This window comes from Ruegeria sp. (assembly GCF_040830605.1).
GTDB lineage: Bacteria > Pseudomonadota > Alphaproteobacteria > Rhodobacterales > Rhodobacteraceae > Ruegeria.
In genome coordinates this window covers 341,534-572,219 of the sequence record NZ_JBFOMD010000003.1, presented here as the reverse complement: position 1 = coordinate 572,219, position 230,686 = coordinate 341,534, and the positions used below count along the sequence as shown (strand labels likewise).

Here is a 230,686-nt window from a genome sequence, read left to right as displayed (position 1 = left end):
TAATGCTGACCCAGCCCGCGATCAAGACGTCGCTTGCATGGTCTACCATCGCGCAGATGGCGTTTATGGTGATGCAATGCGGTCTTGCACTGTTCCCGTTGGCGCTTCTGCATATTGTGGCACATTCGCTCTACAAGGCGCATGCCTTCCTGAGTTCGGGCGAGGCTGTGCGCAATGTCGCCGCCATCCGCCGGCCCGGACCGATTGCGGTGCCCAGTGCGAACAACGTTCTTAAGGCCTTTGTCATAGCCATCGTGATTTACGGCCTAGTCGGCACCGTGCTGGGCTTCGACGGCAAATCGATCCAGGCCATTGCCTTGGGCGTGATCCTGATCTTTGGCGTTGCCTACCTGCTGGCGCAGGGCTTTGCCGACGCGGCGCCGCGGGAGTTGATGCGCCGTACGGTTGTCTATGCGCTGGTAACCTCGGTCAGCTACTTCGCGCTTCAAGTCGCTGCGCAACACATCACCGCCGGCACTCTGCCGCCGACCCCCGCGCCGGGCCCGCTGGAATGGGCGCTGATCATCCTCGCTCTGCTCAGCTTTGGCGTTGTTGCCGTGGCGCAGGCCACATTCCCGCTCTGGGCGCCACACCCTGCGGCGGCAGGCCTGAGGGTCCACCTGTCCAACGGTCTTTATGCCAACGCGATCTTCGACAAGCTCTTGGACGGCTGGTCCAAGCGGTCTGTAGCCTGAAAGGAACCCATCTCATGTTTGCAAAACTCGAGTCCTATCCCGCGCCTCTTCTAGAGCTCGTGGCCGAAGCCAATAGCGCTGCCAAAGAGATCCCGCCGCTGTTTCCGCTGTCCTCGAGCGTGGCAGTAAACCCTTTCCTGGGTCAGGCATCCGAACCGTTGGCGGTCACCTCGGCGCGTCTGGCGCGAGTCGCCGGCACACGGATTACGCCACCTCGTAGGTATTGGGCGGAGAAGTTGGCGGCAGGTGAAATCACCGACGCTGATCTGCTGGATGCCTTGGCTGCGGTCGAAGGACAGTTCAACGCACCGAGCCTGAAGGACATCAAGTCTGCGTTGACGGAAGATGCGGCAAAGCCGGAAGCACTGCCCACGGTCGCAGAGCTTGCGGCAGACGTGTCGGGCGTCGACTGGCCGGGCCTTATTGAAGAGCGGATCGGCGCATGGGCTGCCAGTCATTTTGACCAAGGACAAGCACTCTGGCAGCAGGCGCGTCCGGGCGGTGCATTCAGCGCCTGGCGAGAGTTCGCCTCACGCGATCTGACGCCGGAGATTCATGGGCTGACAGGCTTTGGTGCTTTTGTTGCCGCGACGAACCGGGCGCATTGGCGCGCCATCGGTCGGTCGGCTGAAAGGCTGGGGATCAGCACCAGGGCCGCTGAGACCGCATTCCATCGTTGGCTGACCACGCTCGGTGGTTGGGCGCAATACGCGCGGTACCTCTTGTGGCAAGCTGAGCGGAGTGACGAACAGGACGACACTGTGACCGAGCTTTTGGCCGTTCGTATGGTGTTCGATGAAGCGCTGTTCGATCTCTACGAGGATCAGATCGCGGCACGTTGGGCCGAAGTGGTCGCGGCTCATGAAACACCTGTCACTCCATCGACCGATCTGGTCATAGACGCCGTCCTGCAGGACGCCGCCGAACGTGCTCAGCAGAGGGAATTGGCAGACAGTCTGTCTCAGGGAACACCACGCGGGATCGAAGGCCGCCCTGATGTGCAAGCCGCCTTCTGTATTGATGTCCGGTCCGAGGTTTTCCGCCGTGCGCTGGAAGCACAGGATGACCGGATCGAAACCATCGGTTTTGCAGGATTTTTCGGTCTTGCAAGTAAACACACGGCCGCCGGATCAGACGTGGCAGAGTTGCGCGGCCCCGCGCTTTTGCAGCCGGGCGTGTCGTCACGGACGGTCGAACCCGAGAAAGCCGATCTTGATCGGCGCTACGCTGCGCGGGCGAGGCGGGCCTGGGGCCGGTTCAAGCTGGCCGCGGTTTCGTCTTTTGCCTTTGTCGAGGCGACAGGACCTCTCTACGCCGGGAAACTGGTGTGGGACTCGCTGGGTTTGGGCGGCAAGCCCAACATGGACCCGGCCCCGCAACTGGACTCGGGCATCGACCTCGAAACACGTGTTGGAATGGCTAGGACGGTGCTGACGGCTATGTCGCTGACCGACAATTTCGCCCGGATTGTCATGCTGACCGGTCACGGTGCTGACGTGACAAACAACCCGCACGAACCAATGCTTATCGGCGGCGCGATAGCGGAGATATCCATTTCCATTTCTGCGCCTATTGCGGATGTGTGACGCATTACGTTGCGTGTTCCGAGGACGAAAACGGGCGCATGCGGACTGCCGTGAATGTCCGAATGTCTGACCTCTCAGCAATCGGTGAACTTCCAATCCGCCACTTCGATGGCCTCGACAGCTTCAAAGAACTTCGACGCGACGGTCGGACGGTAAAGGACATGTGGTTTTGAGGTGTCGCCAAAAAGGGGCTTTAACACGCCCGAAAGGATGGCCCCAAGGCCCGGACACGCAGAACGATATTGAATGACGGTTGATGTTCTCTTGCAGTCTATCGCACAGCTTTGCTTCTACCGACCATGCGCTGCAGCGTGGCGTCACGCCGGATCCACTGATGCCAGATCAACGCAATGGCGATATGTCCGACCACCAGCAACCCCAGGATCCACCCCATTTCGCCGTGCCATTCCGCTGGCGCACGCATCCATGCCACGTGCTCGTCACGGGTGGGGAAGACGGGAATGCCGAGCAGGTTGAAGCCTTTTTTGTTGCCTGCTGCTGCAAGAATCCGGACAGCGGGAACGACGACCATCAGCGTGTAGAGTATGATATGACCAGTGGCTGCCACTCGCCCCATGACCCCTGAATGAACGGGTCGGCGAGAGATATTCCCAAGACCCCAGATGCCGCGAAAGAGAACCAGAAAAAACAGCGCGATGCCGAGGGGCAGGTGGTAGCTCCAGAGAATCCGCCACATGATATGCCCGCGTGGCAGTCCCCAATGGGCTGCGGCAGACAGAAACTGCGCTGCGAGCAAAGCGGCCATGCCCCAGTGCAGGGCGCGGGTCACGCGGTCATAGGTTTCAGGCCGGTCGGCAGGGCGGCTCATTTTCTTCTCCGGACTGCGGGCGTGCTGCCATGTTTATTGTTTAAGGGGGTGGAGGGTCCAGTCGCGCATGAAATCCGATCTTCACGCTCTCCGGTTGCCAGACAAGTCAGCGGCTGGCACACTTCCGCCATTGATTGACGGATTTGATGATGCAGACACGCCAGACGGAAAATCTCGCCAACGCCGTCCGGCTTCTTGTTGCGATGGGCGGGTTCGTTTCGGCGCCGGGACCCAAAACCGGCCTTTCTGTTTACGACGCCATCCGCAAGATCGCTGCTCGTCCGCCGAAGTCGCTCAAAACCATGGCGGACGAACTGACCGAGGCCGCTGGTACCGCTTTTGCCAGATTTCCTGACACGCCGCGGGATGCGGACATCCTCTTTGTTCAGATGGTCGAGGTCGGTCTATTGACGCCGCAGGAGATCGCCGCCGAAGGCATGGATGCTGCGGCATGCACCAGGGCGATGCTCGCCAAGTTCACCGACAAGACCGATCCGACGGGTGAAATGCGCCGAACCGGGATGCGCACGCTCTTTGCCGACATCACGCAGGCCACCCTCGCCCCTCTGCTCGGCACCAAGGAATACGCCGCCGACCTGACGCCCGCTTACATGGCGGAGAGTCTCCAAACGGCGCACCGCACCGAGCGCAAGATCGAGAATGTCGCCGCCAAGCTTGACAACCTTGCGGCCCAGTCCCGCGACACTCTCGACGCCCTTGCGCTCCGTTTCGGCGAGCTAACGCCCGAAGCGCTGTCACTCCCCGATCTGCGCACCTTCCTGATAGAGAAGGCCCGCGATTACAGGGATCTCCGGCAAGAAGTTGAAGCGCTTCGTGGTACTGCCCCGCGCATCGACAACGTCCTTTCCGCCGTGGAGGCCACAATCGAGTCACTGGATCTCGACGAAGCCGAGCGCCTGTTGGCATCCGTCCGCGAAACCAGCGCCGAGGCCCTGCGCAAACCGTTAGAGGACAATGCCAGAGTGATGGAGGCTCAGGCCCGGATCGCGCTGATGCGCGGGCGGCCGGAAAGGGCGTTTACCTTGTTGTCGAGCGCGGCCGACAGCTTTGCCGCGCTTGACCCGCTGGAGCCGTCCCGGCGGCGTCTTTCATATGCACGCGCCTTCTACGAATATGGTGAACGCTTCGGCGGACCGGTGACGGAATTGGCCGAGCGTGTGGCGGAGGCCATTCTGGGCGTTGTCAATGACGCCGATCCCGTGATCTTTTCCGAGGCACAAAACGTGCTGGGCCTTTCCCTTCTGTCACAGGGCCGCTACGCGGCGGACGCTCATGGCAGCGACCTTCTGGAGCGCGCGGTCGAGGCGTTCACCATCGCGGGCAGGGTGGCAGAGGGACATCTGCGTGCGGCCGCGCTCGACAACCTGTCGCTCGTTCGGATGACGCAAGCGCACCGGGCAGCGCCAGCCGACCGCTCGGTTTTGCTGCGCAGTGCGATCGAAGGATCGCAGGCAGCAATCGAACTTTTTGGCGATGACCAACCCTCGGTGGCCCGCGCCCTCAACAACCTCGGCAATGCCCATCTGATGATGGCCGACGATCTGGAAGGTGCCGAGCTTGGTAATGCGCTCGACCGGGCCTTTGAGGCGCTTGACCGCGCCACGCGGCTTTTTGGTGAGCTTGGAGATATCATGAACATGGCTGGCGCAAGGTTTGGTGTGGCGACGGTGGTCGAGCGGCAGGCAACGGTCCGGAATGACCCGGCACGTCGAAAGCACGCCATCGACGAATTCAGCCGTGCGCAGCAGTTCTACCGCGAGCATGAGATGCCGCAGGACGCCGCCATGGCCGCTGGTGCGCTTGGATCGGCGTTGCTGAAACATGCGACAAACGCACCCCCGGAACACATCATCCAACTCCTGACCGCCGCAGAGACTGCACTTGCGGAGGCTGCAGAGCACTACCGGGAGACGGGGCAGCCGCTGGTCGAAGTTGCGCTTCTGCGCAAACATGCCATCTCGGAGGAGATGCGCGCCCTGGCAGAGCCACCGTCGGAGGCAGCGGAGCTGTTGCGCCAAGCGCAGGCGCGCCTCAGACGTGCGGTGGACCTCGGGGCCTCTGGCCTCGAAGCGGACGAGCTTCACACGGCGCTGGAGCGGATAGACGGCAAGCTTTCTGCGCTGTCCTGACGGCTCGCCGGATTACTCGAAAACTCCATTTTTTGAACCGGTTGGGCCGCTCGGTGAATGCGCGTTTTGCAATGGCATTGCGAGGCTGCGCCGCGAAAGTTGACCAATTCGATATTGGTAAATAAGATACATGTATGAACAGGTTGGTACATGAAGATACAAGTAAGAGTTTGATCGGCGCTCCGAAGCCCGTGAAAATCGCCAATATGCTTGAGGCGGAAATTCGGTCCGGGTCCTTGGGGAAGGGCGCCGCACTGGCAAGCGAGAACGCACTGGTCAAGCGGTTTTCCGTCAGCCGGAACACTGTTCGCAAAAGCCTCGAAATCCTGAACGAAAAAGGGCTTATCACGACCAAAAGCGGCATCGGGTCTTTTGTGACCTACGGGGGTCAAACCATTGATGACCGCCGCGGGTGGAGTGTCGCGCTGTCATCCAGCGAAGACCAGATAGCAACTCGCGTATTGCGCATTGCACGGGCGCACATGGATTTTGACGATGCGCCGCCTGACGCCCGGGCTGAATGTCTTTTCGTGGACAGGCTTCGGTTCCGGGTGGCAACGGGTTTTGCCGTTTCCCTAGAACGAAGCCGCGTCGTCTGGCGCTCCGGCTTCGATGATATTCTGCGCGAAGGTTTGAAAAACGGCTCTCTGACCGAAACCCTGCGCGGCAAGGGGCTGGTGGTTGCAAGTGGTGACGAATGGGCAAATGTCCTGCCGTCCCTTCCGGAAAACGATGCCAAGGTGCTGGGGCGATGCGCCGGAGAGCCGATGCTGATGTTGCGCCGTCTGACCCGCGCGGCTGATGGCACGGTGATCGAATATGTTCAGAGCATTCTCGACCCGGTTCGTTTCGGCCTGCATATGGAGTTTTGAGGCGACATGGGAGCGGAATCCTCAAAACTGGACCGGGCCTATGGGGTGCTTATCGGTATGGCCATCGGCGATGCGCTTGGAATGCCTTCGCAAACCATGTCTCCGGAGCAGATCCGCCGGCACTATGGTCAGATCACGGGATTTGTTGCGCCGTATCCGAGCCACCCGGTTTCGCACGGGTTGTCTGCCGGGCAGGTGACGGATGACACCGAGCAGGCTTTGATGCTGGCCCGCAGGCTTGTCTCGGGCCGGGGCCGGATTGATGAGGATCTGCTGGCACAGGACCTGCTGGAGTGGGAGGCCGATGTAAAGGCGCGAGGTTTGCGCGATTTGCTGGGCCCGTCCTCCAAAGCCGCATTGGATGCAATGCTGGCCGGATCCCCCGTCACGGAAACTGGCCGCAATGGCACAACCAACGGGGCCGCGATGCGCATTGCACCTATCGGCATCGCAGTCGCTGCGGAGCCGATGTCGGAATTTGTTGATCAGGTAGAGCTGGCTTGCCGGATGACTCACAACACCGGCGAAGCGATTGCCGCAGCAGCTGCCGTTGCAGCGGTGATCAGCTGCGGAGTCGAAGGCAGCACTTTCGTGGGGGCTCTACCGGTCGCCTTGAAAGCCGCCGAAGAGGGTCAATCAAGGGGTTACCCGGTGGGTGACGGCGACATCGCAGTGCGGATTTCGACGGCTGTGTCTTGTGCGAAAGAGGGTGCCGCCGCCGATGAGCTTGCAGCCAAAATCGGAACGTCTGTCGCATCGCATGAATCGGTTGCCGCCGCCTTCGGAATTGTCATGCTTGCAGCCGGGGACCCCTGGCAGGCGGCTCTGATCGCGGCGAATATCGGTGACGATACCGACACGATTGGCGCCATTTCCTGTGCAATGGCCGGGGCCTGTTCCGGGGCTGGCGCCATTCCGAAAGAGGCGATTGAAACAATCGCCACAGCCAATTCACTGCCGTTGGAAGAGACGGCGCGGGATCTTCTGTCCCTGCGCACCGGCACAGAGGTCCCGGCATATTTAGGGGAGGCACACGCATGAGTCCCCGTTTGCTTCAGATGTCCGGCGTCGTAGTCGATTTGCTCTACAGCGTCGTCGCTGTTCCCGCCCCTGGAGAGGAGGCGATCGTAGATGGTTTTTCCATCAAGCCCGGCGGCGGGTTCAACGCGATGGTTGCGGCCAAAAGGGCAGGGATGGACGTTTGGTATGGTGGGGCGCTTGGAACAGGGCCATTTGCGCGGATCGTTGGCGAGGGATTGAACCAAGAGGCCATTCCATTCTTGTGCCCGCAGGACACCGAGCGTGATCAGGGCTGCTGCACGGTGCTCATCGATCAGACCGGAGAGCGGACTTTCATCGCAAGCGATGGGGCCGAGGGGCACGCAACGGCTCAGGCCCTTTCGCAGGTCACGGCGTCCGGGTTCGACTGGACACTGCTGTCCGGCTACGCGTTGCATTACAAGGGGTCGTGCCGGGAAATGCAGGATTGGCTGCAAAGCGATGCGCCTATTTCAAACCTCGTGTTCGACCCGTCGCCCGTAGTGTCTGCGCTGCCCGCCGATGCGTTGGAGGCCGCCCGCGCCCGCGCCACCTGGATCAGTGCGAATGCCCGTGAGGCCGCCATTCTCACCGGGATTACCGACCCTGTCGAAGCGGCACGGGCACTGGCCAGCGAGACACCGAAAGACGGAGGCGCGGTCGTGCGGGATGGCAGGAATGGCTGCGTGATCGCAACAGACGAGCTCTGCGAACGGGTTCCAGCTTATCCGGTGACACCGGTCGACACCAATGGTGCGGGAGATGCACATCTGGGCAGCTTCATTGCCAGGCTTGCCCAACGCAGTAATCCGCTTGATGCGGCGCGCTATGCAAATGTCGCCGCAGCGCTGTCCACAACAAAAAAGGGGCCGGCAACCGCGCCTGAAAAAGAAGAGGTCGCCGCCGCGATGAACAGGAAAGAGGCGGTTTAGAGACCCGGAGAGCACAAGAAAACCCAATGGGAGGATGTCATGAAGATGAACCTGTTTTATGCGACGGCAGTTGGTGCGTTCGCTGCCCTGTCTGCGGCCAATGCGGACGAAATCCGAGTCTTGAACTGGCAGGGTTATGGTACCGATCTGGATTGGGCTGTCACGGCCTTTACCGAGGCGACCGGCCACACCGTGGTCCATGAGTATTTCAACTCGGAACAGGAAATGCTGACCAAATTGCGTACCAACCCCGGTGCGTATGACGTGGTGCTGATCAATGCGGCCTTCACACCGCAAGCTCAGGGCGAAGGGCTGATCGGGCGGGTTGATACTTCCAAGATCGCCAATCTGGCGGACGTTCCCGAAGATCTGGCCGGCAATCAGGACCTCAATGCGGGCGGTGCGCTACACGGGGTGCCCTGGACCTGGGGGCTGACGTCATTTGCGGTCAACACGAATGATTTTGCCGAGGCACCAACCTCGATCGAAGTGTTCTGGGACGAACAATACACCGGTAAGGTGTCGATCCGCGACGATGCGCTGGAGGCGGTGCAATTCGCAGCCATAGCCACAGGTCAGAACATCAATGACATCTCGGACCTCGATGCGGTCAAGGACAAGCTCTCGGCGCTGATGCCCCAGATCAAGACCTACTGGGGATCGGAAAACGACTGGAACCAGTTCATGGCGGCAGGTGATCTGGCCGTGGCGACCTTCTGGTCCGGCTCCGCCAGCCGTTCGATTTCCGCAGGGTTGCCGGTTCAGTTCGTTGTGCCTCAGGAAGGGGCCATAGGCTGGCTGGACGGGTTGTCGATCCCGGCCTCGTCAACCAATCAGGACGCGGCACATGCCTTTATCAACTGGATGATTGACCCGGAGTTTTACGTCAAGTGGGCCGCCGAGGGCGCTCCGGCCTCAGCCAATGCAAAGGCGGCTGCGGCTCTCCCGGATGATGCGTTCAACAAGCGCATCCTCGGTGATCCTGAAGTGGTTGCCCGCGTGCAGTTTCAGCGTCCGGTGTCGGATGAGAACCGCGAGAAGTATCTGGAGCTATGGCAGGGCCTGAAGGCTGCCCAGTAACGCGCAGGGCCAACGGGGGCGGCAGATGTCGGCAAATCTCGCCAATCAGGAACGGCTTCGGATATTCGGTTTGCTGTCCCCGGCCTACCTCTGGCTGACGGTGGCGATTTTTCTGCCGCTGTCTGCCATGCTCTATTTCAGTTTTCTGTCCGACGTGCCTTTCGGCGATGCCGACTGGCGCCACACCACTGAAAACTATCAGGCGTTCTTTCAGACCAAGACCTATGCAACGCTGCTGTGGAAATCCATCCGCCTGGGCCTGACGGTGACGGCGGTCGCGGTTCTTGTGGGCTTTCCCTGCGCATATGTTCTGGCCAAAACCATCAAGGGCCGGTCGCGAGAGGCGTTGTTTCTGCTGGTCATACTGCCGTTCTGGTCCAATTCACTGGTGCGGATTTTCTCCTGGGCCATCGTGTTGCGCGGGAATGGCGTCCTTGAACTGGGGCTGAATGCAATCCTGCCTTTCCAGGTGGACGTGAACCTGATGTTCTCGACACCTGCCGTGGTAATTGGACTGGTCCACTCGTACCTGCCTTACGTCATTCTAACATCGTATCTGGCGCTGCAGGCAATAGACGACAACCTGATCGATGCGGCCCGTTCGATGGGGGCAAACAAGTTGACCATCCTCTGGCGCGTCATCCTGCCATTGTCCTTGCCGGGCTTGCTGGCCGGTGCCGTCCTGATCTTTGTGCCCGTCGTTGGGTCGTTCATGGAGCCGCGCATTCTGGGCGGACGGGTTGGCACTTATTACGGCACGGTGATTGAGGACCAATTCGTGGCAGTATTCAACTGGCCACTTGGCGCTGCATTGTCCTTTATTTTGCTGGCCGTGGTGTTGCTCATCCTCGCGGTGGCCAGCCCTGTATTAAAAAGGGCCCAGACATGAGCAGAGTGTTTCTTGCGCGTCTTGGCAAGCTGTGGCTGGCCTGCATCCTGTTCTTTCTCTACGCGCCCATTGCCGTGATGGCGTTCATGTCCTTCAATGCCTCGCAATACTACCAACTGCCATTCGACTTCTCGCTGAAATGGTACGAGAAACTGGCCGGCAACCAAGAGATCGTCGACGCGGCCACCCGGTCTGTGATGATCGCGCTGGCGACTACCGTCATCGCGACCATTCTGGGCACGGCAGCTTCTGTTGCGCTTTTCCGGTACGACTTTCGTGGCAAGCGGTTCTTGCAGGTGATGCTGTTTCCGCCGATCGCCATTCCATGGCTGATCACCGGCACGGCGATGCTCATCTTCTTCTTCGGGGTCGGTCTGGGGCGGGGAACCCCTTCGGTAATCATCGGCCACGTCGCCCTGGCGCTTCCTTACGTGATTGTCGTTGTCAGCGCGCGGCTCGCCACTTTTGATGCCACGCTGGAGGAAGCGGCCCGATCCCTTGGGGCAGACAGCTGGACCGTGACCCGCGAAGTGACCTTGCCATGGATCTCTTCAGGGGTCATCGCGGGGGCGCTGTTTGCTTTCGCCGTCAGCTTTGACCAGTTCGTCGTCTCATACTTCCTGTCGGAACCGGGTGACAGCACCTTGCCGGTGTTGATCTACACCTCGATCCGCAAAGGGTTCACGCCTGAGATCAATGCGATCTCGACAATCATCATCGTCGTCTCAATGGCCGTGATGCTGTTTGCAGCACGGTTTTCCAATTTTGGAGGAGAGCGTTAATGGCCGAAGTCTCGGTACAAAAAATAACCAAGACCTTTGGGTCGCTGAAGGCTCTGGACGACGTCACCATGGACTTTCCCGACGGCGGGTTCTTTGCGCTGCTCGGCCCCTCCGGCAGCGGCAAGACGACCTTGTTGCGTGCGATTGCCGGGTTCATTTTTGCCGACAGCGGAACCATCCGCATCGGTGACCAGCCGGTCGAGAATGTGCCCGTTGAGAAACGCGACATCGGCATGATGTTTCAGAACTACGCCCTGTTTCCCAACATGACCGTTTCGGACAATGTCGGCTTTGGCCTGCGTGTGCGCAAGGTCGGGGCGGCAGAGGAACGTCGCCGCATCGGTGAGGCGCTTGATCTGGTGCAGCTTGGACAACACGGGGACCGAAAACCTCATCAATTGTCGGGCGGCCAACGGCAGAGAGTGGCGCTGGCCCGGGCAATCGTGACGAACCCGCGGGTGCTGCTGCTGGATGAACCGCTTTCCGCGTTGGACAAGGCCCTGCGGGTCGACATGCAGTTCGAGCTTAAACGCATTCAGCGCGAAATCGGCATCACCACGATCTTTGTCACCCACGATCAGGAAGAGGCACTGACCCTGTCAGACAAGATTGGTATTCTTCGCGACGGGAAGATGATCCAGGCGGGCCCTCCGCGCGAGGTGTACAACAACCCCGCCGATCTGTTCACCGCAGCGTTTTTGGGCGAAGCCAATATCCTTGATGCCCTCGCTGGCGAGGGCACCGATATCAAGATACCCCATGGTTTCCCGACCGGAGGCACCTTGGCCGTAAGGCCGGAGAATATCTCGATATCACAGGTCGAGCCGATGGCGGACGGGCTGTCAAAATGCCAGGCGGTACTGGAGCGCCGGGTCTTCGCCGGTGCGATGGCCACCTGCATCCTTCAAAGCAATGGGAACAGAATCAAGGTGATATCCCGCGACCAGGACATTCCATCGGATGTTGCCGAGGGAGATCGCCTTTGGCTGACTTGGCCGGTGGAGAAAACCCTGTCCGTTCCAAGTGGGCGGCATTAGACCGAACCGCGCGATCAAGACGGCAGGCCTGAGCGTGTGATCGCCTACGTTAGCTTGCATACTTAGATCAGCCCGCGATCAGCGGGAGGATTGTCGAGGTCAGAGCGCTCCTGCTGCATCCGTTATGCCGAAGGGCGCCATCGTTCGGCTACCGGCGCGCCAACACCCAGGCAATCTATGGCTCGCGCCGCAATTTGATCGACCACGTCGCTCAAATTGCGCGGTTCAAGATAGAAGCCGGTTCTGGTCCAGGACCTGAACACGATAGGCACCAGCATTGTGGCTACCGACATTGTCCCGTTCGCTGGCGTGAGGTCGGGTTACAACCACGGGCCAGGTGATAAGCGGCCCCGCGTCGCCCGGCCAATGCGTCTGAACAGGCAGCGTCGACAAGTCAACCTCAGCCCCCTTCTGGACCACTCTTTGAGCCGGCGCCGATCCGACAAGCTTGGGTCGTGTCGCAAGAGCAGCCTTCAGCATCGGCCACCTCGACAGCGCATCGCGCAGCCCATCGGGTGGAGCCGGGGCGCGGAGCGCGGCCAGAAACGCGCCAAGGTCATCCAAACCGTCAATCGAAACACCAAGCCCCGCGGCGACGCGTTCAGCGGTTCCGAAGAGGTTTACCACAACAGGGACGTCCGAGCGCTTGCCCTGTCCAATCACTGGCCGGTCAAACCGCAAAACCGGTCCATGCGCCTTTAGTACGGCGCGGTGAACCGCAGTCATTTGATGACGCACTGAAACCGGATCGGACACAGCTTTGAACTATCCGGTCTCTTCGCACCAATCCAGGAAACGTCGAAGGCTTGCGGCGCCCGGTTCTCAGCGGCCGACGACATGGGGAGTTGGCTGAGATTAGCAGGGCGGAAAGGATCGGATGATGAAACTTGATTATGTCTCTTCACAAAAACGCGGTGAAACTGACCGGCTACTGGCGGAACTGGCTACTGAACTGAGGGCGGACGGATTAGCGCTGCGGGGGCTCGTCAAGGAGTTGAGTTATACAGCCGCTTACCAAAATGGATGCGACATGAGCGTCTGCGTATTGCCGGAAGGACCGGCAATCAAAATCACTCAGAACCTCGGGGTGGGCTCGGATGCGTGCAGGCTTGATCCGGCCGCCCTTGCCGAAGCGGTGGCGCAGGTCGAGCGGTGCGGCCTTGAAGGTGCCGACCTGTTCATTCTGAACAAATTCGGTCCTGAAGAGGCCGCTGGCAGAGGTTTCTGCGCCGCGATTGGGAGGGCGTTGGAACACGACATCCCCGTGTTGGTGGGTGTCGGCGCAGCAAACAAGGACGCCTTTCAGGCATTCGCAGAAGGTCTTGCCGAAGAACTGCCGGATGATAGTGGCGCCCTCAGGAACTGGTACATAGCCGTGCGAGGGGTCACCTGGTTCGAAGCCACGCCGTGATCGTAGTGGTGCATGAGCTGATGCAGTCAATACTCTCCCTTAATGTGTCGTCCACTTTGTAATTCAGTAGCCCTCGAACTGATCGACCTCCTGCGATCAGAACAACTGAACCGAACCGATCACGCCGGGGCCATCCCAACCCCGGCGTGAAGGTCCTGCTTTAAGGCTTCACTGGATGCCCATGAGCATCTTCGGGAGGAAGAGTGAAAGCTCTGGCAGGAAGGTGACAAGAAGGACCATCGGCAGATGGCCGAGGCAGAGGAACTTCAGCGTGATGCCGATATACCGGTCCAGCGTGATCTTGCTGACACCCGCAGCCATGTAGAGCATCGGTGCGCATGGTGGCGACACGTTGCCCAGACCCAGATTGGTGCCGACGATTGCAGCGAAATGGATCGGGTGAACCCCCAACTCAGTTACCACCGGCAATAGCACGACAGCGGCCAGAACGCTGCCTGAAATGTCGTCGACGATCATGCCCATCAGCAAAAGGACGAGGTTGATCAGCAACAGAAGCAGGATCTTGTTTTCCGACAGGTTCAGCAACAGGTCGGCAATTTGGCCCGGAACTTGCTGCAAGACCATCGAGCGGCTCATCATGAACAAGAAGAACAGAACGGTGATGATCGAGCCTGTGGTGATCGCCGCCTGAATGGTGCCTTTCCAAAAGCTGGCGGGCGTAAGTCCACGGTAGATGAAAAAGCCCACGACTGCGGCGTAGACGAGTGCGATTGCCGCCGCTTCGGTCGGCGTGGCGATCCCACCATAGATCGTTCCCAGAATGATCAGCGGCATCAGCAAAGCCCAGAACGCCTCTTTGCCCGATCGGAAGATCTTGACCCGCACCTCGGCCATAGGCAGCTTGGGCTCGACCTGTATTTCATCGTTATTCCGCAGGAAAACGAAGTTCAGGATGATGTACAGCAGCGCCAGCATGATGCCCGGGATCACTGTTGACAGAAAGGCCGCGCCAACGGACAAGCCGCCGGTCACCGCGAAGACAATCATCGGAATCGATGGCGGGATCATCAACGCCAGGACCGATGAACAGGCCACCAGAGCAGTGGCGTGTCCCACCGGATAGCCCTCTTTCACCATACGCGGGATCATGATTTGCCCGATCGCGGCAATCGCCGCCGAGGATGAGCCAGAAATCGCGCCGAACAGGGCGCAGGTCACGATGGTCACCGCGCCGAGACCGCCTTTGATGCGGCCGACGAAAGCGTTGACGAAATCGAGTAATCGGTTTGAGATACCGCCTTCGGCCATGATCGTTCCTGCTAGGACGAACAGCGGCAGGGCCAGCAAAGCAAAGCTGGTTGTTGTCTGATAGGCATAGGGGATCAGGAATGAGATGTTTGATCCAGTTCCGATGCCGAAGACAAGTGCGCCGATCCCAAAGGCAAATGCGATGGGCATTTCCAGCAGAAGCAGGACAACGATCAGCGCGATGGCAATAGCAAAAATCAGCATTGTTCTGCCCCTTTTGATTGCATCATTCGGATGTCGATGAACTGGTTCGCGGCCTGCATCAGCAGAGCCAGGAGGGTGCCGGCAAAGCCGATGACCAACGAGAAAGACCAGATGCCTTTCGGCCATCTGAGATACGAGCTTAACCGCCCTTTCTCGATTTCAAAGAAGGCATACTTGATCGCGAAATAGCCGAACACCGCACAGGCCACGATGCTGAGCAGAGTCATGATAAGCCGCACCGTTTGCACGATTTTGGGCGAGCTTACGACCAGCGTCAGAATTCCGCCGTGGATGTGCTCTCCTTGTCTGGAGACATAGGCCATGGCCGGAAAGTAGATCCAGGCGCCGAACAGAAGGGCCATTTCCTCGATGCCGACAAAGGGCGAGTTCAGGCCGTATCGCAAGACGACCTGGGCAAACATCAGAACCGCCAGGCAGATGCTAAAAAGGGCAAGGCCGTGGGCCAGCAATTTGGCATAGAGCTTTTCGATCTTCAGAAACGCGGCGTATCCGCCAGATACGTCCCATTCGGGAACAGCGGTAACGTGTTCCGGGGGCTCGGCGACCGTGACTTCGGGGTCATAGATAAATGACGCACCGCGCTCGACCGGGTCTCGCGGGTGCTGTTTGGATTCTCGTTCCATGTTGTCCTCCCAAAAAGCGTTGGGCCCACCGGATGGCAGGCCCAACAAAGTCTGATCATTCGATGCCAGCGGCTTTCTTCAGCTTGGCCATGATTTCGGGCCCAACAATCTCCTCCATTGCAGGCCACTCGGTGTCATAGACGATCTGGGCTGCGGCCGCGATCTGCTCATCGCTCAGCTCAACCACGTTGATGCCTTCGTCGCGTGCCTTTTGCAGGAACTCGTTGGATTTGCCTTCGGCCTCGTCCCAGGACCACAGAACGGTTTCGTCCGCAGCGGCCTGCAGGGTCACGCGGTCTTCGTCCGACAGACCGTCCCACCAGCTCTTGTTCACCAGCCAGAAGGCGGTTTCAAAGTAGTCATTGGTCAGGATGTTGGTTTCCAGAACGTCGCGCAGGTTGTAGGTCTCAACCGCAGTCGAGAAGGCCCGGGCATCAACAGTTCCCAGCTGCAACGATGTGTAGACTTCCGCCAGCGGGATCGGCACGGCGCCGAAGCCCAGATTGTTGAAACGGTCCACGGCGATTGACACCGGGGGGACGCGGATCTTGAGGTTACCGCCTTCGGAGGGCAGGTTCAGGGGCATCGCGCCGACACCCTTGCGGATCACGACAGAGCCGAAATCTGTCGGGATGATGCCGATGGCATGAACGTCCAGGTCGTGCAGGATGTCGTTGTAGATTTCCAGCATCGGTCCGCCGGGACCGTAGACCTGACGTGCGTCCTCCCAGTTCGATACGACGTAACCCAGCCAGGACAGATCGAGACGCTGATCGAACTCGGAGGCCCCCCAGGTCAATGTCATCGGGATCACGCCCTGCATCGACTGTTCAAACAGCGAGGTCCAGTCGCCAAGATCGCCACCGGGGTGATATGCGATGTTAAAGGCCGCATCATCGGCCAGGTTTTCCTGAAACTTCTCGGACAGCGCGTGGAAGATGTGATCGGTGGTCATCGCATGCGCGAGAATGAACCTCTCTTCTGCGATGGCTGGCGTGGACAATGTGGTCGCAGCCAGCATAGCGGCACCACCCATCGCGCCGAAGGCGCGGCGGTTAATCTTCGAAATCATTAAGGTTTCCTCCTCAGTGTTATGCCCCGTCGACCGCTGATCGACGGGACGCTTCTTTGCTTCAGATCAGCAAAGTTCCGGGGCGACGAACTCGTATCCGAGGTCATCGGCCACAGCCTTGTACGTCACCTTTCCATGGGCCACGTTCAGGCCGTTCATCAGGTGACGGTTATCCGCAAGCGCCTGTTTCCAGCCATTGTTTGCAATGGCCAGAGCGTGGGGCAGGGTGACGTTGTTCAGTGCATAAGTCGAAGTTCGCGCGACCGCGCCGGGCATGTTGGCGACGCAGTAGTGGACCACGTCGTCGACCACATAGGTCGGCTCGGCATGGGTCGTGGCCTTGGACGTTTCAAAGCAGCCGCCCTGATCGATAGCCACATCCACAACCACTGCGCCGGGCTTCATCTTCGAGATCAGTTCGCGCGTGACCAGCTTGGGTGCGGCAGCACCCGGGATCAGCACGGCGCCAACCACCAGATCAGCGTTGGAGACTTCTTCCTCCAGCGCGGCCTTCGTCGAATAGACGACCTTGGCAGAGGCTTCGAAGTGGTTTTCCAGCTTTTCCAGAACCGCCGGGTTGCGATCCAGAATGGTGACGTCCGCGTGCAAGCCGACAGCCATTTGGGCGGCGTTGAAGCCAACGACGCCACCGCCGATGACCACGACCTTGCCGGGCTTCACGCCGGGTACGCCGCCCAGCAGTACGCCCAGACCGCCCTTGGCCTTTTCCAATGCACTTGCGCCGGCCTGGATCGACATGCGACCGGCAACCTGGCTCATCGGTTTCAGCAATGGCAGGCCGCCATTGTCGTCGGTCACGGTTTCATAGGCGATGCAAACCGCGCCTGAATTCACCAAATCTTTGGTCTGATCCGGATCGGGGGCCAGATGCAGATAGGTGTAGAGGATCTGACCCTCGCGCAGCATCGCGCGTTCAACGGCCTGAGGCTCCTTCACCTTCACGATCATTTCCGCGTTGGCGAAGATATCAGCGGCGGTTGCGGCAATCTCTGCACCTGCCGCACGATAGGCGTCGTCATTCGCGCCAATGCCAACACCGGCATTGGTCTCTACGACGACGTTGTGGCCGTTGGAGACCAGTTCCGCGACGCTTTCAGGGGTCAGGCCGACGCGATACTCGTGGTTCTTGATTTCCTTGGGAACACCAATGAACATGTTTTTCACTCCTTTGACCGAATGATCACTTTGCCGTCGGCATGACGAACTCAGCACCTTCCGAGATGCTTTCGGGCCAACGCTGCATGATGGATTTCTGTTTGGTGTAGAAACGAACGCCTTCTTCGCCGTAGGCGTGCATGTCGCCGAACAGGCTCTTCTTCCAGCCGCCGAACCCGTGCCAGGCCATCGGCACCGGGATCGGCACGGTCACACCGACCATGCCGACCTGAACCTGCTTGCCGAACTCACGCGCGACGTTGCCGTCACGGGTGAAGAGCGACACACCATTGCCGAACTCATGGTCATTGATCAGCTGCAGACCTTCGGCGAAGTTCGAGACGCGAACGCAGGACAGAACCGGGCCAAAGATCTCTTCTTTGTAGATTTTCATATTCGGCGTGACGTTGTCGAACAGGGTTCCGCCCAAGAAATAGCCGTCTTTGTGGCCCTCGACCGAGTAGTTGCGGCCATCGACCAGCAGGTCAGCGCCTTGTTCAACGCCAGAGTCAATGTACCCTTTGATCCGGTCACGTGCAGCAGCAGTCACGATCGGACCCATCTCGGCGTCCAACTCCAGCCCGTTCTTTACCTTCAGGCTCTCGGCCCGCTCTTTCAGCACCGGCACCAGCTTGTCGGCTGCATCACCGACCAGCAAAGCGACCGAGATCGCCATGCAACGCTCACCGGCCGAGCCATAAGCGGCGCCGATCAGGGCGTCAGCGGCCTTGTTCATGTCGGCATCGGGCATCACCAGCATGTGGTTTTTCGCACCACCCAGAGCCTGAACCCGTTTGCCGTGACGTGCGCCCACTTCGTAGATGTAGTTGGCAATCGGGGTCGAGCCGACGAAAGAGACGGCCTTTACGTCGTCGTTTTCCAGCAGCGCATCAACCGCCACCTTGTCACCGTGAACGACGTTGAACACGCCATCGGGGAACCCGGCCTCTTTCATCAGATCGGCATAGAGCAACGACGCGGACGGGTCGGTTGGTGATGGCTTCAGGATGAAGGTGTTGCCTGCGGCGATGGCGATGGGAAACATCCACATCGGCACCATGACAGGGAAGTTGAATGGAGTGATGCCTGCCACAACGCCCAAGGCCTGACGCGTGGTCCAGTTGTCCATGCCAGTCGAAACCTGCTCGGTATAGTCCCCCTTCAAAAGCTGCGGGATACCGCAAGCGAATTCGATGATGTCGATGCCGCGTTCTACTTCACCCTGCGCATCGGTGAACACCTTGCCGTGCTCCACGGTGATAGCGCGGGCCAGCTCGTCCTTGTGCTGACGCACCAGCGCCAGGAAGTTGTTCATCAGCCGGGCGCGGCGGATCGGCGGCATGTTCGACCACTTTGGAAACGCGGCCTTGGCGGCGGCCACGGCGTCGTTCACGGTCTGAACCGATGCGAGTGAGACCTGTCCCGTTTGCTCGCCGGTGGCAGGGTTATAGACCGGTTGCGTATTCTCGCCGGATGGGACGGTGCGCTGGCCACTAATGTAGTGACCGATCGCGGTGATCGGGGCTGCATCTTTCATGATGTCGGTCCTTTGGATTAGCGTTTTGGGGTCACGGCAATTCGGCCAGTACCTCGCCAAGTGTCTGGCACAGTGTCGTTATTTCAGGCTCTGAGATAATCAGAGGCGGTGACAGAGCGATGATGTCTCCGGTCACCCGGATCATGAGCCCGGCGTCCCAGGCACGTTTCATCGCCTCATAGGCCCGGGCGCCGGGTGCGCCATCGCGCGGAGCAAGCTCAATCGCGCCCACCAGCCCGAGGTTGCGGATATCGATGACATTCGGCAGGCCTTTCAGGCTGTGAAGTTGATCTTCCCACGGCTGCGACAGCAACGCCGCGCGGCGGAACAGGTCGTTCTGTTCATAGCTCTTCAGAGTTGCCAGGGCGGCGGCGCAGGACACCGGATTGGCCGAGTAGGTATAGCCGTGGAACAGCTCGATCGGCGCATCCGCGTTCTCCATCGCCGAATTGTAGATCTCTTCGGATACGATGACCGCGCCCATCGGAATGACGCCGTTGGTCAGCCCCTTGGCGGTGGTGATGATGTCGGGTTTGACATCAAAATACTCCGACGCTGTCGCCGCACCCAACCGGCCAAAGGCAGTGATGACCTCATCGAAGATCAGCAGAATACCGTGCCGATTACAGATCTCGCGTAGCCGCTTCAGATATCCCTTGGGCGGCAGAAGCACTCCGGTGGACCCGGCCATCGGTTCAACGATTACGGCCGCAATGGTCGATGCATCGTGCAGCGCGACAATCCGCTCCAGATCATCGGCCAGTTCGGCGCCGTGTTCCGGGCAGCCACGCGTAAACGCGTTTCGGTCAAGGTCATGCGTGTGACGCAGATGATCCACGCCGGTCAGCAGCGTTCCGAAATGCATGCGGTTCTTGACAATCCCGCCAACAGAGATACCGCCGAATCCGGTCCCATGATAGCCGCGCTCGCGCCCGATTAGACGAGTGCGCGCGGCGTCCCCCCGCATCCGGTGATAATGCAGCGCGATCTTGAGCGCCGTATCCACGGATTCCGACCCGGAGTTGGTGAAGAACGCATGGTTCATCCCGTCCGGCATCATTGCTGTCAGCTTTGCAGACAGCTCAAATGCCTGAGGGTGCGAGAACTGGAAATTCGGCGCATAGTCCAACTCATGCACCTGTTTCTGCACGGCCTCAACGATAAGAAGGTCTCGGTGGCCCGCATTGACGCACCACAGTCCGGCAGTGCCGTCCATGACCTTGCGACCATCGGAACTGGTGTAATACATCCCCTCGGCCGACTGGATCATCCGGGGCTCGTGAAGGAAATCACGATTGGCCGAGAACGGCATCCAGAACGATGTCATTGAGTTGGGTTGATCGAGCACGTCCATTCCTCGTGAAGCAGATTTTCGTTTGCTGCTAAATCCTTGCAGAGTTCAAACCTTCCGCACACCCGGCTTTATTGAAATCCGTAAGTCATTGAAAAACAGAACCGGCCAACCTAAAGTGCTTTCGATCCAAAGCGGGAAATCACAATGGGCGATCCTACGACATCCGATCTGGAAACTGCCCGGCGGTTGCGTTTGATTCGGACATCAAAGGGGCTCAGCCAACGCGAGATGGCGAAACGCGCTGGTGTCGGCAGCGGCACGATTTCGCAGATCGAAAGCGGCTCGACCCAGCCTTCCGTTGCCTTGCTCAAGAAGATCTTGGCCGGGGTCGATGTGAACCTTGGCTTTTTCTTCAGTTTCGAGCTGAAGGATGACGACAGCTTCTTTTTTCCGCGCAGCAGTATGCGCGATCTCGGCTCTCATGGCGTCGCCTACCTGCTTGTTGCGGGTGAGCGCCGAAACCGGAAGCTGCAGATGCTGATCGAAGAATACGATGTCGGCGCGGACTCTGGTCGCGCAGAACTATCTCACGAAGGTGAAGAATGCGCTGTCGTCATTGAGGGTCGGCTTGAGGTAACGGTGGACGGTCAATCCCGCGTGCTTGGGCCCGGAGACGCATACTATTTTTCCAGTATCCTGCCACACCGTTTCAGAAACGCCGGCGATACACCCTGCAAGGTCATCAGCGCTTGCACGCCCTCGTCGTTTTAAACTGGAAAGCTGCGAGAAGGCCACGACGGGCCGTTCGCAGAGCTTTTTGCAATCCAAAGCGCTCAAAGTAGATTGGTGGGCCCGTACTACCGCGGAGTCATGCAGACCTGGAAACCACTGTTACGATGGACCAAAGGTTAGTTATGACCGACTATTGAGTCGGACACTCAAATGGTTTGATAAGATGTGCATTTAACCGTTCGGCCCTGACTTCATGCGGCAGGAATATGAAGCGAGAGGCTGGCGCCATTGTCCACCTTGTCAATTGTTAGCGACCCGCCGTGCCGCTCGGCGACCGATGTGGCAATTGCGAGGCCTAGACCGCTGCCGTCGGAGGGTTCCACCTGCGAGAAGCGGCCAAAGGCGACCTCACTTTGTTCAGGCTGCAAACCCTTGCCATCGTCCCTGACAGTCACCACCGCTGCCTGTCCCGCCTTCGCGACGCTCACGTGAATACGGGTCAGCGCCCGTCCTCCGTGTTTCAGCGCGTTGTCGATAAGGTTCTTGATGGCCTCTGTCATGAACAACTCGTCACAGGCGACATGGACCGGAGTGTCGGGCGCGTCGAATTCAAACTCTACCCCTCGTGACAAAACGGTGGGCCCGAGTTCAGCACAGATGTCCTGAACAACTTCGCGAAGGTCCAATACCTTGTCTTTTGCCGCCATCGTTGTCTGCTGAAGACGGTCGAGCGACAAAAGTTGATCGGCCACGCGTGCTGAACTTCGAGCGGCGTTTACTAGTTCGAAAATTCTCTTGTTCCGCTCCTCTTTGTCCGGTGCATCTCTGACTGCTTCGGCCATGGACTGAACCGCCGCCGCAGGGTTTCGCAACTGATGCGCTGCATCAGAGATAAAGACCTGATGAGCGGTGATGCTGGCATCAACCTTGCTGAACAGCCGGTTCAATGTCTTTACGATGCCCAGCACTTCAAGCGGAACGGGGCGCTTTATCCGGCTCAGATCGTTGGGAGATCTGGCCGCGATGGCGTCCTGCAGATCGATCAGGGGGCGCAGGCCCCGCGCCACACCAAACCAGACCACCAATGCAAGTGTTGCAAGCAGCATCCCCATCAGCGCGACGGCGCGAACGGCGAGTTGCCTGGCGAAAATCTGACGGTCTTCAATACGTTGCCAGACCTTTACAGAAGCGTCACCGGTCAGGTTTTCGATTGTCACACGCTCTTTGATTTGCAGGACGCGAACCTCTTCGCCGCGGTAGGTCGCTTCGAAAACGGCAGGCGCGTAAGGGTCTGCCTGATCCAGGCCGCTGGACTTTGGCGGGTAGGCATACCCGGTGATGTATATCCCGCCGGGGCCGGTTGCGTGATAAAACACCTCGCCGCCGGACGCATCCCGGATCAGATCGCGGGTCGATGGCAGCAGGGCATCGCCGCCTGACACCACCACGTCGCGAGAGATGGCCAATGCAGCGGCCAGAAGGCTACGGTCAAAGAGATCTTCGGCGGTTCTTTGTGCGACGATGAAGCGCCAAAACCCCAGCAGAACAGCCATCAGGACCAGCGGACTGAGGATCAGCATAAAGAGACGAAGCCGTAGCGATGCCCGTCGCATCAGGCCTGAACCTCCAGCATGTATCCAAGGCCCCGCGCCGTTTTGATAGCTATGCCGTGGGGCGCGAGACGTTTGCGCAAACGCGACACATGCGGCTCAACCGCGGTATCGTCCACATCGGCGCCCACGCCGTAGACATGATCGGTGAGTTGGGCCTTGGAGACGATGCGCCCGCGCCGGTCCAGTAGGCATTCAAGCACCGCCAGCTCTCTGCGCGGGACGTCCAGTGCGACGCCCTCCGCGCTGACTTCGCGCATGTTTCGGTCAAACTCCAGTCCGCCGATCCTTTCGACAGCCCCATAGTCCAAGCTTTTGCGCCTGGACAATGCGCGAATACGGGCCTCCAGTTCGTCCATTTCAAAGGGTTTGACCAGATAATCGTCAGCACCCATATCCAGCCCTGCGACCCGATCACTGGTTTCGGATCGCGCCGTCAGCAGGATCACTGGCGCGCCGTCCTGCCGTTCCCGCATGGCACGCAAAATCTCAAAACCAGAGCGCCCCGGCAGATTGATGTCCAGAACCACGAGATCAGCCCCCTCGCGTGCCAGAAACGCTTCCGCCTCCTGACCATCAAGCAACACATCAGCCGCGTGTCCCCTGTCGCGCAATCGGTAGGCGATGGCGTTGGCCAGCGCTTCGTTGTCCTCGACAATGACGATCCGCATTTCAGCTCCCGCAAGCTTGGCGCAAGGTTGGCTTACCATGATTGGCAGATTGCAAGGGGAATCAACCCCATAAGAGCTAGCAACCAAGCCGGGATCGGAGGAGCCGGGCTGGGTGTTGTCAAAAAGGGAGGATACAATGACCGTTTCCAACTTAACACGCCGTGCCGTGATGTCGCTGATGGCGGCTGCGGGACTGGCTGTGCCCGCCGCAGCCGAGGTCGACTTTTCCGGCAAGACGATCGAATGGGTGATCCCGTTCTCGGAAACCGGCGGGTCGGCCAAGTGGGCGAACTTCTTTGCGCCGCTTTTGTCCGAGGCGCTGCCCGGGCAACCCACCGTGGTCGTCAAGTTCATGCCGGGCGCCGGATCGACCAAGGGCGCCAACTGGTTCCAGGAACAAGAGCACGACGATGGCACCTTGCTGTTCGGAACGTCGGGGTCGACCCAGTTCCCGTATCTTCTGAACGATCCCCGCGTCCGCTATGAATACAAGGATTGGATTCCGGTCATGGCATCTGGCACCGGTGGCGTCGCCTATCTGAATGCCGAAGACGGAGCCAAATTCGATGGCTCTGCGAACAGCCTTCAGGATGTGGACTTCATTTATGGAAGCCAGGGTGCGACGCGGCTTGATCTTGTGCCGTTGCTGGCGTGGCAGATGCTGGGTATGAATGTCGAGCCGGTGTTTGGCATCAAGGGGCGCGGAGACGGGCGCTTGATGTTCGAGCGCGGCGAAGCGACGATCGATTATCAGACATCTTCGGGGTACCTCGGCGGGTCGGTGCCGCTGGTCGAGGCCGGGCAGGCCGTGCCGATGATGACCTGGGGCGCGCTGGATGCCGATGGCAACATCGTGCGTGATCCGACCTTCCCGGACATTCCGACCTTCAAAGAGGTCTGCGAGGCCACCGATGGATGTGAAACATCGGGTGAAGCCTGGGATGCGTGGAAGGCATTCTTTGTCGCTGGCTTCCCGGTTCAGAAACTGGCCTTCCTGCCTGCCGGCACGCCGCAGGATGTGATCGACACCTACACGGCGGCATTTCAGGCCGTCGTAGATCGCCCTGACTTTGCCGAGATCTCGTCCAAGCGGGTCGGTAAGTACCCGGTGTTCGTGGGTGATGGCTCGCAGGCCGCCCTTGAAACCGCGACGAGCGTTCAGGACGGTGCCAAGCAATATGTCCTTGGCTGGCTCAAGGACGCATATGGCGTAGAGCTCAACTGACCAAACTATGATCGGCAGTCCCGTGTTGCCGGGGCTGCCATCTTCGAAATTCCTGTTTCTCATTGATTGAAAGCGACTCCCATGGAGATTCTCGCGACCGCTCTTCCTGAGCTCGGCAATGCCTGGGCTTTGATCCTGCAACCCATTGTTCTTGGCTATCTGGTTCTCGGTGTCGTCATGGGCCTTGCCGTTGGCGTGTTTCCCGGGCTTGGCGGCATTGCTGGTCTGTCGCTGCTCTTGCCGTTCATGTTCGGAATGGAGCCCGTCTATGGCCTCGCGCTGATGATCGGTATGGTCGCGGTCGTCCCTACCTCGGACACTTTCGCATCGGTGTTGATGGGCATTCCCGGCAGCTCGGCGTCGCAGGCAACGGTTCTTGACGGGTTCCCCATGGCCAAGAACGGGCAGGCGGCGCGCGCGCTGTCGGCGGCCTTTGCCTCATCGCTGTTCGGCGGTTTGGTCGGTGCCACTTTCCTCACGGTTTTCATACTGATCGCGCGCCCCATCGTGCTGGCCTTTGGTCTGCCCGAGATGCTGATGATCACCATTCTGGGCCTGTCGATGGTGGCCGTTCTTGCGGGCCGCATCGCGCTTAAGGGTATGGCGGCCGCGGGCCTGGGCATGATGATCGGCACAATTGGCGAGGCCGACGCGGGCGGTAGCCTGCGCATGGCCACCTATGACATTCCCTATCTGACCGACGGGCTGAAACTGGTCATCGTGGGTCTGGGCATTTTCGCGGTGCCGGAAATCGTCTCGTTGCTGCGTCAGGACCGGTCCATCGCCAAGGGGGCATCGCTGGGGGCCGGATGGTTTGACGGCATTCGAGATTGGTTTGCGAATATCTGGCTTTCGGTTCGCTGCTCGGTCATCGGTGTGGCAGTGGGTGTGATCCCTGGGCTTGGTGGCTCGGTGGTCGATTGGATCGCTTACGGCCATTCGGTCCAGACCACAAAGGACAAGTCCGGTTTCGGCAAGGGTGAGGTGCGCGGCATCATCGGGCCCGAAAGCTCGAACAACGCCAAGGAAGGTGGCGGGCTGGTGCCGACCCTGCTGTTCGGCATTCCCGGCTCCGGTTCGATGGCGATCTTCATTGGTGCCGTAGCGCTGCTTGGGTCCGGCGATATCGAGGTTGGCCCCGGCATGCTCAAGGACAATCTGGACATCACCTATTCCATCGTCTGGCTACTGGCGCTGGCAAATGTGGTGGGCACCATTCTCTGCATAGCCGCCTCGGGCGGGATTGCAAAACTCACCACGATCCGCTTCACTTATCTTGCCCCGTTCTTGTTCATGCTGATCAGCTTTGCGGCCTTTCAGTCGGGGCAAAATTTCGAGGATCTGCTGGCGCTCTTCACCATAGGTTTGATCGGTATTTTCTTGCGCCGCTTCGACTGGTCGCGCCCGGCTTTTCTGATCGGTTTCGTGCTGTCGAACCCGGTTGAAAAATTCACCAATCAGGCGTTCCAGATCGCCTCCTTCCGGTTCCGCAAGAGTTTCGAGGAAGGCATGGACTACATTTTCAGCCCGATTGTGATCGTGCTGATCGTCGTGACCGTGGTTTCGGTTGTACTCGGCATCCGTCAGGCCAAGACAATCATGGCCGAGGGTGACGTGCAATCAGGTTCCAAACGCGCGCCGTTGATCTTCCTCCTGGCGATCATGGCCTATCTGATCGTGGCGCTGATCAATGCCGGCATGATCCCTGACTACAACATGACCGACAAGATCATTCCGCTGGTTATTGGGGGCTTCTCGCTGGCCTGCTGCGTGATCCTGCTGGTGCAGATGATGCGTCGGTCCGAGGGTGATGTGATCTTTGCGGACAAGGAAGTTGCGGGCGAAGATGCGGATGCGCCCTACGGGCTGTGGCCGACGCTGGCCTGGTTCGTTGGGTTGATCGCCGCCACCTGGGTCGTGGGTTTCATCCTTGCGCTGATCGGGTTTCTGATCACCTTCTTCCGTGTGCGCGCGGGTGCTGACTGGCGGATGACGCTGATCCTCACGGCGGCGGGCATCGGGTTCATGTGCCTGATGGCGGGCGCACTCAACCGTGATTTTCCGCCCGGTTTGCTGCAAGGCGCGGTTGACTTGCCGTGGCCGCTGAAATGACCCAGACGGCCATCCCATATCTGTTCATGCGCGGCGGCACATCGCGAGGCCCGTATTTCCGGCGCGGTGATCTGCCCGAAGATCGGGATCAACTGGCGCAGGTACTCCTCTCCGCCCTGGGCTCGGGCCACCCGCTGAACATTGACGGGATCGGGGGCGGCACGGCGGTCACCACCAAGGTCGCCATGCTATCGGAAAGCGGCGATGACTGGGCGGATGTCGACTATTTCTTTGCGCAGGTTTCGGTTGAGGATCGCCTAGTCGATTTCAAGCCAACCTGCGGCAACATTCTGTCGGGTGTCGGACCGGCGGCGCTTGAGATGGGGCTGGTGCAACCGCAGGGAAACGCAACCGAAATCCGGATCCGCGCGGTGAATACCGGGGCCAGGGTTCTGGCGAAAGTGCAGACACCCGACGGCCGCCTGACCTATGATGGCGCGACCGAGATCGCTGGCGTGCCCGGACAGGCCGCGCCCGTCAGGCTGAATTTCATGGGTGTTGTCGGCGCGGCCACCGGCGCGTTCCTGCCCACGGGAAACCTGCGCGATACTGTCGACGGGATCGAACTGACCTGCATGGATGTCGCCATGCCCATGGCCATAGCCCGTGCCGAGGCCTTCGGTCTGACCGGCTATGAAAGCGCCGATGACCTCGACGGAAACAGCGCTTTCCTTGATCGAATGGAGTCGGTTCGCGTCAAGGCTGGGGCGTTGATGGGCATGGGCGATGTCTCGAAGTCCGTCACGCCAAAATTTGGCCTGCTGGCGCCGCCGCGGAACGGCGGAACCATCGCGACGCGCTATTTCATGCCGTGGAACACACATCCCTCGATGGCGGTGACAGGCGCGCAATGCCTTGCGTCTTGCGCGTTGACACCGGGTTCGGTTGCTGACGGGCTTTTGGTGCGCCCAGAGGTCAGCCCCGCGCAGGTCGTTCTGGAACATGCTAGCGGAACGATCGAAGTCATGGTCGATTTTTCGACGGAGGGCGGATTCAGCCTGAATAATGCCGGCCTGGTGCGCACCGCGCGCAAGCTGGCCGACGGACATGTCTACATTCCCCGTTCGGTCTGGGCGGGGCCGGAGGATACCCCATGAGCGTTCGGAACATTCTTGTCGCCTTCAACGGGTCGGAAAGCGCGCTGTCCGCGTTGAAATACGCGGCCGCACTGGCTGGGGGCACCGCGCATGTGACTGCCCTGCTGGCCTATTCGACGCACGAAACGGTCGACAGCCGGGCCGCGTGGGTGCCCGTCAAGGCGCGGGAAATCATCGCAGAGGCGAATGCGGAGATCCTGGCCGAGGTCGAGGGCCGCTTTGATACCGCACGCGCCGCGCTCGGATTGGGCAGCAGGCTGCACTTTCAACGCGCGCCGGGGCGGGTGGATATGGTTCTGTCTCAAGCGGCGCGCAACTACGACCTGCTAGTGGTTGGACAAGACCTGTCGGAAGAAGTCGATACCCATGTGATCTTGCACCCGGATCGCATCGCGCTGCTCAGCGGCAGACCGGTTCTGATCATACCCGAGGGCTACAAAGCTGAGGCTGCCCGCCAACATGCCGTTGTTGCGTGGGATGGCGGACGCGCCGCAGCGCGGGCGCTTTCCGACGGTCTTAGCCTGCTGGAAGGGCAGGGCCGGGTTACGGTTTTGACGGTGGGCCAGACTGTTGAGTCCCTGCCTGTATCTGACGTTGTTCGGCATCTCGAACGGCATGACGTCGTTGCCACCCACGAGCAGATTGCGGCCGACCCCGGCATTGCGCGGGCTCTTCTGGCCTATTGCCGGGCGCAGACCCCAAGCTTGCTGATCATGGGGGCCTACGAGCATTCGAAGTTCCGCGAGGATTTCTTGGGTGGAGTCACGGCCCGCGTACTGCGTGATACGCCTGTTCCAGTTCTGCTCTCGCATTAGACCGACCAGCACGGCTTGAATCAGTCAACCTCATTTGGTATACATCGGTATACAATGGAGGGCATTATGACTAACGACTATTCTGAATGCCTCGACATCGCCAGGCAGGAACTGCGTCTTGCGCGCCATGCGCTTCGCGACGAGATACTGAACTATCCCACACCGATTGCGGGCTGCGATGAGCAGTTCAATCATCTGCTGATGCAGAGCCAACGGGTGCGCAACGCCCTGGATGCGCTGGACGCCCAGCTGTTTGTGCCGACCCCACGCAAGCTGGACCCAGAGCGCGGCATCGAAAGCCGATGAAAGTTCATATCCTCGATGACTGGTTTGACACGCTGAGGCATCTCCCCTGCTTCGCCCGGCTTGATGCGCATGAGGTGACGGTCTGGACGGATCATGCCGAGGATACCGAAACACTCGTCGAGCGGTTGGCTGACGCCGAGGTGCTGGTGCTATTTCGGGAACGCACGCAGATCACCCGCACCCTGCTTGAGCGGTTACCCAATCTCAGGCTGATCAGCCAGCGCAGCGTCTATCCGCATGTGGATGCGCCCGCCTGCACCGATCACGGCGTGCTGCTGTGTTCCAACATGCATGCCGGCACGCCATCATACGCGGCGGCGGAACTGACCTGGGCGCTGATAATGGCGGGGATGCGTGATCTGCCGCGACAAATGGCATCCGTCAAGGCAGGGCACTGGCAGGCCGGCGTCGGCAAAACGCTGCGCGGTCGACGTTTGGGCCTCTACGGGTATGGCAGGATCGCAAAGGCGGTAGCGGGTTATGCCGAGGCCTTCGGAATGGAGGTCGTCTGGTGGTCCTCGGAGGATGGACGTGCGCGGGCTGTCGAGGACGGGGTGCAGGTTGCACCAAGCCGCGAGGCATTCTTTGCGGACTGTGATGTCATCTCGCTGCATGTGCGTTTGAAACCCGCCACACGCGGGATCATCACTGCGCAGGACTTTGCCTCAATGCGCTCGGGTGCTCTTTTCGTGAACACTTCGCGCGCGGGGCTGATCGCGCCGGGGGCGCTGCTAGAGGCCCTGAATGGGGGCCGCCCCGGCAAGGCCGCTATCGACGTATTCGACGGCGAACCCCTGACCGATCCGGCTGATCCGCTGCTGGCCCACCCCAATCTCATAGCAACGCCACATATCGGCTTCGTCACCGAGGATGAGTACGATCTGCAATTCGCCGATATCTTTGATCAGGTGAATGCCTTTGACCAAGGCGCGCCGATCCACATGATCAATCCCGAGGTCTGGTCCGGCTAGACCGCTGTCCGGACCGTCTTTTTCAGAGCGGCAACCGTCACAGAGTCCCTTTGTCCGATGCGTGACAACAACCCGATTGGACGCATGATCTCGGGTTCCTCCAGCGCGCAAACGGCGACTTCCGCAGAACCGACGGCCGAACGCGGAATCGGTGCCAGGCCGATCCCGCTTGCGACCAGATCAAGCGCGGTGGTCGAGCGTCCCGCTTCAAAGCTCCAGCGCAGGGGCAGCCGGGCTTTGGCCATCGCCTCGTCGATCAGCAGCCTGTTACCGGTACCCCGGGCGGGAAGGATCAGAGGGACATCTGTCAGCGCGCGCCATTGCACCCTGCTGCGGCTTGCCAAATCATGGTCTTTCGGCACCGCAAGCACCATCGGGTCGTCAAAGAGCGGCTCGAACACGGTTTGCGGGTCGGTCAGCGGGATCGAGCAAAGACCAAAATCCGCCTCGCCTCCGGCCACCGCCTCGGCCACTTCATTTGCCGAGCCATCCATCAGACGGAGGCGCGCGGTGTGGCCCGCAGCGCGAAAGGCCCGCAACGCCGGGATGACGATCCGCCCAAGCACTGTGGGGATTGTCGCCAGCGTCACCACCGCGCCTCGCTGATGCGCAAAGGTCACGCTTTCGTCACGCATGGCGCGCGCGGTCTCGTGCGCGTCGTCCAGAATGGCTTCGGCCCGGGCCTGCAGCCGCTTTGCTGCAAGCGTGGGTTTCACCGCGCGGGTCGTGCGTTCGAACAGCACCGAATCCAGCGCCAGTTCCAGCTTGCGGACACGCCGGGTCACTGCCGATTGCGACAGGTTTAGACGCTCGGCGGCAGCGTGAAAGGACCCGGTTTCCTTCACGGCCAGAAATGCCTCGAGATCTCCGAAATCGTAATTGATGCGCATTCTGCATTAATCCCGGAAAAACCGGCATTGGTCAAATCAATCTGCAGGTAGTAGGCACGATCCAAGCAAGGATACGACCCATGAGCACATATGACATCGCGGTGATTGGAGGCGGCAACGCCGCCCTGTGCGCGGCCATCACAGCCGCCGAGGCGGGCGCCCGTGTCCTGATCCTTGAAACCGCGCCGAAACCGTATCGTGGCGGCAATTCCCGTCATACCCGCAATTTCCGCTGCGCTCATAACGGCCCGCTTGGGCCGCTGGTCGAGTCCTACGGTGAAGATGAGTATCTGGATGACCTGCTGAAGGTCACGGATGGGAACACCGACGAACAACTGGCCCGACTTGCCATCCGCAGCTCCGAGGACTGCCTGCCCTGGATGGAGGCGCATGGCGTGCGGTTTCAGCCTTCGCTTTCAGGCACGCTTTCGCTCGCGCGCACAAATGCGTTCTTCATGGGCGGCGGGAAATCCCTTGTGAACGCCTACTACCGGACCGCCGAGACGCTGGGGGTCGACGTGCTCTACGAAGCGCATGTGACGCATCTTGAGCTGAGCGGCGACAGGATCGCAGGTGTCGAATACTCCCATCAGGGCAAGGATCACCGTATCGAACCAACCGCCGTCATCGTCGCTTCGGGTGGGTTTCAGGCGGACACCGACTGGCTTGCTCGTGCCTGGGGACCGGCAGCGAAGAACTTCCTGATCCGCGGAACGCCCTACAATCGCGGCGTGGTTCTGGCCGACCTGCTGGAGCAGGGTGTCGAGAGTGTCGGCGACCCGACCCAATGCCACGCCGTCGCCATCGACGGGCGCGCGCCGAAATTCGATGGCGGCATCGTTACCCGGCTCGACTGCGTGCCCTTCTCGATTGTCGTCAACAAGAATGCCGAACGGTTCTATGACGAGGGCGAGGATGTCTGGCCCAAACGCTATGCGATTTGGGGTCGGCTGGTTGCCGCCCAGCCAGATCAGGTCGCCTACGCGATCATCGACAGCAAATCGCTGAACCTGTTCATGCCGTCGGTGTTTCCACCCCTCAAGGCTGACACGCTGGAAGAACTTGCCACCAAAATGGAGCTGCCCGCAGCCCGTCTGCGTCATACGGTGGAAACGTTCAACGCAGCTTGCGGCGACACCTCGGCATTTCACCCGACCGAGCTGGACGGGGTCGCCACGTCCGGCCTGACCCCGCCAAAAACCAATTGGGCCCGTCCGATCAGCGACCCGCCTTTCTACGGTTATTCGCTGCGCACCGGGGTGACTTTCACCTATCTGGGCTTGACGGTTGATGAAACGGCGCGCTGCTCCAGCCCGACAGGCCCAATCCGAAACCTCTGGGCCGCAGGCGAAACGATGGCTGGCTCAATCCTGGGCCAGGGCTATCTGGCCGGGTTCGGCATGACGATCGGAACCGTCTTCGGGCGTATCGCGGGACGGGAGGCTGCGTCTTATGCAAACTGATCTAATCGCAGAAGCCAGACGTCAGGCCGAGATCTGCAACGCGTGCCGGTATTGCGAAGGCTATTGTTCGGTGTTCCCGGCGCTCCACAGCCAGCGCGCGTTTGCGGATTGCGATATCACGCAACTGGCCAATCTCTGCCACAACTGCCGGGGTTGCTATTATGCCTGCCAATATACCGCCCCTCATGAGTTTGACCTGAACTTTCCGAAAGCGCTCGCCGAGGTTCGCCGCGACAGTTGGGAAGGCCTTGCCTGGCCTCAGCCGCTTGCAAGACGGTTCCACACCCACGGCGGCGCCATCGCGCTGGCACTGGTTGCTGGCTTTGCATTCATGTTCCTCGCGATCCGGGCGCTTGGCTCAGCCGGTGGCGTGGGCTTCTTTGCAGTGATGTCTCACGGGGCAATGGTTGCCCTCTTCGCCCCGGCTTTCCTGTTTCCGCTGCTCAGCCTGGCCATCAGCCTGCGCAGATATTGGCAAAGCGTTGGTGGACGGCCCATTACTATTGCTGATCTGAAGGCCGCTTTTGGCCGCGCCGCGCGCATGACCGATCTGGCGGCAGGCCATGGCGAGGGTTGCAATTTCGAGGATGAGGACCGCTTCTCTCAAGCACGCCGCTACGCCCATCAGGCCATCATGTACGGCTTCCTCCTATGTTTCGCCGCGACGTGCGCTGGCACCGTTCTCCACTATGTCTTCAACAACCCCGCACCGTATCCATTTTGGTCTGTGCCCAAGCTGCTGGGTGTGCCGGGCGGAGTGATGTTGACGCTGGGATGCGCGTGGATGGCCTGGCTGAAGCTTCAGTCCGACCGCACACTTGGCGACCCGCAGGCGTGGAGAGGCGATATAGGTTTCATTCTGCTTTTGGGTTTCACGGGGCTCAGCGGGCTCTTGCTCTACGTCCTTGGAACAACAGCGTGGATGCCAGTGTTGCTCTCAGTCCACTTGGGGGCGGTGCTGACATTCTTTTTGCTTACCCCCTTCACCAAGATGACCCATGGCTTTTACCGAATAGTGGCGTTGCTCGCCGATGCACAAAGACATCGGAAATAACGCGACAAGGGAGCGTCGGTGATGCGAACCACAATGCCATCGTCGGGTGCGTACACATGAGCCTGAGCCAGTCGTCTAGTTCCATCTTGGGAAGATGAACTCCTAGCCCATCAGCCGAGTTCCAAGGGTGTTGATCTGGACAAGATGGCGGCCGAGATTTTCGGTAAGAAGACCGGGCTTTCGGGTGGCCGTGGCGGGCACATGCATATCTTCGATGCGGATGTGAACGTTGCCTGTTGCGGCATCATCGCCCAGGGCATGGGTCCGGCGGTTGGCGCCGCCCTTTCGCGCAAGATGCGGGGCAAGCCCGGCGTCGCAGTGGCCTTGCTTTTTGAGGGTGCGGTGAACCACAGCGCCTGGCACTAGAGTCCCTCGACGACCTTAACCTGCGGGAGCCCTGCAACAAAGCTGCTTCAACTGCCCGGTGTTGTCCGTTGGGTCACGCGGGCGTTGCAATGGCGTTCTCGATGGACCCTCACGCCCTTGTTTTGGCGATCAGGATGGTCGCTCTATAATGGGCCTTGAGTTAAGTGGTGTCCGGTGCCCAGCAGACATTGTGCACAACGTCCTAAGAGGGGATCACCGCAGCCTTCTCATCGGTGTGTTCTGCCGCGAACCTTGTCATCATCTGAGCCAAGACATTTTTTTGCTCCTGCGCTTGCAATGGTTTTGCAGGAGCTTGTGCGGCCCATACTCTTTCGGTGCACCCCGCCAGCGCAGCCCACTGTGATTTCCGAAAATAATGCTCGATAAAGCATGCACGTCATTAACCCGTGACTTGCGATGAGACTTCTGGTGCAAGGCTCGAGACGCGCCTTCTATGCTTGCGTCGGCCAGAAAAGATCGCCCATATCACTGCTTGGGTTTTGAAAAATGAATCTCGACTACCTTCCAAAATTAAAGGGCCTGATTCCAGACTGGGCCTGAGTCAGGTGGCCAGTTCGGGGCCCCCGATTTGACAGTCGAAGCCTGCCCGATGACCTGTGCCCAAAGGCAATGCCCACAGGTCGCTTACCTGTTTTGGAACATTGTGTTAGATTGCGAACTGTTTATGGGGTGCCATGTCTAGGAGGTACAATGGCTGAAGATTTAGGGAGGCGTATAGCCGCGCTGGAAAAGCGCTTGGATGCAATCGTCAAAGATCAGAACAAGGTGAACCAAAAGACGTATGATAACGTCATGGGGACCATTCAGGCCCAGAACAAGGTGAACCAGAAGGCATATGACCACATTACCAAGCTGGAAAAGCGTCTGGATGCCATCGTCAAGGACCAAAACAAGGTGAACCAGAAGACCTATGACAATGTCATGGGGACCATTCAGGCCCAAAACAAGGTCAATCAGAAAGCATACGACCACATCACTCAGCTTGAAAAACGTTTTGCGAAACTAGAGAAAAAGCGCTGAGTCATCATATGCGTGGGGTCAAATCCGCCTGCCCGGACAAGATACTTGCCCGGGGCGCTGAGCGTGGAGTTGCCGTGGAGCCGTTCGGGCCGATTTGGGACAGTGCCCGGCTGAAATTTGGGCGCGCGGCCTGGTCGCAATCCGGTCTCGAACCATTCCTGACCTACGATGTGCCTTACACCGGAACCTCCTCGGGCCGCTTATCCGAGGATGCGGTGGACATTTTTCTAAGCACCGCTTCGTCTGCCGGGCCGTTGAGAATACTTGAACTGGGTGCAGGCTCTGGGGTGTTTGCCAAGCTGTTCCTTGACAGGCTTCTGGATCTGGACCCGGCCGTTTACGCGCGCACAACTTATGTGGTTTCAGATGGGTCTGAAACGGTGTTAAGCGCGATGTCGCAGCATCGAATACTTAATGCGCATCTGGATCGGATCGAAACGCGCGTTCTGGATGTTGTGACCGATCCGCTTGGCGAGGCGGAATTTGACGCAATTTTGGGCACTTACATACTGGATAGCTTGCCCTTTGACCTTTTAGCCGTGAACGATCAGCAAACCTGGCGCAAGGAAGTTCGCAGTGTGGTTGAGGGCGACGACGTTCACCATGCAGATCAGCTTAGGGCCGATCTGATCGCGGGAAGCTCCGAAAAACTAAGAGAATGGGCGTGGATTGCGCCGCGTCTTGGATTGCAAACCCGACACGTGCCCATCGACCGGGCTCAGTTGGATTTTGGAGACAGCCTTCCCCGCGATACGAGAAATCAAACCATACCATTCGTGCACTGTCAGGGTGCGCTGGCCTGCCTTGATGCCTGTCGAAGAGCTTTGCGCCAAAACGGCGTCGCAGTGTTCAGCGATTACGGGCATCTTACCTTTCTGCCCAAGTATGAATTCCTTGAGTTCCAGGTGTTTGGTTCATCAATTGCAGTTGGCGTAAATTTTGAACAGATGTCGGCGGCCGCCGAAGGTTGGCCGGACGCGGTTCTTTACCGACCGTCCGAAGAGGAAGGCAATCTCCATACACGTGTCTTGCAACGTGCACATGAGCCTGACAGCGTGTTGCAGGGTTTGGTTGATGGTCTGTATGGAGCTGCGACATACCACACGCAAAACGATCCGCTCACAAGGGCGCGCGCGATGCTGGAATCCCGGTACTTTGAAAGTGCCCGTGCGCATTACCGAGAGGCGCTTTCCGTCCAGCCGCGCAATTGGGCGATCATGGAAGAAGTGGCCTCGGCATTCATGATGATGACCGAGGACTACGGCGCGGCAGTGGAAATGGCAGATATGGGTCTCGCCTTAAATCCCGTCGCACCGGGTTTGTGGCGTGTAAAAGGTGAGGCTCTGCTTGCATTGGCGCGCGCCAACGATGCGCGGGGCGCTTTGGAACAACTCGCAGATCTTGCGCCCACCCTTCCTTCGACCTGGCGGGTAATAGCGGAGCTTGAGTTGGTCGAAAGTAGATACGCGGAGGCCCTGGATGCAGTCGCGACCGGTTTCAAGTCTGACAAGGCCTGCGAAGAACAAGAAGAATTGTTGAGTATTCAGGGCCGGGTCTTGGCGGCGCTTGCCAGCCAAGAGCACAAGGTTCTAACGGCCCGAGCCAATCAGATGCGCGCACTTGATAACCTGCCGGAGTCTTCGACCGAATGAGACAGCGAGGAATGTTGCTGTTCCCGCAAGGCACTGAGTGGTTCTCTGTACGTCGTTGTGTTTCTTAGTGAATCCCTGCCGATCTAAGCATCTTTGACCGATGTGATTGGGTGTTGTTTGAGCAGTTCAATTTCTCCTCCCGGCTTGATGTAGTTTGTCCAAACGGCAGACTAATCTACCCGTTTTTGATGCCGTGGTCTTGACCCTCGCTGACACCCGAAAAGCCCGCCAATGAGATCGGGGCATCGGAATCGTAGCGAGCCGGTATCACGTTGCAGCTGGCGCGCTGACCATGAACTGAAGAGTTCAACCGATAGGCGTCAACCGAAAGGCGCGGCAGAAAACAGGGCGGGTAAAAACTACATAGCCGCCCTCTGGCAGGTCGGTCTGCTTGCGCAAAACCGTTTGGTTTAAGGGGTCTTGTTGTTGAGCTGTGGTGGCAAATCTGTTCCAGAGTGAAATATTCTCTGAAATGTGATATGGCTATTCCTGTGGGTGACTTTGGAGCAATAACACTCGAGCAGCCAAAGGTGTTATTCGCGAATCGGCCAATGGACGCACTTGAGAATAGTAATTGAGCTGCAGGCGAACAAAAAATGACTGATTTGAGGCGGAGTGATTAAAACGCCGTCCGCCTTACACCCTTTGTGAAGGCCGTGAAAGCGGCACATTTTGAAATGGAGAAACGCTATGCAAGTATTTTCGATGACGCGTGGTGACTACTCATCTTTTTTCACCCAACTTTTGTTTTTGCCCTTGTTTGCAGTTTATGCGACCGTCGCCTACGGCAAGTCGGAAGATGTCGTGACTGTGCCGAAAGTGAGCTACAGCTACGCCCATGAGAATGCGGCGGGCCAGCTTGTGAAACGCGAATTCGATGTGGTTGCGCTGTCCAGAGCCCTAACAGGCCTTGGTTTCGACACGAAATCATGGACGCGCCTGGAGCCTGAAACAATTGATGCCCTGAAGAGTAATCCGTTGACGCAACCCCTTGGGCTAGGCTTGGAGCAAGGGGGAATGCCGGCTGTCGCCGCGACCGTTATCCTCAACGTATCGACAATCGGCGCTGAGGAATGCGCGAAACTCAGCATGGTTCCGTATAAAACGCCGATACTCGGCAGAAGTTCGATGCACGCAATACAAAATACCGTGAGTCCGGTGAACTATGACGGCCTCGGCCGCGGGCAATTCGATATTTGGACAACAAAGTTTGTGCTTTGCCGAGATGATATGACCAATGAAATTTCGGGCATCCCAATCAATATACGGTGGGTGTTCAATATAAACGGTAACAGTCTCAAAACAACAAGAGCAGACCCAAATGGACCACCTCTGAAAGGGCCAAACGGAGGAGACTACAGGCAGAATTTCCATGCCAGGGGGCTGGGAATTCAAATGGTGTTGTTGCAGATCAATGGTGTTGCGCGGCCGAAGGGAGATCCTGTCTACAAAATTTCCGCGGACTCCTGTATCGACATCTGGTTCGTGGATTATGTCGATGACTTCGACATCTCGGTCCCGGCATCCATTCCAAATTTTGGTGTCTTTTGTGCAGGTGGATCTTGCAAGGACAAACCGCCATGGCTGGATGCGACTCAGTGACCTCGTTGCTGCACGCGCAGATCAATGTCGCATGGTACTGTTCATAAGACCGTTCGTTACCGCAATGTGTGGGGGCATAACTGCATCCCTGGCCATATGAAGCAGTGCGGCTTGTCACTGAAAATTTACATCCCTAGCCCGGTGAGGCGAATGTAATGCAGGGATAACGCTCACGTCTTTTGGGCCTGCAGATTCTGCAAGGCTGCCTCTACCCGATCGGTGATGGGGACCTGATAGCGGACAGTGAGTGTATTTTCGTCCTGACGCACCTGTTTGATGGCAAGCAGACCCCGTTCAAAGTCGGCAGTCATAAGGTAGGTGTCCGCGAGTAAGGTGCGGGCATATGGCAGGATTTGCGTTGAACCGGTTTCAAGGTAGTCCTCAATTGCCTGCCGCAAGTGCGCCGTTCCTGCTGCATGTTCGCCCTGGCGCGCGCGCGCCCAGCCGCGCAATATGCCGCCCCAGGCGTGCCAGTATTGGAACTTGCGTTTGTCGCTGATGTTCGCAGCCTCCTGCACAAGTTCGAGAAGCGCGGTGCTGTCGTCCAAAATCTGATATGCTGCGGCCAGTATGTTCAGGCCATAACAGCGCGAGAATTCGTGCGGTTCGGCCCGGATGTTCGCCAGAGCGGCGTCAAGTTCTGCCCGGACTTCCGGCGTGTCGCCCTCAGCGAGTGTGCGGGCCCAACAGCGCATCGAAACATCGACCATGCGGACATCCGCGGCGTGATACCTCAATATGTCCTTCTGTGACCCATGGGGCCGCAATGACAGCGCGCGGTCGAATGCCGCAATCGACGCGTTCAAATTGCCCAACATGAAATCGCACATCCCGGTATCGTGCGCAGCGATGGTCAGCATCGTCGGGTCGTTTTCCTGATCGGCAAGCGTGTTCATGTCTTCGCAAAGCCCCCGCGCGCTTTTCGGTTGCCCCAGCATGATCTGCGCGCCGTATTGCACGTGAAGCGCCAGAAACGAATCCTTGATATCCGCGTCGGTCTTTCTGAGCAGGTCGTGCATCCGCCGAAAGTTTTTGATCACCTGTTTCGATCCAAATGCCTGAGTGTTGAGCGCGACGTTGAACATCTTGCGCAATGAAATCTCCTGGGTTCTTCGCTCGTGTGGATCTTCAATTTTTTCGTTTTCGCCAAGGGCTGAATTGAGGTGTTGTATCGTCTCCTCCGTTGCAGATCGGCTGGTTGAGATTTTAGCGGCGTCCCGCCAGCAATCCCGGGCATTGGCCGGCATTCCCGCGAGGGAATAATGCTGAGCCAGAAGCTCTGGATGATCTTTTACGTAGCTTACAAAGCTGCCTGCCATTACTTCAGCGATGCGGCGATGTAAGTTGCGCGCACGGCTCGGCAGCATCAGTTCGTAAGCCGCGTCACGGATCAGCGAATGACGAAACGAATACACGCGGTTCGCCTTGCTGCCATGCGGCACCAGGATTTGCTCGTCGACCATTCGATCAATGGCCATCTGTGTATCGAAATGGGCGTCGTCGACAACCGCTTGCAACATTGCGACCGAGATATTGTTGCCAATGGCGGCGCAGATCGGCAGCAGCCTGCGCGCCGAGTCGATTTTGTCGATAGTCGCCTGCAGCAGCTCTTTCAGCGTCGATGGGAGTGTCAGCGGACCGCCCGACTTGTCCGGTAACCGGAATGTATACCGGTCGCGAACATGGCGCGCCATTTCTTCCACAAAAAGCGGAACCCCGTCAGTTTTGGATATGATCTGCGTTTCGATCTCGGGCACTATTTTGCCCTGCTCGAGAAGATTATCCAGCATTTCGCGCATGTGTTTTTCGTCGAAACGGGACAGGGTCAGCGACATCACCCCTGCGAGACCGGTCCAGCGTGCCCTGTAGGTAGGTCGAAATGTGCAAACGATGAGAACCCGCGTCGATTTAAGCCGCTCTATCAGGAGATCAACGATTTCTTCAGTCGATGGGTCGATCCAGTGTATATCCTCGATCAGCAAAAGTACCGGCCGCTGGTTGGTCAGCGCAAGGATAACTCTTATGAGCGTTTCCTGGACTCGTTCCTTCAGTTGGTCGGGTGACACGTCGTCAGGGTTGCGCTCAGTCGGAGTGACTGGAACAGACAGCAATCTTGCCAATACATCGACCGTGATTTCCCCGTTGAGCGACCAGCCGGAGACAAATTTCCGGAGTTTGGAGAGTTTCGTCGCGGGAGCGTCGGAGCGGCTGATTCTCGCTAGACTACTGATGAGCGAAATGACAGGATAGTATGAACTGGCCTCGTGGTTGGGCAGGCACTGAAAGCCAAGGCGCAGGGAATTGTGGGTAATCTGTTTTTCTGCAATCGCCTCGACAAGCCGCGATTTGCCGATGCCGGCTTCGCCCGACAGCATTACAGCGCGACCTTCGCCACGCTTTGCTAGCTTCCATTGGCTTTCGAGCAGCTGTAGCTCGTCTTTGCGGTCGACCAATGGCGTTTTTCGACCGGACTGCCGCGCCTGGAAACGCAAGCGATTGCTATCAAACGTGACGACTTGCCAAATGCCGACCTCGTCTTGAAATCCTTTCAAAGCGTGATGTCCCATCCACTGGCAGGTAATGTTTTCACCAATCAATTGCTTGGTTGAATCGCTGATAGCCACGGTGCCAGGATCGGCGACCGCCTGGACGCGGGCCGCCAGGTTCGGCACGTCGCCAAGGGCCAAGCTGCCGTGAGACGCGTTTTCATCGACGACCACGTCACCAGAGGAAATGCCGATGCGGACCTGCAACCTCTGCCCGTCTTTGAGCCTGAGTTGCGAAACGGCCCTGCAGATCTCCAGCCCCGCGAAAACGGCGCGCTCTGCGTCGTTCTCCTCAACTCTGGGATAGCCAAAATAGCAGACCAGGCCGTCACCAATCAAATTTGCGACGTGCCCGTGCCTGGCCCGAATGATCTCCTGACAACAGTCCTGATAAACATGGAGCGCATCCTTGTAGTCTTCCAGGTTCAAAGCAGTGGACAGCTGAGTCGAACCAACTAGGTCGACGAACATCAGTGTGAGTTGTCGGCGCTCAGAAACATCGCCGTTGGAATATGCGCTGGTGCGATGAGGCTTGGCCTCAGCCAAGGGCGCGTCGGGACCAGTTTGTCGCAACTGCCGTAAGTCGTTAATTGCGCGCAGCATGCGTTTTCGGTCACCTAAGTTGAGACCAAGCTCAATCAGATCGGGCTCGCTGAGTTCAGTGATGATTTCCAGATCAATAGAATTGGCCGCCAACTTGTCATGGTGCGCCTCAAGCGAAACACTTTCCAGCCAAGCCCTGAAACCAACCAATTCAATTCCCTTTCCTTGGGCTCAATCTGGTTTCAGCATAGCATAAATCGATTGACGATTTGGCGGATAGATTGAAAACACCTGCACTGGCCGGCTTTGTTGGAAAAACTGTGATCTGTGCCTTTTTCAGGTTGTTTTCCAGTGCTCCAGGCGGAGCACCTTGCTTTGCACGCATCTTGCAGCAGGTAATTAGCTTCTGGGAACCGACATGCCCGGTGCTTGTCCTGCCCGGATTGCACGTCAAGTTAGTGAGCACTGCGGCCTTGCTGCGACGCGATGGTTTTCCCCCCGTGTAAATATCGGCTATATGCAAATCGATGAGTTTGCCAAAGGCCTTGATGCGTGGGAAGGCTTGTTCGGTGCCAGCTACGGGTTTGCCCGGATCTCAGCCTAGTGCTCCCTGCGATGGGCATCGTTGCGGCGGAGGAACGTCTCGCACGAGTTACCCTTTCGTCTGATCCGCCCGGAGGTTACGCACCGGAAGAAAGCATGGCGATGGTAGTCCTTTTTTTTTTGCGCGCTGTCTGTGTAAGGAGTCTTTAGATGAAGCAAATTTTGGGACATCTGGACATACCCCAACGTAGCGATAATCGCCGCCAACAGTTTGAAGATACACAAAAATGCAAATAAATCAACATGTTAGACTTTCCGTGGCCCCGATGATGGACTGGACCGACCGCCACTGCCGCTATCTGCATCGGCTGCTCAGCCGCCAGACCCTTCTCTATACCGAGATGGTCACCGCTCCTGCGCTGGTGCGGGGCGGGGCGTTGCATCTGCTTGATCACGACCCGGTGGAGCATCCGGTTGCGTTGCAACTGGGCGGGTCGGATCCGGAGGAACTGGCCAAGGCCGCGCGGCTCGGGGAAGAGGCGGGGTATGATGAGATCAACATCAATTGCGGCTGCCCGTCGGACCGGGTGCAGTCCGGCACGTTCGGTGCGGTGCTGATGAAGGACCCCGCCCGCGTCGCCGACTGTGTGGCGGCAATGCGCGATGCGGTTGACGTAGAAGTTACCGTCAAGTGCCGCATTGGTGTGGACGACCAGGATCCTGAGATTGTTCTGCCCGACTTCCTGGCCCGCATTGCTGACGCCGGATGCGAGCGCGTCACGATCCATGCACGCAAGGCGTGGCTGCAGGGGCTCAGCCCGAAAGAGAACCGGGACATTCCGCCGCTGGACTATGACCGCGTACACCGGATGAAGCGGCAATTCCCGAACCTGCATATCTCGATCAATGGCGGCATCGCTTCGCTGGCCGAGGCGCGCAAGCATCTCGATGCCGGGCTGGACGGTGTGATGATCGGCCGCGCCGCCTATCATCAGCCCGCCAATATTCTCTGCGCTGCCGATCCCGAGATCTATGGTATTGGACAGGCCACCGATCCCCCGACCGTGGTGCGCCGGATGCTGCCGTATATCGACGCGCATCTGACGGCGGGCGGGCGTTTGCACCAGATCACCCGGCACATGCTGGGTCTGTTTGCAGGTCGCCCCGGGGCGCGGGCGTGGCGCCGGGCGCTGTCCGAGAGCGCGGTGCGCGACGGTGCGGGCCCCGAACTGGTCGAGGCCGCGCTGGCGCAGGTGTCCGCCACCGTCGCGGCCTGATGGCGGGCAGGGATCGGGTACAGGTAAGTCTCAAATTGGCGCAGCAGCTGGTGGCTGCGCAGTTTCCGCAATTTGCGGACCTTGGAATCACTCCGATCCAGCCGGGTGGATGGGACAATTGCAGCTTTCGCCTCGGGCACGACTACACCCTGCGGATGCCGACTGCCTCGCGCTATGCCGTGCAGGTTGCCAAGGAACAGTACTGGCTGCCCCGGCTGGCACCGCATTTGCCTCTGCCAATCCCTGAACCGGTCGCGATGGGCAAGCCGGGCGAGGGCTATCCGCATCCCTGGTCCATCCTGCGGTGGATCGAGGGGCAGGACGCATCTCACGGCGATGTTGCCTGGCACACAACACTGGCGCGTGATCTCGCTGGGTTCCTCTCTGCGCTGCACCGTGTGCCCGCTGATGGCGGCCCGCCTGCGGGAGGTCATGACTTTCACCGAGGCGGTGCGCTTGCCGTCTACGACGGCGAAACGCAGGCTGCGCTGAACCACCTCCAAGGCGATAGACAACGCACGTGCGCCGAGGCGGTATGGGCCCGGGCGCTTACTTCGCAATGGCCGCACCCGCCCGTCTGGGTGCATGGCGACATCGCGCCCGACAACCTGTTGATGCACGAGGGACGGCTTTCCGCAGTGCTGGATTTCGGCCAATGCGGCATCGGCGATCCGGCCTGCGATCTGACCATCGCTTGGACCGCTTTCCGCGGCCCCGCGCGGGCGGTGTTTCTGGACACAGTCGGCTTGGACAATGACACCCTGAACCGGGCACGGGGATGGGGGCTGTGGAAGGCTCTGATCTCACTCGACAACCCAGATGCGCAGGTGGTGGCCCGGGCGCAAGTTGCGCTGGCCGAACTCCTGAAAGATGCGTGAAGCACAAGCCCCGGTCTTGCAGTCGGGCCGCGAACTCACTTACCACTACCCAAATATCAGACCGGAGCGCTAAATGACCCCCGATCCTGTAATGCTGGCCCAGATGCTGGGCCTCCTGTTGGTGATCGGCGCCTTTGCCGGGGTTCTGGCCGGGTTGCTGGGCGTGGGCGGAGGCATCGTGCTGGTGCCCGCGTTTTTCTATGCCTTTCAAAGCCTTGGCTATGGCGGCTCACAACTGATGCAGATGTGCCTGGCGACCTCGCTGGCCACCATCATCGTCACCTCGCTGCGGTCGGTGCTGAGCCACAACAAGAAAGGCGCAGTCGACTGGACCATCCTGCGCGGCTGGGGGCCGGGTATCGCCATCGGCGCGGTGCTGGGCGTGCTGGTGGCCTCGGCTCTGCGCTCCGAGGCGCTGCAGGCGCTCTTTGGCATACTGGGCATCGTCATCGGCGCCTATCTGGGCCTCGGCCGCGCTGAATGGCGACTGGGCGAGGCGATGCCGAGCGGTGCGCGCCGCGGCGTTTTGTCGCCGCTGGTGGGGTTCATGTCGGTGCTGATGGGTATCGGTGGCGGTAGTTTCGGGGTGCCGCTGATGAGCCTCTACAACACCCCCATCCACCGCGCCGTGGCCACCGCCGCCGGGTTCGGGGTGATCATCGCGGTGCCGTCGGTTCTGGGCTTTCTGTTTCTCGAAATCGCACCGGAACACCGACCTCCGCTGACCGTCGGCGCGGTCAATCTGGTGACCTTCTGCGTGGTCATCGCGATGACCATGATCACCACGCCCTGGGGGGTGAAACTGGCCCATGCGATGGACCCCAAACCGCTCAAGCGGGTGTTTGCGGTGTTCCTGACGCTGGTGGCCCTCAACATGCTGCGTAAGGCCTTGGGATGGTAGAGGATTTCCTGACACGCGGCTGGATCAAGTTTCCCCACGATCCGCAGGTGGTCGAATGGGTCACACACGCGCTGCCCGCCGCGAGCGCCTCGGTCGATGATCCCGCCCATGCCCAGTGGCACGATTGCGAGGGGACGTGGTTCATCGGCGTTGATGCGCTAGACAACGATCCGCAGGGCAGGGTGGGCGGCTCGGGTCCGCTTGCCGGGCAGGCAATGGAGTTCATTGCCGCGCATCTCGGGACGCATCCGTTGCACAAGGGGCAGGTCTCGGTGATTTACCCCGGCTACCCCCGTCCCCGCGCGGGCGAGGGCGACGCTGCCGCCCGCTACCGCGCCCGCCGGGACGCGGCGCATGTGGACGGTCTTAAACCTGCAGGCCCGGACCGCCGCCGCCGAGTGGACGAACCGCATGCCTGGATTCTCGGCCTGCCGCTGACCGAGGCCAGCGCGGACGCCGCACCCATGGTGGTGTGGGAGGGCAGCCACCACATTCTGGGCGCCGCCTTTGCCGAAGTGCTCTCGGGGCTTCCGCCTGATCAGATGGCTCTGGCCGATGTCACCGAGATCTATCAGACCGCCCGCCGCCGCGTCTTTGACACTTGTAAGCGCGTCGAACTGCCCGCCCGCCCGGGTGAGGCGTACCTGCTGCATCGCCACTGCCTGCACGGCGTCGCACCTTGGGCCGACACCGCCACCGCCGGGTCCGATGGTCGGATGATCGCCTATTTTCGCCCTGAATCTCCTGGGGGCGTGACAGCCTGGATCGAAACCCCGTAACCTCCGGCCAGTGTCGCGAGTATCAGGGTTGAAAAGCATGATTACCATTATGAAACAAATGGATGGGGCGCTGATCGAGGCCGAGCTTTCCGGAGAGATCACCAGCGCCGATTACACCGAAACCCTTGTGCCCGCCGTCGAAAACGCACTGGCCGCGCATGACCGCATCCGCCTGCTGGTCATCATGGGGCAGGAGTTCAGGGGCTATGATCTGAGCGCCGCCTGGGCCGACACGCGGCTGGGCCTCGACCACTGGCGTGGCTTTGACCGCATCGCCGTGGTGGCCGATCAGAAATGGGTGCAGATCGGAGTGCGTCTGGCCGCCCCGATCCTGCCCTGTCCGGTGCAGGTTTTCGAGCTGGCCGAGGTTGAAACCGCCCGCCGCTGGCTACGCGAGTCGCTAGGAGCGGTGCATATGATCGATCTGGGCGGGCCCTGCCTACAGGTGCGGCTCATGGGCAAGCTCGACCCCGAAGTGATTGCCCAGGCCGAGGCAGACTTGGACGCGCATATCCGTGAACGCGATGGGTTCCGCCTGCTGCTCGACCTCACCGAGTTCGACGGCTGGCAAGGGCTCTCGGCGCTGGGTGCGCATTTCAGTCTGGTGCGCGAACGTGCTGGCATCCCTGAACGGGTCGCGGTGGCGGGCGACAAGGGCTGGCAACACATGGCGCAACGGGTGGCGTCACGGTTCCTGAACGCCCGGACCCACTATTTCGAAAGTGCCGACATCGAAGGCGCCAAGGCCTGGCTCATGGCCTCGTAGAAAGCGCGAGCAGCACCGGCAGACATTTTGCGTATTTGGGGCAAGAAGAAGCGGGCAGGTGCTTTTCTCTTCCCGGTTCCTCTTGCCACGGATGGGGGCTTTTAAGCGCGGCATGGCGGGCCGCTCCGCCGTCTAGAACAGCTTCTTGAAGAACGCCTTGGCGTCTTCCATCACAAACTTCAGTTTCTTGTCGCAAGCCTTTTTCAGCGCCGCCTTTGCATAGACCTGATCGCGCTTCACGTCTTTTTCGTGTGCCTGCGCGGTGGCTTTCAGCTTTCTATAGGCATTTGCAACGGCCCTCGGGTGCTTTTCGATACCGGCCTTCATGATTTGCAGGATTTCGCTGCCGGCGGCGGTCTGCGCCTCGGGGATGGCCACGAACACCGCCTTGAGCGCGATCATGGTGCCGTCGATGATCTGGTTCATCAGTGTGAAGTTCTTGATGTTCAGATCGCATTTAGTCGTGACCAGCTTCATGTAAGACATCCGCTCGCGCAGCTCGTACTCGTATTTCTGCAGCAGCTTGATGTAGATCGTCAGTTCCTTCTCAAAACCCGGGCTGTTCGGTCCCTTGGACTTGGCAATCTTCTCCATCCGCTTGCGCGCTTCCGACGTTGGATCGGGGATGGGCGGAAACCCCTCTTTTGCCGCGGCCAGCACCTCGGTCTGGGTTTTGGAGAAGAAATCCTTGAGTGGTTTGTACTTGTCCTTGGCCAAGCCGAGGATTTTCTTGGCCTCGGACAGGTTCTTTGGGTTTTTCTTGGCAAAGGCCTTGACCTTGCGCAGGCCGTCCACGACATCCTGCGCTCCGGTGAGGTATTTATATGCAGTGGCAAGCGTTTCCAATCTGGACAATGCGTCGGGCATGGTGTGCCTCCGGGCGGAAATAAATATGTGGCCCCGAGCGGGCTCAGGACATGAAAAATCAGTGCGGGGCCCCAAAAAAAAGCGAGACCTGCCACTGCATGATATTTTCAGTAGTGCTATGCAGGCAAGGCGCAATTGCTACCGTGAGTGCAATCATGGCGGGACGCGGGCATGAAGCGGTGCCGACAGGCATTGCCCCGGTCACGATGCAGCACGTTTTTCGCCTTGGCTGCGTAGGCTTGCATGGATCGGGGTGAACGTGCCGAAGATCAGGCGCGTGGGGTCAAACGGGATATCCTCGGGAATATCAAAGCACGGATCCGTGCTCATCCTCTCTTCCGCGGCCTCAAGAGTTGCCTTGTCCGACCAGATCTGCCAGGTGAACACAATCTTCTCCCCTGCTTTTGCATCGACCGCGCGGCGAAAATCGGTGTGTTTGCCATCGGGCACGTTATCTTCCCAACATTCGACGATTTCGAGGCACCCGTATTCCCTGAACAATTTCGCGCTGTTGGCCGCCCATAGGCGATAGGTGCTCTGGTTCTCTTCAGGCACAGGGATCACAAATCCAGCGACATGCATGTTTGGCCTCCTTGCGCATCCGGGCACGCCAAACGGTGCCGCCGACGATTGGGTACAGAGTGCCACTATATCTGAAATCGCACCAAAGGTCCGGCGCGGCCTGTCTGGCCGGGCATTACCGATCCAGCCGTGCCGCCCGGCCACCGCGCCGCTTGGCAAGGCGCGGCTTGCGTGAGGGCAGTTCATCCATGATCGCGGCACGCTCGGTGCCATCCATCTTGGACCAACGGCTGATCTCATCGAGCGTTCTGTAGCAGCCGGTGCAGATGCGTTCGGTCGGATGCACGACGCAAATCTGGACGCAGGGGCTTTCGATCTCGTCCCGTTTCCAAACCATGTTTGTCATACCCGGCCTCCGGCCCCTCACAAAAAGCGCATCCGATCCAGCGCCCCTTGCAAGATATACCCTGCAGCCACGTGATCAATCACCTGTCCGCGACGTTTTCGTGTCGTATCCGCCTCAAGCAGCGCCTTTTCGGCGGCAACCGTGCTCAAACGCTCATCCCAGAAGCCGATGGGCAACTCGGTCAGGCGGGTGAGATTGCGGGCAAAAGCACGGGTCGATTGGCAACGCGGCCCCTCGGTGCCGTCCATGTTGCGGGGCAGGCCCAGAACGATGCCGCCGATCTCACGCTCGGTCACGATCTCGATCAGCCGGGCGGCATCCAGCGAGAATTTCCTGCGGCGCACGGTCTCCAGCGGGCTGGCCACGCCACGCGTCCGGTCCGAGACGGCGACTCCGATGGTCTTGTCGCCCAGATCCAGCCCCATCAGAGCGGACATCGGCGCAAGCGCTGCCGCAAACTCCTCGAACCTGTCGTTGATCATTGCGTCAGCCCGGCGGCGCGGGCCGCCTCGTCGATCAGTTGCAGCGCGGCGTCGTCGGCGGCAAAGGCGGTGCGCGCCTCGTCATAGATCGCCTGCGCCCGGGCGCCTTCACCCAGCACGCCCAGTGCCCCGATCAGCCGCCCCCATTCCTCGGGCGCGCCGCCCTCGGTGGCCAGGCGATCGGACAGACGGTCGACCATGCCCCGGATCATCTCCTGCCGCTCTTCGGCGCTCATCTCCCCGGCGGCGGCGATGTCCTCGCTGGATGGGCCGGCCAGAGGTGCACTCTCGGCTGGCAGGGCAAAATTCACTCCTGCGCGATAGGCCATCTCTTCGATCTGCGCGCGAATGGCCTCACCCCATGGCGCGCCAGCCGGGGCGGCGGCCAGGGTTTCCTGCCACAGGGTAAAGGCCAGATCCGGGCGCCCGATTTGCGACAGCATCAGCCCCCAGTAGTACCGCGCGGGCCCATGGCCCGGATCGCGGTCAAGCGCCTGTTTCAGCGCCGCTTCCGCCTCGGGCGAGACATAGCCGCCTGCGGCACGGATCATCAGTTCGGCCAGATCGGTGAACTCGTTAGCACCGGCGGCATCGCCCGAAAGCTCGACGACCCGACGCTGAGCGGCATAGGCGGCGGTGAAATTGCCCACATTAGCCTCATGTTGGGCCAGCAGGGTCTGCCCCTGAATATCGTCCGGGCGCCCGGCCACGGTCTCGCGCAGTTGCGTCAACAGGCGGGCATAGCTCTCATCTACCTGCGCGGTGGGATGCGCGGGCATCCGCGCCTCGGCAGCGGCCTGATCAGGGCGCTCGCCGCGGATCTCGTTGGCCAACTCCAGCCGCATCGACAAGGGCAGGTCGCCATAGCCCGGCGCCCCCAGCGATCGGTACAGCATCATCGCTCCGCCAATCAGAACCGCCCCCAGAAGCACGGCTGTGCCCAGCGTCAGCGGACGGGCAGGGCCGCTGCCTTCACGCTCTTGCTGCACCTGCGCGTCGGCGGCCAGAATGCGGCGCGAGATCTCGGTTCGGATGCGCTCGGCATCTCCTTCGGCGATCACGCCCCGGCTCAGGTCGCGGTCCACACCCGCAAGCTGTTCACGGTAAACCCGCAGGTCATAGGCTGCCGCCGGTTCGGCATCCCGGCGTCCGCGCATCATCGCAAGACCAAGAAGCGCTGCGATCAGCAGCGACATCAGCGAAATCACAATCCAGAAGGTCATGGGCTCTCCAGCATCTGCCCCCCATCTACTCCTGCGAGGGGGATGAAAAAAGAGGCAAAAGGCCGCGAAGGGCCACCATGTCGCAATAGCGTGATATTGCGGCGTTGTGCGGCAGGGGTAAACTGTCGCCGCGCGGCATATCTGCGCTCAATCACGAAACCTGATCGGATTCGCCCATGAGACATTATTCAGCCTTTGCCGTCGCGCGGGAGGCCCTGCGCTATCACACCGGATGGGAACGCGCCTGGCGCTCGCCCGAGCCCAAGAAGCGTTATGACGTGATCATCGTCGGTGCGGGCGGCCACGGTCTGGCGACCGCCTATTATCTGGGCAAGAACTATGGCATCCAGAATGTGGCGGTGATCGAGAAAGGCTGGCTGGGCGGTGGCAACACGGGCCGCAACACCACCATCATCCGCTCGAATTACCTGCAGGACCCCTCGGCGGCGATCTATGAGAAGGCGCGTGGCCTCTACGAGGATCTGAGCCAGGACCTGAACTACAACGTCATGTTCAGCCCCCGCGGCGTGATGATGCTGGCCCAGACCCAGCACGAGATTCGCGGCTATCAGCGCACCGCGCATGCCAACGCGCTGCAAGGGGTCAAGACCGAGTGGATCGGGCCCGAGCGGGTCAAGGAGCTGGTGCCGATCATCAACCTCGACGGCCCGCGCTATCCGGTTCTGGGCGCTCTCTGGCAGGAACGCGGCGGCACCGCGCGCCACGACGCGGTGGCCTGGGGCTATGCCCGGGCGTGCTCGAACATGGGCATGGACATCATCCAAAAATGCGAGGTGACCGGCGTGCGGCAGGAAAACGGCCGCGTCACCGGGGTCGAGACCTCCAAGGGCGCCATCGAATGCGACAAGCTGGGCATCGTGGTCGCGGGCCACTCGGGGCAACTGGCCGAGATGGCGGGCTTCCGTCTGCCGCTCGAGGCGATCGCGCTGCAGGCGCTGGTTTCCGAGCCGATCAAGCCCTGCATGGATGTGGTGGTGATGGCCAACACCGTGCACGGCTACATGTCGCAATCCGACAAGGGTGAGATGGTGATCGGCGGCGGCACCGACGGGTTTAACAACTACACCCAGCGTGGCTCGTTCCATCATATCGAGGAAACCGTGCGGGCTCTGGTCGAGACCTTCCCGATGATCTCGCGCCTCAAGATGCTGCGCCAGTGGGGCGGCATCGTGGACATGACCGGCGACCGCTCACCGATCCTGTCGAAAACGCCGCTGGGTGGCTGCTTCATCAACTGCGGCTGGGGCACGGGCGGCTTCAAGTCGATCCCCGGTTCGGGCTGGGGTATGGCGCAGCTGATGGCCACCGGCCACTCGCCGCTGACCGAGGCGTTTTCTCTGGACCGCTTCAAAGAGGGCCGTTTCATCGACGAAAGCGTTGCCGCAGGGGTGGCGCACTGATGAGGATGCAGCACATGTCTGCGCAGGTTGAAGGCCTGTGCCGTGCCCAACCCGTCCCTCGAGCCGGGCGCGAAGCGGTTTGTAATGATGCGCAAGCTGAAATATGGGTCGCGTGCTGATGGCCTATTCCGAACATATGGCCGAGACTATGCGCGCCGATCTGGGCGTCGAACCGGGCCTGTCCGAGAAAAAGATGTTCGGCGGCCTGTGTTTCCTGCTGCACGGCAACATGGTCTGCGGCGTGACCAAAAACGGCGCGATGTACCGCCCCGGCAAAGAGCGTGAGGCCGAGGCGCTGGACGCAGGTGCGCAGCCGCTCTCTTTCACCGGTCGCCCAATGGGCGGAATGGTGGAAATCGACAGCGGTGCGTTCGAGGATGCGAACCTGCGTGCCAAACTCACGGCGCTGTCTCTCGCCAATGCCGCCAGCCTGCCGCCGAAAGGAGGGCGCTCATGACCGCGCGCCCTGTCCTCTCACTGCGATGGGCTGGAAATGGCCGGGCCGTTGGGTGCATTCCAGCCAGCCCATGCCGATCCGGGCCGGGGATTTCCGCCGATATTGTTGCCCGGCCAGCCCGCGTCAAACTGGGGCTCCTACCATTGGAGGAGTACTCATGGACGACATCAAGCAAAGCCAATACTATCCACCGTCCCGCACCGGTTCCGGCAGCGGGTGGATCATCGGCGCGGTCATCGTGTTCATCGTGCTGCTGCTCATCACCCTGCTCAGCCTCAGCGGTGCACCGTCGGGTGACGGTACGCAAACCCCGGCTGATCCGGCAGCCGCATCCAGCACGGCACCTGCAACGGGAACCGAGCCGGCCGCTCCGGTCACAACGGGCGAATAACGCCTTTCGCGACACAAGCTTTGGCGGGCACCCGGCGGTGCCCGCCGCGATGGCGGCCATAGGGGCCGCGCTTTCACCCGGAATCCAATTCAACACCGCCCGTTCCGAGATCCGGCACGGGCGCATCTGCGTTTGCGCCCCGGTCCCGGCGACCGGCGCCCACCAAGGAGGCTGCGCATGCTGATCCTACATTGCCCCTATTGCGGCGTTGATGCCGAAGAAACCGAACTGGCCGCGGGCGGCGAGGCGCATCTCAAGCGCTTTGGCCCGGGGTCGGACGACGACCAGTTTCACGACTACCTGTTCATGCGTGAAAACCCCAAGGGCGTACATTTCGAGCGCTGGCGCCACGCCAATGGCTGCGGCAAGTGGTTCCACGCGGCTCGGTGCACCTCCACGCTCGAAGTGTTCGGCACCTATTCTGCCCAGACTACCGAGCCGCCCAAGGCCATTCGCGACGCGATCTCGGCCAAGCGCCCCGGCTGGAAATGGAGAGACTACTCCTGATGCTTCTTCTTGCCGCAAATACGCACTCAAAGACCTCCACTTGCGAAAGGTCCGCATAAATGAGCACCCGTCTCGCAAACCAAGGCCGCCTCATTGACCGGTCGAAACAGGTAACCTTTACCTTCAACGGCACCACCATGCGAGGCTACGAGGGCGACACGCTCGCCTCGGCGCTGCTGGCCAACGACCAGATGATGATGGGCCGCTCGTTCAAATACCACCGCCCGCGCGGCGTGGCCGCCAGCGGCGCCGAAGAGCCCAACGCGCTGGTCGGACTGGGGCAGGGCAGCCGGTTCGAGCCGAACCAGCGCGCCACCACGACCGAGCTGTTCGAGGGGCTGAGCGCCATTTCGCAGAACCACTGGCCAAACCTCGAATTCGACGTGGGCGCAATCAACACCCATCTCGCGCGGTTCCTGCCTGCGGGGTTCTACTACAAGATGTTCATTCATCCGAAACCGTTCTGGAAGCACATCTACGAACCGTTCATCCGGCAGTCGGCGGGTCTGGGCAAGGCGCCCGACAAGGACAGCCGCGACGCGGACACCTACGAACACTTCTATGCCTTCGCGGATATTCTGGTTATCGGCGGCGGCGTTGCCGGTCTGCAGGCCGCCAAGGCGGCGGCGCAATCGGGTGCCAAGGTCATGCTGATCGAGCAGACCGCCCATTGGGGCGGACGCGCTCCGGTTGATGGCGGTACCGTCAATGGCGAACCTGTGGATAAGTTCGTGGAACAAACTGTTTCCGAATTGGAGGCAATGGACAACGTCACTCTGCGCCTGCGCTGCATGGGAGCCGGGGTCTATGACCACGGCTATGTGTTGGGGTACGAACGAATTTCCGACCACAAGCCGGGCACGCAGGGACCGCGCCACCGCCTGTGGCGTATCCGCGCCAAACAGGTGGTGACCGCCACTGGCGCCATCGAACGCCCGCTGTCTTTCGCGGGCAACGACGTGCCGGGCGTGATGCTTGCCTCGGCCATGCGCGACTACGTGGTGAACTGGGGCGTAACGCCCGGAGAGCGTGTAATCGTTGCTACAAACAACGATGACGCCTACCGCACCGCGATCACGCTCAAAAAGGCGGGTGTGGATATCCTGCGTATTCTCGACGCCCGCAACTCTGCCGGAGCGCTGGCAGATGAAGCCCGCGCGCTCGGCATTCGCGTTGACCCGGGCAAGGCCATCGCCAAGGTCAAAGGCGGCAAGCGCGTCAAGAAGGTGGCGATTTGCAATCAGGACGGTATCGGCGGCGCGCGCGAAGAACTGGAATGCGACGCGGTCGCCATGTCGGGCGGCTGGTCTCCGGTTGTGCATATGTGGTCGCACTGCGGCGGCAAGTTGATCTGGGACGACGCCAACGCCCATTTCCGCCCCGACCCCGAGCGCCCGCCGCTGGGCGCGAACGGAGAGGGCTTTGTCGTGGCTGCAGGCTCGGCCAACGGTCCTCTTTCGCTGGCCGATGTCGTGGCTAATGCTCATGCCGCGGGCAAGGCTGCGGCCAAAGGGGCGGGGTTCAAGCCCAAGAACACCAAGGCCCCGCAGGGTGAGGCGACGGACGAGGCTCCTATGGAAGCCGTCTGGCTGATGCCTGCAAATGCCGAGGTGCAACTGCGCATGAAATCCTGGCTGGACTTCCAGAACGACGTCAAGGTCTCGGACGTGCAGCTTGCCGCGCGCGAGGGCTATGAAAGCGTCGAACACACCAAACGTTATACCACGCTGGGCATGGCGACCGATCAAGGAAAGCTCAGCAACATCAACGGCCTGGCGATCCTTGCTGATGCGCTGGAGGCCGAGATCCCCAAGGTCGGCACCACCACCTTCCGCCCGCCCTATACCCCCATCTCGATGGGCGCCATCGGCGGCGAGGCACGCGGCGAGGTGTTCCAGCCGATCCGTCAGACCCCGATGCACAACTGGCACGACAAGAGCGGCGCCGAATGGGAGCCGGTTGGCCATTGGCGCCGCACCTATGCCTATATCCGTCCCGGCGAATCTGTGCACGACGCCGTGAACCGCGAGGTGAAGAACACCCGCGAAAACGTCGGGCTGCTCGATGCCTCTACGCTGGGCAAGCTGATCGTTAAGGGCCCGGATGCCGGCAAATTCCTCGACATGCTCTACACCAACATGATGTCCACGCTGAAGGTCGGCAAATGCCGCTATGGCCTGATGTGTTCCGAGAATGGCTTCCTGATCGACGACGGCGTTGTCGCCCGCATCGACGACGATACCTGGCTCTGCCACACCACCACCGGCGGCGCCGAGCGTATCCATGGCCACGTGGAGGAATGGCTGCAAACCGAATGGTGGGACTGGAAAGTCTATGTCGCCAACGTGACCGAGCAATATGCGCAAGTCGCCGTGGTTGGCCCCAATGCTCGCAAGGTGCTTGAGAAGCTGGGCGGTATGGATGTCAGCAAGGATGCGCTGCCCTTCATGGAATGGCGTGATGGCAAGATCGGTGACTTCGATTGCCGCGCGTACCGCATCTCGTTCTCAGGCGAACTCAGCTATGAAATAGCCGTCCCGGCGTCACAGGGTCAGGCTTTCTGGGATACCCTCATGGAGGCAGGCAAAGAGTTCGGCGTGATGCCCTATGGCACCGAATGCCTGCACATTCTGCGCGCCGAAAAGGGCTTCATCATGATCGGCGACGAGACCGACGGCACCGTGATCCCGCAGGATCTGGGGCTGCACTGGGCGCTCTCGAAAAAGAAAGAGGATTTCCTGGGCAAACGCGCGCAGGAACGCTCGCACATGGCCGATCCGGACCGCTGGAAACTGGTCGGTCTCGAGACTGTGGACGGTTCCGTCATGCCCGATGGCGCCTACGCGGTGGGCGAGGGCGTCAACGCCAACGGTCAGCGCAACATGATCGGGCGCGTGACCTCGACCTATTACTCGGCCAATCTGGGCCGCGGCATCGCCATGGGTCTGGTCAGGCACGGCCCCGACCGTATGGGCGAGGTGATCGAGTTCCCGGGCACCGACGGCAAATCCTACAAGGCAAAGATCGTGGACCCGATCTTCTACGACAAGGACGGGGAGAAGCAGAATGTCTGAACCCATCAGCGCACTCAACCACGCAAGCTATGACGGCATCGCCCGGATCGAGGAATGCGGCCTGCAGGGCATGATCACCCTGCGCGGCGATCTGTCCGACAAGGTGGTCATCAAGGCCGTCAAGGACGCCACAGGTCAAAAGATGCCCGGCCAGCGTGAGGTCCATATCGACGGAGAGACCGGCGTGTGCTGGATGTCGCCGGACGAACTGCTCGTTCTCGTGCCCTATGCCGAGGTCGAGGCCAAGCTGGCCGCAATGACCAACGCGCTCAGCGGCGTGCATGCGCTCGCCGTCAACGTCTCGGACGCCCGGGCCGTGTTTCGGATCACGGGCGCGTCCGCGCGCGAAGTGCTGGGCAAACTGGCCCCGGTCGATCTGTCCCCGGCGGCGTTCGGCCTCGGTCAGATTCGCCGCTCGCGCCTCGCGCAGGTGGCGGGCGCCTTCTGGCTCGACACTGACGACAGTTTCCGGGTCGTCTGTTTCCGTTCGGCGGCGGCTTACGTGTTCAAACTGCTAAAAATCGCCGCACAACCGGGAAGTGAAGTTGGCGTCTACTGACATCACATATCCGTTATCGCGGGCTTTCGGCCAAATTTGACCCTGAGGAACCTGAAAATATTGAACGACCCGAGTTGACCCTCGGGTCTTTTCTTGCTTGTCTGCGCACAAATAGGAGTAGAGTAATGATCAGAACACTTTCTTTGGCCGCAGGCAGTTTCTTCGCACTTTCGACTGCCGCTTTTTCGGCACAAACGGTTTACGACTGCCAGGCGTCCAATATCGAGGCGCATCTCGGGTGGATTTCTGACCGCATCATCGTATTTGTGGATGAAGGACAGAAATCCGCACATGTCATAGACCAGTATATCAACTATGTGCACGAAGAACCCATTCCGGCATCCTATCAGGAACTGAAGAACGGAAAATTCCGCATCAAATGGAAGGTCTCGGGCATTCCCGTACGCGGCGAAGCCAGCGGCAGTGCCACGTGGAGTGCCACGGTCAGTCCGAAAACCGGAAAATTGCAGATACGTGCCAATGTCAGCGGTTTTGACAACCGCCCCAGCGGTCACGGTACCTGCAAGATCAGCCGCGAAAAGTAATCTGCGAGTTGCACTAGCAGGCCGAAATGATCGCGCCGCTGAGTTATTTAGCACGTGCCCCAAGGGCAACAATGTCTTTGGGGCGCCGCAAGAGAACAGAAAGACCTCATAAGTGAACCTATCCAAATTACTGTCGCCATGTTTGATTGCTGCGACCCTTTCCGCCGGTCCTGCAGTGTCTGAGACCTCCAAGGAAACCTTCGAGTGTGTTTTTGGGCAGGGACAGATAAATCGACCGGTACCGACGCGCGTGGTTTTTTCGGTAGATAAGTTCGGCCGTTCCGCCGTTCTGCACGAAGTGGAAATCCCATCCGTGGATACATTTCCCATGTCGGCAAAAGTTGTCAGAAACGGTGTCAGCGCTTTGTCGATACGTTGGTTCGGCCAAGAATACACTTATTCAGAGAATGGACGGCGTGTGGCGTCCAAAGGCTCGATATATTCGACCCCCGATCTCTTTCGCCAAGAGTTCTCAGTTTTTCTAAACCGAAAGACAATGAGAGCCGTCGCTCGGTCGGAAGCAACAGGGCACCGTTCCTTGCATGGAAGCGCCAACGGGCACTGCAAGCCTGCCAATACGCCATAGGAGAGGAGTCGGAAGGATCCGACACCAAGCCGCTGACCTAGTTCCATTGCGACTCTCGTCGTCCTGACCTTTTCTGCGAAGCGCATGGGCGGCGGGCGTCAGGTCAGGGGTATTTACTTTTGTTTCTGGAGTTCAGACAGACCGCATCTAAACTCCGTAATCAACGCAACAATGCGGATGAAACGAGCAGCTACACCGGCGTGGTCCAAGTCTTCGACCGCGGTCTGAGATCACTTGAACACCTCAACCAAGTCCGAAACACTAACGCCTTCCTTGATCTCTTTCAGCCGGGCGTAAATCAGGGCTGCCGCGATCCCGAAGATGCCGGCACCCAGTGCATTCCCGACCATCTCGAGCACAGTGCTCATACCGATCGACAAACCGCCTGCAAACGCACCCGCCAAACCGCCAGCAACTCCTCCAAACACGGCTCCCAGCAAAAATGCGCAAACAAGCATCAGAAACAGAGTGCCGGCAATCGGCCACCGGTAACCTTTGGTCAATTCGGCACTCCGTCTGATGGCGCCAAACCCCACACCTTCGATGACAATCACAGGTACAATGACCGAAAAGACCGCATAGAGCCAAAGCCCGGGCACGACCAGCAGTACCAACCCCAGCAGACACAGAATTGAGGTCACCAAGGTGAGAGCGAAGATGGCAGGGAAGTGTCTGATCGCAGCCATCAAGTAAGTCGTCAAGCGTGTCGGGAGCCCGAGTTTCACGTCGTAGGAAAACTGAACCAGAATGGCAGTCGTAAGGCTGATTGAAAGGGTACTCACCAAAGCTGTCCCAACCAGAATGAGCCAAAACGTGCCCTGTAAATAATACTGGTCGGATGGACCATCCAACTGTGTGTTTCCAAACAAGATATTGTATGCAACAAAATCAAAGAGGGTCGGAAGGAATCCGAGCAGCATGATGGCCGGGAACTTACGAAACAGCATCGAAATTGTACTTCCGACTATACTCCCGACCTCAAACGGCACTTTTTCCTCCGAATAAGATACGTCCGTCATTTCCCAACCTCGATAGCTCAAACTTCACTGATCAGGATAACAACGTTGCGCCTGCTCATCCGCAAGGCGATTCCCGAAAGGCCATTCACGTCAGTGCAAAGATGCAACAAACTGGCTCAGGACTTGTCAGCGGATGTCGCATGGTGCTTGTCCGTCCGCCGGTCGCCGAATAATTGCCTCTGCTCCAGATAGGAACGCTGAGCCTTATAAAACGCGGTCAGGAAGGCTTGGTGCTCAGTGGCGCGCACACGGTCCGCATATTCGATTTTGCGCCGGACCTGCTCGACAACCGCCGCAAGCGTGTCTTTGTGCCTCTGGTATTGTGCTGGCCCCTTCGGCATTCCGCTTGCGCGCAACAGACCTTCCAAAGTTTGCAATTCGAACGCCCCATAGTGTTCCAGGTGATGCGTGAGAAAGGTGAACCTGCTTTGACCTGTTGGCGAGTTCTGTCCTGGCTGAGACATATCCTTTAAAAGAACCGGTTTCGGCAGATGGATGGCATAGGTGCCCGCGATCAGATCCCCCAATCTGCGCCGACGCCGGTTAAAAACCGGTACAGCCAGAACGCAGGCGACCCATAATAGCGAAAAAATTGCTGGCGCTGTTTGTGCGCCGTCCAACGTAAGTAAGAGTGTTCCGGGAAGAAAAACTTCCGCCTCTTTCATCAGGTTGCGCACAACGAGCGATTGCGCCGTCAAGGATTGCCCGTCCGCCGCGACGACCTTGATCTTCATCAGCCGTTTGCCAACGGTCTGACCGTTCCACATTAGTTCGATGGCCGCGTAGTAGGGAATGCGAATGAAGAAGAACAGCATCGTGGCGATCGCGATCGCCGTTTCGGGCGTGACCAGATCCAAAGCGAGCAACAGAAGAAACAGCGCCAACGCTCCCACGCCGGTTATCATGATGTCGCAAATCTGGGCGGCGGTTCGCACGCCCAACCCGGCAATCCTGAATTGAAGGGGCACACCTTCGGGCGGTATCAATTCGTCTGTTCTGCCGAAGGCCATCAGGAGTTCCTCCCGCCACGGAGGAACCAAAGCACCCAAAGCGCTCCGATACCCCATCCAACGGCGACGCGGGTGGTCAGATCCTGAATGAGCTGGCGCGCGAACCCTTCCAGCAACGCCGCGACAACCAGCATCAGCGCTGCGATCAAGGCAAGCTTAACCGCGTCATGACCTGCGGCGCGCAATGCAGCCACCCGGGTCTTGTCTTGGGGAAACAGAACAGCCAGGCCCAGCTTTACTCCGCCCGCGCAGGCGATGCAGATCGCCGACAGTTCGGTCACGCCGTGGACAGAAATCCATCCGAACAGGTCCCAGCCCAGGCCGCGATCCACGTGTAAGGCGAAAAACACGCCAAGAATCAAGCCATTGTAGAATGTCAGCAGGATTGAAGGTGCGCACAAGAACGCGCCCAATCCAAAAACAAAAATCGCGACGCGGGTATTGTGGGAAAACAGATAGGTTGCAAAGGCGCCCAGTCCGGACTCGCCGTGTGCCTCGTAAATCTGGTCACGCAAATATCCGGTGCTGGCGTCAGGCCCGCGGCCACCTGAAAGCTCGGTGGGCATGAAGACGTAGAACCAATCTGGGTTCTCGAAATAGAAGAAATACCCGGCCACGGTCCCCGCAGCCATGCAGAGAAACGCAAGCAGGATAACCCGCCACGATGACCGGATGGCTTGCGGACCACCGATGGCCAGAAACCGGTGGACAAGCCCGCCCAACCGTTGCTGCGGAGCATAGACGCTTAGATATGCGCGGCTGGTCAAGGCTTCGAGGTAATCCAGAAGACCGCGATCCAACGAGATTTCACGGGCGATCGACAATGATGTCGTCGCCTGACGATACAGGTCTGCGAGATCGCGCGCTTCGGCAAAGCTCATACGATGCAGACCCTTTGTCTCGGCCTTGTCGACAAGGGCCGACAGTTTGCGCCAGTCGGCCTCGCGCTCCTGCCGAAAGCGGGCGGATCGGATGAGTATCGTGTCATCCATCAAATCATCTCGCGCGCTTTGATTTCGATGTATTTTGAGATCAGTTTGGCAGATACAGCGTTGGGTTCCGCGTCGATGATCATCACCCCCAACTGCGTCAGGCGCTCAAAAACCTGCCGTCTTTCCTTCAGCAGTTGGCCGGTTGAGACAGCTTCCGCCACGCCGTCCATGTCAGCGGGTGCTTCATTTACCAAAGCGTCAAGCTCGGGATCACGAAGCGCAACGAACATGATCAGATGCCGCTTCGCCAGTACACTGACATTTTCTATCATTAGTTCCGCCGAGGTCGTGTCGACAAAATCGGAGAAGACAATGATGAGGCTGCGCTTTGGACTCCTGCTGTTCAACTCGGTCATCGCCAGAGTGTGATTGGTTTCCCGGCTTTCGTAACGCATCGCTGCCGTATGACTGCGCAAACGAGCAAATGCCAGGCGTCCGGGTTCTGGGGGCAGAAACAGACGGGGTTGCGCGTCATAGGCATAAAGGCCAACCATGTCGCCCCCGACTGCGGCGGCCCATGCAGTTGCAAGAGCGGAGGTCACGGCATGATCGATCTTGGGAACGCCCGCAATCACTTCACGCATCAGATATCCGTTGTCCAAGGCGACTATGACATGGTGATTGCGTTCTGCGCGCACTTCCTTGGCGACCAACGTGCGATGGCGGGCGGACCTTTTCCAATCTATCGAACCGGCATCCATGCCGGGGACAAAATCCCTGAGCTGATGAAATTCGGTTCCTTCACCGATGGCTCTGTTTTCCTTGACACCAAAAAGTTGAGATTGAACCTTTGCAGTAATCGCGCCGGATTGTACCAGGCGTATGTTGGGAACCACATCTACCGACAGGCCAAAAGCCAGTTTCGGTACAAACTCGAACAGCCCAAGACGCGAACGCCAGTTTAGCCAGAGGCTGTTCCATTCCCACTTTCCTCGCCGCACCGCCCGGCAGGAAATCCATGCTCGCCCATCCGACAAGTCGAAACGAGCGGGACCGATTATGCCATCCGGCCAATCCAACTGACCCTGCAAACCGGGGGCCGGTCGGTCGACCTCGATCTCAAGGTCAAACGTTTCGCCGACAAACACTTCGGTCGGGTTTTTGACGCTGACCGACCGGCGTCGCGGCCACGACAACAGCAGATCCGACATCGCGCAGACTGCAAGAATGACCCAGGGCAGTACAGCCACCGCGCGCGTTGCATAACCCAGAACCACGGCCACCAGAGACAGTGTCAGAGCAACGCAGGCAACAGTCAGCAGTTTTCGCGAAGGACGGATCAGCGGGGGGCCTCAATCTGGTTCAAGATATTTTCGAGGACCTGAGCAGGGCTGCGCCGTTCGATCTCGGCGGAGGGGCTGAGGAAAATCCGGTGTTGCAGCGCAGGCACGATCAGCTGTTTGACGTCGTCGGGAATGGCAAAGTCCCGGCCATTCAGCGCGGCCGTGGCGCGTGTCGCGCCTGCAATGGCATCGGCTGCCCGTGTGGACGCTCCAAACGCGATATCTGAGCTTTCGCGGGTGGCGCGCACTACTCTGAGAATGTACGCCAGAATGTCGTCATCCAGAACGATGTCATCGATTGCTTGCCGTGCGGCAGATATTGTCGTTGCGTCCAGCAACGGCGTAAGCGCGCTGGTTGCGCTCAAAAAATCAAGTGGTTCTCCGGCGTGCTGACGCAGCACGGCCAGTTCGACCTCTTGCGGCGGGAAGGTCAGGTTGACCTTGAACAAGAACCGATCGAGTTGTGCTTCGGGAAGGGGGTACGTGCCTTGCTGCTCGATTGGGTTCTGAGTTGCCACCACAAGAAACTCTGACCCCAAGGAGTGATCGGCACCGTCGATTGTCACAGTCCGTTCATTCATCGCCTGCAACAACGCCGCCTGTGTTTTTGGCGGGGCGCGGTTAATCTCGTCTGCCAGTAGAATCTGGCTGAAGACAGGCCCCTTGGTCAGGACAAACTGGCTGGTCTGGAAGTTGTAGATCGAGGTTCCCAGAACGTCGCCGGGCATCAGGTCGGGCGTGAACTGAATGCGCCCGAAATCCAGGTTCAGCGCCCCGGCAAAGCTGCGCGCCATCAAGGTCTTTGCGGTTCCCGGTGGGCCCTCCAGCAGCACGTGACCACGCGCGAACAGGGCCGTCAGCAAAAGGTTAATGGCTTCTTCCTGGCCGTGTACCACTTTGCCGATCTCCGCGCGCAGCGCCTCGGCATGGGCAAACAATTCATCAAGCGTCATGGGCAACCTGCTCCAATATCAATTCAAATCGATCTGCATGTGTGATGGCTTCGGTGGCGCTTATCTGCGGCGGCAAAGCGCGTATGCTGCCAAGAGCGGCTTCCAGCCTTGCTGCCAGGGCCGGGTCTCGCGCTCTGACGTATCGCAAAAAGGCAGGTTCTAAACCGTCCGGGGCGGAAAAGGCCGGACCGAATACTGCGGCCGCGCGCGCCTGTATCCGCGTGTCTACGTAGTCCGACAGCAACGCCCCGTCCTGATCAGTCATCCGCATGAGACGTGCCCGGGCACGGTTTGCAGAACGCTTGCCCGCCCCGGAAACCCGTTCGATATCTAAAACCGGGCCGGCTCGGATACCCCCGCGCCAAATCGCAAGGACAAGCAAGGCCGCTGCTCCGAACCACAACACCCGGAACGGATAATCGAACACGCGCGCCAGATCCTCCCACGTGCGCTCGCGTTTCACGATCTCTTCCGGCTTGGTCAGCCAGTTGCTGGCGCTGTAGTCGATGACCATCCGCTTGTCCCCCGCCAGTTCCGTCAGGAAGCGGTTGGCAATCCGGGCGTTGTCGCCAAGCCGCAAGCCGTGATTGTTCAAAAGGTCCGGATCGGACAGGACGTAAACGCGCCGCTGATCTCCGGCGGTCAATAGAGGACAGGAGCCAAGCAGCATGGCCCCTTTCGTGCCCAGGATCGGCTCGCAGTTTTGCCCTTCGAACAGTTGGGCGGCATAGATGCGTGCAGCCTGTTCGGTGGCGCCGTCTTTGAATTCCAACTCCGCAAAAGGTTTTGGCCAGTATCGAATGGCCCCAGCATCCGCGCCAACAAGACTATGCAGGATGTCCTGCACATCACTTCGCGGCACCAAAAGCACCGGATGCCCCAGCCCGGACAACCGCAGGCCGCTTCGCCATTTGGGGAGGATGATAAGGCTTTGTACAGCTTTCGCTTTTTCCAGTATGACCTTCTTTTCCTGATCGAACTCGTCTGGCTGTAACAGCAACTCCTCTTTGGTCTGAGCAGGCAGGCGCGGACTATCCAGACGAGCGTCAAAGACTGGTTGCACCAGCAGACCGATCGTGTCGCTCTCCAAAGGCCATCCGCCGGTGAAGCTCCGAGCAGAGTGCCCCTGATCGGTCAGCCAAGCGCTCAACCCGTCAAAGCCAGCGGCGGAGTTTCTGAGCGTGTACTGCCGCTGACCTGCCAGATACCAAAACAAGGCGACCGACAGGACGATAACCAATCCGATGACCAACAGGTCCGGTCTAATTGCCTGCCGGTTCTGGGCCTCGACGGTATCGCTCATGCGTTTCGCTCCGGCAGCAATGAGCGGACACCGGACACATGCCTGTCAAACTCAGCCTCGCTGATGCTGCGGCCTCCGAAATTCACGCGTTCGCTCTCCAGAACAAGGGCCCGCAATTCGGCAAGATAGGGCTGACTTTTCGGCAGCCGCTGCAAGGCCTCGCGCTGCGTCCAACTGCGTTGAAAAAGTATGTCGTTGGCAACAAGGCACCGGGTCAGAACATATTGCGCGAGCCGGGTCAGAGCGACCCTGCGATCAGTCAGTTTCAGGATCGCATTCAAGTCGGTCATCGGTTGATCTGCGGGCACCTCGCCGTTCGTGGTGCCGAGGGTTTGTCTTCGCCTGTTTGCGGCGGTTTTCCCAAAGGGCACGGATACCCCGCTGCCGTTGAAGTAAACCAAAGCCAGCAGGCCTAGGAGGACGAGAAACGAGGCGATGCCAACGATAACCCGGCCATCCGTTGAAAAGACGGGCGTCGCCTCCGCCTCGCTTTCCGCAACTTCGGGTATCGCGTCCGTCTTCAGTTCAGGCGCTGGCTGGGTCGGGTCAAAATAGACAACGTCACTCTCGATCCCCTTGTATCGCAGGGCCCGAAGGTAGTCCGATCCTGACTCGGTCAGTTCCCCGGACCCGACTACGGTCTGCTGCGCCGATGCCGCTGAAATCACGCATACGCACAAAGGGAAAAGCAATGCCAGAACACAACGCATCAGGGTATCGATAGTTCAGTGCGATTCCGCATGCAATAGGCTCGGTTGCGCAAGCGGGGTGGTCACCATTGGGGTAGGTTGTGGGTTATGGCATCAGCGTTTCCCTCGGTCCGACAGGCCGCTCCAAACCGGTGACGTCATCTCGTCCTTTGGGAACCAATCGTGCAATTTTTCAAGTATTGTGCTATAGTCGGCAATTATATTCTTTAATTTTTTGATTTTATTGTGAGTGCACAATCATGCAAAGGAATTTTGATTCGGCGTTCAGCGCCACGGTAACACGCGACTCCGACAAGCAGATCCGCTCCATCAGATACGAAGACGAGTTCCCCGAGATTAAGGCCGGTGGTGGCCGCGGGGCGTCCAAGTCCTTTCTCCGCCGTATGGCGAAAAAGCTTGGCATCGCGTACCGGTATCTGAGCAATCTGGACCAGGAGGAGAGCTTCCTCGATCCCGACAAACGCGAGGTCGAGTATCGTTTCAGCGACGAGAAGACGTTTTTCGACACCACGACCTATGTGTATCGCCAGACCTACCTGAACACTCCGGTCTGGAGCGCCGGTCTGACCGTGACGGTTAAGCACGACGACGGGCAGGTGCTGTCGCTGACCAACACCAGCGAAACCGGCATCGACGCCAAGTTGCCTCCGGCCAAGGATATCAACCGCTACCGCAAGCTTTTTGCCACTGGCGAGAAGGGTGGTGACAAGGGATCAAGCCCAAAAAGTGGGTCTATCAAGGGCGGTAGGCAGACGCTGCTTTCTGATATCCTGGCCGAGGCAGTCCGGAAATACCCTGAGGACGCGCCTCGGCTCATTCGTGGGCGGTTTTTCATCTACCGTTACGATGCCGAGAAGCGGCTGACGGATCATCCTGACCGGTCACCGGGCGAAGGCAGTGGCGCGGCGCCGGACACCGAGACCGATGACCATCCAACCTTGCCGCTGGGCGATGTTCCAAAGTCAATCAAGGACGGAAGCTGGCGCTTTGTGGCCGAGCTTATCGTGCGTCTGCCTGTCGAAGGTGAGCGCCTGAACTGGCGCCTGCTGGTCGATGTGGACACGGATGCCGTTCTATACCTGCGTGTGCTGGCGTCCGGCGTAAACGGTCTTGTCTTCACCTACGATCCGATCACTAGCACCGGCGACAACGGCAATGACGCCACGCAAGGCAATGCCGTTCTGAACCCGCTGCGCGATGATGTCGTGCTGGAAGGGCTCGACCCGCCGGTTGGGGGAACGCAATCCCTGTCGGGAAATCTTGTAGCCGTTGTCGAGGTTGAAAACCCCGCAGTTGCGCCGCCCACTCAGCCGGCTGGGTCCGATTTCGATTTCAACGCGCGGACCAATGATTTCGCCGCCGTAAACGCCTATTACCACAATGACCGGTTCTTTCGCCTGGTCGAGGATCTGGGCTTTCCGCTGGACGACTATTTCGACGGTACCAGCTTTCCCGTCGAGATCGACCATCGCGGGCTTGGCGGTGCCAACAACGCGCATTGTATCGGTGACGGCGACGGGATCGACCATGCCTGTTACGGCCTGATCAACTCCGCAGGTGGAACCCCGATGAGCAATGCCGTCGAGTGGTCGGTTGTCCTGCATGAGCTTGGCGGACACGGTATTCTGTACGACCACGTCAATTCGGCCAATCTCGGCTTCTCGCACAGTCAGGGCGACAGTTTTGCTATCATCCTGAACGATTTCGCCTCGGAATGGCACAATGGCGGCGCAATCGATCGGTTTGTCCGGTCGCCGTTCCGCCAGAACCTGCGTCGGTCTGACCGCGCTGTGGCCGATGGCTGGGGCTGGGGCGGGCCGAACGATGACGGGACCTATGGCAGCGAACAGGTCCTTTCGACGACGATGTTCCGGGCCTACCGGTCAATCGGCGGGGATTCCACGCATCTGACCCGCCGCGAGTTTTCGGCGCGCGTCATGTCGTACCTGTTGCTGCGCGCCGTCGGCACGCTCTCACCCGTCAGCAATCCCAATTCGCCCGGTCCCTATCTCGACGCGCTTCTGACCGCCGACGAGGGCGACTGGACGACCGAGGGCCTGTTTGGCGGCGCCTATGGCAAGGTGCTGACCTGGTCCTTTGAACAGCAGGATCTGAACGGCGGGGTTCCACCGCTTGTGGATGTCTACATCGACGACGGCAGGGCTGGGGAGTATGAGTTCCTTGACGATTTCGCCGACAGTCCGGCGATCTGGAATCGCCGCGCACCCGATGGTCTGGAAGGCCATCAGGAGCCCTCGCTGGGAACCAACTATGCCTATGTGAAGGTCAAGAACCGAGGAACTTCGCAGGCAAACAGTACCGTTGTCCGGGGCTTCCACAGCATGCCGCTCGCCGGTCGCGTCTGGCCGGACGATCTGCAACCGATGGTGACACCCGAATTGGCGGCGGGCACGGTTCAGCCTAATGATGCCGAGGAAATCATCGTCGGTCCGTTCGAGTGGGTGCCGAACCCGAATGCCGAGGGTCATGACAGCATGATGATGATCGTCTCGGCCGAAGGCGATCCCTCCAACGCCGATAAGTTCACCGGGGTAAAGGAGATCGAGGATTGGAGGCTTGTTCCCAATGACAACAATATCGCTGTCAAGGACGTCAGGCTGGAGCCCCGACTGGTCACGGTCATTGCTGACAATGGCGAGTTTGGAAATGTCTGTGTCGACTCCCACAAGGACATGAAGCTGGTTCTCAGCAACAGCGGTTTCAGCATGCTATCGGTCAGCAACATCACCTCGTCCTCGGCTGAATTCGAAGTGCCGGGCGTGATGGATTATCCGATAGCGATCGACTCGGGTGACTCTGTCATCGTACCGATCCGATATCGGCCAAGTGGGTTCGGCCCGAGCGCGGCTGCGATAACCGTTTTCAGCAACGACCCAGAGGGCCCAAAGACCGTTCGGGTATCGGCCGAGAGCAGGCCACCTCGGCTGGTGACAATCATCGCCGATCATGGCGATTTCGGCGATGTCTGTCTGAAATCCCATCGTGATCTGATGCTGACCCTGAACAACAGCGGCCGTTGTCCGCTGACGATCAACAGCATCAGCTCGTCTTCGGCGGAGTTCGTCGTTGCGGATGTAGCGTCTTACCCCATCGTTGTCGGTTCCGGCGATTTCGTGCAGGTTCCGATCCGGTTCGAACCGGCGAGCCACGGCAACAAGTCGGGCGTGATCACAATCGACAGCAACGATCCTTCGGGCAAGAAGACCATCCGAGTGTCGGGCAAGGTCCCCGCCGGACGGCTGACGGTCACGGGATCCACTTGCATCGGGGGAGTCAAGGCCTGCTGCCTCGGGGAACGCACGATCAAGATCTGCAATACCGGCAAATGTGCGCTGACAGTTGCAAGCGTCGGCTTCAGCCGTAAGAGCAAGTACTGGAAACTGGTGAACAACCCGTTCCCGGCTGTCCTGCCGCCGGGGTCGTGTCTTGACCTTCTGATCCGCTACAAGGCGGCAGAGAAATGCCCGAAAGCCCTGCAACTGGTGATCAAAAGCGATGATCCCGATGCTCCGGTCAAATGCCTTGATCTTATGGCTTACACGGCCTGGCAGCGGCCGGGCAACTGCAAGTCCGGCTGCGATTGTTCGGACGACTGCGATTGCTGTGGAAGCGACGACGGATGCGGCGTGCAGAGCCTCGATCCCTGTTGCTTCGACGAGGAGTGCGAGGAACAGCGGGACGGCGAATGCTGAGGTGAGTTCTACGGATAACGCCATCCGCGGCCTCCATCTGCGCCCCGAATGTCAGGCCCATCTCTCCTCCTTGGTGGTTACGATGAGCCTGGCATTCTCCGCAAGCAGGCTTGTCTGCTCAAAAAAGGCGGACGTCGGCATGGCCTGCTGACAGCGCCCTGATCGGTGGCTCTGCAGGCGCCAAAGCGACCCTGTGCATGACATGGGGCCGCTTCCGCGGTCGCAAGAACCAGACCACCAATTCTCCAAAACGATTCCCAGATTTCGCCATAATGAGATGTTCATCTGTCCGCGTTTGCGAAACAAAACCGGATGCAACACTACCTTTGGTTATAGCGGCGCATAACCCGTCATCGCAAAACCACTATGCACATTTCAAGCAAGGACGCGAAGTCAACATGAAACAACTCGCAATTCCCAGTCTGTGTGGGGCGATTTTGTTCGCTTCATCCGCAACACCGGCACTTGCCTATGTCGACCCTGTCACAGGCAGCATTATTATTCAGACGCTTGTGGGCGGTCTGGCCGCTGCGGCGGTTGCATTACGGTCCGTAAGGGAAAAGATCACCGCGCCCTTCAGATCCAAGAAGAAAGACGACATTGAGAATGCGTGATACGGCAGCGCTCCCTGAACGCGATGCTGGATCATTTCGTGACCCGAACGGATACGTCTTTTTGCATGCAGGCCGTGTCTTTCGCGCGGTTACGCCTGCGATTTATGAGCAGTTCGCAGCCATCTACGACAGTGGCATCATTGCGCGTCTGAGCGATCAGGGGCTGATGATTGCCTGTACGCGCGTCGACGCGGACGATGCCATGCTGGCCAAATTCACAGGCCCCCGCGGTGAACGGGCATCAGCGTTGTACGAGCACCCCAGAGTGCCGATGCTGAGCTATCCTTATGAGTGGACCTTTTCGCAACTGAAAGCCGCAGGCCTGGCCCATCTGGATCTCCAGATCGCGGCGCTTGAAGAAGGCTATGTGCTGTCGGATGCCACGGCCTACAATATGCAATTTGTCGACGGCAAGCCGATCCATATAGATGTGCTTTCCCTGCAGGAATACAAGGAAGGCCAAGCCTGGAGCGGATATAATCAATTCTGCCGACAGTTCCTGCTGCCACTTCTGCTTGAGGCTTGGGCGGGTGTGTCTTACCAGGCCATGTATCGCGGATCCATTGATGGTATTTCGTTCCCCGATGCGCTGGCGATCCTACCTAAGCGCAAGCTCTTTTCCAGCCTGACCGGAATTTCCCATGTCTATTTGCACGGGCGGTCTATTACGTCGGCCTCCTCGGCCACGTCCGAGAGCAGTTCAAGGAAATCCCCTGCGATCAGCAAAACCCGGTATCTTGCGATACTCCAACAGCTGCGTGACTTTCTTGCCGATCTGCAAAGCAAGAAGCGATCCGAAACCTACTGGCATAGCTATGCGTCCAAGAACAGCTATTCGGATACCATGCGCGACACAAAGCTGAGCTTTGTGCGGGATTGGGCGGAACGCGTAAAACCCAAGCTCATCTGGGATATTGGCGGGAATACCGGTGACTACTCGATGGCGGCCATCGAAGCGGGCGCGGGAAGCTCGATCGTGCTGGACGGTGATCTGGACTCGTTAGAGGCCCTTTACAACACCCGGACGAAACGCGGTGTTCCCATTTTGCCGTTGGCCATGAACCTGTCGGATCCGTCACCGGATCTTGGCTGGAAACAATCTGAACGGAAGGGCCTGATGTCCCGCGCAAACTCTGACGGAGTAATTGCGCTGGCCGTTATCCATCACCTGGTGATCGGGGCGAACCTCCCCTTCGATGAGGTGATCAACTGGCTGCTGGATATTGCCCCGGATGGCATCATCGAGTTTGTTCCCAAACGCGATCCCATGGTGCGACAATTGTTGGAAATGCGCGCGGACCTGTTCCCGGACTACACCGAAGAAAGGTTCCGGCAGCTCGTGAGTTCGCGCAGAAAAATCGTTTCAGAACATACTTTTGACAGCAACGGTCGCCTGTTGGTGGCTTACAGTGAGTATTGAAACAATGCGGCAGGATGTGCTTGCCATAGGCTTGCTGTGGGCGGCGATGCCCTTCACGCATTTGCTGGATCTGGGATATACCTTTTTCTCGTTTGAGGTATGGGCGGCATCCGCGTTGTTTCTGTTGCTGGGGTCGGCCCTGGCCTACGGGTTTGGAAAATTTGGACTACAGTCGGTATTGGTTGCGGCCTCACTCCTCCTGTTGGTCTGTGTTTACTTCTTCGACACATCCGGCTTGCCATTCGCCTGGTTTGTCGCAATCTATGTCGCCTTTTTCGTGTTGCACCTCAGACTGGGGCGCCAGCTGTTGCCCATAGTTGGCACTTTTGCAGTGATCTTCAGCCTATCCAATGTGTTGGTTCTTAAAGCTGATCCGTTTAACGGGACCGGGACGCAGACGCCTTCCTCCGAAAACCAGCAAAACGCTTTGTTGCATATTATTCTGGACGAACAGGCATCCCCTGATGCGTTGGCGCACACAATCCCATCGGAGCATCCGGCTTTGTCCATCTACGAGGATTACGCGAAGCGCGGGTTTCACATGTACCGAACAACGCGTTCTGCGCATATTCTGACAAGACAGTCGCTGTCCAACCTTGTGTCCTTGAAGGACGATATAGATAACCTCGCACTGCTTGAACCGAGCGATGACCACGTAGTGTCATTTAAGCGCAACCCTCAGCTTCAACAGTTGGTGGCGCAGCAATACCGCGTCAGGGTTATTCAAAGCAGCTATCTGGATTTCTGCGCGAACCTGTTCGAAATCGCCTGCCAATCCTACCCGATCCGGGACATGAGCGTGTTCCAAACATCCGGGCTAAGCTTTGCTACCCGGCTTTCGATTGCCTTGAACGCATTATCTCGCGATTACATGAATCCCAAAAGCGGTCGTTACATAGGGGCATTCAAAAGGGCGCGCCACGCCGTCTCCGAGCCGACAAAAAGCTTCAGGTACATGTCTTGGCCGATGAAGACGCTTGAGGCAATGGATCAGCTGCAGGCAGAACTGCAAAACATCCAACCCGGGGACGCTTTTGTTGCACATCTTCTTTTGCCCCATTTCCCTTACATACTGAACCCCGATTGCAAGCCAAATGAGCCGTCCGCCTGGGGCTATCCGGTGCGCCATGGGCGCGAACAAAAGCTTGAGGTGATTTACAGGGCGTATTGGGATCAGGTGAGCTGTGCGCACAATAGGATCATGCAGATTCTCGATGACATTGCCGACAAGCCGTATGTAACTGTCATAATCCACGGGGATCACGGGGCTCGCATTTTTTCGGAGACAGAAGACGCAAATCAGGCTGATGGTCTCGATACGTTCCTTGCAGTCAAAAGGCCAACCGCGCTGACAATTCGCGAACCAGAGGGTTTGTCACTGCAGGATATTTTTGCGGAAGAATTCGAAGAATTCCTTCGTGTGAGGCCGTGAAGCTGCCTGGCACTGGTTCACCGCGATGCTGATTTTCTGCGCATCCATCATAGGACAATTTGGATGGGATCATGTGATCGCTTTGAGATGATCGGGCTCGCTGACGCTTAAGTTTATCGCATGGTCTGCGCGTTAAAGATTGCGCATCTTATCGGCCAGATCCGTTAGGAGCGAACGAGGCGCGAAACACAGCAGAACGTCGCCGGGGTGAATGACAGTCTGTCTGGTCGGCGCGGCACCGTTCACCCGCAGGACCGTCAGATCCGGCAGAGCGGCTCTGACGGTGTTGTGCGAGACCACAGCGGAACCGGAAAAGCGTTGCTCGACCAGCTGGTCTCCGTTGGGTAATTCGGCGATCAGGACAGGACCGGCCTCGTGGTCCCATCCAAACAGCAAAAGGACCCGTTCAACGAGGGCACACATGGTTTGATCAAGCCGTTTGCTGACCGCAAGGAAGCAAATCAGCATGACGGCCAAAGCCATGTAGACGATCGTCGGAAACTCCGACCCGTCATCCGTGCGCAGCAGGCCCAGAACCACGGTGGACAGAACCGTAACAACGCCGAGGCTTCCTATAATCATCAGCAACACTAGGATCTTGCGGCGCATGGGGTGGCGCATCAGATCCTCTGATTCCGAGGTCGTGAAGCCAGTTCCCGAAAAGGCGGAGAGCGCCTGAAACCGAGCCGCGTTGGGCTCCATGCCCGTCAGCCGAAGGGCCGTGCTGCCGATCCGCACGACGGACATCGATAGGGCCAGCAGCAATAGCAAAGTCAGCGCGGCGATCATGGTGGTTTCCCAGATGTGGATTTGCAATGAAGTGTTCGGGTCTCAGGGGCCCTTCGCCGGATACTCATCGAGCGAAGAGCCCTGCCGTCAGACCAGTTCGGCATCGGTCATGAATTCGACCAGAGCTGGCCCCTCGATATTAAGGGCCGCGCCGATTGCGGCCTCGATATCTTCGGCGTTGGTGATCTTTTCGCCGTGACCGCCACACAGGCGGGCAAAGGCCGCGAAGGACGGGTTCACCAGATTGGTCTCCCAGACGGGCCATTCACCGGCGCGCTGCTCTTTCGAGATTTTGCCCAGCTCACCATTGTGCAAAAGGATATGGGTGATATCCATGCCGTACTTGACCGCTGTGGTGAAATCCATCGGGTATTGGCCAAAGCCGCCGTCGCCCGACACTGAAATCACTTTGCGACCCTTGAGCGCCTCAAGATCCTTAGTTGCAGCCCAGGCCCCCATCGCCGCCGGGAACCCGAACCCGATCGAGCCCAGATACCCCGACATCAGCACCCGCTGCGTGCCCTTGGTCTCAAGGTAGCGCCCGAAAGAGTAGGTGTTGTTGCCGACATCGACGGCAAAGATCGCGTCCTTAGGTGCAAGGATCGAGAGTACATCGAAGATGGCAAATGAGTGCAGCCCGCCGCCCTCCTGCATCTCGGCCAGCCTGCTTTTCTTTTCAGTCCGCCAAATGCGCCAGCGCTCCGCCAGTTCGCTGATCTGGTCCGGCGCCTCGGGGTTGCGCGGGGCCAGGCCCTGGATCGCCTCGCAGAACGCGCCCACATCGCCCCAGACCGGCAAAGACACCGAGTGAAACTTACCCAGTTGCATCCGGTCGTAATCCACCTGAATGATCCGCTTCGATGGCTCGATGCCGGTGTGGTTGGAAAAACTGGTTCCAAGTGCGATGATCAGATCCGCCTCATTCATGAACCAGCTTGCAATCGGCGTGCCGGACCGGCCCAGAACGCCTGCGGCATTGGGGTGGTCGTCCGGAACCAGCCCCTTAGCCTTGAAGGTGGTCAGAACCGGCGCGCCCAGCCGCTCTGCCAGTTCTGCCACCTTGTCGCGCACGTCAAAGGCCCCGTGACCCACGATGATGATCGGACGGCGGGCTTTTTCGATCATCTGAGCCGCCATTTTCAGGTCTTGAGGGTCTGGAGAAATGGCAGCGTGGGTCAACCGGCCCGCAGGCTGGGCGGCGGGCTGGTCCGACGGCTTGGTTTGCACGTCGTCGGGAAAGATCAGATGCGCGACATCCTGTTCGACAATCGCATTCTTGCAGGCAAGTGAGGCCAGTTCGGCGTGATTGGAGCTGCCCAGAACCGGTTGCGAGAACCGGGCAACCGCCTGAAAGGCAGACCGCAGGTCGATGTCCTGAAACGCGCCGGGGCCCATGACCTGGGTCTGGACCTGCCCGGTCAGCGCCAGCACCGGGGCGCGATCCACCTTGGCATCCCACATGCCGGTGATCAGGTTGGTGGCCCCCGGTCCGGCAATCGTCAGACAGGCCGCAGGTTTGCCGGCCAGCTTGCCATAGGCCGATGCGGCAAAGGCGGCGGCGCCCTCGTGGCGAATGCCGTAGTAGCGCAGCCTGCCATCCGCAACGGCAAGCCGGATCGCATCCGACAGACCGAGGTTGGAATGCCCGACCATGCCGAAAACCGACTGCAGCCCCCAATTCGTCAGCGTTTCGACCATGACATCGGTCACCGTCCGCTCATGCGGCGGCTCGAGCTCCAGCCCGACAAAAATCTCGCGGTTTCGAACCTCGACCGGGAACATCTTCTGTCCGGTGTCTTCGTGACCGCCGGGCGGGGCGCCGGTCAGGGGGTCGAAATCCCAGCCATGCCACGGACAGCGCAGCCAGCACTTGCCATCGACACCCTTTTCGATTGACCCTTCCCCCAAGGGTCCGTTCTGGTGCGGGCAGCGGTTGTCCATCGCGGTCCACTGGCCCTCGAAATGAACAAGGCAGATCGATGTCGTGCGCGCGGTGACGGTTTTCACCCGTCCTTCGGGCAGGTCATCGATGTGACCCACCGATATCCAGTCAATATCCTGATCGCTCATCTGAATGCTCCCTTATGCAAGACCGCCATAGGCCACACCCGACAGCTCGGCCATGTCCCGCTTCCATGTAGTCAGGTCGCCGGCGTTGAAACCCGACAAATGATCGTGCCCGCAGGCGCGGGCCATCACCTGCATCAACTCGACTGAGGCCTCGAAAAAGTTCGCCAGCTGCTTTGCCGACTTCTCCGCCACTAGCCGGCTGACAAGATGTGGTTTCTGGGTGGCGATGCCCACGGGGCAGTTGTTGGTGTGACAGGCGCGCATGGCGATGCAGCCGATGGCCTGCATGGCCGCATTGGACACGGCAATGGCATCTGCACCCAGCGCCATGGCCTTGATGAAATCCGCCGGCTTGCGCAACCCCCCCGTGATCACAAGCGTCACGTCCTGGCGGTCGAGCCGGTCAAGATGCGCCCGTGCCCGCGCCAGGGCCGGAATGGTCGGCACCGAGATATTGTCGCGGAAGATGATCGGCGCCGCCCCGGTTCCGCCGCCGCGCCCGTCAAGGATGATGTAGTCGACACCTACATCCAAGGCCGCGTCGATATCCTTTTCGATGTGCTGAGCAGACAGCTTGTAGCCGATGGGAATGCCACTGGTCCGGTCACGGACCTCGTCGGCGAACTCCTTGATCTGGACCGGTTCCGTCCACTCGGGGAAGCGTGGGGGTGAAATCGCGCTCTGACCGGGCTCAAGACCGCGGACATCGGCGATTTTTCCCTTCACCTTGTTGCCCGGCAGATGGCCGCCGGTTCCGGTCTTGGCGCCCTGACCGCCCTTGAAATGAAACGCCTGCACATTTGCCAGCTTGTCCCACGAAAACCCGAACCGGGCCGAAGCGAGTTCATAGAAATACTGGCTGTTGGCGGCCCGCTCGTCAGGCAACATGCCGCCTTCTCCGGAACAGATCCCGGTGCCCGCCATCTCAGCCCCCATCGCAAGAGACACCTTGGCGGTTTCCGACAGCGCACCAAAGCTCATGTCCGAGACGAAAAGCGGGATCTTCAGCTTCAGGGGTTTTTGCGCGTTGGGGCCGATCACCACATCGGTGCCGACTGGATCGTCATCCAGCAACGGGGCTTTGTGCAACTGTGCCGTCAGGATCTGGATGTCGTCCCAGTCGGGCAGTTGCGTGCGCGGCACACCCATGGATTCCACGGCACCGTGATGGCCGGTCTTGGTGAGCCCCTGTTTGGCATAGCGCTGGATCAGCCCGTTATAGGGCTCTTCCTCGGTGCCATGGCTGGTATCGGCGTAAAGCCCAAGATACTGATCTCGCTTGAACGGCTGCGGGTTTTCCAGCGCCCAGGCGTTGATCTCATCCGCATCCACCCAGACCGCGCCATCCTCGGTCCACGACCGAAACTTTGGCAGCGCCTCGTCATTGGCATATTCCGAGACGCCGCTGTCCAGACGGTAATCCCAGTAATGCACACCACACATCAGGTTGTTGCCGCGCACGAAGCCGTCGGCCATGAGCGCCCCACGATGCAGGCAGCGCCCGTAGAACACCGATACATCGTCATCAAACCGCACGACAACCAGATCGACCTCGCCGACCAGCGCATATTTCGGCTTGCGATCTGGCAGATCGTCCAGTTTGGCGACGGATAACTTGTTCATTGATCTCTCCCTGTCTTCGCAATGTGGATTGGGGTTTTGTGAGTGAGTGGCATTGGTGAGTGAGTGGTATTTAAGTGTTGTGAGTGAGTGGTGCTTCTGCCGCGTCGACTTGCTCGGTTTCCGGACAGGCCCCGCGACCGGCGATCATCTTGCCGTACCAGCGCGCAGCGGGAGCTGCCGTAATTCCGTGCAGAACCGCACTGATCCAAACCGCGTTGATTGCCAGATGCAGAACCTCGTCCTGGAACCCATGCGGCAGCGTTTCCAGAACCAGCAACGCAAACAGCGCGGTTGCCAGCCCCCTGGGTCCGAACCATCCGAAGAACACCCGCGTCAGCGCCGAGGCGTCGGTGCCGATCAGCGACACCCAGATTGCCAGTGGCCGCACAACAAACAGGCTGGCAAGAATCAAGACCAGCATGGGCCAGGTCAAATGCGCCACCGCCTCGGGCACGAGCCCGGCGCCAATCAGCAAAAACGCGGCCCAGGCCAGAATTTGCCCGTCGCCTTCGGTGAACTCATAGACGAATTTGCACCGGCCCTTGACGACATTTCCAAAGCACAGCCCGGCGGCAAAAGCCGAGATAAATCCGTTTCCGCCCACAAGCCCGGCCAGAAGGTAAGCCCCGCCAGCCATCGCAATCGCAGCGATCCCCTCGTAAGCTTCCGAGGTCGAGGACAGGCTTTTGGCCTGCAAAAGCGCCCAGCCTCCGACAAGGCCCACGGTCGCGCCGGCGAGAGGGCCCAACACGACCTGTTTTGCTCCGAACAGCAGCCAATCCGTCGAGCTGTGGGTCATGTCATGCGCGACCACTGCGGCCAATAACAGGATCGCGGGAAGGGCAAGCCCGTCATTCAGCCCACTTTCGACGATCAGCGCCCGGCGCGGACGCAGGGGAACATCCGGGTTGGTGACCACGGGTTGTCCCAGCGCAGCGTCGGTCGGTGACAAAATCGCCGCCGCAAGCGCCGCCATCAAAAGCGACCATCCCGGGACGATTGCCCAAGCCGCCAAAGCGCCAAGCAGAATTGCCAGCGGAAGCCCCAACAGCAGCATCCGCTGTGGCCAGATGTGCCTTTTCTTCAGCAGGCCGAGATCGGTTTGGGCCGCATCGAGAAACAGCAGAACGATCAGGGCAACCTCGGCAATAGGATGCAGAAGCTCCTCAATCCCCTCCGCTGGCAAGAGCCCGGTTTCCGAAAGCCCCACACCCAGCGCCAGAAACAGCATCGGCGCGGTCACGATAGTGCGCGACAGGCGGACGGCCATCAGACAGTAGGCCGCCGTGACACAGCTGACGATGATCAGTCCAGACAAATCCTGCCTCCCATTTTCCAGGCGCCGGATTGTTGGATCAGGCATCTGGTTCTATCTTTGATGTTGCCAAGTGGCGATCCGTTACAGCCTAGCCCGAGATTTTCTGAGCCAAAGCAAAAATCCCCGTTACTCCGGTTGCAGAACCCGAGCAGTTCAATCAGTTGACCGTCCTTTTGTCAGTGCCCGATGGATTGAACTACCATTGGCTCCGGAATGATCCGGGTTGCCATGTGCCGCCTCGGTTCAAAAGGGCAGGGACCTGCCATCTACGGACCGTGTGACGGCGCTGCGTGTCGCAGGCACGTCAATGCCAATGGAAAACGGCTCAACCCTTGTTGGCCGCCAGTATCGCGGCAATCAGGTCCTCCGGGACCGAGGCTTCGAGTTCGTTGTAGTCTTCGCGCGACGCTTTCGTCGCGGCGAGAGTGCGCTCATAGGCGGCCAGGTAGAGCCTGCAGGACCGGCACACCCGCAGATGCAGCTCAAACACGCGCTTCTTGACCGGTGGCAACTCATCCTCGAGATAGGCGAGAATGAAATCCTCGAACTCGTTGCAGGTTATCATGCCCGGAAACCTGAACATCACGCCGTGCATCCGGCGTTTCAGTGATCGTGGTGATTTGTTCACAACGCACCTCCCCGCATCATTGGTTCCAGGAGTTTTTTCAGAGCAGCCCTTGCGCGGTGCAGCCGTACCTTCACGTTCGCCTCACTGAGATCAAGAGCTTCTGCCACTTCGCTGGTTGACATCCCTTCGATGTCCCGAAGCACAAGAACGATGCGGTATTGATCTGGCAGCGCATCGATTTTTTCGTTCAGGAGGTCACGCACCTGACGCGATTGCAGCTGGTCTTCGGACGTTTCCGACACGATTAACGGATCGTCAACGCGACATCCGTTGTCATCGAATATGGGCAGCAGCGGATCGATCGGCTGTTCATTCTTGCGCTTTTGTTTTCGTAACAGCATCAGCGCTTCGTTGACGACAAACCGGTGCATCCATGTCTTGAGGCTCGATCTGCCTTCGAATCCATCCAGACTTCGGTGGATCTTTGTGAACGCCAGCTGCACCGCATCTTCCGCTATTGCTCGGTCATTTAGAATCCGCTGAGCAACCGCAAGCATCCAGGCAATATTATCCCGGACGATATGCTCAAAATCCAACTCGGAACCGGCGTCCGAGCGAAAGCGCGGTTCACTCATTTGCGGTCTGTCAGAAGAAGTGCGCGCCAATTTCGGGTTGCCCCTGCAAGTCTTGTGGCATTCAGCTTACAAAAATCCAAACACTGGCACAACTGAACCGGTTTTAGGCATCTCGTGGGCGCGCTTGCGAGACCAAGCCGTTAGGCATGACCGAACGCCTGCACCCGCGTAGCCCTTCGCGTGCATATCACGGAGACAGCAGGAAAGCGTCTCCGGGGCAGGGGAACCTCATCCATCAGCCATCGTTTGAGATGGGGGTTCTCAGGCGAGACGGTAATCTAACACTGCCAAGCCGAATGGGTGATTGATCTCTGATCTTCCTACTTCTTTGGCTTTTTTGCCTTCGCATTTTTCTTCAAAGTGTCTTTCTCTTTGGTCGCGTCTTTTTTTGCCCAGATGATCCACGGCTTGTTTTCCGAAATCAGCTGTTTGCCTTCTGACATCGCGCCTGCGTTCTTTTTCCTGAGTTTTTCAAGCCGGCTCGCAAGTGAGCCTATATGGCCGGCAAAATGCTGGGCGTCCTGTGCCAACGAAAAGAAGGTTGCATTCTGTGCGGTACCCGTCGGATTTGGAATCTTGGCGCAGGTCATGAAGGCGTCGTGCAAAACTCGCCCGTATTCCTGCAAGGCTTTTGCGGTTTTCAATCTTTCAACGATCTGCTTTTGTCTTTTTTCGAGATCCCCCACGAGCATTATTAGCTTTTTATCGTAATCTACCAAATCTTTACGATAGGCTTCCAGAACCGCTTTGGCCTGCGTGCTTTTATGGCCATGTTTGTCGACGACTTTGATCGCTGCCGAGTATCTGCCCTGTGTGCCGGGGTCTGGCCAAACCACCCTGATTTTCAGGGCCGCGTCGGCAGCTTTGACCGCTTTCTTCGCGTTCTTCAGCGTAACTTCCATGTGGTCATTCTTGAAATACTTCAGATCGTCCCAGCTGAGAGATTTCTTTTTGCTGATTTTTTTACCGTAATCGTGAACCTTCTTTACGTCGCCGATTTTATCATAAACGTCTTTGACCTTGAAAAACTTGTTCAATGCATCAAGCCAGTTCATTCCTTGGCCTCCTACTAATACCCAATGTCTTCATCCCCCGCGCGCCATGTCTTCAGGGCTTGGGCGATACTTGAAGACGGTTGGTGTTACATCGCCTGAAGACCGCCACGCGATTGAGCGATGCATCGGACTCGCCGATCGCGATCTGTCGCGAGGCGATTTCCTCGAAGGCACGGATATTCTCCAGGCGCTGGGGAACTATCTTGAAGCCCGGGCTGCGTCTGGTCCGCTGCTCGCGATGGTCGAAGACATGCAATGGGCGGATGCAATAACCGAAAGGCTCTTTCAATTGGCCGGCGCTATCGCGGAGCGATCCATAATGCTGGTGCTGACAGGACGACCGGAGTTCGATCACTCGGCGTTCAATGGTTTTGATCCGACCGTATTATCGCTGTCCCGGCTGACACGTTGGCAAGTGACCGATCTTGTGAATGAACTGTCCCGGCCAACTGAGTTATCCGCCGACATGATTGATGCGGTTTGTGATCGCTCGGACGGAGTTCCGCTGTTTGTAGAGGAGTTGGTGCGCTCGATCATTCAGAACTCGCCCGACCGGGCCTGGGTCCCAAGCACCCTCAAGGATGCATTAACTGCTCGCTTGAATGAACTTGGTGTATTCCGGCATTTTGCCTATCGCGCATCGTGTTTTGGTCGGAGGTTTTCGGCAGATCTTTTAAGCCGTGTTTGCAACGATCTCTACGGGACAGTTGAAGACGTACTGGACGCAATAATGGCGGCGGGGCTGATTTTCCGGCGCTCGGGACTGGGTCCACAAACTTATTGCTTCAAACACGCATTGCTGCGTGAGGCAGCTTATGAAAGCTTGCCAATTTCTGTCCGTCAGAGCATTCACCGGACCATACACGAGACCCTGATCAAGCACCCTGAGACACAACCCGATATCGTTGCCTGGCACGCTGATCGCGCACGGGAGACGCGCGAGGCTTTTGCCCACAGGTCCGAGATTGAGGCCTGAACCGAGTATCTGCCGCAGGCTTGCACCTGAATCTGTTTGGTTTCTATAGGCCTTGCGAAACACGTAGTTGTCCCCGTTTCATAGTCACGCCCCAACAACTCCGGAAGACTGCCAAAATACCTGCCGCACCAATGCGCCATTGCCTCGACGCAGCGGATTTAGGCGGGCCGCAAGCAAACTACATGGTGGTGTACCTTGCCCGCGCAAGGCCATGATTGCACACGGCCCGTTCACCGAACTGTCAGGTCATCGCAGCGAATAGGCGCCTTTCTCGAGTGTTTTTCTGTCAACAGATCAACCCTCCAAAGGAGCCGCAAACATGCTCGATAACCCTGTTTCCTTTTTGCGCCAATTTGCGGACGCAAACCTGACGGCGCTTGTTTCGAATTGGATGACTGTGGATGGCCGGGTCGCGAAACCGGCGCCTGAACATGTCTCGCAAGTTCACATGTCACCCGAAATCGGAATGCCTATCGCGCAGGCCTATGAAGCCGGGCAGCATGACCCGGAAAATCCGGTGGTCCGCGCCAGCTACATGCAGTTGATGGGCGAGATGCACTGCCAGTATCTTTTTGTCACCGAAACGCTGCAGGTTCGGATTGAGCCTTATTTTGGCGCAGGTGAGCCCTATGAGAACAGTGCCGCCATGCGTGAGGATGTCGCAAAGTACAACCATCTTTATTTCCTGACCACGACCGAAGACGCCTTTGGGTCTGGAGATGCGGATGTCACCGGGAACTGGATGGGCCAACCCACCGGTGAGCAACTGGGCGGCTATGATCTGTTGGTTAACGACATGTTCCGCGCCGTGCATGATTTCTTTGGCCATGCGGTGCCCGGCACCAGCTTTAGCGCTACCGGTGAAGAACGCGCCTGGTATTGCCATTCGCGCATGTGCTCACCGTTGGCGCGCTGTGCGCTGACCACAGAAACCCGAGGGCAGAACACATGGGTCAATTTCGGTCCGCATATCCGCGTCTCGCTGAGAACAGCTGCCTGACACCGGCTATTGATGCCCCAATCAAGGCACTGCACCAGCTGTGCAAAGGCGATCCGTTCAACTATCCGGCGGTGCGAGATGACCTGACCGGCTCGAAACCGGATGGGGTCGCCGACTTGGTGCGCGAAGTGAAGACCCAGCTTGAGGCATTGATCGACGGGTTGAAGGCTTATCGCCCCAAAACATCCGAACCGGACAACCCTGATGACCAGAAATGGGTGGCCGGTGCCCCTCACCACGAAATGATGGCCATCGCCGATGCGCTGGAGGCGCAGGCGACCCTGATCCTGCGCGAGGTCACACAAGACCTCCGGGCCTTTGGCCTGACTGCCTGACACGCGGCCCTTGTTGAAACGGAGACATAACGATGGATGAAGCCAAGATCGAGGATCTCGGGAAAAAGCTGACGCTTGCCAAGAAACAGCCGCTGAATTTCGCCTTTGCCCCTGGCTCGGGCAAGAATGACGGCGCTTGCCAGATGGATCGCAAACTGCCGCTGAACAAGCTGCGGCAGAACGTGAAGAAGGCATCAGGCAACAACAAAACCATCTGCGGGGTGGCCAACGTATCGGGCAAGATGCTCAGCCTGAGCTGTGAAGAGGTTCCTGCCAGGCCGCTGGTCAAGGGGCTGAAGAAGTTCCTCATCGAGCTCAAGCTCAAGCACAAGATTCAGATTCTCGATGCGGACGGCACGGTGGTGATCGCGGATGATGAGGATGAGGCCGAGGCGACCTCGACCGGAGGGACACCGGGGGTCGAAGCGAAAGCAGATGTGCCGGATGACTCCTTGCCGTCTGCCGACGGGCTGGAGGATCTGAAGCAGAAATTCGCAGTCGTGAGCCGTCAAACAAAGCTTGTGATTGAACAGAGCCCGGAGCGTGAAAAGGCACTGTCATCGGCGCTGGAGGCGATCGAAAAACTGCTGGACGCAGGTGAGGCGGACAAGGTGCGTGCCGGGATGGCACGGTTGGCAGCGGCCCTCAAACAGCAACCCGGTGCGAAGCGATCCGGAACCAATGGAAAAGCTGTCAGTGCCTCGGTCAAAAAACTGCTCAAGCTGCGTTCGGATATTGACACCAGCTATGCTCAGCTTCTGGCCGCTCTGTCGAAACACTCCGACGCGCGCGTGCGTAAGATCGCCTCGGACGGGTATCAAAAGATCTTTGGCGGCGCGGGTGGCGTTCTGAGTGGTGCTGATGCCGAGTTGTTCGGAGCTGTGGAAACCTGGAACGCTTCGACTGCCGAAGCCAGGCAGGCGGCTGAGGGCGATATCAAACGCTGCATCGAGCAACTCAAAACCCATCTGGCGGGCAACGAATTCATCCGCCTGATAGAGAACAACCCGTTCGGAGCCTCGCTACAAATCTCGCAGCCGCTGAACTCGGTCCTCAGTGAGATTGACAGTCAGATAGCGGCTTAAGGCGAAACCGAAATGCTATAGCGGAAAGCATCGCCTGACTGGACCTAAAACACGCCATCAACACTTAGGGTTACTGCCCATAGTGCAAGTCGGATACGTGCGCTGAATGCCGTCTCTCGTGCAACCTGCGCGCGCGCAGGTAAATGCCGTCGACCTAGATAACGCCGGTGGAACGGGTCCGATTTTCCAGGTTTGTCCGTGGAAATCATGTGTGCTGTAGCAGGTCGAACCCGACGGGCCTTTCTCAAAAACAGCAATGCTCCCAAAACAACAAGCGTGACTTTTGGTTTGAACCTTCATGCCCGCTTGAATATGAGCCTTTTGGTTTCTATCGAAAGACCCCGATCCATGCTGACAGTGATCCAGAATGCCGACATTCACGCACCTGATCCCATCGGGATCGGGCATGTGGTGATTGCTGGCGAGCGCATTGTCTACCTCGGCGCGGAATTGCCCGAGGTGGCTTCGCCGTTGCAGGCAGAGGTCATTGACGTTCAGGGCGCCGCAGTGGTGCCGGGACTGATCGACGCGCACGCACACCTGACGGGTGGTGGTGGCGAAACCGGTCCGGCCAGCCGGGTGCCGCCAATGGTGCTTTCCGCTTTCACCCGGGCAGGGGTGACGTCGGTCGTTGGTGTCTTGGGCACCGATGATCTTACTCGGAATACGCAAACCCTGGTCACGCAGGCCTATGGTTTGCGTGAAGAGGGGCTGTCGGCCTGGTGCCATACCGGCGGCTATCACGTGCCGTTGACGACGCTGACCGGATCGGCGCGGGGGGACATCGTGTTCCTCGATCCGGTGATCGGTGTCGGGGAACTGGCGATCAGCGATCACCGCTCGAGCCAGCCAACATTGGACGAGTTCCTGCGGATCGCAAGCGAGGCGCATGTCGCAGGGCTAATGACCGGCAAGGCGGGGATCGTGCATTGCCACATGGGCGACGGCAAACGGGGCCTGTCGTTGTTGGAGCAAGCCATTGCCACAAGCGAGATCCCCGCGCGGGTGTTCAATCCCACCCATATCAATCGCAACAAGGCCCTGTTTCACGAGGCGGTGGCATTGGCGCGGCATGGCTGTTTCGTCGATGCGACGGCTTTTCCCGCCGGTCATGTGGAGCCCGGGATATCCGCTGCCGACGCCTATCTGCAATTCCGCGACGCCGGGGGGCGGGCCGGTCGTTTTACCATCAGTTCAGATGGCGGTGGTTGTCTGCCCGCCTTTGACCACGACGGCAATCTGACCCGATTTGGCGTGGGCTTGTGCGATACACTGCCCGAAACATTAGCCAGTCTGGTGGGTGCGGGGGTGCCGCTTGTCGAGGCGCTCATGCCGTTCACGTCGAATGTTGCCGATCTTCTGAAACTGCACCGCAAGGGGCGTTTGGCCGAGGGCATGGATGCCGACCTGCTGGTTCTCGGTGAGGATTTCGCGATACGCCATGTCATGGCGCGAGGGGCATGGCATATCCGCGACGGTCAGGTAGTGCGGCGCGGAACATATGAATAAGGTCGGACAATCGGGCCTTGAACCCCGCAGACCCGTGAAGAAAAGGTTAAAACAAGATGTGCCCTGCACCTGCTGAAGAAAACACACCCCGAGGTTTCATCATTCCGATCGGCGGCGGTGAGGACCGTGTGAAGGAAATGCAGATCCACCGCAAATTCGTGGAGCTGTCCGGCGGGCCTGACGCCGATATCGTGGTGATCCCGACCGCCTCGATGCTGGAAGAAACGGGCCCCGACTACAATCGCATCTTCTCGGAACTTGGGGCGGGCGAGGTCGAGTTTCTGCCGATCTCGCGCCGGGCCGATTGTGACAACCCGGAATTCGCCGGAATGCTGGACCGGGCGACGGGCATTTTCATGACCGGTGGCAATCAGCTGCGGCTGTCGGCGATTCTGGGCGGCACACTTGTGGCGCAGAAAATCCGTCGCCGGAACGCGGCGGGCATCCCTGTTGCGGGCACCTCGGCTGGTGCCTCGATCATGTCCGAGCATATGGTCGCCGGTGGCAGTTCCAACGCGGCCCCTGCCGAGGGCAACATCACACTGGCGCCGGGTATGGGTCTGACCAACGCGGTCATCATCGACCAGCATTTTACCCAGCGAAACCGGCTGGGGCGGCTGCTAACGGCTTCATCTTTCAACCCATTTCTGATCGGGTTGGGGATTGATGAGGATACCGCCGCGTTCATCGGGCCAGACAACGTTCTTGAGGTCGTGGGCAGCGGCACTGTCACGATTGTGGATGCCAGCCAGCTGACGCATTCGTCGATGTGGGATGCGCGCGCGGGTGAGGCGCTGAGCCTTCTGGGTCTTCGACTTGACGTTCTCGGCGAAGGCTGCCGTTATGATCTGACTGCGCGCATGGCTTATCCGCCGGACGAGCATATGGCGTTCTGCACTCTTCCGAATCCGGGTGGGAAAAGCTCGGCCTAACGGGAAGACACAAAACAAAAAAACGGGGAGCCTCATGAAAATACTCTCAACCAATGTCTTCGTCGGTCCGAACGTCTGGGCAAGTTTTCCGGTAATCCGACACGTCATTGATCTGGGAGTTTTGGAGGATTGGCCCTCGGCCAAGATCGGCACCGAGTTTGTCGATGGGTTGGTTGCGGCTCTGCCGGGTCTTGCGGAACACGGATGTTCGTACCGCGAGCCGGGCGGCTTCATTCGGCGCCTGCGAGAGGATGAAGGCACCTGGCTGGGGCATGTGCTGGAGCATTGCGCCATTGAGGTACAGAATGTTGCGGGCACGGACGTGACCTTTGGGCGAACCAGAGGCACCGGCGAACACGGCCAGTACAACATGGTCTATGAATATCGTCAGCGTGATGTCGGTCTGGCGGCGGGCAAGCTGGCGATGCGGCTCTTGATGCATCTGCTGCCCGAGACTTTGCGCGAGCAGGTCGATTACTCGTTTGACCCGGAGTTTGACTGGGACGAGGAACTGCGCAGTTTCGTTCTGCGCGCGCAGCGGAAAGAGTTTGGCCCATCCACCGGCTCGCTGGTCAAGGCGGCCCAGGAACGCGACATCCCCTGGATTCGGCTCAACGAGGGATCGCTGGTGCAGTTCGGGCACGGCAAGTATCAAAAGCGAATTCAGGCGACGATCACCTCGGAAACCAAGCATATTGCGGTCGAGATCTCCTGCGACAAGGAAGACACCCACAATCTGCTGAGCGATCTTGGGTTGCCGGTTCCGCAGCAGCGTATGGTCTACAACGCGCGCGAGGCCGTGCGGGCGGCGCAGCGCGTCGGCCATCCAGTGGTGGTCAAGCCGCTGGATGCCAATCACGGGCGCGGAGTTTCGATAAATCTCAACACCGATGACGAGGTCGAGGCCGGTTTTGCCGAAGCCAAGGAGCATTCCAGAAGCCGCGCGATACTGGTCGAGAGTTTCATAACTGGCTTCGATCACCGGATGCTGGTGGTGGACAACAAACTGGTTGCGGTGGCCAAGCGTGTCCCAGGCCATGTGGTTGGCGACGGCAAGCACACAATCGCCGAACTCGTCGATATCGTGAACGAAGATCCCCGCCGCGGCATCGGGCATGAAAAAGTGCTGACGATGCTCGAGATCGACAATCAGGCGAAACGTCTGATGGAAGGCGCCGGCCACACGGAAGAAACCGTGTTGCCGGAGGGAGAGGTTTTCTATCTGCGGTCGACCGCGAACCTGTCCACGGGCGGCACCGCGATTGACCTGACGGATGTGATTCATCCCGACAACCGTGACATGGCCGAGCGCGCGATCATGGCGGTGGGGCTGGATGTGGGCGGCGTCGATTTCCTGATCGACGACATCACCAAATCCTACAAAGACATCGGCGGCGCCATCGTCGAGGTGAATGCGGCCCCCGGTTTCCGGATGCATGTGGCCCCGTCCGAGGGGCAGCCGCGCGATGTGTCCGGTAAGGTGATGGACATGCTGTTCCCCTCCGGTGAGGAAACCCGCATCCCGATTGCCGCCATTACCGGCACGAATGGCAAAACCACCACCTCTCGAATGCTGGCGCATATCATGAAGGCCAGCGGCAAGATTGTGGGCCTGACCTCGACCGATGGCGTTTATGTGGATGGCAAGCTGAGCGTGAAGGGCGATATGACTGGTCCGAAATCGGCGCAGATCGTCCTGCGTGACCCAATGGTGGATTTCGCGGTGATGGAGACCGCGCGTGGCGGGCTTGTGCGCTCAGGGCTTGGCTATCAGCGGTCCAACGTGGCGGCGTGCCTGAATGTCTCCGCCGACCATCTGGGCCTTGGCGGCATCAACACGGTTGAGGAACTGGCCGTGGTCAAGCGGGTTGTGGTGGAAAGCGCCACCGACACGGCCGTTCTGAACGCCGATGACATCAACTGTCTGAAGATGGCCGATTACGTCGGGGCCGACACGATCTTTTATGTCACCACGAACCCGGGCAACGGTCTGGTCAAGGAACATATCAAGTCCGGCGGCAAGGCCATTGTGCTGGAACACGGCATGAATGGTGACATGCTGACCATCTACGACAACGGTCTGCACATTCCGGTGCTCTGGTCGCATCTGATCCCCGCAACGCTTGAGGGCAAGGCGATCTTCAACGTGCAGAACGCGATGTTCGCCGTTGCAATGGCCTATTGCTTCGGCGTCGATCTCGACAACATCCGCCACGGGCTGCGCACCTTCGACACCAGCTATTTCCAGGCGCCGGGGCGAATGAATGTCTTTGACGAGCATCCCTTCAAGGTGATCCTCGACTACGCCCACAACCCCGCTGCCCTGTCGGCGATGAGCACCATGTCCGACCGTATGGATGTAAAGGGCAGCCGGCTTTGCGTTGCCTCGATGCCCGGCGACCGCCGTGACGAGGATGTGGCGGATGCCGCTGCCGCATTGGCCGGTCATTTTGACCACTTCATCTGTAAGGCAGATGACAACCGGCGTGGTCGTGGCCATGATGAGATCCCGCAGATGCTGCGGGCCGGTCTGATCGCGGGTGGCGTTGCCGACGACGCCATCAGCATCATCCCCAGCGAGGTAGACGCGATCGAGGCAGGGCTGGCCATGGCGGCGCCGGGCGACCTTTTGGTGATCTTCGGCGATGACACGGCCCGGTGCTGGAAACAGATCATCTATTTTAACTCCGGTGAGAAACCCGAGGCGGTCGCGCCGGCGCCGACCACATCCGCCGCGGGCGAGGTCGAAGACCTGTTTCACAGCGATCAGGCCCTGATCCGGGACGAGCGTGGAGTGCGTCTGGCCCGCAACATCAGCGAAGACGCCGACTGAGAGGCCGGGATGGACAGGATCGAAGAGCTTGAAACCGCGCTGACCATTCATTGCGCGCAGGCCGACCACATCCGTGTGGACGATGCCCGCAGGCTGACCGGGCCGGGGTTGCTGTGGGATCGTCCCGGCGCGGTGATGGATGTCTTCTTTGACGATATCCCTGCCAGCCGCGTCACCAGATTGTGGGAGCATCACGCCCGCCGGGTGCTGGATGCGCTTGGCTGGCAGGATGAGGACCTTACGCATCGGGTGTTCAGCGGTGGCGTGAATCTGGCGATCTCGGCGCCGATGGATCAGCTCTATTCGGCCATATTCGCGGCCCAGACGGCGTGGCATTTCTGCGCGGCAGAGCTTTTGGGCGCGGAACCGGGCGATTTCGAGCGGATGATCGCGGATGTGAAGGGCGTGATGGCCGAGGAGGCCAACCCGCCGCTCATGGCGCTGATCAAGGTAGCCGCAGAGCGGGGCGTCGATATCCTCTGCGATGATGATGAGATTTCGATCGGCCATGGCACGGGCAGCCGGACCTGGCCCTTTGACGCGCTGCCTGCCCCGGAGGAGGTGGACTGGGACGCATTGCACAACATTCCCGTCGCTTTCATCACCGGCACCAACGGCAAAACCACGACGACCCGTCTGCTTGAGGCGATTGCACGGGCCTCTGGCAAGGTCGCCGGGCTGACATCGACCGAATTTGTTCGGGTGGGTGACGATATTCTGGATCGGGGCGACTATTCCGGGCCGGGCGGGGCGCGGATGCTGTTGCGCGACCAGCGGCTTGAGATTGCCTGTCTGGAGGTGGCGCGCGGAGGTATCCTGCGTCGGGGCCTGCCCACGAAGGCGGCGACTGCGGCGGTGGTCACAAATGTCGCGAACGATCATCTGGGTCAGTATGGCGTCAATACGGTGCCGGAACTGGCGCAGGCAAAGTTCGCCGTGCACCGGACGTTGGCCAAAGACGGTATCCTTGCGCTCAACGCGGATGACGACTTTGTCCGGGCCGAGGCGGAAACCACGCGGGCCAATATCTGGTGGTTCTCTTTGGATGCGCAAAACGAGAAGATCACTGGCGCCCGCGAACGCGGGGACTGCTGCGCCTATCTGCACGGTGACAGCATCTTCTTCTTCGACGGCACGGAGGAACAGGAGGTTCTGGCTGTGGGCAAGGTGCCCCTGACCATGGGTGGTGTCGCGCGCTACAATATCCTCAATGCGTTGGCCGTGCTGTGCCTCGCCCGCGCTATAGGTATTTCTTTTGAGGCCATCCGGGCCGGGCTTGCCTATTTCAAACCCGACGCAACAGACAATCCGGGCCGGTGTAATGAGTTTGCCTATAACGGCGCGCGGGTATTCGTCGACTTCGCCCATAACCCGCATTCCATTCGCGCCGTTTGTGAGGCTCTGTCGGCGCTGCCCGCCAAGCGCCGTTTCATCATGCTGAGCCATGCGGGTGACCGGTCGGATCAGGACATCAGCGATGTCACCGCGACCGCGCTGAACTTCAAACCGGATGTGATCGTTGCGGCCGAGTTGGAGGGGTATCTGCGCGGGCGTGAATTGGGGGAGATTCCCGCCCTGATCGAACAGGCGGCAGCGGCGAACGGGTTCAGCGCGGATCAGATACAACGCGCCGCCTCGCCATCCCGGGCAGCCGCGCAGATTCTGGAACAGGTTGCGCCGGGCGATATTGCCCTGCTGCTGGTGTTGTCAGAACGCGGCGAGGTACTGAGACTGCTGGAACCCTGATCCTCTACGCAGCGCTGGGTCGGGTTTTCGTCTAAACCGCACATGGCGGTTTCCCGCCATAAATCGGGTTCAAGGCAGGAACGGCATACTTGAACTGGTATGCCAAGCATGCGTTCAATAACTCCGCAATTGATCAGTTGCCTGGGACAACTGGATAAAGCCCATGCGCTATTATTTCGATCGTTACCGCCTGGATGCGGAGCGTCGCGAGCTTCACTTTGGTTCGCAAAGGGTGCAACTCGCGCCCAAGACGTTTTCGGTCTTGCTCCATTTGGTTTCCAACAGTCACCGGATGGTTTCCAAGGCCGAGCTTTTGGATGCGTTCTGGGCGTCAAGTGTTTCGGAAAGCGTGCTGCAGACGACGATCCGCTTGGTGCGTCAGGCGATTGGTGACAATGGGCGGGACCAAAGGCTGATCCGGACATATCACGGGCAGGGCTTTCGCATTGCAGTAGATGTGATGACCGAAGAAGCCGCGCTGGATGGGGCTGAAGAAAAATCGGCAGCCACCGCGCCTGCGCCGACCGAGCCCGCGACCGGCGACTTTGAAGAGCGCCGGTTGGCCGCCGTTCTTGCGTGCCGTTTCAAGTCTTCCGAGCAGGTTGAGACCGATGCCGAGTCCGGGGAGGACCCGGAAATGGAATTTCTCCAGCAGGCGCGGCAGGTCATAGAAGCCCATGACGGCGTTCTTTTGCACACCATGCCTGACGGGTTTACTGCTGTTTTCGGCGCGGCGCGCGGGGTCGAGAACGGGCGGCACCGGGCGGCGCTGTGCGCCGAGGCGTTGAAACAAGAGGCTGACGCGCTGGATCTGGCCTCGGCCGGAACGACGCTGGGATTTGGAATTGACTGGGGCCGTTTTCCGATCGTAACGGGCGAGGACGAGGCGCCGTTCCGCGCCTTGCCGTCAGCCGTTCTGAAAACGGCGCTCTTCCTTGCTGGTGAGGCTGAGGCAGGACAGGTGATCTTTTCGGCCAAGATCGAGAAGGATCGAAGCAGGGCCACGGGATTTCGGGCCTTTCTCGGGCGTCAGGCGGAATTGACGCTCTTACAAGGCAACTACGAACGGGTCACCCGGGGGCAGGGTCAGGCCGTCGTCTTGTCGGGTCAGGCGGGCATCGGAAAATCCCGACTTCTGAAAGAATGCTTGAACCGTCTTGAGCACCCCGGCCTGCGAGTCCTACGGCTGGACTGCATGCCTTTGGCACGCAGTACGCCACTGGCAGTGTTCAGCCAGCTTTGTCAGGAAATTTGCGGCGAAGGCGGGTGCAAACTGACCCCCACTGACCCGCTGGATCAGGCGCTGCTGACGGATCTGCTGGATCCGAACCAAACAGATCGCGCTCAGCTGAGTGAGCTGTCTCCTCACATGCGCCGCCAACGCACATTTGCAATCATTCAGGATTTGATCGCCAGTCAGGCCGATCGGGGGGTCCTGGTTATATCTGTCGAAGACATCCATTGGATGGATGCGACCTCACGCGAGTGTCTGACCTATATTCTGCAGCATCTCGAAAAGATGCCGGTTTTCATCCTGCTAACCACTCGGCCCGCGCAAGAGATAGGGTTTGCGGAATGGCTGCCCCTGACCGTTCTACAACTGGCGCCGCTGGATCAGGAGGATTGCATCGATCTGGTCAAATCGAAACCCGAGCTTGGCGGGTTGAGCGAGGCCGATATTCTGCGGCTTGCCTCCCGCGCGGCGGGCAACCCGTTCTTTCTGGAAGAGCTTTCGATGGCGGTCGAGGTTGGCTCGGCCCCAGACGGAGGCTTGCCCGATACCGTTCAGGCTGTCATCGCCGCGCGCTTTGATAGTCTGGACACCGATGCGCGCAGTTTGTTGCAAGCTGCTGCCGTGGTCGGACCTGTCACGCCAGTCTCACTGGTGTCGCAACTGTTGGGCTGGACGGATACCCGTTTTGAGGCGGCGCAGGCCGAACTGCTGGGTGCGGGGGTTCTTGTCGAGGACAGCTTGCTGGGCCAGCAGGCGCTGCGTTTCCGGCACATACTCTTGCAGGAAGCAGCCTACGAGATGCTGGCCATGAATGAGCGTGTGTCACTGCACCGCAAGATTGCCCTCATCATCCGCCAGACCGAAACCGACCTGCACCCAGAGCGGCTGGCGTGGCACTTTCAGGAGGCCGGAGAAACCGCGCTGGCCGTGGATCACTGGACGCGGGCGGCCCGCTTGGCGCATCAGAGATCGGCAAGCCGAGAAGCCATCGACTTTGCCCAAAGCGGTCTGAGGCTGCTTGAGCCCGAGGCGGACGATGTCGAAAGCGTTCGAAAGCAGATGGAACTACAACTAACGCTGGCGCCTGCGCTGGCGGCTGCCAGAGGGTATGGTTCCGAAGACGTTGGTGCAGCATATCAAAAGGCACGTGATCTGAGTCGCAAGGCGTCGACGCCGCGCTCGGAGTTCCGGATGCTCGTGGGCCTCTGGAACTACAACTGGGTGCGTGGAAACCTGTCACAGGCCCATCGCCAAGCCAGCGAGCTTTTGGACCTCGCCAAGGCACAGGATGACCCGACCCTGCAACTGCGCGCGCTTGCCTGCATGGGAGAGATCCTGTTTCATGCAGGCAACCTCACCGAAGCGCAGACAAACCTGCAACGCGCCTGCTCGATCTATGATCAGTTGAAGCAGGTCAACGTTGCCTCACAGGTTCCCGCTGTAGCCTGCCATTCTTACGCGGCGTGGACCGCGAGCCTCATGGGGCAGTCAAAGCAGGCCCGGCAGTTTTCGAAGAAGGCAGGCGTCATCGCGCATGAACTGGTGCAGCCATTCAGCCTATCGCTGTTTTACGCACTCAGTGCAATGGTTTACGTGAGCGAGGGCGATATCGAAGAATGCCTGACGATGGCCCGAACCGGACGGGAAACCAGCGAGAGGGGCGGTTTCCCGTTTTGGCTCGGAACCTCTCTTGTTGCGGAAGGGTGGGCCGAGGCGCATCTGGGCGAAACAGATAACGGGCTTGCGCGGCTGCGGCAGGGGATCGAGGTGTTCGAGGACACCGGCGCGCGCATTCAACTCGCTAACTGGTACGGGTTGCTGGCCGAGGCGTTGCTTTGCAAGGGTGACGCGCAGGCTGCGCAGGATGCACTCGACACCGCGACATCCTGGGCGGAGGCGACCGGGGATGTGTTTTTCAAGCCCAGATTGGACCGAGCAGCGCGGAAATTGGCCAACCTGGCATGAATTCGTCATGAAATGCTCAGAACCTGCTCAGGACCAGTTTGGCCCGGCAGGATTATCCTGTTTGTCACGTAAGCGGCACCATTAGGCCGCTGTCTGACGCATGCGCTACGCGTGCGCGGCCCCTCATATTTTCGAGGGAGAGTGAGTGAGTTTTAAGAACGGGTGTTCCAATGGTGATTAAGAACCACATGAAAGAGCTGTGGGAAAAGGAAGAGAAAACTCTATCCAAGGAACTTTCCACAGCATTGACCAAGGAGCTGAACGGCAAGGACGTTAAGAAGAAAATTGACGCCCTGAACCAGGAGTGCAACAGCTCGAAAAAACCCACAAAAGAGCTTCTGAACCTTTACAAAAAGGAACTGGATACCCGCCTGAAGGCCAAGACACGAACCTATAGCGGGATGGACCTGGAAGGTTCGGTTTCTGTTAAGTCCAAATCGAAAGGGTGGCAGGCGTCGGTCGATGCAACCGCAGAATACGTCACAACCTGGCGCGGAAACGTCAAACACACGGCGGCCGCGACCGACACGTTCCAGACCATTGCAAAGAAGTACTACGGCCATGAGATGTACTGGGAGGTGCTGGTTCAGGCCAATCAGTTCTGCTTTCACGAGGGGGCTGTCATCGACGTGCCGATGATCGAGGTGATCAAGGATACCTATTCCGGCAAGGCCAAGCCCAAGAGCGGCGGCAAGACCAAACCGGCCAAGGTTCTCTATCCCGAAATAGCCTATAACTTCGACAAGACAAAGGCGGTTACCACGTATCACATGTTCCCCGGCATCCCGCTGCTGGTTGAAGTCAAGTATGAGTTCAAGGGTGAGATCACGCTCAAGAAGGCGGGAACGATCTCATCCAGCTTCAACCTGAAATCACACGAAGCCGAAATGACCAAGAAGGCCAAGGGCCTGACCGGCAAGCTGACGCTGAACAAGTTCAAGCCCACCGGCGTCGGCTATGCGGTCGATTTTCTGGGCAAGAAATGGACCGCTGCGGTGTCGCTGACCAAGGACGCATCGGCCAAGGTGGAGATTGCGCCCAAACCCGTCACCTTCAAAGTTGGCGGCGTCGATATCGAGGGGAAGGTCGGGATCTCGATTGAAATCAAGGTCTATCCGACCAAGACCTACAAGCCCCCTCCGGTGCCCCAACCGCATCCGATCTACGAGTTCGCTGAAGACGTCCTGAAGGTCGTTATCACGGTGGAACTCCTCCTTACGGGGGTCGGACTGTTGCCGGCGGCCCGTGGCGGGCCGGTGCCGCAGCCGGCAGGCGGTGTGTATTCCGCCGGGCCGGTTCCTTACGGCGTCTATGACCCCAACGGTGTCATATAGCCGGTTCGGATTTTTCGCTGCGGGAGTGGGATATCGACCCCGCGACTGGCTCGGGTCCCACCTTCCGCCGCGCCGCATTCCGGCACATGTTCTCAATCTTTGAACAAGGAACAGATAAAATGGCCATTCCAACTATGTCCCACACCGTCAAGAAGGGTGAGACCCTCATTGGCGTCGTCAAGAAACACGGCTTTAACGGGAAGGCGTACAAAAAGATCTACGACGCCCCGTATAACGCCAAGCTGCGCAAGAAGCGCCCCGATTCTGAGGGTTCAACCCCGGCATGTGGTGGCCCGGATGCAGGCTGAGTCTTTCTTGCTCTGAAATCCAAGCGCTCGTTCGGCGTGATCTAGCCGAGACCGAGGATCGAACATGCCGTGCGGCCCGTGGATGGCCAAATAGCGTAGGAGACAAAGCGACAAACGCGAAGATCGTCACGTGTCGCCGGTCACTGAGAGTTCGAGTGCAGCAGAGGGCGAAGCGTGGCTTCACTGGCATGAGAGAACCTGACCATGAAAGTGTGACAGTCCAATTTGTCAGCGATCGGCTTGGCGCAACGCTGGTGAAAACACCATCGCCAGCGTTGCGGTTGTGTTATGCCGCGCTCTGCTTTTCCGAAATGTGCAGTCCGACGGACAACATGCGCATCGCGTCTTCTGCGGCGCGGCGGAGGAGGCGTTCTCCGTCGCGGATGGCATCTTCCAATGTGCACGGCCGCTTCAGGATTGAGGCAAAGGCGGAAATCCCGTGATCAAACGTTTGATCGACACCTTTTCCTATCGTTCCCGCAAGGGCGACGGTGGGAATACCTCGCTCGGCTGCGCGGCGAGCCACTTCGCAGGGCACCTTGCCATAGGGGCTCTGACCATCGAGGCTGCCTTCTGCGGTGATAACCAGATCGGCCTTCCCGAGGAGGCGGTCGAAATCGAGGTAGTTCATCACGATATCGAACCTCGGATGAAGCGTGGCACCTGCAAAGGCAATCAGGCCCGCGCCCAATCCGCCCGAGGCGCCCGCACCCTGCGCCTCGCCAACATCAAAGCCGGTTTCGGCCCGGATAGCCGTGGCCCAACGTTGCAGAGCGGCGTCAAGGTAGTCGACCTGATCCGGTGTCGCACCCTTCTGAGGACCGAACACCCGGGCGACACCGCGTGGGCCCAGCAACATGTTGTGCCAGTTCACCGCGGCATCGATCTGGACGGTCTTGAGGCGTGGGTCCAAGGTGGACAGATCAATCCGGTGGAGCCACATCAGTTCAGCCCCGCCGCGCCCAATCTCCGCTCCCTCTTCGTCCAGAAGCCGTGCCCCGAGTGCTTGTGCCAGGCCGGCTCCGCCATCGTTGATGCCACTATCACCGCAGCCAACAAGGATTTGTTCCGCGTCGGCATCGAGCGCATGCAGGATCAACTCGCCCACACCGAAAGAGGTGGTCAGCATCGGATTGCGCTGGTCGCGCGGTACCAGCGACAAACCCGCTGCTGCCGCCATCTCGATCACAGCCGTGCGTGGGCCCGGCCCGCCGAGAAATCCAAAAAAGCTGTCCACGGGGTCGCCGACGGGTCCGGTGACCCGAGTTGGGATGATTGTGCCGCCGGTCGCACGTACCAAGGCCTCGGTGGTGCCTTCGCCTCCATCGACCATGGGGGCCTCCAGTATTTCCGCGTCCGGCATCGCGCGAAGGATCCCGTCCGAGATGGATTTGGTGACGTCGGTGACGCAGAGTGACTCCTTGAAACCGGACGGCGCGACAAGAATAGTCATGGTCATGTTCGAGTATCCTTTTTTGCTTGAGGGTTGCAGGTTGGTAGGGAGGGTCTGGTGAGCGTCAGTCATTGGAAGAGACGGGAAAGGCCGCGTTCGATCTGCTTGCCCGCGGTGCGAATGTCGGTCCCGGCCTGACGGAGATCTTTCCGCACCCGTGCGATAAGCGGTGGTTCTGATCGGGTTGGTGCCGAAGCTTCGCGGCGAACCGGTACTAGGGTGGGGCGGGCCGGTGCATTTGCTGTCTGTTTGGGCCGGGCCTGCGGGCGCAGGCTGGAAACCGAAACCAATGCTGGGCGCTGATCGTGCTCATCGGCGATTGCAGAACGCTCCTCCAACGTCAGGGGTCGCGTTTCAGTTGTGGCAGAGGACGTCGCGCGGTTCTCGGGAGACAACGTCTCCAACTGGTTTGGCCAAACCCACAGCGCAAATACGCAGATCAACCCGATTTTGATCGGGGCAAGCGGGAGCGCCAATTTGAACAGGTCTTTCTGCGAAAAGCCGGCGTCTTCCCTCAGTCCGAAGATGGCGACAGGTTTTGCACTGACCATCATGGTCTGGCAGAACCCGGTGCCCATGACGGCAATCAAAATGGCGAGAGTCGCGTCATGTCCGAAACCGGCAACCGGCAGCGCCAGGGCCGGGATCAGGATGGCAGCGCGGGCTGAGCGTGACGTGATCGCGAGATGAGATGCCACCGCAACAATTGACAGAAAAACCACGGCAGTGCCGGTGTTCGTTGCGACCGCTGCTGGAAGCAGCTTCAAAGCGGCAGCTGCCAGCCAACGGTCTGCACCTGTGTCGATGACGGCGACAGACAGCATGAGCGTGGCCGCCATATAGAGCACTAGCTCGACATCGACCGATCGAAAGACCTCCTTCGGCTTTCGCTCGCAAAACGGAGGAAACAGCAGCAAGACAGCACCGCCAATCGCGACAACTGCTTCGTCAAGCCCGTGAAGGGGTTTCGCGATCCACAATCCGACGAGCGCGATGAGGACAATGAGGATACGCCGCTGGATGGTTGAATACCGTCCACGGTTTTCGGACGGCGTGATATGCGCCAGCCAAAGGCGCTGCGGGATGAAGATCACGAAAATTAGGATCGTAGCCAGAAAGACGGAGCCTGCCGCAAGAGGCGCGGCGATCTTCAACCATTCCAGGTAGCCGATCTGGGGGCCGCCGGTGGCGCCAATGGCCTCAACGGCGACGACATGTGCACCCGCGCCGATGAGCGAACCGCCCGCCGACAGCAAGATGGCTGTGGGAAACAATAGCGCCAGTGGTTTGGTCAGGCGAGGGTTCGGAAGCGATCCAAGCAGACCCACGAAAACCGGCAGCAGCAGCGCCGCGCGCCCGGAAGTGCTTGGCAAAAGGAAGGCTGTAGCCGAGATGGCCGCCCCGGTCGCTAGAAAGAACGGCAGGACACGCGGAGCGCCGTGTGTCAGGGGGGCGACCAGACGCTCTGCCAGACCCGCCTCCTTGACCACTGCTGCAATGACAAAAGCTGCGAGCAGAAGCCAGACGATCTTTTCGCCGAGCGTATTGGTGAGCGCCTCTTGCGGTTGGGCACCGGTCACCACAAGAGCCAAGGCAGCGGTCAACGCCACCAAGCTGTCGGGTAGCCGCGTGGCAACCCAGCCCACGACGGCGAAAACAGTGACTATGAGAACGATCTTGGCGTCTTGCGCCAATCCTGACGCTTTGAACCAGATGGCTGCTCCTACAACCGCGCCGATTGCAGCCGGAAGCAGTGCCGATTTCAGGCCTTCGGGCAGCTTGGGAAGTGTGAAGTCCAACGGCGCGTTATGTGATGTTGTTGTCATCGGTGGCCTCTTTTCGTCAGCGGTCGCGTCCGGATGGCGAATTGAATAGAGGCGGGGGCTGACGACCGTGCGGTCAGTGTGATGAACGGCAGATGCCGAGGTTTATGAACGTTTTATGACAACCGGCTTCTTGCGAGTTGCGAAGGCTGAGCGTGCCGTCTACTGAGTTGGGTTCACAACCCTGACACTTCGATTACACGTGCCAAGAAAAAGTGCGATGAGTGAGACAGAAGAAATGACCGACTACCGCGTTCATCTCACGTTCATCTTTCTGAAAGAGTGCGTTTCATCTTTTGGAGTAATATTGTTGGTTCGGACCGGCGAGACGCTGGTTTGAAGCATGTATTGGCGAGCAGGGTATATCAGTGTCAAAGCATGATTGTTGGGGGGTGCATAAGATCAGGAAGACGCACGGCAGATTGCCAACTGCGTTGTGTATAGTCGTCGCGTTACTGATCGGTTTCGGTTTGACGGCGCAAGCGAGTGCGCAAACCGCAAGCTTTCGGTCCGTGGACAGGAATGCCGACGGTGTGTTGAGCTTTAATGAACTTGTCGACGCCTTTGGTCAGGCTGGTGCGAGAAGGCTGCTCGAAAGGTCCGATCATAACGGAGATGCCCGGTTGACCATACCCGAACTGCGATCAAGCCGGGATGACGATCGGTACAATGGCGACGACAGAGATGATCGGAACGACGACGATGATCGCGACGATGACAACAATGGCGATGGCGACGGGGATAATGGCGACGACTAGAGCGAACGAATCTCACTGCAAATGAACCGGCGACTGGTCAGGCAGAGCTAATCTCATTCCACTTCAATTAAAGCATATAATACTTTGATTTACAACAAAAAAATATCGTTATTTCATTGTGCGCGGCCTCGCAGCTGGGCAAACTGAATCCTAGTGAAAATGCTGGATCGTATGAGGGGGTTTCCACTCATCCCTAATACGCGTTCATCTGATGTTCATCTGATTGCATGCAACGCTTTCATCAGGCTTTGCGATTGTTCTCACAACAGGCTGGCAAAAGCGATGCAGCGAAACGCCAGCTAGGGAGCAAGGCATGAAACAACTTTCCCAAATCACTCCGTCCATCTGCGAGATCGCAAAATGGGCCTTCACAACTCGGAGGGTTAATCGTTCAGATGTGCATGGCCTCTCCACTCAATTGCGCCATGCGAAAGCAGGTGACCTAATTCTCTGCGAAATCGTCGAAATCGGGCACCACAAAAAAATTCAGCTGGCCGAAAGGCGTGCCTCGATCAGCTATCCGGGTGACTTCGTTGTGCTTTGTCTTGGTGACCGCTACGCACCTGACCAGTTTCTCGCCAGCGCGGTCATTGACGACGATCTCATCGACCTTGTGGCAGGCGGCGGCGTCGCTGGTCGGGTTGATGCCGCCCATGAATTCATGGACGATCCAACCCGGTTGAAGCCGTTGGGTCTTTTGACCAATGCGACGGGCCATACGATCAACGTTGCCGACTATGCGCTGCCTGCCTTGCCGGCCAATGATCGTGTAACGGTCATCGGAGTTTTCGGCGCGTCGATGAACTCCGGCAAGACAACAGCGGCCTCAAGCCTTGGGCATGGCCTCATGCGTGCGGGTTATGCTGTGGCTGGCGTCAAGGCTACCGGCACTGGAGCTTTCGGCGATTTCAACAGTTTCGAGGACGGGGGCGCCCCTGCGTTGGACTTTACCGACGTGGGCATGGCGACAACCTTCCGCACGCCATTGGAACGGATCGAAGCGGGTTTCGACACTTTGGTCGCCACCGCCGCAGAGCGGGGGGCCGAAGTGGTCGTCGTCGAGATTGCAGACGGCGTTTTCCAACAGGAAACGCGCGCAATCCTGCAGTCTTCCTGCATCCGCGACCGGCTGGACGGCATCCTTTTTGCGGCACCTGACGCGCTCAGTGCATTGGGCGGTGTGACAGTGTTGAAGAGGGTAGGGCTCAGCCCCTTTGCCATCTCCGGAATGATCAGCTGCTCGCCAATGGCGGCGGCAGAAGCCGCCGAAGTCACCGGTCGACCGATCTTGTCGCGTGAGGACCTGTGGTCGCCCGAAGTGATCGCGCGTCATGTCGCACCTCTGATGCGTGGCGAACCGGAAGATGTGGCCGCATGACTGTCCTTCCACCACTCACCACAAGGGACCGCGTCATCGACGCGGTCCTCGTGGTTTCCTGCGGAATAGGGCAGGCGGCGGCCCTGGCGGTGGCAGCATTCGCCACACGTGACGGTTTCGCCGCTCTGCATTCCGGCAACGGCTTGGCGGTCAGCACGGTGATGGAATTGTCAGTCTCTGGTGTGATTGCCGCCTTGTGTTTTCTTGTATCTCGTTACCGTGCAGAGGCATTGGGACAGAGTTACGCAATTTCGCTGCGGCGCGCGCTGTATCAGCAGATTGCGCGCCTGCCGAAATCTCGGCACGAACAGCGTCGTGTCGGGGCTTTGTCATTGAGATTTGTCGGCGATTTGTCGGCCGCGCGCCTGTGGTTCGGGCGCGGATTGCCCGATGTATTGTCTGCCTCTGTTGTCCTACCCGGCGCGATTGCAATCTTATTCGCTCTCAATCCCGTTCTTGCAGGTGTCGGTCTTGTGCCACTTGGTGTTGCTTTGCTTGTCATGGGTGCTACTGCCTGGCATTTGGGGCGCCGTCACAGCCAGCTCAGGCGGCGCAGAGCCAGCATAGCGATCTCCATGATCGAGCGCATTGCCATCGCACCAGAGCTGGATCTTTTGGGGCGGACGGACAAAGAGCTTCGCAGGCTTGACGCCCAGGGCGCATCGCTGCGAAACGACGCTTTGGCTCGTCGTGGCAAGACATCCAGCCTGCAGGCCATTCTACAGACGGGCGTCGCTCTTTCCGGTCTCCTGATGCTCTGGCTTGCCGGCCGGAGCGGCATCGCACCAGCAAGTGTTGCGGCGAGCCTCTCTGTTCTTGGTCTGATCGCGCTGCCCCTGCAGGAGCTTTGCTCTGCCTGGGATCACTATTGCGCCTGGCGGGTGGCGCGGAGGAAAGCCGAAAGGCTGCTTTCGGAGCCGATCGTAAAGCGACGGAGGCCTCGTAAGCACAAGTCAGTGATCGTCGAGGTGCGCGGCACACTTGGTCGCGAACCAGTAGCGTTCACGGCGAAGCAAGGCGCAGTGACCCGCATGCGCGGCGAACACGCCCGTGTCCTGGCGCGGTGCATTTCCGGCCTCGATAAATACGAAGGCCTGGACGTCCTTTATGACGGGCAACGGAAGACCCCGCGGATCGCCTATATCGGAGATGATCACATAGGGCTCCAAGGCAGTTTGCGGCGGTCCGCAACACTCATGTGCCGCAACCGCCCGAACGACCGGAAGGTCGCCGAGGTTCTTCGCCGTTTTGGTCTGGGTGATCTTCTTGCCGCGCCCCGCGGCCTCGACCAGCGCCTGTCGGAGAATGGCAATGGTTTGTCTGCTGAGCATTCAATGAGGCTGGATCTGGCGCGTGCCGTGTTGGGCGAGGCCGACGTGGTCGTCATTGCTTCGCTGAGGTGGTGGTCAGGTGGGAAACGGAGCGACTTGTTGGAAACTCTCCGCCGCCAGTCCGCAGCAACCGTCATATTGGTCGAAACGGAAAACGCTCATAGTCTTAAGAAAAATTCGAAGGTCATCTGACATGCGTTCATCTACTCTCTTTGGAATCTACGCCACCGTCATCATCGGCCTTTTGGTGGGGTTGGCGGGGCTCACGCTCTATAGCCTTGAAAAGTCCCGCTGGTGGGATGCGCGCACCCAGCTTGCACAGGAATCATTCGGGTTGCACCTGAAGCTCGAGGCGAATCTCTATCGTTTGTTCAAGCAGCACGGTGATGCTTTGCTCATCGGGGATCGCGACGGTGGAAAAGGGGAGAGCGCCCTTAAGGCAAAGATCGCGCAGAATCTGGCGGACATTCGTACCGTCATTGCGCGCGAGATCCAGATGGCCGGCGAAGAGGAAATCGAGGAACTGGAACTTCTCGACGAGATTGAACGGGATATCCAGTCCGTCAACGCGGCTATCGCGACTCTTACCGCAACTGGCGATCCAATCGAGACATTCGTTCAGATCGAGCGTTTGGCCGCCTTGCTGGACGGTGATATCGACGATGAACTTGATCGCAAGATCCAGGCGGCGCTCGAAGAAGAACTGGAAGAAGTCGAAGAGGTGATTGCGGAGTCAGCTGCTTTTCGGACCTGGAACAAGCAGTTGGTTTACCTGATCACACTGGTCGCGCTTGCGACGCTGATGGTGGCGCTGGTGTCGTTCAATGGCCAGATCAGACAGCCGTTGATCCGTCTGTCAGAAGGCATAGGCCGTTTGCGCAACGGCGATTATTCTAAATCAGTAAATCTGGGGGGGAGCCGGGAGTTTCGGGATCTGGGCGGCGTTTTGGACAACATGGCAGAAGGTCTCGCCGCACGCGAGGTAAGCCGCGCGGAGCAGAAAAGGCACCTCGAGGAGACGGTCGCAGTACGAACAGCCGAACTTCAACAACTGATCGACAAACTTGAGACCGGCGAAGAAAACCGGAAACAGCTTATGGCGGATATCAGCCACGAATTGCGAACACCGTTAGCGATCATCCTTGGCGAGGCCGACGTCACGCTGCGGACATCGGGCAAGTTGAGTACGGATGTCTCAGACTCCCTTGCGCGCATTCGTGATTCCGCTAAGCACACAAACCAGATTGTCGATGACATGTTAACCGTGGCACGTTTTGAGGCCGGGCAACTGAGGCTGGATCGGAAAGAGACGGATCTGCGCAAAGTGTTGCGGGATGCCGTGGCGATGTTCCCGGGTCAGGTTGAGGTCGAAAGTCCCAATACCCAAATCCGTGCACCCGCCGACGAAGTTCGGCTCCGCCAGTCCGTACTCGCGCTGCTGCAAAATGCGCGTCGCTACGGCGGTCCGACTATATTAGCGAAATTGGAAGAAAGCCCAACAGAGTATACTATTGCCATCGAAGACGATGGCCCCGGCCTCAGCACTGCGGAAAAGTCGCAGGCGTTCGACCGGTTCTTTCGCGGATCAAATGCGTCGGGGCAGGGCATCGAGGGGAGCGGCCTTGGGCTGCCTGTTGTGAGGTCCATTGTCGAAGCCCATGGCGGCACGGTCGACCTGCTGGATCGCGACGAAGGCGGCCTGAAAATCGTAATAGCTTTGCCAAAAGAGCCCCGGATGAAAATTGTGTCCACCAACACACCGCGCAAATCCGCTTAGTGCTCAGTGATCATAAACGAACACCAATTACAGGATATTAAGTCATGCAACAGGTCGCGTTTAGATATCGGGGGAGAGCCGGACAGTGGTGGTACTGTATATGAACATCCTGCTTGTCGAAGATGAGGCGCGTGTAGCCGATTTCATCCGTCGCGGCCTGGCTGCAGAAGGTTGGTCCATCGATCATGCAGCAAGCGGCGAAGATGCTCTCGAACACGCCGCGACCAACACCTATGATGTCATTCTGCTGGACCTGATGTTGCCTGGCATTCAGGGGCAGGATGTGTGTCGCAAGCTACGAGCCCGCAAGTCGAAGACGCCCATTCTGATGTTGACAGCGCTAGATAGTCCCGAGGAAAAAGTAGAGGGGTTGAAGATCGGGGCAGACGACTATCTGCCAAAACCCTTCGACTTCGACGAACTCATTGCTCGGGTTGAGGCGCTGCACCGCCGCGCCAACGGGTATGCGGCGGGTCTTGGCGACACTATCATTACTTGTGGAACGTTGACCTTCGATCGAACATCGCTGCAGGTCTCAATCGCCGGAGAAGAGATTCAGTTGTCCAAAAAGGAACGCGATCTGCTCCTTCTCTTTCTGACAAATGTTGGTCGCGTTCTGTCGCGAGAACGGATTCTGAACGCAGTCTGGGGCCTGAATGCCGATCCGCTGACAAACGTTGTCGATGTCTATGTAGGGCGTCTCCGTCGCAAGATCGGTGCAGAAGGTCAGCGGATCGTTACGCTCAGGAATGTTGGATACAGGATGACGTGAGCGACCTAGCATTCGTTTCCGCCGAACGGGCGGGGGTTGTGTCGAGTCAGGTGGCTAGTTTTCGGCCGTTTCTGAATTTATGCCCGGCGTGTTTGCGATCTTGCCGACCGGGACTTGCGCTTTCAGCATGTCCTCAATTGCACGCCGCTCGGATAACCCTAGGTCCGTGTCTGACGTCGCCCGTTCTCCTTTCTTTTCAGCAAGATATGGGATTTGTCGCAACCCACTCCAGAATGTGCCTCCCATCGGCCTTTGCAGCCTTATAATCATGATTATGGTAAATAATTGCCAGTGACTGCCTCGAACGTGTGCCTCGATTCCCTTAATCGGACCGAGCGGAAGTTTATGGCGATAAAAACTGATGAAGCAAGTTGGATCGACGTGTCTCTGATCTCATGCAGTTTACTGCTGAAATCAGCACCGGTGTGTTTAGAGGAAGAGTTGCTGAGCCCCCAATAGACGCACTTTACCGGCATGGGCGCCAGCTAAGCGGGCTCCGTTTACTCGTCCATGTCGGCCAGCATTTTCAGTGCGCGCGGACACTGCAGTTGGTCGCGCAAAGGGCTGTCAGGGTCGATGTCCTTTTGGCACACCACACATTTGTCGGCGCCTGAGATCGCGTTGAGTCCACCGCAGCTACCTTTGATCGTCTTTCCCATCAGCATGACACCCAGCGACATACCGACCATCACGATCAGCAGAAGTACGAAAGCCAGAAGAAAAGTGGTCATGGTCGCTAGTGCCTGTTCGGGTCAGTTCCGCGCCAGCACATCCTTGAACGCGCTGCTTTGTACAGTGATATAGGCTTCTTCGCTATCTGTCACATCTCGCGAGATGAAGAACACGGCAAGTTTATGGGCCTCGGCAACCTTCATGCCGGCGTCTTGGCCCATCGCCAGCATCGCTGTGGCCCAGGCATCCGCCATCATCGCGTTGTCAGCCACCACCGTTACCGAGGTCGTCCCGTGCGCGATCGGGCGCCCGGTGGTCGGGTCGATAATGTGGGAGTAACGTACTCCGTCCTGTTCAAAGAAATTTCGGTAGTCGCCCGAGGTCGCCATGCCGAGATCACTGACGGGGATCACCAACTGCACCGTTTGCGTACCCGGCTCGGGCTTTTCGATGCCAATTCGCCACGCCTCACCCTCATCATTTTCACCGCCGGTCACCAGGTCGCCGCCAATCTCGACCATATAATCCTCAATGCCCGCCGCTTCGAGCGCCTCCGCTATCGCGTCGATGCCATAGCCTTTGGCTATGGCTGCAAGGTTGATCCCGACCCCCGCATCGGCCTTGGACAGTGTTTTGCCCGACTGGTCAAGCTGCAGCAGGCTCCCCTGCCCCACACGTTCGAGCGCTTCGGCAATGGCTTCGTCTGAAGGCACCGGGTCTTCGGGTTTGCGGGGACCAAAGCCCCAAAGCTCGATCAGAGGCCCGAGTGTGATATCGAATTTGCCATCGCTTTTGCTGTGCACGTCATTGGCAGCGGCGATCACGGTAGCGAACTCGGCCGAAACCTCGACAGGTGAGGTACTGTCTGAGGCCGAGAAAACCGATACTTCGGAATTCGGGTCCCAGTTGGACATTTTGGCGTTCACCGCGGCCAGGGTTTCTTCCACTGCAGTACCCAGTTCTGCCTCGTCCAGATCCTCGCCAATCGCGATAATGTTGTAGGTGGTTCCCATTGTCTCGCCCGACAGGCGGACGACCTCGGGTTCCTTGTCGAACAGACAACCGGGGATGAGCAGGATCAGAGCCAGGGCAGACCAGCGGCGCATGGTGGGGACCTCCGAGAAGACAGCACCCGGCGTATGCCAGCGGCCCCTTTCGAAGTCAAACCACCTCAGTATTTAAGCGGCAGAAAAGCGAGCACCATCAACCCCAGCGCCGCCGGAACGCCGTAGACCCAAGCACGGCGCTGCCAGCCGTGGCTTTGCTCCTTCCAAGCCAGCCGGAATCGGTGGCCGCACACAACCACCGCAAACACGATGAGCGCTCCGGTCAAAGGGGTCAGGTGTAAACTCTGCAAACTGCTGATATCCTTTGATTTGCGCCCCTGAAGCGGGATGTGACGCATTTCACTCTATACACATCACAGCCCTGCGGTAAGGTGGAAGGGAAGACCCAATTCCCGCACAGGAGGAGACCGATCATGGCTCCAAGCTCATACCAAGCGCCCAAGCGTGGCGACAAGGCCGAGAAAGTCACTTACAGCCAGACGACCGAGTCGAATTTGTCGCATACGCAAACAACCGTTTCAAAGCTGCTTGAAGGCAAGGGTGATGCGGTGTTCTCGGTGCGCCCGACCGAGACCATCCGTGAGGTGGTCGGCTTGCTCAAGGAAAAACACATCGGTGCTCTGGTCGTAACCGATCAGAACGGCGCGCTGATGGGGATTCTGTCCGAGCGGGATATTGTACGGCGCATGGCCGAGACACCGGGTCAAACACTGCCTCAATCGGTTGAAGATCTGATGACCCGCGATGTTCAGACCTGCTCACCAGACGACTATCTGATGGATGTCCTGAGTCGGATGACAGAAGGCCGGTTCCGCCACATGCCCGTGCTGAAGGATGGTAACCTTTGTGGCATGATCACAATCGGTGATGTCGTACACTTCCGCCTTAAGGAGCTCGAATATGAAGCCCTGCGCATGAAGCAGATGATCGTCGGTTAGGGCTTCTTTTGCAGTCGGCGATCGGATGACCGTCTGTCAGGCATCATAATATTGCGGGTAGGTGCCATACCCCCCTGCCCCGCCATACTTCCATGCCCGAGCAACGTCGATTTGGGACAGCACCAATCCCGTGACACTCAGATTGATGCTGGAAAACTGCTGCAACGCGTCTGCAACTTGGGTTCGCGTGGTTCGGTTCCAGGCGACTGAAAAGAGTATCGCATCCGCCGATTGACCGATGATGCGTGCATCCGGGACCACCAGAACCGGTGGGCTATCAATCACGATATGATCGTAGTGCGCGCGCAATTCCCTCAAGAAAGCCCGGAAACAGGCTGACGAGAATACATCCGCCGCATTCACGTCAGATGTCTCACCGGCCAGGACGTCGGCGCCGAGCACCGCATCATGCCGGATCACTTGCTTCAGCGGCTGTTTGCCGGAGATTGCTGCAAGCAATCCAGTGTCGGGACAATCCGGGAAGTACTGGTGAAAGGTGCGACGGCGGATATCGCCTTCGACAAGCAAAACGCGTTTATCCAGACCCGCGAGGTTTTGTGCAAGAGCAATGGCGTTCGTGGTTTTTCCCTCTCCCGGAACGGCAGAGGAAATCAAGATGATCTGTGGTGGAGCCTCGAGGTCCCAAAGCAGGAGCGATGTGCGCAGGTTGCGAACAGCTTCGGAAGCAACAGATGTCGGCCTGTCGCGCAGGTACGGCACAAGCTGACGACGGTCCCGCACTTGGATGCGAGGGAACTGCCCGATCACTGGAAGGCCCGACTGTGCCTCAAGCTCTTCCGCAGTACGGAACAACCCGGTCTGGAGCCGAAGTCGGAACAGGATGAGCGCGGCACCGACCACGGCCCCAAGGAGAATTGATATCGCGAGTATCCGCACCCTTGCGGGCTCGGCATATTCGCCGGGCGTGGCTTTCGAGAGGATTCGGCTGTCGGCCTGTTGCAGCCCTCTCTGCACGGCAGTTTCCTTGAAGCGTGCGAGGAAGGTTTCGTACAGAACGCTGGTGGCGTTGGCGTCCCGCTCCAACTGGCGAAGTCGCACCAGATCCGCCGATTGCGATTCGAATGCCTTTTGCAGAGTCGCCAGCGACGCTTCGAGTCCGGTTGCCTGCTGAGTCAGGCGAGACAATTCAGCGGTAGTTTCGGCGTGAAGGTTCTGAAGGCGAGCATTGAATTGGCTTGGCAACCCTGATGTGTTGGCTGTCACGGCTTCGGCCAAGTGATCGAGTGCAGGATCTGCCAACTCGGCTGCCTGTTGGACATCACCGCCCTGCCTCAGCGCTTCTATTCGGGTCAGACGCGCCTTGGTCGATACTTGCCGGATCCGAATATCTGCCAATCGACTGCGCATGTCCTTGGACTGGCGGTTCAATGCTTGCAGGGCTTCGGCGCTGCCGAATTGCGACGCGGCGCGCAGTTCTTTGACTTGGTTTTCTTTTGCGATGATGTCCAGTTCGAGTGTGGCCACGCGCTGCGAAAGCCAGTCAATCGCGTTTTCGGTTGCCTGAAATCGGGTGTCGATCTGGTCTTCGATATAAAGCTGCGCCAAAGTGTTCGCGATCAGGGCTGATTTTTGCGGGTCGCCTGTTTTGACTCTGATATGAAAGACATAGGTACTCGGAAGGTTGTTAACCGCGATCGCGTCCGCCACCGCCGATACTGTTTCGTCAATCGTGGTTGCTGGAGATGGGTCGGCTTCCAAGCCGAAGCGTTGTAGCGAGATAATCGGCTCGGGGCGTAAGTCCTTGTTGAACTCAGGGTCGCCGAGCAAGTCAAGTTCGGTCACCAATTGCTCAAGCAGTTGCCGTGAGCGGATAACCTCGATCTCAGTGTTGAGAACCGGAAGGTCGGTGGACAGGCCTGGCATGACGCTGTCCAGATCAACCACCCGCTCGGTGCGAGCCTGCAAGGCCAGTGCGGCTGTGGCGACGTATTTCGGGCTAGCGACGGCAAACGCATAGTATCCGACGATCAGGCCAACGATGGCCGCACAAATCGCAATCACCCATTTGTGGCGCCACAGCGTTACGAAGAGGTCAAGGAGATCGGCTTCTACCGGCTCAGCCGCTGGTGGTTGGCCGGTTTGGATCGTCTGGTAAGTGGAACGGTCCAGCATCAGGTGTTCAACTCTCGCTTCTTGCGCATGTGGTTTCAGGTGCCCTCAAATCGAAATACGACCAGAACCGTGCGCCAAAAGATCCACATCTCAAGCCGGAAGCCGGCGTTGTTGATGTAGTAAATGTCTGCACGAACCTTGTTGGCGACAGTTTCAGCCTCATGCGCGTACCCCACCTCGGTCTGCGCAAGACCACTTATTCCCGGTTTGACGGTATGTCGGGTTCGGTAGCCGGGTACGGTCCGCACATAGTGGCGGGCATGGTGGAAATAATCCGGACGGGGCCCTATGAGGCTCATGTCGCCTTTCAGGACATTGATAATCTGGGGGATTTCGTCGATGCGCGTTTGACGGAGAAATAGTCCCAGTCGGGTGATGCGGTGCGCCTCCGGCGGGTCGTGCGGCCTACGGGTTACGTGCCGCGCAGTCCGCATTGTTCGGAACTTGTAAGCGACAAAGGGCTTGCAATCCCGCCCCATTCGGATTTGAGCAAAAAACAACGGGCCTCGATTAAGGAGGGGATTGAGCACAATCAAAACGGCAGCAGTTGTCAGCAGTATTGGCAACAGGCAAGTTGCCAACGCTACATCGAAGCCACGCTTGCAGATTAAGAACGTTTCTGTTGACCGCAGGGCGCTGTAGGTTGTGAATTCGACAGGAACTTCTTGATCCGAACGCACCGCCTCAAAATCGAACATTCCTGTACCCGCCGTCTCACCTTCAAGATTGTGCCTGGCCACCTGCGGCGAAATCCGCGCGCATGATCGCTGGCACAAAGGTATGATCCGATCGGATGAGTAAAAACTTCGTTAATATTAATAAGAAGTTATGACAAATTCAGCGTAGTGCTCAGTTTTATGGTGTTGAACGGCGGAAGTGATTTAAATCGCCTCAGTTGTTCTTGTGGTATTCCGTGCTGCTACCACCCGTCGTTATGAAACGGACCCGCCCGCGTGAAATCTCTGCCGCTGTCAGTTGACCTGTGACAAAGGCGCCGGTGTCAATGGATATCAATCCATCCTGCAAGCAAGGTTCAGGTACGATGGTGTGACCGTGTACGAGCCAAAACCCGTCCTGTCGCCGGTGCTCACCTAAAGCCGGACGCCCCCAAAGCAGCACACGCCGGTCCTGCTCAGCCACGGATACGGTCGGGTCCATTGCCGCATGAGCGACGATAACATTACCACATTGCCAAGTAAGTGGGCGCGTGCGTAGCCAGTCCAACAAGTCTTCACCCATCGCTGCAGAAAGGCTTTCGGCAGCAGCGACCGCACCGTCGCCGCTAGTGACCTCGGTAACGTCGGTCACGCCGAAACTTGCAAAAGTCTGCAATCCGCCATTCTGGAGCCACAGTCGTCCGACGCGCTTGGGATCGTCGACAAACCGCAAAAGCATTTCTTCGTGGTTTCCGAGGAGGCAAATGACCTGCCGTCTTTCATCGCGTGCCAAAATGCGTAAGCGGCGCAAAACACCCGCGCTGTTTTCGCCGCGGTCAATGTAGTCTCCGACAAAAACCAGGGGATAATCCGGGTCAAGCTGGGTCAGCAGTTCTTCAAGTAGATCCAGACGCCCGTGGATATCGCCGACGGCATAGAACCGATGGTCTGGTGCAATTGGAGGGTATGGATCTTCGGAGGAGGTCTGCGGTGTTCCGCCTGCCAATCGTTTGAACAACTCTGAAAACATGCAACTCGTGTCCGTTCCGGCGGGGTTATGGGCTGACGGTCGCTCGCGATTTTCGCTCGGAAGCTTTGTTGAGAATGGTGCAACGCCGTGTCCGGGAATTCAACAGTCGGGTTCATTTGGGTTACCAAAGTGAAATAGTTGTGACGCAAGCGATTGTAATTTTCATTAATTGCAAGGTGTTACAACGTATGTAGGCATCTATTTAGAGTCGATCCCAACCCCTAACAACCTGCAAACCAGCCGTTCGGGCAACGGTATCCTGTCCGCGCTTATGATGAGCGCTGAAAACACACAGGAGAAACCCATGCCCTCCACCACCTTCAAGTTGACCTCTGACTGGGTCACGGCAAACCGGCATACCGCGTCCGCGGATCAGGACATTCTGCTGAGCAATGTCGGCGGGTCGTCAGTTCAGTTCGAAATCACGACCGATGATGCCTTTCCCGCTCTGGGCGCCTCGCAGGGGCATACGGTCCAGCCAAGTCGGTCATTCGCCATGCAACTCAAAGCCGGAGAGCGCCTGTGGATGGCTGGCGACAACGCACAAGCCACACTGTTGGTCGGGTGATTCATGTTGGCAGGAGGTCGTTTCGAAAAGGGGCGTTTCGATGGCAGCAGGCTGACGGCACGCCCCGCCAATAGCCAATGGGTCGCGTACCAGGCAAACGGATACGCTCCGGATTTACTGGGTGACTTCGCGTTGAACACTTTCAAGGGGGCTGGAGATGCGGCCGTCGGATTTGCGGATTTGTTTGCGTTTGAAAGAGCTTCGGAGGCGACTTTTACAGATGCAACCGGTGTGCTGAGAGTGGCGGCTGCGGGTGTTCCCCGGGTTGATCACGTTCGGGATAACGGAGAATGGGTGGTCAAAGGACTGCTCGTGGAAAGTGAGGCGCGGACAAATCTTTTCTCCTGGTCGAGTGCGTTCGATCAGGCGATCTGGTTCAAGACCCGCGCCGGTGTTGCGGCGAATGAGGTCTTGGCACCTGACGGCACGGTCTCGGGCTGCCGCTTTACAACCACAGCAACGAACTACGACGGTTCGGTGCGCCAGAATGCCAACTACTCAGCGGGGGATGTCCTGACGTTTTCCGTGTTCGCCAAAGCCGGGGATCGAGGTTTTGTCTTTCTGCGTGAGCGTACGACCGGGGTGCCGAAGGACAGCTATTTCGATCTTGTGAACGGGGTTCCCGAAGGTGTGAATTCAATCCACAACGCCAGCATGGAGGATGCTGGCAATGGCTGGTATCGCTGTGCGGTCACCGTTACGGCAACACAGAACGGGGATACTGCGTTTGAGATTTATAACTCCGAAGAGGATCTGAACACGTCTTCAACTGCCGCAGGGTACACGTATATCTGGGGTGCGCAGCTAGAGTTGGGGACGGCACCCTCATCTTACATCCCAACAACGGGATCAGCAGTGACAAGGGCGGCTGAGAAGCTGAGCGTTCCTTCGGGCGGTCTTCCCTTTTCGTCAATGCCGTCAGCCGTTTCGCTGACGATCAAAGGGGATGTACTCTATGCTGAAGGAGATGGTGACGGAGCGGTGTCTCTGTTGCAATGGGGGTCTGATTCGGACAATCAACTCCGTCAGGACATCCTCACATTGGCGCCTGATGCGGGTCGTTTTGAAGCGACTCAGGCCAGCGGTGGAATGATTGGCTCAGTGTCCTCGATAGCAGGAGTTTTTGGCCCCGGTCGAACGGCGTTCAGTGTGGCGTCACGCCATGGAGCTCAGCTGAACGGGGCACATCAGGGCAATGCTCTGATTGCGGATGGTTCTGCTCCACCGATTGCCAATTTGGCAGGTGCACCGATTGAGATCGGCGTTGCATTTATGGGGCATATCTCCCAATTCGGTCTTTGGGCGGCTGATATCGGAGATGTTGGTCTTAGTCAGGCTTCCGTTATCTGAGTGTGCATCGGTGCGTCTGGGTTTCCGCCCGGACGCGCAGATGGGTTCAAGGGTGGATTCAGCCGCTTGGTCTGCTCCCAAGCCGTTGCACGATCCCCCGGGGAACAGTAGTACGCACATCGCGTCCCATCAGGCTGATTAGCACTTCCAGGCGTGCATTTGTATCAAGCCGTTCAACCGTCGCTAGGATGTTCGCAAATGGTCCCGACAGAACTCGGATACGGTCGCCGTCGGCAAATTCATCGTTTGGTATAAAAAGGCCATGCCGGTCGCAGCGTGCCAACAGTCCGGCCATGAAGGGCACAGGCAGAGGGCGCGGGTTTTGGGAGTTGTTCAGGACAAGTTGGGCGACACCCCGTGTGGAATTGATCGCTTGCCAGCCGGGGAGCTTCGGGTCGAACTGGACGAACAGGTAGCCGGGAAACAATGGCCGGGGCTCGGTCTTGTGCCGCCCCCGCACACGCAGAGTTTCCAGCCGCGACGGACAGAAGGATTTGTAGCCCTGGCGGACGAGATTGCTTTCGGCAAGCAATCGGCCATTGGGTCGAAGTTGAGCGACAAACCAGTTTTCGGAACCTGATATGGCGTCCGAATTACGGCCGCCATTAATGCGATTTAGCGACAGAGTAGTCCGAAAGACATCTGGAGAAACCCGCTCATTCATTTCGATTTTGCCTTATGTTTTTCAATCATTTGAGACTTAGACACCTGTTAAGTTTTGCGCTTCTAGCCTTGGAGTTGTTGCAGAGGCGGTGGGATCGCAAGGATTGGGGTGAGAGTATGGTCCGGTTCCTAAACATGCGCTGTTTGGCGCAGGCAGTATTGTGTGCAGCTGTGGGCTCGGTCGGGTGGAACCCAGTGGTCGCGAGTGAGCAGGCGCCACGAACATTTGTAGTGAACAGCGATTTCGGAGGCCGGATTGATCGTCGTGCCGAACAGGTCCGGCAGTTGCGTGCGCGCCGAACCCGGGTTGAGATCCGTGGTCGGGTCTGCATGTCGTCCTGCACCATGTTCCTGGGCGCGGGGGATGTCTGCATCGACCCCGATACTGTGTTTGGTTTCCATGGTCCCAGCTTCTGGGGCCTTGCGCTGGATCAACCGAGTTTCGACTATTGGAGCGGAGTTATCGCAGAACATTACCCGGAGCCGTTGAGAGCTTGGTACATGGATCGCGGGCGCTATCGCCGCACCGGGTTCTTTCGCATATCCGGACGTCAGATTATCACCTTGGGGTACCCGAGTTGCTCCGTTCAAAGCTGAACTCCTAGTTGTTCACCGATGTGTTGTTCGTCGAGTTGGCGGACCCGGAGCCAGCGGCTACGGCAGCGGCCGCGGCACCGAGGCCGAGGGCTGGTGCCAAAAACCCGACCAAGTTTGTGGCGCCGGGAGTGACGTTCGGGGCATTCGATGCGGGCCGTTTTACGGGCGACCTGCTAGAGCAGGTGACTTTAAGACGCCTGTCCCCTGCCCACTTGGCCCGGATTATCTGTTTATCACCGCACGCTGCCTGCTTCAGGGCCACATCCATAGCAGAACTCTCCTGCGCCTGTGCGTTCAGTGGCAGGAGTAGAACGGTCGCCAAAGCAAAAACTCTTGAAGACATTGGGGAACTCCACATTGTTCCGCGACGGTTAAGGGCAAAAGTTAAAATTCTACTAATGTGGGAGGCAAAGGTTGCGCCAAGTCAGGCGTAAAGACATTGACGCAACACGTGTTTTTTGGAGAGCGGCAATATGCGAGAGACGAAGATCACCGGTGCTGCAATTGGGTTTGGCGGAGAGCCTGCCTGAGGCGTTCGATGCCAGATGCCACTGTCAGACGGCGTGGTAGTGATGGCATTCCCATCACACCTATGAGCTTAAGGTGGAAGATATTTTGGATGATACAACTTTAACGATTGAATTCTGCTCGTAATCGGCTAATCCAATGGGAAACCACGCGCCGATTTCGGGTAGGGACAATCCTGGTCTCTTCCGGTGCGGTAGCCGTGGGCATCTCTTCGCCTGACAGGTATGATAATCGCCGGGTCTGTGCTTCGAGCCAGCCACTTTCCGATGACTGACGACAAATCGAAAATCCCTGCGCCGGACCCTCGGTTGACCGGAAAGCAAATACGCGCCGCACGTGGCGTTCTAAACTGGTCTGTCCGGGCATTGGCTGAAGCCTCTGGTGTTGGTAGCGCTACGATCACCCGATACGAGATGGTGGATGGGGTCCCGCAATCCCGCAAAGGTAACCTGGATCGCCTGCGCACCGTGTTCGAGGCGCACGGTATCCGTTTCGTCACCGACCGCCGGGATTGTTATGGACTACTTTTCGAAATCCCCGAGGTCCGGACCCGCCGCAAGGAGGCGGAGACCTGAAAATATCGGTCGTCACCGCGGTCCTCAACCGCGCCGCGACGGTCCAAGAGGCGTTGGACAGCGTTGCCGCTCAAAGCTGGCAGGACGTGGAGCATGTGGTGCAGGATGGCGGGTCGACCGACGGGACACTGGAGATTCTGCGCGCGCAGAGCGGAACGATTTCGCTGGAGAGCGCCCCGGATGGCGGACTTTACGACGCTATCAACCAGGGTATCTTGCGGTGTCGTGGCGATGTGATCGGGCTGATGCATTCCGATGACGTTTTTGCCGACGTGGATGTGCTGACCCAAGTGGCCGGGGCATTTCGGAACCCGAAAGTGCATGGCGTTTACGGCGATCTCAACTACGTTTCGGCGCGCAACGCCTGTGTGGTCCGGCGTTGGCGGGCTGGGCCGTATCGCCGAGCGTTGCTGCGGCGGGGCTGGATGCCGCCGCACCCTACGCTCTACCTGCGGCGCGAGGTGTTCGAGGCGATGGGTGCCTATGATACGTCCTATCGGATCGCGGCGGATTACGAGGCCATGCTGCGTTGGCTATGGCACGGACGTATTCGGCTGGCCTATCTGCCCCAAGTCATGGTTCGGATGCGCCTTGGCGGCGTGAGCAACCGGTCACCGGGGCAAATCCTGCGCAAGAGCTGCGAAGATTACCGGGCTCTGCGGAGCAACGGAGTTGGTGGCCTCGGTACTTTGTTTCAGAAAAACGCCCGCAAGATAGGCCAGTTCCTACCTGTGCACACGACCGGATTGAACCTTGTCGAAGGTGACAGTCGCCGCCATGCCTGACGCTCGGGTCTGCGCACTGGCGGCTGTGCTAAGCGGGTTCTCCGCCCTGCCCGCCTCAAGTGAGCCTGAAATCACCACGACATACAACACTTATGGCTATCCCGGCCTTATCGACATGCCCTCGGCCCATAGCCGCCCGGATGCCGAGCTTGCCCTTAACGTCAGTCATTTCCGCAACACCACCCGGACAACGCTGACCTTCCAGATCACACCACGCCTGTCGGGCAGTTTCCGCTATTCAAACCTCTACGATATCCGAGGCCCCTCCCCCGGCGCCCCCGTGCGGGATTTCATCTATGACCGCAGCTTTTCGCTCCACTACCGGTTTCTTGATGAAACCCGGCGCAGGCCGGCGGTTGCAGTGGGGCTTAACGATTTCTTTGGCACCGGCATCTATCAGTCGGAATACCTGGTGGCCTCGAAAACCGTGCGTCCGTCGATACGAGTGACCGGAGGTATCGGCTGGGGCCGTCTGGGCAGCGCGGGTTCGTTCCGCAACCCACTGTCCTATGTTTTGGGCGGCCGGATGGACACCCGCCCAGGCCGGCTGGGGGACGAGGGCGGCAAGCTTGAGGCGCAGAACTGGTTTCGGGGGCCCGCCGCCCTGTTTGGCGGGGTCGAATGGCAGGCCAGCGACCGGCTGAAGCTGACCGCCGAGTATTCTTCGGACGCCTATCCGCAAGAGGACGGCATCGCCTTTGAGCGCAGGATTCCGGTCAACATCGGCGCCACATACCGGCTGCGGCCCGGCAAACATCTGTCCTTCAACTACCTTTACGGCTCTGAACTGGGCGTGAACCTGTCTATCGCGCTCAATCCCAAGGACCCGCCCAACGGCGGGACTCGGGACAAGGCCCCGCCGCCAATTGTGGTGCGGACACTTGACGCTGCACAGCTTGGTTGGGCGCCCGAGGATGTAAAGGGCGACGACCTTAGCGAGCGGGCGACCCGGGCGCTGGCGGCGGTTGATCTCGAACTTCACTCTCTGCAGATCACCGGAGACACTGCACGGGTTGTGTTTCGCGGCACCTCTCGCACCCGGTCGGGGCAGGATATCGGCCGCACGGCCCGCGCGCTTACCGGCATCCTGCCGCCAAGGATTGAAACCTTCGAAATCGTGCCGATGGTCAACGGGTTGACGCCCACTCAGGTGACGCTGAGCCGCTCGGATCTGGAGGCGTTGGAATATGAGTTCGACAACAGCTGGTCCAGTTATGCCCGCGCCCGGATTGACTCGCTGGAACGGGCCGAGCCCCCGCTTGCTGACAGCTATCCGATGTTCCGACCGAGCTTTGGCCCCTATCTGCAACCGGCGCTGTTCGACCCGGATGAACCGGTGCGGCTGGATTTTGGGGTTGAGGCGCGCGCCACGCTGGAACCGGCCCGCGGACTGATCCTTCGCGGCGCGGTGCGCAAGCGGTTGGTGGGCAATCTCGACGGGTCCACCCGCCCCTCGGATTCGGTGCTGCCGCATGTGCGCAGCGACTTCGCCATTTACGACCGCGAAGGTGATCCAGCGATCACCGAACTCACCGGCGCGCAATATTTCCAGCCGGGCCGCGACCTCTATGGCCGGGTGACGCTGGGATATCTGGAACCGATGTTCGGCGGCCTTTCGGCCGAGCTTCTGTGGAAACCGCTGAACAGCCGGTTCGGTTTTGGAGTCGAGCTGAACTATGTCCGCCAGCGGGATTTCGATCAGCTCTTCGGCTTTCAGGACTACCGGGTCGCCACCGGCCACGCGATTGGTTACTGGCAGTTCAACAACGGCTATCACCTGCGCGTCGATGCCGGGCGCTATCTGGCAGGCGATTGGGGTACCACCATCGCGCTGGATCGCGAGTTCAAGAACGGCTGGAAAGTGGGCGCTTTTGCTACGTTCACCAATGTATCGGCCAGCGAATTCGGCGAGGGCTCATTCGACAAGGGCATCGTGGTCACCATTCCCATCGACTGGATTTCAGGCGAGCCCACACGCGACGATTTCACCACTGTCCTGCGCCCGGTGCAGCGTGACGGCGGCGCCAGGCTCGAAGTCGCCGGACGTCTTTATGAGACGGTGCGGGGGCTGCGCGGGCGCGACCTGCAGAACAACTGGGGCCGGTTCTGGCGATAAGGTTCCTTCTGCTGTGCCTGCTGCTGACCGCCTGTGCGCAAAAGGCGCCGCATCCACGTCAGGTGCTGACACGCGAGGGGTTGAACGCCAGCGACGGCCCCTTGCTTCTGGCCGAATTGGGGGATCTTGAGACCGCCGCTACGCTGGCTCCGTCCAGCCGCAATGGGACTGTGCGGACCTGGGCTTCGGGCGATCTTGTGTCGCTGTCGTTCCGGCAAGGGGTACTGGTGGCAAGCCGGGGCCTTGGGCATGATCTGATGAGTGCGGATGTCGGCGGCACGCTGGCCATGTTGGAGGGCCAAAGCGCCGGATATTACGAGCGCTTCCACACTTATCTGAGCGGCGAATACCAAACCGTCCACCGCGCCTTTCAGTGCCAGCGATCCGGCACGTGGGCCGAGCGGATCGTCATCTTCGACCGGCCTCAGGACACCACCCGAGTCGAGGAGAGCTGTGTCTCACCCGGCCTCACACTGACCAATATCTACTGGCGCGGGCCGGACGGGTTTTGGTGGAAAACACGGCAATGGGTCAGTCCGGGCGCGGGCTATCTGACGACCGAACGGCTGATCCGATGAGGCCGCAAGCAACGGAGCGAACATGAAACGGATGATCCCCCGAACCCGGGCAAGCGCCGGGCTGCTGGCCGCCTGCCTGACGCTGGCCGCCTGTGGCGTCACCTACACCAGCCCGCGTGTTTCGAACCAGCTCGACGGTGTCGCAGTGCGCGAGGTGCTGTTGACCGCGCAGACGGTTCTGGTGGCTAACAAAACCACGCCCTACACCCCGCGCAGCCTGCCGCAGGCCTTCTATCAAACCGCTGGAACCGGCAGCGGTCTGCGCTTTTCCGGACGCTTGCCAGAACAGCCAGTCGTGCCCGAACTTGCCCCCAAACCGCTGGAGCTACGCGCCCCACCGCAAGTGATGCCGCCGCCCTACCGGATCGGCGTCGGGGACGTGGTCACGCTGGCCACCCGCAACACCGGGTCCGCGAACGACCTGAGCGGCCTGCTCGCCACCCAGAACCGGCGCGAAGGCTATACCGTGCGCGATGACGGCGCAATCTCGATCCCCGATATCGGCCCGGTGCGGATGGCAGGCCTGTCGCTGAAGGATGCTGAGGCCGCCCTGTTCGATGCCCTGATCGCCCGCCAGATCGACCCGGCCTTTTCGCTGGACGTGGCCGAGTTCAACTCCAAGCGCGTGGCTGTCGGCGGCGGCGTGGCCAGCCCTCGCATCGTGCCGGTCGCGCTGAGCCCGCTGACCTTGGGCGAGGCGATCACCACCGCCGGTGGCATCACTCTGCGCGACCGCGAATATGCCTCGATCCGCATCTACCGCACCGGCGATCTGTATCAGATACCGCTTGAGGACTATCTGCGACGTCCCGATCTGCAACGCTTGAATTTGCTGAACGGCGATGCGGTTTATGTCGATACCAGTTACGACCTAGACCGAGCGCTAAGGTTCTATCGTGAGCGGGTCGACGTGATCAGCCTGAACCGGCAAGCCCGGGCCGATGCGCTGACAGAATTGGACCTTGAGGTCGACCTGCGCCGCGATCAGTTAGAGGAAACCCGCGACAACTTTCAGGACCGGGTGCAGCTTGACGCTGAGGGGCGCGACTACATCTATCTTGGCGGAGAGTTCCGGAACAACGCCCGTATCCCCCTGCCCTACAATCAGCAGCTCAAACTGACCGACGCGCTGTTCTCACAGGGCGGCTATAGCACCCGCACGGCCGATGCCTCGCATATCTACGTGCTGCGCAGCTCGACCCATCCCGAAGAATTCGGTGCGGTGACCGCGTGGCATCTGGACGCGCGCAACCCGGCGGCCCTAGCGCTTGCGGCCCGGATGGAGATGCGGCCCGACGACATCGTGTTCATCCAGGAACAGCCCATAACCTCATGGGGCCGGGCGCTGGACCAGTTCCTGCCGTCCCTGTTGAACGCCGGGCTGGATGCAGCAAGCTGATGATATCTCGCCGAAAAACTTTCCCTAACGTCAGAATTCGACTCTGCCGGATGTACAATTCAGTATATTCTGCGCGGGAAAAGATTGATTTTTGTGTGGTACAAGCGGTAACGAGGACCCATAGTTAATGTGTCGTGGAATTCTTCCCCGAGCGTTGTGGACGTTTGTTGCCCGCATCAGAGTTTTAAAAGTTGAGTATGTATGAGTTTGTGTAACATGGACATTAGAACAGCAGTTCTACTGCATTTTCTCCAATCCAGTATCGAAACACATCCCGGCATCATGTGCGGGACGCGACAGCGGAATCTGGTGTGTTGACTGTGTGGCCAGCACGCTTTGAGGGCTGTCGCGTGCACGAATTAACCTTTACCAATAGATCAAGACATTGACCCTGCCGCGGAACTGATTGCTCCCCCTCTTTCCGCGCAGAACATGAGGAATGTAATGAAAAAAGTGCTTGTAACCGGAACCGCTGGTTTTATCGGGTTCCACCTTGCCAAACTGCTGCTGTCCGAAGGGTTCCGCGTGCACGGTTATGACGGGATGACGGACTATTACGACGTCACCCTGAAACAGCGCCGCCATCAGATGCTGCTGCAGACCCCGGGATTTTCGGCCACCGAGGACCTGCTGGAAAACCACAAACGCCTGATGCAGGTGGCGGACGAGTTCGAACCGGATGTGATCGTGCATCTGGCCGCGCAGGCCGGTGTTCGCTACAGCCTGGAAAATCCGCGCAGCTATATCGATTCAAACGTAGTCGGCACTTTCAACGTGATGGAGGTGGCGCGGGTGCACAAGGTTGAGCATCTGCTGATGGCCTCGACCTCGTCGGTTTATGGCGCCAACGAAGACATGCCGTTCACCGAAGTCGAAAAAGCCGACACCCAGTTGACCATCTACTCGGCCACCAAAAAGGCGAACGAGGCCATGGGCCACTCCTATGCCCACCTGTGGAACCTGCCCACCACCATGTTCCGGTTCTTTACCGTCTACGGCACCTGGGGGCGGCCTGATCTGGCGCTTTACAAGTTCGTGGATGCGATCCTCGATGACCGTCCGATCGACATCTACAACCATGGCAACATGTACCGCGATTTCACCTATGTGGACGATCTGGTCCGGGGCATCCGTCTGCTGATCGATGCGGCCCCTGTTTGCCCCGAGCGAAAAAAGGACATCGAAGAGGGCGACAGCCTGTCACCGGTCGGTCCCTTCCGCGTCGTCAATATCGGCAACGGGGACAAGGTGCGTCTGCTGGATTTCATCGACGCGATTGAAGATGCGCTCGGCAAGAAGGCGATCCGAAACTACATGCCCATGCAGATGGGCGATGTGCCCGCCACCTGGGCAGATACGTCTTTGCTGAAAAGCCTGACCGGCTATGCGCCGCAAACGGATTTCCGCGACGGGATCGCACGATTTGTCGAGTGGTTCCGTGACTACCACAACAAGTGACTTGGACGAGTTTGTTTCATGACGCTACCAGATATTAACTCTTTGAAAATTGCCGTGATCGGCCTGGGCTATGTTGGCCTGCCGCTGGCGGTGGCCTTTGGTAAAACCGGTCCTGTTGTCGGCTTTGACGTCAATCCCGGCCGCATTGACGAGTTGAAACGCGGTCAGGATTCGACGCTGGAGGTCGAACCGGACGAACTGGCCGAGGCCGCGCAGCTGTCCTTCACCACCGACCCTGCCGGTATCGCCGATTGCAACGTCTTCATCGTCACCGTTCCCACCCCGATCACCGCGAACAAGCGCCCGAACCTGACGCCGCTGATCCACGCCTCGGAAACCGTGGGCGATGTGCTGAAGCCCGGCGATCTGGTGATCTACGAATCCACCGTCTATCCCGGCGCAACCGAAGAGGATTGCGTGCCGGTGTTGGAACGGGTCTCGGGCCTAACGTTCAACACAGACTTCTTTGCCGGTTACAGCCCTGAGCGGATCAACCCTGGCGACAAGCAACACCGCCTGCCGAATATCTGCAAGGTCACCTCTGGCTCGACGCCAGAGATCGCCGATCTGGTCGATGCGCTTTATGGACGGATCATCGAGGCCGGGACCCACAAAGCCGAAAGCATCCGCGTGGCCGAAGCCGCCAAGGTGATCGAGAACACCCAGCGCGATCTGAACATAGCTCTGGTCAACGAACTGGCGATCATCTTTGGCCGCATGGGCATCGACACCGAGGCAGTGCTGCAGGCGGCGGGCACCAAGTGGAACTTTTTACCCTTCCGTCCCGGTCTGGTCGGTGGGCACTGCATCGGCGTCGATCCCTACTATCTGACCCACAAGGCCGAGGCCGTGGGCCATCACCCGCAGATCATTCTGGCGGGGCGTCGGTTGAACGACGGAATGGGCAGCCATATCGTCTCGCAACTGGTCAAACGGATGACCCAGAAGGGGATCAATGTCGGCGCTGCGCGCGTGCTGGTGCTGGGCCTGACCTTCAAGGAGAACTGCCCGGATCTGCGCAACACCCGCGTCGTCGATATCGTGGAAGAGCTGCAAAGTTACGGTATCGAAGTCGACGTGCACGACCCGCATGTTGACGCGGCTGCGGCTCAGGCGGAATACGGCATCTCTCTGGTGTCCGAGCCGCAATCGGGCGCCTATGACGGCATCGTTCTGGCCGTTGCGCACAAGGAATTCCTGGCGCTTGATGCTGCCCAGCTCCGCGCCTTTGGCAAGGCCGAGAATGTGCTGTTCGATGTCAAATCCTGCCTACCACGAGAGGCCAGCGACCTGCGTCTCTGACGCAGGCCACCTAACACGGACGATGCCAACCCGTTGACCGGATCGATTCTATTGACCGCACGCCCCCGGCGCCTGCGGGGTGAGGCGTTGTGGGTCGTGTTGGGTCAGGTTGGAGTGCTGACCGGCACGCTGGCGCTGGTGCGGGTGCAGACCGGTTTGCTCTCGCCAGTAGGATACGGGCAGCTCGCGCTGGCGATGACCCTGTTTGGCTTTGGCCAGACCGCGGTTTTCGGTGGGTTGAACATGGCGATCGCGCGGCTCTACGCTCCAACGCACGCGGGCGGAGAGCTCGCCAATTATCTTCAAACCGGCAGGCGCGTGCTTTTGTGGCTATCTGGCTTCTGGTGCATGGCTCTGCTCTTGCTCGCCCTGGCTTTCTTCGCAAGTGCCCGCCCCGAATGGGCGGCAATCGCCCTGATGTTGTTGCCCTACTCACTCCTGAACGGTTCTGTGAGCGCGCTCGTCGCTTTTCACAACGCTCGTCGCGCCCGCCGCGTCGTGGCATTGCACCAAATGGCCGATGTCTGGCTGCGGGTCGGCGGCGTGTGCGTTGCCGGACAGGTCTTCGGCCCGAGCCTTTTAGCCTTCTTCACCGTCTATGCTCTGTCTAGCTTGATCGTTCTAGTGTCGCTGGCCGCCATGTCTCGCTTAACCGACAGCCCCGATGGCTCCGAAAAGGCCGATGCAACTCATCACGATTTTCTGGCCTATGCTTGGCCAATCTATGTTTGGTCCCCGTTTGTCTGGGCGCAGCTTTCGGTCGATCGCTGGGCACTCGATATCTTTGCCACCGGGACAGCCGTCGGCCTATATGCGGTGGCCGCACAACTCACATTTGGCCCGGCGCGAATCGCTCTTGCGGCGTTTCTCAGGTTTTTTACGCCAGTTCTTTTCGACGGCATTAGCAATGGTGAAACAGAGCTATCAAAGCTGAAGCGGATCGGCCTCCTCGCCCTGAGCGCAACGCTTGCGGGCTTTGCCCTGACCTCCGTCTGGCATGCCGAAATCTTCGCCCTCGCCGTGGGGATCGAATTTCAATCAGCTTCGATCTACCTGCCCTGGCTCGTACTCGCCGCTGGCCTGATTGCGACCGGAGAAGTCCTCACTCTGACCATCCTGGGCAGACAGGATACCAAGGCATTGATCGCCCCCAAGGTTGCCTCGGCCCTGACCGGGATTTTCCTGTCATTACTCGGCGCCGCATGGATCGGGATCTGGGGTGTTGTCGCGGCACAGGTGGCACATGCCGCCTTGTATCTTATCTGGATCATCACCCGGCTGGCCCCGTCACATATGCGCGGACATGATCGTCCTTCCTGAATATCAGTTTCCTTTGAGTGCTACGCTTGCGTTGCTGGTGTTTCTGCACCTACGTCGCCGTCGGCTGTGTTCGGCCTGCGTGCTCGCGGCACTGCTCGCGTATACGCTCTATCTACTGGCCATCGACTATGCCGACACGGTTGCGCAGGTGCGCGTCTTCTCACATCTGCGGGCCGGGTTTGTGGTCGCAAATTGCGCAATGATCGCTACCTTCGCGGTTTGTTTCCAGCTGGGCCAGTTCGTCGTGACGCGGGTGATGTCCGGGTTGCCTGCCGCTCCGAACCAAATCGCGAAACGCAGCAATGCGGTACTTGTGCCTCTTGTCCTCGGTGCCGCCCTCACGGCGGTGTCGGCGGACGGTTGGTGGCTGTTTGCGCCCTATCCGCAGAACAAAGGCCTGTTCGCCCTTATCCCGCTGGGTGGGGCGGGCGCTGTTGCCAATCTGCTTCTGCTGATCGCCGTGCTCCGGGCCCGGACGCTGCACCTGCATACCCGACTGGCCATGACCGTGTTCTGGCTGACCGCTCTGCACTATGTGCTTGCCGGAGATCGCGGGTCGCTGTTGTTTCTCACCCTCGGCCTTTACGCCTGTCGCCTGCAGGCCCAGCCACGGTTCACCCTGCGTACCGTTGCGGAAATGGCGGTGCTGGGTGCCGGAATGCTGGTTCTGCTGGATCAGATCTCGGCCCTGCGGTCCTGGGGGAATGCCCCCCTATCCAGCGCGAGTTTTCTGGAAGAGATCGACTTGCTTCCCCAGTCCATCGCCCACACGGCCCATGCCATCGATATTCGGCTGTCAGGGCTGGAGCCCCTGCCTGGCGGTCTGCCTGCGTTCGCCTTGACGCTGCTGATACAGATCGTCCCCTCGGGTCTGCTGCATTTTCTGGGCATTGAGACCTACAACGGCCCCGTGCTGCTGTCAGATTACGTCACCCATGGCGGCGGTTTCCTAGTCCCGGCCGAACTGTTCTTTGTCGGAGGGTTGGACACGGTGGCCGGGATTGGAGCCTATTTTGGCGCCATCGCCGCGCTCAATGATCGGATTGCGCAACGGGCCGCAGCACGGGGCGACACGCTGATGACGATACTGGTGCTGCTGGCCGCGGCTTCGACTTTTTACACCATGTTCTACGGGGTGCAGGCTCTGCATCGGATGCTGACCCTGCCGTTGGTCTTTCTGTCCGCCCGAACACTCTTGCGCACGGTGCTCAGGGGCGTCCCAACACTCCGCGCATTTGGCCCGGGGGCAGCCCGCTGACCTTCCCCGCACCCGCCCGAGCCGCGCGCAAAGGCACCGCCCTGTGGCTGTCGCGGGGGTTGTCCAGCCACGCCACGCGGATCTATTCCACGACGCTGGCGCGCCACCGGTCGGTGGCTGTTTGCGGCTATCCGCGCTCGGGCACGTCATGGATCAGCGAGGTATTGGCCGCATATTACGGTTTGCCCGTCCCACGCCACTACAGGTGGCCGCAACTCTACCCGCAGGTCCTGCACACTCACGATCTGCGTCTTGGCGCCTTGTTCCGCGTCTTCTATCTGGTCCGGCCTCCGCGCGCCCTGTTCGTCTCTCTCTTTGTCAAACGATACAGTCTGACCGACGCCGCTCTCGGCCCCGCTGATGCACTGCGCGACCGGTTCACTGCCTTTCTGCAAGCCGAACTGGCGCGCCCGCACGAGGCCCCGTCCCGCTGGGCCTGCCATGTCGCGGCGGCCTTTGACAGGTTCGGCGCCGAGGCAGTGTTGGTCTATTCCCGCTCCGCCGACGGCATGGCAAAGCAACTCGCCCGCCGTATCAAAGGTCTTGACGGCCACTGCGACCGGGCCCGCCTGCGTGAGCTCATGAAGGCACCGCCGGGTACAGATGCTCCGACAACGATTACTCCGCCAAGCGCCCGCGCTTTCGATTGGTTCGATGATCGCAGTGAGGCGCTGATCCGAACCGAACAGCACCGACTGCACACGATCTGTCCTGCCGCGCGCAATTTGCCCCTGTTCGACGCCGAATGACCGCACACACCCACAATCCGCTGCGTATCCTGCATGGCATCCCCTCGCTTGATCTGCGCCATGGCGGTCCCAGCCAGAGCGTTGCGGGGCTGGTCTCGGGCCTTTCAGCACTCGATCAGGCGCCAGCAAAAGTGGCGGTGATGTGCAGGCCGGATCCGAACGAGCCCCAGCTATCCAGCCTTGCCGCCCGGCATCCGGTGGAGTTCCTGCATGACCGCCATTGGTTGCCCTGCGCCGAGTCGTTTCGCCGGATCACCCGGGCCGTGGCAGGGGCGGATATCGTCCACGTCCATTCCTATTGGAATGCGTTTGCCGCCACCTTGCTTCATGCCGCTCGCCGCGCCGGGAAGCCGGTGGTGCTGTCCCCGCGCGGCTGCCTACACAAGGAGGCCATCGCCTATTCGTCGCCCCTGACTAAGCGCCTTTTCGGCACGCTCGTGGGGCATCGGCAGCTGGCCGGAATAGCCGGGTTCCACTTTCAAAGCGCCGAAGAGGCGCAGCACAGCCTGACTGGTCACGGCTCGGCGCCCGCGCTGGTGGTGGATAACGGGGTCGAGATCCCGGACGCGCGGATGACTCCGGACGAGGCGCGCGCGGTCACTTTCGGCGCGGGGCCTGCGCAGCTCAACCTGCTGTTTCTGGGGCGACTGAACCGGATCAAGGGAATCGACCTGCAGCTCCGGGCGCTGCAGCACCTGCGCGTCTTCGGCTTGGATGCGGTGCTGCACCTCGTTGGCCCGGATGGCGGCGATCTGGCGCGGTTACGGACGCTGGCCTGCGATCTTGGCATGGCGCCACATCTGCACGTGCACGGGCCCGTATTCGACACTCGCAAACATCTCTTGCTGCGCGGCGCCGACGCCGTTCTGATGTCCTCTGAGTTCGAGAACAACTCCAACACCGCGCTTGAGGCGATGGCCGCCGGAGGTGTGCTGATCGCAACCCAGGGCTCGGTGCCTGTCTCGGCGGTCCGGGCAGGCGCGGCGGTCTGCACCGAACGGTCCGCACAGGCGCTTGCGGTCGCAGTCGGGGCTATGACCCGCCCACAGGCACAAACACAGCGCGCGCGGGCCGTGGCCTATGTGCAGGCGCATCACGGCTGGCCTAGCCGGGCACAGAGAATGCTGGATTTCTACCGGAGCCTTCTATGATCGACGTCGCCGCAAACCGTCATGCGCGCAAGTGGTCCCGCCGGGAACAGGTCGCGCGGGTATTCTGGGCACTGGCCTGCCCCGCCTTTCGCCTCAGCCCGCGCATCTTCTGGGGCTGGCGGCGCTGGTTGCTGCGCTGCTTCGGGGCAACTGTCGGAGCGCAGGTACATGTCTATCCTTCGGTCCGCATCACCATGCCGTGGAACCTGACGCTGAGCCCCGGCTGCGCGGTGGGAGACCGGGCCATCCTCTATGCCCTGGGGCCGATCTCCATCGGTGCGCGGGCCACGATCTCGCAAGGCGCCCATCTCTGCGCCGGCACACATGATCATACCCGTGCGGACCGGCCCCTGCTGAAACCCCCGATCACCGTCGGGCCGGATAGTTGGATCGCGGCGGAGGCTTTCATCGGTCCCGGGGTCGAAGTCGGCGCCCGCAGCATCGTCGGCGCCCGGACAGTCGTCATGAAATCCATCGAGCCGGACCTGATCGTGGCCGGAAATCCGGCCCGCCAAGTCGGAACTGTGGCAGAGGAGTAATGCGATGAGCACAGACATCCCGATTTCGGGCTATGGCTACGCAGATGCCGGACTGAACACCTCGCATGGTTACCTGCTGCCGGCCTTGCGGCAAGAACTAGCCGGGTTGCGCCGCCCTGGTGCAACGACCCTCTTTGATCTGGGTTGCGGCAATGGCAGCGTGGCCGCTGCAATGGCGGCCGAGGGCTGGTCTGTCACTGGCGTCGATCCCTCGACCGACGGGATCGCGCAGGCGAACCGGTCGCATCCCGGCTTGCGGCTGGAAACCGGCTCGGCCTATGACGATCTGACCGCGCGCTATGGCCGCCATCTGGTGGTGATCAGCCTGGAGGTTGTCGAACATGTTTACGCCCCGCGCCGCTATGCCCGGACCCTGTTCGATCTGACCGAGCCCGGCGGCACCGCGATCATCTCAACCCCCTATCACGGCTACTGGAAAAACCTCGCCCTGGCGCTGAGCGGCCGAATGGATGCGCATTTCACCGCCCTCTGGGATCACGGCCACATCAAGTTCTGGTCCATCCGCGCCCTGCGCCTGCTGCTTGAGGAGGCCGGGTTCACCGATATCCGTTTTCGCCGCGTGGGCCGCATCCCGCCGCTGGCCAAGTCAATGATCGCTGTTGTCCGGAGGCCTGAGCGGTAAGCGTGCCTCTCACCGCAATCATCCTCACCCAAGATGAGGAACGCCACATTGCGCGCGCAATCGCATCCGCGGTCCCCGTGGCAGATCGCATTTTTGTGGTGGACAGCGGCTCGACCGACCGCACCCGCGAGATCGCGGCATCCGCCGGGGCGACGGTCCTCAGCCATCCCTGGCGCAATTATGCGACGCAATTCAACTGGGCATTGGAGCAGCTGCCTGCCGATACCGAATGGGTGCTACGGCTGGACGCGGATGAGATTGTCACACCGGGGCTGAAAACGGACATCCTTGAAAACCTGCCCGTGGCGCAGTCTGAAATTCAAGGCATCCACGTCGCGCGTCGGATGAACTTTCTGGGCGGGCCGGTGCGGTGGGGTGGTGTCTTTCCGATCCGCGTGCTGCGCCTGTTTCGGCACGGCGCGGGTCACTGCGAGAACCGCTGGATGGACGAGCATATCAAGGTTGAGGGGCCGGTAACGGCGTTCAGGGGCGAAATCCTAGACGACAATCTGAATCCGCTCAGTTGGTGGATCGACAAACACAACCGCTATGCCAGCCGGGAGGTGGTGGACCTGCTGAACCTCGAATACCACTTCCTGCCCCATGACAGCGTCGCCGATCTGCGCGGAGATCAGGCGGGGGTCAAGCGCTGGATCAAGGAGCGGCTTTATGCCCGCCTGCCCGCCGGTCTGCGGGCGGGGGCCTATTTTCTCTATCGGTATGTGCTGCGGCTGGGTTTTCTGGACGGGCGCGAAGGTCGGGCATTTCATGTTCTGCAGGGGTTCTGGTACCGGTATCTGGTGGACGCAAAATTGCGCGAGGTGAAGGCCCATATGCGCCGCGAACGGGTGAACCCAGCGCAGGCGATCCGTGCGGTTCTGGGCATCGACCTTTGATCACACTCCCGGGTTTGATCAGGCGCTGCTCAGCACCTCACCTTCCTGCAAAAGACCCAGCTTGTTCAGCAGAATCGTGTTGATCCGCGCCACGTCGAATTCACCCTCGGCATGGCGCCGGGCGGCGGCGCCCATTTGGGCGACAAGGCTTGGGTTCTCCATAAACCGCGCCATGGCCCCAGCCAATCCCTGCGGGTTGCGGACCGGGGTGACGAAACCGGTCACCCCCTCCTCCACCGGTTCGGCACAGCCTGGCGCGTCTGAGGTGATGATGGCGCGACCGGTCGACATCGCTTCGAGCACGGTGCGGGAAATCCCCTCGCGATAGGAGGGCAAGACAAAGACCGAGCAGGCCGAGAGATAGGGGTGCACGTCGCTGGTTTCACCGAGATATTCAATGATCCCCTCGGCCTCCCACGCCTTGAGATCTTCGGGCTGGACCGAAGCTGGGTTGGCATCGAGCGGCCCCAGCAGCTGACAGCGCGCCTCGGGCCACTGGGTGCGCAGCAGCCGCGCGGCCTCGACATATTCGAACACGCCCTTGTCGCGCAGCAGCCGTCCGATCATCAGAAAAACCGGCGCGCCGTTGGGCGGGTCCGACGGCGGGTAGCGATCCAGATTGACGCCCGAGCCCGGCACGATGTCCAGTCGCGTTTGCGGGCCGATCAGCCGGTTGGTGCGAAACTCATCGGCATCGGCATTGTTGTAGACCAGGGCTTCCTCGGCGCCTTTCAGCGCACGGCGATAAAGCTGCACCGACAGCGCGCGGATCAGCTTTTTCTTCAGCCCGCTGTCACCGTCATCGACAAAGACATAACCCAGCCCGGTGCAGAGTGCGAAGCGGCGCGGCACCCGAGCCAGCCGAGCGGCAAGACCGCCATAGATGATCGGCTTCATCGTGTAGGGAAAGACGATATCGGGCCGGAAAGCGTGAAACGCTGCATAGAGCGCGCGCAGGGTCGCTAGGTCTTGCACCGGGTTCACGCCGGTCCGCGCCATGGGAATCTGCACGAAGTGGATACCAAGCTCGGCCAGTGCCGCCTCGGTCTCGGGATGTGCGTCCGGGGCGCAGGCCATCACGTCGGCCCGGGCCGACAGTTCCTTCAGAAAGTCGAGGCGGAAATTGACCAGCGAAGAGGTCAGACTGGCAACAACCGCGACCTTTGGTTTTCGCCCGTCGTACAATACTTGTGCCTCGGTATTTGCAGGGTGCTGTTCAGAATTGTCACGCATCAGATCAGTACCGTATAACTAATTTAGAAAAATGCCTGGGACGACCTTGCCGCAGCCTCGGCCATTGTCAACGAAAACCAACCAGATCCACCGTCGCTACCGGATGCGGATAGCACCCCCGTAATTGACTTTTGCGTGGGAGCACCTAAGTTAGCTAATGTAGCTAACATCGCTGAACCGAGGATCTGCGCCATGCAGTACAATGTCCACGCCGCCAAAAGCCAGCTGTCCAAGCTGATTGAGGCCGCCCTGGCGGGTGAGGAGGTTGTGATTGCCAAAGGCGCAAAACCGGTCGTGCGACTGGTGGCAATCCCGCAATCAGGATTCAAGTTCGGTGCCCTCGCTGGCAAGCTGGGCGACGTGCCGGACTTCCTTGAACCGCTGCCGGAAGATGAGCTGGAGGCCTGGGAAGGCGCGGAATGAGCGCTGTCTTGCTCGACACACACGCCTGGGTGTGGTCGTTTGCCGATGATGCCAGGCTGTCACGCCCGGCCCGCACTGCGATTGAACTGGCCAATGCGGTCTATGTCAGCCCCATCAGCTTTTTCGAGATCGGGCAGAAAGTGCGGCTTGGCAAATGGCCTGAGATGGAGCCTTATGCCGATGGGCTGGGTGATATCCTGCGCAATCAGGGAGGCGTCGCCGCGCCTTTCACACCTGAGATATGTCTGCATGCAAGCCTCAGGGATTGGGATCATCGCGATCCGTTTGACAGGTTGCTGGCGTCATCGGCCGAGCTGGCCGGGCTGAAGCTAATCTCAAAGGACAGCGTGTTTTCCGAGGTGAAGGGGCTTCATCTTGTCTGGTGACCGATGATCGGAGCCGAGCCACCGCGCTAAACACCTACGCCGTCAATTCGACGGTGCGGTTTTCACGGCCGATACGTCGCGCCGCCATAGATGCCGGATGCCCTCAACGACGGCAGTGAACATATTCCTGATAGCCTCGGCCCGGAGTTGAGCGGCCCGGCGCTGGATTTCATAGATCTCGTTCTGGGTAGGAAAGTTGGTTTCGAAGTTCATCGGAGTTGGCTCTGTATTGAGTGGTTATGGATTGAACAAGTCACGCTGCACATAAGCCTGCCCACAGATGGCTGCACCAGACAAATCTCCAAACCCGCCATGCAGAAAATGCATGGTTTACGGGCCCACCAAAAAGCCCGGCGCGTGAGAGGCGCGCCGGGCGAAATACTCGCCGGACGTACTGGGAGGTAACTTCAGGCGAATATCTGTCTGAACAGGCCGATGCAATGGCGAAAGACCCGCATGAGCAACTGGATACGCGTTTGCGCCCCAGACGATATCGAGACCGAAGACCTGATCCGCTTCGACCACGGCGAACGCACCTTTGCGATATATCGAAGTCCGGATGACAAGTTTTTTTGTACTGACGGCCTGTGCACCCACGAAGAGGTGCATCTCGAGAACGGGTTGGTGATCGATTACATCGTGGAATGCCCGATGCATAACGGCCAGTTCGACTACCGCACGGGTGAGGCGAAACGCTCTCCGGTCTGCGTCAACCTCAAGACCTATCCGGTGCGGGTCGAGGGGGGCGATCTGTTCGTGGATATCGGATAAGACGGTGATGGGGGTCTAGTGATGGGACGCACCGCCGGCGGCAAACCGGACTTCACCCAGTTGCCAAACCCTGAGCAGGTCTTTTGATTGGCACAGATGCAGAAAATCGGCCTGCGCGCCGGGCTCCAGACGCCCGAGGTGACTTTGTCCGATCAGGTCGGCGGGAATGCGCGTCGCCATGTCCAGAGCCGCTTCGATTGGCAAATCCGCCATCCCGGCCACGTTATGGACTGCGGAGATCAACTCAAGATGTGCGCCAGCCAGCGTGCCATCCGTGAGTGTCAGGCGATCCCCCCGACGGCGAATTTCGCGGCTATTCAATCGGAATGTGGCGATGTCCGATCCTGCAGTCGCCATAGCATCGCTGACTAGGAAAATCCTGCCGGGCCCCGCCTTGGCGCACAGAGCATTTCGCAGCGAAGCGGCGTGGACGTGTATCCCATCTGCGATAAGCCCCGCAGACAACTCGCCAAGCGCCAGCACCGCACCAACGACGCCGGGCTCGCGATTTCCCATCTGGCTTTGCGCGTTGAACAGATGCGTGACGCAGCGCGCCCCGGCTGAGACCGCCGCCTGGCAATCTTCGAATGTCGCATCCGTATGGCCCAGCGACACCAGAACCCCTGCCTCTTTCAGCGCTTCGATCTGCGCTGGCGACACACTTTCCGGGGCAACCGTGACTTTCAGCACCGGCAGTCGCTCTGCGGCGTCAAGCAACTGGGTAAGATCGGCATCCTCCATTGGCCGGATCAGGGTGTCGTCATGCGCCCCTTTGCGCTTGTGAGAGAGGTGGGGGCCTTCCAGGTGCAGGCCCGCGATGCCTGCTACGCCTTCGGAAATCGCTTGCACCGTGGCGTCGATGGCGCGTGATACGACATCAGGGGTGTCCGTGATCAGCGTCGGCAGGATCGACGTAGCGCCGATATGCGCGTGTGCTTCGGCCATCCGCCTTAACGTAGACAGTTCCGGCGCGTTGTTGAACATCACGCCGCCGCCACCGTTGACCTGGAGGTCCACAAAACCGGGTGCCAGCATCCCTCCGTCCAGATGGGTAATTCTGGTATCCGCGGGCATCTCTGCCTCAGGCATGACCGCTTCGATCCGGTCGGCTCGATACAGCAGCGCACATTCCGGGCGCACCCCGTCCGGCGTCAGAATATCAGCTCCGGTGATGGCCTTCAGCGCGTCTTTCATACCGTTTCCGTCACCTTGTTCAGATGGCGCGGCGCATCCGGGTCTATTCCCCGCGATGCGGCGAACGCCTCGACCATGGAGTAGAAGGATACAATCAAACTAAGCGGATCGGTAAGCGGGTGGCCAGTGCGAACATGGTCAATGCAGGCGGCACTTTGGACCTTGTCCGTGGTTGCGAAGACCTTTGCGCCCTTTGTGCTGATCTGGTCGGCGATATCGGTCAAGGCCTGTTCGGCCGCATCGGCGGCGGCAAAGCTGAGAACCGGGAACCCCTCTTCGACAATCGACACCGGGCCATGCAGCACTTCAGCAGAGGAATAGCTCTCAGCGTGCAACTGACACGTCTCCTTGAATTTCAGCGCCGCCTCGTTGGATACGGCCAGCGCCTGCCCCCGGCCCAGTGTGAACAGGGATGAGCGGGCGCCGATGGCCTCCCGCACCTCGGGCCAATCGATGCAGGTGGCTGCCTCCAACTGCTGCGGCAGAGCGCGAATGGCTGCAATCAGGGTTTGATTGCGATCCCATTCCGCCAGCAGCCACAGGCCCGCCACGGCGGAGGTGACGAAGGTTTTGGTGGCTGCGACACTCAATTCAGGCCCGGCCTGGATGTTGATGGTATGTGCGCTTGCCTCGGCCAGTGGCGATTCCGCATCGTTGGTCAGGGCCAATGTCATCGCCCCGTCCCGCCCCGCGTTGCGCGCCATGGCGACGATATCGGGGCTTTTGCCTGACTGGGATACCGAGAGGCACAGCCCCTGCTGCAATTTCAGCGTCGAGTCGTAGATCGAGGCCACCGATGGTCCGACCGATGCCACCGGCACCCCCATCAGGATTTCCGAGGCGTATTTCAGATAGGTGCACACATGGTCGGACGAGCCGCGCGCCACGGTCATGATGAACACCGGATCAAGCGCCCGGGCCGCATCCGCGACGGCGGCAATGTCATTCTCGCACCGGCTGAGCAATCGGTCGACGGCGTCTGGGATCTCATCAATCTCGCGACGCATCCGGGTGATTTGGGTCTGCATGTTTGGTCCTAGCTGTTGCCCAAGCGCAGTTCCGCCACAAAGTCGTAGGCGTCGCCGCGATAGATGGAACGGGTGAATTCGACAACCCGCCGGTTCGGCAGGTACGAGGTGCGCACGATCCGCAGACCGGCAGCACCAGACTCGACGCCCAAGAGCGTGGCGTCTTCTTCCTCGAGGTTGATAGCCGAGATCCGTTGCAGCGCCCGCACCGGGCGGTTGCCGTCACGTTCGAGCACTTCATAGAGCGAGGTATCGACTAGTTGCGGGTTCGGCAGGATGTCGGTGGGCAGCGAGGCGCGCTCGATCGCCATCGGCTTGTCGTTGGCGCGGCGCAGCCGGGCGATGCGGGCGACGGACTCGCCTGATGAGAGGGCCAGTGCCATCACCTCCTCCGGAGACGGGACATGGATGCCGCGCTCCAGCCACTCACTGGAGGAGCTCAGGCCGCGCCGCACCATGTCCTCGGTAAACGAGGTCAGGCGGGACAGTGATTGCTCAACTTTCGGCGTTCCGTCCGAGACAAAGCTGCCCGATCCCTGCCGCTGCACGATGATGCCCCTGTCGACCAGATCCTGCATCGCCCGGCGCACGGTGACGCGGGACAGGCCGGTGAGGCTGGCAATCTCGCGCTCGGCGGGCAGAGGGGCACTTTCGGCGAGCAGGCCTTGCTCGATGCTTTCCTCGATCCGCTTGCGCAACCGCACATAGCGCGGGCCGGCGGCATCCTGCATCCAACTACCTGACTTCAGGAAACTCTCGATGGTGTTGGTTGTCATGCCACCCCTCGATTGCTGCGTTCCGCCAGCCTGCGAGCCAGTTCCAGCGCGCCGTCCAGCGCGGTGCCGAGCGGCTCGGTCAGTGCCATACTGGGTGGCAGATAGTCCGCGTAATGCGCTGCAACGCCGCCGACGGCACAAACCGGTTCGCCATCCTCGTATCCGAGCGCGCGCAGCCCGGTTTCGATGTATTGTGCCCCGGTTTGCATCAACTCTTGCCCCACACTGTCGCCATTTCGGGCTGCCTCGATGACCTCGGGGGCAAACTTCGCGAAGTCGGCGGGCCGGGCAGTGCCGGAAAATGCCACGACACGCGCGGCGTCATTTTCGAACCGCTCGAGACAGGCCGTGACAAGTGGGCTGGCCGGCATCGCGCCGTCCAGCACCAGCAAGGCCCGCCGGAGCAGCCCCAGCCCTAGCCAATTGCCAGACGCCTCATCCCCGACAATCGGTCCATACCCGCCGGCGAACTGGATCGCACCCGAGGCCTGACGGGCCAGAAACGACCCCGTTCCTATCCCGATCAGGCACCCGTTTCGGTCCTCAAGCGCTCCCACGACGGCTGAGCGGCGGTCATCCTCAATCTCAATGATGCGCGCGGGCAGCCGGGCTGCAACCTGGTGCGCGGTGTCCTGATCAGTTACGCCCGCTAGCCCAGCGTAAACCGGGATGTCCGGCAACATCGACGGCTGCAGGCCAGCGCGCAGTAATATCTTCATCATCCCATCCAGCAGCGTTTGCACCGCGCGCTCGCGATTGGTGAAGACATTGGCGCTCCCAAGCTTTACGTCCTGCCGTCCCGTCGGGGTTTGCAGGGCAAACCGGCAGGAAGTTCCGCCGCCGTCGATTGCCATCAGATATGGGTGAGACTCAACCATATAGATACCTATATAATACCTTTTGGATCAAAAAAAGACCTTTACGGCCTTGCCAGCTAAAAAATCGGCTAACTTGGCGGATTTCAACCCAATCACAAACAAAAGGTAGACAAAAGGTATTATATAGGTATTAAATCTAGAGCCAAAGGGGAATCACATGACGCCGCAAGTGCTGCCGCAAACCGAAACGCTGCGTGATGAGGCCGTGGGGCTGGACCTACGCCCGGACACCGAAATACTGGAGCGCCTGTTGGCGGGCCAGCAGGCCGCTCTGGCTGCGCTCGATGCATGCCTGCCGCAGATCTCTGCTGCTGCAAACCTGCTTGCCGAGGCAATCCGGGCCGGCGGGCGCATCCATTATGCCGCGGCGGGGTCGTCGGGCCTGATGGGACTGGCGGATGGAGCAGAGCTGCCCGGGACATACGGCCTGTCGCCGGATTGCATCGCGATCTGCATGGCGGGTGGCGTACCCACCAGTGCCGAGATGCCTGGGCATACTGAAGACGATACTGAAGAAGCACAGGATGCTGCGTTGCAGGTGAAATCCGGTGATACCGTGATTGCCATTTCCGCAAGTGGATCAACACCCTATCCGGTGAAGTTCGCGCAAATGGCACGTGCCGCAGGGGCCCAGACCGTTTGTATCGCAAACAACGCCGACGCCGCGCTTTTCGATCACGCCACCTGCGCCATTCATCTGGATACTCCACCCGAAATCATCGCCGGGTCCACCCGTATGGGCGCGGCCACGGCACAAAAGGCGGCGCTCAATATGATGTCCACGCTGATGGGGATCCGGCTGGGTCACGTGCATGATGGGCTGATGGTCAACGTGATTGCGGACAATCGAAAACTGCGGGGCCGCGCGGAAGGGATCGTCCGGAAAATCACCGGCGTCTCGGAGACTGTGGCCCGCGATGTGTTGGAACGGGCGGCAGGTGACGTCAAGCAGGCGATCTTGCTGGCGTCAGGAGCACAGAACACTGCGCAGGCGCGACGCCTGCTGGAACAATCGGGCGGGCACCTGCGGCCAGCTTTGAAGCAGCTTTGAACCGGAATTTGTATCAATAGGGAGAGAAGACACATGAACCGGAAAACACTGAGCGCGATACTGCTGGTCTCAACCGCACTGGGCGGGGCGGCCCATGCCGAAACCACGCTGACCATTGAAAGCTGGCGCAATGACGACCTGACACTGTGGCAGGAAAAGATCATTCCGGCGTTTGAGGCCCAAAACCCGGATATCAAGGTGAAATTCACCCCCTCGGCCCCGGCGGAATATAACGCGGTGCTGAATGCGAAGCTGGATGCGGGCTCGGCCGGGGATCTGATCACCTGCCGTCCGTTCGATACCTCTCTGGGGCTTTACGAGGCCGGGCATCTGGCCGACCTGTCGGATCTGGGCGGCATGGCCAATTTCTCGGACGTGGCCAAATCCGCCTGGCAGACCGATGACGGTGCGGCCACCTTCTGCGTGCCGATGGCTTCGGTGATCCATGGCTTCATCTACAACAAGGACGCGTTCGAGGAGCTGGGCCTGTCGGTGCCGGAAACCGAGGCGCAGTTCTTCGAAGTGCTCGACAAGATCAAAGAGGATGGCAGCTATATCCCGATGGCCATGGGCACCAATGACCAGTGGGAAGCGGCCACCATGGGTTACAACAATATCGGCCCGAACTACTGGAAGGGCGAAGAAGGCCGTCTGGCCCTGATCGAAGGCTCGCAGAAGCTGACGGATGAGCCATGGGTGGCCCCTTATCGCCAACTCGCAAAATGGGGCGCCTATCTGGGCGACGGGTACGAGGCGCAGACCTATCCCGACAGTCAGAATCTGTTCACACTGGGTCGCGCCGCCATCTACCCGGCGGGCAGCTGGGAGATCAGCGGCTTCAACAATCTGGCCGATTTCGAGATGGGCGCGTTCAAACCGCCGGTGCCAAACGAAGGTGATGGCTGTTATATTTCGGACCATACCGACATCGCCATCGGCCTGAACGCGGCCTCGCCCAATGCCGAGGCGGCACGGACGTTCCTCGACTGGGTCGGCTCGGAAGAGTTCGCTACGATCTATGCCAACGCCCTGCCCGGCTTCTTCTCGCTGTCGAGCTTCGACGTGGCGATGGACGACCCGCTGGCGCAGGAATTCGTCAGCTGGCGCGGCGAGTGCGGATCGACCATCCGCTCGACCTATCAGATCCTGTCGCGCGGCACACCGAACCTGGAAAATGAGACCTGGAACGCCTCGGCTCAGGTGATCAAGGGTGCCGAGACCCCCGAGGATGCAGGCAAGCGCCTGCAGGATGGTCTGGCCAGCTGGTACGAGCCGCAGAAATAACAACGACCACTCACGTAACCTGGCCCTGGGCAGACGTTGCCCAGGGCGTCTTTAAACCACCGGGATGGAATCATGGGCAAGGGCCGTATCAGATGGCATATCGTCGTGTTTCTGGCACCTGCGGTGCTGGTCTACACGGCTGTGATGATCTTCCCGCTTTTCAACACGTTGCGGCTGGCTCTTTACACCGAGGTTGAACAGACGCGCGTCTTTGTCGGGCTGGACAACTTCCGCACGCTGTTCGGCGATCCGCTTTGGTCCGGGGCGTTCTGGAATGCGCTTGGCAACAACTTCTGGTTCTTCTTTATCCACATGCTGGTGCAGAACCCGATCGGTATCGCGCTGGCCGCGATCCTCAGCCACCCACGTCTGCGCTTTGCCGCCTTTTATCGGTCGGCGATCTTCATCCCGACGATTCTCTCTTTTGTTATAGTAGGTTTCGCGTGGAAGCTCATCCTGTCACCGATCTGGGGTATCGCGCCCGATATGCTCAAGGCGATTGGATTGAAATCGCTTTACGCGCCTTGGTTGGGGAAAGAGGAATATGCGCTGACTACGCTGGCGCTGGTCTCGGTCTGGCAATTCGTGGGCATCCCGATGATGCTCATCTACGCCGCGCTCCTGTCGATCCCCGAAGAAATCCTTGAGGCCGCCGAGGTCGAGGGCATCACCGGCATGTCCGCCTTCTGGAAGATCAAGCTGCCGCTGATCCTGCCGTCCATCGGCATCATCTCGATCCTGACATTCGTGGGCAACTTCAACGCTTTCGACCTGATATATGCAGCACAGGGCGCGCTGGCGGGGCCGGATTTCTCGACCGACATCCTTGGCACCTTCATGTACCGCACTTTCTTTGGCTTCCAATTGCAACTGGGCGACCCGCACATGGGGTCAGCCATCGCAACCGGCATGTTCGGGATCATCCTGACCGGCGTCTGCATCTACCTGTTCCTGATCCAGACCCGTATCCGCCGGTATCAGTTCTGAGGGGCGAGAGACATGAACAAAGCCCGCAGAAACCCGTTCAACATCGCCGCCATGCACGGCGCGCTGATCCTCTATACGCTGATCGCGCTGTTCCCGGTCTTTGTGATCCTGATTAACAGCTTCAAGACCCGCAAGGCGATCTTTCGCGAACCGCTCAGCCTGCCGGATGCCGAGAGCTTCTCGATGATCGGTTACCAGACGGTGATGAAACAGGGGGATTTCTTTCTCTACTTCCAGAACTCGATGATCGTGACGGTCGCTTCGCTGTTCTTCATCCTGCTCTTCGGCGCCATGGCCGCCTTTGCGCTGAGCGAATACCGGTTCCGGGGCAACACGTTGATGGGGCTGTATCTGGCGCTTGGAATCATGATCCCGATCCGTATCGGTACGGTGGCGATCCTTGAGATGATGGTGGCGACCGGGCTGGTCAACACGCTCTGGGCGCTGATCCTCGTCTACACGGCGCAAGGTTTGCCGCTGGCCGTTTTTATCCTCTCCGAGTTCATGCGGCAGGTCAGTGACGACCTCAAAAATGCAGGCCGGATCGACGGGCTGAGTGAATACACCATCTTCTTCCGCCTCGTCCTGCCCTTGGTACGGCCCGCAATGGCGACGGTGGCGGTGTTTAACATGATCCCGATTTGGAACGACCTGTGGTTCCCGCTGATCCTTGCGCCTGCAGAGGAAACCAAAACCCTGACGCTGGGCAGCCAGGTCTTCATCGGCCAGTTCGTCACCGACTGGAACGCGGTCCTGTCCGCGCTCAGCATGGCGATCCTGCCGGTCATGGTGCTGTATGTCATCTTCTCGCGGCAACTGATCCGCGGCATCACCTCGGGGGCAGTGAAATGATCCGCGTTCTGATCGCAGGTCTGGGCAATATGGGGCTGAGCCACGCGCTGGCGCACCACAATCACGCGGGCGCCGAGATCGTGGGGTTGGTGAACCGTTCGGGCGAGGTCTCGCATCCCGATCTGCAAGGCTACCCGGTTTTCACCGATTTCCACGCGGCCCTGGGCCAGACCAACCCGGATCTGGCAGTGATCGCCACCTATTCCGACAGCCATGCGGACTACGCCTGCGCCGCGATGGAGACAGGGGCGCATGTTTTCGTAGAAAAACCTCTGGCAACTACGGTCGATGACGCCCGCCGTGTCGTTGCCAAGGCCAGCGAGACCAACCGCAAACTGGTGATCGGCTACATCCTGCGCCATCACCCCTCGTGGATGCGTCTGATCGACGAGGCGCGCGGTTTGGGTGGCCCTTACGTCTTTCGCCTGAACCTGAACCAGCAGTCTGATGGGTCGACATGGGCGACGCATAAGGCGTTGATGCAGACCACCTCTCCCATTGTCGATTGCGGCGTGCATTACGTCGATGTCATGTGTCAAATCACTGACGCCCTGCCCGTCCGCGTCCATGGTATGGGCCTGCGCCTCTCCGACGAGATTGCCGAGGATATGTATAATTACGGCCAGTTTCAGGTGATCTTTGCCGACGGCTCGGTCGGCTGGTATGAGGCCGGATGGGGACCGATGATGTCCGAGACCGCGTTCTTCGTGAAAGACATCGTCTCGCCCAACGGCGCCGTCTCGATCACCGAAGGCAACAAGGGTGCTTCGGATGATGTGGACGGACACACGAAAGTAGGCGGTATCCTCGTCCATCGCCCCTCGGGCGACGAACTGATCGAGATGGACAGCGAGCCCGGCCATCAGCAGCTCTGCGATGCCGAACAGGCCTACATGCTGCGCGCCATCACCGAGGATATCGACCTGACCCGCCATATGAGCGATGCGGTGCAATCGCTGCGCATCTGTCTGGCCGCCGATGAAAGCATAAGGACCGGCCAGCCGGTCGACCTGAAGGAGACATGACGTGACCGCCCTGAAACTCACCAATGTGTGCAAGTCGTTCGGCCAGGTCGAGGTGCTGAAAAATATCGACCTGACCGTCGAGGAAAGCGAATTCGTGGTGTTTGTCGGCCCCTCGGGTTGCGGCAAGTCCACCCTGCTGCGGGTGATCGCGGGGCTTGAGGATGCAAGCTCGGGCACTGTCGAAATCGACGGTGAAACGGTCAATGAAACCCCGCCTGCCAAGCGCGGTATCGCCATGGTGTTCCAGTCCTACGCGCTCTATCCGCATCTGACGGTCAAGGGAAACATGGCACTGGGTCTGAAACAGGCGGGTCACCCCAAGGACGAGATCGAGCGCCGGATCGCCGAGGCGGGCCGGATGCTGTCGCTGGACCCTTATCTGGAGCGTCGCCCGGCCGAGTTGTCCGGCGGTCAGCGCCAGCGGGTTGCCATCGGGCGGGCCATCGTGCGCAACCCGAAACTGTTCCTGTTCGACGAGCCGCTCTCGAACCTCGACGCCGCCCTGCGCATGAACACCCGGGTCGAGATCGCCAACCTGCACCGGCAGCTCAGCGCCAGCATGATCTACGTCACTCACGACCAGACAGAGGCGATGACGCTGGCTGATAAGATCGTGGTCTTGCGGGACGGTCGAGTGGAACAGGTCGGCAGCCCGATGGAGCTCTACAACAATCCGGCCAACCGGTTTGTGGCCGAGTTCATTGGCTCTCCGTCAATGAACCTGGTTCCGGCGGAACTGATTGGCAGATCTGCCGGTGAATTCGTGGGCATCCGCCCGGAATACGCCCGCCTTGGCGAGGCTGGTGATCTGAAAGGCACCGTCGTCCACGTCGAAAAGCTGGGTGGCGACACGAATGTGCTCATCGATATCGGCGCGGACAAACCGTTCACCGCTCGGGCATTTGGGCAATATGAGATCGAACCGGGCGCGCAGATCGGGATCGACTATGACCCGGCCAAATGCTTCAGCTTCGGTTCGGATGGCGCGCGGCTCTGATTTATTGCTAGTCCTGCCACCCAGTTGGTTTCGGAATTGCCCCGCCGCTTAGCCGCGTGATTTCAGCCGCCGCGACCGCCACCAGCGGGCCAAACAACGCCACCTGCTCGGGCGTGAAACGGCTGCTCGGACCCGAAATCGAGATACCTGCGCAGGGCTGTCCGTTTTCGTCGAATATGGCGCTGCCGATGCAAGACATGCCTTCATGCCGTTCGTCTGCGTCGAAGGACCAGCCGCGTTCACCGGTGCGCGCAAGATCCTCGAATAACGCCTGCGGGGTTGCCAGCGTGTTTGCCGTGAAGGGGGTCAGCCCATTGCCCTGTAGCAGTTTGCGAATCCGGTCCTCGGACAGGGCCGCCAGAATGGCCTTGCCGGTCCCGGAGGCATGCATCGGGGTCCGGGTGCCGGGCGAAAAGAAGGCGCGGATCGGGTTCTGAGTCTCGACCTGCCCGATGAACACCACCTCGCCTCCATCAGGCACCGCAAGATTGGCGGTCTCACCCGTCTGCTCCATCAGCGCCCGCAGGATCGGCTGGCCGATCTCGGTCAGGCTTGCCCGGCGCAGATAGGCCGATCCGGTGCGATAGGCCTCGATCCCAACCAGCCATTCCTGAGTGTCCTCGTCGAAGGCGACGAAATCGTGTTTTTGCAGCGTGGTCAGGATGCGGTGGGTCGTGGCCGCCGGAATCTCAAGGCCCTGGGACAGATCGGTCAGGGTCGAACGCCCGGCCCGCGCCACGGCCACGAGCAGCCCCAATGCCCGATCGAGCGATTGCAGGGTGGCGGCGTTTCCCTCGCTGAACGGAGATCTGGGCCGTCCGCGTTGGCGTTTCTGAGTCGTCATGAGATGGCCCTCCTTACGTCAACAATGCCTTTTGCTGGTGGGAAAGCGCAAAGAAAAAATTTTCCAAAACTGCATCAGCGTAGAAATCGAAAATGAAAAACAGATATTATTTCAAGTGCTTGCATTTTTCACTTTGTTTTCGGAAATATTTTTCAGAAAAATTGCAAGCGGGGCAACAAAGACGCATCCTGAGACCAAGCGACAAAGGATGCCGTCATGTCAGATCAGAACCCAGTCTTCATTCCCGGCCCGACCAACATCCCGGACCGGCTGCGCCTGGCGATGCAGGTGCAAACCCGCGACCATCGAGCGCCGGATTTCGTCGAGACCTTTGCGCCGGTGTTGGAAGACACCAAGAAAGTGATGAACACGCGCGATGGCACGGTCATCACTTTTCCGGCCAGCGGCACCGGCGGATGGGAGGCAGCGGTTAGCAACACGCTCAGCCCAGGCGACCGGGTGCTGGTGGCCCGTTATGGCATGTTCTCGCATCGCTGGATCGACCTCTGCCAGCGCCACGGGCTGGACGTGCAGATCATCGAAACGCCATGGGGCGCGGGCGCACCGGCGGATCGGTTCGAGGCAGAGTTGAGCGCCGATACGGACCACGAGATCAAGGCCGTTCTGGTCACCCATAACGAAACCGCCACCGGCGTGCGCAGCGACATCGCCGCTGTGCGCGCCGCCATGGATGCCGCCAGCCATCCGGCGATGCTGTTCGTCGATGCGGTCAGTTCGTTGGCGTCGATGGAGTTCCGCATGGATGACTGGGGCGTCGATATCGTCGTCTCGGGCTCGCAGAAGGGTTTCATGCTGGCCACCGGGATGGCCATTCTGGGCGTCAGTCCCAAGGCGCTGGCCGCGATGGAGAATGCCAAATTGCCGCGCACCTTCTTCGATTTCCGCGACATGACCGGGGCCAACGCCTCGGGCGGTTTCCCCTACACCCCGCCGCTGCAACTGATCTACGGGATGCGCGAAAGCTTGAAGATGTTGTTCGAAGAGGGGCTGGAGAATGTCTATGCCCGCCATTTCCGGCTGGCCGAGGGTGTGCGCCGCGCGGCAAGCGCGTGGGGTCTGCCGCTCGTGGCGCAATCGCCGGATCTCTATTCGGACACGGTCAGTGCGATCTATGTGCCAGAGGGGTTCGACAGCAATGCGCTCACCGATCACGCGTTCAACGCCTATGGCGTGAGCTTCGGCATCGGGTTGGGCGAGATGAACGGTCGCGCCTTCCGCATCGGTCATCTGGGCAGCCTGACGGATGTGATGGTGCTGAGCGGTCTTGCCACAATCGAGATGGCGATGGCCGATCTGGACTACCCGATCGAGCTGGGCAGCGGTGTGGCGGCGGCGCAGGAATATTTCCGCCACGCCCCCGGCAATTCCGTCAAATCCGCAGCGTAAGGAGGCACATGTGTTGGACGCCCTGACAGCGGCAGCAAGCCTGACCATCGACGATGTCCGCGCGGCCCATGCGCGGATCGAACCCTATATCCACCGGACACCGGTCCAGACCTCGACCTATCTCAACGAATTGACCGGGGCAGAGCTCTTCTTCAAATGCGAGAACTTTCAGAAGGCGGGTGCCTTCAAGGTGCGCGGCGCTTCAAATGCGGTGTTCGGACTGAACGATGAGGTGGCTGTGCGCGGCGTGGCCACCCATTCTTCGGGCAACCACGCGCTGAGCCTCAGCTATGCCGCCGGACGCCGGGACATCCCCTGCCACGTCGTTATGCCCCGCATCGCGCCTGAAGCCAAGAAGGCCGCAGTGCGCGGCTATGGCGGGCTCATCACCGAATGCGAGCCCTCGACCTCGAGCCGTGAAGCGGTGTTTGCCGAGGTGCAGGCACAGACCGGGGCCGAGTTTGTGCACCCCTATAACGACCCCCGTGTGATCTGCGGACAGGGCACCTGTTCGCTGGAATTGCTGGAACAGGCCCCCGGCCTGAACGCCGTGGTCGCGCCAATCGGCGGCGGTGGTATGGTGTCGGGCACCTGCCTGACGCTGTCGAACCTCGCGCCCGAGATCGAGATCTACGCCGCCGAGCCGGAGCAGGCCGATGATGCAGCGCGCTCCTTCCGGGCCGGGCATATCATCGCCGATGATGCGCCGGTGACCGTGGCCGATGGGCTGAAAGTGCCGCTGAAAGAGAACACCTGGCACTTTGTCTCGAACCATGTGCGCGATGTGCAGACGGCGTCAGAGCGGGAGATCGTCGACGCGATGCGGCTGATCTGGCAGCGGATGAAGATCGTAATGGAACCCTCCAGCGCCGTGCCGCTGGCGGTGATCCTACGCAACCCCGAGGTCTATCGGGGCAAGCGGGTGGGCGTGATCGTCACGGGCGGCAATGTGGATCTGGGCAAGCTGCCCTGGAATGAGGGTTGAGGAGATATGGCCATGAATGCGCAAGTGAAACTGGACGAGCTGGAAGTGGGTTTCGACATCCCCGCCGCCATCGGAATGGATGAGAGCGAGATTCAGACCCCCTGTCTGATCCTCGATCTGGACGCGCTGGAGCGCAACATCAGGAAAATGGGCGAATATGCCAAGGCGCATGGGATGCGCCACCGGGTGCATGGCAAGATGCACAAATCGGTCGATGTGGCCAAGCTGCAGGAAAAGCTGGGCGGCGCGGTTGGTGTGTGTTGCCAGAAGGTCTCCGAGGCGGAGGTGTTTGCCCGAGGCGGGATCAAGGACGTTCTGGTTTCGAACCAGGTGCGCGATCCGCTCAAGATCGACCGGTTGGCGCGGCTGCCCAAGACCGGTGCCAAGATTATCGTCTGCGTCGATGACATCGCCAACGTGGCAGACTTGTCGGCAGCGACCCGAAAGCATGGCACCGAGTTGGAGTGTTTTGTCGAGATCGACTGCGGCGCGGGGCGCTGTGGCGTGAACAGCACTAATGACGTCGTGGAGATCGCTAAGGCGATTGATGCGGCGCCGGGTCTGAAATTCACCGGCATCCAGGCATATCAGGGTGCGATGCAGCACATGGACGCCTATGAGGACCGCAAGGCCAAGCTGGATGTTGCGATTGTCATGGTGGCGGACGCAGTCGAAGGGCTGAAAGGCGCTGGGTTAGAGCCGGAACTGATCTCGGGCGGCGGCACCGGGTCCTACTACTTCGAAAGCAACTCGGGCGTTTACAATGAGCTTCAGTGCGGCTCCTACGCCTTCATGGATGCTGATTACGGGCGCATTCTGGACAAGGACGGCAAGCGGATCGACCAGGGCGAATGGGAAAACGCGCTGTTCATCCTGACCAGCGTCATGAGCCACACCAAGGCGGACAAGGCGATCTGTGACGCGGGGCTCAAGGCGCAGTCGGTGGACAGTGGCCTGCCCTTCATCTTTGGCCGCGACGACGTGGAATACCTGAAATGCTCGGACGAGCATGGGGTGATCGGCGATCCGCAGGGTGTGCTCAAGGTCAACGACAAGCTGCGGCTGGTGCCGGGACACTGCGACCCGACCTGCAACGTGCACGATTGGTACGTCGGCGTGCGAAACGGCAAAGTCGAGACGCTGTGGCCGGTCTCGGCCCGTGGCAAGGCCTACTGACAATGGATGGTGTCATGCAGACAGGTGATGTGTTGATCGTGGGCGAGGATATCTGCGAACAAGTCGTCGGGCGCTCGGATGCGTTCGACGCGGTCGAGGCCGTTTTCGGTGCCATGGCGCGCGGAGATGCCTACAACTTCCCGGTGATCCGCGAGGCGATAGGCCATGCGGATGCACTCTACGGCTTTAAATCCGGGTTCGACCGGGCCGGGCAGGTGCTGGGCCTTAAGTCCGGCGGCTACTGGCCTGGAAACATGGAGAAAGGCCTGACCAACCACCAGTCCACCGTTTGCCTGTTCGATCCTGACACTGGCAGGCTATCGGCTCTGGTCGGCGGCAACTATCTGACAGCGGTGCGGACGGCGGCCAGTTCCTCGGTCTCCATCGCGCATCTGGCGCGGCGGGACGCGAAGGTGTTGGGCATGGTTGGCGCCGGGCACCAATCCGCCTTTCAACTCCGCGCAGCAGCGGAACAACGCGCGTTCGATAAGGTTGTCGCCTGGAACCCGCATCCCGAGATGCTGCCACGCCTGGCCGCCGTGGCCGAAGAACTGGAACTGGCCTTCGAGGCGGTGAGCCCCGAAGAACTCGGCACGCAGGCGGATGTGATCATCACCATCACCTCGGCTTTCGAGCCGCTCGTGATGGCCGACTGGATCAAGCCCGGCACCCATGTCGCCTGCATGGGCACCGATACCAAAGGCAAGCAAGAGGTCGATCCGGCGCTACTGGCACAGGCCTCCGTGTTCACCGACGAGGTCGCGCAATCGGTCTCGATCGGCGAGGCGCAGCACGCGGTGGCGCGGGGCCTGATCTCGCAGGACGACATCACCCCGATCGGCGCGGTGATCAACGGCGATCATGCCGGGCGGACGAACCCTGATCAAATCACCCTGTTCGACGGCACCGGCGTGGGCCTTCAGGATCTGGCTGTAGCCTCGGTCGCCGCCCGGCTCGCGCAGGAACAGGGGCTGGGGGGCCACGCTGCCCTCTGACCGGTTTCCCTCGCCATGGCGGGTGCGGACCTATTCCTCGGGCAGGCCAAGCTGTTTTGGCCGGGGTGAGGGCCCCGCATCCATCCGCGGGTTGGGTGCTTTCAGAACCGGCGTGCGCGGCGACACATCCTCGCGGCTCTCACGCCAGACTACGAAGATACCCGAGGCAATGATGATACCCGCGCCAATTGCTACGTAAATGTCCGGACGCTCGTTGAAAAAGAGCGCGCCGAAGATCGTGGCCCAAATGATCTGGCTGTACTGGCTCGGTGCGATCACCGCAGCCGGTGCGGCGCGGTAGGCGAGAATCACCAGATGCTGGGCGCCGACGGACAGCAGCCCGACCATCGCCATCATGCCCAGATGCAGCAGCTCGGTCGGTTGATAGACCGCCGGCTGCAACATGCCCATCACCAGCACCGCAAGCAGCATGGGGTAAAGGATCAGCACCGCCGAGCGTTCCTTACTCCCGATCTTACGCACGAGGATCGTGGCCAGCGCGCTACAGGACGCCGCCGTCAGCGCAGCCAGGTGGCCCAAAGTGAGATCGGTCGCCCCGGGACGCAGGACCACCAGAACGCCGATCAGACCGACGCCCACCGCAGCCCAGCGTTGTCCCCGTACCACCTCGCCTAGCAACGGGACCGATAGCACGGTGACGATCAGCGGGAACGAGAAAAGCAGTGAATAGACCTGCGCCAGCGGTAGCGTGACAAAGGCATAGAACGCGCAGGACATGCCTGCGATCATCAAACAGGCCCGCAGCAACACCAGCCACGGGTGATGCGGTAGGAAATTGTCCACCTTACGATCCGCCAACATCGTGACCGTCATCGGGACAAAGGAAAACAGCGTGGCGAAGAAGATGATCTGGAAGATCGAATAACTGTTGCCCAGCGTCTTGATCAGGACGTCATGGGTGGCAAAGACGGCAAAGCCCAGAAAGGCAAAGCCCAGGCCCTGCACGGTGGGGGCGGGTTTGGTCATGGCGGCGACCTCGGATCAATGGGCTGTCTGCCCAATATGTTTCGAAAACTAAGGTGTCCCGGTGGCAACCTAGGACTGGGCTCTCATACCGGCAAACCAGGGCGGAACAAAAGCCCTTTCGACCGGTGGTTCGGCGATTTCAGGCCGATGCCTCATAAACAGGCCAAAATTCGGAGATTTCGCCATTCTCATAGACGGCAATGTCGCCGAATTGCAGGAAAACCGCCTCGCTCTGCTGCGGCTGCAGAAAGACGAAATCGTCCGGCCTGAGGTCCAGATGCGCACCCCCATTGAGCATCTCCTGGTTCGAAGAATGGCCCCAGATGCCGTTATACTCCAATCCCGGCGGATCGACCGGATCTGCCTTCCAGTAGCCTCCATAGATGAAGGCGGTCTTTCGGGAATTCGGGTTCCAGACCTGCTGTGCCTTACCCACGAACTCAAGCCCGGTCAGCGGCAGCTCGGTGCGTTCATAGGTCTTGAGTACCGGTGCTGCAATGAAAGCGGCGGGCGAGAACGGGTCCAATAGGTCGAGGTCGAACTTCGACGGCTTGACCAGAGCCGATCCGACCGCCACCTCGTTGGCCACTTCGGTCGAACTGTAGTTGCGGAACGTGGGACTACCTGCCGCGTTCAGGACCTTGCCGTGTAATGAACCGTCCCCCAGCGCAGTTCTGACCGCATCCTGCGCCGCCAGATATCTGTTCCAACTGTCCCGCAGCGCCCTGCCTCGCAGGCCGAACAGGTTTGGATGGCCTGAGACATGCGCCTCATATCCCATCAGCCCGCTGAACTGGAGGTTGGGATCATTGTCAATGGCCTTGACTGCCGCGATGATCCGGTCCCGGTCCGTGAAGCCGCCCCGGTGCAGGCCGACGTCGATTTCCAGCGAAATGCGCAGGGTGGTGTTGGTTTCGGCGGCCAGCGCACTGTATTGCTCCAACCGCTCAGGGGTGTCGATCAGCCATTGCACATTGGCAACGGCCTGGGGGTTGCGCACCTCACTCAGGTACTGCCGCGCCGCTGCGACAGGCAGCGGTTTGCCCAGCAGTTGGTCGGCTTGAGGCTCGGTCCGGGATTGGCCGATCAGCATCGGCAGGTTGAAGGTCATCAACCGGTCGGTCCCGGTGCGGGTGGCGATGTGGCGGATTAGCCGTTGCGACGGCAGGGATTTAGTGACAATGCGATAGCTCATGCCAAGTGGAAGCGAGGCCGCGAGCGCGTCGATATTGGCGTCCAACCGGACCTTGTCGATGACCAGCGTAGGCGTGGCGATGCCTGCGCGGTGCAGGGCAGACTGCAACTCCGTGAAATAGCGCTGGCGCGGCCCACTGTTGTCACCGGGGCGGCTGGCGGCCACCCCTGCCCCAGCCAGCGCCACGCCGCCGATCAGGATGCTGCGTCGGGACAGTCTAGGCATGGGTGGTTTCTCCAAAGAGTTTCGCCAGGTGCGGGTTCAGCATCTTGCCCTCGGGGTCGAGATCGCGACGCAGCTCGTTGAATTCATCGAACTGCGGATAGAGTGCGTGCAGCTCCTCATATCCCAGCGAATGCAACTTGCCCCAATGCGGACGACCTCCGTGCTTGCGGAACACCGGCTCGATCTCAGTGAAGAAATAGCCGTACTCCTCGCGATGTGCCGCATGCACGGCGATCGACATCCGCTCTGCGTCGTTGAACGGGCTCAGCCAGGCATCGTCCTGCGCGGTTCTGCGGATCTCGACCGGGTAATAATTCGCGGGGTTGCTTTCGAGAATCCGCGCAACCTCGCGAAAGGCCTTGAACCCGGTCTCAATCGGCAGATGATATTCGATCTCGTTGAACCGATGTGGGCGTGTGGTCGAGAGCATCTTCCAGTAGACCTCGTTGACATCCTCGATCTGGCCACGCGGAAAGGCGGCGGCCAGCACGTTGCGCCGCAGCCACGGCCACCAGCCCAGATGATCGCGCACCGTTTCCAGCGCTTCGAGCATTTCGTTGCCGTCTTCTTCCGCCACAATCCCCTGCACCTCACTGGTATGTTCGTCATGGGCGATATCGGCAGCCAGCAGAGCGTTGGGGACAAAATAGACCTCATAGTTTCGGTGCGTGCGGAACCGCTCTTCGGCACGTTCCAGAACCTCGTCGACCGGGTCCACCCACATGCGCCTGCGCAACGCATAACTGTCGCGCAAATGCAGCCGATAGTTGGTGACCACCCCCAGAGCACCCAGCGAGACCTTGGCGGCGGCAAAAAGCTCCGGATGGCTGTCGCGGGTGATGTCCAGAACGTCTCCGCCAGGCGTTACGAGGGTCAGCCCATAGGCGTGATCGTGCAGCGCGCTGAGGCTCGAGCCGGTGCCGTGGGTGCCGGTCGAGAACGATCCGGCCAATGTCTGTACGTCGATATCGGGCAGGTTGTGAAAGCCCAGACCCACCTCATCCAACAGTCGCGCGGCGTGGCGCAACCGGGTGCCCGCGCCCATCGTGGCGGTCCGTGCGTCAGTGTCATGCTCGATAAGCCCCGCAAGCTTGCCGATATCGACAAGGGTACCATCGCTGGGCACCAGGGCGGTGAAGGAATGGCCGCTGCCTACAGGACGGATCGGGCCGGGTGCGGATTTCATCAGATCGGCCAGTTCGCCGATATCGCCCGGGGCCGCGATCTGCCGTGGGGTGGCGACCTGATTGCCCGACCAGTTCGACCAGCTTCGCCCGCCTTCGGTTGGCGGCTTGGCGTTGGGAAACCCGTCTCGGGTGCGGTCTGTGGTGCTCCACGCCGCGTATTTGGCCGCAGGCACGGCGGCCACGATACCCGCCCCTGCTCCGATCTGCAGCGCCCGCCGTCTTGAAACCGCCATCACGTGCCCTCCGTTGCCATGAACTCGATCAACCGTTTGAAATCCGCATCACTGCAATCGGCGCAGAATCCCATGGCGGGCATCGTGCCCATCCCTGTCTTTACTGACGCCACCAGAGCGTCGAGGCCGCGCCCTTCCAGACGCGCCTGCCACGCCGCCGCATGACCGGTCAGCGGTGCCTCGCCTTCCGGGATTGCGTGGCAGGCCCGGCATGTGCGGTCATAGATCGCCGCCAGCCCATCGTCGCCAGGGACGGCGCTTTCGGCATAGGCGATCTGCGATGCGGACGGTGCGGGGATTCCTGCGCTCAGGCTCAACCGCGGCCCAAGGATCAGATAGCCGTCAACGACCACTATGCTCGCCAAGATCGCCAACAGGGCAGGTCTGTTCACAGTGCTTCTCCCAAAACAATAGTAATTACTATTTATCTTTTCACGCACCTGTCAATGGCATAGGATAGCAAGCACAAGCGGTTGGGGAATGTCATGAGAACACAGCACCTTGAGCCCAGAGCCCGGCCTACCCAGAAGCGCGCAGGGCAGACGGTCGATCTGATCCTGACAACGGCAGCGAAGCTGTTGGAGGAGAACGGGTTCGAGGAGTTGACCACCAACAAGATCTGCACGGCGGCCGGGATCACGCCGCCCGCGCTTTACCGCTATTTTCCCAACAAATACGCCTTGCTGTGCGAACTTGCGACGCGCCTGATGGCAGCCCAGAACGCCGATCTTGCCCAGACCGCCGTGCGCAAGGGCGGGAAGCGCCCCACAGTTGCCGATATGGAGGAGCAACTGGCGGCGCAGGTCCGCATCACCCGCGATTTTCCCGGCGGTGTTGCCATCATGCGAACGCTCTACGCTACCCCTCAACTGATCGATATCCGCCTGTCGTCGCACTGGTCCATGGTCGAGGGGCTCAAATCCTCGCAAACCTGGCTGGCCGCTCGGATGAGCGAGCCGGAACTGATCCGGCGTCTCAGGTTGGCGGTCGAGCTTGGAAACTCGGCCATCGAGATGGTTCTGGAGGATCCCGATCTGGATGAAGCCTCGATCATCCATGACGTGGCCGAGATGATTGTGGCGTATCTGACCAAAACCTGAGCGCCTGCGCTGCTCAGAGGTAACGACCAACGACCCAGCGGTAACAGAACGGCGATTGCGCCCAAAGGGGCGGTTGCCAACGGCTTTGATCCGGTGCGATGGTTGGTGACCGACGGGTTACTCGGCCTGACCGGCACCGAGCAGGGAGGAATGCAATGAACGCAGCAGAGGGGCTGTTCTGGCTGGCCCGGATCTGGCTGATCGCTGGCGGTTTTGTGGCTGCCCTGTTTCTGACCGTTGGGATCGACCGGATTGATGAGGATGCCCGGGGCGCTTACGTGTTTCGCCCCCTTCTGATCCCGGGCATCCTGCTGATCTGGCCTCTGGTGCTGTGGCGATGGTGGACACTGGAAAGCGGCCGGTTTGACCCGAACAGCCGGTATCGACCAGTGCGCGCCGCGCACGGACTGGTCGCTATCGTTTTGTGCATCGTGGTGCTGGGTACCATCATTCTGGGTCTCAGCGTCCGCCAGCACTGGCCCGCCGATGTCGCGCCGCAAAGGCTGACGGCGTTCGGAGAGGTCAGTCAATGAGCGTCAAATACATCCCCGTCCAGTGGAATCGGAACAAGTGGATTTATGACGGCTTCATGCTGGCCGGTGTCGTCGGGTTCCTGACGGTCTTTCTCTATCTCAGCCCCGAATTGCTGAGCCACGAGCGCCCGATCAACCCGCAAGTCCACAATGCCCGCGCCTTCGGGGCCTGCACCTTCATGATGCTCAGCGTCATCCTGGCCATTGGCCCGCTGGCCCGTCTCGACCGCCGGTTTCTGCCCCTGCTCTACAACCGCCGCCATTTCGGGGTGATGACCGCCGCCGTGGCGATTACGCATTTCGGCTATATCCTCAACTGGTATTTCGCCTTCTCGTCCTCGAACAAATACGAGGCACTTTTGTTCGCGAATACGAGCTATACCCAAGCCTCGGGCTTTCCGTTCGAGGCGTTTGGCCTGCTCGCGCTGATGTGCCTGTTGATCCTTGCCGCGACCAGCCATGATTTCTGGCTCAAGTTTCTGACGGCGCCGGTCTGGAAGCGCATCCATTACCTGATCTACGTCGCCTACGCCTCGGTCGTGGCGCATGTCAGCCTAGGTATTTTGCAAGACCAGCAGAACCAGCTTTTCACCTGGATCTTCATCATCACCGCACTTGCCGTGGCGGGGTTGCATCTGGCCGCGTTCCTGCATGAGCGGAAGGCGGGTGATCCGGTCGGAAACCCCGGCGAACAGGGCTGGATCGCGGTCTGCAAGGCCGAGGACATCCCAGAGGCGCGGGCGCGGATCGCGGTTCTGCCGGGTAGCGACCGGGTGGCGGTGTTCCGGATGGAAAACAAGCTCTCGGCCATCTCGAACGCCTGCGCGCATCAGAACGGGCCACTGGGTGAGGGCAAGATCATCCGTTGTCTGGTCACCTGCCCGTGGCACGGGTTTCAGTATGATGTGCGCAGCGGTCGCTCACCGGCGCCGTTCACCGAGACGATCCCCACCTACCGGCTGACAGTGCGGGACGGCATGGTCTGGGTCGATCCCGCCGCCAATCCACCCGGCACTTACGTCGAACCGGTGGAGGTTCCGGCATGAAACAGGACAAGACACCGTTCTTTGTCGGGTATCTGAATCCACCCAAGAAACTCCGCCCGTTCCTAATGGCCGCGGGCCTGTTCGTCGTGTCGTTCCTGACCGTTGCGGGCCTGCTGCTGGGGGCCTCGCAGGACGATCCCGGCAACGGCGCCTTTCGCTTCGACTATGGCCGCCAGACAGTGACCGGTGTGGTCGAGATGCTGCCCTATCCCATCCTGCACGTGACCGAAGGCAACGACCGGATCGAAGCAGGACACACCCTGATGCTGGCTGCACCGGGCAAGCGCGGGGTTGTCGCGCTGGCCTCACCTTTTGAGGGTCAGCGCGTCACCGCGTCGGGTGTCGTCCTTGAGCGCGGATCGCTCGACATGATGCAGCTGCGCGGCGGTGGGCAGGGTCTGAAAACCGCCGAGGGTACCGCCGTCCCGCCCCCGGTGGAACCACTGGGCCGCTGGCGGCTGGCCGGTGAAATCTGTGACGGCAAATGCCTGGCCGGAGCCATGCGTCCGGGCCGGGGGCTGGCACACAAGGCCTGCGCCAATCTATGCCTGATCGGGGACATTCCGCCGATCTTTGTCTCCAGCCAGCCGGTCGAGGGCTCGGAATATCTGATGGTCGTGGATCAGGATGGGGGTCCCCTGCCCGAGGCAGCCTATGACTACGTGGCCAATTTCATCTCGCTTGAGGGGGATGTCGAACGCCATGGTGATCTGCTGGTGCTCAGGATGGATGCGGACACGATCGAGGTGCTGCCATGAGCAAGCGTATCCTCTGGATGATCATCACCCTTCTGGCGGCAGCCATCCTGTACTACCTTTCGCGGTTCTGGGTCTTCGACCTCTGGGGGCGCGAGGGGCTGTTCGGCATCCAGCAACTCCGGCCTCAGGGCGGGCTGCTGGGCCGTTGGCTGCGCGGCACACCATTGGCGCCGTTCGAACTGCTGATCTGGGTGATCGGGTTCTTCCTGATCCTGACCGGGCTCGAAAAGGCCTATGACCGCTTCAGCAACCGCGACAAATAACGGGCGCGGCTAGCGGCGCCCGGTTCAGGCTGCCAAGACCAGATCACTGGCCTTTTCCCCGATCATGATCGCCGGAGCATTGGTGTTGCCCGAAACGATTTCCGGCATGATCGAGCAATCGGCCACCCGCAACCCATCGATCCCGTGCACGCGCAGTTGCGGATCGACCACCGCATCCTCGCCGCGACCCATCTTGCAGGTGCCGGTCGGATGGTAGATCGACACCGAGTTGCCGCGCGCCCAGTCCAGCGTGCCCTCGTAGTCCTCCATGTCGAGGCTGGCCTGCGGACGGAATTCCTCGGCGATCTTCGACTTGAGCGGCGCGTGGCGGGCGATAGAGCGAGCGACCTTCACCCCATCGACGATGGTGCGGCAATCCAATTCGGTGGACAGGTAGTTGGGGATAATCTTCGGATAGGTCTTGGGATCGGGTCCCGCGAGGCGAATCTCGCCCCGGCTTTCGGGCCGCAACTGGCAGACCGACATGGTGAAGGCCGAAAACGGGTGCACCCCCTCGCCCGGGCTGTCCGCCGACCAGGGCTGGACATGGAACTGGATGTCGGGCGTTGCCAGATCGGGCCGGGTCTTCATGAAACCAGTCGCGAGGCTTGCCGCCATGGTCATGGGACCGGCGCGGAACAGCGCGTATTTCAGAGCGATGCGGGCCTGATTGAACAAGCTGCGCACCTCGTCATTCAGCGTCGGCTCGTTACACTTGTAGACCAGCCGCGCCTGCAAGTGATCCTGCATCCCCTGCCCGACACCGGGCAAATCATGCAGCGGGGTGATACCGTTGTCCTTCAGTTGATCCGCCGGACCGATCCCCGACAGCATCAGGGTCTGCGGCGAGTTGATCGCGCCTGCCGACAGGATGACCTCGCGATTCGCTTTGATGGTCTGCCGGTTTCCCGAGCGGTCCAGATAGGTGACGCCGGTCACCTTGCGGCCCTCCATCTCGATCCGCTCGACCATGGCGTGGGTGATGATCTGCAGGTTGTCCCGGCTGCGCGCGGGTTTCAGGAAAGCCACGGCAGAACTGCACCGGCGCCCGTTGCGGGTGGTGAGCTGGAAGTAGCCCACCCCCTCCTGCTCGGCGCCATTGTAGTCAGGGTTGAACGGATATCCCGCCGCCTGCGCTGCGGCGACCCAGGCATCACAGATCGGGCGCTGGATGCGCATATTCGATACTGCTAGCGGTCCCCCGGTGCCATGAAATTCATCCGCACCCCGTTCCTGATCCTCGGACCGTTTGAACAGGGGCAGTACGTCCTGCCAGCTCCAGCCTTCGTTGCCCATCTGACGCCAGCGGTCGTAATCCTCTTTCTGCCCGCGCACGTAGAGCAAACCATTGAGTGATGACGACCCGCCCAGCACCTTACCTCGTGGCCAGTCGATCGAGCGTCCGTTCAAACCCGGATCAGGTTCGGTCCTGTAGCACCAGTCCAAAGACGGGTTATGCATGGTTTTGAAATAGCCCACCGGGATGTGAATCCACGGGTTCCTGTCCGGCCCGCCCGCCTCGAGCAGCACCACCTTGTTGCCAGGGTTGGCGCTCAGGCGATTGGCGATCACACAGCCGGATGATCCAGCCCCGATGACGATGAAATCAGCTTCCAAAACCGGTCCTCCCGACTCGTCCTTGAAAAAACTTCTATACAAAACGCATAAAATAAGCTAGCTATTTTTGAAACGAAACGTCTCAATAATTGCATCAAGGGAGGATGAAGATGGGACTTAGCAAGAATCTGAGCCGGATTTCGCGGCGGGATCTGTTTCGCGTAGCGGGGACTTACGGGTTCAGTTCGACCCTGCTGGCGGCAGGCAGCTTCGGGGGCGCAATGAGCCTTGCGAACTTGGCCTCAGCAGCGGAATCGACCTATGAGAAGCGTTTTGCCAAAGAGGCCAAACATACGCTGAAATTCGGCGCATCCGGCTTCAACGCACGCAACCTGCTGATCGAACGCGCCGGCGCTCTTGAGTTCGCGCGCGATCTTGAAGCCCGGACCGACGGCGAGATTCGCGTCGAGTTCATCGGCGACAATCAAATCTGTGGGCAGTTGAGCTGTGTCGAGAAAACCCAGCAGGGCATCGTGGACATCTACGCGGCCTCGACCCAGAACTCGGCAGGCGGTGCGCCCTATCTCAACGTGCTCGACTATGCCTTTGTGTTCCCGGGCCGCGCGTCCCAGTATCACTTCCTCTATCACCCCAAGAGCCAGCAGATCCTGCGCGAACCGCTGGAGAAACGCCATGGCCTGAAGTTCCTGTTCAGCCATTGTGAACTGCGCGGCATCCAGCTGGGCCTGAGCTGGAAGGATCGCCCGACCGTCACCAAGCTGGAAGAGCTGTTCGGCACCAAGAACCGGGTGACGGGCACGCAGTTGGGCCGCATCGCGATGAACGCGCTGAACCTGAACCCGGTGCCGGTGGCGTGGGAGGAAACGCTCGACGGTCTGAAGCAGGGCCTGATCGACGGGGCCGAGACCTGGGCCAGCGCCGTGGCCTATGCCAACATGTCGCCGGTGGTCAGCCAGTCGGTCGATCTGCGTTTTTTCTGCGGCACCGAGCATACCTCGATGTCGGCAAAGGTATTCGACGGGCTGGAAGGGTACCTGCAGGATGCGGTTTTGGAATCCGCCTACTGGACCCAAGCCCACGTACAGGCCGCCAACGAAGCCGCGCTGGTCAAGACCGTGGGCTTCAGCGATCCGCAACTGCCGGGCACGGTCTTCGCCGAAAACGAAGTGCGCCCCGCCTTCCTGCCGGACAGCGAGATCCGCATGGCCGAAGAGATGTGCTCGCCCGAGTTCCAGCCGCAGCTGTGGGAACAGTGGCGTGACCGCCTGAACAAGTGGGCCGGTGGCATGGACACCTATCAGGAGATCTACACCATCGCCCGCGAGGTCGAGGCGGACATGAAGCCCGAAAACGTCGAGCCACGCCGCTGGTGGAAAGGCTGATCCGGGTCTAGGCTTGGAATTGGGCCCGGCGCCATTTGCAGCGCCGGGCCTGTTTGCCCCGGGCGTCTCGCCCATTGGGTTTATGGGAGGAATGCATGTCGATCTTGTCGGATATCGGCGCGATATTCAGCGCCTTGGCCTCGCAGGACAGTTGGGAAATCCGTAACGCCTTGGAATCCAACGCCGCCTGGGTACTGGGCACGGTGGCAACTGCCGCAGGCGGGCTGCTGGTGCTTTGGATCTATCGCAAGGTGCCCTTGCTTGACCGGCACCTGGAGCGTTCGATCATGGTCTGGAGCTATCTGGCCGTTGCCTTTATTATCTTCTGGGGGGTGATCGACAGGTTCGTGTTCAAGAACCAACAGCCCTGGTCCACCACCATCCCGCCGCTGCTGTTCATGATCATGGCGTGGTTTGGGGCGGCCTTCAACGTGCGGCTTCGGACGCATCTGAGTTTCAGCGAATTCCGCACAATGATGCCCCGCTGGGGACAAATGGCATGTTTGGTGCTGGACGCCGTGCTGTGGTTCAGCTTCGCAGTGATCGTCGTGGTCACCACTTCGCGCCTGACGGCGTTGTCGGCGTCGAACTTCCAGATCGTTCTGGGCACCGACAGCATTCTGCAATGGTGGTTCCTGATCACGGCGCCGATGTCCTTTGTGCTGATGGCCGCGCGGGTGTTCGAAAATCTGGCTGACGATATCGCGGCCTGGCGCAGTGGAGAGCCGCTAATCAAGCAAGCCGTTATCGGGGGGGATGTGTGATGGCCGACGGAACCTGGGTTACTCTGATCTCGCTGGGCGTCACGTTCCTGTTCATGTTGGGCGTGCCGGTGCTGCTCGTCATCGCTTATTGGGTGATCGGCTGCTCGTTCGTGCTGGGCCTGACCCTCGACAATATGGGCGCCGAATTGCTGAACGTCTTCAACAAGGGTTTTGCCCTGCTCGCCATGCCCCTCTTCATCCTGACGGGGGACCTGATCAACCGATCCGGGATTGCCCGGCGGCTCAGCGATTTTGCCTATGCCTGTCTGGGTTGGATGCGCGGCGGTCTGGCGATGGCGTCATTGGGCGCTTGTGGGCTATTCGCCGCCATTTCGGGCTCAAACTCGGCCACAACGGCCACTATCGGTTCGATGCTGCATCCCGAGATGGTCAAGGGTGGCTATGACGAACGCTTTTCCGCCGCCACTGCCGCTGCCGGAGGCACCGTGGGTATCATCATCCCACCTTCGATCATCTTCATCGTCTACGGCTTTCTGATGAACCTGCCGATCTCGGACCTGTTTGTGGCAGGCATTCTGCCCGGCACATTGATGGTCGTGGGAATGCAGCTTGCGTGCTGGATCATCTGCCGCCGCAATGGCTGGGGTTTTCTGATCCCGCTGCAGTTGAACCGGGTTCTGAAAACCGCTTTTGGTGCCTGGCTCGGGTTCTTCGCAATCGGGCTAGTTCTGTGGGGCATCTATACTGGCAAGTTTTCTCCAACCGAGGCCGCCGGGGTCACCGTTGGGTTCTGCGTGATCGCGGGGCTGGTCAGCTATCCGCTCAACAAGATCATGGGTGCCCAAGGTGAAAAGCCGGTTGCCGAGAAATCCTATGCCGAGATGTTCGTGGTCGAAGGGTTCAAGGTGACCGAGATCCCGTCAATCGTGGTGCGCTCGGCACAGATCACGGGCATCCTTGCACCGCTAATCGCAATCTCGGTGGTGATGCAGCAGATCCTGTCATTGCTGGGTGCCCAGGCAACCATCGGCGGGTTCGTGACCTCGATGGGCGGCTATTACGCGGTCCTGTTCACCTCGATGGTCATCGTGTTCTTCTCCGGCATGGTGCTGGAAAGCCTGCCGGTGACGATCATCCTCGCCCCAATTCTGGCGCCGATTGCGGCCTCGGTCGGGGTGGATCCGATCCATTTCTCGGTGATCTTCCTGGTGGGTGCATCGATTGGCTTCATCACGCCGCCTTACGGGCTGAACCTCTATGTCGCGTCGGGCGTGACCGGTGTTCCATATTTCCGATTGCTTCGCTATACGGTCCCCTACCTTGCAGCGCTGATCAGCGTCTGGCTTCTGGTATCGCTGGTGCCTGACACTGCACTGATCCTGCTGCCCAACAAGTAGGTATGACGTTGAAATGCCGGATGATGGATCGACCAGAAGAGAAGGCCAGATCCCGACCAACCTGAGGCTGTTGCTGGTGCTCGAACACGTGGCGCGCAGTGGGGTTGCGGTAAAGCCTTCCGAGATGGTCGAGACGCTGGGGCTGCCCAAGCCCACGATTCACCGGCTGATGCATACTGCCGAGGCAGAAGGGTTCCTGCAGCGTGATCTCGATGGCCGGGCCTACGGGCCCGGTCCGCGTTTGCGGTTGCTGGCGGCCAATACCATATCGTCGGAGCATCTGCGCACTGCACGTCTGGCGATTCTCAAAAACGTGGCGGAAGAGATCGGCGAGACCTGCAACCTGGCCACCCCTGATCGCGAGGGGATGACCTATCTCGACCGGGTCGAGACCAAATGGCCCTTGCGCATCCAGTTGCCCATCGGCACACAAGTGCCGTTTCACTGCACGGCCAGCGGCAAGATGTACCTGTCGACCTTGCGGTCAAAGGTACTGGATGGGTTCCTTTCTGCTGCATCTCTGGCCGAAAGAACGCCAAAAACCATCACCGATGCGGACCATCTGCGTGCCGAGCTTGACCGGATTCGGTCGCAAGGCTATTCGACCGATGACGAGGAGTTCATGACCGGCATGGCCGCCGTTGCGGTGCCGGTGCCGGACAGTCAGGGCCGGTTGCTGGCCACTCTATCGGTACACGCTCCGGTGCAGCGGCACACGCTGGAGGATTTGAAGCAATTTCTCGATGTGCTGGTGACCTCGGCCGAGGATCTTTCCCTACTGCACGAGGTTTGATTTTCAGGGCGCGGCGGTCGACAGGGCGTCAACGGCTTCGCTACAAACTTCTTTGGGCAGAGAATAAATCCCACCTCCGAGCCGTCCTTCAATCCCGTTGCGATCCAGAATTCCAAGGCTGATGATCGGTTCGGCCTCTAACGTCACGGCCTGCCTGACGCTGCATCCAAGCCCCTGATCGATGCCCCGGAAATAGGGATGCGCACCCACCGTCAGACCCCTGCTCAGCGCGTCTAGATTGTCGGGCAAATAGTCCGCCATGGCGCTGCTCTGCGCGGGAGAGTGGGCAAAGGCCAGCGCACCCAAACCGAAACAGTCGACCACCGCACTGTCGCCGATAGCACCCAGCGCGCGGTCGGGTGAATGGGACCCGATGTCTCCCCGAGGCGCATCCGCCGGGGCGGTGAACCAGCGGCCCGGCAGGCCCGCGATCTGGATGCCGCAATCGCGGCCATTGCCGCCCGCCGCCGTGATCAGGCCCGAACCCGAAACGCCTTCGGCGGCGCGCATCATGCATTTGGTCGCGGCCATCCACAAGTTCAGAAACAGGCTTGGTGAGGCCGCCATGAACTCGGCCACCTCATCATCCGCGATACCGCCGCGGCTGCGTCCACGGATCTCTTCGACCAGTGCCGTGCCCGCGACCGGTGTGAACCCATGGCAATCGTCACCGCCGCGCAGCCCGTCCGCCGCCAGCGGCACCAACGCGATGCCCTCTCCGATCCCGGCGTGCAGAGCATCCCGGACACGGGTGTTCAGCCAACGGATATGCTCCAATACCGCTTCGGACCGCAGGCCCAACCGCAGCGAAGGCCGGATGCCGCCATTGATCGGCGCAAAGGCGCGGATCTTGCCGCGCCAGGCGTCGTAGACCGAGTGCAGCGGCATCGACGCAGACACCACCGCAGCCAGAGGAGTGACGACGCAGTGGTTCTGCGCCGGTTTCAGAACGATCTCACCCGCGTGGATCATCGCCTCTGCCGTATCGAAATCCGCCGCCAGCCCCTCGTAAACCGCGGCCACACAGGCCGAGTTCAGAACCGGCTTCGTGATATGCGCGGTCTCGGCAAAGGCAGGTCCTGCGTGCAGCAACACGTTTTCAGCCAAACCAATAGCTTCCGCCGCAGTGTTAAAGCGGTTCCACACTGGCTGTGTCACCATGGCCCGGTCAAAGGCCAGCCTGTCGGCGGGGTGGGTCATAAGGGCTCTACCGGCGGGATCACCCAAGTTTCCGAGAAGTAGAGAAAGGCCGTCGTCGTCTCGAACCCCGCCTGCACGCGGGTGCCGACCTCGCCGGGCAAGGCGTGGCCATTGACGATAATCTGCGCCTCCCGCGCTGGCACCAGGAGGGTAAACATCGTGTGCATCCCGGTGCCGACCTGATCGGGGGTCAATTCCAGCGCCTTGGGCGGCTCCAGACCTTCCCAGACCAGTTCCACCACCAGCCCCTCGCCCGAGACGGTTTCGGTATAGCGATGGCTCATCGGATCACCTCTGCTACGCACCGCTTGCGCGGGCCGGATTGGCAGAGCGTCAAAGGCGGGCGCGTTGCGGAAGGCGGCGAGACGCCCGATGAATTGCTCTTTCAAAAATCCGGCAAGGTCGTGGTTGTCGGTCAGCATGACGTTGGGTGCCTCAAGCGGCCCCTTCTCCTCCCCCGGCGTCCCGTAAAGCAGCAGCACCTGCCCCTGCCCCACCGGCGACCATGCAACCCGGAAGAACAGCGCCATGGCACTGAAATCGCCCCCGGCATCCTTGAGCAGGATGCCGGGGTTCTCGCCGGTCCAATCAACGGTTCCGTGAGTGATGGGAGTGGGCAGCGGCATCAGAGATCCCCCGCAGGTGTGACCCAGGTTTCGGAAAAGGCGAGGAACGCGGTGGACATCGTGCGGCCGAAGAACTGGCGCGATGTGACCTGCCCCGGCAATGCAGTACCGTTCAGCACGATCTGCGCCTCTTTCGCCTCGAGAAACACCGAATACATCTCATGCGCCTTGGTGGCCGAGTTCGCCTTGGTGACCTCAACCGGCAGTGGCGGGCCCGTATCACGCCAGATCATCTCAAGCGTCACGCCCGATCCGCGCAGGGTTTCGGAGTACCGGGTTTTCAGGTTGCCGGGGCGCTTTTCCACACTGTCGCAGTCGAGCCATGTCATCGCCCCCAGCCCAGCCTTGCCGACAAAGGTGGGCATCCTTGTCACCCAGCCATCGACGATCCAGCGCATCATGCGCTGGTTGTCGGTCATGATCAGATTCGACACCTCAGGCCAGCCGCATGCCTCATCCGGGGCGCCTAGAACGATCGCTGCATGACCTCGGCCATAGGGCGACAGTGCCACGCGGAAGAACAGCGCCAGCGCGTCGTACTCACCGTTTGGGTCGGTCTTTAGATAGATGCCCGGATTTTCGCCAGACCAGTCGACACGACCGGGGTTGATGGATACTCGGGTCATTGCCAGCTTGCCTCGTATTCCTTGAGCCTCTCGGTGATGAACTCCCGCCTCTCCTGCCCTTGCAGGTGATCGCCCGACATGTAGATCGCCGCGATCTCCTTTGAGATTTCCTTGAGCACCGCCCCATCGTCGCGCCCTTCCTGCACCGGAATGCGCAGCATGGTGTCGCCGCCATAGGTGGGGATCACGCCATCAAAACTGTCGGTGGGTTGCGGCGCCGGGTTGCCTGCCTTGACCGAGCGGGTCGCGTCACGCAGCAGGCGACGAGCCTTGGCCACGCCCCGGTCGGTGAAGCCGAGATTTTCGCGCGCATGCACATTGATCGGCCCTTGGCTGACCCAGGCGTCGTAATCGCCCGGATCGCGCTGGCGTTGTTCGTAATCGCGATCAGGGTCCTGTCCGTAGAAATCTGTCATGCCGAAGCCCACCTTGCTCTTGTCGGTCAGCCCGCGCGGATCGTCCCCGTCCCGGAAATGACGCCAGGCGATGACCATCGTGGTGGTGTCATCCACCGGCGTGATCCAGCGCGACAACCCGCAGCGCCCGAAATAACGCGACCCGTCCGGCACCGGAAAGTGGCCGCCATTCTGCGTGAACGAGGGCAGCATGTGGTCATGCACCCGCACCCAGACGATATCGTCCACCCGCCGCACGTTGGTGTAGAAATCACCCGTTTGGCTTTCGTGAAACTCGATCATCGGCATCTCCGCGAACGCGTCGATAAACTGGGTCCGCACCGCCAGCGTGTGCAGATAGACCACGTGGAACGGATCCCACGCATTCTCCATCACCTGCAACCAGTTGCAGGGCGAGGTGATGAGGTAAGGCAGCATCTCGTCTCCCTCCTCATCGAACGTGTCCATCACCGGAAACGGTGGCATGGTCTCGGGCGGGCCCAGATAGGCAAAGGCGAGGCCCTTGAACTCGATCACCGGATAGGCGCCCAGACAGGTGCGGTTCTTCACCTGACTGGCGGGCGGCTCGCAGGGGGTTTCGAGGATGGTGCCGTCCAGCCCGTATTTCCAGCCGTGATAGGAGCAGCGAATGCCGCCCTCTTCAACGATGCCGAACTCAAGGCTCATGTTGCGGTGGCAGCAATGCAGATGCGTGAGGCCCAGCTTGCCCTCGCCTTTTTCCCGGAACAGGATCAGATCCTCGCCGAGGATGCGGATGCGATAGGGCAGATCGCCGACCTGATCGGTCATCGCCACCGGCATCCAGTAGCGGCGCAGGTACTCGCCGCAGGGAGTACCTGGGCCAACCTCGGTCAGTTCCGGATCAGGTGCCTCAGTCCAGACCGTTTGCCGTGCGTGGCCGCGGAAGTTGCCCTGAGGTGTCTGGAATGGATTGTTCATGTCTCCTCCGGGTTGGGTCAGGCGGGAAAGGAATCGGGTACGGGTGCGGTTCCGGTCCAGATCGAGCGGGTTTGCAGAAAGTGCTTCACTGCATTAGGACCAAGCTCGCGGCCATAGCCCGAGCGTTTGAGGCCCCCTATGGGAGCACTAGGATCGACGCTGCGATAGTGGTTGATGTAGACGGTTCCGGCGCGGATTTGGCGGGCCACGCGGGCGCCCCTGTCGCTGTCGGACGTCCAGACTCCGGCGGCCAAACCGTAGGCGCTGTCGTTGGCCAGTTGCACGGCTTCGGCCTCCGTGTCGAAGGTTGTGACGGCGAGGACCGGGCCAAACACCTCTTCACGCCAGATCTGCATGGCAGGGGTCACATTGTCGAATATGGTAGGACCAACGTAGAACCCCTCCCGACCCTTTCCCGCCTCGCGCCCATCCAGCAGGCAGACGGCGCCCGCCTCCATCGCCTGCCCGATCATCGCACGCACCTTTTCCAGATGCGGCAAATTAGCTAGTGGCCCGATCTGGGTCTCCGGGTCCATCGGATCGCCCAGCCTGAGCTTTTGCGCGCGCGTCAAAAGCTCTTGTACCAGTACGTCCTTGACCGATGCCTGAACGATCAGACGCGAACCGGCGACACAGCTTTGGCCGTTGGACAGGAATATGCCCGACAAAATCCCGTTCACCGCGTTATCCGGATCGGCGTCACCAAAGACCACCTGCGGAGATTTCCCGCCCAGTTCCAGCGTCGTCGGGATTACATTCTCAGCCGCCGCGGCCGCGACCTTACTGCCGCCCAGGTCGGAGCCGGTAAAGGTCACCATGCGGGTTCTCGGGTCACGCACCAGCGCCCCGCCCACCTCATGCCCGTAGCCGGTCACCACGTTCAGCACTCCGGCGGGCAGCCCGGCCTCATGGACCATCCGCGCAAAAAGCAGGGTCGACGCCGAGGCCATTTCCGAGGGCTTCACCACCATCGTGTTGCCCGCCGCCAGCGCCGGGGCCATCTTCCACGCGAGGATCATAAGTGGCGAATTCCACGGCGTGATGGCGACCACCGGCCCGTAGGGCAGATAGGTCGTCTCGCTCTCGACACCCGGCACGGCGTTGTGCTGCGGCTCGCGGCTGATATGGCGAGCCTGCTTCGCGAAGGGGCGGAACCAGCTGTGCAGCCCGGCAAACTGCCCGCGCACTTCAGTCACCCGCTTGCCGTTGTCGCGGATTTCGGCCTCAACCAACTCTTCCCAACACGTGGCTAAAGTATCTGCCACCTGATCCAGACAGTCCGCCCGTTCCGCGCCAGACATACGGCTCCAAGGGCCCGTTTCAAAGGCGTGTTCGGCGGCCTCCATCGCTGCCAACGCATCTTGCGCATCGCCGCGTGAGAACCGGCACCAGACAGTACCATTGGCGGGGTCGACACTATCGATCCATTGGTCCGACGGTGTGGTGAAGGCACCATCTATGAAGTGGCCAAAGTGCTCCATTCAGCCGTCCCAGCTCACATCCTGAGCGATGAGGGCCAGCAGTTCTCCCCGTTTCACGAAACCTCGGCAGGTATGGGCCAGAACAAGGCCGTCTGCGGGAAAATGCAGGTCTTTCGAAGCGCGCTCGGGCTCTGTCACAAAATGGAACCGGCCTGCCAGATCGCCTTGGCCAACATCCTGCCCGGCCGATATGGCGCGGTCGAAAATCCCCTCGCCGGGTGCGTGGACGGAATGCAGGGAAGAGGCGATCTCGACCCGACGCGCCTGCGCCGAGTCGGGCTGATCCGGCAAAACGCCCACGTGCCCCAGACATCGCAAGAGCCCTGCCTCCGCCGCGTCGGTGATCGTTGGGTCCACCCCGCCGCCGCCGCCCAGTTCGGTTGCGATCATCGGAACACCTGCGCGTTCGGCTGCGGCATTCACCGACCGGTTGTCGTTGTTTGCTCCCAATTCCCAAATCAGCGGCAGGCCAAAGGCTTGCGCCAGCGCGAGGTTCTGCGCCCTGAGTGTCGGATCCGCCGTTTGTGTGGCCAGCGCCGAAGGGGCAAAGAACGACGCCTTGCCGCCTGAATGCAGATCGATGGCGGCATCGCAGAGGGGCAAAAGCGCGGTTTCCAGATAATCTGCGATCATCGCTGTCGGTCCACCGTCAGCATCGCCGGGAAAGGCGCGGTTCAGATTGGTTCCGTCCAGCGGTGAGACTCGCGACGAAGCCGCCAGTGCAGGTGCGTTCAGCGCGGGGATCAGGATTACCTGCCCTTGCAGCGCCGCCGGGTCCAGCCACTCGGCCAACCGCATGATCGCTGCAGGGCCTTCGAATTCATCGCCATGCGTGCCTCCGATGATCAGCACCACCGGCCCGTCGCCGCCGCGCAGGCTGATCACCGGGATGGGGTGATAGCCCAGCGGATTGCTGTTGTCCGACCAGCGCAGCATCAGATCGCCCACCTGCCGCCCGGGGGCGGTCAGGTTCAGGGCCAGATGCAGGCGGCTGGCGGGTTTTGCGGTGTCCATCAGGTGGCTCCGACTCGCGTCCATGGACGTCTCGTAACTAGTCATATCATAACTTAAATGAAAATGAATTTCCAAAATACGCCGTTTGTGTGATTTAATGAGGTGCAGAGGGAGGAACCCATGCCCACACCGACACCGCGCCCGGGAGTTGACCGGATCAAGGCCCATATGCTGGGTGCCGGACCAAGCGGAGAGCGCCCGCCCGCGATCCTGCTGCATTCGAATGAAAGCGTGTACGGGGCAAGCCCGCATGCGCTGGCCGCCACCCGCGCTGCTGTGACCGGGATCGAGCGCTACCTCGAGATGCCGGATCGTCTGATGACGCCTGCCATTGCTGAATGTCACGGGCTGGACGCGGCGTGCATCACGGTGGGCCATGGCTCGGACGACCTGCTGGCCCGCGCGGCCCGTGCCTTTCTGAGCCCGGGCGACGAGCTGATCCGTAGCGCGAATGGGTATCTCAAGGTGCCGAACTATGCCCATGCCAACGATGCCGAGGCTGTCTCGGTGCCGGATGACGATTTTGTCCCTTCGGTGGATCGGATGATTGCGTCGGTGACCGAACGCACTCGCATTGTTTATCTCGCCAACCCCGAAAATCCGGCAGGCACCTATCTGAGCGGCGCCGAGATCCGGCGCTTGCATGCTGCGCTGCCCGAAAATGTGCTGCTGATCCTCGACTGCGCCTATGAGGAATATGTAACTGCAGAGGATTATGAGCCCGGCCATGTGCTTGTCGCGGAAGCCAAAAATGTGATCGTCACGCGCACGTTTTCAAAGATTTACGGGCTGGCCGGGGCGCGGGTTGGTTGGGTCTATGGCAATCCAGACATCATCGACTCCATCCGCCGAGTCGGCGTGACCTTTCCGCTGGCCACCCCCTCGGCGGCGGCGGTTCTGGCGGCGCTGGAGGACCCGCGCCATGTGGCCATGGTCCGGCGTCAGAACCAGCGGGAGCGTGAGGCACTGACTGCGCGTCTCTCGGCCATGGATTTGCATGTCGTTCCCAGCCAGACCAACTTTCTGCTGGTCCGGTTTCCCGATCCAAGCCGGTCCGCAGCGGCTGTTCACGACCACCTGCGGGCGAGGGGCATTCTGGTACGCCGCTTCGCTTCTCCGGCCTATGCAGACTGCATCCGGATCACTTTGGGCTTTCCACATGAAAATGCAGCCTGTGCCGACGGAATCGACACGTTTCTGAACGGAGGCGCCTGATGGTCGCGACTTCCAACTCTACGGTTGATGCCCCTTCCGTTCCCCATCCCAGCGGCGCGGCGATCCTGGCCGCGATCAAGGCGGCGGGCGTGCGTGAGGTCGTGGCGGTGCCTGACATCGTGACCAGCGACGGCTTGCTCTGGCCCATCTCGCACGACCCGGATTTCCGGCTGACGCGGCTCTGCAAGGAGGATGAGGGCGTCTCGATCTGTGCGGCAATGTCCTTTAACGGCACCCGCGCGGTGCTGATGATGCAACAGACCGGGCTAATGGACTCACTCAACGCCATCCGCGCTATTGGCATGGATTATGAAATGCCGGTAGTGATGCTGGTGGGGCTGCAGGGGAAGGAGCCGCATCTGCCGCCGGAGCAATCCTCGGTCTATGGCGTGCGCATCGTGCAGCCGGTACTGCGCGCGATGGAGATCAGCCATTCTCTGATCGAGGCGCCCGGGGACGAGGCGCATATACCCGAGGCTGTCGACCGCGCGTATGCCCTCTCCCGCCCCCACATCTTCCTCGTCGGCCGCGCGCCGGAGGCCTCATGACCATTCCCCGCGATCAGGCCCTGACCGCCCTCGCCCCGCATGTCCGCGATGAAGATATCGTCGTGGCCGTCTACCAGACGAATTTCGACTGGATGGCACTCAACTCCCGACCACTGAACTATGTCGCCGTGGGGGCGATGGGACAGGCCTCTTCTCACGGGCTGGGGTTAGCACTGGCCAATCCCGACCGGAGGGTGTTCGTCTTTGACGGTGACGGCAGCCTGCTGATGAACCTCGGATCGCTGGTGACGATTGCCGGGTCCGGGGTGACGAACCTGCACCATCTCTTGTTCGCAAACCGGACCTACGAGGTGAACGGTGCGCATCCACTGCCTGCTGCCGACAAGGTGGATTTCGAGGGCTTCGCCCGCGCCGCCGGATACCGCGAAAGCCGCAGCTTTTCCGATCTTGAGACGTTCCGTGCTGCCCTGCCCGGATTCATCGACACGCCCGGACCGCAGATGACGGTGCTCGAAATCGTGCCGGGCGCGCCTTATCCCCGTGACTATGCCTATATCCACGGCGCAGAAGCGCGCCAGAGGTTTCGTGATGCATTCAAGGCGCCCCGCTGACCACTCAAGCGGCCACGCTTTGTGGCGCCCGCCAAAGCCCGCCCATCTCGCGGCGGCCCACGCGGGTTGCGATCATCAGCGAGACCATCCAGCCGGTGATCACCGCGCAGGCGGTGCCGAACCAGACGCCGATTTCGCTGAACCCCCAGATGCCAACGAACAGCCAGACAAAGAACGCAATTCCAAAGCCTTGCCGGTACAAGCTAATCCAAACCGTCCAGATCGGCCGCTTGAGCGCCTGCAGGAAAGAGTTGATGGCAAAGAGCATCATGTAGAACGGCAGGATGACGCTATCGACCCTGAGATAGGTGAGCCCGACGCGGATCACTTCGGGATCGTCGGTAAAGAGGCTCAGCACCGGGCCGCCGAAGATCCACAGGGCTGGGCAGGCGATGGCAGTCATGACAAAGCCGACCTTCCAGCAATAGAACAACGCCTCGCGCACGCGGGCAAAATTGCGGGCTCCGAAGTTCTGCGACGCGATGGGCAGCAGCGCACCGGTTACACCGAGAACCGGCAGCAGCAGGATCTGCTCCAGCCGGATGGCGACGCCAAAGCCCGCGATGGCGTGCTGGCCAAAACCCTTGAGCGCGAATTGCATCACAAAGCCCGACAGGAACATGACCAGCATCGACACGGCGACCGGCAGCGCCTGAACCGAGATCTCGCCGAATTTCGCCGGGCGCGGGGTGAAATTCGCGGCGCGCAGCCGGGCCATCGTCCGCAATCGCAGGACCTGACGGATCAGGTAAAGCATCACGCCGGTCTGGCTGATGACGGTCGAGACCGCCAGCCCGTCAAAGCCGATGCCCGGCATCAGCCCCGGAATGCCATAGATCAGCAAGGGATTGAGCCCGATATTGGCGAAGAACGCCACCATCAGCGCCCGCTGCATCGAGCGCCCGTCGCCATGGGCCTGCAGGATGCCGTTGCAGCCAAAGGCCACCAGAAACCCTGGCAAGGCCAGCGACAAAAACAGGTAATAACGGATCCCGGCATCGCGGTACTCACCGGGCTCAGAGACCAGTTGGATGATCGCCGGGCCGTACCATTGTCCGGCCACCGCAAGCACCATCGCGGCAAGGACACCATAGCTCATCCCCTGCGCCGCCAGCCGCCGCGCCTTGCGCCGGTCGGCTGCCCCCAGCGCGTTGCCGACCAGAGCACCCATCGCCGCGCCGAGGCCCACTCCTACCGAGATGGCGATGTAGAAGGCCTGAAACCCGAGCGACAGCCCCGCCTGCGCACTGGTCGACAGCAAACCGGCAAAGAACATGTCCACGATGTTGTAGAGCGTGTTGAACAGCATCCCGATGGCCGCCGGCACCGCAAGCGTGCGGAAATGCCCAGCGATGGCACCTCGGGTCAGGTCATGGTCGATGGGGCTGGCCATGGGTGGGCACTCTCAGGGTCGTTCGGCCTGAACGGTCAGGAACACGAACTCGGGGGTCAGCACTTCGATAAAGCCGTGGTTGAGCTCGGCATCGACACTGATGCTGTCGCCCGCGCGCAGGGTGAAGCGATTCTGCCCGTAACGATAGATCGCCTCGCCTTCGAGCACCTGCACGAAAACGACACCGTGCCCGACATATGTGGGCGGCTGACCGCCATCGCGCAGCAGCGTGACCTGCCGGGCCTGGAACCGCAGATCCTTGCGCGCATGCATGGCCAGGTTGACATATTCATGGCTATGCCCGTCGGCGATACGGGTCGATTTCAGCCCCTCGCCGTGGCGGACCAGCGTGTAATCAGTGTGATCCGTGCGCGCCTCACGGAAGAGCGAGACAATCGGCACTTCCAAAGCCTCAGCCAGCGCGGCCAATGTACCGATCGAGGGCGAGACCAGCCCGTTCTCGATCCGGCTGACCATCGCCGCCGAAATCCCCGACTGATCCGCCAGCCAGCGCGCCGACTGTCCCCGGCTCTGGCGCAGCTCTTTCAGCGAGGCGCCGATGGCCCTGTCTATCTTTCTGCCGGGGGGGTCCGTCTGCATCGCGCAGGCCCTTCACTCGCTTTTGTAATACCCGACCACATCGCCGTCGGTCGTCACGCCAAGTCCGTTAAGCAGGCGGTTAGCGTAGTTGAAATAACAGACGATCTGGTTGATCTCGAGGATCTCGCCATCCTCCCAGCCGGCCGCCTTGAGGATGACCACATCGTCCTCGGCAATCCCGCCGGGCGAAAGCGTCAGTTTCTCGGCATAGCGCAGGGCGGCCAGTTGTGGGCCCTCGAACGCATCCTGCGGCCTGCGTCTCTGCAACGCCACCTCAACCGCTTCGGCGCGTGCCTCGTCGCCGATCAGGTGGCGGGCATTGGTCCAGTGGTTAGCGTAGGAATAGGGGCATTCGTTCAGGGTCGAGACATACGAGCTGATCACTTCCTGAAACCACATCGGCACGGTGTTGGTTTCGTCATGCAGGCAGGCTCGGTAGAGGATCACATGCCCGTTCATCGTGTTGGGCCGCAGCGAGTGTACCCGCATCACGTTGTCCACAGTCCCGTGCGGCGTCCGCGCCAGGTCCAGGGCCGCCTTCAGCCGGTCATCGGCATCTTCGTCGGAAATCATCCTGATCCACGCAGACATTCACGTCTCCTCCCCTTACGATCTGTTGGTCTTTTGGCGGTCGATAGGCAGTCCACCCAGTTTTGTATTGACGAATATTGCATATTACGCAACCATATTAAACATCGCGCAACAAAACTGGGGGACTTGAGGCCGGTGTCCATACCCTCCACCCAATTGCTTCGCCGCCCGGTCTTCCGATTTCGGGGCGTGTTACGCGACTCAGCCCGCAGAACTGGATGTGTGTCGCCGCCTCGGGCGCCATCCCAAATCCGCAATTCGAACGGACGGCAGATCATGTTGTCCCGAAACGTGACAGGCCCGATATGACTCAGCCAGCCCCCATGATCGAGGTCTCGAATCTGGACAAGTTCTATGGTTCGTTTCACGCGCTGAAAGATATTGACCTGACTGTCCATCAGGGGGAAAAGGTTGTGATCTGCGGGCCGTCAGGGTCGGGCAAATCCACACTGATCCGCTGCTTCAACGGGTTGGAATGGCACAACTCCGGGCGGTTGGTGATCGACGGGATCGAGGTTTACGAGGGCGCCAAGGAAATCCGTGACCTGCGGCAGGAGGTCGGGATGGTATTCCAGCAGTTCAATCTGTTCCCGCATCTGACCGTATTGGAAAACCTGACCATCGGCCCTATGAAAGTACGCAGGATCCCGCAGACGCAGGCGGAAGAGACCGCGCGCAATTATCTCGAACGCGTCCATATCCCGGAACAGGCCGACAAATATCCCGCGCAGCTTTCCGGCGGCCAGCAGCAGCGCGTCGCCATAGCCCGCTCTCTCTGCATGGAAACCCGGATCATGCTGTTTGACGAGCCGACTTCGGCGCTGGACCCCGAAATGATTAACGAGGTTCTGGATGTGATGGTCGAGCTTGCCGACACCGGCATGACAATGGTCGTCGTCACCCACGAGATGGGCTTTGCCCGCAAGGTTGCCGACACGATGGTGTTCATGGAGGAAGGCCGGATCGTCGAAGTTTCGCCGCCCGAGCAATTCTTCACCAATCCGTCCAGCGAACGCTGCCGTCTGTTCCTGGATCAGATTCTGGAGCACTGAGATGGATGTGAGCCGAATATCGGGCGTTAAGGGCGCACCGCTGCCGAAGCCCCCGGCGATCCAGCGCTTTTTCGACTCGGTGCCGGTCTCGGTCGCGATCTATGTCATCGTTGTCGGGCTGATCGTCTACGGCTCGTTCACCGGCGCCCAGAACATGGGCTACAACTGGCAATGGTATCGCATCCCGCAATATCTCTACTCGTTCACCGATGACGGGTTCCAGTGGGGCGAGATCATGATCGGTCTTGTCGCCACGCTGCAACTATCGGTCACCGCCTTTGCGCTCGCCACGGCCCTCGGCCTGCTGGTGGCGTTGCTGCGGCTGTCGGGGCTGATCGTCGGGTCGGCAGTGGCGGTGGGGTTTCTGGAGTTGATCCGCAACATCCCGCTGCTGGTGCTACTTTATCTCTTTTACTACGTGCTCGGCCCGATCTTCGGGTTCGACCGTTATACGGCCAGTATTCTGACGCTCGCTGTGTTCCATGCGGCCCTGATCTCGGAAATCCTGCGCGCCGGGATCAATGCAGTCCCCCGGGGCCAGTGGGAGGCCGCGAAATCCATCGGGATGACGCAATTCCAGACCTACCGCTATATCGTGTTGCCGCAGTCGGTGCGCTTCATGCTGCCGCCGATGACCGGCGAGGTCGTCCACCTGATCAAATCCTCGGCCATCGTCAGCGTTATTGCTGTCGCCGAGTTGACCACCATCGGGCGGAACATCATTTCCGACACTTACATGAGCTTTGAAATCTGGTTCACCGTCGCCGCCGTCTACATGGCCGTGACGCTGATCCTGTCTGCCGGCGTGTCCTATCTGGAGCGGAGATACTCAGTCGATCAATAACCACACAAAGACCGCTCAAACCACAAGGAGGTAACCCATGAAGTTTTCCAGAAGAATGCTCGGGCTCGCCCTCGCGGCGACGGCTGCCACCGGCCTTGCCCTTCCGGCGTCCGCGCAGAGCACCACGCAGGGTTTGTCAAGCGAAAGCGTGATCGAGACCATCAAGCAGGACGGTGTGATCCGCATTGGCCTGTCGCTGTTCGTACCGTGGTCCATGCGTGACAAGAACGGCGATCTGATCGGGTTCGAACTGGATGTGGGCCGGCAACTGGCCGAGGACATGGGCGTCGAGGTCGAATTCGTGCCGACTGCTTGGGACGGCATCATCCCGGCGCTGGTTTCGGGTAATTTCGACGTGATCATCTCGGGCATGTCGGTGACCGCGCAGCGCAACCTGACCATCAACTTCACCGATCCCTATGCCTATTCGGGGCTGGCGATTCTGGCCAACAAGTCGATGACCGAAGGCATGTCGCTTGAGGATTTTAATAAGCCCGAAATCACCTTCGCCGCACGCCGTGGTGCGACACCGGCCGCGGTGATCGCCGAGAACTTCCCAAACGCGACGCTGCTGTTGTTCGATGAGGATGGCGCCTCGACCCAGGAGGTTCTGAATGGCAACGCACACGCCTCGATGGCGGCACAACCGACGCCGAACCGCGAGGCCGGACGCAATCCGGAGACGCTGAGCGTACCGTTCGAAAACCTCTACGATCCGCGCGGCGAGGCCTTTGGCGTACGCAAGGGGGATCCGGACGCGATGAACTACTTCAACAACTGGATCGCCCAGCAGTGGCGCAGCGGCTGGTTGGAAGAGCGTCACAACTACTGGTTCGCCACCGAAGAATGGGCGGATCAGGTCGCGCAGTAACCATCTGAAACACGGGGCGCCGGGCACCGATCCGGCCCCCGTACCGAGGACCCGCCGGTGCAGAATTTCGTCAAAAAACTGAAATGGCCCGATTACCTGATCCTGGCGCTGCTGGTCGGGTTCTTCGGATATATCTGGTACTCGATAGAAGGAACCCTGAACTACAAGTGGCGGTGGGAACTGATCCCCGGCTATATCGTCGGCTGGCACTCGGGGCGCGAGGAGTGGTTTGCCAACCTGCTGCTGCAGGGGCTAGCCGCCACGGTTCGCATCAGCATCTACGCAAGCATCCTGGCCTTGATCCTGGGCACGATCCTCGGTGTTGCCCGCTGCTCGGCAAATCTGACCGTGCGGATGCTGGCGCGCACTTATCTGGAATTCCTGCGCAATATCCCGCCCGTTGTGGTGGTCTTCATCTTCTTCTTCTTCCTGTCGCAGCAGCTGATCGAGGCGCTTGATCTGGAACGCTGGGCCCGGGGCATCGCGCGGCAGGAGGATATCGGCGTCTGGGAGTTCTTCTTTGGCGAGATGCGGCGGTTCCCGTCGCTGGTCTCGGGCGTCATCGTTCTGGCGCTGTTCGAAAGCGCCTTTGTCGGCGAAATCGTACGCGCGGGCATCCAGTCGATCCCGCGCGGCCAGCGCGAAGCGGCGCGGTCCATCGGCATGAGCCGGGTACAGGAGTTGCGCTATATCGTGCTGCCGCAAGCGATGAAACGGGTGGTCCCGCCCCTGGCAAACCAATTCATCACGCTTATCAAGGACAGCTCGATCATCTCGCTGATTTCGGTTCAGGAGCTGACCTACAAGACGGTTGAACTCGTTGCCTCGTCTCGAATGATCTTCGAGGCATGGATCACCACCGCCGCCTTCTATTTCCTCGTCTGCTTCACCCTGTCCCGTGTCTTTGCCCGGCTGGAAAAACGCGGCAAGGCAGGAGAGCGTTAGGCGGTCGGCGCAACCCGGTCGCGGGCGAGCGCAAGGAACTCCTCGGCAGGCGCTGAAAGCGGGCGTTTGCCTGACCAGATCAGCACCGCCTTGAAATCCAGAGGCGCTGCAAAGGGTACCGCAAGGCAGCCTGCCACCGCCTCCAATTGGGCCGGAGTCGCTGCCACGAGGGATACACCAAGCCCGCGCGCAACAAGCTGACAGATCGCGTCCGTTGTCCGGGTCTCGAACCGCAGGCTGCGCGTGATCCCCTGCTTGTCGAACAGGCGGTCGATAGCGTGGCGAAACCGGGACCCGGCAACATAGGAGACATAGCTTTCGCCTGCCAAATCCTTGGGCTGGATCGATGTCTTCCCGGCCAGAGGGTGACTTATCGGCAGCACGCAGGACACCTCGCCCCGGTGCAGGATCAGACTGTTCAGCGCCGAATTGGAGGGTTCGCTGGTGGACAGCCCAAAATCATGGTTCTGCGAGACCAGCCATTCGACGGTATCGTCATTGGCCTCGATCTCCATCCGGGTCATGACCTTGGGTCGTCTGGCCGCAAAATCCGCAATCAGGTCGGGGGCAAGCTGGCTGGCAAAGGTCGGCGTAGTGACAAGGCGCAGCATGGCGTGGCCGAAGGTGCCGATCACGGCGGCAGCGTCCTTGATATGCTCCATGCCACTGACCGCCTGACGCACTTCGACCACCAGCAGGCGGCCCTCTTCGGTGGGCACCAGTCCGCGCCCCTCGCGCTGGAAGAGGGCAAAGCCCACCTCAGCCTCAAGATCCGAAATCAGCCTGCTGACCGCCGGTTGCGAGATGCCCAGCATCTCGGCGGCCTCAGTCACCGAGCCCGAGGAGATGACGGTGCGAAACGCATCGACCTGCCGGAACGTGATTTTCATGGTCCCTCCGCTTGCGCCCCGGCTCTGTGGCCGGTTTCCGCCCTTTATGACGGCGCGGCGGGGCAGGTGCAAACCTTGCGGCTAGTCAGGGCGGGAAGAGACCGTGATGAACTCCACATGATCGCCGTCAATCTCGGAAAACCCATGTGGCAGCTTGGCATCGAAACTCAGCGTATCGCCCTCGTTTATCTCGAAACGTTCCGAGCCGCAGCGATAGGTGGCCGCGCCCGAAAGGATGAACAAGAACACGTGGCCCTCGTGTTGGTAGGTCGGCAGCGTGCCCGCCTCGTCCCGGTCTATGCGAATGCGAGCAGCCTGAAAACTGCCGCCCGGGCCGCCATGCTTGCCCAGCAGCAAGTATTCGTGGACGTGGTTCGGCGCCACTCGGCGCGACGGCAGCCCCTGCCCTGCCCGGACATGATGCACATCGGCGGTATGATCGTTCTGGGCCAACAGTGCCATCGCAGGAACCGACATCGCCTCGGCCAGCGCACCCAAGGTCGAAAGCGAGGGCGAGACCTGACCGTTCTCGATCCGGCTGATCATTGCTGCCGATACGCCCGAGGCGTTGGACAGGGCCGTGACGGTCAACCCCCTCTCCTGCCGCAGCCGGTTCAACGCCCGCCCGACCGCAATGTCGATACCCGATTGCTCTGCCATTCTGCCCTCCGGCCGGTTGCCGCTCATTCCTTCAATACCGTTTCGCCCGGCACTCTGCGAGTGGTGGAATCACTTGACTGAATTTTACCAGTGGTAAAATATATGCACATTATGCAAAGATTCAATGTTGCCTCCCTGATCTGGCACGGGCTGAACAAGCACAAGGGCTGGGCCCGCGCCTGGCGCAGCCCGCCATTGAAAGACCGTTACGATGTCATCGTGATCGGCGCGGGCGGACATGGGCTCGCGACCGCATACTATCTGGCCAAGGAGCACGGCATCACCAATGTGGCTGTGCTCGAACGCGGCTGGCTAGGCGGCGGCAACATCGCCCGCAACACGGTCACCGTGCGGTCGAACTACATGCGCGATGCCTCGATCCCGTTCTACGTCAAGTCGGTCGAGATGTTCGAAGGGCTCACGGATGAGCTGAACTTCAACCTGATGCACTCGAAACGCACCATGATCGACGTGGTGCAGACCTATCCCAAGATGCGCGAGCTGCGGCGGCGGCAGTTGACGATGGACATCTACGGCTCGACCTATCGGCAGATCAGCGAGGCCGAACTGCGCCGTCGTGTCCCCGCGCTGACCGGAGGCGGGCCGGATGCGCGGCTGCCGGTGATCGGTGGGATGGTGCATACGGATGCGGGCGTGAACCGGCATGACGCCGTGGCTTGGGGCTATGGCCGCGCCATCGACGCGATGGGGGTGGAGATCCACCAGCAGACCGCCGTCAAACAGCTGATCCGGGCACAGGACGGCGCCATCGAGGGGGTTGAGACCACACGCGGCATCGTGCGCGCGGATAAGGTTGTGGTGGCCGTATCGGGGCACACCACGACGCTGACCGAAACGGCGGGGCTGAAACTGCCGCTGCGCACGATGAACCTGACGGCCTTCGTGTCCGAGCCGGTCAAACCGCTGGTCGATGTGATCGTGAACTGCCCCGATTCAGGTTTCTATTTCAGCCAGTCCGACAAGGGCGAGATGGTGATCGGCGGCGCCCCGGACATGGGCCAGAGCTTTCGCCGCGACATCAAGCAGCATGTGTTCGAGGATACTGTGACCGCGATGCTGTCGCTGTTTCCTTCGTTCAAGAGGCTCAAGCTGATGCGACAATGGGGCGGGCATCTGGATATCGCCCACGATGCCTCACCCATCATGGACCAGACCGACGTGCCGGGGCTGTTCATCACCGCCGGTTGGTGGGGCGGTTACAAAGCCATTCCGGCGGGCGGCCTGACACTGGCGCATCTGGTCGCCACCGGACAGCCGCATCCGCTGATGGCGCCGTTTACGCTCAGCCGCTTCCGTCACCTCGACTACGTGATGGAAACCGGCACCACCACCGCCAGATAAGGAGAGCACCGCATGTTGTTGATCCCCTGCCCCTTCTGCGGTCCGCGCAATGAAAGCGAGTTCGCCTTTGGCGGCCCGGTCAAACCCGGTCGCCCCGATCCCAATGCGACCTCCAACGCCGATTGGGTGGCCTATCTGACACAGGTGCCCAACCCGCTCGGCCCGGTGCAGGAGCGGTGGTGGCACGTCCGCGGCTGCGGCACGTGGCTGACCATCTGGCGCGACACCCGCACCCATAACATCGTGGAAGGCCCCGCCGATGCAGGTTGACCGATTGCCCCAAGGCGGCCGGATCGACCGATCCCGGCCTCTCTCCTTCACCTTTAACGGGCGACAGCTGTCCGGGTTCGAGGGCGACACGCTGGCCTCGGCCCTTCTGGCCAACGGGGTCCACCTAACCGCCCGCAGTTTCAAGTACCACCGCCCGCGCGGGATCGTCGGATCGGGCCCCGAGGAGCCATCAACACTGGTGGAACTCGAAGGCGAGGATGCGTCGGCCAATCAACCGGCGACCACGGTTCGACTGCGCGACGGGCTCAGCGCGCGGTCAGTGAATTGCTGGCCCTCACCCGGCTTCGATCTGGGCGGGATCAACCAGCTTTTCGCGCGTTTCCTGCCGGCTGGGTTCTATTACAAGACGTTCAAGTGGCCGAACTGGCATCTTTATGAGCCCTCGATCCGCAAGGCCGCCGGACTGGCGGGCGCCCCCGCAGAACCGCCTGCGGAGGGTCATTTCGAGAGCCGTTTCGCCCACGCCGATCTGCTGATCGCGGGCGCCGGGCCTGCCGGTCTAATGGCAGCACTGGTCGCGGGCCGGGCGGGTCTGCGCGTCATGCTGGCCGATGAGGGCATCGAGGCCGGAGGCAGCCTGCTGTCGCGCAAGCTCACCATCGGCGGGCAGGAGGCGATGACCTGGGTAAGCGAAACCGTCACCGAACTGGCCGCAATGCCCAATGTCACTCATCTGCAGAACGCGACGGTCTGGGCTTATCGCGAACACAACTACCTGATGGTGAACGAACGCGCGCCGGAGAACCCCGGCTTGCTGGAGCGTAACTGGCGGGTGCGGGCGCGCCATGTCATCACCGCCACCGGCGCCATCGAGCGCAGTCTGGTTTTCGGCAACAACGACCGCCCTGGCGTGATGCTGGCAGGTGCGGCGCAGACCTATGCCAACCGTTTTGCAGTCCGACCCGGCAAGCGCGCGGTGGTCGTTACCAACAACAACAGCGCCTACTCGGCAGCTGCTGATCTGCGTGCCGCCGGAGTGGAGATTGCCGCCATCATCGACATCCGCCGTGACGTGCCGGATGCGGCGCGCGCGCTGGTACCGGACACCGAGATTCTGTCTGCCCATGTCTTGACCACAGCCCTCGGGCACCGCCATGTGCGCGCGGTCGAAATAGCCCCCATTGGCGGAGACGCCACCCGCCGCATATCCTGCGATCTGTTGGCACATTCCGGAGGCTGGAACCCAGCTGTCCACCTTTTCTCCCAATCGCGCGGCACGCTGCGCTATGACGAGACACTGGCCAGTTTCCTGCCCGATCAACCCGCGCAGAATACTATCTGTGCCGGTGGCGCGGCGGGCGCTTTGACACTGGCCGAGGCGCTGCGTTCTGGGGCCAAGGCGGGAGCAAGAGTCGCAGGTGTGCAAGCTCCTGAGTGCCCGGATGCTGACGATCTGCCCTATGCCATCGAACCGCTCTGGCGGGTCGAGACCGCGCGCGGCAAGGCGTTTCTGGACATTCAGAACGACGTTTCGGTCGATGACGTCCACCTCGCCCTGCGTGAAGGCTATGACAATGTCGAGCATGTCAAACGCTACACCACCGGTGGGATGGGGATCGATCAGGGCAAGACCGGCAATATCAACATCATCGGCACCGTGGCGCTAAAACAGGGCCTGCGGCTCGACGAGGTCGGCACCACCACCTTTCGCGCGCCTTATACACCCGTTTCCTTCGGCGCCATCGGAGGCATACGTGGGGAAAGCGTCGTCCTGCCCTACCGCCACACGCCGATCACCGAATGGAACCTCGCGCAGGGCGCCTTCATGTACGAGGCAGGTGCACGCTGGCGCCGCCCGGGCTATTTCCCGCGTCCCGGCGAGAGCTTCCAGGACACCGTAAACCGCGAATGCCGGGCGGTGCGTGAGGGCGTCGGTGTCTATGACGGCTCGCCTCTGGGCACATTCGAGCTGAAGGGCCGCGATGCGGGCCGGTTCCTCGACCACCTCTATACCAACGTCATGTCGACGCTGAAACCGGGCCGGTGCCGCTATGGCCTGATGCTGACCGACGACGGCCTTATTCTGGATGACGGCGTTGCGCTTCGGTTGGATGAACATCGCTGGATTGTCTCGACCTCGACCGGTCATGCGGATGTGGTGAATTCGCATATGGAGGAACTGCTGCAGACGCAGTTTCCCGACTGGAACGTGTTCATCACTACCGTCACCAGCCAATGGAACAATGCCACCATCTGCGGGCCCAAGGCGCGCGAGGTGATGGCGGCACTTGAAGGCGATATCGATCTCTCTCCCGAAACGCTGCCTTTCATGAGCTTTGCCGAGGGCACCGTCGCCAGATTGCCCGCCCGCGTGGTTCGGGTGAGCTTCACCGGCGAGCTGTCCTTTGAGGTCAACGTCGCCCCCCGCCACATGCGTGCACTGTGGGACGCGATCATGGAGGCCGGGGCACCGTTCGGGATCGGGCCCATCGGGTCCGAGGCCAACCATATGCTTCGCGTCGAAAAGGGCTTTCTGTCGCTGGGGCATGAGGTGGACGGCACCGTCGACCCGCATGACCTCGGCATGGGTTGGGTGATGTCAAAGAAGAAACCCGACTATCTGGGCAAACGCTCGGTCGCCCTGCGCCGCGCGGGCGATGCGGTGCGGCGCGAGCTGGTGGGCGTGCGACCGACCGACCCCAACCGCCAGATCCCCGAGGGCGCGCCGCTGACCCCGGGCGGTGAGCGCAAACCGACCGAGGGGCTGGTCACGGCCTGCGTCTGGAGCGTGGTTCTGAACCGGTGGGTGGGGCTGGCCCTGCTGGAACGCGGGGCGTCGCGCCATGGGGAAACCGTGCATGTCCGGCTGACCGACGGCACCATCCCGGCGGAAGTAACCGCGCCCATCTTCTACGATCCTCATGGCGGAAGGCTAAAATCCTGACATGGCTTACGACGCTACAATCGACAGGCTCCCCCTTTCGGCCCTTTTTGATTTGAAGGGCAAAGGCGAAGCCCTGGCCGAGTGGTCCAAGGGCACCCTGCCTGCCCTTCCTCAGGCGCCCAACAGCCTGAGCCGTGCGGACGGCATGGCGCTTTGCTTCATCGGCCCGGACCACTGGATTCTGCGTGCGGACGCAGAGCATGAGGCCCAACTGGAGGCGGCGCTGAACCTCAGCCAGTCCCCGCCCGAAATCAGCATCGTGACCATATCCGACACGCTTACTTTCTTTCGCATCGCCGGGCCGGACGCAGATCAGATCATGCCCATCGGCTGCCCGCTGGATCTGCATATCTCCAAATTCGGCCCCGATGCCGTCAGCTTTACCGAGTTCTTCGGCCTCAAGGCGCTTGTCATGCGCTGCGAAGGCGGGTTCGATTGCGGGGTAGAGCAGAGTTTCGGTGACATGATCGCCGATTATCTCGTCCGCGCCATGGCCTGACAGGAGGAGCGCAGATGTCCCGCACCCATATCCACAAATACGAAACCCGCTACCACGCAAAGGCGACCTATTCCAAAGCCATCCGCGCGCGTGGCGATCTGGTGGTAATGCAGGGTCAGGTCGGCACCCTGCTGGACGGCACGGTGGTGGGCGAAGGCGACCCCGGCAAACAGGCCGATCAGGCCTGCCGCAATATTGACCGCTGGATGCGCGAGGCAGGCGGCAGTCTGAAGGACGTGGTCAAGCTGACCGTTTATGTCACCGACATCTCTTATCGCGGCCCGGTTTACGAGGCGATCAACCGCTGGTTCGAGGGCGTGCATCACTGCTCGACCGGCGTCGTGGTTAGCGCGCTGGCCGATCCCGCCCTGCTGGTCGAGATCGACGCCATGGCGGTGATCGACGATTAGAGCACTTCGCAAAAAACTCTACACAATCCGCATCACCTAACGCGTTGAAATCTTTGATTTCAGGCAGCGTTTGGTGATTCAAGTATTTTGCGAAGTGCTATAGAGCCTCGCCAATCCCGCCGGATCGTCCTATGGCAATCGGAACCGCATCCTTGGCCGAGACCGCCCATGTTCGCCATCCTCACTTCGATCCTGCCGATCTTTCTGATCATCGCGCTTGGCCATCTGCTGCGTCGGGGCGGCATTCCCAGCACCGAGTTCTGGAACCTCAACGACAAGCTGGTCTACTGGGTGCTGATGCCCTGCCTGATGTTCAATAAGATCTCGGTGGCGTCGTTGAGCAGCGCAGCGCTTAGCGATTATGCTCTTACGTTGTTGGGCGGGCTCGCGGCAGCAGTACTCTTTGCGCTGATCGCCAGCCGTGTCATGGGATACCCGCCTGCAAGAGCCACTTCAGTGCTGCAAGGGGCGGCGCGCCACAATTCGTTCATCGGGTTGGCATTGGCGGCAAACCTGTTCGGTCCGCAGGGGTTTGAAACCGCAATTCTCGCTTCGGCCATCCTGATCCCGGTTACCAACGTCACCATCGTCGTCTTGATGGTGACCACCTTGCAGCCCGGCAGGCGCGGCAGCTTGCCTCTGGCGATATTGCGGGACCTTGCGCGCAATCCGCATATCATCTCGATCTCGCTTGCCCTGCTCGCCAACCGGTTCGTCAGTCAGCCGGTCCCGGTATTGCACGAGATGACCGGAATTCTGGGGGCCGCGGCGCTTCCGATAACGCTGCTTGCCGTTGGCGCCAATCTGCGGGTGCGCGCGATGGCGGCCAGCGTTACTCCGCTGGCATTGGCCTTTATCGGCAAGCTGCTGGTTTACCCGGCGGTCACTTTGGCCATCGGTCTGGCCCTCGGGCTGCCTGGAGATACGCTTGAGATCGCATTGGTCTATTCTTTGGTGCCGACCGGTGTCACAGCCTATACCTATGCGCGCCAACTCGGCGGGGATGCGCCGCTGATGGCGGCGATTGTCACGCTTCAGACCCTCGCCGCCCTGCTCACGATCCCGCTGTCGCTTTACATCCTGCTGCCGCTGATCTGACGGCGGCAGGCCGCGTCAAATCCTGACCTGCACCATGCCGTTTTCGACCCGCGTTGGAAACACCCGCATCGCCCGCGTTGCCGGGGCCGAGACCGGCTTACCGTCGCGCACGTCGAACGCCCCCTGATGTAAAGGGCACTCGATCACGTGGCCGTCGAAATAACCGTCGCACAGATCGGCTCCGCCATGGTTGCACAGCGCCAGCGAGGCGTAGATCCCGCTGGGCGTGTCATAGATGGCCAGCTTGCGCGCGCCGATCTGCACCCGGGTCACCCAGTTCTGCTCCAATTCGGACAGACCGATCACATCCCGCCAGGGTTTCTCTGCCGCGATATTCATGCCTCTGCCCCCTTTGCTGGACGTCCGAGGATCTGACGCAGAATATCCAGATGCGCCCCGAGATAACCACGCGGCTCTACATAGATGTGATCGCACAGCTTTTCGTGCAACCGAGGCAGCGCGTGATAAGGCACCGAGGCAACATAGTGATGCTCGGCATGGTAATTCATGTTCCAGCACAGAAACCGCCATGGCGCCGAGACCAGATTGGTGCGGGTGTTCTCGTGCATCTGCGGCACCGTCGGGCGCCCGACATGTTCGGTCATGCGTACGAAGCGCATCACCGGTTCGCCTAGAATCATCGGGATGATCCAGTACCAGATCAGACCCCACCAGCCGGTCACTGCCATACCAATGAGCAGCGCGGCATATATCGCCAGCATCATCCGCGCGTCACGGTAGACGGCTGCATGTTCAACCTTGGGAATAAACCGCCGCTCTGAGTCGGAAAGCTGGCCCCTTGCGTGACGGAACACTTCGGTGAACTTGACCTTCCAATAGGGCAGTGCCGAGAGATAGAGCAGGTATTCGCCAAGGCTCTTCGGCAGCGGGATCAGTTCGGGGTCGTCACCGGTCAGTTGCGTATAGGTGTGGTGGTCGCAATGCTCGTAGCGGAAAAACCGGTGCGGCAGCATGATGATCAGGCCACAGATCTGGCCCACGATGTCGTTAAGACGGCGGGTCCGGAACACGGTGTAGTGCACGCACTCGTGCTGCAGAGAAAAGTGATGTACCAGCACGATCCCCTGCAGGAACATCGAGGGCCAGATCAGCCAGCTATCCCAGGCCAGCGTGATCAGCGTGGTGGTCGCGGCCAGAACCAGCACCCACAGCACCAGCTTTCTCAGCGCCGGTCCGTTCGAGCGCTGCGTGAATGTCTTCAGCTCCTCGCGCGATAGCTTTCCTTCGGCCAAGGCCTGAGTAAGCGGCGTGACGATTGCGTCTGTCATGTGATTTCTCGTATTTCATGCCAGCACGGGTCATTTCGATCCTGCAGCGCTGGCGCCGGAGACGGGAGTGCTCCGCACCATGGGGACCGGTTCGTCTCGGCCCCATTAATCAAGGATTTTGTCGCCCTTGTGCGATTCGATCAAGCATCCGGCTGCACGGGCCTAGCCGACGGCTTGAAACCCGATATCCCAGTCCGGGTGTTCGAACAGCGCGGCGGCGCAGGGGTATTTGCCCAGAATTCCGGGGCCGTCGGGCAGCTGTTCGGCGTGGAACACACCGCAATCCCAATAGGTCACACCGTCGATCACGATGGTCGGGTCGATGACATTCCAACTGATCTCGCCCGGGGCATAGGCACCGCATGTGTGAAAGTGCAGGATGCGTGGATTGCCAAAGGCCGAGCCGCCCCAACGCTCGAAATTCTCACGCATGTCCCACGGATAGCCACAGCCTGGGTGGATGCCCGCGTGCCAAGAATGCACGAAGTTCCGGTCGATACCGAACAGCGACGCCACCCGATCGTAATGGGCGTTGGCCCTCGCCACATCTTTCGCGGAACCCTCAAAACCGGTCAGACGACCAGACTGCATCAGGGCGTGGACGGGGCCGTCGAATTCGATGGTGTAGTCATCGTAATACTTCGACCCGGTGCCGGTCAGGAACCCCGACAGCGCGACCCGCCCCGAAAAACTATACGCCGGGACCGGCGTGAAGACTGACATCGGAAAACGCAGGATCGAAGTATCGCCCTCGGGCCGCAGGTTCATCTCGGGCCGCCCTGTCACATCGGTGCCCGCCGGGCAGCTCAAGTGGACCTCCTCGGCCTCGTTCAGAACGGTGTTGATTGCATGCTTGATCTCCATGAAGGCATCGTGATGCCCGTTGGAGAAACCAGACCCGAACAGGGCGCGATTTACCGCGAAGCTGACAATGATCTTCTTGTCCTGAGGCATGTCGGAAAACCGCAGTTGGTCGCCCAGACGCGCCAGGAACAGGATGATGTCGGCCGCCTCGAACTGGCGCAGCAGGCTTGGGGTTAAATGTGGAGTGTGCGGGTCAAACCCTACATCGACGGTTTCGACGTGCAGTCCCAGTTCGCGGGCCTGGCCCGCCACGCAGTCCACAGCGTCGCTGTCGAAGTACCCGTATTCGGACGGCTCATAAGCGATCAGCAGGCGATCGCCTGCCTGTGCCTTGGCACAGTTCAAAAGCAGGTTGCGCGCACCGCGCTCAGGCGTGATGTCAGACATGCTTAGTTCCGGCGAAATTTCAAAGCAATTATCGCTGACGACATCCATGGAACCAGTTGAAAGTCATAATATTTGACATTAGCGTCACTTATATGATCATCAATCTGCCCTACTCTGCCCTGCGCGCATTCGAGGCGGTTGTGCGCCACACCAGTTTTTCCACGGCCGCTGCCGAGTTGGGTGTCAGTCAGAGCGCCGTCAGCCAGCATGTGAAGGCTCTAGAAGAGTGGCTGGGACAGGACCTGCTGATGCGGGGTGCCCGCCAATCCATGCCCACACGCGAGGGCGAGCAATTGGCACAGGCAATTTCCGAAGGTTTGGGGCGGATTTCGAATGTTTGTGAGGCGATCCGGGATCGGCATCGGGATGCCCAGACGGTGACGATCAGTTGCCTGCCGGGTTTTGCCTTTACCTGGCTCTTCCCCCGTCTTTTGCGGTTTGACCTCGCCCACCCACACCTGTCGATTTCAATTGCAACCGATACCGGTCAGCGTCCTTTTTCGGGCCTGAACGCCGATATCGGTATTCGTTACGGTCTGGGCAACAACCCCGGATACCATGTCGAGCGATTGATGGAAGAACGGCTGTTTCCGGTCTGCGCCCCCTCGATGCTTGAGGGGGAAAATGCGCTGCGTAGCGTTGTAGACCTGGCCAATTTCACGCTTTTGCAGGATGAAAACCTGGATTTCGGAATGTCTAATCCGACGTGGGATTTTTGGGCGCGTGAGGTTGGCGCGACCCTACCTTCCAACCTGCGAACCCGGCGTTTGGGCCAGTCGAACATGGTGGTTCAGGCCGCCATCGAAGGGTTGGGTGTCGCACTTGGCCGGGAGCCTCTAGTCATTGACGCGCTTTGTGATGGACGGCTGGTTCGGCCTTTCCCTGAGGTCACAAAATCTCCGCTGTCTTATTGGCTTGTACGTCGGCGCGAAACGGATGACGGCGGCAAGGTGGCAGAATTTCTGTCCTGGATTCACTCCGAAGTTCAGGCTCAACCCGACATTCCGGACCCAGCGTGTGTTTTGAATTAGAACTGCTAATGCTCTGTATAATCATTCCGGCATGGATCGTCCCCTGCCCCTGTCCGATACTGCGTCCAGCCACCGGACAAATGAGAGAGGAAGCAGATGTTTCTGAGAAATTGCTGGTACGTCGCTGCGTGGAGCAAAGATATTGGTCGAAGCCTGAAGGCCGAGACCTTTCTGGGCGAGAACATCGTGCTTTATCGTCAGGAGGATGGCACTCCCGTCGCGCTTGAGGATGCCTGTCCGCACCGAAAGCTGCCCCTGTCAGACGGCAACCTGAAGGGCGATTATGTAGAATGCGGCTATCACGGTCTGACCTTCGACTGTTCCGGGGCCTGCGTCGCCGCGCCAACCCAGCAGAGTGCCATTCCACGACGGGCGGTGGTTCGCTCGTACCCGGTTGTGGATCGCTACCGGCTGCTCTGGATCTGGATGGGCGATCCCGAGTTGGCCGATCCCAACACGATATTCCCCATCGAGAATTTCGACGACCCAAGCTGGGGCCTGACCGATGGTGGCGTGCTGGATATCGACTGTCATTATCTGTGGATCTGCGACAACCTGTTGGACCCCAGCCATGTCGCCTGGGTGCATGTTAGTTCCTTTGCCGGGCCAGGCACCGATGACGAACCGCTCAATGTCGCAAAAACCGACCGGGGCGTTGTGGTGTCGCGCTGGATTGAGAACAAGCCGCCTTCACCCTATTACTCCAAGTTGGTGCGCTTTGACGGCAATTGCGACCGCCTGCAACACTATGAGATGTCCCTGCCCGCCATCGGACTGAACAAGTCGATTTATACGTCGGTCGGCACCGGTGGCTACGCCAAAGAGCCCGTGGACGAGACCTTCATCAACATCTCATACAACTTCATGACCCCGATTGATGAGGACCGGACCCGTTATTTCTGGTTCCAGCATCGCAATTCCGATCCGGAAAATCGCGAAATCTCCGAATTCATGAACAAAGGTGCGTATATGGCGTTCAACGAGGATCGGGAGGTTTTGGAAAAGGTGCATCTGGGCATGAAGCACGCAAAAACGCCGCATATCGACCTCGGCCTGGACGCGGGGGCCAAGCAATTTCGCCTGATCCTGGATCGTGCGATCACGGCGGAAAATGCGGATACTTGAAACAATGCCCCCGACATGCGATCCGCCGAAATTCGAATCGCCTTGCAATCTGAGCGAGAGCAGTCGTTTGGGGCGGCGGGCAGATGCGGACCAATCGGACTGTCGCGAAAATTGCTCAAACTGACGGGTGCAACCTTCTAAAATGTCAATTCTACGCGATAAACCGACATAATCCGCCAATTCGACTTGACCTGACGAAGCCGCTTGAAGTTCGCGAATTGGCGGCTGTACGGTTGTGCATCAACTCGCTTCCAGGGAGGGAGATCTCATGATGACATCCATAAAATCCATGCTCCTGTCCGCGACGATTGTCGCCGGATTGGGAACAGCCGCCTCTGCGGCCACATACATGCGGGGCAATGACGGCAACCCCGAAACGCTTGACCAGCACAAGACCTCAACCGTCGCAGAAGCCAACATTCTGCGTGATCTCTACGAGGGGCTGGTGGTCTACACACCTGCCGCCGAGGTGACGCCCGGCGTTGCCGAAGAATGGGAAGTGACCGATGACGGTCTGGTCTACACGTTCAAGCTGCGTGCAGATGCCAACTGGTCGAATGGCGACCCGGTGACCGCGCAGGATTTCGTCTATTCGCTGCAGCGGATCATGAAGCCCGAGACCGGCGCGAAATACGCCAACATCCTCTACCCGATCCAGAACGCCGAAGCCGTCAACAAAGGTGAAGCGGACGCGGCTGAGATGGGCGTGAAGGCAATCGACGACAAGACGCTGGAAATCACGCTGGCACAGGCCACCCCGTTCTTCATCGAACTGCTGACCCACCAGACCGGCCTGCCGGTGCATCCGGCCTCGGTCGAAGCGCATGGCGCTGATTTCGTGCAGCCCGGCAACATGGTGTCGAACGGCGCATTCACGCTGAAGTCGAACATCCTGAACGACAAGATCGTTCTGGAAAAGAACCCGAACTTCCACGGCGCTGACAACGTGGCGCTGGACGAAGTGAACTATCTGCCTTTTGAGGATCGCGCCACCTGCGTGCGCGCCTGGGAAGCGGGCGAAGTGCACAGCTGCTCGGACCTGCCCGCCGAAGACATCGCGCGTCTGAAGGACGAGCATGGTGACGCGGTGCGCGTGGCCCCCTATCTGGGCACCTATTACTATGCGCTGAACCACAAGGACGAAGTGCTGGCAGACCCCGAAGTGCGTCAGGCCCTGTCGATGGCCATCGACCGTGAGTTCCTGGCCGAAGAGATCTTCCAGAGCACCATGGTTCCGGCACAAAGCTTTGTTCCGCCCGGGATCGGCAACTACTCCGGCGGTTCGCCAGACACTGAGTATTTCGGCATGTCGATGCTGGATCGCGAGGACAAGGCCGCCGAGATTCTGGCCGCCAAGGGTATCTCGCCCGACAGCCCGGTCACCATCGAGCTGATGTATAACACCTCGGAAAACCACAAGAATGCCGCAACCGCGATTGCGGATATGTGGGCCAACCTGGGTGTGAATGTCGAATTCAATGTGCGTGACGCCTCGGCCCACTATGCGCATCTGCGCGACAAGGGCGATTTCGACGTGGCCCGCGCAGGCTGGATCGGCGACTATTCCGACCCGCAAAACTTCCTGTTCATGGTCGAGTCGGACAATGATGGCTTCAACTACGCCAACTACGACAACGCCGAATATGACAAGCTGATGGACGATGCCGCTGCCGAGACCGATCTGGAAGCGCGCGCCGGGATCCTGCAGCAGGCCGAAGGTCTGTTCATGCGCGATCTGCCGTTCATCCCGCTGCTCTACTATTCGTCGCGGTCGCTGGTGTCGCCCAAGCTGCAAGGCTGGGAGGACAACATTCAGAACGTACACGCCTCGCGCTATCTGAGCATCTCGGAATAAGCGCCTGATCCGGCGCCGGGCCATCCTCCCGGCGCCATTTCTTTCCTCTGACCCCTCGGCCAATCCGATGCTCAGCTACGCACTGCGGCGGCTTCTGTCCGCCATTCCCACGCTGTTTATCATCGTCACCGCTGCGTTCTTCATGATGCGCGTCGCCCCCGGCGGCCCGTTCGATCAGGAACGCACGCTTGAGGCGACGGTAATGGCGAACCTCAATGCCACTTTCGGCCTCGATAAGCCGCTCTGGCAGCAATACGCGATCTATCTTGGCAACCTGTTTCAGGGCGATATGGGCCCGTCCTTCATCTACCGGGACAAACGGGTGCATGAAATCCTAGCCGAAGGCCTGCCGATCTCGATGCAATTGGGCGCGACCGCGCTGTTTCTGGCGCTGGTTATTGGCGCTGCGCTGGGATCGTTGGCGGCACTGCGCCAGAACACCCGGACCGATTTCGGCGTGATCGCGATTGCCACATTCGGCATCACGGTTCCGAACTTCGTGGTCGCGCCGGTGCTGTCGCTGGTCTTTGCGGTGATGCTCAGTTGGCTGCCCGCGCAAGGCTGGGGCCAATGGAACCAGATGATCCTGCCGGTGATCGCGCTGGCCCTGCCGCAGGTCGCGGTGGTCACCCGGTTGATCCGCGGCTCGATGATCGAGGCGCTCAGGTCCGACCATGTGCGCACTGCCCGCGCCTATGGCCTGCCAAACCGCATGGTGGTGGTCAAACACGCGCTGCGCGCCGCGATCCTGCCTGCGGTCAGCTACCTAGGCCCTGCAGCCGCAGCGCTGCTGACCGGCTCGATCGTGGTTGAGCAGGTGTTCAACCTGCCCGGCATCGGCCGCTATTTCGTGATCGGCGCGCTCAACCGCGACTATACGCTGGTGATGGGCACTGTGGTGATCGTCGCCCTGTTCGTGGTGATCTTCAATCTGATCGTCGATCTACTCTACGCCGTTCTCGACCCGAGGGTGCGCTATGACTGATATCTCCGTAGATACCGCCCCGGTTTCCGGGGAAAGCCGCTCGCTCTGGGCCACCGCCATGCTGCGGCTCAGGCGCAACAAGGCCGCGATGGCTTCGATCGTGGTACTGATCGTGATGGCGATTGCGGGTGCAATCGGCCCTTTGGTGGCGCCGCATTCCTATTCCGAGGTTTATCCTGAATTCGTCAAGGTCAAACCCTCGCTCAGCCCCTATCCGCAGGAAGCGCAGATCATTCCGGCAGCGGAATCGGCGTTGAGACGTGCCCGGGTCGATCTGGGTGAGATCGAGGTCGAGGGCGGCAAGGTCCGCATCCCGGTCTCAAGCGAGCGCCGCGATCTGGACCCGCGCATCTCGCGCTATCTTGAACGTTCGGATGTGTTCTCAAACGCCGAGATGACCATTGACGCCAACGATCCCAAGAAAGGCGTGATGGAGGCCTCGGTCCAGCAGCTCTATTTCCTGATGGGCACGGATGCGAACGGGCGCGACCTGTTCTCGCGCATCCTGATCTCGCTCAGGATATCGCTGCTGATCGGTGCTCTGGCCACGGCGGTCGCCTTGGTCATCGGTGTGCTTTATGGCGCCACTGCCGGGTTCGTCGGGGGCCGCGTTGACAACGTGATGATGCGGTTCGTCGATGTGATGTACTCCCTGCCCTTTGTGTTCTTCGTGATCCTGCTGATGGTGTTCTTTGGCCGCAATCTGGTGCTGATGTTCCTTGCCGTGGGCGCGGTGGAATGGCTGGACATGGCGCGCATCGTGCGCGGCCAGACGCTCAGCCTGAGGCGCCGCGAATTCGTGCAAGCCGCCGAGGCGATGGGGGTCTCGGGCCGCGCCATCGTGCGCCGCCACATCATCCCCAACACCGCTGGTATCGTGATCATCTACATGACGCTGCTGATCCCGCGCGTGATCCTGTTGGAAAGCTTCCTCAGCTTCCTGGGCCTTGGCGTGCAGGAACCGCTGACCTCGCTGGGCGTGCTGATTTCGGAAGGTGCCAAGAACATGCGGAACGCGCCGTTCATGCTGTTCTACCCGGCGGCCACGATGACCGTTTTGCTGTTTGCCCTGAACTTCCTGGGCGATGGTCTGCGCGATGCGCTCGACCCCAAGGACCGCTGAGATGGAGAGTGACATGACCAGCGAACGCGTACTTGAGATCGACGATATCCACGTCACCTTCGATACCCCCGACGGGGCGATCGAGGCGGTCAAAGGCGTCTCGATCCATGTGGATCGCGGCGAGACCGTGGCCGTCGTGGGCGAAAGCGGCTCGGGCAAGAGCCAGATCATGATGTCGGCGATGGGCTTGCTGGCCTCGAACGGGCAAGCGACCGGGTCAGTCCGCTATCGTGGCGAGGAAATCCTGAATCTGCCGGTCAAGAAGCTCAACAAGATCCGTGGCGCCAAGATCACCATGATCTTTCAGGAGCCGATGACGTCGCTCGATCCGCTCTACACCATCGAGGATCAGCTCTCAGAGCCGCTGATCGTGCATGGCGGCAAGTCGAGGGCCGAGGCAAAGGCGCGGGTGCTGGAACTGCTGAAACTGGTCAAGATTCCCGAGCCGGAAAGGCGGATGAAATCCTACCCGTATGAGCTGTCGGGCGGGCAGCGTCAGCGTGTGATGATCGCGATGGCGCTGGCCAACGACCCCGATCTGCTGATCGCGGACGAGCCGACCACGGCGCTGGACGTGACCATTCAGGCCGAGATCCTGCACCTGCTCGCCGATCTGCAAAAGCGGCTGGGCATGTCGATCCTGTTCATCACCCACGATCTGGGCATCGTCGAGGCCTTTGCCGACCGCGTTTACGTGATGCGGCAGGGCAAGCTGGAGGAAGAGGGCAAAACCGCCAAGATCTTCGACACTCCGGCAACCGACTACACCCGGATGCTGCTCGACGCCGAACCTTCGGGCGAAAAACCTGCACCGGCTAGCAATGCCGAGGTGATGCTGGAAGGTTATGGCGTCAAGGTCACCTTCGGCCAGCCCGCCGGGTTCCTGCGCAAGGACACGCAATTCACCGCCGTCAACGGCATCGATGTGGCGCTGCGGCGCGAGCAGACCATCGGCATCGTCGGTGAAAGCGGTTCGGGCAAATCCACGCTGGGCCGGGCGTTGTTGCAATTGCTGCCGTCCGAGGGTCGGGTGGTCTATCTGGGCCAGAACATCGCCGGACTGGACCGCGCCGGGATGCGGCCCTACCGGGATGGGCTGCAGATGGTGTTTCAGGACCCCTATGGTTCACTCTCGCCGCGCATGACTGTTAGCGAGATCATCGCCGAGGGGCTACAGGTGCACGAACCGGGCCTGTCGCGCAAGGAATATGCCGAGCGCGCGGCACAAGCGTTGCAGGATGTGGGGCTCGACCGGTCCATGCGCAACCGGTTCCCGCACGAGTTCTCGGGCGGCCAGCGCCAGCGCATCGCCATCGCCCGCGCGGTGGTGCTGCGGCCCAAGGTGATCGTGCTGGATGAGCCGACCTCGGCGCTCGACCGTTCGGTGCAGAAACAGGTGATCGAGCTGTTGCGGCGTCTTCAGACCGAACATTCGCTGTCCTACCTGTTCATCAGCCACGATCTGGCCGTCGTGCGGGCGCTGTCGGATTACGTGATGGTGATGAAAGAGGGTGTGGTGGTCGAAGAGGGCGCCACAGGTCAGGTGTTCGACGCGCCACAACAGGAATACACCCGCGACCTGATGCGCGCCGCATTCGATCTGCGAGGCATTCTGCGCGAACGTTTGGCATGAAGTAAGAATCTGAATGGGTCCAAAATGGAGGACCCTTCCACCCCAGACTTGGGTTGGTCCAGTCTGGGGAACAGGGAGTTTTCAGGCGTACCAGCTCATGATCTGGTTTCAATCGCATCCAGAAGACGCATGAACCAGACTGCCGACCCTAGGCCCATCAGCTTGAAAGAGCGGTAGGGGATTGCCTTGATCGGCGCAGTTGGGAACGGCAGCGTGTCCCGTGCCGCACCCAGCACCCGTTCGGCCAACACTCGTCCCATCACATTGGACATGGCCACGCCACGGCCGTTGTACCCAAGGCCGATGACCAGACCTTTTTGCGGTTCGTGAAGGTGTGGCAAATGATCGTCGGTAATGGCGATCTGCCCGCCCCAACGGTGGGTCCAGGCTGCACCCTTGAGTTGCGGAAACACCCGCTCAGCGTCTCGCCTCAGCCAATCGAACCCGCCCAATTCACCATTTCCAAGGCGCTTGCCCAGCCCGCCATACACAATGCGATTATCCGGCTCGCGCCGGGCATACATGATCACCCGGCGGCTGTCCGAGATTGTGTGACCATCCGGCAGTATACTGTCGATCAAATCATCGGGCAGTGGAGCGGTTGCCATCTGGATCGGGGTCAGCGGGATGATGCTGCGGTCCAGCTTGGGCACAAGCGGTCCTGAGTATCCGTTGGTCGCCACGATCACGTTCCCTGACCTGATCGAGCCCCGGTCCGTCTGCACCTGCCACTGATTGTCCACCCGCTCCAAGGAGTGTGCCGTGGTTCGGCCAAAGATCCTTGCCCCTCGTTGCGCTGCCGCCTTGGCCAGGCCCTGCGCCAGCATCAATGGATGCACCGCTCCGCCACGCGGCGTGATCACCCCGTATTCGTAGGACTTGGTGCCGGAAACGCGATGCACGTCTTCGCCGCGCGCAACGGTCATCCCGGCACCAAAGCTGTTCCATTCCTTCACATCCGCCTCTGCCTTGCGCAGAGCGCGTTCGTTGTGCAGCGCTCGCAGCCATCCGTTTTGCCGGGCCTGGCACTCGATCTGATAGGTGTCGATCAGGGAAAACAACTCGTCTGCCGAATTCAGTGAGGCGTCGGTCAATCGCTCGAAATATGTTGCACCCAGCAACTGGTGCAGTTTTGCCGGCGAATTGAACGGCAGCATCGGATTGACCTGACCACCGTTCCGGCCAGACGCACCCCAGCCGACATCGCCGGTATCGATAACCGCGACGGACGTGCCGGCCTCGGCTAGGTGCAAGGCTGCGCGAAGGCCGGTGAAACCAGCCCCTATGATCGCCACGTCGGTCTGAAGATCCCGATCAAGTGGCGCGTTTACATCCGTGTTTTCAACGGCTTCTGCCCACAGGGACCCGGGCCAGTCAGGGGCGGCTTTGTCAGAAATGTCCATGACAGTCTCGCATTGCAGAACTGCTCTATTATCATGCAGGACACCGTGTCACATCGTCAACCCGGATTCACTTGGCACCGCGCCTCCGATCAACGTCGAAATATGGCGTGTGGCGTCCTGCAAGCGAGGGACCATCGCCAGCACCTTGTCCTTGCCCGCGCGCTCGGCCAACGCCCAGACTGACAGGCACGCAGCAACCTTGTTCTGCTCGTTCCAGATCGGAGACGCGATCCCGACGACGCCCGATATTTCCTCTTCGATCGCGGCGGCATATCCCCCTTCCAGAATCTCCGGGAATTGCTCCTCAAGCTCTTCCTGTGAGGTCTTGGTGAACTCGGTGAATTTCTCAAATCGAACCGAGGACAGCACCGCGTCCCTTTGCGCTCTGCTCATATGTGCCAAAAAAACCTTACCTGCGGCGGTGCAGTAGAGTGGCGCGTGATCCCCGGCGCGGGCCGCGAAACGGATGGAAACATAGTCGGACGTCCGCAGATACAGAACGGTGCTGCCGTCAAGCACCGACAGAACCACGTTCATGCCGGTCTCATCGCTCAGCCGTATCATCGGATCGGCTGCTGCCTGCTGCAAATCGGTCCGGTGCCAGGCCGCACGCGCCCACTCAAAGAACCGGGGGCCGGTGCGGTACCTGCGGCTTTCCTTTTCGTAGTCCACCATCCCTTCGCTCTGCAGGACTGCAAGAATCCGATGGCACGAGCTTTTGACGAACCCTGTCTGCGCAACGATTTCCGAGAAGGCCAGCGGTTGTCGCGAATGCGTCAGAACATCCATGACCAACGCGCATTTCGTCACAATCGAACTCTCGCTGGACCGACCCATGTGTGCCTTTCCTCTTGTTCTTGCAATGCAAACCGGGTCACCCGAAACTCGCAATCAAAGTAATGGGACGAGCTGAGTCGGCCTGGTCATACCGAGAAAACTGTTGACGCAAAGCAAAGCTGCTTAATACTCTCCTATTTCAGAACACTAGTTCTGTAAAGCGATAGATCGAAGCTGTCCCTGACGACCAAAGGCGCGTTCTGGCGCGCACCAACAAAACCGCAACCCGAACGGGTAGCTCATAAGAACAAACGAATCCAACCGGAGGAAATCATGAAAAAAGTTCTCGCAACCATTGCGGCCACCAGTGTGCTGGCCCTGTCCAGCCATGCCGCGCTGGCCCAGGATCTGGATGAAATCACCGTCGCCTATTTCCTGGAATGGCCCCTGCCCATGCTGGAATCCAAGGCCAATGGCGCCTATGACGAGGCACTGGGGCTCAAGGTGAACTGGGTGAGTTTCGAGACCGGCACCGCGATGAGTGCTGCCATGGCCTCGGGCGACGTGCAGATCGCAGTCAGCCAGGGCATTCCGCCCTTCGTTGTCGCGGCCTCTGCCGGGCAGGCAATTCAGGTGGTCGATGTGGCCGTGACCTATTCCGAGAACGACAACTGCGTTGTGCGGTCGGATCTGGAAATCGACAAAGAAACCGCGAGCGAGTTGGCCGGCAAGAAAGTGGCGGTACCGCTGGGCACCGCGGCGCATTATGGCTTTCTGCGGCAGATGGATCACTTCGGCGTCGACCTTGCAAGCCTAGAAGTGGTCGACATGGCCCCTCCCGAGGGTGCAGCGGCACTGTCCCAGGGCGCGGTTGATTTCGCCTGCGGCTATGGCGGCGGCCTGAGCCGGATGAAAGAGCATGGCAACGTGCTGTTGACCGGTGCCGAAAAGGAAGAACTGGGCATTCTGGTCTTTGACGTTACCTCGTCACCCGAAGCGTTCGTGTCGGAAAACCCCGATCTCGTCGCCAAGTTCCTTAGCGTGACAGCCGCAGCTAACGAGCGCTGGAACTCGGGCGCTGGCGGCGATGAGATGCTGGGTGTGATCGCCAAGGAATCGGGCATGGATCTGGAAGCCGCACGCGGCGCCATCGGCACGATGGGTTTCCCGAGCATAGGCGAGCAACTGTCCGAGAAGTGGCTGGGTGGCAACGTACAGACCTTCATGAAAGGTGTGGCGGATGTCTTCGTTTCGGCGGGCAGCATCGACGCCGCTTTGGGCAGCTATGAAAACTCGGTCAATGTCGAGCCGATGCAGATCGCTGGCGGCAGCTAATCTGATCGGGCAGACCCGATTTCGGTCAGGCCTGCCCACCACACTCAATAAAATGCGCGTGCGCATCCCGATGGTGGATGACGCCCCTCATGCAGAAAGAGGGACATGACAGGATTATCAATCGAAAAAATCTCCATGCGTTTCGACTTGCCGAACGGCACGTCGGTGCAAGCGCTCAAGGACGTTTCGCTACACCTCAAGGAAGGTGAGTTGATGAGCGTGCTGGGGCCGTCGGGCTGCGGCAAGACCACGCTGTTGAACATCGTGGCCGGGTTCCTTGCCCCGACCGAAGGGCAGATCGTGATGAATGGTCACACGGTCTCAGGCCCGGACGCCGAGCGCGGCATGGTGTTTCAACGGGGCGCGCTGTTCGAATGGATGAGCGTGCGGGAAAACGTCAGTTTCGGCCCTCGCATGAAAGGCCAGCGCGAAGCGCAATACGGCGCCGAGGTCGATCACCTGCTTGATATCGTGGGCCTGCAGGACTTTAAGGAGAAGGCAATCTATGAATTGTCGGGCGGCATGCAGCAGCGGGTGGCGCTGGCGCGTTGTCTTGCCAATGATCCCGATGTCATTCTCATGGACGAACCCTTGGGGGCGCTCGACGCGCTCACGCGCGAGAAGATGCAGTCGCTGGTGCTGAAGCTCTGGAAGGAGACCGGCAAGACCATCATCCTGATCACCCACTCGGTGGAAGAGGCGCTGCTGCTGGGTGAACGGCTGCTGGTCATGGCGCCGCGACCGGGCCGGATTCATAAGGAATACCGTCTACCCTTTGCGGATATGGGCGTTGGGCAGGATTTGCGCGACGTTAAGAAACACCCCGAATTTGCCACCAATCGCGAAGAAATCTTGGGCATGATCTGGGATATGGAAGAGGAAATCATGGGGCGCACGGAGGCAGCACAATGATCCCGATACTGATCTACGTTGCCATTTTCATCGCCGCCTTTTTCGCGGTAAAGCTGGTCACCGCCGGAACGCAGCGCCACGATTTCACCTCTCTCAAGACCGTGACGTTCGGGGACGAGAGCGCGGTGGTGTCCGACCGCAAGGCCTCGATCATCTCGATCGTTGCCATCTTCGTACTGTGGGGGGCGTTCACCGGATCGGCGCTTTTGCCCGGCTTTCTGCACGCGCCCGGCCCGTTTGTCGGCGAGGGGACTTTTACCTATACGGTAGAAACGTCGGATGGTGAGCGCGACGACGCGACGGTCACCGTTGTGGTGCATCCTGCGGACGCACCGGCGGATGCACCCGAGGTGGCGCCCGGCGACGGCTTTGCCAAGGATGACAGCGTGGCGATTGCCGCCTATCGCAGTCAACTGGCACGGCTGGACAAAAACGACGAGATTGGTCGCGGCGAAGGGGCCCGGATCGTCGCGGTGAACGGCGAGTCCATCGAGCCTGGTGGCGTCGTACAAACCGATTTCGCGCGGGTCGCGATGTCGCAGCGCGGTACGCTCAACATCGAGCCGGACAAAGGCTGGCAGATGGAACCGATCTGGCTACCGGCACCGGAAAACGTAGGAAGCCGCCTGGCCGAGATCATCACCGATGGCTTCCGCAATTACACACTGTGGGAACATCTGGGGTTCTCCCTCTTCCGGGTGATCGCCGGTTTTGTTCTTGGGTCGTTGGTCGGCATTCCGCTCGGCTATGCCATGGGTCTGTCCAACTGGTTCCGTGGCTGGTTTGACCCGATTGTCGAGTTCATGCGCCCTGTCCCGCCGCTCGCGCTGATCCCGCTGGTGATCATCTGGGCCGGGATCGGCGAAGGCGGCAAGATCATCCTGCTGTTCCTCGCAGCGCTCTGGATCATGGCCATTGCCGCACGATCAGGGGTGTCCGGCGTGAATATCTCGAAGGTGCACGCGGCCTACTCGCTGGGCGCTTCAAAATGGCAGCTGATGCGGCATGTCATCATCCCCAACAGCCTGCCCGAGATATTCACCGGTGCACGCGTGGCCATGGGCGTCTGCTGGGGCACGGTGGTGGCTGCCGAGCTTGTGGCGGCTGAGAAAGGCGCGGGCATGATGATCATGGTGGCGTCGAGGTTCCAGAACACCGATATCGTGATCATGGGGATCATCCTGATCGGCGTCATCGGCTTTGGCATCGACATCCTGATGCGGTGGGCCGAACGCGTTCTGGTGCCGTGGAAAGGCCGGAGTTGATCCATTTCTGACACCATCCCAACCGCGTTGCGTCGCGGTTGGGATGATTTTATTCACCTGCGGCCCTGACAGTGCGGTCCAATCGCATCTCGGCAGAGCGGGCGTGCCCCTCCATCCCTTCCACCCGGCTGATCCTTGCGGTCCGTAGCGCCAACTCGTGTGAGGCTTCGCGCGTGCATCGCTGCCAGGTGACGGTCTTGGTGAATTTGTGCACTGACAGCCCGCCCGTGTAACGTGCCGCCCGGCTGGTCGGCAGCACGTGGTTCGGTCCTGAGGTCTTGTCACCAAAGGACACGGTCGTCTCTTCGCCCAGAAACAGAGAGCCATAGGTGGTCAGGTTCGCCAGCCACCAGTCAAGATCCTCGGCCTGTACCTGCAGATGTTCCGGGGCATAGCGATTGACAACTTCCACCACCTCGCCCCGGCCGTCGCACAGGATGACCTCGGCCCGCTCCCGCCACGAGGTCTGTGCGACCGAGGCGTTTGGTTCGGGCAAAGCGCGACAAAGCTCAGGCGCCCGCGCCAGCACCCGCTCGGCCAGCGCGCGATCGGTGGTGACAAGCCAGACCGGGCTGTCCACACCATGCTCGGCCTGACCGATCAGATCCCAGGCCACGGTTTCGGGATCCGCCGTGTGATCGGCGATCACCAGGGAATCCGTGGGACCCGCGAACATGTCGATACCGACCTTACCGAACAGCATCCGCTTGGCCTCGGCCACATAGCTGTTGCCTGGGCCCACGAGAATGTCCGCCGGATAGGCGCCGAACAGGCCTTGGGCCATGGCAGCGATGCCCTGCACCCCGCCGAGGTTCAGGATCAGATCGGCGCCGCACAGGTCCATCGCATAGACGATAGCGTCGGGAATGCCCTTTTCAGGTCTGGGCGGCGAAACGGCGGTGATGTGAGATACCCCGGCAACTTTCGCAGTGGTGATCGTCATCAGTGCGCTGGCCACATGGCTGTAGCGCCCGCCGGGCACATAGCATCCGGCACTGGTCACAGGGATCTGTTTCTGACCGGCCACCAGCCCAGGCATCAGCTCTATCTCGCATTCAGCCATCGTGGCCTTTTGCGCCTCGGCAAAGCGGCGGATGTTGTCGTGGGCAAAGCGGATGTCGTCCTTGAATTGCCCGGGAACGCAGGCGCAGGCGGCCTGTCTTTCCTCATCGGACAGAACAATCGGGCCAGTCCACTTGTCCAGCGTTTCGGCATAGCGCCGGACGGCCTTCTCGCCATCGCGCTCGATGGCTGTCAGCATGATCGCCACCGTATCGCGGATATCGGCGCTTTCGGTAGTCGGACGCGGCTCGGCCTGTTTCAGATATGTGACCGCCATGTCATCTCTCGCTCTTGTCGCCGGTCTCGTCTGTCATGACCGGATACGCGTATGATCCGGATCGTAGGGGCAGAAGGGAATGACCGTTGCATGAATCAGATCGCCGCAGAGGTCCAGCTTCGACGTGCAGCCCTCGGCGGAATGTTCCAAGTCCACGAAGGCATAGGCCAGGTTCATCCCCGTGCGGTGCCCCCACTCGCCCGACGTAACGATGCCGATCACCTTCCCGTCCTGCATCAGGGACGCCCCCGCGTGGGCCGGGGCGTGGGTACAATCGACCTTGAGCGTGACCAGCTTGCGCCGCGGTCCATCGGCCATCCAACGTTCCAGCGCGGCTTTGCCGATGAAATCGCCCTTCTCCATGCGGACAAACCGGCCCAGCCCGGTCTCGAACGGGTCGAACTCGGTAGTCAGGTCAGCCTTCCAATGCAGAAACCCTTTCTCCATCCGCATGGACTCGACCGCGCGGGCGCCGAAGAGTTGCAATCCATGCGCCTCACTCGCCTCGCGCAGCGCCAGGTAGGCCGCGTAGAGCGAGGCGTTGGGCACATGGATTTCATAGGCCAGTTCACCGGAGAAGCTCACGCCCATCACCGTGGCCGGAGCGAAGCCGATGAAACACTCGCGGACGCTGAGCCAGGGGAAGGCCTCGCGCGACCAGTCGCCCCGCGCGCAGGCCGAGAGCACGCGGCGCGCCATTGGTCCCGCCAGCACGAGAATGGTCTGATCATTGGTCATGCTGCGGATCTGCACATCCTCGCCATCGCGCAGATGCTGGGTCAGCCAGTCCATGTCGTGATATTCGCTGGCCGCCGCCGACCCGTACCAGACCCGCTCAGGACCCCGGTCCGAGGCGGGCAGGTTGGCGATGGTTGCCTCACTCTTGACCATGCCGTGATGGTTCAGCAGGTAGCCCAGACCGACGCGCCCCTCGCGTTTGGTCACGTGACCGCAGAACATCCGGTCAAGGAAGCTGTGGCGATCCACCCCCGTGATCTCGAACCGGTTGAACCCGTTGACTTCGCACAGGCCTACATTTTCCTGAATGTTCTTCACCTCGGCGGCGACCACGTCGAAGGCATCATCGAAATCAAAGCTGAGCGCGGGATGGAAGTCGGGGGATGGCTTGATGTAGTCCACACGCTCCCACCCGTTGACCACCGTGAACTCGGCCCCTTCGGCGGCCAGAGCCGGGGTCAGCGGTGTGGTCTTGGCAGGCCGCCCAGCCGGACGGTGCTCGTGGGGAAAGTGAAAGCGGAATTCGTTCTGGTAGTCTTCGATGGCTTTCAGCGCGGTCAGTTCCACATTGGCGTGGCCAGCGAACCGGCGTGGGTCCAATACCCAGGTGTCGTAACACGCCTCGCCATGCACGATCTGCTGCGCCAGCAGCCAGCCATGGCCACCGCCCTCGCCCAGTCCCGCGCGCAGACCGATGATGCAGTAAGCGTTACGCTTGCCCGGAATCGGCCCCACGAGAGGCGCGCCGTCGATGGTGTAGGTGATCGGGCCATTGACCACAGTGTGAATCCCCACCTCGGTCAGCGCGGGCATGCGGGCAAAAGCGCCTTCCAGCACATCCGTGATCCGTTCAAGGTCGTCCGGGCACAGCGCATTGACGAAGTTCGGGTCGATCCCGTCCATGCCCCATGTCTTGCAGTTCTGCTCATAGAACCCGACCAGCAGGCCGTTTTTCTCCTGACGGCAATAGTAGTCGCTGATCGCGCAGCGGATCAGCGGCATCCGGTGGCCTGCCTCTTTGATGGCCGGGATCTCTTCGGTCAGGAAATACTGATGCTCCATCGAGGCGACGGGATGATGCACGCCCATCATCGCCCCCACCTCGTTCACCCGGTAACCACAGGCATTAACCACTACGTCGCAATCGATATCGCCATGCTCGGTATGCACCGTCCAAGTGTCGTCCTTGTGCTGGGTCAGCCCGACCACCGATGTGTTGCGATACACCTCAGCCCCGGCCTTGCGGGCGCGACGGGCCAGAGCCTGACACAGCTGCGCCGGGTCGATATCGCCATCCAGCGGGTCCCACAGCCCGCCCAGAAGGTTGTCGGTCGAGATCAGCGGGTGGCGGCGCGCGCATTCCTCAGCGTCGATCACCTCAAAATGTACATCCATCCCGCGCGCCATCGAGGCGAAATGGCGGTAGCCCTGCATCTGCGCCTCTGTGTTCGCAAGGCGAATACCCCCGTCGCCGTGGTGGTAGTTGATCGGATAATCCGAGTCCTCGGCCAGCTCCTTGTACAGGTTGATCGAATGCGTCTTCAGCCCCACCATCGTCTGGTTCATGCCGAAATTCGTCACCTGCGCCGCCGAGTGCCAGGTGGTGCCACTGGTCAGTTCGTTACGTTCGACCAGAACGACATCGACCCACCCCTCTTGCGTCAGGTGGTAGAGCGTCGAGCATCCGGCAATGCCGCCGCCGATGACGACGGCACGGGTACGGGATTTCATGAAAGCGCCTCCGGAACGTTTCTGACCGATACAGTCGGAACATGTTCCGACAGATCAACCGGGTGCCATCCATTTTCGAGATATTTGAAAGAAAAGTTGCAGATTTTCAGAAACTCACCTTCGGTTTACCACTATTCGTTCGAACTCCCTTAGGCTCGCGAAAAGGAAGCTGTGGAGAACCCAAGGATGGCCGATTTGCGCACGCAGCAGGGAAAACGGAGCGGTCGCCGCGAACGTCACGCACAGCGCGCGGCAAAGCCTGTCTTTGACCCCTGCCCGCCCGGGCAGATCGGTGGTGCGTATCGCCCTCTCAGCGAGCCCCACCTGAGACAGATCTACGACACCGCCCTGCGGCTGCTGGAGCATCTGGGCATGGGCGAGGTACCCGCCCGCTTGCAGCACGATCTGCTGCGGGCCGGGGCACGGGACAATGGCGCGGGGCGCCTGCTGTTTTCCCGCGCACTGGTCGAGGATGCCATCGACAAGGCCGCGAAGCGGTTCGTGCTGCATGGGCGCGATGAGAGTCGTTCGATCGAGGTTGGCGGCAACAAGGTCTATTTCGGAACCGGTGGGGCCGCCGTGCAGACACTCGACATGGAGACCGGCCTCTACCGCCCTTCGACCTTGGCCGATCTGCACGATTTCACCCGATTGCAGGACACGCTGGCCAATGTCAGCTGGTTCACCCGCTGCTGTGTCGCGACCGACGTGGCCGACCCCCTCGATCTGGATGTGAACACGGCCTATGCGCTGCTGAGAAACACCACCAAACCGACGGCAACTGCGTTCACGCTGGCCGAACATGTGGCGCCCATTGTCGAAATGTTCGACATCGCGGCAGGCGGCCCCGGTGAATTTGCGAAACGCCCCTTCGTCAAGGCCCATATCAGCCCGGTGATCTCGCCCATGCGATATGGTGAGGACGCGGTGGACGTGGTCTATGAATGCATACACCACAACATTCCGGTGTCCTGCATCACGGCGGCTCAGGCCGGCGCAACCGCCCCGGCGACGCTGGCGGGATTTCTGGCGCAATCGCTGGCCGAGACGCTGGCCAGTCTGGTGATGGTGCACGCGATCCGGCCCGGCTTTCCGATGGTGTTCTCGAACTGGCCACTGGTGATCGACCTGCGTACCGGGGCGTTTTCCGGCGGCAGCGGAGAGACGGCGGTGCTGAACGCGGCCTCGGCGCAGCTGTCGAACTGGCTGGGACTTCCCTCGGGGGTGGCGTGCTCGATGACCGACGCCAAGGCCATCGATGCGCAATACGGGATGGAAAAGGGCCTGACCTCGATGGCGGCGGCGCTGGCGGGCGGCAATCTGATCTATGAAAGCTCGGGCATGACCGCCTCGCTGCTGGGGGCGAGTTTCGAGGCGTTCGTGCTGGATGATGAGATGCATTCCCATACTTACCGCGCTCTGCGCGGCATCGAGGTGAGCGAGGACAATCTGGGCTATGACGCCATCTGCGAGGCGGTGCTGGGCGAGGGCCATTTTCTGGGTGGCGCCCATACACATGCAGCAATGGAGCGGGACTATTTCTATCCCAGCCTCGCCGACCGGGATGAGCCGCGTACATGGGCCGAGAACGGCGCGCCGGATGCCTGGTCGCGGGCCCGCGAGCGGGCACGGGAAATCTTGAGGACGCACCATCCAGCCTATCTGAGCGCGGATCAAGATCGCCGGATACGAGAGCGGTTCAACATTCTCTAGCCGGATTCAGTCGATCAGGCCAAAACTATCCCTCAACCACGGAATCTCCGAGTGAAACGGTCGCACCGCGTGCTCGGTGACCAGTTCGCGCAGCTTGGTATCGACCAGATCCAGCACTGAGCCGGAACAATCGGGCGTCGCCACCAGCGTCAGGGTGCGCGCAAAACTCTTGCCCGGAAACCGCCGCATGCTGAGCTGCGAGTGAAAGCGTTTGGCACGGGAATAGAGCAGCGGGGTCGAGATGGTCCACCCTACCCCAGCGGCCACCATCGCCATCAGGGTCAGATTATTGGCGCATTCGAACCGGGTGGGCAGCCTTATCCGCATCCGCCGCAGCTGCGATTCAATCTGGCGCGCGATCATCAACTGGCCGGAAAAGCGCAAGAATGGCAGTTCGGTCTTGCCTCGCATGACCTCTTGCACATCCAGATCGACGCTCTCGGGCATGATCAGCACAAACGGATCGCGCAGCAGGGGGCGGTCTTCCAGATCGTGCAGTCGGTCCAGGGGGCCGCTGGCAATGCCCACATCCAGCTGACGGTTACGCAGCATCTCCAGAATGCTGAGGCTGGCATCCGTATGATAGAGAAAGTCGCATTTTGGCATGGTTTCAGACAGATGCACCGCCAGTTCCGGCATGATGTCACCGTCGAAATCCTCGATTGTTCCGATGCGCAAATAACTGGCGTCCGCGACGTTTCCGGCCGAAGCCTCGGCCTTGGCCTTGCGAATGGCAAAGAGCGCGTCGTCAATATTACGCAGAAACACCCGCCCTGTCGGGGTCAGCACCATGGGCCGCCGCGCGTGGTCAAAAAGTGCAACGCCCAGATGCTCTTCGAGATTACTCAAATGGTGCGATACTGTGCTGACCGACAATCCCATTTCGTCAGCCGTTGCGTGCAGTGAACCCTTTTCGGCGCAGATCTGGAACAGTTCAAGCCACCTGAGGCTTAGCTCTTTTCGGGCCATCAGTCTGAACCACCTCTGGTAAACCCATGTATGCCGCCGCAGACAGTGTTTTTTGAGAGATCCAATATCAGGCCCCAGTTAACGAACGCAAATTTGCGGCAGCGTAACGCTATAAAGCCAATAAGATAAGGGGGCCGGAATCATACCTTTCTTAAAACGACACGGTACTTGGACAACACTGGATCATTCGCTTGCGTTGCCGTCCGGTTTGTCCGCCCAACTCTTACGAAAGGCGGACGGTGATTGCCCAAAGCGTTGCTTGAACCGGACGGTCAGCCGCGTCGCACTGCTGAACCCCGTTGCAGCGGCGATTTCCGCGACGGACATATCCGTCTCATTCAGCAGCGCATGCGCCCGTGCAACACGCAGCTCGATATAGAACTGAACCGGCGATGTGCCGACATAGCGCTGGAACAACCGCTCAAGTTGACGGCGCGAAATCTGCGCGTGTTCCGCGATCTCGGTGATATCCACCAGCTCTTCGATGGTTTCCTCCATGTATTGCATGGCGTTTATCAGATGCTGATTTCGGCTGCTCAGCGCCACCGAATACGCGGATTTCTGCGGCGCCTTGCGGTTGTTCGAGCGGAAGTGAATGCACATGTCGGACACGATCACGGCCAGATCATTGCCATGGTCGGTTTCGATCATGTCCAGCATCATGTCTATGGCCGCGTTTCCTCCGCCACAGGTCATCAAATCCCTGTCAATTTCGTAAAGGTTTGAGGTCGGCTCAAGCCCCGGAAAGAACTCGGAAAAAGAGGGCTGGTTTTCCCAGTGCAATGTGAACGTCCGATCCCGCAGCAACCCGGCCTTTGCCAGGGCGAAAGCACCCGTGCAAATCCCGCCGAAATGGCACCCGAACGTTCGCTGACGGCTGATCCAGGCCAGCACCTTGGGGTTGGCACTGTCGGACGGCTCGATCCCCGCACAGGCAAAGATCCTGCTGGATCTGGGCAGATTCCTGAGCTCGAAATCCGGCGTGATCTCAATCCCGTTCGAGCAGCGGACCGGTTGGCCATCCTCGGTAATCAGGAACCAGCGATAGAGTTCCTTGTTGGCGACCTGATTTGCGATCCGCAAAGGTTCGACAGCTGAGCTGAACGCGAGCATCGTCAGCTTGGGCAACAGAAGAAAGTAGATGTCCTTGGCGGGTCCGTCGTAATCGACGCGAAAACTGGCCGCACCTTTGGGAACAAAGCTTCGGGGCTCCATGGCGATATCCTATCAAAGATGCAGACGCTTTAGAACTCGGATGCGCCGGGGCGTGCCCCGCCCCGGCGTCAGAGCCCGTTCAGACGCCAAGCTCTGCAACCGGTTCCTCGCTTTCTTCCCACGTCCGCCGCTCTTCATCGCTGGCCTTGGGCGAAAACAGCCCGGTCATGGCATAGAAAACGCCGATCACCGGAGACATCCAGCAGGCAAATGCCAGCGGGATATAGAGCAGGTTCTCGAAACTCCCATCGCCTATACCGAGTGCCAGCGCGCTGATCACGAACGCGCCGCCCGCATTCCACGGGATCAGGGGCGAGACCAATGTGCCGCCCTCTTCGATTGCGCGTGACAGGTTCAGCGGCGAGTAACCGATGGCCCGGTAAACCGGCGCGTACATACGATCGGGCAGCGCGATGGAAAGGTACGGGTCGCCCGCAACGGTATTAGTAGCCACCGACGTCAAAATGGCCGAGGTCTGGATGCCGGCAAAGGTTTTCACGCGCGAGATAATCACCTCGATGATCGCCTGCAAACAGCCGGTCCGTTCCAGCGCACCACCAAACCCGAGGGCCAGCAGGACCAGAGAGATCGTCCACATCATCGACTGGATCCCACCCCGGTTCAACAGCGTGTCGATCTCGGAAACCCCGGTATCGATGGAATACCCGCTGTTGGCAAAGATGAACGTTTCATGCAGGCCCGCGCCCTGACAAACCATGGCCATGATGCCGCCGACGACGGCCCCGGCAAACAGCGAAGGGATCGGAGGCTGCTTCTTGACCGCAAGAGCGATGACCAGAAGGGCCGGGATCAGCATCAGGGGCGAAATCCAGAATTCGGCGGCCAGTGCCGAGGTGATCGCGTCAATGCGTTCGAACGAAACTTGCGAGGTGTCGATCAGCGTGAAACCAACCACGAAATAGATGGCCAGCGCGATCAGCATCGGCGGAACGGTCGTAGGCAGCATGTTGCGGATGTGGTCGAACAGATTGGTTCCGGTCACCGCAGGCGCCAGATTGGTCGTATCCGACAGGGGCGAGATCTTGTCACCAAAGAACGCACCAGACACGACGGCTCCGGCGGTCCAGTACATGGGAATGCCAAAACCCGCGCCGATACCCATCAGGGCCAGACCGACGGTGCCGACCGTGCCCCATGAGGTGCCGAGTGACACGGACACGATGGAGCACAGGATCATTCCGGCAGCCAGAAAGATCTCTGGCGACAGAATCTTGAGACCATAATAGATCAGCGTCGGCACGGTGCCGCTGGCGATCCAGATGCCGACGATCATGCCAACCGTGATCAGGATCGACACCGAGGGCAGTGAGATGTTGATGACGTGGAATACCCCCTCTTCGATATTGTTCCATCGGTGTCCGAGTCTCAGACCAACCAGACCGGTGATCGCGATGCCAATGGCAAGCGGAATGTGCGGCGTGAAATCTCCGAAATAAAACAGCTGGATGCCCAATACGAGCAGGGTCAGGACAATCGGCAGCAGGGCGATCCTCAGGCTGGGCTTGGCAACGGTTTCTTCGTTGGCGGACACGTGCGTTTCCTCCTTAAGCTGGACTTAGTGATGTCTTTGCAGGTGCCCTCAAACATCAGGTTTTGGAGGCGCGGACTCGCTGTCCCCACGCCGGATTGCTGCGCTTTTGCGACAGTGGAGGGCGATCGAGACTGAAACCGGACGGGCCTCTCTAGCCGCAACGGGGTGGCGTGGGTTTGCCTATCCAGCTTGCGCGGGGGATTTTTGTTGCTTTGGATGCCACGAAATCTCAATATATAAGAATATGTCTCATTACGTGGAGCATGATCTTTGTCATGCATCTTGATCGCCTGATTTCAATTCTGGAAGTCGTCGCGGTTGCCGGACGCCCGGTCTCGGCGAGTGAAATTCAGCGGGGCGTTGGTCTGCCCAAGCCCACGATCTATCGCTTGGTTCAAAGCTTGCAGGAGCAGCGATTGCTGGACTCGCCTGCACAGGACGGCAAAGTGGTGATCGGCGATCGCATTGTCCGCATCGCTTTGCTAGGTAAATCGGATGTCGACGTGCGTAAGGCGTCCGCCCCGCTGCTCAAGGCAGCTGCCCTGCAATTCAACGAAACCGTGTTTCTGGCTCGATTTCGCGAGGTTCAGGTAGAGATCATCCATGTCGAAACACCCGAAGACCCAGGCCGCGCCTATATCCATCCGGGCCTGGGCGTGCGTCCGATGCATGCTTGTTCGTGCTCCAAGGCCATTGCCGCCTTTGCCGAGCCCGAGTTTCAGGAGCGCATTCTGAACGACAGTCTCAAGCAATACACGGAACACACAAGAACGACACCGGATGCACTGCGCGCCGAGTTCGCCGAGATCGCAAAACGTGGATTTGCAGATTGCGATCAGGAAATCGACATTGGCATCGCCAGCGTCGCCGCACCGGTCTCGATCGGTAACATCGGCGCGATCTTCAGCGTGGGCGCAGTTGGCCCCATCCGGCGGTTCGGGGCGGAGTACCGCTCTGGGATCGGAAAGAAGCTGACCGCTCTGGCCGACAGGATCAGTGGTGCGATCCAGTTGTGCAATGTCGCGGAAGTATGAGGAGGACATGAGCAGATAACGCCCCGATTGGCTCGGCAAGAGGCCTCAGACGGGCGTGGATTCCAATGGGAGGACCATATGAACCTAAGACCTGACCCAACCTTTCACCCGACCGCTCAGCTCGCCATGCAGGCGCCGGTCGAGAATTACGGCTTTACGGTCATGCTCAGCCCCGATGGCGCGCAACCTGACGGCATCGCCGTGGTCGACCTCAATCCCAGCTCGGACAGCTACGGCCAGATCGTGCATCAGGTGATCATGCCCAATACCGGTGATGAGTTTCATCATTTTGGCTGGAATGCCTGTTCGTCCGCCCTATCGCCCTTGACCGGCCACGCGTTCCTTGAGCGCCGTTATCTGATCGTACCCGGCATCCGCTCATCCCGGATTTACATCATTGACGTCAAGGAACCGCTCGAGGCCAAGATCCATAAGATCATCGAACCCGAGGAGGTCTTTGCCAAAACCGGATATTCACGCCCGCACACCATCCATTGCGGCCCCGAAGGCATCTATGTCTCGACCCTTGGCGGCGGCGGCGCGGATGGTACCGACGGCCCGCCGGGTATCTTCATCATGGATTGCGAGACCTTCGACATCATCGGTCAGTATGAGATGGATCGCGGACCGCAGGACAAGCACTACGACTTCTGGTGGAACCTGCCGCAGGATTACATGGTCAGCTCGGAATGGGGTCTGCCGCCGCAATTCGAGGGCGGTCTGGTGGCCGAAGATCTGCTGAGCAACAAATATGGCCACTCGATCCACTTCTGGGACCTGCGCCGCCGCAAGAACATCCAGACCATCGATCTGGGTGAGAACCATCAGATGGCGCTGGAAATCCGGCCCGCACATGATCCCAAGAAATCCTATGGGTTCTGTGGCGTGGTCGTGGACACCACCAACCTGCAGGGCGCGATCTTCACCTGGTGGCGTGATGATGACGGGACATGGCAGGCCAAGAAAACCATCACCATCGACCCGCAGCCCGCCGACCCGGACGACCTGCCCGAATTGCTCAAAGGGTTTTCCGCCGTGCCGCCGCTTGTGACCGATATCGACCTGAGCCTGGACGACCGGTTTCTGTATGTCGCCTGCTGGGGCGTCGGAGAAATGCATCAATATGATGTCTCCGACCCTATGGCGCCCAAGCTGGTGGGCAAGGTCGAGATCGGCGGCATCGTGAAGGACACCAAACACCCCAACGGCAAGGATTTCGCCTATGGCCCGCAGATGGTCGAGGTTAGCCGCGACGGCAAACGCGTGTATTGGACCAACTCGCTCTACTCCACTTGGGACGATCAGTTCTATCCCGATGATGAGGGTGGGCAGATGGTCATGGCGCGGGTTGGCGATAACGGAGGCCTTGAGTTGGACCCCGATTTCTACATCGATTTCCCTGCGGGCTATCGCGGCCATCAGATCCGGCTTGAAGGCGGAGACTGCTCGACCGACAGTTTCTGCTACCCCAACGTCTGAATGGACGCTGAGCTAACTTCGACGGCGGCCCTTTGGTGGGCCGTCCTCATTTCGGGTGTCTATCATGGGGTCAATCCGGGCATGGGCTGGCCCCTCGCGGTTTCCGCCGGTCTGATGGAGGCCCGGCGGGGTGCGATGGCAAAGGCTCTGGCGGCGCTGGCCATCGGTCATCTGGTGGCGATGACCGCAATCCTGTTGCCGTTTTCGATGATGACGCTTCTGTTAGACTGGCAGTCCGAGATACGCATCGGTGCCGGCCTTCTGGTCGTGTCGATGGGGATCTATCTGCTGATCAACCGCAAACACCCCAGATTTCTCGCCCGCGTTCCCCCGTCACGGCTGGCGCTGTGGTCGTTTCTGGCTGCGATGGCGCATGGGGCAGGCCTGATGCTGGTGCCGATCTACCTAGGCCTGTGCGGTACTGACGTCGCTGATGCGGGACATCAGGCAGCGCAGCAACTGATGGGACAAAACATCCTGACCGCGCTGACCGTGGCCGGAGCACACACGCTGGCCATGACCTTCGCCGGCGGTGTGTTGGCAGTGATCATCTATCTTTGGCTGGGGCTCAGGTTCCTGTCGAAGACCTGGTTCAATCTGGATATCGTCTGGGCGCTCAGCCTGATTCTGGTCGGGGCATTCGGCATCTATTCCGCCCACATCGGCCACTAGGTGTTACCCGGATCGCAAAGATCGCAAGGCTTCACGCGCGGCGGCCACCATTGGGTCATGGGTCTCTTTCAAGATTTGCAGACGGTCAAATTGGTCCGGGTCCGCCTTTACTGCTGCACGCAAGGCGTCCCCAAACACCATCCTCATGTCGGTACCAATATTGAACTTGCAGATGTTTGTCGTCTTTGACAGCGTCCGACGTTCAGAGAGCGGCACGCCGGACCCTCCATGGATCACCAATGGGACTTCAGTTGCAGCTTCAATCGCGCGAATGCGGTCGAGATCGAGGCCATCCGATTTTTGTTGTTGCAGGTGAACGTTACCAACGGACACCGCCATCGCATCCACCCGGGTTTGCCGTGCGAACTGCCCTGCTTCCTGCGGATCGGTTCCGTCTGAGCTTTCACCATCGGCATAACCGACGAACCCAATCTCGCCCTCGCAGGACATCCCCGCGCTGTGCGCCAGTTCCGCAACCGTTGCGGTTTCCTCAATGTTCTGGTTCAGCGGAAGGCGCGAGCCATCGAACATGACCGAAGTAAAGCCGCAGTCCAGCGCCTCACGACATTCGTCGATCGAGTGGCCATGATCCAGATGGGCCACAACCGGAACGCTGGCCTGTTCGGCCAGCCAGGTGAACATCGCGCCCAGCACCGGCAGCGGTGTATGCGCGCGGCATGACGGGCCGGCCTGCAGGATTACCGGCACCTTCTCGGCCTCGGCCGCGGCCACATAGGCGCGCATATCCTCCCACCCGAGGGTCACGAACCCCGCCACCGCATAACCATCACGCAATGCGGGCTGCAGCACCTCGCGAAGCGTTGCGAGTGTCATTTGAACTTGGCGATCATGTCTTTGATGCCCGGGATCGTCTCGATCTGATAGGCATGGCTAGGCTGAAAATACTGCACCAAAGAGCGCTGGGTGAGCCCGCCGAGAATGGTGAAATAATACATCTCGTATCCCGGCAGAACTGCACAGGGATGATAGCCGTTGTCGATACAGATCGTCGAACCGTCGACGATATGATAGGCATCGCCCGGCTGGCCATCCTCGCGCTGCAGCATCTGCAGGCCGCTGCCATGATTGGGGCGGAAGCGGAAGTTGTAGGTCTCGTCATGGCGGGTTTCGTCCGGAAGACGGTTGGTGTCGTGCTTGTGGCTGGGGAAACCAGACCAGCCGCCCCGCCCCACGGTGAACAGCTCGCTCACCAACAGGCGGCCCACCTTGTCATGCTGTTTCTGCCCCAGAATGTGCTTAATCTTGCGGTGCGTCTTGGTGTCGTCCGAGCCGTATTGCACCAGATCAATCCCGTCGCTGCGCACGTCGAAAGGCTCCAGCACCTGATCGTATTTCGCCCCTGCCACGAATGTCTCGGTTTCGTCAGAGACGCATGAAATGATCACCTTGGCCCCCACGGGGATATAAACCCCCTCGGGCTCGCCATCCCACACATCCACACCGCGATTGCCGAGGTGGTCGAATGTCACGCCCTCAACCTCGACCCGGACGGTGCCGGTGGCGGGCACGATGCAGGTCTCATAGCCCGGCACCTGATATTCGAATGCCTCGCCCTTCTTCAGCTTAACGATATTGAAATAGTTCAGCGGCACCCGCGCGTCGTCTGCATCAACGATCGGAGCGTTCTTGTTGTCATATGGCGCGATATGCATTGCATGTCTCCTTTTCAAACCTGCGTGGGTCCGGGATGTGTGGCAAGGAAGTCATCGAGTTCGTCGGGTGTCGGCATGGCCGGAGCGCAGCCGACCCGGGACACCACGATCGAGGCGCAGGCCGACCCACGCAGAACGGCCTGTTCCAGATCGTGACCGGCGGCCAATGCGGCGATGAAACCGCCCATGAAACTGTCGCCCGCACCGGTAGGCTTCAGCGCATCGACCGCGTAGATGCCGGTGCGGAACTCCTGCCCGCCGCTGATCGTGATCGCACCCTTTTCACCCATCTTGTAGACGATGATCCGGCTGCCGGTCTGCGCAAGCGCCCGGGCCTTGCCCAAACCCTGATCGTAAGCCCCGGCCATGAAGCCGAACTCCACGTCATTGCCGATGATGATGTCGCACAGCTCCGCCGCGCGGGAATAGGTGTCAGAGGCAACCTCGGCAGAGGGCCAGCTATAGGGGCGGTAATCCACGTCGAAGATCAGCGGCAAGCCGGCGGCCTTGGCCAGTTCGAACGCCCGGAACGCGGCGGAGCGTGAAGGTTCTGCGGCCAGCACAGTGCCGGTGGTGATCAGGGCGCTGTAGGCGGAGTAATCCACCGCCTCGACATCAGCCATGCTCATCTCGAAATCGGCGGCTCCGTTGCGGTAGATTACCGATTGCGTGTCCTCCAGCCGGGTTTCCACCACCGCCAGCGAGTTGCGGCACTCGCCACCCACGGCGCGCACATAGGACCGATCGATGCCGTATTTATCCAGCTCGTTCAGCGCGAACCGGCCAATGGCGTCGTCCGACACACAGGTGACCAGGACCGCCTGCCCGCCATGTTTTGCGATCGCCACGCCGATATTCGCAGACGACCCACCGAGGCAGGAGTAGAAGCCCTGCGCCTTTTCGACCTTCGCCCCAGGCGGATTGGCATAGAGGTCCATCCCCGCCCGCCCGAGGATGACAAAGCTGTTGCCGATGATCCGGTTCAGATCGGCCATCACACACCCCTGCGTTGCTTTGCGCGGCCCGCTTCCCAATCCTCGTGCGCTGTGCGGACCGAGTTGTTGTCGGTGACGTGTGGTGTGCCGACCTCCCACCAGGCGTGGCCCTGATCGGTCCAGCCTTCATAGGGATCGACCTGCATGCAGATGACATAGGTCTTGTCGCTGGCCTTGGCGCGATTGAATGCCTCTCCCAGTTCCGCCGGATTGGCGACGGTTTCGGCCTCGGCCCCCATAGCCCGTGCGTGACTTTCGAAATCCACTGCAAAGGGCGAGCTGACAGTTGGGCAGTCCTTGATCAGGTTGTTGAAACTGTCATTGCCGGTGTTGTTCTGCAGCTTGTTGATCACTGCAAAACCGCCATTATCCAGCACGAGAACGATCAGCTTTTTCCCTGTCAGAACAGAGGAGTATATGTCGGAGTTCATCAACAGATACGAGCCGTCGCCAGTGAACACGATAGTATCCTGATCCGGTTCCCGCTCGGATTGCGCAATCCGGGCACCCCAGCCGCCAGCGATCTCGTAACCCATGCACGAGAACCCGAACTCCACGTCCACCGTACCGATATCCAGAGTGCGCCAGTTGGCAGTGACTTCGGCGGGCAGCCCGCCTGCCGCAGCAACAATCCGGTCACGCGGCTCGCAAAGTGCGTTCACCACGCCAATGGCCTGCGCGTAGGAGTTCGGGCGGTTGCCATGCTCGACATTCTTCGCCACATAGGCATCCCACTCGGCGCGATGCGCCTTGGCGGTATCGACCCACTCGACGGGGGCCTTATACCCGGCGGCAGCCTCTCCCAATGCCAACAGGGACAATTTCGCATCGCCCACCACCGGCAGTGACCGGTGCTTGCCCGCATCGTACCGGCCTGCGTTGATCGAGATAAAACGGGCGCCCTTCGCGAACGCCGTCCATGACCCGGTGGTAAAGTCCTGTAGCCGGGTACCGACCGCCAGAATGACGTCCGCTTGTTCGGCAATGGCATTGGCGCTGTCCGAGCCGGTGACACCGATAGGCCCGATATTCAGCGGATGCGTGGCCACCATGTTGGCGCGGCCCGCGATGGTCTCGACCACCGGGATCTGGTGTACTTCAGCAAACGCCCTCAACTCCTTGACCGTGCGCGAATATTGCACGCCGCCGCCCGCGATGATCATCGGGCGTTTGGCTGTCCGCAGCAGGGCCGCCGCATCGGCAATCTCGGCCATGTCCGGGGCAGTACGGCGAATGCGGTGCACCTTCTTTTCGAAGAACACCTCCGGATAGTCATAAGTCCAGCCCTGCACGTCCTGCGGCAGGCCCAGAAAGGCCGGGCCGCAATCCGCCGGGTCCAGCAGCGTTGCCAGCGCGTTGGGCAGTGAATGCAGCACCTGCGCCGGATGGGTGATCCGGTCCCAGTACCGCGTTACCGAACGGAAGGCGTCGTTGGCGCCAAAGGTCGGGTCGTTGAAATTCTCCATCTGCTGCAACACCGGATCGGGCAGCCGGGTGATGAACCCGTCACCGCAGAGCATCAGCATCGGCAGGCGGTTGGCATGAGCCAGCGCCGCGCTGGTCACCAGGTTCAGCGTGCCGGGGCCGGCGCTGGCAGTGCAGAACATGAACCGTTGGCGCAACCATTGCTTGGCATAGGCGGCGGCCGCAAAGCCCATGCTCTGCTCGTTCTGGCCCCGATAGAGCGGCAGCGTGTCCTGAACGGCGTTCAGCGCCTCACCCAGGCAGGTCACGTTGCCATGCCCGAAGATGCCGAAGCCGCCACCGCAGACACGCATTTCCTGCCCGTCGATCTCGATGAACTGGTTGTTCAGATAGCGAATGATGGCTTGCGCCGTGGTCAGGCGGATTGTTGCGTCGCTCATGGTGGTACCTTTTTTCGCCGATGCCGGGCTGCCCCCGAGCTTTGCGTCTTGCGGATTTTCGAATCTGAGGATACAAATTTTGCAACCGGTTGCAAACCGATTTTCCGAACGGGATGGGATCATGGCTGAGATTGGCATCGGCATTGTCGGCGGCGGCTATATGGGCAAGGCGCATGCGGTGGCCATGTCCGCCGTCGGGGCGGTGTTCAACACTGCTCTGCGGCCCCGGCTTGAGATGGTGTGCGCCACGAATACGGCCTCTGCCGAACGCTATCGCGTGGCCTATGGCTTTGCCCGGGCGACAGATGACTGGCGGGCACTGGTCGAAGACCCTGCGGTCGAGGCCATCGTGATCGCGTCACCCCAATCCACCCATCGCGAGATTGCCGAGGCTGCCTTTACCCTGGAAAAACCGGTCCTGTGCGAAAAACCGATGGGCACATCGCTAGCCGATGCGCAGGCCATGGTTGCCGCAGCTGAAGCAAGCGGCGCAGTGAACATGGTCGCCTACAATTACATCCGCACTCCGGCCAGCCAGTATGCCCGCAAGCTGGTCGCCGAGGGCGAGATCGGTGATGTGACGTGGTTTCGCGGCGAACATACCGAGGATTTCTATTCAGACCCCGAGGCCCCCGCGACGTGGCGTACCGAGGGGCAGGCCAATGGCACCATCGGCGATCTGGCGCCGCATATCTTCAATGCCGCGCTGGCCTTGATCGGCCCTATCGACCGGTTGATTGCCGAAATCGAAACCGTTCACGCCACCCGCCCCGGCGGCACTGTTACCAATGACGATCAGGTGCAGATGATGTGCCGTTTTGGCAATGGCGCTATGGGCCAGTTGCATGCCAGCCGGATCGCGACGGGCCGCAAGATGGGCTATGCCTATGAGGTTACTGGGACCAAAGGCGCGATCCGCTTCGATCAGGAGGATCAGAATGCCATCTGGCTCTATCGTGCCGAGGGTCCCGAAGCCGAGCGGGGCTTTCGCAAGATCCTGACTGGGCCTGCGCATCCCGATTACCTGCCGTTCTGTCAGGGCCCGGGCCACGGCACCGGCTATCAGGACCAGATCATTATCGAGGCGCGCGATTTCCTGCGCGCCATCGAAACCAGAACCCCGGTCTGGCCCACTTTCAGGGATGGACTGGAGGTTGTCCGCATCGTTGAAACCGCCATCGCCTCGTCCAACTCGAAAAGTTGGCTCGACGTTGTGGCCTCCTGACCTTTCTGAAAAGCAACCCCTCCGGATAAGAGGTTTGAACAGATGACAATCCGCATTGGCAACGCGCCCTGTTCCTGGGGCGTGGAATTTGCAGACGATCCCCGCAACCCGACCTGGCAGACCGTTCTGAAGGAATGCGCCGAGGCCGGGTACACGGGGATCGAATTGGGCCCGGTCGGCTTTATGCCCGAGGACCCGGCAGTGCTGGCCGACGGGCTGGCCGAGCATGATCTGGAACTGATCGGCGGCGTGGTTTTCCGCCCTTTTCACGATCCGGATCAGTGGGGCGACGTGCTGGACGGCACGGTGCGCACTTGCAAGGCGCTGGTGGCGCACGGCGCGCAGCATCTGGTGTTGATCGACTCGATCTCGCCCCGCCGGGCCGCAACTGCCGGACGCGCCTCCGAGGCCGAGCAGATGGACAAAGCCGAATGGACCGCCTATCGCGACCGCATCGCGGAGAGTGCCCGCATCGGTGCCGAGGAATACGGACTGTCGGTGGGCATTCACGCCCATGCCGCCGGTTTCATGGATTTCGAGCCAGAGCTTGAGCGCCTGCTGGATGAAGTGGACGAAAAGATCCTGAAGATCTGTTTCGACACCGGTCATCACTCTTATGCCGGTTTCGATCCGGTAGCCTTCATGAAGCGGCATATCGATCGCATTTCCTACATGCATTTCAAGGATATCGATCCAAAAGTTAAGGCGGACGTGATCGCCAACCGCACGGATTTCTACGAGGCCTGCGGACAGGGCATCTTTTGCAACCTCGGCGACGGCGATGTGGACTTTCCCGCCGTACGCCAAGTGCTGATCGACGCTGGTTTCTCGGGTTGGTGCACGGTCGAGCAGGATTGCGACCCGACGCTGGATGTGCGCCCAGTGGACGACGCGCGAGCAAACCGGGAATATCTTGAATCCATCGGCTTCGTGTAGGGAGTTACAGCCATGGCAAAACTGAAATGGGGCATGATCGGTGGCGGTGAAGGTAGCCAGATCGGCCCGGCCCATCGTCTGGGCGCGGGGCTCGACGGGCTTTTCGAATTCACCGCCGGTGCGCTGGATCACCGGCCGGAGGCTGGGCGCGCCTATGGCCAGACTCTGGGGTTGGCTGCCGACCGCTCTTACGGCGACTGGCGCGAGATGCTGCAGGGGGAAAGGGACCGCGAGGACCGGGTCGATCTGATTACAGTAGCCACCCCGAATGCCACACATTTCGAGATCACCAAGGCGTTCATGGAAACCGGCTTTCATGTGCTCTGCGAAAAACCGATGACCATGACCGTCAATGAGGCGGAAGAGATCGTCAGGCTCAGCCAGGCCACAGGAAAGATCTGTGCGGTGAACTACGGGTATTCGGGCTATTCGCTGGTGCGGCACATGAAAGCGATGGTTGCGCGCGGCGATCTGGGCGCGATCCGGCTGGTTGTGGCGGAATTTGCCCATGGTCACCACGCCGATGCCGCCAACGCCGACAATCCCCGGGTGCGCTGGCGCTATGATCCGGCACAGGCTGGGGTGTCTGCCCAGTTCGCCGATTGCGGTATTCACGCGCTGCACATGGCCTCGTTTGTGACCGGGCAAGAGATCGCGCGCCTGTCCGCGGATACTGTCTCCTGCATTTCCAGCCGCGTGCTCGAAGACGATGCGATGGTGAATTTCCGCATGGACGGTGGCGCCGTCGGTCGTCTCTGGACGTCATCGGTGGCCATTGGCCGCCAGCACGGGCTGACTCTTCAGGTCTTTGGTGAGAAAGGCGGGCTTCGCTGGGCGCAAGAGCAGCCAAACCAGCTCTACTGGATGCCACTCAATGGCCGGCTGCAGGTGATCGAGCGCGGCGAGGCGGGCCTGTCGCCCGAGGCCGACCGCACCACCCGCGTCACCATCGGCCATGCCGAAGGGATGCCGCTGGCCTTTGCCAATATCTACAGCGATCTGGCCGAAGCTTTGCGGGCCGAAAAAGAGGGCCGCGCGATGGACCCAGCGGCGGACTTGTATCCTCGCGCAACCGATGGGCTGCGGTCGATGGCCGCGGTCTACGCCGTCGCGGACTCCGGCAAGGCCGAAGGCGCCTGGGTGGACGCGCGCCCACCGATGTTCCGGTAAGCGAGGCTTATGGGCGGGGCCGCAGCGTGCCCCGCTCGACAATCGTGCAGGGGAAAATCCGCGCCTCCGGATGACGGTCGGGATTGCTGAGCATTGCCTCCATCAACTCAAGTGAGGCCAGAATGATCTCGGGGATGGGCTGCCGGATCGTGGTCAGGTTGATGTTCTGCCAACCGGCCATTTCCATGTCGTTCAGCCCTATGATGCCGACATCCTGCGGCACTTTCCGCCCTGCATCCTGCAACGCGCTCAGTACGCCGATGGACAACACGTCGTCGCCGCAGAAATACCCCTCGGCAAGTTCGCCCTGCAACAATCGCTGCATCTCGTGGCGGCCTGCTTCAAAGGAATAAGCACTGGCAAAGCTCTGACCGACCCGGATATCCGGGTGTTTTTTGAGCTCGGACATGAACCCCTCGTGGCGATCTTGCGTCGAGGTTGCAGTCTTTGGCCCACCAAGGAATGCAACACTGCGATATCCGCGCGCCACCAGTTCGCGCGCGGCCATCCGCCCGCATTCGATGTTGTCAATGCCCACAACATGCACGCCGGGCGTACTGGTCTGACGGCCAAAGGAATGCACGACCGGCACACCCGCCTCGCGAAACGCTTCGGCAAATCCTGGTGACAAGGTCGACGAGGCGACAACAACTCCGTCCACCGAATATTGCCGCAGCATACGGACCGAGTTTTCAGGATCTGTTTCGTCGGTCAGGTTGACCAGTAAGGGCCGCAACCCCTTTTCCTGAAGGCCCCGTGTGAACAGGTCGAAGACCTCAAGAAACACCGGATTGTGGAAGTTGTTGGACACTAGCCCGATCAGCTTGGTCCGACCTGTCGTCAAACTCGAAGCCAACGCGTTCGGGCTGTACCCGAGTTCGGCCGCGGCCTTTTCCACCTTTTTGCGCATCTTTTCAGACACCGAGGCGCCATCGGTGAACGCCCGTGACACAGCCGAGCGCGACACACCAGCGCGCTGTGCAACATCCTTGAGGGTGACCGCCATTCAATACCTCAGAACCATACCAACATACATGGCTTTTACCCAAGATCGGGCGCAAGTGCAGGTGAAATTTGCAATGATGCTGCAACCGATTTCACTCACCACGCGGCGGCAGTCACCCATGAGTGCCGGCTTCGCGAATTGGCGGTGATCCGCTGTGGGGCAAATTTATTTCGTGAAGAACAAATAATTTGTGATCTTATTGCTTGAATCGTTATCAGGTTGCAAGATTACGAAATCTCCGTTGGCATCTCATGACACAGGAGGCTGCATTGACCCCAACAGTAGCACAAGGTTTGGCTCGGCTGACGGCTGCCACCCTCCTTTGCCTCGCACCGTTTCAGGTTCAGGCACATTCCGATCTGACACTGGTGAATTTCGGCGGCAGCGCCGCCCGAGCGCAGATGTTGGCACTGCTCAGACCGTGGGAGAAGGAAACCGGCTCTTACGCCACCATGGAAGAATACAATGGCGGGATCGAGGAAATCCGTCGCCAGGTCGATTCCGCGAACGTCACATGGGACGTGATCGACATGGAGTATTCCGACCTCATTCAGGCCTGCGAGGAGGGCCTGCTTGAGACGTTTGATCTGGGCAGCCTGCCACCGGGCGGGGACGGTACGCCGGCGGCTGAGGATTTCCGGAGCGGCGCTTTGCACGAATGCGGTGTCGGCAATCTGATCTGGTCCACGGTCTACGCCTACAACGGCGACGAGTTTGCCACCGAACCGACGACGATTGCCGATTTCTTCGATGTCGAGGCCTTTCCCGGCAAGCGCGGCATCCGCCGTGATCCACGCGGCATTCTGGAATGGGCGCTGATGGCCGACGGTGTAGCTGCTGGCGACGTCTATTCACAGCTGGGCACGCCACGGGGATTGGACCGCGCCTTTGACAAGCTGGCCGGAATTCACTCGGACATCGTGTGGTGGGAACGTGGGCCGCAACCTGCGCAGCTGCTTGGGGAGGATGCCGTGTCGATGAGCATGGCGTGGAACGGGCGGTTGTTCCGTCCGATCACCGAAGATGGGCGCGATATCCGTATCGTCTGGGACGGGCAGATTTGGGAATACGACCTGTTCGCCATTCCCAAAGGATCGCGCAATCTGCAGGCGGCATTGGACTTTGTCCGCTACGCCACCAGCACCGACAAACTGGCAGAATGGACAACCTTCATCTCGTATGGTCCTGCGCGGAAATCCTCGGCTGCAAAAGTGTCGCCCGAGATGGAGCCGCTTTTGCCCACAAGCGAGGTAAACATGACCAATGCCCTGCGCTACGACTCGCAGTGGTGGGCACAGAACATCGACAAGATTCGTCCGCGGTTTGAAGCCTTCGCATCACCCGATTTCGGGCAAGAGGGCGCTCAGGCTGGCCGTTTCTGAAGCACGAACCCGGAGGAAGAGATGCAAGGACCAAAGATTGACAAAGTCATCTTCTACACGGCGCTCGTCGTCATCGTGTGCTTTTCTGCCCCGCTAGTGATGTTCCCAGCCGATGGCAAGGCCGTTTTGGGCAAGGCACTATCGTGGTCAACCAAGACACTGGGCTGGGCCTACCTATGGTTCACCATCGGCGCGTTCGGCATTCTGGTCTACTTCGCGCTCGGCCGGTTCGGCAAAGTCCGCTTTGGCGGGCCTGACGCGCGGCCCGAATTTTCGCTGCCCAGTTGGGTCGCGATGTTGTTTTGCGCCGGGATCGGCGCCAGCGTGATGTACTGGGGCACCATCGAATGGGCCTATTACTACTCGGGACCACCTTTTGGTATCGAGCCCAAATCACAGACCGCCACCGAATGGGCCGCGATGTATGGCCTGTTTCACTGGGGGTTTACCGCTTGGGCCGTCTACTGCATCCCAACGCTGCCGCTGGCGTATCTCTACTGGAACAAGGGCCGTTCGATCCTGAGGCTGTCCGCTGCCTGCGAAGGGGTTATCGGAAGCAAACATGCCAATGGCACGGTCGGCAAAATGATCGACGTGTTGTTCATGTTCGGTCTGATCGGCGGTGTGGGCACGTCGCTGGGACTTGGGACACCAATGCTGTCGGCGGGTCTGGCTGAGCTGTTCGGGGTCGAACGCAATTTCACGCTGGATCTGATCGTGATCGCAATCTGGTCGGCAATCTTCGGGTTCTCGGTCTATTCCGGGTTGGAGAAAGGCATCAAGGTTCTGTCCGACATAAACCTGTGGCTGATCCTGTTCGTGCTGGGCTTTTCGTTCTTGTTCGGCCCAACCATCTTCATGCTGGACACGTTCACCAACTCCATCGGTCTGTTGGTCCAGAACTTTGTCGAGATGAGTTTCTATGTCGATCCGATCAACAAGGGTCAGAAGTTCATCGAGGCGGCAAATGACGGTAAATCCTACGTCGACGCCGGGGGTACATTCCCTGAATGGTGGACCATCTTCTACTGGGCCTGGTGGATCGCCTATGCGCCCTTCATGGGCCTGTTCGTCGCCCGCATCTCGCGCGGGCGGACGATCCGCGAGCTGATCGCGGTGGAAATCCTTGGCGGTTCGCTGGGCTGCTGGATCTTCTTCGCGGTTCTCGGCAACAGCTCGATGTTCTTCCAGCTTGAAGGCACGCTGGACCTCAGCCAGATGGTGTCCGATGGGCTGGCACCCGAAGCCATCGTGGCCACGATCATGGAACTGGGCGGGCGATCCATCCCGTTTGCCATTCCGCTGCTGATCGTGTTCGTCGTGCTGGCCTTCATCTTCGGGGCCACCACGCTGGATAGTTCGGCCTATACGTTGGCGACTGTTGCGACCGAGGACTCCGGCGAGGCGGTCGAACCTGCCCGTTGGCACCGGTTCTTCTGGGCTATCGCGTTAGCTGCGGTGTCCTTGTCCCTGATGTTCGCGGGCGGCAAGGACAGTCTCAGCGCTCTGCAGGCGGCGTCGGTCGTAGTGGCTCTGCCCCTGATGGTGGTGCTGACCTTGATGGTGATGTCCTTGATCAAGTGGCTCAAGGAAGACTACCCATCTGCCGAACTGGAAGATCCGACGGATGTACGAATTCCGATTTCGTCAACCAAACCAACACCGGGAGAGTAACTCATGGCACAACGTATTGCGTCCCCTTTCGGTACGGTGATCCTGTCGGAGAACCGTCATGAAAACGTGTTGGAACGGGTTTTCGGCGAGGACGCGCCCGAAGGCCCGGCCCGCAACCCGCGTGTGCCGGCGGTTGATGTCTACGAAACGCCAAGCGCCTATATCCTGCTTATGGATTTGCCTGGCGTCCGGAAAGAGGACATCCATGTCAAATACAGTGACGGCACCCTCTCGATCAGCGCCGAGGCCAAAGGGCTGCAACGGGATGACGGCCACTGGATCATGCACGAACGCCGCGTGGGGCGTTACGTGCGCGGTGTCGATCTGGGCCGAAGTGTCGACCCCTCCACGATCTCGGCTGACTACAATGACGGCATTCTCGAACTAACGATTTCAAAACCGTCCGAGGATCAGTCCGAGGCCGTCGAGATCGAGATCGGCTGAGAGGCGCCAAGGCGCACATCACAACCGAAGAACCTATCGGTTGCGGGGCGTTGTCACTCCGCCACTTGGTCTGTTTCTACGTTCCTACTGAACTATAGCGGCTGTCCGGGTTCAGTCCCGGAAGCCGCAATTCAGCTTTTTCGCCGCCTGTCGGGTTTCACTGTCCTGCAATGCCTCACCCGGCACCTCACCCAGGGCGCCGCCCGCGCCGCACTGAATCACCTTTTGTGAGGTACTGATCATCTCGGGTCGTCGTGTGTATGCGACGAGGCCACTGCCCAGGATTGTATAGAGCCCGTCCGGCTGCGGCACGGACAGATAGCCCTCGACCTGCATGATCCGAACCGGTTGCGTGAACAGCCCGGTCTCAAACCGTAAGGCCTGTATGCCGTCCGGCGCAACGACGCCAGTGGCGCGGACAACGTCCCCGGGTGCGAGGTGCAAGAGGTCCATTCCGAACACCGCGGTGTCGCCGATCACCACCCGCCCCTGGTTGTCCCGGCCAAGAAATGTGCCGCTGATCTGAGCCTGCCGCTTGTCTTCGGGAACCGCTGCCAGTTTGGTCGCACGAATATCATCATCGTGCCAAAGGCCACTGACCGCGATCCAGTCACCCACAGACACGCCTTCGATCCGGCCTGCAGCCCGAATTTCGGTGCCAAGGATCGTCATGTGCTGGCCGTCAATTTCATCGACCGGCCCGACCAACGGAAGGACTTGTCGAATATAGGTCGCACGCCAGATTTCGCCTTCCGGCTGAGCAATAACGGCCACCGTATGACCGGGCCTCAGGTCACCAGCGGTGACAACGTCCAGCGAGTCACTCACCACCAAGTCAGGATCGAACATGATGTGCTGACCGTTCACGTAGATACTGCCGATCTCGGTGACCGTCCCCACGATGCCGGTACCGATGATACCACCCTCTCGTTCCTCACCTTCCTGCGCCGCTGCGGCCAATGCACCAAAGGCAATAATGAACAGCCAAACCGCTATACGAGCCACCGGGTTCATTCGCCATCCTCCGTATCCGGTGTGGGCAAGACATATCCTCCAAACGCAAAGCGACCGGTATGGTCACTACCCGCGTCGCGTTCCTGAAGCTCCCGCGCTAAAGCGTTAATCTCTTCAAGCAGCATCTGCGCCTTCTCCGCTGCGGCCGCCGACAATAGATCCACGGCTTCCGGCGACAGATGAGAGTATCTAACCACCCTGTCGAAATGTCTTGTGGCGCCCTTGGGCGCGAGCAGATTGTGAGTGGCAGCCGCAAGATGCGCGGACAAGGTCGCCTGATAAGCCGCGACAAGGGCCTCCCCGCCGGCATCCGGCAGGAAAGCCCGGGTCTGTAGGCGAAACCTGTTATCGGCCAGCGCCTCAACGACTCCTTGGTCCAGCATCGTGGCAAGCACCGTTCCCGGGGCCATGTCAGCCCTTGTCCTGCGGATGATGTCATATATCCCGACATCACCTTCTCGTGGCAGATCCAGAGGCGTGCCATCAGCATTCTGGTACTCGGGAGCCGTGGCCCAGTAGCTGACAGTCATGGCAACCGCGTTTGCCGACCTGACGGAGGGTGCTTTTTCCCCATCCTGACGCAGTCGCTTGACGTCCTTACGGTGCAATCCGGTACGCAGGCTGATCCGGCTGTCGGTGGTGTCGCTGCCCTCGACGTGCATGGCCGCATTCACCAAGGCTTGTTTCAGCGCCTCGGTCGCTGCCTGAACAGTCACCCCCCGCGCGACCATCGCCTGTGCCAAAGGTTCAAGCAAATCGGCCAGCGTCGCGGCAAACGGGTCCTCGGGAATATCGTTCATGCATTTGAGCTTTCGGCGAAATCCCGCATAGCAGTATCGGCATATTTCCGCACTGAACAGGTCTGTGATGGGAAATTGATCCATTGTGAACAGAAAATGGGATTTTTTCCCATTAGCGTGTTCACGCTTGATTATTTTTCAGGAGCCCATCATGCAAGATCTTGCCTCAGGCTTTACATCAGCCTTTTCAAACATTGACGTCACTCGCTCGCAACTGACCTCTGACCCGCTGGCTCATCTCAGCGTCGCGGACCGGGAACGGTTCCTCGCCTTTGGCTGGGGGGCCGAACAGGCACCCAAGGTCCCGACAATCGTTGAAGCCATCGATCATCAGGCAAAGACCCAGCCAGAAGCGATCGCGGCCGAGCACAACGGGTGCACACTGACTTATGCCGAGCTTGATGCCGCAGCAAACCGCGTGGCCTCGGTGTTGCGTGCACATGGCGTGCAGCGCGGCGACGCCGTGTGCCTGTATCTTCACCGCTCACTTCCCATGCTGGTTGGCATCGTTGCCACAATACGGGTTGGCGCGGCCTATGTACCCCAGCATGTCGGAGTAACGCCCAAAGACACCTTGCGCCACATCGCCAGGGTGACCGGCGCACGGGTGATCCTGTCGCTGCAGGAACTGTCCGATCAGGTGCCTGTTGCCAGCGATCAGAGCCTAGTCACCATCGACACCGTCATGTTCGATCCTGCGCTGGATGCAGACGCCCCGCCGCGCGAGGAATTCGCGGCGCAGCCCGACGATCTGGCCATGATTCTGTTCACCTCCGGCACTACCGGCGTGCCGAACGGCGTGCAGGTCACGCACAAGAACCTTTGCAACATCCTGTTAACCGCACCGGGCGATCTTGGGATGCGGCCCGGGATGCGGGTGGGTCAGATCCTGTCCATCGCTTTCGACATGGCCGCATGGGAGACTCTGGGCGCCCTCAGCAACGGCGCCACGCTGGTCATTCGCGGCAAGTCGATTCAGGACACCGCTGAACAGGTCGATGTGCTGATCGCAACGCCCTCGATCCTGAACTCGCTGGAGGCCAGCCGCTGCCAGCAGATCAAGGTGGCCGCCGTCGCCGGTGAGCCCTGCCCTCGTCCGCTGGCCGATCTCTGGGGCAGTTTCTGCACTTTCTACAACTCGTGCGGGCCGACCGAGACCACGATCATCAACACTGCCGAGCCGCATTTTCCGGACAAGCCGGTGCTGTCGATCGGACGCCCGACGCCCAACAACACCGTCTACATTCTGGACGAGAACCTGCGCCCGCTACCCATTGGCCATAAGGGCGAGATGTGGGCGGGTGGCGATTGTGTGACCGCCGGATATCTGGCCAACCCAGAGCTGACCAGCGAGCGCTACAAACCCGATCCGTTCCGCCCCGGCCATATGATGTTCCGCACTCGCGATTTGGGCCGCTGGACCGAGGACGGCGAGTTGGAGCACTTCGGGCGCGTGGACGATCTGGTGAAAGTGCGCGGTTTCCGCGTCGAGCTTGACGGCGTGACGAACGCGCTTGAGGCGTCGGAATGCTGCCAGCAGGCCGTCACGCTGAAATACGACAGCCGCAATTTGGTGAGCTTCATCTCGCCCTCGACCGCCTGTCCGAAGCGCGCGGCACAATCGGTGGCGAACCGGCTGCCCTATTATTGCAGCCCCACGGTGGTACTGCCGATGGAGGCCTTGCCCCGCACCCCGCGCGGCAAGCTGGACAAGCGGTTGTTGCTGAAACTGGCGCAAGACCATATCGCGGCGCAAGGCGTGGAGCTGAACTGATGACCACGCAGACGACCAATCTCGAAACCCGCCCCCTCAACTGGCGGCGGGTGACCCGCCATCCTGCTTTCATGGAGTATCGCCGTCTGGCCTTTCTGGTGGCGGTGGTGAACCTGACAATGTTTGTCCTGGGCCTGCGCGACGGGCGCTGGTTCACGGCAGACGGCTATGCGCTGGGTGCCATCGCGGACATGGCACTGATCAATCTCAGCATGGGCATCCTGATCCGGCAACAACGGGTGGTGAATGCGCTCTTCTGGCTGGCGACCCGGGTGCCGGTCTCGTGGCCGCTCTGGATACGCTGGGGCGCGGGCAAGGTGTTCCATTTCGGCGGGCTGCATTCCGGCGGCACCGTCGCCGGGACGGTCTGGTTCGGGTTCCTGCTGTCTGCGATGATCTCGAACCGGGCGGCGGGTGCGGCGCTGCCTTCGGATCTGACGCTGGGCCTGAGCGCGACGATGGTGATTCTGATGACGCTGATGATCGTCTCGGCGCTCGGACCCATCCGGGCGCGGTTCCACAACACGTTCGAAAAGATCCACCGCTTTGTCGGCTGGACCGTGCTTGGGCTGTTCTGGGCCCAGACCGTCTCGATCACCCGCGACGCGGGCGGAGAGTTGATGCAGACCCCGGCCTTCTGGATGTTGTGCCTGATTACCCTGTCCATCGTCTCGCCCTGGCTGACGCTAAAACGGGTGGATGTGGAGATCGTCAAACCCTCGAACCACGCGGTTCTGGCGCGGTTCGACTACGGCGACACGCCCTTTCCCGGCAGCTCGAACGCGATCAGCCATACGCCCTTTGGTGAGTATCATTCCTTTGCCAACATCCCGTCCCCGGACCGGTCCGGCTACCGTCTGGCGATCAGCCGTGCAGGGGACTGGACCGGGCGGTTCATCGACAATCCTCCGGACAAGGTCTGGGTCAAGGGGATCACCACGTCAGGCGTGGCGCGGATCGAGGTGCTGTTCCGCAAAGTGGTCTATGTCGGCACTGGCTCGGGTATAGGTCCGATCCTGCCGCATCTGCTGGCGGGCGATGTGCCCAATCGGCTGATCTGGTCCACCCGGGCTCCCCGCAAGACCTATGGCGACGCTCTGGTGGACGAGATCGAGGCGCATACCGAGAATCCGCTGATCTGGGACACCGATGCGCAGGGCAAGCCCAACCTGTCGGCCCTGGCCTTGCAAGCGGTGCGTGAAAGCGGCGCTGAGGCGGTAATCGTGATCTCGAACCAGAAGCTGACACGCAAGGTCGTGCATGACATGGAAAGCCTCGGCATTCCGGCTTATGGCGCGATCTGGGATAGCTAGAGCCGTTTGACCACCGTGGGAGCGGATCGATACGACCCGCTCCTGCATTTTAGCTCAGGTTCAGCCTTTTGCCTTTGTGCCAGATGGCCACTTCGCGGGGTGCGTAGCTGTGCCCCTCCCACTCAACGGTGCTGTTGGCGTAGTTGAACACGAAGGAATGATCGCCCAAAGACCTTCGGCGCAGGCCCTCGGGCATCCGGGTCAGCGTCAATCCCGCCTGCTCTGCCGCCTTCTCAATGATCCGGTCCCACAGGGCATCGTCCGGAAATCCGGCGAGATACCACAGGCCCGGCTTTGCCAGTGCCATCGGCGCGCCGTCCTCGAACTGGAACGGGGCTTCCACCGAACCGGACACCCGCTCGCACCAATGCCGCACTGTGCCACCTCCGACCACCGGCCTCGCAACTGCGGGCGGCAGGCTCTCTACCAGATCCACATGGCAGTCGAACTCTTTAATGCCCGGACGGCCTGCATTTGGGATGCCGAACTCGGCGGTGATCGCACCACTGCGGGGTCCTGTGACCGCAAGGCCGGGTGTGTAATTGAGGGCCTGCGCCAACGAATTGTCGAGTTCGGCCACACAAGGGGCGAGGATCAGGGAATAGCCTTCGAAATCCCGACAAGAGCTGGGCAGGATATCCACCGACAGTCCCGCACGGCGCAGGGCGCGGTAGGCCGAGAAGACCAACCGGAAATAGTCGAACCCCGCCCCTTGCGGTTGCGTGGCCCACGCCCAGTCGGACGGGTAATCGAACAGGATGGCCACCTGCGCCCTGGCCGTTGCCAGATCCGGCAGTTGCTCCAGAACCTCAGAGACCTCCTGCGCCTCGGCCAGACCCGGCGCGGGCCGCCCGTCTGGCTGCA

Annotated in this window: 213 protein-coding genes (2 of these 213 cut by a window edge); 130 read left to right on the top strand and 83 right to left on the bottom strand. The window is 60.2% G+C overall.

Annotation, left to right across the window (positions count from 1 at the left end; translation table 11 throughout):
- Together AB3N21_RS06655 and AB3N21_RS06650 are read left to right on the top strand one after the other, a co-directional pair.
- Positions 1-695 carry the end of a proton-conducting transporter membrane subunit gene (locus tag AB3N21_RS06655; RefSeq protein WP_367934498.1) on the top strand. Its footprint begins 856 nt before the window's first position, so 695 of the gene's 1,551 nt are visible here — the last part of the coding sequence; the start codon falls outside the window, past its left edge; its stop codon occupies positions 693-695.
- A 14-nt stretch (positions 696-709) separates the two neighbouring features.
- Entirely contained in the window at positions 710-2,281 is a 1,572-nt protein-coding gene (locus AB3N21_RS06650) for a putative inorganic carbon transporter subunit DabA (protein WP_367934478.1), read from the top strand.
- Between the two features lie 74 nt (positions 2,282-2,355).
- Here the strand turns inward: AB3N21_RS06650 and AB3N21_RS06645 are convergent, their stop codons facing one another.
- Together AB3N21_RS06645 and AB3N21_RS06640 are read right to left on the bottom strand one after the other, a co-directional pair.
- Positions 2,356-2,481, bottom strand: a complete 126-nt coding sequence (locus AB3N21_RS06645) for a hypothetical protein (RefSeq protein ID WP_367934477.1) — start codon at positions 2,479-2,481, stop codon at positions 2,356-2,358.
- A 71-nt stretch (positions 2,482-2,552) separates the two neighbouring features.
- Complete coding sequence (locus AB3N21_RS06640; RefSeq protein ID WP_367934476.1) at positions 2,553-3,110, bottom strand: cytochrome b; 558 nt, start codon at positions 3,108-3,110, stop codon at positions 2,553-2,555.
- Positions 3,111-3,259: 149 nt separating this feature from the next.
- Between AB3N21_RS06640 and AB3N21_RS06635 the strand changes: the two genes are divergently transcribed.
- The 8 genes from AB3N21_RS06635 to AB3N21_RS06600 all read left to right on the top strand — a co-directional run bounded on the left by AB3N21_RS06635 (position 3,260) and on the right by AB3N21_RS06600 (position 11,890).
- Complete coding sequence (locus tag AB3N21_RS06635) at positions 3,260-5,260, top strand: hypothetical protein (RefSeq protein WP_367934475.1); 2,001 nt, start codon at positions 3,260-3,262, stop codon at positions 5,258-5,260.
- A gap of 134 nt (positions 5,261-5,394) precedes the next feature.
- Positions 5,395-6,132, top strand: coding sequence for a GntR family transcriptional regulator (locus AB3N21_RS06630; RefSeq protein WP_367934474.1), 738 nt, complete (start codon positions 5,395-5,397; stop codon positions 6,130-6,132).
- A gap of 6 nt (positions 6,133-6,138) precedes the next feature.
- Complete coding sequence (locus tag AB3N21_RS06625; protein WP_367934473.1) at positions 6,139-7,173, top strand: ADP-ribosylglycohydrolase family protein; 1,035 nt, start codon at positions 6,139-6,141, stop codon at positions 7,171-7,173.
- Entirely contained in the window at positions 7,170-8,102 is a 933-nt protein-coding gene (locus AB3N21_RS06620) for a PfkB family carbohydrate kinase (protein ID WP_367934472.1), read from the top strand. The genes AB3N21_RS06625 and AB3N21_RS06620 overlap by 4 nt, the downstream gene beginning before the upstream one ends.
- 39 nt (positions 8,103-8,141) lie before the next feature.
- Positions 8,142-9,182: a PotD/PotF family extracellular solute-binding protein gene (locus tag AB3N21_RS06615; protein WP_367934471.1), complete on the top strand. Its 1,041-nt coding sequence runs from the start codon at positions 8,142-8,144 to the stop codon at positions 9,180-9,182.
- Positions 9,183-9,207: 25 nt separating this feature from the next.
- A complete protein-coding gene (locus tag AB3N21_RS06610) occupies positions 9,208-10,071 on the top strand; it encodes an ABC transporter permease (protein WP_367934470.1) in 864 nt (287 codons plus the stop codon).
- Complete coding sequence (locus tag AB3N21_RS06605) at positions 10,068-10,853, top strand: ABC transporter permease (protein WP_367934469.1); 786 nt, start codon at positions 10,068-10,070, stop codon at positions 10,851-10,853. Before AB3N21_RS06610 ends, AB3N21_RS06605 begins: the two co-directional genes overlap by 4 nt.
- Positions 10,853-11,890, top strand: a complete 1,038-nt coding sequence (locus tag AB3N21_RS06600; protein WP_367934468.1) for an ABC transporter ATP-binding protein — start codon at positions 10,853-10,855, stop codon at positions 11,888-11,890. Before AB3N21_RS06605 ends, AB3N21_RS06600 begins: the two co-directional genes overlap by 1 nt.
- Before the next feature lie 225 nt (positions 11,891-12,115).
- On the opposite strand, the gene AB3N21_RS06595 is transcribed toward AB3N21_RS06600, so the two are convergent.
- Entirely contained in the window at positions 12,116-12,646 is a 531-nt protein-coding gene (locus AB3N21_RS06595) for a UbiD family decarboxylase domain-containing protein (protein ID WP_367934467.1), read from the bottom strand.
- Positions 12,647-12,767: 121 nt separating this feature from the next.
- Between AB3N21_RS06595 and AB3N21_RS06590 the strand changes: the two genes are divergently transcribed.
- Complete coding sequence (locus tag AB3N21_RS06590) at positions 12,768-13,301, top strand: DUF2478 domain-containing protein (RefSeq protein WP_367934466.1); 534 nt, start codon at positions 12,768-12,770, stop codon at positions 13,299-13,301.
- A gap of 168 nt (positions 13,302-13,469) precedes the next feature.
- On the opposite strand, the gene AB3N21_RS06585 is transcribed toward AB3N21_RS06590, so the two are convergent.
- The 6 genes from AB3N21_RS06585 to AB3N21_RS06560 form a co-directional block, all read right to left on the bottom strand.
- A complete protein-coding gene (locus tag AB3N21_RS06585; RefSeq protein ID WP_367934465.1) occupies positions 13,470-14,774 on the bottom strand; it encodes a TRAP transporter large permease in 1,305 nt (434 codons plus the stop codon).
- Positions 14,768-15,463, bottom strand: coding sequence for a TRAP transporter small permease (locus AB3N21_RS06580; protein WP_367934464.1), 696 nt, complete (start codon positions 15,461-15,463; stop codon positions 14,768-14,770). The genes AB3N21_RS06585 and AB3N21_RS06580 overlap by 7 nt, the downstream gene beginning before the upstream one ends.
- A 10-nt stretch (positions 15,464-15,473) precedes the next feature.
- Positions 15,474-16,490: a TRAP transporter substrate-binding protein DctP gene (dctP, locus tag AB3N21_RS06575; RefSeq protein WP_367934463.1), complete on the bottom strand. Its 1,017-nt coding sequence runs from the start codon at positions 16,488-16,490 to the stop codon at positions 15,474-15,476.
- A 66-nt stretch (positions 16,491-16,556) separates the two neighbouring features.
- Complete coding sequence (ald, locus tag AB3N21_RS06570) at positions 16,557-17,666, bottom strand: alanine dehydrogenase (RefSeq protein WP_367934462.1); 1,110 nt, start codon at positions 17,664-17,666, stop codon at positions 16,557-16,559.
- Between the two features lie 25 nt (positions 17,667-17,691).
- On the bottom strand, positions 17,692-19,203 hold the full coding sequence (locus AB3N21_RS06565; RefSeq protein WP_367934461.1) for a CoA-acylating methylmalonate-semialdehyde dehydrogenase: 1,512 nt from the start codon (positions 19,201-19,203) through the stop codon (positions 17,692-17,694).
- A 31-nt stretch (positions 19,204-19,234) separates the two neighbouring features.
- Positions 19,235-20,557: an aspartate aminotransferase family protein gene (locus tag AB3N21_RS06560; RefSeq protein ID WP_367934460.1), complete on the bottom strand. Its 1,323-nt coding sequence runs from the start codon at positions 20,555-20,557 to the stop codon at positions 19,235-19,237.
- A gap of 144 nt (positions 20,558-20,701) precedes the next feature.
- On the opposite strand from AB3N21_RS06560, the gene AB3N21_RS06555 reads away from it, so the two are divergent.
- The gene (locus AB3N21_RS06555; RefSeq protein ID WP_367934459.1) at positions 20,702-21,268 is read left to right on the top strand and encodes a cupin domain-containing protein; all 567 of its coding nucleotides are present in this window, start codon (positions 20,702-20,704) and stop codon (positions 21,266-21,268) included.
- Positions 21,269-21,480: 212 nt separating this feature from the next.
- Here AB3N21_RS06555 and AB3N21_RS06550 read toward each other — a convergent pair whose 3' ends face one another.
- Positions 21,481-22,809, bottom strand: coding sequence for a sensor histidine kinase (locus AB3N21_RS06550; RefSeq protein WP_367934458.1), 1,329 nt, complete (start codon positions 22,807-22,809; stop codon positions 21,481-21,483).
- Positions 22,810-22,841: 32 nt separating this feature from the next.
- The gene (locus AB3N21_RS06545) at positions 22,842-23,510 is read right to left on the bottom strand and encodes a response regulator transcription factor (protein ID WP_367934457.1); all 669 of its coding nucleotides are present in this window, start codon (positions 23,508-23,510) and stop codon (positions 22,842-22,844) included.
- Between the two features lie 136 nt (positions 23,511-23,646).
- Between AB3N21_RS06545 and AB3N21_RS06540 the strand changes: the two genes are divergently transcribed.
- The 6 genes from AB3N21_RS06540 to AB3N21_RS06515 all read left to right on the top strand — a co-directional run bounded on the left by AB3N21_RS06540 (position 23,647) and on the right by AB3N21_RS06515 (position 30,036).
- The gene (locus AB3N21_RS06540; RefSeq protein WP_367934456.1) at positions 23,647-24,735 is read left to right on the top strand and encodes a tricarboxylate transporter; all 1,089 of its coding nucleotides are present in this window, start codon (positions 23,647-23,649) and stop codon (positions 24,733-24,735) included.
- Positions 24,736-24,816: 81 nt separating this feature from the next.
- On the top strand, positions 24,817-26,847 hold the full coding sequence (locus tag AB3N21_RS06535) for a tripartite tricarboxylate transporter permease (protein WP_367934455.1): 2,031 nt from the start codon (positions 24,817-24,819) through the stop codon (positions 26,845-26,847).
- Positions 26,844-27,944 (top strand): 4-oxalomesaconate tautomerase, encoded by a 1,101-nt coding sequence (locus AB3N21_RS06530; RefSeq protein WP_367934454.1) that lies wholly within the window; start codon positions 26,844-26,846, stop codon positions 27,942-27,944. Before AB3N21_RS06535 ends, AB3N21_RS06530 begins: the two co-directional genes overlap by 4 nt.
- A complete protein-coding gene (locus AB3N21_RS06525; RefSeq protein ID WP_367934453.1) occupies positions 27,941-28,759 on the top strand; it encodes a universal stress protein in 819 nt (272 codons plus the stop codon). Before AB3N21_RS06530 ends, AB3N21_RS06525 begins: the two co-directional genes overlap by 4 nt.
- 66 nt (positions 28,760-28,825) lie before the next feature.
- On the top strand, positions 28,826-29,065 hold the full coding sequence (locus tag AB3N21_RS06520; protein WP_367934452.1) for a hypothetical protein: 240 nt from the start codon (positions 28,826-28,828) through the stop codon (positions 29,063-29,065).
- Positions 29,062-30,036 carry a D-2-hydroxyacid dehydrogenase family protein gene (locus AB3N21_RS06515; protein ID WP_367934451.1) on the top strand — a complete coding sequence of 325 codons (975 nt, stop codon included), beginning with the start codon at positions 29,062-29,064 and terminating at the stop codon, positions 30,034-30,036. Before AB3N21_RS06520 ends, AB3N21_RS06515 begins: the two co-directional genes overlap by 4 nt.
- Here AB3N21_RS06515 and AB3N21_RS06510 read toward each other — a convergent pair.
- A complete protein-coding gene (locus AB3N21_RS06510; protein WP_367934450.1) occupies positions 30,033-30,926 on the bottom strand; it encodes a LysR family transcriptional regulator in 894 nt (297 codons plus the stop codon). The two genes, AB3N21_RS06515 and AB3N21_RS06510, sit on opposite strands and share 4 nt — an antisense overlap.
- Before the next feature lie 80 nt (positions 30,927-31,006).
- Here AB3N21_RS06510 and tcuA point away from each other — a divergent pair, with 80 nt between their 5' ends.
- From tcuA to AB3N21_RS06480, 6 genes are all read left to right on the top strand, one after another.
- Positions 31,007-32,389, top strand: a complete 1,383-nt coding sequence (tcuA, locus tag AB3N21_RS06505; RefSeq protein ID WP_367934449.1) for an FAD-dependent tricarballylate dehydrogenase TcuA — start codon at positions 31,007-31,009, stop codon at positions 32,387-32,389.
- Positions 32,379-33,443 (top strand): tricarballylate utilization 4Fe-4S protein TcuB, encoded by a 1,065-nt coding sequence (gene tcuB / locus AB3N21_RS06500; protein ID WP_367934448.1) that lies wholly within the window; start codon positions 32,379-32,381, stop codon positions 33,441-33,443. Before tcuA ends, tcuB begins: the two co-directional genes overlap by 11 nt.
- A 135-nt stretch (positions 33,444-33,578) precedes the next feature.
- Positions 33,579-33,809 carry a hypothetical protein gene (locus AB3N21_RS06495; RefSeq protein ID WP_367934497.1) on the top strand — a complete coding sequence of 77 codons (231 nt, stop codon included), beginning with the start codon at positions 33,579-33,581 and terminating at the stop codon, positions 33,807-33,809.
- Positions 33,810-34,520: 711 nt separating this feature from the next.
- Positions 34,521-34,850, top strand: coding sequence for a hypothetical protein (locus AB3N21_RS06490; RefSeq protein WP_367934447.1), 330 nt, complete (start codon positions 34,521-34,523; stop codon positions 34,848-34,850).
- An 8-nt stretch (positions 34,851-34,858) separates the two neighbouring features.
- Positions 34,859-36,502: an SAM-dependent methyltransferase gene (locus tag AB3N21_RS06485; protein ID WP_367934446.1), complete on the top strand. Its 1,644-nt coding sequence runs from the start codon at positions 34,859-34,861 to the stop codon at positions 36,500-36,502.
- A gap of 690 nt (positions 36,503-37,192) precedes the next feature.
- Positions 37,193-38,104 carry a hypothetical protein gene (locus AB3N21_RS06480; RefSeq protein WP_367934445.1) on the top strand — a complete coding sequence of 304 codons (912 nt, stop codon included), beginning with the start codon at positions 37,193-37,195 and terminating at the stop codon, positions 38,102-38,104.
- Positions 38,105-38,274: 170 nt separating this feature from the next.
- Here the strand turns inward: AB3N21_RS06480 and AB3N21_RS06475 are convergent, their stop codons facing one another.
- Positions 38,275-41,403 carry an adenylate/guanylate cyclase domain-containing protein gene (locus AB3N21_RS06475; protein ID WP_367934444.1) on the bottom strand — a complete coding sequence of 1,043 codons (3,129 nt, stop codon included), beginning with the start codon at positions 41,401-41,403 and terminating at the stop codon, positions 38,275-38,277.
- 620 nt (positions 41,404-42,023) lie between these two features.
- On the opposite strand from AB3N21_RS06475, the gene dusA reads away from it, so the two are divergent.
- From dusA to AB3N21_RS06450, 5 genes are all read left to right on the top strand, one after another.
- The gene (gene dusA / locus AB3N21_RS06470) at positions 42,024-43,013 is read left to right on the top strand and encodes a tRNA dihydrouridine(20/20a) synthase DusA (protein WP_367934443.1); all 990 of its coding nucleotides are present in this window, start codon (positions 42,024-42,026) and stop codon (positions 43,011-43,013) included.
- A gap of 35 nt (positions 43,014-43,048) precedes the next feature.
- The gene (locus AB3N21_RS06465; protein WP_367934442.1) at positions 43,049-43,891 is read left to right on the top strand and encodes an aminoglycoside phosphotransferase family protein; all 843 of its coding nucleotides are present in this window, start codon (positions 43,049-43,051) and stop codon (positions 43,889-43,891) included.
- A 73-nt stretch (positions 43,892-43,964) separates the two neighbouring features.
- On the top strand, positions 43,965-44,792 hold the full coding sequence (locus AB3N21_RS06460) for a sulfite exporter TauE/SafE family protein (protein ID WP_367934441.1): 828 nt from the start codon (positions 43,965-43,967) through the stop codon (positions 44,790-44,792).
- Entirely contained in the window at positions 44,786-45,571 is a 786-nt protein-coding gene (locus AB3N21_RS06455; protein WP_367934440.1) for a hypothetical protein, read from the top strand. Before AB3N21_RS06460 ends, AB3N21_RS06455 begins: the two co-directional genes overlap by 7 nt.
- A gap of 49 nt (positions 45,572-45,620) precedes the next feature.
- Positions 45,621-46,337, top strand: a complete 717-nt coding sequence (locus tag AB3N21_RS06450) for an STAS/SEC14 domain-containing protein (protein WP_367934439.1) — start codon at positions 45,621-45,623, stop codon at positions 46,335-46,337.
- Positions 46,338-46,469: 132 nt separating this feature from the next.
- On the opposite strand, the gene AB3N21_RS06445 is transcribed toward AB3N21_RS06450, so the two are convergent.
- From AB3N21_RS06445 to ccmI, 5 genes are all read right to left on the bottom strand, one after another.
- On the bottom strand, positions 46,470-47,204 hold the full coding sequence (locus AB3N21_RS06445; RefSeq protein ID WP_367934438.1) for a hypothetical protein: 735 nt from the start codon (positions 47,202-47,204) through the stop codon (positions 46,470-46,472).
- A 201-nt stretch (positions 47,205-47,405) separates the two neighbouring features.
- Entirely contained in the window at positions 47,406-47,786 is a 381-nt protein-coding gene (locus AB3N21_RS06440; protein ID WP_367934437.1) for a DUF1428 domain-containing protein, read from the bottom strand.
- A gap of 115 nt (positions 47,787-47,901) precedes the next feature.
- Positions 47,902-48,132 carry a DUF1289 domain-containing protein gene (locus AB3N21_RS06435; RefSeq protein WP_171173411.1) on the bottom strand — a complete coding sequence of 77 codons (231 nt, stop codon included), beginning with the start codon at positions 48,130-48,132 and terminating at the stop codon, positions 47,902-47,904.
- Positions 48,133-48,149: 17 nt separating this feature from the next.
- Entirely contained in the window at positions 48,150-48,614 is a 465-nt protein-coding gene (gene ruvX, locus AB3N21_RS06430; RefSeq protein ID WP_367934436.1) for a Holliday junction resolvase RuvX, read from the bottom strand.
- Positions 48,611-49,837 (bottom strand): c-type cytochrome biogenesis protein CcmI, encoded by a 1,227-nt coding sequence (gene ccmI / locus AB3N21_RS06425; RefSeq protein ID WP_367934435.1) that lies wholly within the window; start codon positions 49,835-49,837, stop codon positions 48,611-48,613. Before ccmI ends, ruvX begins: the two co-directional genes overlap by 4 nt.
- A 176-nt stretch (positions 49,838-50,013) precedes the next feature.
- Here ccmI and AB3N21_RS06420 point away from each other — a divergent pair, with 176 nt between their 5' ends.
- The 7 genes from AB3N21_RS06420 (at position 50,014) to AB3N21_RS06390 (ending at position 56,791) form a co-directional block, all read left to right on the top strand.
- Positions 50,014-51,258: a sarcosine oxidase subunit beta family protein gene (locus AB3N21_RS06420; protein WP_367934434.1), complete on the top strand. Its 1,245-nt coding sequence runs from the start codon at positions 50,014-50,016 to the stop codon at positions 51,256-51,258.
- A 103-nt stretch (positions 51,259-51,361) separates the two neighbouring features.
- Complete coding sequence (locus AB3N21_RS06415) at positions 51,362-51,715, top strand: TfoX/Sxy family protein (protein WP_367934433.1); 354 nt, start codon at positions 51,362-51,364, stop codon at positions 51,713-51,715.
- 157 nt (positions 51,716-51,872) lie between these two features.
- Complete coding sequence (locus tag AB3N21_RS06410) at positions 51,873-52,106, top strand: hypothetical protein (RefSeq protein WP_367934432.1); 234 nt, start codon at positions 51,873-51,875, stop codon at positions 52,104-52,106.
- 177 nt (positions 52,107-52,283) lie between these two features.
- Entirely contained in the window at positions 52,284-52,613 is a 330-nt protein-coding gene (locus AB3N21_RS06405) for a sarcosine oxidase subunit delta (protein WP_367934431.1), read from the top strand.
- Between the two features lie 59 nt (positions 52,614-52,672).
- Positions 52,673-55,687 carry a sarcosine oxidase subunit alpha family protein gene (locus tag AB3N21_RS06400; protein WP_367934430.1) on the top strand — a complete coding sequence of 1,005 codons (3,015 nt, stop codon included), beginning with the start codon at positions 52,673-52,675 and terminating at the stop codon, positions 55,685-55,687.
- Positions 55,680-56,246 (top strand): sarcosine oxidase subunit gamma, encoded by a 567-nt coding sequence (locus AB3N21_RS06395; RefSeq protein WP_367934429.1) that lies wholly within the window; start codon positions 55,680-55,682, stop codon positions 56,244-56,246. Before AB3N21_RS06400 ends, AB3N21_RS06395 begins: the two co-directional genes overlap by 8 nt.
- A gap of 125 nt (positions 56,247-56,371) precedes the next feature.
- Positions 56,372-56,791 carry a hypothetical protein gene (locus AB3N21_RS06390; RefSeq protein WP_367934428.1) on the top strand — a complete coding sequence of 140 codons (420 nt, stop codon included), beginning with the start codon at positions 56,372-56,374 and terminating at the stop codon, positions 56,789-56,791.
- Positions 56,792-57,607: 816 nt separating this feature from the next.
- On the opposite strand, the gene AB3N21_RS06385 is transcribed toward AB3N21_RS06390, so the two are convergent.
- From AB3N21_RS06385 to AB3N21_RS06355, 7 genes are all read right to left on the bottom strand, one after another.
- Entirely contained in the window at positions 57,608-58,396 is a 789-nt protein-coding gene (locus AB3N21_RS06385) for a hypothetical protein (RefSeq protein ID WP_367934427.1), read from the bottom strand.
- A 116-nt stretch (positions 58,397-58,512) separates the two neighbouring features.
- A complete protein-coding gene (locus AB3N21_RS06380; RefSeq protein ID WP_367934426.1) occupies positions 58,513-59,406 on the bottom strand; it encodes an RDD family protein in 894 nt (297 codons plus the stop codon).
- Positions 59,406-60,398 (bottom strand): stage II sporulation protein M, encoded by a 993-nt coding sequence (locus AB3N21_RS06375; protein ID WP_367934425.1) that lies wholly within the window; start codon positions 60,396-60,398, stop codon positions 59,406-59,408. The genes AB3N21_RS06380 and AB3N21_RS06375 overlap by 1 nt, the downstream gene beginning before the upstream one ends.
- Positions 60,398-61,621 carry a DUF58 domain-containing protein gene (locus AB3N21_RS06370; protein WP_367934424.1) on the bottom strand — a complete coding sequence of 408 codons (1,224 nt, stop codon included), beginning with the start codon at positions 61,619-61,621 and terminating at the stop codon, positions 60,398-60,400. Before AB3N21_RS06370 ends, AB3N21_RS06375 begins: the two co-directional genes overlap by 1 nt.
- A 56-nt stretch (positions 61,622-61,677) precedes the next feature.
- Positions 61,678-62,634 carry an AAA family ATPase gene (locus tag AB3N21_RS06365; protein WP_367934423.1) on the bottom strand — a complete coding sequence of 319 codons (957 nt, stop codon included), beginning with the start codon at positions 62,632-62,634 and terminating at the stop codon, positions 61,678-61,680.
- Positions 62,624-63,937: a hypothetical protein gene (locus AB3N21_RS06360; protein WP_367934422.1), complete on the bottom strand. Its 1,314-nt coding sequence runs from the start codon at positions 63,935-63,937 to the stop codon at positions 62,624-62,626. The genes AB3N21_RS06365 and AB3N21_RS06360 overlap by 11 nt, the downstream gene beginning before the upstream one ends.
- Positions 63,934-64,647 (bottom strand): DUF4129 domain-containing protein, encoded by a 714-nt coding sequence (locus AB3N21_RS06355; protein WP_367934421.1) that lies wholly within the window; start codon positions 64,645-64,647, stop codon positions 63,934-63,936. Before AB3N21_RS06355 ends, AB3N21_RS06360 begins: the two co-directional genes overlap by 4 nt.
- A gap of 239 nt (positions 64,648-64,886) precedes the next feature.
- Between AB3N21_RS06355 and AB3N21_RS06350 the strand changes: the two genes are divergently transcribed.
- From AB3N21_RS06350 to AB3N21_RS06335, 4 genes are all read left to right on the top strand, one after another.
- Positions 64,887-68,360, top strand: coding sequence for a choice-of-anchor D domain-containing protein (locus AB3N21_RS06350; RefSeq protein ID WP_367934420.1), 3,474 nt, complete (start codon positions 64,887-64,889; stop codon positions 68,358-68,360).
- A gap of 197 nt (positions 68,361-68,557) precedes the next feature.
- On the top strand, positions 68,558-68,974 hold the full coding sequence (locus AB3N21_RS06345; protein ID WP_367934419.1) for a hypothetical protein: 417 nt from the start codon (positions 68,558-68,560) through the stop codon (positions 68,972-68,974).
- Positions 68,967-70,394 carry a hypothetical protein gene (locus AB3N21_RS06340; RefSeq protein ID WP_367934418.1) on the top strand — a complete coding sequence of 476 codons (1,428 nt, stop codon included), beginning with the start codon at positions 68,967-68,969 and terminating at the stop codon, positions 70,392-70,394. Before AB3N21_RS06345 ends, AB3N21_RS06340 begins: the two co-directional genes overlap by 8 nt.
- A complete protein-coding gene (locus AB3N21_RS06335; protein WP_367934417.1) occupies positions 70,384-71,826 on the top strand; it encodes a hypothetical protein in 1,443 nt (480 codons plus the stop codon). The genes AB3N21_RS06340 and AB3N21_RS06335 overlap by 11 nt, the downstream gene beginning before the upstream one ends.
- 132 nt (positions 71,827-71,958) lie before the next feature.
- Here AB3N21_RS06335 and AB3N21_RS06330 read toward each other — a convergent pair whose 3' ends face one another.
- From AB3N21_RS06330 to AB3N21_RS06300, 7 genes are all read right to left on the bottom strand, one after another.
- Positions 71,959-72,615 carry a hypothetical protein gene (locus AB3N21_RS06330; protein ID WP_367934416.1) on the bottom strand — a complete coding sequence of 219 codons (657 nt, stop codon included), beginning with the start codon at positions 72,613-72,615 and terminating at the stop codon, positions 71,959-71,961.
- Between the two features lie 87 nt (positions 72,616-72,702).
- On the bottom strand, positions 72,703-74,685 hold the full coding sequence (locus tag AB3N21_RS06325; protein ID WP_367934415.1) for a thiamine pyrophosphate-binding protein: 1,983 nt from the start codon (positions 74,683-74,685) through the stop codon (positions 72,703-72,705).
- Between the two features lie 12 nt (positions 74,686-74,697).
- Complete coding sequence (locus AB3N21_RS06320) at positions 74,698-76,308, bottom strand: glutamate synthase-related protein (protein ID WP_367934414.1); 1,611 nt, start codon at positions 76,306-76,308, stop codon at positions 74,698-74,700.
- A gap of 70 nt (positions 76,309-76,378) precedes the next feature.
- Positions 76,379-77,626 carry a cation:proton antiporter gene (locus tag AB3N21_RS06315; protein WP_367934413.1) on the bottom strand — a complete coding sequence of 416 codons (1,248 nt, stop codon included), beginning with the start codon at positions 77,624-77,626 and terminating at the stop codon, positions 76,379-76,381.
- Between the two features lie 325 nt (positions 77,627-77,951).
- Positions 77,952-78,254 carry an anti-sigma factor gene (locus tag AB3N21_RS06310; RefSeq protein WP_367934412.1) on the bottom strand — a complete coding sequence of 101 codons (303 nt, stop codon included), beginning with the start codon at positions 78,252-78,254 and terminating at the stop codon, positions 77,952-77,954.
- Entirely contained in the window at positions 78,251-78,829 is a 579-nt protein-coding gene (locus tag AB3N21_RS06305) for a sigma-70 family RNA polymerase sigma factor (protein ID WP_367934411.1), read from the bottom strand. Before AB3N21_RS06305 ends, AB3N21_RS06310 begins: the two co-directional genes overlap by 4 nt.
- A 320-nt stretch (positions 78,830-79,149) precedes the next feature.
- Positions 79,150-79,884, bottom strand: a complete 735-nt coding sequence (locus tag AB3N21_RS06300; protein WP_367934410.1) for a hypothetical protein — start codon at positions 79,882-79,884, stop codon at positions 79,150-79,152.
- Positions 79,885-79,954: 70 nt separating this feature from the next.
- Here AB3N21_RS06300 and AB3N21_RS06295 point away from each other — a divergent pair, with 70 nt between their 5' ends.
- From AB3N21_RS06295 to AB3N21_RS06245, 11 genes are all read left to right on the top strand, one after another.
- Entirely contained in the window at positions 79,955-80,860 is a 906-nt protein-coding gene (locus tag AB3N21_RS06295; protein ID WP_367934409.1) for a hypothetical protein, read from the top strand.
- Between the two features lie 466 nt (positions 80,861-81,326).
- Positions 81,327-81,860, top strand: coding sequence for a hypothetical protein (locus AB3N21_RS06290; protein ID WP_367934408.1), 534 nt, complete (start codon positions 81,327-81,329; stop codon positions 81,858-81,860).
- 71 nt (positions 81,861-81,931) lie between these two features.
- Positions 81,932-82,195: a hypothetical protein gene (locus AB3N21_RS06285; RefSeq protein ID WP_367934407.1), complete on the top strand. Its 264-nt coding sequence runs from the start codon at positions 81,932-81,934 to the stop codon at positions 82,193-82,195.
- 32 nt (positions 82,196-82,227) lie between these two features.
- Entirely contained in the window at positions 82,228-83,280 is a 1,053-nt protein-coding gene (locus AB3N21_RS06280; protein WP_367934406.1) for a hypothetical protein, read from the top strand.
- 348 nt (positions 83,281-83,628) lie between these two features.
- Entirely contained in the window at positions 83,629-84,789 is a 1,161-nt protein-coding gene (iadA, locus tag AB3N21_RS06275) for a beta-aspartyl-peptidase (RefSeq protein WP_367934405.1), read from the top strand.
- A gap of 56 nt (positions 84,790-84,845) precedes the next feature.
- A complete protein-coding gene (locus tag AB3N21_RS06270) occupies positions 84,846-85,721 on the top strand; it encodes a cyanophycinase (RefSeq protein ID WP_367934404.1) in 876 nt (291 codons plus the stop codon).
- A gap of 34 nt (positions 85,722-85,755) precedes the next feature.
- Positions 85,756-88,554, top strand: a complete 2,799-nt coding sequence (gene cphA / locus AB3N21_RS06265) for a cyanophycin synthetase (protein WP_367934403.1) — start codon at positions 85,756-85,758, stop codon at positions 88,552-88,554.
- A 9-nt stretch (positions 88,555-88,563) separates the two neighbouring features.
- Positions 88,564-90,300, top strand: a complete 1,737-nt coding sequence (locus AB3N21_RS06260) for a Mur ligase family protein (protein ID WP_367934402.1) — start codon at positions 88,564-88,566, stop codon at positions 90,298-90,300.
- 163 nt (positions 90,301-90,463) lie between these two features.
- Entirely contained in the window at positions 90,464-93,499 is a 3,036-nt protein-coding gene (locus tag AB3N21_RS06255; protein ID WP_367934401.1) for an AAA family ATPase, read from the top strand.
- 170 nt (positions 93,500-93,669) lie between these two features.
- Positions 93,670-94,833 (top strand): hypothetical protein, encoded by a 1,164-nt coding sequence (locus tag AB3N21_RS06250; protein WP_367934400.1) that lies wholly within the window; start codon positions 93,670-93,672, stop codon positions 94,831-94,833.
- Between the two features lie 134 nt (positions 94,834-94,967).
- Positions 94,968-95,141 carry a hypothetical protein gene (locus AB3N21_RS06245; RefSeq protein WP_367934399.1) on the top strand — a complete coding sequence of 58 codons (174 nt, stop codon included), beginning with the start codon at positions 94,968-94,970 and terminating at the stop codon, positions 95,139-95,141.
- 286 nt (positions 95,142-95,427) lie between these two features.
- On the opposite strand, the gene AB3N21_RS06240 is transcribed toward AB3N21_RS06245, so the two are convergent.
- Both AB3N21_RS06240 and AB3N21_RS06235 read right to left on the bottom strand, forming a co-directional pair.
- On the bottom strand, positions 95,428-96,600 hold the full coding sequence (locus tag AB3N21_RS06240) for a glycerate kinase (protein WP_367934398.1): 1,173 nt from the start codon (positions 96,598-96,600) through the stop codon (positions 95,428-95,430).
- A gap of 62 nt (positions 96,601-96,662) precedes the next feature.
- A complete protein-coding gene (locus AB3N21_RS06235; protein ID WP_367934397.1) occupies positions 96,663-98,420 on the bottom strand; it encodes an SLC13 family permease in 1,758 nt (585 codons plus the stop codon).
- A 620-nt stretch (positions 98,421-99,040) separates the two neighbouring features.
- Here AB3N21_RS06235 and AB3N21_RS06230 point away from each other — a divergent pair.
- From AB3N21_RS06230 to AB3N21_RS06210, 5 genes are all read left to right on the top strand, one after another.
- On the top strand, positions 99,041-99,175 hold the full coding sequence (locus AB3N21_RS06230) for a hypothetical protein (protein WP_367934396.1): 135 nt from the start codon (positions 99,041-99,043) through the stop codon (positions 99,173-99,175).
- 313 nt (positions 99,176-99,488) lie between these two features.
- Positions 99,489-100,553, top strand: coding sequence for a hypothetical protein (locus tag AB3N21_RS06225; protein WP_367934395.1), 1,065 nt, complete (start codon positions 99,489-99,491; stop codon positions 100,551-100,553).
- Positions 100,550-102,076 (top strand): ABC transporter transmembrane domain-containing protein, encoded by a 1,527-nt coding sequence (locus AB3N21_RS06220; RefSeq protein ID WP_367934394.1) that lies wholly within the window; start codon positions 100,550-100,552, stop codon positions 102,074-102,076. The genes AB3N21_RS06225 and AB3N21_RS06220 overlap by 4 nt, the downstream gene beginning before the upstream one ends.
- Before the next feature lies 1 nt (position 102,077).
- Complete coding sequence (locus AB3N21_RS06215) at positions 102,078-103,661, top strand: ATP-binding protein (protein WP_367934393.1); 1,584 nt, start codon at positions 102,078-102,080, stop codon at positions 103,659-103,661.
- Between the two features lie 100 nt (positions 103,662-103,761).
- Entirely contained in the window at positions 103,762-104,433 is a 672-nt protein-coding gene (locus AB3N21_RS06210; RefSeq protein WP_367934392.1) for a response regulator transcription factor, read from the top strand.
- A gap of 500 nt (positions 104,434-104,933) precedes the next feature.
- On the opposite strand, the gene nqrM is transcribed toward AB3N21_RS06210, so the two are convergent.
- The 3 genes from nqrM to AB3N21_RS06195 all read right to left on the bottom strand — a co-directional run bounded on the left by nqrM (position 104,934) and on the right by AB3N21_RS06195 (position 106,438).
- Positions 104,934-105,164 carry a (Na+)-NQR maturation NqrM gene (gene nqrM, locus AB3N21_RS06205; protein WP_367934391.1) on the bottom strand — a complete coding sequence of 77 codons (231 nt, stop codon included), beginning with the start codon at positions 105,162-105,164 and terminating at the stop codon, positions 104,934-104,936.
- 21 nt (positions 105,165-105,185) lie between these two features.
- A complete protein-coding gene (locus AB3N21_RS06200) occupies positions 105,186-106,211 on the bottom strand; it encodes an FAD:protein FMN transferase (protein WP_367934390.1) in 1,026 nt (341 codons plus the stop codon).
- Between the two features lie 65 nt (positions 106,212-106,276).
- Positions 106,277-106,438: a hypothetical protein gene (locus tag AB3N21_RS06195; RefSeq protein ID WP_367934389.1), complete on the bottom strand. Its 162-nt coding sequence runs from the start codon at positions 106,436-106,438 to the stop codon at positions 106,277-106,279.
- A 147-nt stretch (positions 106,439-106,585) separates the two neighbouring features.
- Here AB3N21_RS06195 and AB3N21_RS06190 point away from each other — a divergent pair, with 147 nt between their 5' ends.
- Entirely contained in the window at positions 106,586-107,110 is a 525-nt protein-coding gene (locus AB3N21_RS06190; protein ID WP_367934388.1) for a CBS domain-containing protein, read from the top strand.
- A gap of 36 nt (positions 107,111-107,146) precedes the next feature.
- On the opposite strand, the gene AB3N21_RS06185 is transcribed toward AB3N21_RS06190, so the two are convergent.
- From AB3N21_RS06185 to AB3N21_RS06175, 3 genes are all read right to left on the bottom strand, one after another.
- On the bottom strand, positions 107,147-109,243 hold the full coding sequence (locus tag AB3N21_RS06185; protein ID WP_367934387.1) for a GumC family protein: 2,097 nt from the start codon (positions 109,241-109,243) through the stop codon (positions 107,147-107,149).
- Between the two features lie 35 nt (positions 109,244-109,278).
- Positions 109,279-109,941 (bottom strand): sugar transferase, encoded by a 663-nt coding sequence (locus AB3N21_RS06180; RefSeq protein WP_367934386.1) that lies wholly within the window; start codon positions 109,939-109,941, stop codon positions 109,279-109,281.
- A 193-nt stretch (positions 109,942-110,134) separates the two neighbouring features.
- Complete coding sequence (locus AB3N21_RS06175) at positions 110,135-110,929, bottom strand: metallophosphoesterase family protein (RefSeq protein WP_367934385.1); 795 nt, start codon at positions 110,927-110,929, stop codon at positions 110,135-110,137.
- 304 nt (positions 110,930-111,233) lie between these two features.
- Here AB3N21_RS06175 and AB3N21_RS06170 point away from each other — a divergent pair, with 304 nt between their 5' ends.
- Positions 111,234-111,497: a hypothetical protein gene (locus AB3N21_RS06170; RefSeq protein WP_171173382.1), complete on the top strand. Its 264-nt coding sequence runs from the start codon at positions 111,234-111,236 to the stop codon at positions 111,495-111,497.
- A 3-nt stretch (positions 111,498-111,500) separates the two neighbouring features.
- Positions 111,501-112,847 carry a hypothetical protein gene (locus tag AB3N21_RS06165; RefSeq protein WP_367934384.1) on the top strand — a complete coding sequence of 449 codons (1,347 nt, stop codon included), beginning with the start codon at positions 111,501-111,503 and terminating at the stop codon, positions 112,845-112,847.
- Between the two features lie 58 nt (positions 112,848-112,905).
- On the opposite strand, the gene AB3N21_RS06160 is transcribed toward AB3N21_RS06165, so the two are convergent.
- Both AB3N21_RS06160 and AB3N21_RS06155 read right to left on the bottom strand, forming a co-directional pair.
- Positions 112,906-113,511 carry a transcription termination/antitermination protein NusG gene (locus AB3N21_RS06160; protein ID WP_367934383.1) on the bottom strand — a complete coding sequence of 202 codons (606 nt, stop codon included), beginning with the start codon at positions 113,509-113,511 and terminating at the stop codon, positions 112,906-112,908.
- Positions 113,512-113,639: 128 nt separating this feature from the next.
- A complete protein-coding gene (locus AB3N21_RS06155) occupies positions 113,640-113,912 on the bottom strand; it encodes a hypothetical protein (RefSeq protein WP_367934382.1) in 273 nt (90 codons plus the stop codon).
- A 989-nt stretch (positions 113,913-114,901) separates the two neighbouring features.
- Here AB3N21_RS06155 and AB3N21_RS06150 point away from each other — a divergent pair.
- From AB3N21_RS06150 to AB3N21_RS06085, 14 genes are all read left to right on the top strand, one after another.
- Positions 114,902-115,210: a hypothetical protein gene (locus AB3N21_RS06150; RefSeq protein ID WP_367934381.1), complete on the top strand. Its 309-nt coding sequence runs from the start codon at positions 114,902-114,904 to the stop codon at positions 115,208-115,210.
- Complete coding sequence (locus tag AB3N21_RS06145; protein ID WP_367934380.1) at positions 115,147-115,995, top strand: glycosyltransferase family 2 protein; 849 nt, start codon at positions 115,147-115,149, stop codon at positions 115,993-115,995. The genes AB3N21_RS06150 and AB3N21_RS06145 overlap by 64 nt, the downstream gene beginning before the upstream one ends.
- Positions 115,988-118,111 (top strand): YjbH domain-containing protein, encoded by a 2,124-nt coding sequence (locus AB3N21_RS06140; protein WP_367934379.1) that lies wholly within the window; start codon positions 115,988-115,990, stop codon positions 118,109-118,111. The genes AB3N21_RS06145 and AB3N21_RS06140 overlap by 8 nt, the downstream gene beginning before the upstream one ends.
- Before the next feature lie 62 nt (positions 118,112-118,173).
- The gene (locus AB3N21_RS06135; RefSeq protein ID WP_367934378.1) at positions 118,174-118,689 is read left to right on the top strand and encodes a YjbF family lipoprotein; all 516 of its coding nucleotides are present in this window, start codon (positions 118,174-118,176) and stop codon (positions 118,687-118,689) included.
- A gap of 22 nt (positions 118,690-118,711) precedes the next feature.
- The gene (locus tag AB3N21_RS06130; protein ID WP_367934377.1) at positions 118,712-120,088 is read left to right on the top strand and encodes a polysaccharide biosynthesis/export family protein; all 1,377 of its coding nucleotides are present in this window, start codon (positions 118,712-118,714) and stop codon (positions 120,086-120,088) included.
- Positions 120,089-120,532: 444 nt separating this feature from the next.
- The gene (locus tag AB3N21_RS06125) at positions 120,533-121,546 is read left to right on the top strand and encodes an NAD-dependent epimerase/dehydratase family protein (RefSeq protein WP_367934376.1); all 1,014 of its coding nucleotides are present in this window, start codon (positions 120,533-120,535) and stop codon (positions 121,544-121,546) included.
- An 18-nt stretch (positions 121,547-121,564) separates the two neighbouring features.
- A complete protein-coding gene (tviB, locus tag AB3N21_RS06120; protein WP_367934375.1) occupies positions 121,565-122,848 on the top strand; it encodes a Vi polysaccharide biosynthesis UDP-N-acetylglucosamine C-6 dehydrogenase TviB in 1,284 nt (427 codons plus the stop codon).
- A gap of 33 nt (positions 122,849-122,881) precedes the next feature.
- Positions 122,882-124,168 (top strand): lipopolysaccharide biosynthesis protein, encoded by a 1,287-nt coding sequence (locus AB3N21_RS06115; RefSeq protein WP_367934374.1) that lies wholly within the window; start codon positions 122,882-122,884, stop codon positions 124,166-124,168.
- Complete coding sequence (locus AB3N21_RS06110) at positions 124,152-125,426, top strand: hypothetical protein (protein WP_367934373.1); 1,275 nt, start codon at positions 124,152-124,154, stop codon at positions 125,424-125,426. Before AB3N21_RS06115 ends, AB3N21_RS06110 begins: the two co-directional genes overlap by 17 nt.
- Positions 125,427-125,485: 59 nt before the next feature.
- On the top strand, positions 125,486-126,175 hold the full coding sequence (locus AB3N21_RS06105) for a hypothetical protein (protein ID WP_367934372.1): 690 nt from the start codon (positions 125,486-125,488) through the stop codon (positions 126,173-126,175).
- Positions 126,172-127,326: a glycosyltransferase gene (locus AB3N21_RS06100; RefSeq protein ID WP_367934371.1), complete on the top strand. Its 1,155-nt coding sequence runs from the start codon at positions 126,172-126,174 to the stop codon at positions 127,324-127,326. Before AB3N21_RS06105 ends, AB3N21_RS06100 begins: the two co-directional genes overlap by 4 nt.
- Positions 127,323-127,865 (top strand): acetyltransferase, encoded by a 543-nt coding sequence (locus tag AB3N21_RS06095; RefSeq protein WP_367934370.1) that lies wholly within the window; start codon positions 127,323-127,325, stop codon positions 127,863-127,865. The genes AB3N21_RS06100 and AB3N21_RS06095 overlap by 4 nt, the downstream gene beginning before the upstream one ends.
- Before the next feature lie 4 nt (positions 127,866-127,869).
- Positions 127,870-128,508 (top strand): class I SAM-dependent methyltransferase, encoded by a 639-nt coding sequence (locus AB3N21_RS06090; protein ID WP_367934369.1) that lies wholly within the window; start codon positions 127,870-127,872, stop codon positions 128,506-128,508.
- A gap of 2 nt (positions 128,509-128,510) precedes the next feature.
- Positions 128,511-129,404: a glycosyltransferase family 2 protein gene (locus tag AB3N21_RS06085; RefSeq protein WP_367934368.1), complete on the top strand. Its 894-nt coding sequence runs from the start codon at positions 128,511-128,513 to the stop codon at positions 129,402-129,404.
- Between the two features lie 18 nt (positions 129,405-129,422).
- On the opposite strand, the gene AB3N21_RS06080 is transcribed toward AB3N21_RS06085, so the two are convergent.
- On the bottom strand, positions 129,423-130,637 hold the full coding sequence (locus tag AB3N21_RS06080) for a glycosyltransferase family 4 protein (RefSeq protein WP_367934367.1): 1,215 nt from the start codon (positions 130,635-130,637) through the stop codon (positions 129,423-129,425).
- Positions 130,638-130,829: 192 nt separating this feature from the next.
- Here AB3N21_RS06080 and AB3N21_RS06075 point away from each other — a divergent pair, with 192 nt between their 5' ends.
- A complete protein-coding gene (locus AB3N21_RS06075) occupies positions 130,830-131,060 on the top strand; it encodes a type II toxin-antitoxin system Phd/YefM family antitoxin (protein ID WP_171173365.1) in 231 nt (76 codons plus the stop codon).
- Positions 131,057-131,446 (top strand): type II toxin-antitoxin system VapC family toxin, encoded by a 390-nt coding sequence (locus tag AB3N21_RS06070; protein WP_367934366.1) that lies wholly within the window; start codon positions 131,057-131,059, stop codon positions 131,444-131,446. Before AB3N21_RS06075 ends, AB3N21_RS06070 begins: the two co-directional genes overlap by 4 nt.
- A 42-nt stretch (positions 131,447-131,488) precedes the next feature.
- On the opposite strand, the gene AB3N21_RS06065 is transcribed toward AB3N21_RS06070, so the two are convergent.
- Positions 131,489-131,578 (bottom strand): hypothetical protein, encoded by a 90-nt coding sequence (locus tag AB3N21_RS06065; RefSeq protein WP_367934496.1) that lies wholly within the window; start codon positions 131,576-131,578, stop codon positions 131,489-131,491.
- On the opposite strand from AB3N21_RS06065, the gene AB3N21_RS06060 reads away from it, so the two are divergent.
- Together AB3N21_RS06060 and AB3N21_RS06055 are read left to right on the top strand one after the other, a co-directional pair.
- Positions 131,537-131,851, top strand: coding sequence for a hypothetical protein (locus AB3N21_RS06060; RefSeq protein WP_367934500.1), 315 nt, complete (start codon positions 131,537-131,539; stop codon positions 131,849-131,851). The genes AB3N21_RS06065 and AB3N21_RS06060 overlap by 42 nt on opposite strands.
- A gap of 51 nt (positions 131,852-131,902) precedes the next feature.
- Entirely contained in the window at positions 131,903-132,217 is a 315-nt protein-coding gene (locus AB3N21_RS06055) for a MocE family 2Fe-2S type ferredoxin (protein WP_367934365.1), read from the top strand.
- 15 nt (positions 132,218-132,232) lie between these two features.
- Here the strand turns inward: AB3N21_RS06055 and nagA are convergent, their stop codons facing one another.
- Genes nagA through AB3N21_RS06035 form a run of 4 tightly spaced genes read right to left on the bottom strand, consistent with a single transcriptional unit; the run spans position 132,233 to position 136,093 of the window.
- Positions 132,233-133,411: an N-acetylglucosamine-6-phosphate deacetylase gene (gene nagA, locus AB3N21_RS06050; protein ID WP_367934364.1), complete on the bottom strand. Its 1,179-nt coding sequence runs from the start codon at positions 133,409-133,411 to the stop codon at positions 132,233-132,235.
- A complete protein-coding gene (locus tag AB3N21_RS06045) occupies positions 133,408-134,439 on the bottom strand; it encodes an SIS domain-containing protein (protein ID WP_367934363.1) in 1,032 nt (343 codons plus the stop codon). Before AB3N21_RS06045 ends, nagA begins: the two co-directional genes overlap by 4 nt.
- An 8-nt stretch (positions 134,440-134,447) precedes the next feature.
- On the bottom strand, positions 134,448-135,215 hold the full coding sequence (locus tag AB3N21_RS06040) for a GntR family transcriptional regulator (RefSeq protein WP_367934362.1): 768 nt from the start codon (positions 135,213-135,215) through the stop codon (positions 134,448-134,450).
- The gene (locus AB3N21_RS06035; RefSeq protein WP_367934361.1) at positions 135,212-136,093 is read right to left on the bottom strand and encodes a BadF/BadG/BcrA/BcrD ATPase family protein; all 882 of its coding nucleotides are present in this window, start codon (positions 136,091-136,093) and stop codon (positions 135,212-135,214) included. Before AB3N21_RS06035 ends, AB3N21_RS06040 begins: the two co-directional genes overlap by 4 nt.
- Positions 136,094-136,250: 157 nt before the next feature.
- Between AB3N21_RS06035 and AB3N21_RS06030 the strand changes: the two genes are divergently transcribed.
- From AB3N21_RS06030 to AB3N21_RS06005, 6 genes are all read left to right on the top strand, one after another.
- Positions 136,251-137,144 carry an N-acetylmuramic acid 6-phosphate etherase gene (locus AB3N21_RS06030; protein WP_367934360.1) on the top strand — a complete coding sequence of 298 codons (894 nt, stop codon included), beginning with the start codon at positions 136,251-136,253 and terminating at the stop codon, positions 137,142-137,144.
- Positions 137,145-137,177: 33 nt separating this feature from the next.
- The gene (locus AB3N21_RS06025) at positions 137,178-138,428 is read left to right on the top strand and encodes an ABC transporter substrate-binding protein (protein ID WP_367934359.1); all 1,251 of its coding nucleotides are present in this window, start codon (positions 137,178-137,180) and stop codon (positions 138,426-138,428) included.
- 72 nt (positions 138,429-138,500) lie between these two features.
- Positions 138,501-139,415, top strand: a complete 915-nt coding sequence (locus AB3N21_RS06020; RefSeq protein WP_367934358.1) for a carbohydrate ABC transporter permease — start codon at positions 138,501-138,503, stop codon at positions 139,413-139,415.
- A gap of 12 nt (positions 139,416-139,427) precedes the next feature.
- Positions 139,428-140,267: a carbohydrate ABC transporter permease gene (locus AB3N21_RS06015; RefSeq protein WP_367934357.1), complete on the top strand. Its 840-nt coding sequence runs from the start codon at positions 139,428-139,430 to the stop codon at positions 140,265-140,267.
- Positions 140,264-141,292 carry a Gfo/Idh/MocA family protein gene (locus AB3N21_RS06010; RefSeq protein WP_367934356.1) on the top strand — a complete coding sequence of 343 codons (1,029 nt, stop codon included), beginning with the start codon at positions 140,264-140,266 and terminating at the stop codon, positions 141,290-141,292. Before AB3N21_RS06015 ends, AB3N21_RS06010 begins: the two co-directional genes overlap by 4 nt.
- A 1-nt stretch (position 141,293) precedes the next feature.
- The gene (locus tag AB3N21_RS06005) at positions 141,294-142,289 is read left to right on the top strand and encodes an ABC transporter ATP-binding protein (protein ID WP_367934355.1); all 996 of its coding nucleotides are present in this window, start codon (positions 141,294-141,296) and stop codon (positions 142,287-142,289) included.
- 7 nt (positions 142,290-142,296) lie between these two features.
- Here the strand turns inward: AB3N21_RS06005 and AB3N21_RS06000 are convergent, their stop codons facing one another.
- Complete coding sequence (locus AB3N21_RS06000) at positions 142,297-143,133, bottom strand: IclR family transcriptional regulator (RefSeq protein ID WP_367934354.1); 837 nt, start codon at positions 143,131-143,133, stop codon at positions 142,297-142,299.
- Positions 143,134-143,349: 216 nt separating this feature from the next.
- Here AB3N21_RS06000 and bhcA point away from each other — a divergent pair, with 216 nt between their 5' ends.
- From bhcA to bhcD, 4 genes are read left to right on the top strand one after another with little or no spacing between them, the layout of a single operon-like run.
- Positions 143,350-144,540: an L-aspartate--glyoxylate aminotransferase BhcA gene (gene bhcA, locus AB3N21_RS05995; protein ID WP_367934353.1), complete on the top strand. Its 1,191-nt coding sequence runs from the start codon at positions 143,350-143,352 to the stop codon at positions 144,538-144,540.
- 10 nt (positions 144,541-144,550) lie between these two features.
- On the top strand, positions 144,551-145,525 hold the full coding sequence (bhcB, locus tag AB3N21_RS05990; protein ID WP_367934352.1) for a beta-hydroxyaspartate dehydratase BhcB: 975 nt from the start codon (positions 144,551-144,553) through the stop codon (positions 145,523-145,525).
- Positions 145,526-145,537: 12 nt separating this feature from the next.
- Entirely contained in the window at positions 145,538-146,701 is a 1,164-nt protein-coding gene (bhcC, locus tag AB3N21_RS05985; RefSeq protein WP_367934351.1) for a 3-hydroxy-D-aspartate aldolase BhcC, read from the top strand.
- 14 nt (positions 146,702-146,715) lie between these two features.
- The gene (bhcD, locus tag AB3N21_RS05980) at positions 146,716-147,696 is read left to right on the top strand and encodes an iminosuccinate reductase BhcD (protein WP_367934350.1); all 981 of its coding nucleotides are present in this window, start codon (positions 146,716-146,718) and stop codon (positions 147,694-147,696) included.
- A 30-nt stretch (positions 147,697-147,726) separates the two neighbouring features.
- Here bhcD and AB3N21_RS05975 read toward each other — a convergent pair whose 3' ends face one another.
- From AB3N21_RS05975 to AB3N21_RS05960, 4 genes are all read right to left on the bottom strand, one after another.
- The gene (locus tag AB3N21_RS05975) at positions 147,727-148,683 is read right to left on the bottom strand and encodes a DMT family transporter (protein ID WP_367934349.1); all 957 of its coding nucleotides are present in this window, start codon (positions 148,681-148,683) and stop codon (positions 147,727-147,729) included.
- Between the two features lie 139 nt (positions 148,684-148,822).
- Positions 148,823-150,103, bottom strand: coding sequence for an alanine racemase (locus AB3N21_RS05970; protein ID WP_367934348.1), 1,281 nt, complete (start codon positions 150,101-150,103; stop codon positions 148,823-148,825).
- Positions 150,096-151,523, bottom strand: a complete 1,428-nt coding sequence (locus AB3N21_RS05965; protein ID WP_367934347.1) for a D-arabinono-1,4-lactone oxidase — start codon at positions 151,521-151,523, stop codon at positions 150,096-150,098. Before AB3N21_RS05965 ends, AB3N21_RS05970 begins: the two co-directional genes overlap by 8 nt.
- Positions 151,523-151,915, bottom strand: a complete 393-nt coding sequence (locus AB3N21_RS05960) for a cytochrome c5 family protein (protein WP_367934346.1) — start codon at positions 151,913-151,915, stop codon at positions 151,523-151,525. The genes AB3N21_RS05965 and AB3N21_RS05960 overlap by 1 nt, the downstream gene beginning before the upstream one ends.
- 93 nt (positions 151,916-152,008) lie before the next feature.
- Here AB3N21_RS05960 and AB3N21_RS05955 point away from each other — a divergent pair, with 93 nt between their 5' ends.
- From AB3N21_RS05955 to AB3N21_RS05935, 5 genes are all read left to right on the top strand, one after another.
- Entirely contained in the window at positions 152,009-152,623 is a 615-nt protein-coding gene (locus AB3N21_RS05955; RefSeq protein WP_367934345.1) for a TetR/AcrR family transcriptional regulator, read from the top strand.
- A 155-nt stretch (positions 152,624-152,778) separates the two neighbouring features.
- Positions 152,779-153,156 carry a hypothetical protein gene (locus AB3N21_RS05950; RefSeq protein WP_367934344.1) on the top strand — a complete coding sequence of 126 codons (378 nt, stop codon included), beginning with the start codon at positions 152,779-152,781 and terminating at the stop codon, positions 153,154-153,156.
- The gene (locus AB3N21_RS05945) at positions 153,153-154,202 is read left to right on the top strand and encodes a Rieske 2Fe-2S domain-containing protein (RefSeq protein ID WP_367934343.1); all 1,050 of its coding nucleotides are present in this window, start codon (positions 153,153-153,155) and stop codon (positions 154,200-154,202) included. The genes AB3N21_RS05950 and AB3N21_RS05945 overlap by 4 nt, the downstream gene beginning before the upstream one ends.
- Positions 154,199-154,960, top strand: a complete 762-nt coding sequence (locus tag AB3N21_RS05940; RefSeq protein ID WP_367934342.1) for a hypothetical protein — start codon at positions 154,199-154,201, stop codon at positions 154,958-154,960. The genes AB3N21_RS05945 and AB3N21_RS05940 overlap by 4 nt, the downstream gene beginning before the upstream one ends.
- Positions 154,957-155,223, top strand: coding sequence for a hypothetical protein (locus AB3N21_RS05935; protein ID WP_367934341.1), 267 nt, complete (start codon positions 154,957-154,959; stop codon positions 155,221-155,223). Before AB3N21_RS05940 ends, AB3N21_RS05935 begins: the two co-directional genes overlap by 4 nt.
- A 24-nt stretch (positions 155,224-155,247) precedes the next feature.
- On the opposite strand, the gene AB3N21_RS05930 is transcribed toward AB3N21_RS05935, so the two are convergent.
- The gene (locus tag AB3N21_RS05930; protein ID WP_367934340.1) at positions 155,248-156,840 is read right to left on the bottom strand and encodes a GMC family oxidoreductase; all 1,593 of its coding nucleotides are present in this window, start codon (positions 156,838-156,840) and stop codon (positions 155,248-155,250) included.
- 110 nt (positions 156,841-156,950) lie between these two features.
- Between AB3N21_RS05930 and AB3N21_RS05925 the strand changes: the two genes are divergently transcribed.
- The 4 genes from AB3N21_RS05925 (at position 156,951) to AB3N21_RS05910 (ending at position 161,098) form a co-directional block, all read left to right on the top strand.
- The gene (locus AB3N21_RS05925) at positions 156,951-158,183 is read left to right on the top strand and encodes a TRAP transporter substrate-binding protein (protein ID WP_171173336.1); all 1,233 of its coding nucleotides are present in this window, start codon (positions 156,951-156,953) and stop codon (positions 158,181-158,183) included.
- A gap of 95 nt (positions 158,184-158,278) precedes the next feature.
- Positions 158,279-158,947 carry a TRAP transporter small permease gene (locus AB3N21_RS05920; RefSeq protein WP_367934339.1) on the top strand — a complete coding sequence of 223 codons (669 nt, stop codon included), beginning with the start codon at positions 158,279-158,281 and terminating at the stop codon, positions 158,945-158,947.
- On the top strand, positions 158,947-160,305 hold the full coding sequence (locus AB3N21_RS05915; RefSeq protein WP_171173334.1) for a TRAP transporter large permease: 1,359 nt from the start codon (positions 158,947-158,949) through the stop codon (positions 160,303-160,305). The genes AB3N21_RS05920 and AB3N21_RS05915 overlap by 1 nt, the downstream gene beginning before the upstream one ends.
- Positions 160,306-160,318: 13 nt before the next feature.
- Positions 160,319-161,098, top strand: coding sequence for an IclR family transcriptional regulator (locus AB3N21_RS05910; RefSeq protein WP_367934338.1), 780 nt, complete (start codon positions 160,319-160,321; stop codon positions 161,096-161,098).
- A gap of 3 nt (positions 161,099-161,101) precedes the next feature.
- Here the strand turns inward: AB3N21_RS05910 and AB3N21_RS05905 are convergent, their stop codons facing one another.
- From AB3N21_RS05905 to AB3N21_RS05880, 6 genes are read right to left on the bottom strand one after another with little or no spacing between them, the layout of a single operon-like run.
- Positions 161,102-162,298 (bottom strand): DUF1116 domain-containing protein, encoded by a 1,197-nt coding sequence (locus tag AB3N21_RS05905; protein ID WP_367934337.1) that lies wholly within the window; start codon positions 162,296-162,298, stop codon positions 161,102-161,104.
- The gene (locus tag AB3N21_RS05900) at positions 162,295-162,924 is read right to left on the bottom strand and encodes a hypothetical protein (protein ID WP_367934336.1); all 630 of its coding nucleotides are present in this window, start codon (positions 162,922-162,924) and stop codon (positions 162,295-162,297) included. Before AB3N21_RS05900 ends, AB3N21_RS05905 begins: the two co-directional genes overlap by 4 nt.
- Entirely contained in the window at positions 162,924-163,550 is a 627-nt protein-coding gene (locus tag AB3N21_RS05895) for a hypothetical protein (RefSeq protein WP_367934335.1), read from the bottom strand. Before AB3N21_RS05895 ends, AB3N21_RS05900 begins: the two co-directional genes overlap by 1 nt.
- A complete protein-coding gene (locus AB3N21_RS05890) occupies positions 163,547-164,905 on the bottom strand; it encodes a Rieske 2Fe-2S domain-containing protein (RefSeq protein WP_367934334.1) in 1,359 nt (452 codons plus the stop codon). Before AB3N21_RS05890 ends, AB3N21_RS05895 begins: the two co-directional genes overlap by 4 nt.
- 17 nt (positions 164,906-164,922) lie before the next feature.
- Positions 164,923-166,386, bottom strand: coding sequence for an aldehyde dehydrogenase (locus tag AB3N21_RS05885; protein ID WP_367934333.1), 1,464 nt, complete (start codon positions 166,384-166,386; stop codon positions 164,923-164,925).
- Complete coding sequence (locus AB3N21_RS05880) at positions 166,387-167,400, bottom strand: succinylglutamate desuccinylase/aspartoacylase family protein (protein WP_367934332.1); 1,014 nt, start codon at positions 167,398-167,400, stop codon at positions 166,387-166,389.
- Between the two features lie 120 nt (positions 167,401-167,520).
- Here AB3N21_RS05880 and AB3N21_RS05875 point away from each other — a divergent pair, with 120 nt between their 5' ends.
- From AB3N21_RS05875 to AB3N21_RS05865, 3 genes are read left to right on the top strand one after another with little or no spacing between them, the layout of a single operon-like run.
- Positions 167,521-168,615, top strand: a complete 1,095-nt coding sequence (locus AB3N21_RS05875; RefSeq protein WP_367934331.1) for a histidinol-phosphate transaminase — start codon at positions 167,521-167,523, stop codon at positions 168,613-168,615.
- Complete coding sequence (locus AB3N21_RS05870; protein ID WP_367934330.1) at positions 168,615-169,163, top strand: decarboxylase; 549 nt, start codon at positions 168,615-168,617, stop codon at positions 169,161-169,163. The genes AB3N21_RS05875 and AB3N21_RS05870 overlap by 1 nt, the downstream gene beginning before the upstream one ends.
- Positions 169,160-169,735: a thiamine pyrophosphate-dependent enzyme gene (locus AB3N21_RS05865; protein WP_367934329.1), complete on the top strand. Its 576-nt coding sequence runs from the start codon at positions 169,160-169,162 to the stop codon at positions 169,733-169,735. The genes AB3N21_RS05870 and AB3N21_RS05865 overlap by 4 nt, the downstream gene beginning before the upstream one ends.
- Positions 169,736-169,739: 4 nt before the next feature.
- Here AB3N21_RS05865 and AB3N21_RS05860 read toward each other — a convergent pair whose 3' ends face one another.
- From AB3N21_RS05860 to AB3N21_RS05850, 3 genes are read right to left on the bottom strand one after another with little or no spacing between them, the layout of a single operon-like run.
- Positions 169,740-171,128, bottom strand: a complete 1,389-nt coding sequence (locus AB3N21_RS05860) for an MATE family efflux transporter (protein WP_367934328.1) — start codon at positions 171,126-171,128, stop codon at positions 169,740-169,742.
- A gap of 12 nt (positions 171,129-171,140) precedes the next feature.
- Positions 171,141-171,728, bottom strand: coding sequence for a helix-turn-helix domain-containing protein (locus tag AB3N21_RS05855; protein WP_367934327.1), 588 nt, complete (start codon positions 171,726-171,728; stop codon positions 171,141-171,143).
- A 12-nt stretch (positions 171,729-171,740) separates the two neighbouring features.
- Positions 171,741-172,319: a carboxymuconolactone decarboxylase family protein gene (locus tag AB3N21_RS05850; RefSeq protein ID WP_367934326.1), complete on the bottom strand. Its 579-nt coding sequence runs from the start codon at positions 172,317-172,319 to the stop codon at positions 171,741-171,743.
- 305 nt (positions 172,320-172,624) lie between these two features.
- On the opposite strand from AB3N21_RS05850, the gene AB3N21_RS05845 reads away from it, so the two are divergent.
- Genes AB3N21_RS05845 through AB3N21_RS05830 form a run of 4 tightly spaced genes read left to right on the top strand, consistent with a single transcriptional unit; the run spans position 172,625 to position 176,031 of the window.
- Positions 172,625-173,371 carry an amino acid ABC transporter ATP-binding protein gene (locus AB3N21_RS05845; protein WP_367934325.1) on the top strand — a complete coding sequence of 249 codons (747 nt, stop codon included), beginning with the start codon at positions 172,625-172,627 and terminating at the stop codon, positions 173,369-173,371.
- A 1-nt stretch (position 173,372) separates the two neighbouring features.
- Positions 173,373-174,215 (top strand): amino acid ABC transporter permease, encoded by an 843-nt coding sequence (locus AB3N21_RS05840; RefSeq protein ID WP_367934324.1) that lies wholly within the window; start codon positions 173,373-173,375, stop codon positions 174,213-174,215.
- A 37-nt stretch (positions 174,216-174,252) separates the two neighbouring features.
- The gene (locus AB3N21_RS05835) at positions 174,253-175,086 is read left to right on the top strand and encodes a transporter substrate-binding domain-containing protein (protein WP_171173319.1); all 834 of its coding nucleotides are present in this window, start codon (positions 174,253-174,255) and stop codon (positions 175,084-175,086) included.
- Between the two features lie 57 nt (positions 175,087-175,143).
- Entirely contained in the window at positions 175,144-176,031 is an 888-nt protein-coding gene (locus AB3N21_RS05830) for an amino acid ABC transporter permease (protein ID WP_367934323.1), read from the top strand.
- Here the strand turns inward: AB3N21_RS05830 and AB3N21_RS05825 are convergent.
- Together AB3N21_RS05825 and AB3N21_RS05820 are read right to left on the bottom strand one after the other, a co-directional pair.
- Entirely contained in the window at positions 176,028-176,921 is an 894-nt protein-coding gene (locus AB3N21_RS05825) for a LysR substrate-binding domain-containing protein (protein ID WP_367934322.1), read from the bottom strand. The genes AB3N21_RS05830 and AB3N21_RS05825 overlap by 4 nt on opposite strands.
- Before the next feature lie 81 nt (positions 176,922-177,002).
- Positions 177,003-177,581, bottom strand: a complete 579-nt coding sequence (locus tag AB3N21_RS05820) for a helix-turn-helix domain-containing protein (RefSeq protein WP_367934321.1) — start codon at positions 177,579-177,581, stop codon at positions 177,003-177,005.
- 111 nt (positions 177,582-177,692) lie between these two features.
- Between AB3N21_RS05820 and AB3N21_RS05815 the strand changes: the two genes are divergently transcribed.
- From AB3N21_RS05815 to AB3N21_RS05790, 6 genes are all read left to right on the top strand, one after another.
- Complete coding sequence (locus tag AB3N21_RS05815) at positions 177,693-178,943, top strand: FAD-dependent oxidoreductase (protein ID WP_367934320.1); 1,251 nt, start codon at positions 177,693-177,695, stop codon at positions 178,941-178,943.
- 12 nt (positions 178,944-178,955) lie between these two features.
- Positions 178,956-179,213, top strand: a complete 258-nt coding sequence (locus tag AB3N21_RS05810; RefSeq protein WP_367934319.1) for a sarcosine oxidase subunit delta — start codon at positions 178,956-178,958, stop codon at positions 179,211-179,213.
- Complete coding sequence (locus AB3N21_RS05805) at positions 179,203-182,118, top strand: sarcosine oxidase subunit alpha family protein (protein ID WP_367934318.1); 2,916 nt, start codon at positions 179,203-179,205, stop codon at positions 182,116-182,118. The genes AB3N21_RS05810 and AB3N21_RS05805 overlap by 11 nt, the downstream gene beginning before the upstream one ends.
- A 1-nt stretch (position 182,119) precedes the next feature.
- Entirely contained in the window at positions 182,120-182,617 is a 498-nt protein-coding gene (locus tag AB3N21_RS05800; RefSeq protein WP_367934317.1) for a sarcosine oxidase subunit gamma, read from the top strand.
- 14 nt (positions 182,618-182,631) lie between these two features.
- Complete coding sequence (locus AB3N21_RS05795) at positions 182,632-183,027, top strand: RidA family protein (RefSeq protein ID WP_367934316.1); 396 nt, start codon at positions 182,632-182,634, stop codon at positions 183,025-183,027.
- Between the two features lie 168 nt (positions 183,028-183,195).
- Positions 183,196-184,125, top strand: coding sequence for an AEC family transporter (locus AB3N21_RS05790; protein ID WP_367934315.1), 930 nt, complete (start codon positions 183,196-183,198; stop codon positions 184,123-184,125).
- 15 nt (positions 184,126-184,140) lie between these two features.
- Here AB3N21_RS05790 and AB3N21_RS05785 read toward each other — a convergent pair whose 3' ends face one another.
- From AB3N21_RS05785 to AB3N21_RS05775, 3 genes are all read right to left on the bottom strand, one after another.
- Positions 184,141-184,464 carry a non-heme iron oxygenase ferredoxin subunit gene (locus tag AB3N21_RS05785; RefSeq protein ID WP_217351625.1) on the bottom strand — a complete coding sequence of 108 codons (324 nt, stop codon included), beginning with the start codon at positions 184,462-184,464 and terminating at the stop codon, positions 184,141-184,143.
- Positions 184,461-185,414 (bottom strand): fatty acid desaturase family protein, encoded by a 954-nt coding sequence (locus AB3N21_RS05780; RefSeq protein ID WP_367934314.1) that lies wholly within the window; start codon positions 185,412-185,414, stop codon positions 184,461-184,463. The genes AB3N21_RS05785 and AB3N21_RS05780 overlap by 4 nt, the downstream gene beginning before the upstream one ends.
- 162 nt (positions 185,415-185,576) lie before the next feature.
- Complete coding sequence (locus AB3N21_RS05775; protein ID WP_367934313.1) at positions 185,577-186,665, bottom strand: hypothetical protein; 1,089 nt, start codon at positions 186,663-186,665, stop codon at positions 185,577-185,579.
- 92 nt (positions 186,666-186,757) lie between these two features.
- On the opposite strand from AB3N21_RS05775, the gene AB3N21_RS05770 reads away from it, so the two are divergent.
- The 6 genes from AB3N21_RS05770 (at position 186,758) to AB3N21_RS05745 (ending at position 194,417) form a co-directional block, all read left to right on the top strand.
- Positions 186,758-187,696, top strand: coding sequence for a LysR substrate-binding domain-containing protein (locus AB3N21_RS05770; RefSeq protein WP_367934312.1), 939 nt, complete (start codon positions 186,758-186,760; stop codon positions 187,694-187,696).
- A 96-nt stretch (positions 187,697-187,792) separates the two neighbouring features.
- Positions 187,793-188,821 carry a Rieske 2Fe-2S domain-containing protein gene (locus AB3N21_RS05765; protein WP_367934311.1) on the top strand — a complete coding sequence of 343 codons (1,029 nt, stop codon included), beginning with the start codon at positions 187,793-187,795 and terminating at the stop codon, positions 188,819-188,821.
- Positions 188,822-189,089: 268 nt separating this feature from the next.
- Complete coding sequence (locus tag AB3N21_RS05760) at positions 189,090-190,676, top strand: peptide ABC transporter substrate-binding protein (RefSeq protein WP_367934310.1); 1,587 nt, start codon at positions 189,090-189,092, stop codon at positions 190,674-190,676.
- Between the two features lie 67 nt (positions 190,677-190,743).
- Positions 190,744-191,661 carry an oligopeptide ABC transporter permease OppB gene (gene oppB / locus AB3N21_RS05755; RefSeq protein WP_171173305.1) on the top strand — a complete coding sequence of 306 codons (918 nt, stop codon included), beginning with the start codon at positions 190,744-190,746 and terminating at the stop codon, positions 191,659-191,661.
- Positions 191,654-192,784, top strand: a complete 1,131-nt coding sequence (locus tag AB3N21_RS05750; RefSeq protein ID WP_367934309.1) for an ABC transporter permease — start codon at positions 191,654-191,656, stop codon at positions 192,782-192,784. Before oppB ends, AB3N21_RS05750 begins: the two co-directional genes overlap by 8 nt.
- Before the next feature lie 13 nt (positions 192,785-192,797).
- Positions 192,798-194,417: an ABC transporter ATP-binding protein gene (locus tag AB3N21_RS05745; protein ID WP_367934308.1), complete on the top strand. Its 1,620-nt coding sequence runs from the start codon at positions 192,798-192,800 to the stop codon at positions 194,415-194,417.
- Positions 194,418-194,512: 95 nt separating this feature from the next.
- On the opposite strand, the gene AB3N21_RS05740 is transcribed toward AB3N21_RS05745, so the two are convergent.
- The gene (locus tag AB3N21_RS05740) at positions 194,513-195,820 is read right to left on the bottom strand and encodes an NAD(P)/FAD-dependent oxidoreductase (RefSeq protein ID WP_367934307.1); all 1,308 of its coding nucleotides are present in this window, start codon (positions 195,818-195,820) and stop codon (positions 194,513-194,515) included.
- Between the two features lie 48 nt (positions 195,821-195,868).
- Complete coding sequence (locus AB3N21_RS05735) at positions 195,869-196,657, bottom strand: IclR family transcriptional regulator (protein ID WP_367934306.1); 789 nt, start codon at positions 196,655-196,657, stop codon at positions 195,869-195,871.
- A 273-nt stretch (positions 196,658-196,930) separates the two neighbouring features.
- Between AB3N21_RS05735 and AB3N21_RS05730 the strand changes: the two genes are divergently transcribed.
- From AB3N21_RS05730 to AB3N21_RS05720, 3 genes are all read left to right on the top strand, one after another.
- Positions 196,931-197,932: an ABC transporter substrate-binding protein gene (locus AB3N21_RS05730; RefSeq protein ID WP_171173300.1), complete on the top strand. Its 1,002-nt coding sequence runs from the start codon at positions 196,931-196,933 to the stop codon at positions 197,930-197,932.
- 105 nt (positions 197,933-198,037) lie between these two features.
- Entirely contained in the window at positions 198,038-198,844 is an 807-nt protein-coding gene (locus AB3N21_RS05725; RefSeq protein WP_171173299.1) for a taurine ABC transporter ATP-binding protein, read from the top strand.
- Complete coding sequence (locus AB3N21_RS05720) at positions 198,841-200,109, top strand: ABC transporter permease subunit (RefSeq protein WP_367934305.1); 1,269 nt, start codon at positions 198,841-198,843, stop codon at positions 200,107-200,109. The genes AB3N21_RS05725 and AB3N21_RS05720 overlap by 4 nt, the downstream gene beginning before the upstream one ends.
- Before the next feature lie 49 nt (positions 200,110-200,158).
- On the opposite strand, the gene hisD is transcribed toward AB3N21_RS05720, so the two are convergent.
- Together hisD and AB3N21_RS05710 are read right to left on the bottom strand one after the other, a co-directional pair.
- A complete protein-coding gene (hisD, locus tag AB3N21_RS05715; protein ID WP_367934304.1) occupies positions 200,159-201,448 on the bottom strand; it encodes a histidinol dehydrogenase in 1,290 nt (429 codons plus the stop codon).
- A gap of 33 nt (positions 201,449-201,481) precedes the next feature.
- Positions 201,482-203,917 (bottom strand): FAD-dependent oxidoreductase, encoded by a 2,436-nt coding sequence (locus AB3N21_RS05710; RefSeq protein WP_367934303.1) that lies wholly within the window; start codon positions 203,915-203,917, stop codon positions 201,482-201,484.
- Positions 203,918-204,103: 186 nt separating this feature from the next.
- Between AB3N21_RS05710 and AB3N21_RS05705 the strand changes: the two genes are divergently transcribed.
- Positions 204,104-205,630, top strand: a complete 1,527-nt coding sequence (locus AB3N21_RS05705; protein ID WP_367934302.1) for a trimethylamine methyltransferase family protein — start codon at positions 204,104-204,106, stop codon at positions 205,628-205,630.
- 6 nt (positions 205,631-205,636) lie between these two features.
- Here the strand turns inward: AB3N21_RS05705 and AB3N21_RS05700 are convergent, their stop codons facing one another.
- The 3 genes from AB3N21_RS05700 to nhaC all read right to left on the bottom strand — a co-directional run bounded on the left by AB3N21_RS05700 (position 205,637) and on the right by nhaC (position 209,366).
- Positions 205,637-206,599 (bottom strand): LysR family transcriptional regulator, encoded by a 963-nt coding sequence (locus AB3N21_RS05700; protein WP_367934301.1) that lies wholly within the window; start codon positions 206,597-206,599, stop codon positions 205,637-205,639.
- A gap of 183 nt (positions 206,600-206,782) precedes the next feature.
- On the bottom strand, positions 206,783-207,814 hold the full coding sequence (locus AB3N21_RS05695) for a GlxA family transcriptional regulator (protein ID WP_367934300.1): 1,032 nt from the start codon (positions 207,812-207,814) through the stop codon (positions 206,783-206,785).
- Between the two features lie 79 nt (positions 207,815-207,893).
- On the bottom strand, positions 207,894-209,366 hold the full coding sequence (nhaC, locus tag AB3N21_RS05690; protein ID WP_367934299.1) for a Na+/H+ antiporter NhaC: 1,473 nt from the start codon (positions 209,364-209,366) through the stop codon (positions 207,894-207,896).
- Positions 209,367-209,629: 263 nt separating this feature from the next.
- Between nhaC and AB3N21_RS05685 the strand changes: the two genes are divergently transcribed.
- From AB3N21_RS05685 to AB3N21_RS05675, 3 genes are all read left to right on the top strand, one after another.
- A complete protein-coding gene (locus AB3N21_RS05685) occupies positions 209,630-210,400 on the top strand; it encodes an IclR family transcriptional regulator (protein WP_367934298.1) in 771 nt (256 codons plus the stop codon).
- Between the two features lie 78 nt (positions 210,401-210,478).
- Positions 210,479-211,879: a selenium-binding protein SBP56-related protein gene (locus AB3N21_RS05680; RefSeq protein WP_367934297.1), complete on the top strand. Its 1,401-nt coding sequence runs from the start codon at positions 210,479-210,481 to the stop codon at positions 211,877-211,879.
- Positions 211,880-212,551, top strand: a complete 672-nt coding sequence (locus AB3N21_RS05675) for a hypothetical protein (protein WP_367934296.1) — start codon at positions 211,880-211,882, stop codon at positions 212,549-212,551.
- A 3-nt stretch (positions 212,552-212,554) separates the two neighbouring features.
- On the opposite strand, the gene AB3N21_RS05670 is transcribed toward AB3N21_RS05675, so the two are convergent.
- The 4 genes from AB3N21_RS05670 to iolD are packed head-to-tail and all read right to left on the bottom strand — an operon-like array spanning position 212,555 to position 217,084.
- On the bottom strand, positions 212,555-213,385 hold the full coding sequence (locus tag AB3N21_RS05670) for a class II fructose-bisphosphate aldolase (RefSeq protein WP_367934295.1): 831 nt from the start codon (positions 213,383-213,385) through the stop codon (positions 212,555-212,557).
- Positions 213,382-214,224: a 5-deoxy-glucuronate isomerase gene (locus AB3N21_RS05665; protein WP_367934294.1), complete on the bottom strand. Its 843-nt coding sequence runs from the start codon at positions 214,222-214,224 to the stop codon at positions 213,382-213,384. Before AB3N21_RS05665 ends, AB3N21_RS05670 begins: the two co-directional genes overlap by 4 nt.
- A 14-nt stretch (positions 214,225-214,238) precedes the next feature.
- Positions 214,239-215,219, bottom strand: a complete 981-nt coding sequence (iolC, locus tag AB3N21_RS05660; RefSeq protein ID WP_367934293.1) for a 5-dehydro-2-deoxygluconokinase — start codon at positions 215,217-215,219, stop codon at positions 214,239-214,241.
- Entirely contained in the window at positions 215,219-217,084 is a 1,866-nt protein-coding gene (iolD, locus tag AB3N21_RS05655) for a 3D-(3,5/4)-trihydroxycyclohexane-1,2-dione acylhydrolase (decyclizing) (RefSeq protein WP_367934292.1), read from the bottom strand. The genes iolC and iolD overlap by 1 nt, the downstream gene beginning before the upstream one ends.
- Before the next feature lie 121 nt (positions 217,085-217,205).
- Between iolD and AB3N21_RS05650 the strand changes: the two genes are divergently transcribed.
- The 3 genes from AB3N21_RS05650 to AB3N21_RS05640 are packed head-to-tail and all read left to right on the top strand — an operon-like array spanning position 217,206 to position 220,415.
- Positions 217,206-218,309 carry a Gfo/Idh/MocA family protein gene (locus tag AB3N21_RS05650; RefSeq protein WP_367934291.1) on the top strand — a complete coding sequence of 368 codons (1,104 nt, stop codon included), beginning with the start codon at positions 217,206-217,208 and terminating at the stop codon, positions 218,307-218,309.
- A 42-nt stretch (positions 218,310-218,351) separates the two neighbouring features.
- Complete coding sequence (locus AB3N21_RS05645) at positions 218,352-219,245, top strand: TIM barrel protein (protein WP_367934290.1); 894 nt, start codon at positions 218,352-218,354, stop codon at positions 219,243-219,245.
- A 12-nt stretch (positions 219,246-219,257) separates the two neighbouring features.
- Positions 219,258-220,415 (top strand): Gfo/Idh/MocA family protein, encoded by a 1,158-nt coding sequence (locus AB3N21_RS05640; RefSeq protein ID WP_367934289.1) that lies wholly within the window; start codon positions 219,258-219,260, stop codon positions 220,413-220,415.
- 7 nt (positions 220,416-220,422) lie between these two features.
- Here the strand turns inward: AB3N21_RS05640 and AB3N21_RS05635 are convergent, their stop codons facing one another.
- A complete protein-coding gene (locus AB3N21_RS05635) occupies positions 220,423-221,421 on the bottom strand; it encodes a LacI family DNA-binding transcriptional regulator (protein WP_367934288.1) in 999 nt (332 codons plus the stop codon).
- Between the two features lie 269 nt (positions 221,422-221,690).
- On the opposite strand from AB3N21_RS05635, the gene AB3N21_RS05630 reads away from it, so the two are divergent.
- Genes AB3N21_RS05630 through AB3N21_RS05620 form a run of 3 tightly spaced genes read left to right on the top strand, consistent with a single transcriptional unit; the run spans position 221,691 to position 224,921 of the window.
- Positions 221,691-222,803 carry an ABC transporter substrate-binding protein gene (locus AB3N21_RS05630; protein WP_367934287.1) on the top strand — a complete coding sequence of 371 codons (1,113 nt, stop codon included), beginning with the start codon at positions 221,691-221,693 and terminating at the stop codon, positions 222,801-222,803.
- Positions 222,804-222,824: 21 nt separating this feature from the next.
- Positions 222,825-224,477, top strand: a complete 1,653-nt coding sequence (locus AB3N21_RS05625; RefSeq protein WP_171173279.1) for a BCCT family transporter — start codon at positions 222,825-222,827, stop codon at positions 224,475-224,477.
- A gap of 3 nt (positions 224,478-224,480) precedes the next feature.
- Positions 224,481-224,921 carry an Hsp20/alpha crystallin family protein gene (locus AB3N21_RS05620; RefSeq protein WP_367934286.1) on the top strand — a complete coding sequence of 147 codons (441 nt, stop codon included), beginning with the start codon at positions 224,481-224,483 and terminating at the stop codon, positions 224,919-224,921.
- A 111-nt stretch (positions 224,922-225,032) separates the two neighbouring features.
- Here the strand turns inward: AB3N21_RS05620 and AB3N21_RS05615 are convergent, their stop codons facing one another.
- Together AB3N21_RS05615 and AB3N21_RS05610 are read right to left on the bottom strand one after the other, a co-directional pair.
- Positions 225,033-225,935 carry a DUF5666 domain-containing protein gene (locus AB3N21_RS05615; protein WP_367934285.1) on the bottom strand — a complete coding sequence of 301 codons (903 nt, stop codon included), beginning with the start codon at positions 225,933-225,935 and terminating at the stop codon, positions 225,033-225,035.
- A complete protein-coding gene (locus AB3N21_RS05610; protein ID WP_367934284.1) occupies positions 225,932-226,819 on the bottom strand; it encodes a DUF6502 family protein in 888 nt (295 codons plus the stop codon). Before AB3N21_RS05610 ends, AB3N21_RS05615 begins: the two co-directional genes overlap by 4 nt.
- A 67-nt stretch (positions 226,820-226,886) precedes the next feature.
- Between AB3N21_RS05610 and AB3N21_RS05605 the strand changes: the two genes are divergently transcribed.
- A complete protein-coding gene (locus tag AB3N21_RS05605; protein ID WP_367934283.1) occupies positions 226,887-228,509 on the top strand; it encodes an amino acid adenylation domain-containing protein in 1,623 nt (540 codons plus the stop codon).
- The gene (locus AB3N21_RS05600; RefSeq protein WP_367934282.1) at positions 228,509-229,822 is read left to right on the top strand and encodes a hypothetical protein; all 1,314 of its coding nucleotides are present in this window, start codon (positions 228,509-228,511) and stop codon (positions 229,820-229,822) included. Before AB3N21_RS05605 ends, AB3N21_RS05600 begins: the two co-directional genes overlap by 1 nt.
- Before the next feature lie 49 nt (positions 229,823-229,871).
- Here AB3N21_RS05600 and AB3N21_RS05595 read toward each other — a convergent pair whose 3' ends face one another.
- Positions 229,872-230,686: the end of a beta-galactosidase gene (locus tag AB3N21_RS05595; RefSeq protein ID WP_367934281.1), read on the bottom strand. 1,108 nt of this gene lie beyond the right edge of the window; only the last 815 of its 1,923 coding nucleotides appear in the window; the start codon falls outside the window, past its right edge — the gene reads right to left on this strand; its stop codon occupies positions 229,872-229,874.

Coding starts and splice junctions, on each gene's coding strand:
- AB3N21_RS06650 (WP_367934478.1), top strand. CDS start 710: ATGTTTGCAAAACTCGAGTCCTATCCCGCGCCTCTTCTAGAGCTCGTG.
- AB3N21_RS06640 (WP_367934476.1), bottom strand. CDS start 3,110: ATGAGCCGCCCTGCCGACCGGCCTGAAACCTATGACCGCGTGACCCGC.
- AB3N21_RS06635 (WP_367934475.1), top strand. CDS start 3,260: ATGCAGACACGCCAGACGGAAAATCTCGCCAACGCCGTCCGGCTTCTT.
- AB3N21_RS06630 (WP_367934474.1), top strand. CDS start 5,395: ATGAACAGGTTGGTACATGAAGATACAAGTAAGAGTTTGATCGGCGCT.
- AB3N21_RS06625 (WP_367934473.1), top strand. CDS start 6,139: ATGGGAGCGGAATCCTCAAAACTGGACCGGGCCTATGGGGTGCTTATC.
- AB3N21_RS06620 (WP_367934472.1), top strand. CDS start 7,170: ATGAGTCCCCGTTTGCTTCAGATGTCCGGCGTCGTAGTCGATTTGCTC.
- AB3N21_RS06615 (WP_367934471.1), top strand. CDS start 8,142: ATGAAGATGAACCTGTTTTATGCGACGGCAGTTGGTGCGTTCGCTGCC.
- AB3N21_RS06610 (WP_367934470.1), top strand. CDS start 9,208: ATGTCGGCAAATCTCGCCAATCAGGAACGGCTTCGGATATTCGGTTTG.
- AB3N21_RS06605 (WP_367934469.1), top strand. CDS start 10,068: ATGAGCAGAGTGTTTCTTGCGCGTCTTGGCAAGCTGTGGCTGGCCTGC.
- AB3N21_RS06600 (WP_367934468.1), top strand. CDS start 10,853: ATGGCCGAAGTCTCGGTACAAAAAATAACCAAGACCTTTGGGTCGCTG.
- AB3N21_RS06590 (WP_367934466.1), top strand. CDS start 12,768: ATGATGAAACTTGATTATGTCTCTTCACAAAAACGCGGTGAAACTGAC.
- AB3N21_RS06585 (WP_367934465.1), bottom strand. CDS start 14,774: ATGCTGATTTTTGCTATTGCCATCGCGCTGATCGTTGTCCTGCTTCTG.
- dctP (WP_367934463.1), bottom strand. CDS start 16,490: ATGATTTCGAAGATTAACCGCCGCGCCTTCGGCGCGATGGGTGGTGCC.
- ald (WP_367934462.1), bottom strand. CDS start 17,666: ATGTTCATTGGTGTTCCCAAGGAAATCAAGAACCACGAGTATCGCGTC.
- AB3N21_RS06565 (WP_367934461.1), bottom strand. CDS start 19,203: ATGAAAGATGCAGCCCCGATCACCGCGATCGGTCACTACATTAGTGGC.
- AB3N21_RS06560 (WP_367934460.1), bottom strand. CDS start 20,557: ATGGACGTGCTCGATCAACCCAACTCAATGACATCGTTCTGGATGCCG.
- AB3N21_RS06555 (WP_367934459.1), top strand. CDS start 20,702: ATGGGCGATCCTACGACATCCGATCTGGAAACTGCCCGGCGGTTGCGT.
- AB3N21_RS06550 (WP_367934458.1), bottom strand. CDS start 22,809: ATGCTGATCCTCAGTCCGCTGGTCCTGATGGCTGTTCTGCTGGGGTTT.
- AB3N21_RS06545 (WP_367934457.1), bottom strand. CDS start 23,510: ATGCGGATCGTCATTGTCGAGGACAACGAAGCGCTGGCCAACGCCATC.
- AB3N21_RS06540 (WP_367934456.1), top strand. CDS start 23,647: ATGACCGTTTCCAACTTAACACGCCGTGCCGTGATGTCGCTGATGGCG.
- AB3N21_RS06535 (WP_367934455.1), top strand. CDS start 24,817: ATGGAGATTCTCGCGACCGCTCTTCCTGAGCTCGGCAATGCCTGGGCT.
- AB3N21_RS06530 (WP_367934454.1), top strand. CDS start 26,844: ATGACCCAGACGGCCATCCCATATCTGTTCATGCGCGGCGGCACATCG.
- AB3N21_RS06525 (WP_367934453.1), top strand. CDS start 27,941: ATGAGCGTTCGGAACATTCTTGTCGCCTTCAACGGGTCGGAAAGCGCG.
- AB3N21_RS06520 (WP_367934452.1), top strand. CDS start 28,826: ATGACTAACGACTATTCTGAATGCCTCGACATCGCCAGGCAGGAACTG.
- AB3N21_RS06515 (WP_367934451.1), top strand. CDS start 29,062: ATGAAAGTTCATATCCTCGATGACTGGTTTGACACGCTGAGGCATCTC.
- AB3N21_RS06510 (WP_367934450.1), bottom strand. CDS start 30,926: ATGCGCATCAATTACGATTTCGGAGATCTCGAGGCATTTCTGGCCGTG.
- tcuA (WP_367934449.1), top strand. CDS start 31,007: ATGAGCACATATGACATCGCGGTGATTGGAGGCGGCAACGCCGCCCTG.
- tcuB (WP_367934448.1), top strand. CDS start 32,379: ATGCAAACTGATCTAATCGCAGAAGCCAGACGTCAGGCCGAGATCTGC.
- AB3N21_RS06490 (WP_367934447.1), top strand. CDS start 34,521: ATGGCTGAAGATTTAGGGAGGCGTATAGCCGCGCTGGAAAAGCGCTTG.
- AB3N21_RS06485 (WP_367934446.1), top strand. CDS start 34,859: ATGCGTGGGGTCAAATCCGCCTGCCCGGACAAGATACTTGCCCGGGGC.
- AB3N21_RS06480 (WP_367934445.1), top strand. CDS start 37,193: ATGCAAGTATTTTCGATGACGCGTGGTGACTACTCATCTTTTTTCACC.
- dusA (WP_367934443.1), top strand. CDS start 42,024: ATGCAAATAAATCAACATGTTAGACTTTCCGTGGCCCCGATGATGGAC.
- AB3N21_RS06460 (WP_367934441.1), top strand. CDS start 43,965: ATGACCCCCGATCCTGTAATGCTGGCCCAGATGCTGGGCCTCCTGTTG.
- AB3N21_RS06455 (WP_367934440.1), top strand. CDS start 44,786: ATGGTAGAGGATTTCCTGACACGCGGCTGGATCAAGTTTCCCCACGAT.
- AB3N21_RS06450 (WP_367934439.1), top strand. CDS start 45,621: ATGAAACAAATGGATGGGGCGCTGATCGAGGCCGAGCTTTCCGGAGAG.
- AB3N21_RS06445 (WP_367934438.1), bottom strand. CDS start 47,204: ATGCCCGACGCATTGTCCAGATTGGAAACGCTTGCCACTGCATATAAA.
- AB3N21_RS06440 (WP_367934437.1), bottom strand. CDS start 47,786: ATGCATGTCGCTGGATTTGTGATCCCTGTGCCTGAAGAGAACCAGAGC.
- AB3N21_RS06435 (WP_171173411.1), bottom strand. CDS start 48,132: ATGACAAACATGGTTTGGAAACGGGACGAGATCGAAAGCCCCTGCGTC.
- ruvX (WP_367934436.1), bottom strand. CDS start 48,614: ATGATCAACGACAGGTTCGAGGAGTTTGCGGCAGCGCTTGCGCCGATG.
- ccmI (WP_367934435.1), bottom strand. CDS start 49,837: ATGACCTTCTGGATTGTGATTTCGCTGATGTCGCTGCTGATCGCAGCG.
- AB3N21_RS06420 (WP_367934434.1), top strand. CDS start 50,014: ATGAGACATTATTCAGCCTTTGCCGTCGCGCGGGAGGCCCTGCGCTAT.
- AB3N21_RS06415 (WP_367934433.1), top strand. CDS start 51,362: ATGGGTCGCGTGCTGATGGCCTATTCCGAACATATGGCCGAGACTATG.
- AB3N21_RS06410 (WP_367934432.1), top strand. CDS start 51,873: ATGGACGACATCAAGCAAAGCCAATACTATCCACCGTCCCGCACCGGT.
- AB3N21_RS06405 (WP_367934431.1), top strand. CDS start 52,284: ATGCTGATCCTACATTGCCCCTATTGCGGCGTTGATGCCGAAGAAACC.
- AB3N21_RS06400 (WP_367934430.1), top strand. CDS start 52,673: ATGAGCACCCGTCTCGCAAACCAAGGCCGCCTCATTGACCGGTCGAAA.
- AB3N21_RS06395 (WP_367934429.1), top strand. CDS start 55,680: ATGTCTGAACCCATCAGCGCACTCAACCACGCAAGCTATGACGGCATC.
- AB3N21_RS06390 (WP_367934428.1), top strand. CDS start 56,372: ATGATCAGAACACTTTCTTTGGCCGCAGGCAGTTTCTTCGCACTTTCG.
- AB3N21_RS06385 (WP_367934427.1), bottom strand. CDS start 58,396: ATGACGGACGTATCTTATTCGGAGGAAAAAGTGCCGTTTGAGGTCGGG.
- AB3N21_RS06380 (WP_367934426.1), bottom strand. CDS start 59,406: ATGGCCTTCGGCAGAACAGACGAATTGATACCGCCCGAAGGTGTGCCC.
- AB3N21_RS06375 (WP_367934425.1), bottom strand. CDS start 60,398: ATGGATGACACGATACTCATCCGATCCGCCCGCTTTCGGCAGGAGCGC.
- AB3N21_RS06365 (WP_367934423.1), bottom strand. CDS start 62,634: ATGACGCTTGATGAATTGTTTGCCCATGCCGAGGCGCTGCGCGCGGAG.
- AB3N21_RS06360 (WP_367934422.1), bottom strand. CDS start 63,937: ATGAGCGATACCGTCGAGGCCCAGAACCGGCAGGCAATTAGACCGGAC.
- AB3N21_RS06355 (WP_367934421.1), bottom strand. CDS start 64,647: ATGCGTTGTGTTCTGGCATTGCTTTTCCCTTTGTGCGTATGCGTGATT.
- AB3N21_RS06350 (WP_367934420.1), top strand. CDS start 64,887: ATGCAAAGGAATTTTGATTCGGCGTTCAGCGCCACGGTAACACGCGAC.
- AB3N21_RS06345 (WP_367934419.1), top strand. CDS start 68,558: ATGACATGGGGCCGCTTCCGCGGTCGCAAGAACCAGACCACCAATTCT.
- AB3N21_RS06340 (WP_367934418.1), top strand. CDS start 68,967: ATGCGTGATACGGCAGCGCTCCCTGAACGCGATGCTGGATCATTTCGT.
- AB3N21_RS06330 (WP_367934416.1), bottom strand. CDS start 72,615: ATGATCGCCGCGCTGACTTTGCTATTGCTGCTGGCCCTATCGATGTCC.
- AB3N21_RS06325 (WP_367934415.1), bottom strand. CDS start 74,685: ATGAGCGATCAGGATATTGACTGGATATCGGTGGGTCACATCGATGAC.
- AB3N21_RS06320 (WP_367934414.1), bottom strand. CDS start 76,308: ATGAACAAGTTATCCGTCGCCAAACTGGACGATCTGCCAGATCGCAAG.
- AB3N21_RS06305 (WP_367934411.1), bottom strand. CDS start 78,829: ATGAGTGAACCGCGCTTTCGCTCGGACGCCGGTTCCGAGTTGGATTTT.
- AB3N21_RS06300 (WP_367934410.1), bottom strand. CDS start 79,884: ATGAACTGGCTTGATGCATTGAACAAGTTTTTCAAGGTCAAAGACGTT.
- AB3N21_RS06290 (WP_367934408.1), top strand. CDS start 81,327: ATGCCTATCGCGCAGGCCTATGAAGCCGGGCAGCATGACCCGGAAAAT.
- AB3N21_RS06280 (WP_367934406.1), top strand. CDS start 82,228: ATGGATGAAGCCAAGATCGAGGATCTCGGGAAAAAGCTGACGCTTGCC.
- iadA (WP_367934405.1), top strand. CDS start 83,629: ATGCTGACAGTGATCCAGAATGCCGACATTCACGCACCTGATCCCATC.
- AB3N21_RS06270 (WP_367934404.1), top strand. CDS start 84,846: ATGTGCCCTGCACCTGCTGAAGAAAACACACCCCGAGGTTTCATCATT.
- cphA (WP_367934403.1), top strand. CDS start 85,756: ATGAAAATACTCTCAACCAATGTCTTCGTCGGTCCGAACGTCTGGGCA.
- AB3N21_RS06260 (WP_367934402.1), top strand. CDS start 88,564: ATGGACAGGATCGAAGAGCTTGAAACCGCGCTGACCATTCATTGCGCG.
- AB3N21_RS06255 (WP_367934401.1), top strand. CDS start 90,464: ATGCGCTATTATTTCGATCGTTACCGCCTGGATGCGGAGCGTCGCGAG.
- AB3N21_RS06250 (WP_367934400.1), top strand. CDS start 93,670: ATGGTGATTAAGAACCACATGAAAGAGCTGTGGGAAAAGGAAGAGAAA.
- AB3N21_RS06245 (WP_367934399.1), top strand. CDS start 94,968: ATGTCCCACACCGTCAAGAAGGGTGAGACCCTCATTGGCGTCGTCAAG.
- AB3N21_RS06240 (WP_367934398.1), bottom strand. CDS start 96,600: ATGACCATGACTATTCTTGTCGCGCCGTCCGGTTTCAAGGAGTCACTC.
- AB3N21_RS06235 (WP_367934397.1), bottom strand. CDS start 98,420: ATGACAACAACATCACATAACGCGCCGTTGGACTTCACACTTCCCAAG.
- AB3N21_RS06225 (WP_367934395.1), top strand. CDS start 99,489: ATGAAACAACTTTCCCAAATCACTCCGTCCATCTGCGAGATCGCAAAA.
- AB3N21_RS06220 (WP_367934394.1), top strand. CDS start 100,550: ATGACTGTCCTTCCACCACTCACCACAAGGGACCGCGTCATCGACGCG.
- AB3N21_RS06215 (WP_367934393.1), top strand. CDS start 102,078: ATGCGTTCATCTACTCTCTTTGGAATCTACGCCACCGTCATCATCGGC.
- AB3N21_RS06210 (WP_367934392.1), top strand. CDS start 103,762: ATGAACATCCTGCTTGTCGAAGATGAGGCGCGTGTAGCCGATTTCATC.
- nqrM (WP_367934391.1), bottom strand. CDS start 105,164: ATGACCACTTTTCTTCTGGCTTTCGTACTTCTGCTGATCGTGATGGTC.
- AB3N21_RS06200 (WP_367934390.1), bottom strand. CDS start 106,211: ATGCGCCGCTGGTCTGCCCTGGCTCTGATCCTGCTCATCCCCGGTTGT.
- AB3N21_RS06190 (WP_367934388.1), top strand. CDS start 106,586: ATGGCTCCAAGCTCATACCAAGCGCCCAAGCGTGGCGACAAGGCCGAG.
- AB3N21_RS06185 (WP_367934387.1), bottom strand. CDS start 109,243: ATGCTGGACCGTTCCACTTACCAGACGATCCAAACCGGCCAACCACCA.
- AB3N21_RS06180 (WP_367934386.1), bottom strand. CDS start 109,941: ATGTTCGATTTTGAGGCGGTGCGTTCGGATCAAGAAGTTCCTGTCGAA.
- AB3N21_RS06175 (WP_367934385.1), bottom strand. CDS start 110,929: ATGTTTTCAGAGTTGTTCAAACGATTGGCAGGCGGAACACCGCAGACC.
- AB3N21_RS06170 (WP_171173382.1), top strand. CDS start 111,234: ATGCCCTCCACCACCTTCAAGTTGACCTCTGACTGGGTCACGGCAAAC.
- AB3N21_RS06165 (WP_367934384.1), top strand. CDS start 111,501: ATGTTGGCAGGAGGTCGTTTCGAAAAGGGGCGTTTCGATGGCAGCAGG.
- AB3N21_RS06160 (WP_367934383.1), bottom strand. CDS start 113,511: ATGAATGAGCGGGTTTCTCCAGATGTCTTTCGGACTACTCTGTCGCTA.
- AB3N21_RS06155 (WP_367934382.1), bottom strand. CDS start 113,912: ATGGAAACCAAACACAGTATCGGGGTCGATGCAGACATCCCCCGCGCC.
- AB3N21_RS06150 (WP_367934381.1), top strand. CDS start 114,902: ATGACTGACGACAAATCGAAAATCCCTGCGCCGGACCCTCGGTTGACC.
- AB3N21_RS06140 (WP_367934379.1), top strand. CDS start 115,988: ATGCCTGACGCTCGGGTCTGCGCACTGGCGGCTGTGCTAAGCGGGTTC.
- AB3N21_RS06130 (WP_367934377.1), top strand. CDS start 118,712: ATGAAACGGATGATCCCCCGAACCCGGGCAAGCGCCGGGCTGCTGGCC.
- AB3N21_RS06125 (WP_367934376.1), top strand. CDS start 120,533: ATGAAAAAAGTGCTTGTAACCGGAACCGCTGGTTTTATCGGGTTCCAC.
- tviB (WP_367934375.1), top strand. CDS start 121,565: ATGACGCTACCAGATATTAACTCTTTGAAAATTGCCGTGATCGGCCTG.
- AB3N21_RS06110 (WP_367934373.1), top strand. CDS start 124,152: ATGATCGTCCTTCCTGAATATCAGTTTCCTTTGAGTGCTACGCTTGCG.
- AB3N21_RS06100 (WP_367934371.1), top strand. CDS start 126,172: ATGACCGCACACACCCACAATCCGCTGCGTATCCTGCATGGCATCCCC.
- AB3N21_RS06095 (WP_367934370.1), top strand. CDS start 127,323: ATGATCGACGTCGCCGCAAACCGTCATGCGCGCAAGTGGTCCCGCCGG.
- AB3N21_RS06090 (WP_367934369.1), top strand. CDS start 127,870: ATGAGCACAGACATCCCGATTTCGGGCTATGGCTACGCAGATGCCGGA.
- AB3N21_RS06080 (WP_367934367.1), bottom strand. CDS start 130,637: ATGCGTGACAATTCTGAACAGCACCCTGCAAATACCGAGGCACAAGTA.
- AB3N21_RS06075 (WP_171173365.1), top strand. CDS start 130,830: ATGCAGTACAATGTCCACGCCGCCAAAAGCCAGCTGTCCAAGCTGATT.
- AB3N21_RS06070 (WP_367934366.1), top strand. CDS start 131,057: ATGAGCGCTGTCTTGCTCGACACACACGCCTGGGTGTGGTCGTTTGCC.
- AB3N21_RS06060 (WP_367934500.1), top strand. CDS start 131,537: ATGCCGGATGCCCTCAACGACGGCAGTGAACATATTCCTGATAGCCTC.
- AB3N21_RS06055 (WP_367934365.1), top strand. CDS start 131,903: ATGAGCAACTGGATACGCGTTTGCGCCCCAGACGATATCGAGACCGAA.
- nagA (WP_367934364.1), bottom strand. CDS start 133,411: ATGAAAGACGCGCTGAAGGCCATCACCGGAGCTGATATTCTGACGCCG.
- AB3N21_RS06045 (WP_367934363.1), bottom strand. CDS start 134,439: ATGCAGACCCAAATCACCCGGATGCGTCGCGAGATTGATGAGATCCCA.
- AB3N21_RS06040 (WP_367934362.1), bottom strand. CDS start 135,215: ATGACAACCAACACCATCGAGAGTTTCCTGAAGTCAGGTAGTTGGATG.
- AB3N21_RS06035 (WP_367934361.1), bottom strand. CDS start 136,093: ATGGTTGAGTCTCACCCATATCTGATGGCAATCGACGGCGGCGGAACT.
- AB3N21_RS06030 (WP_367934360.1), top strand. CDS start 136,251: ATGACGCCGCAAGTGCTGCCGCAAACCGAAACGCTGCGTGATGAGGCC.
- AB3N21_RS06025 (WP_367934359.1), top strand. CDS start 137,178: ATGAACCGGAAAACACTGAGCGCGATACTGCTGGTCTCAACCGCACTG.
- AB3N21_RS06020 (WP_367934358.1), top strand. CDS start 138,501: ATGGGCAAGGGCCGTATCAGATGGCATATCGTCGTGTTTCTGGCACCT.
- AB3N21_RS06015 (WP_367934357.1), top strand. CDS start 139,428: ATGAACAAAGCCCGCAGAAACCCGTTCAACATCGCCGCCATGCACGGC.
- AB3N21_RS06010 (WP_367934356.1), top strand. CDS start 140,264: ATGATCCGCGTTCTGATCGCAGGTCTGGGCAATATGGGGCTGAGCCAC.
- AB3N21_RS06000 (WP_367934354.1), bottom strand. CDS start 143,133: ATGACGACTCAGAAACGCCAACGCGGACGGCCCAGATCTCCGTTCAGC.
- bhcA (WP_367934353.1), top strand. CDS start 143,350: ATGTCAGATCAGAACCCAGTCTTCATTCCCGGCCCGACCAACATCCCG.
- bhcC (WP_367934351.1), top strand. CDS start 145,538: ATGAATGCGCAAGTGAAACTGGACGAGCTGGAAGTGGGTTTCGACATC.
- bhcD (WP_367934350.1), top strand. CDS start 146,716: ATGCAGACAGGTGATGTGTTGATCGTGGGCGAGGATATCTGCGAACAA.
- AB3N21_RS05975 (WP_367934349.1), bottom strand. CDS start 148,683: ATGACCAAACCCGCCCCCACCGTGCAGGGCCTGGGCTTTGCCTTTCTG.
- AB3N21_RS05970 (WP_367934348.1), bottom strand. CDS start 150,103: ATGCCTAGACTGTCCCGACGCAGCATCCTGATCGGCGGCGTGGCGCTG.
- AB3N21_RS05965 (WP_367934347.1), bottom strand. CDS start 151,523: ATGGCGGTTTCAAGACGGCGGGCGCTGCAGATCGGAGCAGGGGCGGGT.
- AB3N21_RS05955 (WP_367934345.1), top strand. CDS start 152,009: ATGAGAACACAGCACCTTGAGCCCAGAGCCCGGCCTACCCAGAAGCGC.
- AB3N21_RS05950 (WP_367934344.1), top strand. CDS start 152,779: ATGAACGCAGCAGAGGGGCTGTTCTGGCTGGCCCGGATCTGGCTGATC.
- AB3N21_RS05945 (WP_367934343.1), top strand. CDS start 153,153: ATGAGCGTCAAATACATCCCCGTCCAGTGGAATCGGAACAAGTGGATT.
- AB3N21_RS05940 (WP_367934342.1), top strand. CDS start 154,199: ATGAAACAGGACAAGACACCGTTCTTTGTCGGGTATCTGAATCCACCC.
- AB3N21_RS05935 (WP_367934341.1), top strand. CDS start 154,957: ATGAGCAAGCGTATCCTCTGGATGATCATCACCCTTCTGGCGGCAGCC.
- AB3N21_RS05925 (WP_171173336.1), top strand. CDS start 156,951: ATGGGACTTAGCAAGAATCTGAGCCGGATTTCGCGGCGGGATCTGTTT.
- AB3N21_RS05920 (WP_367934339.1), top strand. CDS start 158,279: ATGTCGATCTTGTCGGATATCGGCGCGATATTCAGCGCCTTGGCCTCG.
- AB3N21_RS05915 (WP_171173334.1), top strand. CDS start 158,947: ATGGCCGACGGAACCTGGGTTACTCTGATCTCGCTGGGCGTCACGTTC.
- AB3N21_RS05910 (WP_367934338.1), top strand. CDS start 160,319: ATGCCGGATGATGGATCGACCAGAAGAGAAGGCCAGATCCCGACCAAC.
- AB3N21_RS05905 (WP_367934337.1), bottom strand. CDS start 162,298: ATGACCCACCCCGCCGACAGGCTGGCCTTTGACCGGGCCATGGTGACA.
- AB3N21_RS05900 (WP_367934336.1), bottom strand. CDS start 162,924: ATGCCGCTGCCCACTCCCATCACTCACGGAACCGTTGATTGGACCGGC.
- AB3N21_RS05895 (WP_367934335.1), bottom strand. CDS start 163,550: ATGACCCGAGTATCCATCAACCCCGGTCGTGTCGACTGGTCTGGCGAA.
- AB3N21_RS05890 (WP_367934334.1), bottom strand. CDS start 164,905: ATGAACAATCCATTCCAGACACCTCAGGGCAACTTCCGCGGCCACGCA.
- AB3N21_RS05885 (WP_367934333.1), bottom strand. CDS start 166,386: ATGGAGCACTTTGGCCACTTCATAGATGGTGCCTTCACCACACCGTCG.
- AB3N21_RS05880 (WP_367934332.1), bottom strand. CDS start 167,400: ATGGACACCGCAAAACCCGCCAGCCGCCTGCATCTGGCCCTGAACCTG.
- AB3N21_RS05875 (WP_367934331.1), top strand. CDS start 167,521: ATGCCCACACCGACACCGCGCCCGGGAGTTGACCGGATCAAGGCCCAT.
- AB3N21_RS05870 (WP_367934330.1), top strand. CDS start 168,615: ATGGTCGCGACTTCCAACTCTACGGTTGATGCCCCTTCCGTTCCCCAT.
- AB3N21_RS05865 (WP_367934329.1), top strand. CDS start 169,160: ATGACCATTCCCCGCGATCAGGCCCTGACCGCCCTCGCCCCGCATGTC.
- AB3N21_RS05860 (WP_367934328.1), bottom strand. CDS start 171,128: ATGGCCAGCCCCATCGACCATGACCTGACCCGAGGTGCCATCGCTGGG.
- AB3N21_RS05855 (WP_367934327.1), bottom strand. CDS start 171,728: ATGCAGACGGACCCCCCCGGCAGAAAGATAGACAGGGCCATCGGCGCC.
- AB3N21_RS05850 (WP_367934326.1), bottom strand. CDS start 172,319: ATGTCTGCGTGGATCAGGATGATTTCCGACGAAGATGCCGATGACCGG.
- AB3N21_RS05845 (WP_367934325.1), top strand. CDS start 172,625: ATGACTCAGCCAGCCCCCATGATCGAGGTCTCGAATCTGGACAAGTTC.
- AB3N21_RS05840 (WP_367934324.1), top strand. CDS start 173,373: ATGGATGTGAGCCGAATATCGGGCGTTAAGGGCGCACCGCTGCCGAAG.
- AB3N21_RS05835 (WP_171173319.1), top strand. CDS start 174,253: ATGAAGTTTTCCAGAAGAATGCTCGGGCTCGCCCTCGCGGCGACGGCT.
- AB3N21_RS05825 (WP_367934322.1), bottom strand. CDS start 176,921: ATGAAAATCACGTTCCGGCAGGTCGATGCGTTTCGCACCGTCATCTCC.
- AB3N21_RS05820 (WP_367934321.1), bottom strand. CDS start 177,581: ATGGCAGAGCAATCGGGTATCGACATTGCGGTCGGGCGGGCGTTGAAC.
- AB3N21_RS05815 (WP_367934320.1), top strand. CDS start 177,693: ATGCAAAGATTCAATGTTGCCTCCCTGATCTGGCACGGGCTGAACAAG.
- AB3N21_RS05810 (WP_367934319.1), top strand. CDS start 178,956: ATGTTGTTGATCCCCTGCCCCTTCTGCGGTCCGCGCAATGAAAGCGAG.
- AB3N21_RS05805 (WP_367934318.1), top strand. CDS start 179,203: ATGCAGGTTGACCGATTGCCCCAAGGCGGCCGGATCGACCGATCCCGG.
- AB3N21_RS05800 (WP_367934317.1), top strand. CDS start 182,120: ATGGCTTACGACGCTACAATCGACAGGCTCCCCCTTTCGGCCCTTTTT.
- AB3N21_RS05795 (WP_367934316.1), top strand. CDS start 182,632: ATGTCCCGCACCCATATCCACAAATACGAAACCCGCTACCACGCAAAG.
- AB3N21_RS05790 (WP_367934315.1), top strand. CDS start 183,196: ATGTTCGCCATCCTCACTTCGATCCTGCCGATCTTTCTGATCATCGCG.
- AB3N21_RS05785 (WP_217351625.1), bottom strand. CDS start 184,464: ATGAATATCGCGGCAGAGAAACCCTGGCGGGATGTGATCGGTCTGTCC.
- AB3N21_RS05780 (WP_367934314.1), bottom strand. CDS start 185,414: ATGACAGACGCAATCGTCACGCCGCTTACTCAGGCCTTGGCCGAAGGA.
- AB3N21_RS05775 (WP_367934313.1), bottom strand. CDS start 186,665: ATGTCTGACATCACGCCTGAGCGCGGTGCGCGCAACCTGCTTTTGAAC.
- AB3N21_RS05770 (WP_367934312.1), top strand. CDS start 186,758: ATGATCATCAATCTGCCCTACTCTGCCCTGCGCGCATTCGAGGCGGTT.
- AB3N21_RS05765 (WP_367934311.1), top strand. CDS start 187,793: ATGTTTCTGAGAAATTGCTGGTACGTCGCTGCGTGGAGCAAAGATATT.
- AB3N21_RS05760 (WP_367934310.1), top strand. CDS start 189,090: ATGATGACATCCATAAAATCCATGCTCCTGTCCGCGACGATTGTCGCC.
- oppB (WP_171173305.1), top strand. CDS start 190,744: ATGCTCAGCTACGCACTGCGGCGGCTTCTGTCCGCCATTCCCACGCTG.
- AB3N21_RS05750 (WP_367934309.1), top strand. CDS start 191,654: ATGACTGATATCTCCGTAGATACCGCCCCGGTTTCCGGGGAAAGCCGC.
- AB3N21_RS05745 (WP_367934308.1), top strand. CDS start 192,798: ATGACCAGCGAACGCGTACTTGAGATCGACGATATCCACGTCACCTTC.
- AB3N21_RS05740 (WP_367934307.1), bottom strand. CDS start 195,820: ATGGACATTTCTGACAAAGCCGCCCCTGACTGGCCCGGGTCCCTGTGG.
- AB3N21_RS05735 (WP_367934306.1), bottom strand. CDS start 196,657: ATGGGTCGGTCCAGCGAGAGTTCGATTGTGACGAAATGCGCGTTGGTC.
- AB3N21_RS05730 (WP_171173300.1), top strand. CDS start 196,931: ATGAAAAAAGTTCTCGCAACCATTGCGGCCACCAGTGTGCTGGCCCTG.
- AB3N21_RS05725 (WP_171173299.1), top strand. CDS start 198,038: ATGACAGGATTATCAATCGAAAAAATCTCCATGCGTTTCGACTTGCCG.
- AB3N21_RS05720 (WP_367934305.1), top strand. CDS start 198,841: ATGATCCCGATACTGATCTACGTTGCCATTTTCATCGCCGCCTTTTTC.
- hisD (WP_367934304.1), bottom strand. CDS start 201,448: ATGGCGGTCACATATCTGAAACAGGCCGAGCCGCGTCCGACTACCGAA.
- AB3N21_RS05710 (WP_367934303.1), bottom strand. CDS start 203,917: ATGAAATCCCGTACCCGTGCCGTCGTCATCGGCGGCGGCATTGCCGGA.
- AB3N21_RS05705 (WP_367934302.1), top strand. CDS start 204,104: ATGGCCGATTTGCGCACGCAGCAGGGAAAACGGAGCGGTCGCCGCGAA.
- AB3N21_RS05700 (WP_367934301.1), bottom strand. CDS start 206,599: ATGGCCCGAAAAGAGCTAAGCCTCAGGTGGCTTGAACTGTTCCAGATC.
- AB3N21_RS05695 (WP_367934300.1), bottom strand. CDS start 207,814: ATGGAGCCCCGAAGCTTTGTTCCCAAAGGTGCGGCCAGTTTTCGCGTC.
- AB3N21_RS05685 (WP_367934298.1), top strand. CDS start 209,630: ATGATCTTTGTCATGCATCTTGATCGCCTGATTTCAATTCTGGAAGTC.
- AB3N21_RS05680 (WP_367934297.1), top strand. CDS start 210,479: ATGAACCTAAGACCTGACCCAACCTTTCACCCGACCGCTCAGCTCGCC.
- AB3N21_RS05675 (WP_367934296.1), top strand. CDS start 211,880: ATGGACGCTGAGCTAACTTCGACGGCGGCCCTTTGGTGGGCCGTCCTC.
- AB3N21_RS05670 (WP_367934295.1), bottom strand. CDS start 213,385: ATGACACTCGCAACGCTTCGCGAGGTGCTGCAGCCCGCATTGCGTGAT.
- AB3N21_RS05665 (WP_367934294.1), bottom strand. CDS start 214,224: ATGCATATCGCGCCATATGACAACAAGAACGCTCCGATCGTTGATGCA.
- iolC (WP_367934293.1), bottom strand. CDS start 215,219: ATGGCCGATCTGAACCGGATCATCGGCAACAGCTTTGTCATCCTCGGG.
- iolD (WP_367934292.1), bottom strand. CDS start 217,084: ATGAGCGACGCAACAATCCGCCTGACCACGGCGCAAGCCATCATTCGC.
- AB3N21_RS05650 (WP_367934291.1), top strand. CDS start 217,206: ATGGCTGAGATTGGCATCGGCATTGTCGGCGGCGGCTATATGGGCAAG.
- AB3N21_RS05645 (WP_367934290.1), top strand. CDS start 218,352: ATGACAATCCGCATTGGCAACGCGCCCTGTTCCTGGGGCGTGGAATTT.
- AB3N21_RS05640 (WP_367934289.1), top strand. CDS start 219,258: ATGGCAAAACTGAAATGGGGCATGATCGGTGGCGGTGAAGGTAGCCAG.
- AB3N21_RS05635 (WP_367934288.1), bottom strand. CDS start 221,421: ATGGCGGTCACCCTCAAGGATGTTGCACAGCGCGCTGGTGTGTCGCGC.
- AB3N21_RS05625 (WP_171173279.1), top strand. CDS start 222,825: ATGCAAGGACCAAAGATTGACAAAGTCATCTTCTACACGGCGCTCGTC.
- AB3N21_RS05620 (WP_367934286.1), top strand. CDS start 224,481: ATGGCACAACGTATTGCGTCCCCTTTCGGTACGGTGATCCTGTCGGAG.
- AB3N21_RS05615 (WP_367934285.1), bottom strand. CDS start 225,935: ATGAACCCGGTGGCTCGTATAGCGGTTTGGCTGTTCATTATTGCCTTT.
- AB3N21_RS05610 (WP_367934284.1), bottom strand. CDS start 226,819: ATGGATCAATTTCCCATCACAGACCTGTTCAGTGCGGAAATATGCCGA.
- AB3N21_RS05605 (WP_367934283.1), top strand. CDS start 226,887: ATGCAAGATCTTGCCTCAGGCTTTACATCAGCCTTTTCAAACATTGAC.
- AB3N21_RS05600 (WP_367934282.1), top strand. CDS start 228,509: ATGACCACGCAGACGACCAATCTCGAAACCCGCCCCCTCAACTGGCGG.